The sequence below is a fragment of the Paenibacillus sp. EB106-06-01-XG199 genome (assembly GCF_058791575.1).
Genome location: NZ_JBYTDQ010000004.1, coordinates 548,491 through 736,273, shown reverse-complemented (window position 1 = coordinate 736,273; position 187,783 = coordinate 548,491). Strand labels below are relative to the sequence as shown.

The 187,783-nt window shown below is 51.2% G+C and carries 186 protein-coding genes, 6 tRNA genes, 1 pseudogene and 1 CRISPR repeat array (1 of these 194 cut by a window edge); of the genes and pseudogenes, 138 read left to right on the top strand and 55 right to left on the bottom strand.

The genetic code is table 11. The features are described 5' to 3' along the window. The first annotated feature begins 373 nt into the window (after nucleotides 1-373). Nucleotides 374-628 (top strand): hypothetical protein, encoded by a 255-nt coding sequence (locus AC3WT9_RS18460; protein WP_341090392.1) that lies wholly within the window; start codon nucleotides 374-376, stop codon nucleotides 626-628. 178 nt (nucleotides 629-806) lie between these two features. Here AC3WT9_RS18460 and AC3WT9_RS18455 read toward each other — a convergent pair whose 3' ends face one another. Then, nucleotides 807-1,085, bottom strand: coding sequence for a hypothetical protein (locus AC3WT9_RS18455; protein WP_341090394.1), 279 nt, complete (start codon nucleotides 1,083-1,085; stop codon nucleotides 807-809). Between the two features lie 141 nt (nucleotides 1,086-1,226). On the opposite strand from AC3WT9_RS18455, the gene AC3WT9_RS18450 reads away from it, so the two are divergent. Continuing rightward, entirely contained in the window at nucleotides 1,227-1,400 is a 174-nt protein-coding gene (locus AC3WT9_RS18450) for a hypothetical protein (RefSeq protein ID WP_038598778.1), read from the top strand. 314 nt (nucleotides 1,401-1,714) lie between these two features. Further along, nucleotides 1,715-2,085: direct repeats of the CRISPR family, unit length 32 nt; unit sequence GTCGCTCCCCGTGCGGGAGCGTGGATTGAAAC. 322 nt (nucleotides 2,086-2,407) lie between these two features. Here AC3WT9_RS18450 and AC3WT9_RS18445 read toward each other — a convergent pair. Further along, on the bottom strand, nucleotides 2,408-2,989 hold the full coding sequence (locus AC3WT9_RS18445; RefSeq protein ID WP_341377549.1) for a CGNR zinc finger domain-containing protein: 582 nt from the start codon (nucleotides 2,987-2,989) through the stop codon (nucleotides 2,408-2,410). A 166-nt stretch (nucleotides 2,990-3,155) separates the two neighbouring features. On the opposite strand from AC3WT9_RS18445, the gene AC3WT9_RS18440 reads away from it, so the two are divergent. Then, nucleotides 3,156-3,647 (top strand): DinB family protein, encoded by a 492-nt coding sequence (locus AC3WT9_RS18440; protein ID WP_341377551.1) that lies wholly within the window; start codon nucleotides 3,156-3,158, stop codon nucleotides 3,645-3,647. Nucleotides 3,648-4,006: 359 nt separating this feature from the next. Here the strand turns inward: AC3WT9_RS18440 and cmpA are convergent, their stop codons facing one another. Beyond that, a complete protein-coding gene (gene cmpA, locus AC3WT9_RS18435) occupies nucleotides 4,007-4,144 on the bottom strand; it encodes a cortex morphogenetic protein CmpA (protein ID WP_144024341.1) in 138 nt (45 codons plus the stop codon). A 77-nt stretch (nucleotides 4,145-4,221) separates the two neighbouring features. Beyond that, nucleotides 4,222-4,581: a hypothetical protein gene (locus AC3WT9_RS18430; RefSeq protein ID WP_038586996.1), complete on the bottom strand. Its 360-nt coding sequence runs from the start codon at nucleotides 4,579-4,581 to the stop codon at nucleotides 4,222-4,224. Nucleotides 4,582-4,700: 119 nt separating this feature from the next. Here AC3WT9_RS18430 and AC3WT9_RS18425 point away from each other — a divergent pair, with 119 nt between their 5' ends. Further along, nucleotides 4,701-5,186 (top strand): SprT family protein, encoded by a 486-nt coding sequence (locus AC3WT9_RS18425; RefSeq protein ID WP_341380330.1) that lies wholly within the window; start codon nucleotides 4,701-4,703, stop codon nucleotides 5,184-5,186. On the opposite strand, the gene AC3WT9_RS18420 is transcribed toward AC3WT9_RS18425, so the two are convergent. Further along, nucleotides 5,179-5,817, bottom strand: coding sequence for a pentapeptide repeat-containing protein (locus AC3WT9_RS18420; protein ID WP_341377552.1), 639 nt, complete (start codon nucleotides 5,815-5,817; stop codon nucleotides 5,179-5,181). The genes AC3WT9_RS18425 and AC3WT9_RS18420 overlap by 8 nt on opposite strands. 459 nt (nucleotides 5,818-6,276) lie before the next feature. Continuing rightward, entirely contained in the window at nucleotides 6,277-6,705 is a 429-nt protein-coding gene (locus AC3WT9_RS18415) for an Lrp/AsnC family transcriptional regulator (RefSeq protein WP_341377553.1), read from the bottom strand. 126 nt (nucleotides 6,706-6,831) lie between these two features. Between AC3WT9_RS18415 and AC3WT9_RS18410 the strand changes: the two genes are divergently transcribed. The 10 genes from AC3WT9_RS18410 (at nucleotide 6,832) to AC3WT9_RS18365 (ending at nucleotide 13,336) form a co-directional block, all read left to right on the top strand. Continuing rightward, nucleotides 6,832-7,596, top strand: a complete 765-nt coding sequence (locus tag AC3WT9_RS18410) for an MBL fold metallo-hydrolase (RefSeq protein ID WP_341377554.1) — start codon at nucleotides 6,832-6,834, stop codon at nucleotides 7,594-7,596. A gap of 128 nt (nucleotides 7,597-7,724) precedes the next feature. Continuing rightward, nucleotides 7,725-7,800 (top strand) — tRNA-Asn (locus tag AC3WT9_RS18405). Between the two features lie 7 nt (nucleotides 7,801-7,807). Further along, nucleotides 7,808-7,896: transfer RNA gene (locus AC3WT9_RS18400), tRNA-Ser, on the top strand. A gap of 452 nt (nucleotides 7,897-8,348) precedes the next feature. After that, nucleotides 8,349-9,254, top strand: coding sequence for a branched-chain amino acid ABC transporter permease (locus AC3WT9_RS18395; RefSeq protein ID WP_341097576.1), 906 nt, complete (start codon nucleotides 8,349-8,351; stop codon nucleotides 9,252-9,254). Nucleotides 9,255-9,272: 18 nt separating this feature from the next. Continuing rightward, on the top strand, nucleotides 9,273-10,235 hold the full coding sequence (locus tag AC3WT9_RS18390) for a branched-chain amino acid ABC transporter permease (RefSeq protein ID WP_341380331.1): 963 nt from the start codon (nucleotides 9,273-9,275) through the stop codon (nucleotides 10,233-10,235). After that, nucleotides 10,204-10,986, top strand: a complete 783-nt coding sequence (locus AC3WT9_RS18385) for an ABC transporter ATP-binding protein (protein ID WP_341090409.1) — start codon at nucleotides 10,204-10,206, stop codon at nucleotides 10,984-10,986. Before AC3WT9_RS18390 ends, AC3WT9_RS18385 begins: the two co-directional genes overlap by 32 nt. Nucleotides 10,987-10,991: 5 nt before the next feature. Further along, the gene (locus tag AC3WT9_RS18380) at nucleotides 10,992-11,693 is read left to right on the top strand and encodes an ABC transporter ATP-binding protein (protein ID WP_341377555.1); all 702 of its coding nucleotides are present in this window, start codon (nucleotides 10,992-10,994) and stop codon (nucleotides 11,691-11,693) included. 74 nt (nucleotides 11,694-11,767) lie between these two features. Then, complete coding sequence (locus AC3WT9_RS18375) at nucleotides 11,768-12,967, top strand: ABC transporter substrate-binding protein (RefSeq protein ID WP_341377556.1); 1,200 nt, start codon at nucleotides 11,768-11,770, stop codon at nucleotides 12,965-12,967. Nucleotides 12,968-13,176: 209 nt separating this feature from the next. After that, nucleotides 13,177-13,248, top strand: a tRNA-Glu gene (locus tag AC3WT9_RS18370). A 5-nt stretch (nucleotides 13,249-13,253) separates the two neighbouring features. Then, nucleotides 13,254-13,336: transfer RNA gene (locus AC3WT9_RS18365), tRNA-Leu, on the top strand. A gap of 65 nt (nucleotides 13,337-13,401) precedes the next feature. Here AC3WT9_RS18365 and AC3WT9_RS18360 read toward each other — a convergent pair. Next, the gene (locus AC3WT9_RS18360; RefSeq protein WP_341090416.1) at nucleotides 13,402-14,037 is read right to left on the bottom strand and encodes a nitrogen regulation protein NR(II); all 636 of its coding nucleotides are present in this window, start codon (nucleotides 14,035-14,037) and stop codon (nucleotides 13,402-13,404) included. 36 nt (nucleotides 14,038-14,073) lie between these two features. Continuing rightward, complete coding sequence (locus AC3WT9_RS18355) at nucleotides 14,074-14,271, bottom strand: transcriptional regulator (RefSeq protein WP_038587016.1); 198 nt, start codon at nucleotides 14,269-14,271, stop codon at nucleotides 14,074-14,076. A gap of 143 nt (nucleotides 14,272-14,414) precedes the next feature. Between AC3WT9_RS18355 and AC3WT9_RS18350 the strand changes: the two genes are divergently transcribed. The 3 genes from AC3WT9_RS18350 to AC3WT9_RS18340 all read left to right on the top strand — a co-directional run bounded on the left by AC3WT9_RS18350 (nucleotide 14,415) and on the right by AC3WT9_RS18340 (nucleotide 15,978). After that, a complete protein-coding gene (locus AC3WT9_RS18350; RefSeq protein ID WP_341377557.1) occupies nucleotides 14,415-14,780 on the top strand; it encodes a helix-turn-helix domain-containing protein in 366 nt (121 codons plus the stop codon). 83 nt (nucleotides 14,781-14,863) lie between these two features. Then, nucleotides 14,864-14,946: transfer RNA gene (locus AC3WT9_RS18345), tRNA-Leu, on the top strand. Between the two features lie 90 nt (nucleotides 14,947-15,036). After that, nucleotides 15,037-15,978 carry a polysaccharide deacetylase family protein gene (locus AC3WT9_RS18340; protein WP_341377558.1) on the top strand — a complete coding sequence of 314 codons (942 nt, stop codon included), beginning with the start codon at nucleotides 15,037-15,039 and terminating at the stop codon, nucleotides 15,976-15,978. Between the two features lie 20 nt (nucleotides 15,979-15,998). Here the strand turns inward: AC3WT9_RS18340 and AC3WT9_RS18335 are convergent, their stop codons facing one another. The 3 genes from AC3WT9_RS18335 to AC3WT9_RS18325 all read right to left on the bottom strand — a co-directional run bounded on the left by AC3WT9_RS18335 (nucleotide 15,999) and on the right by AC3WT9_RS18325 (nucleotide 18,664). Further along, nucleotides 15,999-16,646, bottom strand: coding sequence for a GyrI-like domain-containing protein (locus tag AC3WT9_RS18335; RefSeq protein WP_341377559.1), 648 nt, complete (start codon nucleotides 16,644-16,646; stop codon nucleotides 15,999-16,001). A 133-nt stretch (nucleotides 16,647-16,779) separates the two neighbouring features. After that, entirely contained in the window at nucleotides 16,780-17,994 is a 1,215-nt protein-coding gene (locus tag AC3WT9_RS18330) for a helix-turn-helix domain-containing protein (protein ID WP_341377560.1), read from the bottom strand. A gap of 190 nt (nucleotides 17,995-18,184) precedes the next feature. Continuing rightward, complete coding sequence (locus AC3WT9_RS18325) at nucleotides 18,185-18,664, bottom strand: glutathione peroxidase (RefSeq protein WP_341377561.1); 480 nt, start codon at nucleotides 18,662-18,664, stop codon at nucleotides 18,185-18,187. A 134-nt stretch (nucleotides 18,665-18,798) separates the two neighbouring features. On the opposite strand from AC3WT9_RS18325, the pseudogene AC3WT9_RS18320 reads away from it, so the two are divergent. The 3 genes and pseudogenes from AC3WT9_RS18320 to AC3WT9_RS18310 all read left to right on the top strand — a co-directional run. Further along, nucleotides 18,799-18,951: pseudogene (locus tag AC3WT9_RS18320) on the top strand (OsmC family protein); the annotation flags it as partial. A 192-nt stretch (nucleotides 18,952-19,143) separates the two neighbouring features. Next, complete coding sequence (locus tag AC3WT9_RS18315) at nucleotides 19,144-19,422, top strand: hypothetical protein (RefSeq protein WP_341090421.1); 279 nt, start codon at nucleotides 19,144-19,146, stop codon at nucleotides 19,420-19,422. An 86-nt stretch (nucleotides 19,423-19,508) separates the two neighbouring features. Further along, nucleotides 19,509-19,928: a thiol-disulfide oxidoreductase DCC family protein gene (locus tag AC3WT9_RS18310; protein WP_341377562.1), complete on the top strand. Its 420-nt coding sequence runs from the start codon at nucleotides 19,509-19,511 to the stop codon at nucleotides 19,926-19,928. Nucleotides 19,929-20,033: 105 nt separating this feature from the next. On the opposite strand, the gene AC3WT9_RS18305 is transcribed toward AC3WT9_RS18310, so the two are convergent. Then, nucleotides 20,034-21,221 (bottom strand): stalk domain-containing protein, encoded by a 1,188-nt coding sequence (locus AC3WT9_RS18305; protein WP_341377563.1) that lies wholly within the window; start codon nucleotides 21,219-21,221, stop codon nucleotides 20,034-20,036. A gap of 314 nt (nucleotides 21,222-21,535) precedes the next feature. On the opposite strand from AC3WT9_RS18305, the gene AC3WT9_RS18300 reads away from it, so the two are divergent. From AC3WT9_RS18300 to AC3WT9_RS18255, 10 genes are all read left to right on the top strand, one after another. After that, entirely contained in the window at nucleotides 21,536-22,708 is a 1,173-nt protein-coding gene (locus AC3WT9_RS18300) for a P-loop NTPase family protein (protein ID WP_341090428.1), read from the top strand. Then, nucleotides 22,701-23,966 (top strand): TadA family conjugal transfer-associated ATPase, encoded by a 1,266-nt coding sequence (locus AC3WT9_RS18295; RefSeq protein WP_341377564.1) that lies wholly within the window; start codon nucleotides 22,701-22,703, stop codon nucleotides 23,964-23,966. The genes AC3WT9_RS18300 and AC3WT9_RS18295 overlap by 8 nt, the downstream gene beginning before the upstream one ends. Nucleotides 23,967-24,070: 104 nt before the next feature. Further along, nucleotides 24,071-24,811, top strand: coding sequence for a type II secretion system F family protein (locus tag AC3WT9_RS18290; RefSeq protein WP_341097577.1), 741 nt, complete (start codon nucleotides 24,071-24,073; stop codon nucleotides 24,809-24,811). A gap of 13 nt (nucleotides 24,812-24,824) precedes the next feature. After that, the gene (locus AC3WT9_RS18285) at nucleotides 24,825-25,697 is read left to right on the top strand and encodes a type II secretion system F family protein (protein ID WP_341377565.1); all 873 of its coding nucleotides are present in this window, start codon (nucleotides 24,825-24,827) and stop codon (nucleotides 25,695-25,697) included. Nucleotides 25,698-25,710: 13 nt separating this feature from the next. Beyond that, nucleotides 25,711-25,902: a Flp1 family type IVb pilin gene (locus AC3WT9_RS18280; protein WP_038587051.1), complete on the top strand. Its 192-nt coding sequence runs from the start codon at nucleotides 25,711-25,713 to the stop codon at nucleotides 25,900-25,902. Then, a complete protein-coding gene (locus tag AC3WT9_RS18275; RefSeq protein WP_341377566.1) occupies nucleotides 25,899-26,561 on the top strand; it encodes a TadE/TadG family type IV pilus assembly protein in 663 nt (220 codons plus the stop codon). Before AC3WT9_RS18280 ends, AC3WT9_RS18275 begins: the two co-directional genes overlap by 4 nt. A 72-nt stretch (nucleotides 26,562-26,633) precedes the next feature. Next, nucleotides 26,634-28,889, top strand: a complete 2,256-nt coding sequence (locus AC3WT9_RS18270; RefSeq protein WP_341090436.1) for a hypothetical protein — start codon at nucleotides 26,634-26,636, stop codon at nucleotides 28,887-28,889. Nucleotides 28,890-28,903: 14 nt separating this feature from the next. Continuing rightward, nucleotides 28,904-29,962: a TadE/TadG family type IV pilus assembly protein gene (locus AC3WT9_RS18265; RefSeq protein WP_341377567.1), complete on the top strand. Its 1,059-nt coding sequence runs from the start codon at nucleotides 28,904-28,906 to the stop codon at nucleotides 29,960-29,962. A 25-nt stretch (nucleotides 29,963-29,987) separates the two neighbouring features. Continuing rightward, the gene (locus AC3WT9_RS18260; protein ID WP_341377568.1) at nucleotides 29,988-30,500 is read left to right on the top strand and encodes an A24 family peptidase; all 513 of its coding nucleotides are present in this window, start codon (nucleotides 29,988-29,990) and stop codon (nucleotides 30,498-30,500) included. Nucleotides 30,501-30,517: 17 nt separating this feature from the next. Next, nucleotides 30,518-32,173 (top strand): DUF6382 and FHA domain-containing protein, encoded by a 1,656-nt coding sequence (locus AC3WT9_RS18255; protein WP_341377569.1) that lies wholly within the window; start codon nucleotides 30,518-30,520, stop codon nucleotides 32,171-32,173. 34 nt (nucleotides 32,174-32,207) lie between these two features. On the opposite strand, the gene AC3WT9_RS18250 is transcribed toward AC3WT9_RS18255, so the two are convergent. After that, complete coding sequence (locus AC3WT9_RS18250; RefSeq protein ID WP_341377570.1) at nucleotides 32,208-33,110, bottom strand: TIGR01777 family oxidoreductase; 903 nt, start codon at nucleotides 33,108-33,110, stop codon at nucleotides 32,208-32,210. A gap of 72 nt (nucleotides 33,111-33,182) precedes the next feature. Continuing rightward, on the bottom strand, nucleotides 33,183-33,647 hold the full coding sequence (locus AC3WT9_RS18245; protein WP_445935291.1) for a DUF2621 domain-containing protein: 465 nt from the start codon (nucleotides 33,645-33,647) through the stop codon (nucleotides 33,183-33,185). 170 nt (nucleotides 33,648-33,817) lie between these two features. On the opposite strand from AC3WT9_RS18245, the gene AC3WT9_RS18240 reads away from it, so the two are divergent. The 14 genes from AC3WT9_RS18240 to AC3WT9_RS18175 all read left to right on the top strand — a co-directional run bounded on the left by AC3WT9_RS18240 (nucleotide 33,818) and on the right by AC3WT9_RS18175 (nucleotide 49,936). Next, on the top strand, nucleotides 33,818-34,945 hold the full coding sequence (locus AC3WT9_RS18240; RefSeq protein WP_038587067.1) for a deoxyribonuclease IV: 1,128 nt from the start codon (nucleotides 33,818-33,820) through the stop codon (nucleotides 34,943-34,945). Between the two features lie 47 nt (nucleotides 34,946-34,992). Next, entirely contained in the window at nucleotides 34,993-35,889 is an 897-nt protein-coding gene (gene purU / locus AC3WT9_RS18235) for a formyltetrahydrofolate deformylase (RefSeq protein ID WP_038587070.1), read from the top strand. A gap of 298 nt (nucleotides 35,890-36,187) precedes the next feature. Next, nucleotides 36,188-36,979, top strand: a complete 792-nt coding sequence (locus AC3WT9_RS18230; RefSeq protein ID WP_341377572.1) for a hypothetical protein — start codon at nucleotides 36,188-36,190, stop codon at nucleotides 36,977-36,979. Between the two features lie 17 nt (nucleotides 36,980-36,996). Next, entirely contained in the window at nucleotides 36,997-38,061 is a 1,065-nt protein-coding gene (locus AC3WT9_RS18225) for a CpaE/TadZ family protein (RefSeq protein WP_341377573.1), read from the top strand. Further along, nucleotides 38,058-39,641 (top strand): ATPase, T2SS/T4P/T4SS family, encoded by a 1,584-nt coding sequence (locus tag AC3WT9_RS18220; RefSeq protein ID WP_341377574.1) that lies wholly within the window; start codon nucleotides 38,058-38,060, stop codon nucleotides 39,639-39,641. Before AC3WT9_RS18225 ends, AC3WT9_RS18220 begins: the two co-directional genes overlap by 4 nt. 13 nt (nucleotides 39,642-39,654) lie before the next feature. Then, nucleotides 39,655-40,704 (top strand): hypothetical protein, encoded by a 1,050-nt coding sequence (locus AC3WT9_RS18215; protein ID WP_341377575.1) that lies wholly within the window; start codon nucleotides 39,655-39,657, stop codon nucleotides 40,702-40,704. An 11-nt stretch (nucleotides 40,705-40,715) separates the two neighbouring features. Next, complete coding sequence (locus AC3WT9_RS18210; RefSeq protein ID WP_341377576.1) at nucleotides 40,716-41,585, top strand: hypothetical protein; 870 nt, start codon at nucleotides 40,716-40,718, stop codon at nucleotides 41,583-41,585. A gap of 59 nt (nucleotides 41,586-41,644) precedes the next feature. Next, on the top strand, nucleotides 41,645-41,854 hold the full coding sequence (locus AC3WT9_RS18205) for a hypothetical protein (protein ID WP_341377577.1): 210 nt from the start codon (nucleotides 41,645-41,647) through the stop codon (nucleotides 41,852-41,854). A 6-nt stretch (nucleotides 41,855-41,860) separates the two neighbouring features. Then, nucleotides 41,861-42,004 carry a hypothetical protein gene (locus AC3WT9_RS18200; protein ID WP_156130821.1) on the top strand — a complete coding sequence of 48 codons (144 nt, stop codon included), beginning with the start codon at nucleotides 41,861-41,863 and terminating at the stop codon, nucleotides 42,002-42,004. Nucleotides 42,005-42,019: 15 nt separating this feature from the next. Continuing rightward, entirely contained in the window at nucleotides 42,020-42,400 is a 381-nt protein-coding gene (locus AC3WT9_RS18195; RefSeq protein ID WP_038587089.1) for a hypothetical protein, read from the top strand. A 20-nt stretch (nucleotides 42,401-42,420) separates the two neighbouring features. After that, complete coding sequence (locus AC3WT9_RS18190; RefSeq protein WP_341090462.1) at nucleotides 42,421-42,918, top strand: hypothetical protein; 498 nt, start codon at nucleotides 42,421-42,423, stop codon at nucleotides 42,916-42,918. Nucleotides 42,919-43,264: 346 nt separating this feature from the next. Further along, nucleotides 43,265-43,864, top strand: coding sequence for a hypothetical protein (locus tag AC3WT9_RS18185; protein ID WP_341377578.1), 600 nt, complete (start codon nucleotides 43,265-43,267; stop codon nucleotides 43,862-43,864). A gap of 1 nt (nucleotide 43,865) precedes the next feature. Then, nucleotides 43,866-46,136: a hypothetical protein gene (locus tag AC3WT9_RS18180; protein WP_341377579.1), complete on the top strand. Its 2,271-nt coding sequence runs from the start codon at nucleotides 43,866-43,868 to the stop codon at nucleotides 46,134-46,136. Further along, nucleotides 46,130-49,936 (top strand): glycoside hydrolase family 78 protein, encoded by a 3,807-nt coding sequence (locus AC3WT9_RS18175; protein WP_341377580.1) that lies wholly within the window; start codon nucleotides 46,130-46,132, stop codon nucleotides 49,934-49,936. Before AC3WT9_RS18180 ends, AC3WT9_RS18175 begins: the two co-directional genes overlap by 7 nt. A 30-nt stretch (nucleotides 49,937-49,966) precedes the next feature. Here the strand turns inward: AC3WT9_RS18175 and AC3WT9_RS18170 are convergent, their stop codons facing one another. After that, nucleotides 49,967-50,608, bottom strand: coding sequence for a hypothetical protein (locus AC3WT9_RS18170; RefSeq protein WP_341090469.1), 642 nt, complete (start codon nucleotides 50,606-50,608; stop codon nucleotides 49,967-49,969). A 401-nt stretch (nucleotides 50,609-51,009) separates the two neighbouring features. Here AC3WT9_RS18170 and tkt point away from each other — a divergent pair, with 401 nt between their 5' ends. Beyond that, entirely contained in the window at nucleotides 51,010-53,058 is a 2,049-nt protein-coding gene (gene tkt / locus AC3WT9_RS18165) for a transketolase (RefSeq protein ID WP_341090471.1), read from the top strand. Between the two features lie 34 nt (nucleotides 53,059-53,092). Continuing rightward, nucleotides 53,093-53,410, top strand: a complete 318-nt coding sequence (gene ppnP / locus AC3WT9_RS18160) for a pyrimidine/purine nucleoside phosphorylase (RefSeq protein WP_038587105.1) — start codon at nucleotides 53,093-53,095, stop codon at nucleotides 53,408-53,410. 121 nt (nucleotides 53,411-53,531) lie between these two features. Here the strand turns inward: ppnP and AC3WT9_RS18155 are convergent, their stop codons facing one another. Both AC3WT9_RS18155 and AC3WT9_RS18150 read right to left on the bottom strand, forming a co-directional pair. Next, nucleotides 53,532-54,017, bottom strand: coding sequence for a GNAT family N-acetyltransferase (locus AC3WT9_RS18155; protein ID WP_341377581.1), 486 nt, complete (start codon nucleotides 54,015-54,017; stop codon nucleotides 53,532-53,534). A 199-nt stretch (nucleotides 54,018-54,216) separates the two neighbouring features. Then, the gene (locus AC3WT9_RS18150; RefSeq protein WP_341377582.1) at nucleotides 54,217-55,119 is read right to left on the bottom strand and encodes an NAD(P)-dependent oxidoreductase; all 903 of its coding nucleotides are present in this window, start codon (nucleotides 55,117-55,119) and stop codon (nucleotides 54,217-54,219) included. A gap of 293 nt (nucleotides 55,120-55,412) precedes the next feature. Here AC3WT9_RS18150 and AC3WT9_RS18145 point away from each other — a divergent pair, with 293 nt between their 5' ends. The 3 genes from AC3WT9_RS18145 (at nucleotide 55,413) to AC3WT9_RS18135 (ending at nucleotide 58,111) form a co-directional block, all read left to right on the top strand. Continuing rightward, nucleotides 55,413-56,768 carry a glucose-6-phosphate isomerase gene (locus AC3WT9_RS18145; RefSeq protein ID WP_341090475.1) on the top strand — a complete coding sequence of 452 codons (1,356 nt, stop codon included), beginning with the start codon at nucleotides 55,413-55,415 and terminating at the stop codon, nucleotides 56,766-56,768. Between the two features lie 125 nt (nucleotides 56,769-56,893). Continuing rightward, complete coding sequence (locus AC3WT9_RS18140; protein ID WP_341377583.1) at nucleotides 56,894-57,526, top strand: YigZ family protein; 633 nt, start codon at nucleotides 56,894-56,896, stop codon at nucleotides 57,524-57,526. 3 nt (nucleotides 57,527-57,529) lie between these two features. Beyond that, on the top strand, nucleotides 57,530-58,111 hold the full coding sequence (locus tag AC3WT9_RS18135) for a TetR/AcrR family transcriptional regulator (RefSeq protein WP_341090476.1): 582 nt from the start codon (nucleotides 57,530-57,532) through the stop codon (nucleotides 58,109-58,111). Between the two features lie 160 nt (nucleotides 58,112-58,271). On the opposite strand, the gene AC3WT9_RS18130 is transcribed toward AC3WT9_RS18135, so the two are convergent. Further along, entirely contained in the window at nucleotides 58,272-58,673 is a 402-nt protein-coding gene (locus tag AC3WT9_RS18130; RefSeq protein ID WP_076111178.1) for a secondary thiamine-phosphate synthase enzyme YjbQ, read from the bottom strand. A gap of 198 nt (nucleotides 58,674-58,871) precedes the next feature. Between AC3WT9_RS18130 and cysT the strand changes: the two genes are divergently transcribed. The 4 genes from cysT to AC3WT9_RS18110 all read left to right on the top strand — a co-directional run bounded on the left by cysT (nucleotide 58,872) and on the right by AC3WT9_RS18110 (nucleotide 63,063). Continuing rightward, nucleotides 58,872-59,687 carry a sulfate ABC transporter permease subunit CysT gene (gene cysT, locus AC3WT9_RS18125; protein WP_341119642.1) on the top strand — a complete coding sequence of 272 codons (816 nt, stop codon included), beginning with the start codon at nucleotides 58,872-58,874 and terminating at the stop codon, nucleotides 59,685-59,687. Further along, nucleotides 59,684-60,481, top strand: coding sequence for a sulfate ABC transporter permease subunit (locus tag AC3WT9_RS18120; RefSeq protein WP_341377584.1), 798 nt, complete (start codon nucleotides 59,684-59,686; stop codon nucleotides 60,479-60,481). Before cysT ends, AC3WT9_RS18120 begins: the two co-directional genes overlap by 4 nt. 2 nt (nucleotides 60,482-60,483) lie before the next feature. Continuing rightward, nucleotides 60,484-61,548, top strand: a complete 1,065-nt coding sequence (locus AC3WT9_RS18115) for a sulfate/molybdate ABC transporter ATP-binding protein (RefSeq protein WP_038587129.1) — start codon at nucleotides 60,484-60,486, stop codon at nucleotides 61,546-61,548. A 447-nt stretch (nucleotides 61,549-61,995) separates the two neighbouring features. Beyond that, a complete protein-coding gene (locus AC3WT9_RS18110; RefSeq protein ID WP_341090479.1) occupies nucleotides 61,996-63,063 on the top strand; it encodes a sulfate ABC transporter substrate-binding protein in 1,068 nt (355 codons plus the stop codon). Nucleotides 63,064-63,179: 116 nt separating this feature from the next. Here AC3WT9_RS18110 and AC3WT9_RS18105 read toward each other — a convergent pair whose 3' ends face one another. Continuing rightward, nucleotides 63,180-63,626, bottom strand: coding sequence for an HIT family protein (locus AC3WT9_RS18105; protein WP_038587134.1), 447 nt, complete (start codon nucleotides 63,624-63,626; stop codon nucleotides 63,180-63,182). 182 nt (nucleotides 63,627-63,808) lie between these two features. Between AC3WT9_RS18105 and AC3WT9_RS18100 the strand changes: the two genes are divergently transcribed. Continuing rightward, complete coding sequence (locus AC3WT9_RS18100; protein ID WP_341090481.1) at nucleotides 63,809-64,588, top strand: MBL fold metallo-hydrolase; 780 nt, start codon at nucleotides 63,809-63,811, stop codon at nucleotides 64,586-64,588. A 606-nt stretch (nucleotides 64,589-65,194) separates the two neighbouring features. On the opposite strand, the gene AC3WT9_RS18095 is transcribed toward AC3WT9_RS18100, so the two are convergent. Both AC3WT9_RS18095 and AC3WT9_RS18090 read right to left on the bottom strand, forming a co-directional pair. After that, entirely contained in the window at nucleotides 65,195-66,001 is an 807-nt protein-coding gene (locus tag AC3WT9_RS18095) for a Cof-type HAD-IIB family hydrolase (protein WP_341377587.1), read from the bottom strand. A gap of 90 nt (nucleotides 66,002-66,091) precedes the next feature. Then, on the bottom strand, nucleotides 66,092-67,015 hold the full coding sequence (locus AC3WT9_RS18090) for a DMT family transporter (RefSeq protein WP_341090483.1): 924 nt from the start codon (nucleotides 67,013-67,015) through the stop codon (nucleotides 66,092-66,094). Nucleotides 67,016-67,256: 241 nt separating this feature from the next. On the opposite strand from AC3WT9_RS18090, the gene AC3WT9_RS18085 reads away from it, so the two are divergent. The 4 genes from AC3WT9_RS18085 to AC3WT9_RS18070 all read left to right on the top strand — a co-directional run bounded on the left by AC3WT9_RS18085 (nucleotide 67,257) and on the right by AC3WT9_RS18070 (nucleotide 70,814). Next, entirely contained in the window at nucleotides 67,257-67,970 is a 714-nt protein-coding gene (locus AC3WT9_RS18085; RefSeq protein ID WP_341090484.1) for a metal-dependent hydrolase, read from the top strand. A 160-nt stretch (nucleotides 67,971-68,130) separates the two neighbouring features. Then, entirely contained in the window at nucleotides 68,131-68,706 is a 576-nt protein-coding gene (locus tag AC3WT9_RS18080; RefSeq protein WP_341090485.1) for a TetR/AcrR family transcriptional regulator, read from the top strand. 21 nt (nucleotides 68,707-68,727) lie between these two features. Beyond that, on the top strand, nucleotides 68,728-69,675 hold the full coding sequence (locus AC3WT9_RS18075) for an ABC transporter ATP-binding protein (RefSeq protein ID WP_341377588.1): 948 nt from the start codon (nucleotides 68,728-68,730) through the stop codon (nucleotides 69,673-69,675). After that, nucleotides 69,672-70,814, top strand: coding sequence for an ABC transporter permease (locus AC3WT9_RS18070; RefSeq protein ID WP_341377589.1), 1,143 nt, complete (start codon nucleotides 69,672-69,674; stop codon nucleotides 70,812-70,814). The genes AC3WT9_RS18075 and AC3WT9_RS18070 overlap by 4 nt, the downstream gene beginning before the upstream one ends. A 203-nt stretch (nucleotides 70,815-71,017) precedes the next feature. On the opposite strand, the gene lplA is transcribed toward AC3WT9_RS18070, so the two are convergent. Beyond that, nucleotides 71,018-72,019, bottom strand: coding sequence for a lipoate--protein ligase (lplA, locus tag AC3WT9_RS18065; RefSeq protein ID WP_341090492.1), 1,002 nt, complete (start codon nucleotides 72,017-72,019; stop codon nucleotides 71,018-71,020). A 224-nt stretch (nucleotides 72,020-72,243) separates the two neighbouring features. Here lplA and AC3WT9_RS18060 point away from each other — a divergent pair, with 224 nt between their 5' ends. The 13 genes from AC3WT9_RS18060 (at nucleotide 72,244) to AC3WT9_RS18000 (ending at nucleotide 86,150) form a co-directional block, all read left to right on the top strand. Beyond that, nucleotides 72,244-73,338 carry a pyridoxal phosphate-dependent aminotransferase gene (locus AC3WT9_RS18060; RefSeq protein WP_341380332.1) on the top strand — a complete coding sequence of 365 codons (1,095 nt, stop codon included), beginning with the start codon at nucleotides 72,244-72,246 and terminating at the stop codon, nucleotides 73,336-73,338. A gap of 951 nt (nucleotides 73,339-74,289) precedes the next feature. Further along, nucleotides 74,290-75,246, top strand: a complete 957-nt coding sequence (locus AC3WT9_RS18055; protein ID WP_341090495.1) for an adenosylcobinamide amidohydrolase — start codon at nucleotides 74,290-74,292, stop codon at nucleotides 75,244-75,246. Between the two features lie 37 nt (nucleotides 75,247-75,283). Continuing rightward, complete coding sequence (gene cbiB, locus AC3WT9_RS18050; protein WP_341377590.1) at nucleotides 75,284-76,243, top strand: adenosylcobinamide-phosphate synthase CbiB; 960 nt, start codon at nucleotides 75,284-75,286, stop codon at nucleotides 76,241-76,243. Between the two features lie 25 nt (nucleotides 76,244-76,268). Continuing rightward, complete coding sequence (locus AC3WT9_RS18045; protein WP_341090498.1) at nucleotides 76,269-76,571, top strand: hypothetical protein; 303 nt, start codon at nucleotides 76,269-76,271, stop codon at nucleotides 76,569-76,571. A 59-nt stretch (nucleotides 76,572-76,630) separates the two neighbouring features. Then, nucleotides 76,631-77,365 (top strand): histidine phosphatase family protein, encoded by a 735-nt coding sequence (locus AC3WT9_RS18040; protein ID WP_341377591.1) that lies wholly within the window; start codon nucleotides 76,631-76,633, stop codon nucleotides 77,363-77,365. A gap of 285 nt (nucleotides 77,366-77,650) precedes the next feature. Then, entirely contained in the window at nucleotides 77,651-79,105 is a 1,455-nt protein-coding gene (locus AC3WT9_RS18035) for an aminotransferase-like domain-containing protein (RefSeq protein WP_341377593.1), read from the top strand. Nucleotides 79,106-79,120: 15 nt separating this feature from the next. After that, nucleotides 79,121-80,110, top strand: coding sequence for a D-alanine--D-alanine ligase (locus AC3WT9_RS18030; protein WP_341377594.1), 990 nt, complete (start codon nucleotides 79,121-79,123; stop codon nucleotides 80,108-80,110). Beyond that, nucleotides 80,103-81,287: an aminotransferase class I/II-fold pyridoxal phosphate-dependent enzyme gene (locus AC3WT9_RS18025; protein WP_341090504.1), complete on the top strand. Its 1,185-nt coding sequence runs from the start codon at nucleotides 80,103-80,105 to the stop codon at nucleotides 81,285-81,287. The genes AC3WT9_RS18030 and AC3WT9_RS18025 overlap by 8 nt, the downstream gene beginning before the upstream one ends. 413 nt (nucleotides 81,288-81,700) lie before the next feature. Then, complete coding sequence (gene cobT / locus AC3WT9_RS18020) at nucleotides 81,701-82,762, top strand: nicotinate-nucleotide--dimethylbenzimidazole phosphoribosyltransferase (protein ID WP_341377595.1); 1,062 nt, start codon at nucleotides 81,701-81,703, stop codon at nucleotides 82,760-82,762. Then, entirely contained in the window at nucleotides 82,759-83,307 is a 549-nt protein-coding gene (gene cobU / locus AC3WT9_RS18015) for a bifunctional adenosylcobinamide kinase/adenosylcobinamide-phosphate guanylyltransferase (protein WP_341090507.1), read from the top strand. Before cobT ends, cobU begins: the two co-directional genes overlap by 4 nt. Next, nucleotides 83,304-84,116, top strand: coding sequence for an adenosylcobinamide-GDP ribazoletransferase (cobS, locus tag AC3WT9_RS18010; RefSeq protein ID WP_341377596.1), 813 nt, complete (start codon nucleotides 83,304-83,306; stop codon nucleotides 84,114-84,116). Before cobU ends, cobS begins: the two co-directional genes overlap by 4 nt. Before the next feature lie 100 nt (nucleotides 84,117-84,216). Next, nucleotides 84,217-85,821 (top strand): cobyric acid synthase, encoded by a 1,605-nt coding sequence (locus tag AC3WT9_RS18005; protein WP_341377597.1) that lies wholly within the window; start codon nucleotides 84,217-84,219, stop codon nucleotides 85,819-85,821. Nucleotides 85,822-85,823: 2 nt separating this feature from the next. After that, nucleotides 85,824-86,150: a YnfA family protein gene (locus tag AC3WT9_RS18000; RefSeq protein WP_341090513.1), complete on the top strand. Its 327-nt coding sequence runs from the start codon at nucleotides 85,824-85,826 to the stop codon at nucleotides 86,148-86,150. Between the two features lie 106 nt (nucleotides 86,151-86,256). On the opposite strand, the gene AC3WT9_RS17995 is transcribed toward AC3WT9_RS18000, so the two are convergent. After that, complete coding sequence (locus AC3WT9_RS17995) at nucleotides 86,257-87,945, bottom strand: methyl-accepting chemotaxis protein (protein WP_341377598.1); 1,689 nt, start codon at nucleotides 87,943-87,945, stop codon at nucleotides 86,257-86,259. 389 nt (nucleotides 87,946-88,334) lie between these two features. Here AC3WT9_RS17995 and AC3WT9_RS17990 point away from each other — a divergent pair, with 389 nt between their 5' ends. Further along, a complete protein-coding gene (locus tag AC3WT9_RS17990; RefSeq protein ID WP_341377600.1) occupies nucleotides 88,335-89,060 on the top strand; it encodes a queuosine precursor transporter in 726 nt (241 codons plus the stop codon). An 87-nt stretch (nucleotides 89,061-89,147) separates the two neighbouring features. Here the strand turns inward: AC3WT9_RS17990 and AC3WT9_RS17985 are convergent, their stop codons facing one another. Further along, on the bottom strand, nucleotides 89,148-90,242 hold the full coding sequence (locus tag AC3WT9_RS17985) for a M24 family metallopeptidase (protein WP_341090518.1): 1,095 nt from the start codon (nucleotides 90,240-90,242) through the stop codon (nucleotides 89,148-89,150). A gap of 278 nt (nucleotides 90,243-90,520) precedes the next feature. Between AC3WT9_RS17985 and AC3WT9_RS17980 the strand changes: the two genes are divergently transcribed. Next, nucleotides 90,521-91,801 carry a PQQ-dependent sugar dehydrogenase gene (locus AC3WT9_RS17980; protein ID WP_341377601.1) on the top strand — a complete coding sequence of 427 codons (1,281 nt, stop codon included), beginning with the start codon at nucleotides 90,521-90,523 and terminating at the stop codon, nucleotides 91,799-91,801. A gap of 114 nt (nucleotides 91,802-91,915) precedes the next feature. Here the strand turns inward: AC3WT9_RS17980 and AC3WT9_RS17975 are convergent, their stop codons facing one another. Continuing rightward, the gene (locus tag AC3WT9_RS17975) at nucleotides 91,916-92,644 is read right to left on the bottom strand and encodes an MBL fold metallo-hydrolase (RefSeq protein WP_341377602.1); all 729 of its coding nucleotides are present in this window, start codon (nucleotides 92,642-92,644) and stop codon (nucleotides 91,916-91,918) included. Nucleotides 92,645-93,528: 884 nt separating this feature from the next. On the opposite strand from AC3WT9_RS17975, the gene AC3WT9_RS17970 reads away from it, so the two are divergent. Both AC3WT9_RS17970 and AC3WT9_RS17965 read left to right on the top strand, forming a co-directional pair. Beyond that, on the top strand, nucleotides 93,529-94,389 hold the full coding sequence (locus tag AC3WT9_RS17970) for an SDR family oxidoreductase (protein ID WP_492407776.1): 861 nt from the start codon (nucleotides 93,529-93,531) through the stop codon (nucleotides 94,387-94,389). Between the two features lie 13 nt (nucleotides 94,390-94,402). Further along, on the top strand, nucleotides 94,403-94,906 hold the full coding sequence (locus AC3WT9_RS17965) for a GNAT family N-acetyltransferase (protein ID WP_341377605.1): 504 nt from the start codon (nucleotides 94,403-94,405) through the stop codon (nucleotides 94,904-94,906). Between the two features lie 42 nt (nucleotides 94,907-94,948). Here AC3WT9_RS17965 and AC3WT9_RS17960 read toward each other — a convergent pair whose 3' ends face one another. Then, the gene (locus tag AC3WT9_RS17960) at nucleotides 94,949-95,293 is read right to left on the bottom strand and encodes a winged helix-turn-helix transcriptional regulator (RefSeq protein ID WP_341090523.1); all 345 of its coding nucleotides are present in this window, start codon (nucleotides 95,291-95,293) and stop codon (nucleotides 94,949-94,951) included. Between the two features lie 90 nt (nucleotides 95,294-95,383). Here AC3WT9_RS17960 and AC3WT9_RS17955 point away from each other — a divergent pair, with 90 nt between their 5' ends. The 8 genes from AC3WT9_RS17955 to AC3WT9_RS17920 all read left to right on the top strand — a co-directional run bounded on the left by AC3WT9_RS17955 (nucleotide 95,384) and on the right by AC3WT9_RS17920 (nucleotide 102,794). Then, a complete protein-coding gene (locus AC3WT9_RS17955; RefSeq protein WP_341090526.1) occupies nucleotides 95,384-95,644 on the top strand; it encodes a YqkE family protein in 261 nt (86 codons plus the stop codon). 529 nt (nucleotides 95,645-96,173) lie between these two features. Next, a complete protein-coding gene (locus tag AC3WT9_RS17950; protein ID WP_341090528.1) occupies nucleotides 96,174-97,625 on the top strand; it encodes an RtcB family protein in 1,452 nt (483 codons plus the stop codon). Between the two features lies 1 nt (nucleotide 97,626). Then, nucleotides 97,627-98,913, top strand: coding sequence for an AAA family ATPase (locus AC3WT9_RS17945; RefSeq protein ID WP_038587192.1), 1,287 nt, complete (start codon nucleotides 97,627-97,629; stop codon nucleotides 98,911-98,913). Between the two features lie 270 nt (nucleotides 98,914-99,183). Next, a complete protein-coding gene (locus AC3WT9_RS17940) occupies nucleotides 99,184-99,687 on the top strand; it encodes a sigma-70 family RNA polymerase sigma factor (RefSeq protein WP_076112666.1) in 504 nt (167 codons plus the stop codon). Beyond that, nucleotides 99,680-100,888 (top strand): anti-sigma factor, encoded by a 1,209-nt coding sequence (locus AC3WT9_RS17935; RefSeq protein WP_341377606.1) that lies wholly within the window; start codon nucleotides 99,680-99,682, stop codon nucleotides 100,886-100,888. The genes AC3WT9_RS17940 and AC3WT9_RS17935 overlap by 8 nt, the downstream gene beginning before the upstream one ends. A gap of 168 nt (nucleotides 100,889-101,056) precedes the next feature. Beyond that, nucleotides 101,057-101,563 carry a metallophosphoesterase family protein gene (locus AC3WT9_RS17930; protein WP_076112664.1) on the top strand — a complete coding sequence of 169 codons (507 nt, stop codon included), beginning with the start codon at nucleotides 101,057-101,059 and terminating at the stop codon, nucleotides 101,561-101,563. Nucleotides 101,564-101,589: 26 nt separating this feature from the next. Beyond that, nucleotides 101,590-102,069: a GNAT family N-acetyltransferase gene (locus AC3WT9_RS17925; protein WP_445935380.1), complete on the top strand. Its 480-nt coding sequence runs from the start codon at nucleotides 101,590-101,592 to the stop codon at nucleotides 102,067-102,069. A 14-nt stretch (nucleotides 102,070-102,083) separates the two neighbouring features. Next, complete coding sequence (locus tag AC3WT9_RS17920; protein ID WP_341090536.1) at nucleotides 102,084-102,794, top strand: HAD family hydrolase; 711 nt, start codon at nucleotides 102,084-102,086, stop codon at nucleotides 102,792-102,794. Nucleotides 102,795-102,919: 125 nt separating this feature from the next. Here the strand turns inward: AC3WT9_RS17920 and AC3WT9_RS17915 are convergent, their stop codons facing one another. Together AC3WT9_RS17915 and AC3WT9_RS17910 are read right to left on the bottom strand one after the other, a co-directional pair. Then, on the bottom strand, nucleotides 102,920-104,038 hold the full coding sequence (locus tag AC3WT9_RS17915; RefSeq protein ID WP_341377609.1) for an FAD:protein FMN transferase: 1,119 nt from the start codon (nucleotides 104,036-104,038) through the stop codon (nucleotides 102,920-102,922). Nucleotides 104,039-104,243: 205 nt separating this feature from the next. After that, nucleotides 104,244-105,176 (bottom strand): glycosyltransferase family 2 protein, encoded by a 933-nt coding sequence (locus AC3WT9_RS17910; protein WP_340894262.1) that lies wholly within the window; start codon nucleotides 105,174-105,176, stop codon nucleotides 104,244-104,246. A gap of 237 nt (nucleotides 105,177-105,413) precedes the next feature. Here AC3WT9_RS17910 and AC3WT9_RS17905 point away from each other — a divergent pair, with 237 nt between their 5' ends. Beyond that, on the top strand, nucleotides 105,414-106,136 hold the full coding sequence (locus tag AC3WT9_RS17905) for a DsbA family oxidoreductase (RefSeq protein ID WP_341377610.1): 723 nt from the start codon (nucleotides 105,414-105,416) through the stop codon (nucleotides 106,134-106,136). Nucleotides 106,137-106,238: 102 nt separating this feature from the next. Here AC3WT9_RS17905 and AC3WT9_RS17900 read toward each other — a convergent pair whose 3' ends face one another. The 6 genes from AC3WT9_RS17900 to AC3WT9_RS17875 all read right to left on the bottom strand — a co-directional run bounded on the left by AC3WT9_RS17900 (nucleotide 106,239) and on the right by AC3WT9_RS17875 (nucleotide 111,208). Further along, on the bottom strand, nucleotides 106,239-107,819 hold the full coding sequence (locus tag AC3WT9_RS17900; RefSeq protein WP_038587216.1) for an oleate hydratase: 1,581 nt from the start codon (nucleotides 107,817-107,819) through the stop codon (nucleotides 106,239-106,241). 168 nt (nucleotides 107,820-107,987) lie between these two features. After that, complete coding sequence (locus tag AC3WT9_RS17895; RefSeq protein WP_341377613.1) at nucleotides 107,988-108,320, bottom strand: HIT domain-containing protein; 333 nt, start codon at nucleotides 108,318-108,320, stop codon at nucleotides 107,988-107,990. A gap of 122 nt (nucleotides 108,321-108,442) precedes the next feature. Further along, nucleotides 108,443-109,012, bottom strand: a complete 570-nt coding sequence (dhaS, locus tag AC3WT9_RS17890; protein WP_341377615.1) for a dihydroxyacetone kinase transcriptional activator DhaS — start codon at nucleotides 109,010-109,012, stop codon at nucleotides 108,443-108,445. A gap of 61 nt (nucleotides 109,013-109,073) precedes the next feature. Then, nucleotides 109,074-109,472, bottom strand: a complete 399-nt coding sequence (locus tag AC3WT9_RS17885) for a hypothetical protein (RefSeq protein ID WP_341090547.1) — start codon at nucleotides 109,470-109,472, stop codon at nucleotides 109,074-109,076. Between the two features lie 20 nt (nucleotides 109,473-109,492). Beyond that, nucleotides 109,493-110,008, bottom strand: a complete 516-nt coding sequence (locus tag AC3WT9_RS17880) for a hypothetical protein (protein ID WP_341377616.1) — start codon at nucleotides 110,006-110,008, stop codon at nucleotides 109,493-109,495. 174 nt (nucleotides 110,009-110,182) lie between these two features. Next, nucleotides 110,183-111,208 (bottom strand): RluA family pseudouridine synthase, encoded by a 1,026-nt coding sequence (locus tag AC3WT9_RS17875; RefSeq protein ID WP_341090550.1) that lies wholly within the window; start codon nucleotides 111,206-111,208, stop codon nucleotides 110,183-110,185. Between the two features lie 315 nt (nucleotides 111,209-111,523). On the opposite strand from AC3WT9_RS17875, the gene recQ reads away from it, so the two are divergent. From recQ to AC3WT9_RS17860, 3 genes are read left to right on the top strand one after another with little or no spacing between them, the layout of a single operon-like run. Further along, entirely contained in the window at nucleotides 111,524-113,359 is a 1,836-nt protein-coding gene (gene recQ, locus AC3WT9_RS17870; RefSeq protein WP_341377617.1) for a DNA helicase RecQ, read from the top strand. A 15-nt stretch (nucleotides 113,360-113,374) separates the two neighbouring features. Continuing rightward, nucleotides 113,375-115,276, top strand: coding sequence for a B12-binding domain-containing radical SAM protein (locus AC3WT9_RS17865; protein WP_341377619.1), 1,902 nt, complete (start codon nucleotides 113,375-113,377; stop codon nucleotides 115,274-115,276). A 19-nt stretch (nucleotides 115,277-115,295) separates the two neighbouring features. Then, on the top strand, nucleotides 115,296-115,844 hold the full coding sequence (locus AC3WT9_RS17860) for a GNAT family N-acetyltransferase (protein ID WP_341377621.1): 549 nt from the start codon (nucleotides 115,296-115,298) through the stop codon (nucleotides 115,842-115,844). A gap of 164 nt (nucleotides 115,845-116,008) precedes the next feature. Here the strand turns inward: AC3WT9_RS17860 and AC3WT9_RS17855 are convergent, their stop codons facing one another. The 4 genes from AC3WT9_RS17855 to mnmL all read right to left on the bottom strand — a co-directional run bounded on the left by AC3WT9_RS17855 (nucleotide 116,009) and on the right by mnmL (nucleotide 119,807). Next, nucleotides 116,009-116,968 (bottom strand): serine aminopeptidase domain-containing protein, encoded by a 960-nt coding sequence (locus AC3WT9_RS17855; protein WP_341090555.1) that lies wholly within the window; start codon nucleotides 116,966-116,968, stop codon nucleotides 116,009-116,011. A 208-nt stretch (nucleotides 116,969-117,176) separates the two neighbouring features. After that, nucleotides 117,177-118,145, bottom strand: coding sequence for a type I phosphomannose isomerase catalytic subunit (locus AC3WT9_RS17850; RefSeq protein WP_341090556.1), 969 nt, complete (start codon nucleotides 118,143-118,145; stop codon nucleotides 117,177-117,179). A gap of 103 nt (nucleotides 118,146-118,248) precedes the next feature. Further along, nucleotides 118,249-118,854 (bottom strand): tRNA 5-(aminomethyl)-2-thiouridylate-methyltransferase MnmM, encoded by a 606-nt coding sequence (gene mnmM / locus AC3WT9_RS17845; protein ID WP_341090557.1) that lies wholly within the window; start codon nucleotides 118,852-118,854, stop codon nucleotides 118,249-118,251. After that, complete coding sequence (mnmL, locus tag AC3WT9_RS17840) at nucleotides 118,854-119,807, bottom strand: tRNA modification radical SAM protein MnmL/YtqA (protein WP_341377622.1); 954 nt, start codon at nucleotides 119,805-119,807, stop codon at nucleotides 118,854-118,856. The genes mnmM and mnmL overlap by 1 nt, the downstream gene beginning before the upstream one ends. 353 nt (nucleotides 119,808-120,160) lie before the next feature. Here mnmL and AC3WT9_RS17835 point away from each other — a divergent pair, with 353 nt between their 5' ends. Both AC3WT9_RS17835 and trmB read left to right on the top strand, forming a co-directional pair. Next, nucleotides 120,161-120,343: a hypothetical protein gene (locus AC3WT9_RS17835; protein ID WP_038587245.1), complete on the top strand. Its 183-nt coding sequence runs from the start codon at nucleotides 120,161-120,163 to the stop codon at nucleotides 120,341-120,343. A gap of 230 nt (nucleotides 120,344-120,573) precedes the next feature. Next, nucleotides 120,574-121,290, top strand: a complete 717-nt coding sequence (trmB, locus tag AC3WT9_RS17830) for a tRNA (guanosine(46)-N7)-methyltransferase TrmB (RefSeq protein WP_341377624.1) — start codon at nucleotides 120,574-120,576, stop codon at nucleotides 121,288-121,290. 111 nt (nucleotides 121,291-121,401) lie between these two features. Here trmB and AC3WT9_RS17825 read toward each other — a convergent pair whose 3' ends face one another. Both AC3WT9_RS17825 and AC3WT9_RS17820 read right to left on the bottom strand, forming a co-directional pair. Next, entirely contained in the window at nucleotides 121,402-122,517 is a 1,116-nt protein-coding gene (locus tag AC3WT9_RS17825; protein WP_492407775.1) for an MGDG synthase family glycosyltransferase, read from the bottom strand. A gap of 56 nt (nucleotides 122,518-122,573) precedes the next feature. Then, nucleotides 122,574-123,101: a phosphatase PAP2 family protein gene (locus AC3WT9_RS17820; RefSeq protein ID WP_341090565.1), complete on the bottom strand. Its 528-nt coding sequence runs from the start codon at nucleotides 123,099-123,101 to the stop codon at nucleotides 122,574-122,576. A 413-nt stretch (nucleotides 123,102-123,514) separates the two neighbouring features. On the opposite strand from AC3WT9_RS17820, the gene AC3WT9_RS17815 reads away from it, so the two are divergent. The 4 genes from AC3WT9_RS17815 (at nucleotide 123,515) to rplT (ending at nucleotide 126,181) form a co-directional block, all read left to right on the top strand. After that, nucleotides 123,515-124,753: a glycosyltransferase family 2 protein gene (locus AC3WT9_RS17815; RefSeq protein WP_341090569.1), complete on the top strand. Its 1,239-nt coding sequence runs from the start codon at nucleotides 123,515-123,517 to the stop codon at nucleotides 124,751-124,753. A gap of 281 nt (nucleotides 124,754-125,034) precedes the next feature. Beyond that, nucleotides 125,035-125,532, top strand: a complete 498-nt coding sequence (gene infC, locus AC3WT9_RS17810) for a translation initiation factor IF-3 (RefSeq protein ID WP_038587254.1) — start codon at nucleotides 125,035-125,037, stop codon at nucleotides 125,530-125,532. 56 nt (nucleotides 125,533-125,588) lie between these two features. Beyond that, nucleotides 125,589-125,789 (top strand): 50S ribosomal protein L35, encoded by a 201-nt coding sequence (rpmI, locus tag AC3WT9_RS17805; RefSeq protein WP_036696104.1) that lies wholly within the window; start codon nucleotides 125,589-125,591, stop codon nucleotides 125,787-125,789. Nucleotides 125,790-125,821: 32 nt separating this feature from the next. After that, on the top strand, nucleotides 125,822-126,181 hold the full coding sequence (gene rplT, locus AC3WT9_RS17800; RefSeq protein ID WP_038587257.1) for a 50S ribosomal protein L20: 360 nt from the start codon (nucleotides 125,822-125,824) through the stop codon (nucleotides 126,179-126,181). 117 nt (nucleotides 126,182-126,298) lie between these two features. Here rplT and AC3WT9_RS17795 read toward each other — a convergent pair whose 3' ends face one another. Then, nucleotides 126,299-126,841, bottom strand: coding sequence for an acyl-CoA thioesterase (locus AC3WT9_RS17795; protein WP_341090574.1), 543 nt, complete (start codon nucleotides 126,839-126,841; stop codon nucleotides 126,299-126,301). Between the two features lie 309 nt (nucleotides 126,842-127,150). On the opposite strand from AC3WT9_RS17795, the gene AC3WT9_RS17790 reads away from it, so the two are divergent. The 5 genes from AC3WT9_RS17790 to AC3WT9_RS17770 all read left to right on the top strand — a co-directional run bounded on the left by AC3WT9_RS17790 (nucleotide 127,151) and on the right by AC3WT9_RS17770 (nucleotide 132,584). Beyond that, nucleotides 127,151-128,152 carry a BMP family lipoprotein gene (locus AC3WT9_RS17790; RefSeq protein ID WP_341090577.1) on the top strand — a complete coding sequence of 334 codons (1,002 nt, stop codon included), beginning with the start codon at nucleotides 127,151-127,153 and terminating at the stop codon, nucleotides 128,150-128,152. Nucleotides 128,153-128,324: 172 nt separating this feature from the next. Next, nucleotides 128,325-129,863 carry an ABC transporter ATP-binding protein gene (locus tag AC3WT9_RS17785; RefSeq protein WP_341090579.1) on the top strand — a complete coding sequence of 513 codons (1,539 nt, stop codon included), beginning with the start codon at nucleotides 128,325-128,327 and terminating at the stop codon, nucleotides 129,861-129,863. After that, on the top strand, nucleotides 129,856-130,929 hold the full coding sequence (locus AC3WT9_RS17780; protein WP_341377627.1) for an ABC transporter permease: 1,074 nt from the start codon (nucleotides 129,856-129,858) through the stop codon (nucleotides 130,927-130,929). Before AC3WT9_RS17785 ends, AC3WT9_RS17780 begins: the two co-directional genes overlap by 8 nt. Then, the gene (locus AC3WT9_RS17775; protein WP_341090583.1) at nucleotides 130,930-131,886 is read left to right on the top strand and encodes an ABC transporter permease; all 957 of its coding nucleotides are present in this window, start codon (nucleotides 130,930-130,932) and stop codon (nucleotides 131,884-131,886) included. It abuts the gene before it with no gap. Between the two features lie 347 nt (nucleotides 131,887-132,233). Further along, nucleotides 132,234-132,584, top strand: coding sequence for a hypothetical protein (locus AC3WT9_RS17770; protein ID WP_341090585.1), 351 nt, complete (start codon nucleotides 132,234-132,236; stop codon nucleotides 132,582-132,584). A 20-nt stretch (nucleotides 132,585-132,604) separates the two neighbouring features. Here the strand turns inward: AC3WT9_RS17770 and AC3WT9_RS17765 are convergent, their stop codons facing one another. Continuing rightward, on the bottom strand, nucleotides 132,605-133,051 hold the full coding sequence (locus AC3WT9_RS17765; protein WP_038587271.1) for a GNAT family N-acetyltransferase: 447 nt from the start codon (nucleotides 133,049-133,051) through the stop codon (nucleotides 132,605-132,607). A gap of 644 nt (nucleotides 133,052-133,695) precedes the next feature. Between AC3WT9_RS17765 and ilvB the strand changes: the two genes are divergently transcribed. From ilvB to AC3WT9_RS17745, 4 genes are all read left to right on the top strand, one after another. Further along, nucleotides 133,696-135,444: a biosynthetic-type acetolactate synthase large subunit gene (gene ilvB / locus AC3WT9_RS17760; RefSeq protein WP_341090588.1), complete on the top strand. Its 1,749-nt coding sequence runs from the start codon at nucleotides 133,696-133,698 to the stop codon at nucleotides 135,442-135,444. Continuing rightward, a complete protein-coding gene (ilvN, locus tag AC3WT9_RS17755; RefSeq protein ID WP_038587274.1) occupies nucleotides 135,441-135,929 on the top strand; it encodes an acetolactate synthase small subunit in 489 nt (162 codons plus the stop codon). The genes ilvB and ilvN overlap by 4 nt, the downstream gene beginning before the upstream one ends. 191 nt (nucleotides 135,930-136,120) lie before the next feature. Continuing rightward, nucleotides 136,121-137,113 (top strand): ketol-acid reductoisomerase, encoded by a 993-nt coding sequence (gene ilvC / locus AC3WT9_RS17750; RefSeq protein ID WP_038587276.1) that lies wholly within the window; start codon nucleotides 136,121-136,123, stop codon nucleotides 137,111-137,113. Between the two features lie 108 nt (nucleotides 137,114-137,221). Continuing rightward, nucleotides 137,222-138,763: a 2-isopropylmalate synthase gene (locus AC3WT9_RS17745; RefSeq protein WP_341090589.1), complete on the top strand. Its 1,542-nt coding sequence runs from the start codon at nucleotides 137,222-137,224 to the stop codon at nucleotides 138,761-138,763. Nucleotides 138,764-138,877: 114 nt separating this feature from the next. Here the strand turns inward: AC3WT9_RS17745 and AC3WT9_RS17740 are convergent, their stop codons facing one another. Further along, nucleotides 138,878-140,011, bottom strand: a complete 1,134-nt coding sequence (locus AC3WT9_RS17740) for a response regulator (protein ID WP_341090590.1) — start codon at nucleotides 140,009-140,011, stop codon at nucleotides 138,878-138,880. A gap of 227 nt (nucleotides 140,012-140,238) precedes the next feature. Here AC3WT9_RS17740 and AC3WT9_RS17735 point away from each other — a divergent pair, with 227 nt between their 5' ends. From AC3WT9_RS17735 to AC3WT9_RS17720, 4 genes are read left to right on the top strand one after another with little or no spacing between them, the layout of a single operon-like run. Beyond that, nucleotides 140,239-140,805 carry an RNA polymerase sigma factor gene (locus tag AC3WT9_RS17735; RefSeq protein ID WP_341090591.1) on the top strand — a complete coding sequence of 189 codons (567 nt, stop codon included), beginning with the start codon at nucleotides 140,239-140,241 and terminating at the stop codon, nucleotides 140,803-140,805. Beyond that, complete coding sequence (locus AC3WT9_RS17730; RefSeq protein ID WP_341090593.1) at nucleotides 140,802-141,257, top strand: anti-sigma factor family protein; 456 nt, start codon at nucleotides 140,802-140,804, stop codon at nucleotides 141,255-141,257. The genes AC3WT9_RS17735 and AC3WT9_RS17730 overlap by 4 nt, the downstream gene beginning before the upstream one ends. Before the next feature lie 27 nt (nucleotides 141,258-141,284). Next, complete coding sequence (locus AC3WT9_RS17725; RefSeq protein ID WP_038587282.1) at nucleotides 141,285-141,782, top strand: hypothetical protein; 498 nt, start codon at nucleotides 141,285-141,287, stop codon at nucleotides 141,780-141,782. A 19-nt stretch (nucleotides 141,783-141,801) separates the two neighbouring features. Further along, on the top strand, nucleotides 141,802-142,890 hold the full coding sequence (locus tag AC3WT9_RS17720) for a DUF4097 family beta strand repeat-containing protein (RefSeq protein ID WP_341377632.1): 1,089 nt from the start codon (nucleotides 141,802-141,804) through the stop codon (nucleotides 142,888-142,890). A gap of 131 nt (nucleotides 142,891-143,021) precedes the next feature. Here AC3WT9_RS17720 and AC3WT9_RS17715 read toward each other — a convergent pair whose 3' ends face one another. Continuing rightward, complete coding sequence (locus tag AC3WT9_RS17715; RefSeq protein WP_341377634.1) at nucleotides 143,022-144,002, bottom strand: aldo/keto reductase; 981 nt, start codon at nucleotides 144,000-144,002, stop codon at nucleotides 143,022-143,024. A 186-nt stretch (nucleotides 144,003-144,188) separates the two neighbouring features. On the opposite strand from AC3WT9_RS17715, the gene AC3WT9_RS17710 reads away from it, so the two are divergent. The 6 genes from AC3WT9_RS17710 (at nucleotide 144,189) to AC3WT9_RS17685 (ending at nucleotide 150,457) form a co-directional block, all read left to right on the top strand. Further along, on the top strand, nucleotides 144,189-144,623 hold the full coding sequence (locus tag AC3WT9_RS17710) for a hypothetical protein (protein ID WP_341377635.1): 435 nt from the start codon (nucleotides 144,189-144,191) through the stop codon (nucleotides 144,621-144,623). Nucleotides 144,624-144,858: 235 nt separating this feature from the next. After that, on the top strand, nucleotides 144,859-145,941 hold the full coding sequence (leuB, locus tag AC3WT9_RS17705; RefSeq protein ID WP_341377636.1) for a 3-isopropylmalate dehydrogenase: 1,083 nt from the start codon (nucleotides 144,859-144,861) through the stop codon (nucleotides 145,939-145,941). Between the two features lie 248 nt (nucleotides 145,942-146,189). Further along, on the top strand, nucleotides 146,190-146,729 hold the full coding sequence (locus AC3WT9_RS17700) for a peroxiredoxin (protein ID WP_038587292.1): 540 nt from the start codon (nucleotides 146,190-146,192) through the stop codon (nucleotides 146,727-146,729). 222 nt (nucleotides 146,730-146,951) lie between these two features. Beyond that, complete coding sequence (locus AC3WT9_RS17695; RefSeq protein WP_341090600.1) at nucleotides 146,952-147,359, top strand: hypothetical protein; 408 nt, start codon at nucleotides 146,952-146,954, stop codon at nucleotides 147,357-147,359. 339 nt (nucleotides 147,360-147,698) lie between these two features. Then, a complete protein-coding gene (locus AC3WT9_RS17690; protein WP_341090601.1) occupies nucleotides 147,699-148,802 on the top strand; it encodes an ATP-binding protein in 1,104 nt (367 codons plus the stop codon). A gap of 149 nt (nucleotides 148,803-148,951) precedes the next feature. Then, nucleotides 148,952-150,457, top strand: a complete 1,506-nt coding sequence (locus AC3WT9_RS17685) for a leucyl aminopeptidase (RefSeq protein ID WP_341377639.1) — start codon at nucleotides 148,952-148,954, stop codon at nucleotides 150,455-150,457. A 90-nt stretch (nucleotides 150,458-150,547) separates the two neighbouring features. Here the strand turns inward: AC3WT9_RS17685 and AC3WT9_RS17680 are convergent, their stop codons facing one another. The 4 genes from AC3WT9_RS17680 to AC3WT9_RS17665 all read right to left on the bottom strand — a co-directional run bounded on the left by AC3WT9_RS17680 (nucleotide 150,548) and on the right by AC3WT9_RS17665 (nucleotide 153,282). After that, nucleotides 150,548-150,694, bottom strand: a complete 147-nt coding sequence (locus AC3WT9_RS17680; protein ID WP_341090604.1) for a YbyB family protein — start codon at nucleotides 150,692-150,694, stop codon at nucleotides 150,548-150,550. Between the two features lie 110 nt (nucleotides 150,695-150,804). Continuing rightward, nucleotides 150,805-150,987 (bottom strand): FeoB-associated Cys-rich membrane protein, encoded by a 183-nt coding sequence (locus tag AC3WT9_RS17675; protein WP_341090607.1) that lies wholly within the window; start codon nucleotides 150,985-150,987, stop codon nucleotides 150,805-150,807. A gap of 43 nt (nucleotides 150,988-151,030) precedes the next feature. Continuing rightward, nucleotides 151,031-153,043 carry a ferrous iron transport protein B gene (feoB, locus tag AC3WT9_RS17670; RefSeq protein ID WP_341090608.1) on the bottom strand — a complete coding sequence of 671 codons (2,013 nt, stop codon included), beginning with the start codon at nucleotides 153,041-153,043 and terminating at the stop codon, nucleotides 151,031-151,033. Next, a complete protein-coding gene (locus tag AC3WT9_RS17665) occupies nucleotides 153,040-153,282 on the bottom strand; it encodes a FeoA family protein (RefSeq protein ID WP_038587302.1) in 243 nt (80 codons plus the stop codon). The genes feoB and AC3WT9_RS17665 overlap by 4 nt, the downstream gene beginning before the upstream one ends. Before the next feature lie 241 nt (nucleotides 153,283-153,523). On the opposite strand from AC3WT9_RS17665, the gene AC3WT9_RS17660 reads away from it, so the two are divergent. The 3 genes from AC3WT9_RS17660 to AC3WT9_RS17650 all read left to right on the top strand — a co-directional run bounded on the left by AC3WT9_RS17660 (nucleotide 153,524) and on the right by AC3WT9_RS17650 (nucleotide 156,938). Further along, a complete protein-coding gene (locus AC3WT9_RS17660) occupies nucleotides 153,524-154,483 on the top strand; it encodes an aldolase catalytic domain-containing protein (protein ID WP_341090609.1) in 960 nt (319 codons plus the stop codon). Nucleotides 154,484-154,664: 181 nt separating this feature from the next. Further along, nucleotides 154,665-156,791, top strand: coding sequence for a putative bifunctional diguanylate cyclase/phosphodiesterase (locus tag AC3WT9_RS17655; protein ID WP_341090612.1), 2,127 nt, complete (start codon nucleotides 154,665-154,667; stop codon nucleotides 156,789-156,791). Nucleotides 156,792-156,864: 73 nt separating this feature from the next. Continuing rightward, nucleotides 156,865-156,938, top strand: a tRNA-Gly gene (locus AC3WT9_RS17650). 165 nt (nucleotides 156,939-157,103) lie between these two features. On the opposite strand, the gene AC3WT9_RS17645 is transcribed toward AC3WT9_RS17650, so the two are convergent. Next, entirely contained in the window at nucleotides 157,104-158,459 is a 1,356-nt protein-coding gene (locus tag AC3WT9_RS17645; RefSeq protein ID WP_341377641.1) for a dipeptidase, read from the bottom strand. 157 nt (nucleotides 158,460-158,616) lie between these two features. Beyond that, nucleotides 158,617-159,297 carry an SDR family NAD(P)-dependent oxidoreductase gene (locus AC3WT9_RS17640; RefSeq protein ID WP_341377642.1) on the bottom strand — a complete coding sequence of 227 codons (681 nt, stop codon included), beginning with the start codon at nucleotides 159,295-159,297 and terminating at the stop codon, nucleotides 158,617-158,619. A 114-nt stretch (nucleotides 159,298-159,411) separates the two neighbouring features. Here AC3WT9_RS17640 and AC3WT9_RS17635 point away from each other — a divergent pair, with 114 nt between their 5' ends. From AC3WT9_RS17635 to AC3WT9_RS17620, 4 genes are all read left to right on the top strand, one after another. Next, the gene (locus AC3WT9_RS17635) at nucleotides 159,412-159,867 is read left to right on the top strand and encodes a winged helix-turn-helix transcriptional regulator (protein ID WP_341090743.1); all 456 of its coding nucleotides are present in this window, start codon (nucleotides 159,412-159,414) and stop codon (nucleotides 159,865-159,867) included. Nucleotides 159,868-159,910: 43 nt separating this feature from the next. Next, on the top strand, nucleotides 159,911-160,864 hold the full coding sequence (locus tag AC3WT9_RS17630; RefSeq protein ID WP_341380333.1) for an RNA methyltransferase: 954 nt from the start codon (nucleotides 159,911-159,913) through the stop codon (nucleotides 160,862-160,864). Nucleotides 160,865-160,898: 34 nt separating this feature from the next. Then, nucleotides 160,899-161,516 (top strand): NUDIX hydrolase, encoded by a 618-nt coding sequence (locus tag AC3WT9_RS17625; RefSeq protein WP_341377643.1) that lies wholly within the window; start codon nucleotides 160,899-160,901, stop codon nucleotides 161,514-161,516. Between the two features lie 202 nt (nucleotides 161,517-161,718). Next, nucleotides 161,719-161,871, top strand: coding sequence for a hypothetical protein (locus tag AC3WT9_RS17620; protein ID WP_179091807.1), 153 nt, complete (start codon nucleotides 161,719-161,721; stop codon nucleotides 161,869-161,871). 204 nt (nucleotides 161,872-162,075) lie between these two features. On the opposite strand, the gene AC3WT9_RS17615 is transcribed toward AC3WT9_RS17620, so the two are convergent. The 3 genes from AC3WT9_RS17615 to AC3WT9_RS17605 all read right to left on the bottom strand — a co-directional run bounded on the left by AC3WT9_RS17615 (nucleotide 162,076) and on the right by AC3WT9_RS17605 (nucleotide 164,888). Further along, on the bottom strand, nucleotides 162,076-162,549 hold the full coding sequence (locus tag AC3WT9_RS17615) for an ASCH domain-containing protein (RefSeq protein ID WP_341090747.1): 474 nt from the start codon (nucleotides 162,547-162,549) through the stop codon (nucleotides 162,076-162,078). 34 nt (nucleotides 162,550-162,583) lie between these two features. Continuing rightward, on the bottom strand, nucleotides 162,584-164,596 hold the full coding sequence (gene abc-f / locus AC3WT9_RS17610) for a ribosomal protection-like ABC-F family protein (protein ID WP_341377646.1): 2,013 nt from the start codon (nucleotides 164,594-164,596) through the stop codon (nucleotides 162,584-162,586). Between the two features lie 124 nt (nucleotides 164,597-164,720). Continuing rightward, nucleotides 164,721-164,888 carry a hypothetical protein gene (locus AC3WT9_RS17605; protein WP_179091806.1) on the bottom strand — a complete coding sequence of 56 codons (168 nt, stop codon included), beginning with the start codon at nucleotides 164,886-164,888 and terminating at the stop codon, nucleotides 164,721-164,723. 168 nt (nucleotides 164,889-165,056) lie between these two features. On the opposite strand from AC3WT9_RS17605, the gene AC3WT9_RS17600 reads away from it, so the two are divergent. Beyond that, on the top strand, nucleotides 165,057-165,434 hold the full coding sequence (locus AC3WT9_RS17600) for a PH domain-containing protein (protein ID WP_341090754.1): 378 nt from the start codon (nucleotides 165,057-165,059) through the stop codon (nucleotides 165,432-165,434). 22 nt (nucleotides 165,435-165,456) lie between these two features. Here the strand turns inward: AC3WT9_RS17600 and chrA are convergent, their stop codons facing one another. Both chrA and chrB read right to left on the bottom strand, forming a co-directional pair. Next, nucleotides 165,457-165,996: a chromate efflux transporter ChrA gene (chrA, locus tag AC3WT9_RS17595; protein ID WP_341090756.1), complete on the bottom strand. Its 540-nt coding sequence runs from the start codon at nucleotides 165,994-165,996 to the stop codon at nucleotides 165,457-165,459. Continuing rightward, a complete protein-coding gene (gene chrB / locus AC3WT9_RS17590; RefSeq protein ID WP_341377647.1) occupies nucleotides 165,996-166,574 on the bottom strand; it encodes a chromate efflux transporter ChrB in 579 nt (192 codons plus the stop codon). Before chrB ends, chrA begins: the two co-directional genes overlap by 1 nt. A 224-nt stretch (nucleotides 166,575-166,798) precedes the next feature. On the opposite strand from chrB, the gene ggt reads away from it, so the two are divergent. From ggt to AC3WT9_RS17500, 18 genes are all read left to right on the top strand, one after another. After that, nucleotides 166,799-168,376: a gamma-glutamyltransferase gene (gene ggt / locus AC3WT9_RS17585; RefSeq protein ID WP_341380334.1), complete on the top strand. Its 1,578-nt coding sequence runs from the start codon at nucleotides 166,799-166,801 to the stop codon at nucleotides 168,374-168,376. Nucleotides 168,377-168,443: 67 nt separating this feature from the next. Next, nucleotides 168,444-169,910, top strand: a complete 1,467-nt coding sequence (locus tag AC3WT9_RS17580) for an amidase family protein (protein WP_341377648.1) — start codon at nucleotides 168,444-168,446, stop codon at nucleotides 169,908-169,910. A 654-nt stretch (nucleotides 169,911-170,564) separates the two neighbouring features. Beyond that, complete coding sequence (locus AC3WT9_RS17575) at nucleotides 170,565-172,142, top strand: PucR family transcriptional regulator (protein ID WP_341090763.1); 1,578 nt, start codon at nucleotides 170,565-170,567, stop codon at nucleotides 172,140-172,142. A gap of 75 nt (nucleotides 172,143-172,217) precedes the next feature. Then, nucleotides 172,218-173,354 (top strand): XdhC family protein, encoded by a 1,137-nt coding sequence (locus tag AC3WT9_RS17570; protein WP_341090765.1) that lies wholly within the window; start codon nucleotides 172,218-172,220, stop codon nucleotides 173,352-173,354. Beyond that, nucleotides 173,302-173,862 (top strand): NTP transferase domain-containing protein, encoded by a 561-nt coding sequence (locus AC3WT9_RS17565; RefSeq protein ID WP_341090767.1) that lies wholly within the window; start codon nucleotides 173,302-173,304, stop codon nucleotides 173,860-173,862. The genes AC3WT9_RS17570 and AC3WT9_RS17565 overlap by 53 nt, the downstream gene beginning before the upstream one ends. Before the next feature lie 217 nt (nucleotides 173,863-174,079). Then, a complete protein-coding gene (locus AC3WT9_RS17560; protein ID WP_341090770.1) occupies nucleotides 174,080-175,243 on the top strand; it encodes a BMP family ABC transporter substrate-binding protein in 1,164 nt (387 codons plus the stop codon). 106 nt (nucleotides 175,244-175,349) lie between these two features. After that, entirely contained in the window at nucleotides 175,350-176,882 is a 1,533-nt protein-coding gene (locus AC3WT9_RS17555; protein WP_341090772.1) for an ABC transporter ATP-binding protein, read from the top strand. Beyond that, complete coding sequence (locus AC3WT9_RS17550; RefSeq protein WP_341090773.1) at nucleotides 176,879-177,994, top strand: ABC transporter permease; 1,116 nt, start codon at nucleotides 176,879-176,881, stop codon at nucleotides 177,992-177,994. Before AC3WT9_RS17555 ends, AC3WT9_RS17550 begins: the two co-directional genes overlap by 4 nt. Before the next feature lie 30 nt (nucleotides 177,995-178,024). Further along, entirely contained in the window at nucleotides 178,025-178,954 is a 930-nt protein-coding gene (locus AC3WT9_RS17545) for an ABC transporter permease (RefSeq protein ID WP_341090776.1), read from the top strand. 76 nt (nucleotides 178,955-179,030) lie between these two features. Continuing rightward, nucleotides 179,031-179,939 (top strand): FAD binding domain-containing protein, encoded by a 909-nt coding sequence (locus tag AC3WT9_RS17540; RefSeq protein ID WP_341377649.1) that lies wholly within the window; start codon nucleotides 179,031-179,033, stop codon nucleotides 179,937-179,939. Between the two features lie 37 nt (nucleotides 179,940-179,976). Continuing rightward, the gene (gene pucD, locus AC3WT9_RS17535; RefSeq protein ID WP_341377650.1) at nucleotides 179,977-182,298 is read left to right on the top strand and encodes a xanthine dehydrogenase subunit D; all 2,322 of its coding nucleotides are present in this window, start codon (nucleotides 179,977-179,979) and stop codon (nucleotides 182,296-182,298) included. Next, nucleotides 182,288-182,836, top strand: a complete 549-nt coding sequence (locus tag AC3WT9_RS17530) for a (2Fe-2S)-binding protein (protein WP_341090784.1) — start codon at nucleotides 182,288-182,290, stop codon at nucleotides 182,834-182,836. Before pucD ends, AC3WT9_RS17530 begins: the two co-directional genes overlap by 11 nt. After that, the gene (uraD, locus tag AC3WT9_RS17525; protein WP_341090787.1) at nucleotides 182,833-183,354 is read left to right on the top strand and encodes a 2-oxo-4-hydroxy-4-carboxy-5-ureidoimidazoline decarboxylase; all 522 of its coding nucleotides are present in this window, start codon (nucleotides 182,833-182,835) and stop codon (nucleotides 183,352-183,354) included. Before AC3WT9_RS17530 ends, uraD begins: the two co-directional genes overlap by 4 nt. Nucleotides 183,355-183,436: 82 nt before the next feature. Next, the gene (locus AC3WT9_RS17520; RefSeq protein ID WP_492407773.1) at nucleotides 183,437-183,763 is read left to right on the top strand and encodes a hypothetical protein; all 327 of its coding nucleotides are present in this window, start codon (nucleotides 183,437-183,439) and stop codon (nucleotides 183,761-183,763) included. Continuing rightward, complete coding sequence (gene uraH, locus AC3WT9_RS17515; protein ID WP_341090791.1) at nucleotides 183,760-184,149, top strand: hydroxyisourate hydrolase; 390 nt, start codon at nucleotides 183,760-183,762, stop codon at nucleotides 184,147-184,149. Before AC3WT9_RS17520 ends, uraH begins: the two co-directional genes overlap by 4 nt. Before the next feature lie 45 nt (nucleotides 184,150-184,194). Continuing rightward, entirely contained in the window at nucleotides 184,195-185,589 is a 1,395-nt protein-coding gene (gene allB, locus AC3WT9_RS17510; RefSeq protein ID WP_341377652.1) for an allantoinase AllB, read from the top strand. After that, nucleotides 185,586-186,881: a Zn-dependent hydrolase gene (locus AC3WT9_RS17505; protein ID WP_341090793.1), complete on the top strand. Its 1,296-nt coding sequence runs from the start codon at nucleotides 185,586-185,588 to the stop codon at nucleotides 186,879-186,881. The genes allB and AC3WT9_RS17505 overlap by 4 nt, the downstream gene beginning before the upstream one ends. Before the next feature lie 22 nt (nucleotides 186,882-186,903). Next, a protein-coding gene (locus AC3WT9_RS17500; protein ID WP_341377653.1) for a pyridoxal-phosphate-dependent aminotransferase family protein crosses the window boundary here: on the top strand, nucleotides 186,904-187,783 show its 5' portion. The gene runs 353 nt beyond the window's last position; only the first 880 of its 1,233 coding nucleotides appear in the window; its start codon is at nucleotides 186,904-186,906; its stop codon lies beyond the right edge, outside the window.

Here is a 187,783-nt window from a genome sequence, read left to right as displayed (position 1 = left end):
TGAGTGTAAAAGAATACGAAGACCCATTCAGTGACAAAAGAAACAAAAAGAAATAAGCCCGTTTAACGGGTAAGTGAAGATGACAAATTACACTGAGCCTGAACAAATGTGTGGTCAGGCTAGCGTCTTTAGGCGCAGTTTGGCAACAAGGGGTTATACCCCTAGAGCAAACCACCCGTTGGACGGGTGGTCCTGATTATTGACGCAATAGCTGATGTTTTTTGAGTATAGGAAAATCTGCGTTGCTGAGTTGAGAAACCAATGTTAAAATTCCCATAAATAAACAAAGTTCAGGGTGAATAAATATGATTGAACGGGAGGTTGAAGTGGAAAACAGGCAGAGCCGAAATGAACCTGAAGGGGATAGCTGAACATGATGATAGTTGGAACGATACTCGCGATTTTGGCTGCTGTGGTATTAACCATTTTTTTGGGCCCATACGGGATACTGGTATTGTTTGCAGTAGGGTTTGGTTTATTGCTGAGCATACACGTCAGAACGAAAGAAATTCATGACGACATGCAGAAAATCAAGGAGAAGCTTGGCCTTACAGCCGGCGATGAGTATGTCAGCGATCAGGAGATTGAGGCGGAGCTGGAGCAGGACAGAGTGAAGGAAGAGCATTAGGACGAGGAAACGGATAAGGATAAGGTTAGGATAAGGTAAGGACACAGATAAAGATTAGACAAAAAACTGATGAAAACTGAGTGCTTTTATATGAATTATTAGGAGGAGTGTATTTCCCCATGCAGGATTGATATTAAGTACTGTGGTATCTTGAAAAAGAAAATAACACGCTATAAAACTAGGTATCGGCTGAAAGTCGATTAAGACTAATGCCATCATGTAATCCTTGTTTGTACATTAATACTTCTGCAATCCCTTGAAGGAGGGTGGTGGCTGTATCATAATTTTGAAGAGTATCTTTACAATCATCAGGCAACTTGGTTAGTAAATCTAAAAAAATCCGGTTGCAATCACCAATTAGGTGCTTATATTCATCGGACTGAGACAAAATTGACTTATCGATGTAGTCCATACGTATGGATAGAAATTGATTAAAAGCGTGCTCTATATCAGCCATGATTGTTCCTCCGACAAAAAAATGAAATGGAATGTATATATTTAATTATATAGTGACATCACTTAGGTGTCAATGTGAATGTATGAGTGCGAATTTCACAATGATACAATAATGACATCACTTTTAGGGAGTAATAAATATATGGCTACGGATAAAAGAGTGTTTACTTTACGGTTAAAGGATGAAAATTTCAGTAAAATCAAATATATCGCAGACCGAAACAAGCGGTCCATTGCTATGCAGATAGAGTATCTAATCGAACAACAAATAGAACAGTTCGAAAAAGAAAAAGGAATTATAGAAATTGAAGAATGAAGCGTCAGTTTTTTTGTATGTCTTCGTTTTGTACCCTCGTACAATCCATTTCCTGTCTTAGCATGGTCCTCTTCTTAAATCAATTCTTCTCTGATTTATAAAATAAGTTATTTTAAGTTTTTGAAAAGGTGTTCCCTAGTCTGAAAAGTGCGAACCTGAAGCGCACATGGAATCTCTGGGAGAATCGCACCCTTGATGACAGAAGGTAATTCGTAAATTTTGCAGAATATACTTGTGATGAAGTATCTATATTTTGAGTGGTTCGCACTTTTAGCTGTTTGAACCCTTACGTAGTAAGGGTTTTCGGGTGAACTGTCGCTCCCCGTGCGGGAGCGTGGATTGAAACATCCCGCCGATCAGGTGCATCGCTGTCCAGGCGGGTCGCTCCCCGTGCGGGAGCGTGGATTGAAACGCGTTGATATACGTTGTTGCGTCTTCTACCGTTAGAGCGTCGCTCCCCGTGCGGGAGCGTGGATTGAAACTTATCGAGAATCAACGCTTCGGTTGCTGCCAAGTTATGTCGCTCCCCGTGCGGGAGCGTGGATTGAAACAGGAATGTGGAACAATGGGTCAAATCCCCAGTCGCGTCGCTCCCCGTGCGGGAGCGTGGATTGAAACATCCCGATCAAGTCATACTCCACGGCAAAGCTTATGTCGCTCCCCGTGCGGAAGCGTGGATTGAAACTATCAAATCTATCCCCGTAAGATCGCAAAAGAGCGTCGCTCCCCCCGGGAGCGTGGATTGAAACACGTTTGGCTTGAATGCAACGACGCGCGCATAACCGTCGCTCCCTACGGGAAGCGTAAATCGAAATCCAAATACTCCAACATGGTTTGCCCAAATAGCGCGTAGCCCCCTATACGCATGGTCACTTCAGCAAACTTTTTAGGCTAGATTTAACTTGTTTATGTGTGCCTTTTCAGGCGGCTACTTTCTTTATTCTCTATCATGGGATTATTGGTTTAAGTATGATTGAAGTGGATTCGATCTGGTGACCATCCTCCTATCATTTAACATGGTCCCCGGTATCCCCGGCCTCCTCTGCTTTTTTTCGTGCCCGGAAGCGGCGCACCTTCATCAGATTGCCGCAGAGCTTGTCGTCGCAGTAGCGCTTGGAGCGGTTGCGGGTATCGTCGTAGTAGACCCAGAGGCAGTCAGGATTGTCGCAGATGCGGAAACGGGAGATTTCCTTCTCCAGCAGGGCAGCAGCAAAAGAAGCGGCAATCTCGGCCATAACCTGTTCCCAGTCGGTGCGTTGCGGCAGAAGAGAGAGCTCCGCCCGGCCGTCCGGCTTCCAGACTACTTGTCTAATCGCTGGCCCTTTGCCCATATACATATTCAGTTGCTCCAGCAGCTTGGGATCTGTGCTATTGCCTTGCACGAGCTTCTGCACTTCGCTCCACAACAGGCCGCGCAGCTGCTTCAATTGCTCCAGTTCATCAGGCTCCAGCGGCGATGTTACCTGCAACGATTGCTGCTCCAGCCACTTCTCCAGCCATTCCTGATCCTCCAGCCTGTCCCGGTCCTTGCTGCGGTCGCCTGTCCGCCAATCCCGCCAATAGCTGTTAATGAAATCCTCCCACAGCACGGTTCATCCATCCTTCCGCAGCCTTCTCTTTCCCTTGATTGTAACAGTTAAAAATTACTTTTGCTAGTTACTTGAATCCTCCGCTTGAATATGCTACATTTCTTGTGTAACGGTTATCGGAGCTTTGAGTGGTTACATTGCTCACAATACTTTTAGGAGGTAAAACATGCAGAATAAGATTAGCGATGTTTTGCTGCAAAATTGGGATTATGCCATGGATGTCGAGGATTGGGCGCCGCCGCTAAGTGATGCGCTGCAGGGTGTGGATAGCATTCAGGCCAGCTGGAAGCCGGGCGAAGCGGGCAACTCCATCTGGGAGACGGTCAACCATCTGACGTACTACAAGGAACGTTTGCTTAATAAGCTCAAAGGCCTGCCGCAGCTGCCGGATGCAGGAAGCAACGACGCCACGTTTACCGTAACAGCAAGCGGGGAAGAAGCGTGGGAACAGGCAGTTGCCAAGCTGAAGACCATCCATGCCTCACTGCGGGAAGTGATTGAAGCGCTGGAAGAAGGCATCTACGACTGGGGCGGCTCGGGCCATGCTCCGGGTGAAGAAGTGATGAGCCTGATTTTACATGATTCCTACCACACCGGACAGATTGTGCTGGTCCGCAAGCTGCAAGGCTCCTGGCCTTCCCACCGCAGTTTTAACTGATTATTTAACATGCAATAATGAAGCCGCATCTCCGCTGTCCGGGTAAAACCTGGCCTTGTGGGGATGCGGCTATTTGTTTCAAGCAGGAAAAGCCGGGGTTAATGGGCGCTATACACAAGAAATCGGATTCCAGCGTTGTCGCATCCACCTTTATTAAATACGCGGCGTATATTATTATCATATTCGGAATCCTGTTCTTCCTGGTGAGATACGTTTTTCCGATGTTCTAAAATCATAGACGGATGAAGCAGTGTGCTTGCGGTAAATGTAAGCGCCTGAGGATCTTCACAAATCAAAAGCCACGGCTACCTGACGGTAATCGTGGCTTTTGATCTTCACACCTGGACTGCAATATAACTCTATACTTCTCTAGGTACAGAATCACGGGATTCGGCGGAATTGCGGTAAAAAAACCAGCATTCGTTCAGCAGCTTGATCTGACGGCGGTCCTTTTTGAAATAAGCCTTCATGAGCTGATGGCAGAGCCACTGTGGCAAGTGTACCCCTCCTCTGGCATGCTTCCTATGTACAGCATATGGGAAGGAGTGCCCAAAGGTGCGGCGAAGGCTACAATTTAATGAATACCTTCTTCTTCCTCTTCGTACCACTGTTCCAACTGTGCCTGCAGCGCACGGATTTCCGTCAGCAGCGAGATCAGCGGATAATTATTCTCCTGAATGGAGGAAAAAGCGCTCTCCAGCCGGTTGATGTACGCAAGCCCCGACTCCAGCGTATACCCCTCGCGCAGCAGATCCAGCGAATCACATTCCGCGATGGCCAGGGGCAGATTCGGCACATTGTCCGCCGTCAGCTTGTCGATCTCTTTATTGAGGCGGAGATTAAGCGCGCTCAGCTGGTACGCATATTCCTCCGGCATTTCCACAAACTGCAATTCCTGTTTCTGCTGCAAAATTACATACCGCATTTTCGGCATACGTCATTCTCCCTCCGGACTTGTCTTCCTTCTTGACAGTTTAGCCTATGGGCAAGTTACAATTCAAGTAGAGATCTTATTTCCTGTGGAGAGGACCTGTGAGAAACGCTATGACGACTATGAGTAACGAAGAGCTGCAGCTGTGGATCGAGCAGGTGTCGCTGGGCAGCTTTGGCGTGCCATTCCGGCACAAAGCAAGCTTTAACAACAGACTTACGACAACAGGCGGACGATATTTTACCAAAAGCCATAATATAGAGATTAACCCGCAACAGCTGGCGATGTATGGGCGCGAAGAGACGGAGAAGATCATCAAGCACGAGCTCTGCCACTACCATCTGCATCTGGCGAAGCGGGGATATATGCACCGGGATGCCGATTTCAAAAGCCTGCTGGCCCAGGTCGGCGGAAGCCGTTACTGCGGAGCGCTGCCGGGGGCCAAGGCCCGTAAGCCGCAGCCTTACCGTTATAAGCTCGTGTGCACCGATTGTGCCATGGAATATCCGCGCAAGCGCAAGGCTGACCCGAAGCGCTACCGCTGCGGCAAATGTGCCGGTAAGTTGAAGCTGATAGCACTAGAAGCAGGTAATGGCCAGTCTACTTAATGACGAGGCCCAGCAGCCCGGCAAAAGAAGCTGCCTGATCTGCGGAAATAATACAGCCTGGCAGATCTTCAATATCCACATTCAGGCCGCTGAATTCGCAGTCGCTTAAGTCGATATCTCTTAATTTGGAGCCTGCCATTACCGCCTGATCGATTTTGCAGACTGAGAACGACATTTTATTGAAGCTGGATTGATAGAAGTCGGCGCTGTTCAGTGAACTGTTCTCGAAGGCCGTTTGTTTGAAGTTTCCTAACCGGAAGCTGGCGAAGTCGCCTATGCAGTCCGTCACACGGACATTCTGGAATCTTGCTCGGGTAAAGTCGGTTCCGATCATTTTACACAGCTTGAACTCAGTCCGGTGAATGAAGGCTTCGCTAAAATCGACGTTGGACAGATCGCAGTTTTCAAAGATCACATCCGTCAGCTCGACAGCACGGAGTGTGGACTCGGTAATCGTGACATTTTTGAACAGCACTTTATCGAAGGATACCTTGGACGCTTCCTGGTATTCAATGAAGGTATCGCTGATGGCGCAGAGGCTGAACTCCTCCTTGGACTCCAGGGAGAACACTTGCTGCACTGGCAGAGAGAGCGGGTCGGCGATTTTGGGCGGATCAATTTTATGATTCATGCTGGCCTCCAATAATGATAATGAGTGGTTCCGTCGCCGAAGCAGCGGGTGGATGAGTTAACTATCCTGCGCGGCAGGTGTTTTGTCAATGTTCCGGTAGTGTGCTGGAGGCTAGCTCAGAACAGGGATAACAGCCTCGTTATAACGGGAGCCCAGAGGCTTTCTACTGCAAAAAGTCAGGGGGACTGGGCAAATTCTATTGCACAGAATACAGCAGAACGCCGATTCAGACGGCTGAGAGGCAAATCTATTGTATAGAATGCAGCAGATTGAGGTAGGGGTAGAGGTAGAGACCTTTCACAGAGTCACTCAATTGATGTTCAGCGGAGGGCGGCTGGTATTTCTCGAAAAATATGCAGCAAAAAACAGCTATTTGGCGTTATTGCCAATCAGCTGTTTTTGCTATTCACCTATTCTGCTGCTCATCTATTCTGCTGTCCACCTGGTGATATCTGCGGTTTATTTGAGCTGTTTCATGCCCAGATTAATCCGATAATTGCCATACTCCAGCAGTTCGTCGAGAAAACCATTCAGCTCCGCCTGATCCCCGGTACGAACGCGCATCCAGTAGCAGCCTTCCCCGCTGACCCGGTGCAGTTCCACTACGCTGCTGTGGTTTTGGGCGAACTTTTGAAAGGGTGGATGGGCGGCGTTGGAGCTTAAGAACACGGTGATAAAGGCGTGGATGCTTTGTCCGATTTTGAGCGGATTCCAGCGGACGGTATAACCTTCGATAATCTCCAGTTCCCGCATTCTGCGGATTCGTGCGCCTACCGCCTGCCCCGTCATATGAACATATTCTCCGATGTCCTTGTGGCTGAGCGTGGAGTCTTCTATAAGATATTGAAGGATGCGGTAATCCGTATCGTCGATGAGGTAGGGGGTCATAAGTTAAATTCCTTTCCAGATGAAAATAGAACAGGCCAATCTCTTTCACGGCACAATGTATTCCGCACGCAGGTCCATTTATAATTAATTGTAGCAGAAGACAGCTGGAAAGAAGAGGTGTTTAGAATGAAAATTCAATTGATCCGCAATGCGGCCTTATGGCTGGAATACGGCGGTGTTACCTTCCTGATCGACCCGATGCTCAGCGAACAGGGAGCCAATCCGCCGATTGTGAATACGGAGAATGACCGCAGAAATCCGCTCGTTCCTTTGCCGGGCCCGGTTCAGCAGTGGCTTTCACCGGATGCTGTGCTGGTTACACATCTGCATCAGGATCACTGGGATGCGGCGGCGGTGTCACTTTTGCCGCATGAGATCCCGCTGTTATGCCAGGATGGGGATCAGGAGACTATCGCTGCCCAAGGGTTCGGCAATATCACCGTGGTAGAAGACAACACTGCATTAACGTTCCGTGGGGTGACCCTGACACGAACCGCAGGCCGGCATGGAACAGGAGAGATCGGAGAGTGGATGGGCAAGGTATCCGGTTTTGTCTTTCAGGCTGAAGGTGAGCCTGTACTGTATCTGGCCGGAGACACCATCTGGTGTCCGGAGGTCAAACAAGCCTTGGACGAGTATAGTCCGGAAGCGGTCATTGTCAATGCCGGAGGCGCACGGTTTATAACGGGAGGGCATATTACAATGAATGATCAGGATGTCGTTGATTTATGCCATTATGCCCCTGAAACATCCGTCATCGCCGTCCATATGGATGCCATTAATCATTGCCTGGTTACACGTGACTTGCTTAAAGCACGCTTGCAGCAGGAGGGGCTGCTGGACCGTGTTGACCTTCCGCTGGATGGAGAATGGATTCAGGTTGATGCCTAAATCTAAGCTTCGTGTATAGTGTTGGGCCCGTCAGATACATGAGCTGATTGTAAACGATCTCAGAGTGGCTTTTGTCCGCTTGACTAGATCACGAAATCATGATAAATTAATCCTTGTTCATGTAATGTTCCCTGATAGCTCAGTTGGTAGAGCACTCGACTGTTAATCGAGTTGTCACAGGTTCGAGTCCTGTTCGGGGAGCCATTTACTTGGAGAGATACCCAAGTGGCTATAAGGGGACCCTCTGCTAAGGGGTTAGACTGCGTAAGCGGTGCGAGGGTTCGAATCCCTCTCTCTCCGTATTGATACTTTCAGACAGTAAGAGCTCCCGAGCGGGGCTCTTTTTTTGGTGCTGTATCTCATACTTTTTCAGCTGGACTACTGTTGCAACCCGTTACCTCTTTAATAAATTGAAGGATTGAAGCTGTAAAGAGACAAATGTTATATTTTTTACGGAAAAACAAAGAATTGTAACAGAAAAGGAAATATATATAAAAACAAACGACCTTTAAAATCCTCTGCTTTACTCCGTTTTTCATCGTTTTTTGCGAATAATGCATGAAACACTTCGTATAACTCACTCGTTACGTCAATAAATATAACGTTTAATTTCGAAAATTATATTAAAACCACTCATATATTAGTGACGGAGAAATAACTGTATGTTAATATAAATGACATCTTGAGGGATTGAACAGAATGTAAGGCGTAGAAAGGAGAATTTTGATTATTATGGAGAGAAGGGGATGGCGATGGAGTACTTCATCCAGCAGTTAATTAACGGGATTTCCGTAGGCAGTATTTACGCTCTAATCGCCCTTGGTTACACCATGGTGTACGGAATTATTAAGCTGATCAATTTTGCGCATGGGGATGTGTTTATGGTCGGTTCGTTTATCGGACTGTACAGCGCAAAATACTTGGCGAACGCAGGGCTCCCTCCTGTGCTTGTGTTGATCTTGTCACTTATGATTTCGATGACCATCAGCGCACTGCTGGGCATCACGATTGAACGCTTCGCCTACAAGCCGCTGCGTAAATCGACCCGGATAGCCGCACTTATTACGGCCATTGGCGTATCGTTCCTGCTGGAATACACCGGAGTGCTTATTCTTGGGCCTCAGGCCAAAGGCTTCCCGGACATAATGGATAAGAAACAGTACCAGTTGTTCGGCACATCCATTCAAGTGGAATCCAATCAAGTCATGATTCTTCTAACAACCATAATTCTTATGATTCTCTTGCAATATATCGTACGTTACACCAAAACCGGTAAAGCGATGCGGGCGGTATCGTTCGATGTGGAGGCGGCCCGTTTGATGGGGATCAACGTAGACCGCACCATCTCGGCAACCTTTGCTATCGGTTCTGCGCTGGCCGCTGCTGCCGGAGTGATTTTCGGCATGACTTACAACTCTGTCGATCCGCTAATGGGCGTTATGCCAGGGCTTAAAGCATTTGTAGCCGCAGTGCTTGGAGGCATAGGAAGTATTCCCGGGGCGCTTGTTGGCGGATTGCTGCTGGGAACGGTAGAGACGGAGATTTCTTCGCTCGGATTTTCCTCCTGGCGTGATGGAGTAGCTTTTGCAGTACTGATCCTGATCCTTATCTTTAAACCATCCGGGCTGTTCGGCAAGAATGTCCGGGAGAAAGTGTAGGAGGGAACCGGCGTGAAGATGACAAGTAAAAAATTCTGGATGGGCATTATTGTTGCCCTGGCGTTTTATGGAGTCGTTCAAGTTCTTCTAACAACGGAAATATTCAGTGATGTTACAAGGTCGATGCTTCTCTTGATCGGTGTCAACATCATGCTGGCGGTATCGCTTAACCTCATTACCGGGATTACCGGACAATTCTCCATCGGTCATGCAGGTTTTATGTCTGTAGGTGCGTACACTTCGGCGATTCTGACACTGGATTATAACGTTCCATTCGTTCCGGCGATTATTGCCGGCGGTTTGCTCGCTGCCGTGTTTGGGGTCCTGATCGGAATGCCTACCCTCCGGCTGAATGGTGACTATCTGGCCATCGCCACACTGGGGTTCGGCGAGATTATCCGGATCATCATGCTGAACACGGAATTCGTCGGCGGTGCCTCCGGGCTCAGCGGCATCCCTGCCAAAACGACCTGGACCCTGCTATTTCTCTTTACCTTAATTACAGTGGTTATGATCAATAACTTTATAAGATCCACACATGGCCGGGCCTGCCTTGCCATCCGCGAGAATGAAATCGCCGCAGAGGCGATGGGGATTAACACGACGCGTTATAAGATTATTGCCTTTACAATCGGAGCATTGTTCGCCGGTATAGCGGGCGGATTGTCTGCGCATACGTTCTACGTGATTACTCCGGGCAGCTTTAACTTTCTGAAATCGTTCGAGATTATCGTTATGGTTGTTCTCGGAGGACTCGGCAGTACAGCCGGCTCCATTGTGGGTGCTGTCTTCGTTACCTTGCTCTACACCTATCTGCGTGAATTCCCGGAATGGCGGATGATTATTTATTCGATCGTTCTGATCCTGATGATGATATTCCGTCCAAGCGGGCTGCTGGGTACAACGAAATTTTCATTCGGCAAGCTTGGCAAAAAGGAGGTGAAGGCAGATGACAGCATCACAGGCAGCAGTGCTTCTTGACGTTAAAGAGGCCAGCCGTTCCTTTGGAGGGCTTAAGGCGCTCAGTGAAGTTTCGCTTCACATTAACAAAGGTGAACTGATCGGTCTGATTGGGCCGAATGGTGCCGGCAAAACGACGCTTTTCAACCTGTTAACCGGCGTATACCCGCCCTCTACAGGCAGCATTCTTCTTAACCATGAATCCATTGGCGGGATGAAGCCCTACAAGATCAACCATAAGGGCGCTGCGCGCACCTTCCAGAATATCCGGCTGTTTACGGCCATGACAGTATTGGAGAATGTCAAAATCGCCTTTCACCAGCATGCCAGACATTCCTTGTTCACCTCCATGCTGCGGCTGCCGAAGCATTTCAAGGGAGAGGACGAAATTACACGGAAGGCGATGGATATTCTCAAAATATTCAATCTCGCGGACCAGAATGAAGAGGTTGCCAGCAATCTCAGCTATGGTAACCAGCGGCGTCTGGAAATTGCCCGGGCGCTGGCGGCCGGGCCGAAGCTGCTGCTGCTGGATGAACCGGCAGCGGGTATGAACCCGAATGAGACGCGGGACTTAATGAATCTGATTGCCTGGATCCGCGAGGAATTTGACCTCACCATTCTGCTGATCGAGCATGACATGTCGCTTGTTATGGGCGTCTGTAACCGGATTTATGTCTTGGATCGCGGGATACTGATTGCTGACGGAACTCCGGCGGAGATTCGGAATAATCCCAAGGTTATCGAAGCGTATTTGGGACAGGAGGCGTAATGGCAATGCTTAAAGTACAGGGGATCAATGTTTATTATGGAGCCATTCACGCTTTGAAGGATCTTAGCATCCATGTCGGGCAAGGGGAAATTGTAACACTGATCGGAGCCAATGGTGCAGGCAAGTCGACGCTCCTGAAGACTCTGTCAGGTCTGCTTAAACCCAAAACAGGCAGCATTGAATTTCTGGATAAATCAATAACCAGCCAGAGTGTTCAGGCGATCGTCAGACAGGGCCTGATCCATTGTCCTGAAGGACGCCGCGTGTTCGCCAATATGTCCGTTGAAGAGAACCTTGAGCTTGGCGCTTACCTGCAGGAACCCGGAAGTCTGGCGGCTGATTTCGAGAAGGTGTACGACATCTTTCCGAGGCTTCGTGAACGCAAGAAGCAGCAGGCAGGTACTTTGTCCGGTGGCGAACAGCAGATGCTTGCCATGGGGCGGGCCATTATGGGGCATCCCCAGCTGCTGCTGCTGGATGAGCCGTCCATGGGGCTTGCGCCGCTGCTGGTACAGGATATTTTCAAGATTATTAAAGATGTGAACGAAGCCGGAACTACTGTGCTGCTGGTGGAGCAAAATGCGCATCAGGCGCTCAAAATCGCCCACCGCGCCTACGTGCTGGAAACGGGCAGGGTTGTTCTTGAAGGGGATGCCAAGGAATTGGCAGATTCCGAAGAAATCAAAATGGCCTATCTCGGGCACTAAGAGGTTAGCCTCACTAAGGGCATCATAGAAACAACATATATACAATTCTATTATCCGGGAGGCTGGGAGAAACTATGAAGAAAATTGGGGCCATTATTTTGTCAACAGTACTGATTGCAGTATTGGCATCGGGCTGCGGCAACGACAACACAGAGAACAGCGGAAACTCTGCAAGCGGCGGCAACTCTGGCGGGGACACTATCAAAATCGGCGCGAACCTTGAGCTCACGGGCGGCCAGGCCTCTTTCGGCGATTCCGTATCCAAAGGCGCGAAGCTGGCGGTACAGCAGATCAATGACGCAGGCGGCATACTCGGCAAGAAACTGGAATTAATCGTAGCCGATAACGCCTCGAAATCCGAGGAAGCCACGCAAGCTGCGCAAAAACTGATTACCAATGATAAGGTTGTTACCATCATCGGTGCTTCGACCTCGACCAACACGCTGGGGATCGTCCCGGTGGCTACGGAGAAGAAAATACCTCTGGTATCTGTAGGTGCCACCAACCCTAAAGTGACGGTGGATGAGCGCAGTGGCAAAGTAAACGAATGGGTGTTTCGCACGGCCTTTATCGATCCTTTCCAAGGAGAAGTTATGGCTAACTTTGCCGTAGATTCGCTAAAAGCTAAAACAGCTGTAATTTACACAGACACGTCGAGTGACTATTCCAAAGGTCTGCAAAAGTTCTTTGAAGAAACCTTCAAGGAAAAGGGCGGAGAGGTACTGAGCCAGGAATCCTATCAGCAAAAAGACTCCGACTTCAAAGCCGTGCTGACACGGATCAAAGAGCAAAACCCGGATGTAATCTATCTGCCGGGCTACTATGAAGAAGTCGGCAAAATCGTAAAGCAAGCCCGCGAGATGGGCATTACAGTTCCCTTCCTCGGCGGCGACGGCTGGGATTCTCCGCAACTCGCTGAAATCGCCGGCAAAGAGGCTCTGGACAACACTTATATGTCCAACCATTACTCAGCGGAAGATACCGCTACTGAAGTTACATCCTTCGTTGATGCCTACAAAGCTGCCAATGGGGGCGCAGTACCGGACGGGATGGCCGCTCTTGGTTATGATTCCCTGAAGCTGGTTGCTGACGCCATTACCCGTGCAGGTGAGGCCGATCCTGCCAAGATTAAAGATGCTTTGGCAGCGACCAAAGATCTGCAGCTGGCTACCGGTAAAATCACGCTCAACGAAACACATGACCCTGTTAAAGCAGCTGTCGTTCTGAAATTCGTTGCCGGCACACAAACTTTCGAAACAAAGGTAAATCCGTAAGAGGTTCAGGCGCAGGTACTGAATGTGCAAGGAGTGTGGCGATACAGAAAAGTTGGAGGGTCTTTGCGGGAAGGCGGAGATTTAGCGGGGATGAACGGCTGATTGCTGCAGCTGTGAATGTCCGTTATTTTTTTGAGAAAAGTTCTTGTCAAATTAGCCTGGGTTTGATATACTCATTTTTGTTGTGACAAAGACAACTTATCAAGCATGGCCCGTTGGTCAAGGGGTTAAGACACCTCCCTTTCACGGAGGTAACATGGGTTCGAATCCCATACGGGTCATATATGCGGTAGTGGTGGAATGGCAGACACGCTATCTTGAGGGGGTAGTGGGTGTATACCCGTGGAGGTTCGAGTCCTCTCTACCGCATACGATGTTTAGGAGAGAAAGTCCTTGATATTCAAGGGCTTTTTTCTTTGCATTCACAGGAAGAATCACCACTTCAGAGCTGCGGCGTATTTCGGGTACAGCTCACGGATGCAATCCGGACAAATATCATGGGTGAATTGCAAAGACAGCTGCTGCAGCAGGAAACGTTCAATGGTCACCCACTCCTCGCTGCTGTTGCGGATAGATTTGCAGGAGGCGCAGATAGGAACAAGAGGTTGGGCGTTCTTCTGGTGCAAACGCAACGGCTGGATCGTTCGGACAGGCTGAACAGGCTGACTTGTGACAACAGGGCCAACATCCTGCAGAGAGAGAATGATAGCCTGGTTTGCTGCCGGATTCTCATGGATCAGCGGAAAGGCATCTACACGGAATCTTCTGCTGCCTTTGGCCGCAGTCTGTAGAATAAACTCAGAACTGGATATTAAAGACTCGCCGCGAAGGATGTGATGCAGCGCCTCCTTAAGTGCAGTGATCTGGGAAGGGACCGACATCGATTGTTCGAACAACTCCAGACCATCAGCGCCGGTCCAATCGGCATGCGGGGAGAGTCCATAGTGGTTGTTGTATTCCTTCCAGGAGTCGTTGGTGAACAGGATGATCCCCTGGCTGTCGATAACCAGTGCATTATGCGGCAGAGCATTAAGGGAACGGATGAGGGAAGTGGATATGCTGAATGGCAAAGGTTATCTCTCCTTGATAGTTTGCAGGATGGAAAGCTAGGATGGAGGCAGGTTAAGCAGCTCTGCGACTTGGCGCCTGTAGCGCTCGGCCCTGCGGGTGCCGTGAATCAGATTGGATAGGCGATAAGGCGGAATTCCGTACAGCTCGCAGAATTTCTTCTGATCCATGTGCATTTCCGTCAGCCGCTGTTTGATTGCCCAGCCAAAAGGAGTAACAGGACGTTTACTGTTCAAAACACTTCACCTCTTATCGACTATCCAGTCGTGTGATATAATGAATGGGAATAATAATAGTTAATTATATACTTTTTTACGTCATTTTACAATAAAAAATACGTAAATAAGTATATTTAAATAGTGCGGAAGGCGGATTGCTGATGGCGTCGATATACGAACGGATAGAATATTTGATCAAACAAAAAGGACTGACAAAAAAGTCCTTCTGCGAACAGCTGAATATCAGTACCGGCAACATGGGGGATTGGAAGCGGGGCAAGTCGACGCCCGGAACACATAAGCTGATCGAGATCGGTGCTTTTTTTCATGTGAGTCTGGATTGGCTGATTCTGGGCAAAACTACAACGGAGATTCTTCGCGAAGGCGGGGAGGATTATTTTTCTGGCCAAATACGGCAATTGAATTGCCAAAGTGAGGAATTGCCGCAGAATGAGCAAGAATTTATTAAGGAATATATCGAGTTTGCCCGATACCGCAGGCTTAAAGAAAACGAAGAAAATTCTTAAAGTGGTGTCTTTACATTTTGCTGAAATGGATTTATAATATTGAATGTTGGCCTCAAACATTGATTTAACGTTATACTCACCGCGCGGTAGTGGTGGAATGGCAGACACGCTATCTTGAGGGGGTAGTGGGTGTATACCCGTGGAGGTTCGAGTCCTCTCTACCGCATACATGAAGAAACCTGAAATTCCTTGTTACTCAAGGGATTTCAGGTTTTTTTGTTTTGTTTTATAGACTGACCCAATGGAGGGAAAAAGAGTGCCGAATAAAATTCACAACTCCAATGAGCGGTTCCTGATCGTTACCGCCGACGATTTCGGAATGTGCCATTCCATGAATGAGGCTATTATGAACCTGTACCAAGCCGATGCAATTAATTCCAGCATGATTATGATGCCGGGGCCCTGGGCGAAAGAGGCTGCTGAGTATGCCAAAAATCATCACAATGTTAATGTGGGAATTCATCTTACGCTTACTTCGAGTCTCCCGGCCTATAAGTGGGGCCCAGTTACCAGGAGTTCCAGGATACAGTCGTTAATTACTGCAAAAGGATATTTTTGGGAACATGCAGCTCATGTGGAAGAGCGGGCTACTGCTGAAGCCATCCGAACTGAAATCCGAAGTCAGATCGAGATGGCTCTAACGCTGGGGATTGAACCGACACACTTGGACAGTCATGAGGGCAGTTTATTGGGATTGTCGAGAGGCCGGGATTTTCTGGAGATTGTATTTGATCTGTGCCAGGAGTACCGGTTGCCTTTTAAGCTGCCTGTTAATATAGTAAATCAATCATTTCTGGATTTAGCGATGAGGGAATTAATGACGGAGAGGATTGAATCGGCACGGAAAAGAGGGATCTTGTTAATTGATGACTTGATTAATCTTCCCTATCACTTGGAGCAGGGGGAGGACTATGACATTGCTAAGGCTAAAATGATGGAAGCTATAAAAGGTGTGGGAGGAGGGATAACCGAAGTTGTCATCCATCCTGCGCTGAATACTTATGAAATGCGGGCAATTACTCCACACTGGAAGAAAAGGGAGATCGAGTACCTGTTATTTATGGATGAGGATATTCACAGATTACTGCAAACCGAAAAGATTCAGCTTATTTCATGGAAAGATATACGCGATAGACAACGTCAGGCCAGTGGAGGTGACACGACGGGAAACCCGGACTACATTGGTTGCCGTTCGTAGGATGCAAACGCGGATCGCCGCTATTTTTCCACCACAGGTACGCACAGATGGGCCTCGAATCTTTCGTCGTCAGGCCCTGACTTCTCTGTATAGTTGATGAAGAAAACACCGGCTTCGTTGAATTTGAATTCACCTGATGGCAGCCATTCCTGATGGATATAATCCCATGTGCTCTGAAACGCAGCAGCCGGCACACCCTTGGCGATAAAAATGGCATATTTGGATGCGGGGTAATCCTTATGCACAAGTCCTTCGGGAACTGTACCGGGATCTCCTACCTCAACGCCTAAAAAATAGCCGGTATCCCAGGCGGATTGCTCCCACAGCTTGGGAACCGAATCGCGGCCTTCGAAGATGCCCAGGTAACAGCCGCTGCTCTGGACTTTTGACAGAATGGAATCAAATTTGCTGTCGATATCGAATTCCCCGAAGACATGTCCCCAAATATCGGCATAAGGTTCGCCTGCTTGATTGAGGTTCTGCCAGCCAATGACTTGAAGCTCCGGTAAATCTAGCACATAAGGCTTTTCTCCGCCAATGGAGTCGGTGCGCTGAGGGGCTTCTTTTTCCAGCTGCTGGCGGATCAGTTCGATTACCCGCGGTTTGAATTTAGGGGCGTATCCCTCGGTTGTTCGATCATAGCTGCTCTGGCGTAACGGGTCTGTCATGCATAATTCCTCCTAGCTCATTTGTTCTTCCTCTTCATTATAAAGGGGATCTGAAGCGATGGATTGTCCGTTTATAACAGAATGTTGCCAATAGCAATACACACCTTCATGGAGACCTCTTCATAGGTTTCATTTACGGTATAGAGGGCAAAGGGCTGCCGGCCCGCCTATAGCAGCAGTTTTCCTCCAGCCAGCGGGTCATAATATCCGCAAGTCCTGTGAAATCCCCGAAACTGTCTGCGGTTAATACCGCATAAAGCCCTGCTTCTAAGTTAACAACACTCAGACCGTCTTCGGCAGGTAATTCGCCCGTTTCTGTCTGCTCGACACCGCACAAATATCCATTGCTGGTAATCTCCACATAAAACGACGATGGAAGGAATCCACGTTGATTGATCTGCGATAAAAGCTTGGCCGAAGCTTCTTCTTCCGCATGACTGCCTTCGGCATGGGCGACGATATAGTGCTGCTGCTCAAATGGGGTTACTTCAATGATGTAGCTGCTTTGCTTGCGGATAATGGGCAGGGATAGACGAAGCTCTTTGATGGTCCCTGTCTTTTGAATGATGAATTCCTCACGGCAATGATCACCTGCCAGGGTGAACACGCTTTTGGCCAGCCAATGGCTGTAAAGGTAGTCCCAGGCCTGGTTGATGCTTCCGGTAAAAGGTACGGATAAGACGGCAAACTCACCGCCGCATAACGTAGCTGGCTCTATGGAGTGATAACCGGTCTCCCCCAGGGCGGAAATCCAGTACTCGTGATTCTGGGTATCTATGAATATGTTGTACGATTGTCTGGACCGCCCAACCTGCACAGGGGTTAATCCGAAGAGTCTAAAATTCATGCCCGTACGCTTGGCTGTGAAGACCGCTTGTTTCAGTGCGTTGATGGCTTGCTGTTCGATGTCTGTGTCTCCTGCGGCGAGGTAAACGGCGGTCAGGCCATGCAGCGGTTGCCCGGACTGGATCTTAATGGCTGTCTCCGCCAAGTGGAGGGGGAACTGCCCGGGGAGGAAGGTATAGAACATGCTGCTCCGTTTGTATTCCATTGGCGTAAGACCGACGATTTTTTTAAAGACCTTGGAGAAGGAAGGCAGGGAGTCAAAGCCGTTGCCCAGCGCAATTTCGGTAATGGATAACCCGGAGTTCTTGATCTGGGCGCATGCGTTGCTGATTCTTCTTTTGCGGATATAGTCTTTAATGGAATGGCCGGATACGCAGTAGAATTCCCGGTACAGCTGCATCAAAGAAACATATCCCCTCCGGGCGAGGTTGTCGAGGCTGATCTCTTCATTCAGATGATCCTCGATATAATCGAAAACCCGCTTCAAAACATCCTGCTTCATAGCCAACCTGCTTTCAGGGGAATAAAAGGTGATGCGTTTCAAACATCGAGTGCTATATTCTCTGTATACCATAATTAGGGATGATGGAAATGACAATTAGCATAATATTGTGGTATAGCGAACACAAAGATACTCTTCACTGGAGCCGCGGGCTTTTGCGAAGAGTATCTTTTCATATTATAGGGGAGGATTAGTCCAGCAGTTTGGCAATATCGGCTTCGATCTGGTCCGGAGTAGTTTGTGGTGCGAACCGCTTCAGGACACGGCCTTCCTGATCGACCAGGAATTTGGTGAAATTCCACTTGACGCTCTTTGAGCCCAGGACGCCCGGCGCTTCCTTGGACAGGTATTTGAATAACGGATGCGCTTCGTCGCCCTTCACGTCAACCTTCTCGTACATCGGGAAGGTTACTCCGTAATTGATTTCGCAGAATTCGGCGATGTCTTCGCTTTCACCCGGCTCCTGTCCGGCAAACTGGTTGCTCGGAAAACCAAGCACCTCAAAACCACGGTCCTTGAATTTATCGTACACTTCCTGGAGACCCTTATATTGCGGGGTGAATCCGCATTTGCTGGCTGTGTTCACGACAAGCAGCACCTTACCTTTGTACTTGGACAGGGATTCTTCTTCCCCGCGCAGCGTGTTGGCTTCAAAATTATAAATACTCATGAATAACGCCTCCCGAACTTCGATTTATCACAATTTAATTTTACACTATTTATCGTAAGAAGCAACCCGTCAGAATTGTGACAACATTGTATATTCGTTTCAAAATATCTCTGTTGTTTAAATGTAGGGTATGCAACGGCGGTTTCAGACTGGCTGTAAGAATGGATGTGAAGCTGCCCGGCATCGACTGTGCGCAGGCGGAGGATTTGGCAGAGAAGGCTCATGCGTTCTGTCCGTCTTCCAAAGCTACGCGGGGCAACATCGAAGTTGAACTGAATGTGTTGTAACGGGGAGCCGGTATTTAGAAGAATTTCTGGAAATAATGGCTAAATAGAGACGGTGAGGCAGGAAACAGCCGGGAATAGCGGTCTAAAGGGCGGCTTTGGTTGACATCACCCCTAAAATTCTTTAATATGTCTAAGTATCTGTTATGCACGTGTGCTACTAAGTACCAAAAATATAAATAATGGGTGATGAAGATGTCTTACAGACCGCATATTACGAATGTGACCAAAGCCAGCAGCAATGATAAGGAAGGATTGTACGAGTTCATTATCAAGCTTGCTGACGGAACGGAGTGCCGCGCGTTCTATCATCGGTTTCCGGAATGGAAAATGACGAACATCAGCCGCCTGCTTAAGACACCCTGTCCGGTTTGCCGCAAAGATTTCATCTGCAAATGTATGGAATCCTTCACTGCTGATTTCGAAGGGCAAATGCTCGGCGACGAGTGGATCGGCAAGGCTATTGCTGAATAATTAAATGGACGGATGATGAGGCGCGGGAGCTATCCCGCGTTTTTGTTTATTTCCGGGGAGATACTATGAAGAGGGGGTGCGGCAAGATGGAGGAAGAGCAAAACAAGGCAGGCGGTAAGTCTATTGTGCTGATCGACGGTGTATGCCATCTTTGTCAGGGGCTGGTGCGGTTTATTATTCCGCGCGATCCCAAGGCCAGATTTCTGTTCGCCCCCTTGCAGAGTGAGACAGCAAGCGGAATGCTGAGTACAGGCGAGCTTGGATCAGACCAGCTGAATACGGTCGTGCTGGTGGAGAACGGGACCTGCTATACAGAGTCGGCTGCAGTGCTGCGGATCGCCCGTGGCTTGCGTTTTCCGTGGCCTGCCGCATATATCTTCATACTTGTGCCGCGGCCTCTGAGAGATGCCCTGTACAGGCTTGTGGCGAGGAACCGGTACCGCTGGTTTGGGCGTGACGAGCAATGTCTGCTTCCCACACCGGAAATCCGCAAGAGATTTCTGTAAGGTGCACAGCCGATGTGCACAACCCAAAAAAAGCAGCAGGTGGCTATGTCACCTTGCTGCTTTTTGGGCTGGCTTAAACCCCTATTCGGTTTGGGGGGAGATGAGTTATTGATTAAGGGCTGTCGTCGTGAGGATATAGGTTTGCGTAAGCTTCCATTTGCCGTCTGCTGATTTTTTCAGTATATTGACCGATACGGCCCGGCTGTCCTGAAACTCCGGACCTTTTACTTTCTTGGACGTCTGCACAGTATATACCGCAGCAGTATCCCCGGTATAATCAATAATTTTAGAAGAGTCAAGCGTAATGGCTAAATCATAGGCTTTAAACATTTGCGTATAAAGTTCTTTGCTTTGCCCGTATGCAGGGGAAGTTTCGTCAATGGTGGATAATACCCCATCCAGATCCTCTTTGTTGGAGTAATCCACATTGGCCTGAACCACAGCTTTAATTTGATCTTCATCTGTTTTGGGTACGGTGATCTTAGCCTCCAGCACATCTGCCGGAAGAATGTACTGTAGCGCAGCGATTTGGATACCGCTGATTTGCCAAGCAGAACCGCCAGCTTTTCTGGTGAGGGAGTATACATACTCCGCTTGGCTATCCAGCATGAAGGGACCGCTTACCTTCTCGGAGTGTTCAATCGTGTGTACGGTTGCTTCATTCTCTTTGGAATCAATAATTTCCATCTGGAGGACGGTAGTCTTGGTATCAAAGATCTCGTACTGCTCTTTGATTCCTGGACCGATCGCTGCCAGTGGGGATTCCGGATCAATAAGGCTCATGAACCCGTCATAATTATCCGTATTGGAATACGTCACATATTTATCAAATAATGCGGAGATTCCCTTGATATCAGCGGTGTTCTCCTTGCTTGTAATTGCAACAGTTCTGGAAGCTGCTTTCCACTCCACACTGTTTCCGGTGGCTTCGCTTACAAAGCGCAGGGGAACATAAGTGACTTTGTCAATTGTTTTGGGTGCGGAGGCCAGCTGTTTGACGGTTCCGTTTATAGTTGCTTTTTTGCTTCCGGTCTGCAGCTTGATGCTGAGCCCTTCCTTGGTGGCTGTGATCGTGTTACTCTTGGCATCCCAGACCAGCTTCATGCCGAGCTTTTCAAAAATGGGCCGCATAGGGATGAGCACGGAATTGCCATCCTGAATCGGGGCGGCAGTGGTCAAATTAAGCTTCTGCTGGTCAACGAGTACAGTGATAGGTTTGGTTGCTGCGGCTGCTGACAAGCTGATCGATCCGGATAAGACGAGGGCTGTGAGTAAACTGGGCACTAATTTCATGTTGAATGATCTCCTTTAGATGTAATCTGGCCGTGCTGAAAGCTGACTGGCTAATAGTATAGGGGAGAGGAATGATCCGGTAAATATCCAACTCAGGATATGGTGCGGGCTCAGGATTTAGAGTATAGAAGAGGTATTCGTAAAAAAAGATATTGCCGCTCTACTGCATATATGCTACTATAGCTGTAAATTAAAGGATAGTAACGGAAGCACCGTTCAATAACCGTATACCACGGTTATTGGCGGTGCTTTTTTTGCTGTCTTTTTTGTTGTCTTTTTTGAAAGGTAAGCATTACAGGAAGGAGAGTGATTTCATGGCGGCGAGGATCGTACTGGCAGTTCGTGAGAGTCAATACATTGAGCCGTTGCTGCATTACCTGCATCACAGTGAGTATGGGGAGATGCTGCGGATCACAGCTTTCAGCCGGCTGGATACCTTTATGGAATTCATGAAGGGAGAAGAACTGCCGGACGCCGTTGTAGGCGATCCCATTTTCGTTGAGGCCTGGCTGGTGGAAGGCAGAAATACAGTTCCTTGGGGTGTTCTAAGCGAGGCCGGGAAGTATTCCGGCAGCAATGCAGGGAGTCTGGCCGGGGGCATGGTGATTGAGAAATATCAGTCGCTGCCCTCGCTTCTGGAGTCCATCCTCCGGTTAGGCGATGTGAAACGCATGAGGACAGCTTCGGCTGCCAAGGAGGAGACGCTGCTGCTCGGGATAGTTTCAGCCAGCGGCAGCAGCGGCAAAACAACGATTGCGCTCAATATGGCCAAGCAGCTTGGACTGATCGGACTATCTGTTTTCTATCTAAACCTGGAAAGTGTGGACAGCAGCGGGTTGTTCCTGCGGATGCCCCAGGGGAACGCTTCCGGGCTGGAACTTCTGTTGTACGAGCTTAAGGCAAACGGCAGCGAGGGAAGCAAGGGAAATGCAGGCAAGCCTGAACTTGGGAGATACGCCGTAAGGCATGACAATCTCCGCTGTGACGCCTTCAAGCCGATCGGTAATTTCAAGGAAATGCTGCAGATGACCCGGCAAGATACGTTGGATTTATTGGAGCTGCTGGCCGGCGATGCTGGCTATGATGTTGTGATTGTAGATACAGGCAGCATTGAGGAAGAGCGGGCCCAGGCAGTGCTGCAGCGGTGCGGCATTCTGCTATGGGCGCTGAAGAGCGATGAGGCAAGTATGTATAAGACGCTCAGGTGGCTGGAGCATTGCGGAGATCCGCATTCCGGTCTGCCGCCGGAGGTGCCGGGCAAGAGCAGGTTTGTGATGAATTTTGCCGGGGATTCAGCCGCGGGCTGGTCAGGGCGGGAAGAAATCAGAATAGATGGTGCGCTTCCTTTTATCCCTTCCTGGGCACTTCAGCATCATGTGGAGCTCTGCTTGAATTCTCCGCAGTTTACGGCTGGGGTGCAGCAGCTCTGCACCGGTATCATTGAGCCGGCGCTGCCGCGGGTATTCACCGGGAGCTTACATGAATGAAGCCATGTTCAGGAAGCTGCGCAGCGACATACTCGCAGGGCTTGATGTCACTTCGGCTGTCGGAAACCGTGAGCTTAACAGCTATATTGAACGAATCATTCTGGAGATGGACAGCCTGCGTTATTTAACTGCTCAGGAAAAGCATGAACTGGTCAAAAAGCTGTTCGATTCCTTCCGGGGGCTGGATGTGCTGCAGCCGCTGGTGGACAACCCGAATATCACCGAGATTATGATCAATAGTCATGAGGAGATATTTATTGAAGAGGAAGGGCAGATCCGCCGCCTGCCGCTGGCTTTTGAGTCCAGGAGCAGACTGGAGGATATTATCCAGACCGTGGTTTCCGGTGTGAATCGGGTGGTCAACGATTCCACCCCGATTGTGGATGCGCGGCTGAAGGATGGTTCCCGCGTCAATATCGTACTGCCGCCGGTGGCCCTGAAAGGGCCGGCAATGACGATCCGCAAATTTCCGGAAACGCCGATGTCGATGAGCGAGCTGGTGCACCGTGGGGCGCTGAGCGGAGAAGCGGCGGAGCTGCTGCAGATTCTGGTCGCTGCCGGATACAACATCTTTATAAGCGGTGGAACAGGCTCCGGCAAGACCACCTTTCTGAATGCTTTGTCTCAATTTATTCCGCCGCAGGAGCGGGTGATCACGATTGAGGACTCCGCCGAGCTGCAGATTATCACCGTGCCGAATCTGGTCTCGCTGGAGACCCGCAACGCCAATACAGAAGGCCGCGGGGAGATCACGATCCGCGACCTGATCCGCTCCTCCCTGCGGATGCGCCCGAACCGTATCGTGGTCGGCGAGGTGCGGGGGGCCGAGTGTCTGGATATGCTGCAGGCGATGAACACGGGCCACTCTGGGAGCTTATCGACAGGACATTCCAACAGCGCACAGGATATGGTCAGCCGTCTGGAGACGATGGTGCTCAGTGCAGCTGATTTGCCGGTATCAGTGGTCCGCCAGCAAATCGGCTCTGCGATTGATATCTTTGTCCATCTCTCCAGGCTGCGGGACCGCTCGCGGCGGGTGATGGAAATCTCTGAGGTCATCGGGCTGCGGGATGGGGAGGTGGCGCTGAATCCGTTATATGCGTTTCAAGAAACGGGAGAAAGTGAGGGGACAGTGGAGGGAGGCCTTGTTCCTTGCGGGAATCCTCTGCTGCATTCCAGCAAGCTGAAAATGGCCGGAGTACAGAGTTATCCGTTATCGCATTACAGTAGGGGAACTGAGAAGGAGGTGGTCTTCTGATTCATTTGGGGAAGAAGCCGGTCTCTTCGCCGGGCAAGCGGAGGGGGCCCTCCGCAGAGAAGGGCGGGACGTCTGCGGAAGCTGAGACCGGGGGCAATCCGCAGCTGCCGGATTATACCGTCTATGTATTGACGCCTTTGTCGAAAATGCTGGCTATACTGGCAGGCGGGCTCCTGCTGTTCGGCATCGGGTACCTGTTCTACCATAACCTGCTGCTGTCTTTGCTGCTTGTGCCGGGGGGAACTTATGCACCGCGGCTGTTGCGTGACTACCTGCGGCAGCGCCGCCGGTCTGCGCTTAACCTGCAATTCAAGCAGACTTTATTTTCGCTCTCTTCTTCGCTGTCCGCAGGACGTTCCGTAGAGAATGCGTTTCGCGAGGCCGTAGAGGATCTGCGGATGCTTGACCCGGAAGGGGGCAGCGATATGATCTTTGAACTGAATATTATATGTGCCCGGATGGAGTATGGCCAGCCTGTGGAAGAAGCGCTGCAGGATTTCAGCAGACGGGCAGGCATGGAGGATGTGGAACGGTTCGCTGACGTATTCTCTGTCTGCAAGCGGACAGGGGGTGACCTTGTGGAGATTGTGCGCCGCACCTCCACAATCATCGGGGAGAAGCTGGATATCCAGCAGGACATTGCCGTCAGCATCGCCCAGAAGAAATTCGAGGCGAAGGCGCTGCTGGCTTCCCCGCTTGCCATGGTGCTGTTCATGAGCCTGACCGCCGGAGATTACATGCAGCCAATGTATACAGGTGCCGGAATTGCAATTTCCACACTGGCGCTGGGCGGGCTGTTTCTGTGTTATCTCTGGACCTCCAAGATTATGGATATCCCGCTGTGAAGGAGGTGAAAGCATGATTTGGCTGTGCGGTTCGGCCGTTCTGATGTTAGGGCTGGGATGGATATTCCTGCGCCTGAAATGCGGCAGCCGTTATGCCGGGCTTCGCGGTCTGCCTATGGATGGACTGCGGCTGCGCGGATTGGGCGAGCCCTTCCTGCTGCTGATTGAGCGGTGGGGAATTGGCAGTCATATTCCTTCGGTGATGTTCCGAATTCAGCGATCCTTGCAACGCAGTTACGGCATGCGCTACAGCGCAGAACGGACGCTGCTCTTTATGGGTGAAATGTTCAGCTACAGCTGGCTGCTGCTTATCGGTGGAAGCGCGCTGACACTGTTCAGCGGCGAGAAGGCGGGAATTCTCCTGGGGGCTGGTCTGGCAGTTATTCTACCCGCTGCACTGGTCAGTGATCTGCACAAGAAGGTAAGGCTGCGGGAGCAGAATATTATGCTGGAGCTGCCCGAGCTGCTGAATAGTATTGTCCTGCTGGTCGGCGCCGGGGAGAATGTGCAGCGGGCGATTATCCGCTGCGTGGAGAGCCGGAAGGGAGATTACAGCCATCCGCTCTATAAAGAGCTGTCGATTATGACTGGGGAGTGGGAGAGCGGCTACTCCTTTCAGCAGGCGTTTGAGAATTTCAGCAAACGCTGCGCCGTACAGGAGGTATCGCTATTTACAACCACGGTCCTGCTGAATTACCGCAGAGGCGGAGCCGACTTTGTCTTGTCGCTGCGCGATCTTTCGCGGATGCTCTGGGAGAAGCGGAAGGCGATCAGCCGGACACGGGGGGAACAGGCTTCCTCGAAGCTGGTGTTCCCGATGGTGGTTATCTTTTTAATTGTAATCATTCTGGTGGGTACACCGGCATTTATGATGATGAAAATGTAGGAGGATGAGACGAATGATGACATTCATAACAGAAGGCGCTAAGAACTTGTGGAAGGACGAGGAAGGGCTGGGCACGCTGGAGATGATCCTGATTATCGCTGTACTGATCGCTGTAGTTTTGGTGTTCCGCAAGGAGATTGTCAAAGTGGTAGAAGACTTGATCAGCACTGCAGGAAGCAAGAGTCAGGAAGTATTCGAATCATGAATCTGCAGGATGACGAAGGCAGCTTTACTATCGAAGCTTCACTTTTGCTGCCTATCATCATGTGTATTACGATGCTGCTGCTATTCTTCTGCCTCTACAGTTACCAGAAGTCGATGCTGCTGCAGGTCGCTTCCGCTGCTACTGAACGTGCGGCCTACAATTGGGACAACAGCCATAAAGAGACGGAAGGATCATTTGTTATTGGCGAGTATGACTCGCTGTATTGGCGGATCGGCGAGGATGGACTGCTAGCTTCTTTATTCGGGCTTAGCGCCGGGAACGGCGGGGCTTCTGTTACGCTGCCGAATGCTGCCGAGGGTACTGGTACCTTGCCTGTAATTAAGCTTCAGCAATCTTCCGGCATAGTTCCTGCAAATTTAAGTGGCCATATGAATTATGCCTACAGTTTAACCGGCCGGAAGATCAGTGCGGAATTGAAGCAAATGCTGAATCTGCCCGTGCTGGATGAGATGCTGGCGGACGAGGCCAACCCTCAAGTGAAAGCCCAGTCTGTTGTTTCAGAGCCTGTTGAGTTTATCCGAACAGTAGATCTGATGCGTTATTATGGCGCGAAGTTCAAGGGAGGCACGGAGAGTGGCAATACCGGAACAAGGATGGAAAAGAAAGACGCGTCCCAGATGCTGAAGAAGCTGCGCTGATCCCGTTTGTGAACGGTGTGAGTGCTGTGAAGGAGAGTTCGGAACCCAAAAGAGGCCAAGGGAGGGGCGCGGATGAGGAGTAGAAAAGGTACTGCCTGCAGTCCAAGAAAAGCGTTCAATTCGTGGCGAAAGAAAGGAACGGAGGGATCGGTTTCTATTTTCCTGATTATGATACTGGCCTTCGTGTTCCTGTTCACCGCTGTGCTGATAGATTATGCACGGATTGCCGCCGTTAATGTGCAGCAGGAACGTTTGGCGAGAGCCGCAGTCCGTTCGGTAATGTCTTCTTATGATATTCAGCTGCGCGAGAGCTATGGCCTGTTCGCCTTTGGCGGGAGTGACGGCAATCAGCTGCTGTCCGGGGTGCTGAACGACAATCTATACGAGAGCGGGCGGGGGGATGCTTTTAATTTATTGCCCTTAGGACTGGATTCTTCGGTCTTGAATTGGAGTCGCCCTCTTGGAAGCTACGATGTTTTTCAAAGGCAGATTGCTGAGGAGATGAAGTATAAAGCACCGGTTGATTTTGCCCTGGAGCTGGCCGGCAAGTTTAAGCCGCTCTCGGCGGCTATGGGTGAGGCTTCACGCTCAACCCAATTATTCGGCAAGCTGCAGCCCTTGTACGATGAACGCGAGGCTGCACTGGATCTTATGATGGAGCGGCGAAAGCAGGCTGCGGAAAGCGTAAGATCCCTTCAAGAACTGATTATGAATCCGCCGGGAGACCATATTGAGTACCGTTTTCTGGGGGAGATCACTTCTGCGGCTGACATTGCAGCGATGTATGACGACTATGTCGGCAAATACTATGCGGATTTTTACCGTGAAGAGGATGAATATTCCAGATACAGCAGTCAGATCAGCGAGTATTTAAGAGAAACTACGGAGTTTCTTCCGAGGATTCCGTCAGCACTGACTCTTTTTCGTACGGAGCACACCCGTCTTATCGCTGATGCCGGGAATGCGCTGCAAAGAGTCAGGGAGCTGAATGAAGAAATGAGGTACATACTTGAACAGTCCAGAGCTAACGGGGCGGGTAGTGCCGAAGATAGTGCCCGGAATTGGGACATACCGGGAAGTGCCGGTGAACTGAGCACAGAGCCGCTAAAAAAAATGCGGGAGCAGGAGGATTCGCTTATTCTCGCACCGGCAGAGGTCAGCGCCATGGAGCATGACTTAAATGTTCAGGAAACTGCCTCTCAGACAGCGGAGCAGGCAGCTTCCGGGTTGCCGGGCGCATTGAGTGGAGCCACGGGGCTGGATGCAGATTTTGGCAGCATGAATACGGCAGTTTTGAACGCTTTACAGGCCGTCAGCAGTTACCACCAGAACTATGGTGAACATGGAGATATCATTGCTGCTGAAGCTAGGAGGATTGAAGCCCACCGAACTTCGGACAGAGAGCGCAAGCAAATCGAACGGCAGGCAAAAGCCAAGCTGAACGATGCGATGAAGCTGTTGGATCAGATTCGTCAGCTTGGCGACAGCGCCGGAGCAGCACGGGAACGTTATCAGATGCTGAGCCAATATTATCAGGACAACATTCAGCTGAACAGTGGATCGGACCAGGAAGCCTCGAATGCGCAGAACACATCGGATCCTTATGCAGCCGGAAGTTCTTCAATGGCAAAGACAGACGATATTTATGCCGCAATGGGCAGCGTTATGGAGGGTGCCAGAGACCGGCTGTTCCGAACAGAATATTCTGCAATGTATTTTCCGCATTTCGATCTTTCAAAGTTGACTCCGGTAGCTTCCGGCTCCGCAGGTGCCGCCGCACTGCCGCTTGCGGACCAGCTTGATCCCCATGCCCAGGAGCTTGAATATATTCTCTACGGCTTCCATAACCCTGCGGGTAATGTGGCGGCAGCGTACGGTGAAATCTTTGCGCTGCGGCTGGCCATCCGTACTATGGAGGGCTTTATTGAAAGTTCGCGTCTCGGCAATCCGCTGGCGATTCTAGCTGCAGCGCTGCTGTACGGAATCGAGCAGGCTGTTCAGGATATGCTGCTGCTATGCAGGGCAGGGGAAATCCCGCTGTCCAAATACATGCCTGCAAAGCTGTCCTACCGTGATTATTTGCGGTTGTTCATGCTCCTGCATGGAGGGGGCGATGTGCAGCTCTCCCGCATGCTCGCTTTGATCCGGCTGAACACCGGAATAAATCCGGCCGAGAAATTCACCTATGCCTCGGCGGAGATTAAGATGGCGATGCCGCTTTGGTTTTTGCCGGGCGTAGTGAAGCTGGTGGACTACAGCGCCGGCCTTCCCGGGGATGTTCAGGGCAGATTGTATTACAGAGGGGTAAAGGCTGATTTTTCATATTAGCGGGAGGTTGCAGAATGAAGCAATGGCGGAGCCAAACCAGACAGCGGGATGAAGGCAGCATGGTTGTTGAGGCGGCTATGGTTCTCCCCATGTTTTTGCTGTTTGTCCTGTTCCTGATTTTTATCGTGCAGATGACCTTGTACTCTACAGCCTTGCAGAGCACAGCTTCTGATACGGTCAAGGTGATATCGGCCCACATGTATCCGGCGGCACTGGCTGCGCAGAAGTGGGGGGGAGAACAAGGAGCAGATAGCGGAACGGCAGGTCAGCCGGCTGCAGCAGGAAGCACTGGTGGAAGCATAGGAAGGGAAGCTGATGCAGCTGCGCAAATCAATGCTGGCGCAGCAGGAGGCACGTCCCCGTTATCATCCGGGACTTGGAGTATCCCGCGCCTGTCACTTGAGCAATGGAGTGAAAGCTTCGCCGCAGACCTTCCTGAGCCCTTGAACGAGTGGGTTAACGCTGCGATACAGCGGGGTGAAGACCCGCTTCAGGAGCTTCAGGCTGAGGCGTCGCAGGCGGTGCTGGATCTTGCGCTGAAGCCAATAATGAAGCCTTATCTCTCATCTGACTGGCTGGATTATGAACGGATTCATGTCTCCAATGCCATTATTCCGGAGCTGAAGGAAGGCACACGACCTTATTTTGGTCTCGTTGTCAGCTACGAGCTGCCGATGAAGGTCCCCTTTCTGAACCGGAGCATTGTATTGGAGGCAAGTGCGGTGGAGCGGCTGTGGATTGGCGATACCGGAGAAACAGGGGCAGATGGAGACGGCGGTGCCGGAGAAGAGCAGCATTCCATTGTAGTCCTGGCGAAGCCGAATCCGGGGGTGGCAAATCATCAGGGTAAGATCCGGGTGAAAGTTCCGCCAAATGCTTCGGCAAACTTGTCGATATTTTATAAAAGCGGCCAGAGCACGGCCAAATATCTGGGCTGGAAGCAAGCTGATGAAGGCGGTTATATCGAATGGGAATGGAAAATCGGCGTGAATACAACACCGGGCTCCTGGCCTTTTGTAGTCCGTCTGGATGACGGTACATTCCTGGAGGCGGCATTTACGGTTGTGAAATGAACATGGCGGAAGAAGGATGTTATGTATGACGGAATGGGCATTTTGGGGTTGTCTGCCGTTTCTAACGGCGGCATTAATAACCGATATCCGGTGGATGAGAATACCAAACTGGATTTCAGTCTCTGCTCTGACGACAGGCCTGCTTGTGCAAGGCATAATGAGCGGCTGGCACGGATTGCTGCTTGCTGCCTGCGGTGCGGGGGTTGGATTTACATTGCTGTTGATCCTGTATGTTATAGGCGCTGTCGGCGCTGGAGACGTTAAGCTTTTTGCAGGAATAGGTGCATGGACAGGTGTGCTGTTCACGCTGCAGGTCATGATGTATTCTATTTTATTCGGTGCTGTAATCGGCTGGATGATTGTCTTGTGCAGACGGGAGGCAGGAAGGCGGATTCGCGGTATTGTCAGCAGGACTGCCGGATTTCTGCTGCTGCGTAATCCGAAAATATTAAAGGCTGGGAACGGCAAGGAAATGCTCAGGTTTCCCTTTATGCTGGCTGTAGTTCCGGGGTTCATTTGTACATATCTCTACTTATAGATTGGAGGTGAGGCTTGATGTTCGGATTGATCCGCGATTTTGTGCAGCAGGACGGTATCTCTATGCTGCTCGGCAAGCCGGATGGATTGTCTGCGGGCGAGCTTAATATGGTTCAGGCCCGGATGCTGATGAACAGCGGCATTCCGTACCACCTGCGGCTGCTGCTCAGAGAAATTGATTTGCAGGTAACCTTGGAATATTCCCTGTCCCGCCGCAAAATGCTCAGCCATCTGCTGAAAAGCGACAGGCTCAGCATGAACGATTTTTTCGGGCTGCTGCTGCAAATTGCCCAGGGAATGGAGGAAGGCCGGCTGTACATGCTGCGGGCGGAGCAATATGCGCTGCATGAGGATTACATTTTTGTAGAAGGTCCGCTGAACGGAGGAAGAGTCTACTTGACCTGCATTCCTTTGCAGCAGCCTACAGTAACCACTAGGCCGGGAGAATGTCTGAGGTCTTTGATTATGGTGATGATGGCTTCGGTAACAGAGCTTGCCGGAAGCGGTGTGCAGAGACTGCTGCAATATTGTGGAGGAGAAGATTTTACTCCTGCAGGGTTAAGGGATTTGCTCTCGGAGCTGCTGACCGAGATTAGACCTGTGAATAATACAGAGCTGCCGCCAGAAATTCATATATCCCAGGCAGCAGTGCCGTCAGTTGCAGAGAGACATATTCAGGAGAAGGCAAGTGCACATGAAGCAGGTAAACCATCCGCTTTGCCAAGGCGTTCGGTATATGGGGTAACCGAGAATGCACAACCTGCAGACAATACCCGGCAGTATGAACCTCCATGGAACAATGACTTGCCAAAACTTAAGCGGAAGGACGAGGAGGAGGAGACAAAGCCGGATAAAGCGGGCAGTGAGCATCGTCCTTCTTCCCAGTCCTCTGCTAACAGAACCTATGTTGTACTCGGCGGTGTTTTGGCCGACGCGTTGTTATGGAAGTTCCTCTATTTAAATAGTCCCAAGCCGTTATGGCTGGCAGTTTGCGCAATAGCAACGTTAGTATTGGGTGGATTCTGCTGGTTGGTCTGGAGTGAAAGGCTTGTGCTCGGAGGGAGCAAACCAGAGGAGGAGGAAGAGGGGGAAGAAGATGCTGCGGACAAAAGCTGGAGGTCCAAGCGGGAACTGGAATGGGATTTTGGCAGAAATCCGGTAACTCCAGTCCGGACTGAAGCTCCTGTCAGAGCTAGTCCGCAGCTGTCTACAGCTGCAAATGCTGGTGTTCCTGCGGGCATACAAAGAACTGAAGTGGAGATGGAGGGGCGCAGCAGGATTAAGCCGCCGGTGGCTGTAGCCGCGACGGCACTGCTCTCCCGGGAAAATCATTCAGAGATGAGGCCGGAGGTAAAGCCGCTATCTGCCTCTCCTTATCTGGAAAGATGCGGTGAGGATGAAAGCGGACCAGCAGAAATCATTGAACTGAACCGAGCCAGCTTCATTATCGGCCGCTCGCCGGAGGTAGCCCAGTATGTAGAGAAATCAGAAGGCGCATCGAGAGTACATGCCGAAATCTCCAAGAGTCCTGAGGGGTACATCCTGAAGGATCTGGACTCCAGGAACGGCACCCTTTATCAGGGAGAAGCCATGATTCCTTATAAGGAGTACCCGCTGAACGAAGGATCTGTTTTTACCATTGTAAAAGGGTCTTATACGTTTCATTCGCTCTAACCTTGGAGAAGCGGGCCGATAGCAGATCTATACTCTATTCTGATTTCAGCTGTTCCAGAGCCGGCTGCAAGGTCGGATAAGTAAACGTGAAACCATGCTGAATGGCTTTGGCAGGGAGCACGCGCTGGCCTTCCAGCAAAATTTCCGACAGTTCACCTACTGCTGCTTTTAATAGAAACGCGAGAAGCGGGAACCAATGCGGACGACGATATACTTTGCCGATCATTTTGCCGAAAGCCTCATTTGTAACGGGATTCGGGGCAGTCGCGTTGACAGGGCCTTCTATTCCGGGAGTCTGGATGCAGAAATCGATCAGCCGGGACATATCGGCAAGGTGAATCCAGGACAGCCACTGCTTACCGCTGCCCATTCTGCCGCCGAAGCCCAGAGTATAGGGCAGCTTCATTTTGGGAAATGCCCCGCTCTCGTTGCCGAGCACAACCCCGGTCCGCAGTTTCACCAGCCTAACCCCTGTATAAGCTTCATCCGCTGCTGCTTCCCAGGTCTTGACAACCTCAGACGGAAAGTCCATTACATGGGCCGGTGAGGCTTCGTCAAAAGTATCGGCCAGCGATGTTCCGTAAATGGCAACAGCGGAAGACTGGATCACTACCGGGGGCTTATGCTGCAGCGTATTCAGCAGCTTGGCGGCTGCGGCAACGGTTTCAAGACGGGACTCCATAATAACTTTCTTTCCGTTTGGACTCCAGCGCTGGCTGAGCGAAGCTCCGGCCAGATTGACCAGTGCATCTGCACCTTCAGCAGAACGCGGATTCTCTGAAAGGCTGCCCCAGGTAAGGTAACTGAGTCCCGGATGTACCATTTGGGTTTTGGGCAGCTTGCGTCCGACGATGATGATTTGATGTCCGGCCTGCAGCCAGTATTCTGTAAGCTCTCTTCCTATAAAGCCGCTGCCGCCGCAAATTACGTATTTCATATGGCAATCTCCGTTTCAGGACGTCCTGAAGAGACGTTAGTGGTATATCTACAGCAGGAGATAAGCAGATTGTTACTTGATTAAATGCTGGTAAGGTGAGTAGTCGATGCCGTTCTTTTCAAGGAAGGTGATAAGAAACCGGTTATCACGCCGCGGGGTGGCGACAATGTAGCCTTTGATGCAGTGCTCGCGGGTGACTGCCGGAGCATTGCTCTCTACCGCGATTTTACCGATCTCTGCAGCTATGGAATGTTTGGCAATATCGCGGAAAGGTCCAGGCACCGGCTGCACAAGCTGATCCAGGAAAGCCTTCGTCTCGTTGCTCCATAGCGGACGGCTGCGCTCCACCCAGTAATTCTGCCAGTCCAGCTTGGACTTGCCGTCGGCTTTGGGCAGCACCTTCAAAAACTTGCGGAACATGAAATAGCCGCCGATGCACATGCAGCCCAGCAGCAGAAAAGTCCAGAATGCGATGGAGTTCATAAACCAATTGCTTGGTATTGCGGATAATAAGCTCAAGTCTGATTTAAAAGACATGTATACACCGCCTTTGACAATGATGATTGTCACAATCCTTAATCTCTACTAAAGTATAGCGTATTTCCACAGTTTTGCGAAGCGAAAGACGTCCGCAGGAGCTTGCCTAGATTTATTTTCCCGATCACGGTAGAATAAGGGTTAATTCGTGAAGGAAAGAGGGAAAAGGCATGCTGAAAATAGGTTCACATGTGTCCTGCGCGGACAAGGGTCTCCTGAGCGCGGCCAATGAAGCAAATGAGTACGGTTCAAGCTCGTTTATGATATATACGGGAGCTCCGCAGAATACACGCCGTAAGCCGATCGAAGCGATGTACCCTGCTGAAGGGAAGCTCGCTATGCAGACTAACGGAGTCGAGGAAATCGTCGTTCACGCTCCATATATTATCAATTTGGGCTCCTACAAGGAAAACACCTATCAATTGGCGGTTGATTTCCTGCAGGAAGAAATCCGCCGTACCCATGCACTTGAGGTCAAGCATATTGTATTACATCCCGGAGCGTATACCGACAAGGATGCCGAGTACGGAATTCAGCGGATTGCCGATGGCCTGAACGAGGTGCTTGGCGGTACGAACGAGACAGAAGTACACATTGCTCTTGAGACGATGGCCGGCAAAGGAACAGAGATCGGCCGCAGCTTCGAGGAAATTGCCTCGATCATTGACAAGGTTGTACACAATGAGCGGCTGTCCATTTGTCTGGATACCTGCCACATTCATGATGCCGGATACGATATCGTTGGCGATCTTGATGGTGTACTGCGGAAGTTCGATGAGGTGATTGGCCTTAAACGGCTTGGCGTAGTCCACATTAACGACAGCAAAAATCCGCGCGGAGCGGGAAAAGACCGTCATACCCCGATTGGGTCTGGCTGGATTGGCTTCGAAACGATCAACAATGTGGTTCACCATGAAGCTCTGGCAGGTTTGCCGTTCATTCTGGAGACCCCTTGGATCGGGAAGGACGCCAAGACACTTCGCCCGATGTACGAAGTGGAGATTGCTCTGCTGCGCGGCAATGTGGCTGAACGGTTCGGAGCAGAATTCCTGCAGGAGGTAGAAGAGCTGCATGCTTTCTTTGCCAAGCAGGAGCTGGATTCCCGCAAGTATGTGCTTGATGTGTGGGAACTGCTGAAGAATGATGCCAAAGCCAAAAAGGCTGATCCGCGTGAACCGCTGGAACGTTTATATGATAATATCGCTTCTGCCGGATTGTTCCCGCAGCTTAGCGAGGAAGCCATCAATCAGCGTTTGATCGCCTGGCTGGCCGGCAGACAAGTTCTCGTGAACGCTTAAGCTAAACTACAGATTGCGCAAGTAGATGAGAGGATGGACAGGGGATTATGGAATTACATGTGAAAAGAGATCATTCATCAGGCGGACAATACCCGAACCGGGCACGCATGCTCATTTCTTGCCCCGACGGACCGGGGATTGTTGCGGCTGTATCGCATTTTCTATACCAGCACGGAGCTAATATCGTGCAATCCGATCAATATACAATGGACCCGGATGGCGGAATGTTCTTTATGAGAGTGGAGTTTGACTTGCCAAAGCTGGAAGAACGTCTGGAAGAGGTACGGTCCATCTTCGGAGGGGTCGCCGAGCGGTTCAAGATGGACTGGCAAATTTTCAATGTAAGCCATAAGAAGAAACTGGCGATTTTCGTCTCCAAAGAAGATCATTGTCTGGTAGAGCTGCTCTGGCAGTGGCAGGCAGGCGATCTGGATGCCGATATTGCGCTTGTTGTCAGCAACCATACCGATATGCAGTCGTACGTTGAGTCTTTCGGTATTCCGTTTCATCATATTCCGGTTACGGCGGATACCAAGATGCAAGCAGAGAAACGCCAGCTGGAGGTCATCGGTGATGATATTGACGTCATCATTCTGGCCCGCTACATGCAGATTATCTCTCCTTCATTTATTGAGCATTACCGGCACCGGATCATCAATATCCACCATTCCTTCCTGCCGGCATTTGTGGGTGGCAAACCCTATGCCCAGGCCTATCAGCGCGGGGTGAAGATCATCGGCGCTACTGCCCACTATGTGACCGAAGAGCTTGACGGAGGTCCGATTATTGAGCAGGATGTGCAGCGGGTCAGCCACAGCGATGATGTGAATGAACTGAAACGTATTGGACGCACCATCGAACGGGTTGTTCTGGCCCGTGCGGTCAAATGGCATATTGAGGATAGAATCCTTGTTCATCACAATAAGACAGTAGTATTTAACTAATTGAATTCATCCGGTGAAAGCCAGGTGTAATATCGCTGCCAATCCTGTCCTAATGGGAATACCAACTGTATTGCTAGTGTCATTGACGGCAGCGTTGGCCTGACTTTCACCGGAATCCTTTCTCCAGCCGGGATACTTTATCCCGCAGTTGCCTCTAGATTTGCTACCTCATATGTATAATCTAATAATCTTCTTATTCTCAATCAGGTAAAAAAGCATTTTACCAGCATTTTGGCTACGTATGCCAAAGTGCATTTTGTCATGCGCAAATAACCGTATTTCAAAGGAGGTAAATCGCTTGGGATCACAGCGGGGACATCTGTTAAAACGAAATTATTTCTTCGCCTTTCTTATACTGATCATTGGCTTCGGCGGTCTGCTTGGCTATGATCTCTATTTCAAGCCGTATGTGCTGTCGCAGACAGTAGTTAAGGTGAAGGTGGCTGAGGGTGGTTTTTTACCCAAAAATTATGAGCTGAAAGTGGGAGATCTCTACCTGGATTCTGTCCAGACCAAGGATATTCCCTCAGGGGTCATTACGGAAGTCAGCCAGGTGGAACACAAGATAACTAATGTGAATTTGATGGACGGCAGTATCCTGACGGAATCGCTGGTCGATGTCAGTGATTTGGAGCCGCAGCAGGATGAGGGGATTTTCCCTATTCCGAAGGAAGCCATCTTTGCAATCAACGGATCGCTCCGCAGCAGAGACAAGGTGGATATCTATCTGGTGGAAGGGGATCCGCCGGATAAATCCGAAGCAGCCCCTCCTACTGCTGCCAATGCATCCGGAGGTCCGGCGTACTCTGCAGGAGTCATGTCTGATTCATCGGCAAGCAACTCAGGAAATGAGGCCGCCCAGCCGGCTGAGCCTGCCCGTCAGGTTTTCCTCAGCGGTGTCACTGTGAACTATGTCCGTACAGAGGATAACAATGATGTGCTGGATACAGAGAACGGCAACATTAACAACCGCTTTACTTCCACGGGCAAGGTTGCAGCGCCGGAACTGAAGCTGAAGAAAAGCGACGGTGAGCTGCTGGGACAATATTTGGAGCAAGGCAAGAAGCTATGGATTGTACGAGTTGAGTAGAAAGGAGGAAGGCAGTCTTGAAAATTTTCAGTCTCGGTATGGATCAGCTAACCATTAACGAAATCAAGCTTGCCGGGTTCACGGTCATCACACAAAGTGTATTGCCCGAAGTCCAACATGCCGAAGGGCACATGCTGATGGTAACAAGCGATCAGGTGCCTGTTGCAGCCTTAAGCGGACTTCGCCAAGGTTACCCGGGTTCAACTATTTTATATATGTATCTGCAAAAGGGAGTCCGCGGCTATCAGTCTATACATATGTTGTGTGAGAGCCTTGGCATATTCTTCATTCCGCCCCGCTCAACATCATCGGCGGTGGTAGAGAAGCTGCGGTACATTCTGGAGGAGGAACACGAGGAGCGTGGAAATCTGGTCGGCTTTTTTGGATCCGGTCCGGGCATTGGCTGTACAAGTGTGGCCAAGCTGTTCGCCAGGAGGATTGCGGCAGCAGGACTGCGTGTGATTTTGCTCGGTTTGGATTTGTATGATCCAGGCTATGATCCCAAAACGGCCGTAAGTCTGGACAGGCTGCGTCCGCGTATTACCGGCAAGATGCTCCACCCCGAGGATTTCGCAGGGTTGGTTAAGCAGGAGGGATATAGTTATTTGCCGGGCAACTTCGATTACTTAAGCGCACAGGATTATCAGGAGGAGGAGATTGAATATTTGCTCACGGAAGCTAGGGCGAACGCAGACCTGGTGGTTGCCGATTTTGGCTCCATTCCCGAAAGTGCCGCGTGGTACGTAGGAATGCAGAAATCAGTGCTCCGGATGATCGTAACCCATCCCAAACACGAATATCGCCTTCAGCCCCTGATGGAACTGGCCGGACACATGGACCTCTATCCGCAGGACTTCCAGTGGATTATAAACCGCAGCAATGTCGAAGAGCTGACCTCGCCTAAGAATCTGGCGCTGCGGTTCGGCAGTGAGATTTTGCTTGAGCTGCCGTATTATCAGCCTTTTCTGGAATCACTGCCGCTTGGCAAAAAGGAGCTTCAGCAGGTAGACGACAAGGTCCACTCCCTGTTGGTTAGTCTTGGACTGGCGCAGGAAGCCCGAAAGAGAGGGATTTTTCAATGATCGAATACCGGGAAGAGATGTGGCAAACAGAACAGAAGCGGGGCCAGAAGCAAGATCACAGGAAGCCGCAAGGTAACCTTTACCCTCGTCCGTATATGGGGGACAATAGTCCGTCCGGTCTTGAGCCGAATAACCGGCACAGTTATCTGGACTCCCATCGGCCCTTCTCGCTGAAGCAGAGTCTGCTTCGCACCAGCAAGCCGGGCAAGGAGGACTTTTATAGCTTCCTGCAAAAGATGAAAAACGATATGAACGCCGGACTGGAGCGGGAGGATGACAGCTATTTTGAGCTGAATGGAAAGGCGCTGATCGGTGATCCGCAGGCGGTTAGCTTTTTTATGAACGAGATCGAGAAATACTTGCGCAAAACACCGTTCACCGGCAAGCTGCCGGAGGCATACCGGACAGCGGCAGAAGCGCTTTTTCACGAATGGAAGGGCTTTGGGCCAGCCTACCGCTGGTTCACGGACCGGGCGTACAGCGAATCTACCGGGCTGCAGATGATCGGTAAGCAAATTTTTTATAACCACCGCGGGAAATTTGTGTCTTACCCGTATGAAATGCCTTCGCTTGACCGGGTCGAGCAGTTGAAGCGCTCCCTGCTGAAAAGTGATCCCAACAAAAAGCTGAACAAAGACAATCCTTCGGTAGAGTTCAAAATGGATGATCCGCTCTGGCCCGGACGGTTCATCCGGCTCGCGATATGGGTGTCGCCAAGGGTGTGGGACGGCTTTACGACCATCTCGCTGCGCCGCCAGGTTGTGGAGTTTCTGGATCTGGAGGATCAGGCCGGTACGGAATGTATTCCTGCCGAAGCAATTGAACTGATCCGGGCGTTAGCGGGCACGTTCCGCAACACGATTATTGCCGGGGCAGTGGGTTCGGGCAAAACCACTTTTGCCAACACGATTGTCGGGGAGCAGCTGCTCGGTTCCACCTCCTGCATGGGAGTGGTGATGATCGAGAAACATCCGGAGTCGATTTTGCCGTACCAGATTAAAGGTCACCGGATCATTCCGATCCAGGCTGCCAACGAAGAGCTGATGGAAGTTGGGGTGGAGTCGCTGCGGCATGATCCCAATATCCTATATATGACCGAGATGCGCTATAACGAATGGGAGTTTTACCTGTGGAGCGGGGAAAAGGGCTATGACGGCATCACGGGAACCTTTCATACGGTGGATTCGGAGGATATTCCTTATCAGGGCGCTTTTGCCGTGTCCACACGGATCGGAGGCAGTCTGAAGGGACATCTGATCTCCGCGCTGAAGTCCTGTGAGCTGGTGTTTATTCTGGAAAGCGTTCCGGACGGGAAAAAGCGGCTGGCGCGGATTTCTGAGGTTTTTTATGAAGAAGGCAGCAATTCGGTGTTTGCCAATGATCTGATGCGCTGGGAGGATGAGAAATCCGCCTGGAGCTATAATGACAAGCTGACAACAGCCCTGATGACCAAGATGAAAAAGAAAAATGCACAGGCAACACGTCTGCTTCTCCATGAGCTGGGGCATCTGGCCGCTATGAAACCGATGGAAGGACCGCTGAAGGAAAGCCTGAAATCGAGGATTGTGTTGAACGAATGAGGGGGCGGAGAGTGTGGAGCTAATCTTTTATATAATCCGCTTTGCTCTTCATGTGCTGGTTGTCTGGGGCATCTGGCTATTAGTGAAGCCGCTTGTGGATCGGCATTTGCGGGAGTTCGGACAAAAAATAGACTATCGGATGAACCTGAGGGTCAGTCTTTTCGGCAAAAAGGTCAGCGGGATCAAAAAAAGAATGTGGCTGTACCGGCATCTGGATGATCTGCTGTATTTCTCACACCGGAAATATGAGCCTGGCCTCAGTGTCATGCGTTTCTCCATGCGGACGGTCTTTCTGTTCACAGCGGTTTTCTTGTCCGGTCTGTTGACGTTAAAAGAGCTGCCGGGACAGATGAGCTTCAGCAATCCTTTTTTGGAGGGGATCAGCTTCAATGAACGGCTGCCGGTTAAAGGTGCTTGGCGCCTTCCGTTATTTGTGGCAGCAATCTCAGCGAGCGTTCCCTATTTGCGGATGAGATACACCCATGCCCAGAGAAAAGTGCGCGGAAGCTACGATTTGCTTGATGTCATCAAAATTGCTACCAAATTCACGCATTTATCGGTAGATGCTATTTTGTCCAGAACGTCTGATTTCCTGACCGAAGATAATGTGCTGAAGACTCCCCTACGGTTACTGGGTGCGGCATTCGCTAATTACAGTAATGAAAGTGAGCTGAATGAGGAAGCAGCCAGATTCTCCGGGGCGATCGGGACAACCTTCGCTGTAGAATTCGTGTCAGACCTGCTGTATTGCGAGAAGGAAGGCACCCGTTATTTAAAAAGCTCGCTCATGATGCTGAATCAGTCCATGGAGCAGCAGCGGGAGACGATTCTGACGGTAAAAGCCGGGAGCAGGGATGCAATCAGCCTGGGGCTGTACGGCAACCTGATAGTGCTCGTATCCTCTGTCGGAACTTTTATTTACATGCTGAAGCCTGATGTTTATTTTAAGCTGCAGTTTGAAACTTCAGTCGGCATTATTTTTCTGACGATCATTATCTCCGGGCTTTTTATTTCTTTCATCATTAGTACCATTCTCGCCAGACCCAAACTGGACTACCACTAAGGTGATGAACTATGGATAGATTATTGCTATTAATCTCAATACTTGGTGTTGTATATCTCTCGCTGTTGGTCTTTGTGAGCAGCAGCAGCAGGCAGGAACGATATGTTCACCGGTTAGGCGTGAAGTGGAAGGCGCTGGGGGAACGTGTGCAAAATGAGCGGCTGCAGCAATTACTGCATGGCAGCGGCCTCTCGATATCTGCAGGCAAAATCACACTGTTTCGTTATTCGGCGGCATTGATTTATTTAGCTGTTCAGGTGACGGGTGATTTCATCCGCTCAGTTCCCTTTTCCATCTATGATTTGCTGATTGCTTTACTGATTCTGCTCATCACCAGTCCGCTGCGTTATCTGCCGTTTGGCTGGCTGCTCACTTGGCTGCATCAGAAAGCGCTGATTCAAAAAGACGGTGAACTGATCTCCTTCATCCGCCTCTACGAGAACAACCGGCTGCGCAAGCGGGGGTACATGCAGTTTGGTGCCTTCTGTGCAGGAACAGCCAGCCATTTCCAATACATCCGCCAGGATTTATATGAGCTGTCCGAACGGGCAGTCGATGAGGGGAACGAGCGGGCAATCGAATGGTTCTGCGGTGAATTTCCAGACGGTCATGCTTTTATCAACGATATCCGCTCAATCCTGCTGGCCACGGAGGGGATGGATGATGACACGGAAGCGGCGAACTATTTGCGGGAACAAGGCAAGATCATTACCAAAATCTCCAGCGATCAATATCTCAAAAAATGGTCGTTTATCGGCGACGTTTCCACCATTATCAACGTGATCCCGTCGCTTGCCACTTTCCTGATGATCGTCTCGCTGGCCATGCAGTACATCATGCTGATTAAGGGCAATTTTAACGGTGTGGGGATGTTTCAGTGAGGTTTTTGTTATATTCAAGCATCACTATAAAATATACAATTAAAAGGGAGATATTAACAATGAAAAAAGACGCTATTTCTACTGGACTGTTCATCGCTATCGGATTTCTCTGTGTTGCCATTGTAATTGCCATTTTGGTTCCTTTGGTACGTGATGTGGTCTCTAAGGCGGATGATAACAGACCCGATATCCCTGGTGTAACTATGCTTCAACCTGCCCAGCCGGGGCAAATGGCTCTGGGTGATATTTTACCCCATCAAGTGGGCTAAGACGATATGAAAAAAGACTCCATTTCAGTTGCTATGTTTCTGGCTATCGGTTTTGTGATTGCGGGGATCTTTATTGCGGCAGCAACAGACATCATTGGCGGAAGCCAGGACGATATCATTACACATACCAAGCAAGTGGAGCAGTATTAAAAGGGGGCGATAAGTTTGAAGGCAACCGTCCTCCGCGCTTTGTTTATGTGGCTTGTCTTATTCATCATCCTGCAGCCGATCTTTACGTACATCGATTATTTGCTGGATTTGCAGGTCAAAGCCAACACCTCCTATATTACGCAAAAAGCGGCAACAGAAGGCATGGTTACGGCTTCGTTGCGAAGTGAGGTCATTGCGAATCTGAAGGCAGTTGGATTTCCTGAAGCTTCAATTGCAATCACAAGCAGTACGACGAGTGTGCAGGAGCGCAAACAGCGGCTTGATGTGTATGTTACCGCACCGCGGATGAATCTGTTTCCCTATAATTTCTCAGGCATGTCTCAACCGACACGTTATTATGGCCATGGATCGATCATGAGTGAGTATCTTGACTGATTAAGGGATGAAGCTAATTTATGGATTATATTATTAAGCTGGCCTTTGTTCTGCTGATTTTTATTTATTCCTGGTTTTTTCAGATCCAGAATCAGGAGTGGGACATGCTGCGCAGTATGCTGAAGGATGCCAACAATATGGCTGTCCACGATGCATCACAGGAACTGAATGAAGCCGCACGGGCACAAGGCCGTCTGATCATCGACCCTGCTGAAGCTTACGCCACCTTCCGGCAGTCGCTTCAGATTAATCTGGGCCTGGATGGCGGCCTCTCCCCCTTGGCAGGCAGCAGGCTCCAGACGCAGGTGAAAATTGTAAAGTTCGACATTGTGGATGAATCCACCGGAGTGAATTTTCCGTTCCTTTACGAAGACAGCGCCCATGGCATCGCCAAATACATACAAGGCCCCTCGGTCATCGCTGTTATCGAGACCAAACATCCGGTGCTGGTCACCAGAGCTAAAGTTCAGGAGGCCATTATTGTACCGGCGGTGCAGGAGTATAAGCTGAATGAGTGATTTTGTCAGATGCAGGATATCTGCTATATCAGTTGAACTAAAGAACTGGCTAGAGACTAAAGCAGGAGGGGGATTTTGGAACTGTAGGAGCGATAGCGAGCGCCTTTGTCTCCGGATTTCAACCGTAAAGAGTGGTACAAATCAAGAAATCCGGAGACAACAGTGTAATCGGTAAGTACAAGATCAACGAACTGTTTTGAGATGATAGATTCGTTGGATAGGGAGGGCCATTTGACAGCTTAACTTGAATAAGACTATTGATGTCTTATCCAGGTCTCCCACAGGTATAGTTATCGATCCTGTAAATAGATGCCTTACTAAATATGAATATAAGGGGAAATTCAAAATGAAAAAGACAATGATTAAAGCAGCTTTAGCAGGATCGATGTTGTTTAGCGGGGTATTTGGGCAGGTTGTGGTTACAAACGCAGCAGCAGCAAAACCAGCAGCTACAGCTGCTCCAGTAGTAAGGGACAACCTTTCAAGTTATGGTCTGAAAAAGGATATCGAACTGCCGGTGACTGTAACGACAGGTGGTTTCAGTTATACGCTTGAGAAGATCATGATCATGGAAACAAAGTCTGCTGCTGCTCAAGCGTTGATTAAAAAATACGGTTATTGGGTTGATGGGAAATACTTTATCTGGACTAAGATTACCATAGCAAATAAAAGTGGGAATATCGTTGAGCAAAATGCTAATAACCTAAGCGACAAGTGGAGAATATCCTTTGGTGACTTAAGTCATTTAATGTTACCTATAACACCAGTGAATACCCTTGGTATTTCTAATAGCAAAGAAGCTCTTGCGGACTGGGGTTTAAAATCGGGTGAAAAACTTTGTACTTATCAAGGATTCTCTTATGATGGTGATTTAAATTATTTATATATAGGGGCTGAATATAAAAATTTCAATGAATATAAATATATCGTTCTTAAGGTGAAGTGAAATGAGGAAAATTATTATTACAATTTTTTGTATTATGATATTATCACCGGTTGCAACATTTACTGCACAGGCTGCTGACACGAAGTCCACATCAATTGCAATTCCAATAACAACTGGGTTGACGGGAGCACCTAATAGCACGAAGTCTTTCACTCTGGATCTTCCCAGTGGAGTAACCAGCACCTCTATTAAAACAGGAACATTGAAATACAATGGGAATAATGCTGTGGTCGGAAATATTTCCGTTTTGAACGGAAAAATACTTCTCACGCTAAGGGGGAATGAAAGAACAGAATCATTCCCTGTATATGGGTATAAAAATATATGGGAGAATAGTTTTATTTCTAATGTAGGTAATTCAATTTGGCGTTATTCGGACGGTAGAAGATGGCAAATAAATAATTATATACCTGAAACTAGAACTCAATACACCTTTAATGTAAATGCTGGTGATTCTGCTGTTCCGTCTAATTTCCCTCCAACAACACCTGTTAAAACTTTTTCTGAGCCTGTAAATCCGAATACAGCAACTTGGTTTAGTGCAAGTGAAGAAGAGGTTTCGTTCAGTAGCGTATTACAGTCAAGTATTCAAATTAAACATTTAGATCTACAGGGTGGCTCAGGTACAATCTCTCCGTTAGGCGATAGATATATTGTAGCTTATACAGTACCAACAGCTTTCATTATGGAAGAGAAGGTTTCAGATGATTTTGATAAAGGGCCATGGGTAGTAGGAAGGTTATATCATCTTAAGTTACCATACTATTTCAAAGGAAAAGTCAAACAAACCACATACAGCTACGCCGGCAATGTCTCCTTTGATTATGCTCTTCAAGAAGGACCATCTCTTACCGGATTAGTCGTCGTTAACAAACCCGATCCCAATCCATTCAAATATGCTAATGCGGATGTGCCGGTCAATTTGACCCTAAAAGGAATACTTTCGGGGTATGAAAATTCCTCTAACATCGCAGAATGGGTGTTTTATGCGCAGGAAAAAGAAAGCCCCAGTACGTTAGACACCAAGAAAAGTTTTGAGAAAAGTAAAACAAGCAGTCAGGCATTTAGTAAATTTAAGATCCCAAAGATGAAAGTTGAAAACAGTACAGATAATTATCAGCAGGTTTATGAATTACGGGTTACGGTACGCTTCAGCAAGCCGATAGAGACGAAAGAGGGGAAGAAAGATTTTCTCTCCGAAAAGTTAGAGGCTACCGTGGAAGTTTATAAGGGCGAACCCACCGTTAGCTTCCCTCCTAATATCGAAGAACCGCCAACTCCAAAGGGTAGGCCTCCTGTAGCTTCCATTTTTGCTAACCCTATCGTTAAAGCCGGGGATGAACTTGTTGCTAACGGTTCGGGATCTTACGATCCGGATGGAGACATTAACGGCTATTATTTCGCATCAGAGGGAGCCAATTTCGTGTCCTATTCTCAAAAAGGAGACTTGGCCACCCTGTGGTACCCCTCTGAACGAGTGGGGCAAAATTCCATCGGGCTTACGGTAGTGGACAAGGACATGATGATCGACAGTGCGGGTACCTTCGTCCGTGTCATTGAGCCGATTCCAGAGGCGCTCCTGGAGATCGGCGGGACGAAGAAGCAGAATCGCAAGGTGACGCTGATCGACAAGAGTACCAGCCCGAAACATTATCCAATCAAAACCGATAAAACGAAAATCACCATTTCTGCGGTGGCCGGGGCTGGAGGCAGTAATGCAGCAATCAAGTATAGCGGCAGCTTAAATGGTATATATCAAAAAGATGTTCTGTTTAGGGAGCCGGGGCTATATAAGGCTATCATTTATGTAGAGAACACTTTAGGGTATAGCGCAACGAACGAAGTCACCTTTGAAATTGTGCCGGATGATCCGCCGATCATGTATTTCTCCACACCGGGGAGAGTTTACCGCGATCCGCAAAAGGGGAACAAAGCGATAGTCACTCTGGATGATCTGTCCTATTCGCCTGACGGCGATATCATCAGCCGTAGAGTGTGGGAGTACCGTTTTGATTCGGACAACGATAAGAGTTTTGCTGACGAATCCTGGGTGGTATTCAGCGATGCAAATGAGCACCGGCTAAATTTGGAACTTTCGCATGTGGGTAGATATGAGATCCGGCACACTGCATATGAAAGCTTCAATCAACCGACCATTGATGAATTTGTGACAGCAGCCGATCGGAGACATGCCGATTCATCGGATCAGCATATTGATGAGAAAATTGTGGAGGTAGTGAATCTTGGACCCGAAGGGGATTGGACATGGTAAAACGGATCGTAACTGTACTGCTCTGCTGGTTGATGGTCCTTTCAGTGTTCCCGGAAGCTTTTCCGGGAACAGCTAAAGTGAACGCTCTGGATACAAATATTATCCAATATGCAGATGTAATCATACCCGCATGGAGTGATACTTTATCTTATTCCGACGATGAATACGGAATTATAAGAAACGGTACTTTGATATTAGATGCATCTGAGACCACGATTACAAATATAACGTTTAATAAAATCACTAAAGAATTTAATTATAGAATTCTTCCCGCCCAGTATCGGGCAAGGAGAACAAATATTTCTAGAGATATGTATATAGGAAACAAGGTTCAGTTCGGTATGTATATGGGGATTAGAGATGATCTTCCGGATTACCCTTGGTACAATCCAGTGGATGAAATGCATTTTACTACCACTCAAGATTATCTTCCGGAAAAAAACCCACCAGAGCAAAATGAACGAGAAGTAGATACGATGGTGGATATTCTACATGATAGTCATGATCCTTTCAAAGAATATGAAGCCGAATATCCGGGGGTCCAAAAGCGAATCGTCAACCCACCAAAACAAATGGAAGTTGAGGTAAGCTTGCAGAATGATGTAGCTGATTACAATCATTCTAGAACTTTTAGAATAAGGAAAGTTATGAGTTTTGATCTGGTAGTCAACTCAACGCCTACTTTGTCACTCACAACACCAGGTGGCCAAACGCTGCAAAATGATGCGGGTAAAAGTCTTCTTAATGTGGAGGGCTATGTACAGGATGCGGATAATAATGATGTTACCGTTAGTGTAGAAGTCCCTAATGTGTTGTACAAGAAAATTATCGTGCCCAAAGCACATAATACCAAAGCGTTTTCGATCCCTATTGATGTTCTGGAGGATGCGATACCTCCAGGAGACTACACGGTAATTGTGAAGGCGGTCGATCCCTCAAATGCTTCAGCCTCTGCTTCGATGTCCTTTAAAGTGAGGCAACGGTTAAAACGTAGTGCATTCGTGCTTATTAATAGCCAAATCCAGAACAGCACATCATATAGCGATTATGAGGGAGATGCCAAATACGCGGAGCGTTTTAAATACCAGCATAATCCCGATTATTTTGACAACAGTATGGGCCTGCTTGCAGATTCCGGAGCCTGGAGGAATTCGCCGTATGATTCCTTTCCATTCACCGGTTACTATGTCGTTACCTATCAGCCCAAGGATACGCCAACGGCGGATAATCGATTCAGTGAATACCGTATGTGGGGCAGTGACAACTTTACGAAGCTTTCCTTCCAGGTACACCGCAAGCCGATTGCCTTATTCACTGCTAAATTAGTCGGAGGAGCTTTGCAGATCACCGACAGTTCCTTTGACTCCGATCATATCTCCAGAGTGGATAAGGGGTTAACACAGCGGCAGTGGCAATATAAAAAAGGTGACGAAGAGCTATGGAAAGATGGTACTCCTTCAGGGACGTTATCATCTACCGAAAACTATGTTATCCGCCTGCGGGTACGAGACATAGACGGAGAAAATGCTTTGGGTGTGTGGAGTGACTGGTGTGTACGCACGGTTGGCACAGCGGCGGGGAACCTGCCTCCGGTAGCACTGTTTACCGTAGAGCCGAGCACCGTTTCCTACCGGAAGGCAACCACGGTCACCGACAAATCCTTTGATCCCGACAATGACCCACTGGATACCTATCAATGGTCCGTCGTGAAAAATGGTTCACAGACGGTATGGTCCTATACCGGTGGAGCCAACACACCGCCGAATATCGCCAGCAATGGAGTAGGAAGTTATCAACTGACCTTAAAAGTACGCGATAACCGCGGATTATGGTCTGAGCCTTACAGCCAGAGCGTGACGGTAATGAATCATCCCCCGATTGCTGACTTCAATATGCCTTCGGAGGTATACCGGGATACCGTTATTGCCCTAGAAAACTTGACTCCAGATCCGGACAAGGACGGTGACAGCTTGTCCTATGTTTGGAAAACAGCGAACCGTGAAGGTCCATATTATGCTGTAGGGACCAATCGAAATCAGACTGTGGTCATGCAAAATCTAATTAACGCGAACAGTCTTTCGCCCAAACAATCCATCTCGGATCGATGGGAGATGAAGCTAACCGCATCTGACGGATCGCTGAGTTCAACAGTTTCCCGGGCGTTCACCGTGCTGAATCATATTCCAACAGCGAAGATTATCGGGAAGACACAAGTTTATCAGGATGACACACTTACATTCAATTCAGGGGACGTAGACGAAGATACAGCGGATCAGCACACACTTCGGTATTACTGGAATGTTACGGACAGCAGCGGCCAAATGAAGAGCTATGCGACCCCGAATGTAGAGGTGAGTTTTCCAGAGACAGGTACCTACCGTTTTGAGCACTGGGCGATTGACCAGATTGGGGCGAAGTCCAATATCGCCACCTTGGAGGTCAGTGTTATTCCAAATCTGCCGCCAGCGCTGACACTCACCACTCCGGTAGGGACGGCAGCAAGTCCTTCCATCATTGATGCGCAGCTGCTGGGAGATCCGCTAGTGAAGTGGACATACTCCGATCCGGAGAACGACGCGCAAGAGAAGTATTTATTAGAGTTTTATGACAAGGACGGATCATTAGTTAAAACCATTCAGAACAATGATCCCACCGGCACGCTACGGCAGTATCAGATTCCGAACCCGACTTTTGAGCGGTTCGTATACTTTTATCTGTACGGCCGAGCATACTCCAAAGGTTCCTGGTCGGAAATTTCAAATGAGAAAGCCTTCATCCTCGACAATCCGCCGCAACCGGGCTTCACCTTACTGACGGACACAGGACGTAATGCAGCCCTGGTGCCGATCTACCGGACGGATGTCTTGAATATAAAGGATAAGGCGACAGATCCGGATATCGTGAAGGGCGATAGCATCAGCCATAAGTATTATTTGAAGCCGGCAGGCGGAACCGAGAGCTTAGCCAGCGGGCAGAGCAATTTCAGTAAGCAGTTCACCACTAACGGGACTTTTACGCTGCGACAGGTAGTCACAGACTCCCTGGGGCTGTACCGGGAATTGTCGCAGTCCATCACTGTGGCCAATCGGCTGCCAACGGTGAACATTACGTACCCGACCAGCAGCAGTCAGGCAAGTCCAACGGTAGTCAACACGCTAACCCTGATTATCAAGTGGGAGTACCAGGACGAAGATGGAGATCTGCAGCAGCGGTATAAAGTGCGAATCATAAATCTTACGACCGGGGCTGTGACTGTACAGTCGGGGGAACAGACTTCAAGTGCGAAGCAGTGGGAGATCCCGGCAGGAAGCCTGGCAGAAAATCAGAAGTATGCAGTGGAGGTAGAGGCGTTTGATGGCTTCGGCTGGAGTAACGTTTCCCCACGTAAATATTTTATGGTCAATCTGCTGACGGTCAAGGGCGGAGTGCAGCACACAGGGGAGTGGAACAAGAATAGGCAAGCTTATAATTTAAAAAAGAGCGGGAATGCGGAGAGTCCGCGGGGCTACAACATCTTTTGGGCGGGAGAGAGTTTTGTACTTGAGGCAAAAACCACGGGTATGCCAGATACAGTTGATGTGACCATGACGGGTGGCTACACGGTTCAATTGAATCCGGTGAACAGCGACAGAACGCTGTGGACTGGCGAACTGTATGATCCCGCTTTTGAAAAGCTGCCGGATGGTCCGGTTGCGTTCACTTTTACCGCTAAAAATGAGTTTAATACCAAAACGGATACTGTGACAGTAACTATCATGGGGGAATGGACCGAATATTTTCAGAATCACCGGATAAAATAAAACAAAACCGGACGGGCGGAGGGATAATCGTTAGACGATTCCCTCGGCTCGTTCTTCTGCTGCTCTTAACATTCTTGAACCTAGCGAGGCAGTTGAAGCAGCAGATCCGTTTTTCGTTCCCTGGGTTATGTAAGATCTTTGTGTTCTGCGCATATAGTAGGACAGTTTGCCGCTGTAAATTTTATGAGCGCACAGCGATGAGGCGAAATCTTCAGGCGTCACGAAGCAAGAGGGCTTATCTACAGGCTGAAACGTAATTTCTTCAAACAAGGAGGCGACAAAATGGGAACAAAAATAAGCGTCCTCCCTGTCTATTTTTATGTTCAGCAGGACTCCAATCAGGCCCAGGAGATGGTATTTATAGCGCTCTTGATGCTGCATCATGCCCTGCACATGGTTGTACATCGTCTCGTATTCCGTATTGCTGACTCTGAGCTGATAGATTGCACAATTCGCACTGCTGTAAAAGGGGTCAATAAAGTTCTCGTGAATGAGCCCCGCAACAAACGGGTTGTACATTTTTTTTCTTCCAAAGCTGTATACCTCGCGCAATTCACTGTCAAAGGCGATCGAAGCATGATTCAGCTCAGCTTTCGTGAACCATTTGATTAATCCGCTGAAGGCGGTACCCGTCCCGGTAAGCACAATATAGATATCTCTATTTGCGGTCATGTTCGAAATTCCTTTCTTCTGGAAGTATTGTATCATCCGGTTAAACCGTTAATTGAAGTATCTTCATCTTACTGTATAATCCAGCTTTGTAAAACAAACTTTAGTCTTAACTCAAAACTGGACCAAAGGCTAAGTTGACATAAGTTAAAACTTCACCTTAAACGCTTATCAGAATGCTACCGCCAGTTAGCATAGCATTTTTTTACATAAGAGCCGCTAGGGTTCATGCTTCAAGATGCAAGTATTATTTGTTTTGGGGGAAATCAGGTATAGGATGTTTGGGAGATACAAAATATAAGCTGTTGAAACCTAGAGTTTACAAAAACAATTGGAATTGCTTCCACATTAGTGATACAATAATAGTCAAAATGACATTCTTGATTTAGAGGAGGATTATTGTAATGACAGAACAGGCAAAAGAACAAGCGATCCACAAAGAAGAAAATTCAACGGTGGATAACCTGGCCATCACAACCATCCGTACTTTGGCAATCGATGCAATTGAAAAAGCCAATTCCGGACATCCAGGAATGCCGATGGGTTCAGCCCCAATGGGCTACCAGCTGTTCGCGAAAACAATGAACCACAACCCGGATCACCCGACTTGGGTAAACCGTGACCGTTTTGTACTGTCTGCAGGACATGGCTCCATGCTGCTATACAGCTTGCTGCACCTCAGCGGATATGATCTGCCAATGGAAGAATTGAAGCAGTTCCGTCAATGGGGCAGCTTGACACCAGGCCATCCGGAATTCGGACACACTGCCGGTGTTGACGCTACTACGGGTCCGCTTGGACAAGGTATCGGTATGGCGGTAGGTATGGCTATGGCTGAAGCTCAGCTTGGTGCTACTTATAATAAAGATGAACATAATGTAATTGACCACTATACGTATGCAATCTGTGGCGACGGCGATTTGATGGAAGGAATTTCTTCCGAATCCGCATCGCTTGCAGGACATCTCAAGCTGGGCAAATTGATTGTAATGTACGATTCAAATGATATCTCCCTTGACGGCAAGCTGAATCTTGCGTTCTCCGAAAATGTAGCTAAACGTTTTGAAGCGTATGGCTGGCAGGTTCTTCGTGTAGAAGACGGCAACGATCTTCCGGCGCTGGGTAAAGCACTTGCCGAAGCGCAAGCGGACAGCAGCAAACCGACACTTATCGAAGTTAAGACTGTTATCGGCTACGGAAGCCCGAACAAACAGGGTAAAGGCGGCCATGGCGGTACTCACGGTTCCCCGCTCGGTGCAGACGAAGCGAAACTTACGAAAGACTTCTACAAATGGGTATATGAAGAAGATTTCTATGTACCTGACGAAGTGCGCGCCCGTTTTGCTGAAGTGAAGGAAAAGGGTATCGCGGCTAACAAAGCTTGGGATGAAAAATTCGCTGCCTACAAAAAGGCTTACCCTGAGCTTGCAGCACAGCTCGAAACTGCAATCAGCGGCGAGCTGCCTGAAGGCTGGGATGCCAAGCTTCCATTCTTCAAAGCAGAAGACAAAGCGGTATCCACCCGCGTAGCTTCAGGTAATGCACTGAACGCCCTTGCTGCCGGTGTTCCTCAATTGGTGGGCGGTTCCGCTGACCTTGAGAGCTCGACAATGACACATTTGAATGGCCTGACACAGTTTACTTCCGACTCCTATGACGGCCGCAACATCTACTTCGGCGTACGCGAGTTCGGTATGGCTGCAGCGATGAACGGGATTGCACTGCATAGCGGTCTCAAAGTATTCGGCGGTACCTTCTTCGTATTCACCGATTACCTGCGTCCTGCGGTTCGTCTGGCTTCGATCATGAAGCTGCCGGTAACCTACGTGCTGACACATGACAGTATTGCTGTCGGCGAAGACGGCCCTACCCATGAGCCGATTGAACAACTGGCTTCCCTGCGCATTATTCCAGGTCTTACTGTGATTCGTCCGGCGGATGCCAACGAAACTTCCGCGGCTTGGGCCTACGCAGTGGAGAACACCTCGAATCCGGTAGCGCTGGTGCTTACCCGCCAGAACCTGCCAATCCTGCCTGGTACAGTTGAAGGAGTGCGCGATAATATCAAACGCGGCGGATATGTTGTCTCCGACTCCAAGAATGGCACACCGCAAGCACAAATCATTGCTACCGGTTCTGAAGTGCAGCTGGCTGTAAAAGCACAAGCAGCGCTTGCTGAAGAAGGTATTGATGTGCGTGTTATCAGCTTGCCGAGCTGGGATCTGTTCGAGAAACAGGATAAAGCCTACCGGGATTCCGTCATTCTGCCTGAAGTAAAAGCTCGTCTGGCGATCGAAATGGCGCAAACCTTCGGCTGGGAACGTTACACAGGTGACCAAGGCGATATTCTGGGCATCACAACCTTCGGAGCTTCTGCACCTGGCGATACTGTAATTAAAGAATATGGCTTCACAGTGGAAAATGTAGTCAGCCGCGTAAAAGCCCTGCTATAATATACGCATTAAGGACAAGGGGGAGAATGAGCACATGAGTCAGTTCACCAACGCGACAATTCAAAAAGCAGCCAATATTTATTACGATGGAAAAGTTACCAGCCGTACAGTCATTTTGGAGGACGGAACTAAGGTGACACTCGGCATTATGCTCCCTGGTGTGTATGAATTCGGCACGGATGGTCCCGAGACCATGGAAATTTTGTCCGGTGATCTGAAGGTACTGCTTCCCGGCACAGAGGTGTGGAAGGAAATTAAAGGAGCGGAGACGTTCCACGTTCCCGGAAATTCCAAGTTTGCACTGGAAGTATTCGGCTTAACTGATTATTGCTGTTCTTACCCGATTCTGTAACAATAAGTGCTTCAACCTGGAAGTCCCGCGTTTATGGCGGGGCTTCTTTTTTTGTCTTCGCTGGAAAAATGATAGGGAACCTCACGCCACTTTTGCCGTATTGGATCGTTTAAGGGATGATTTATGCTGTTACATTGGAGCTGATCCGCTCGTACTCAAAAAATGCGTCTTGACTGTCAGGATCCCCGATTACTCCGGTCTGGACGAATTCCATTTTCTTATAGAAGTGATGATTTCTTATGGCCCAGGAAGGGGTGTCGAGTGACCATCTCTTTGCGCTTGGGTAGCTGGCAAAGAGGAAATGAAATGCTTCCTGTCCGAATCCGCGATTCTGCTGGAGGGGGTCAATAAAGATCCGGAGGAGAAGGAATTCGTCTTCCCCGGAAGCAGGGAATACGATCATTCCGCCGATAATAACGCCGTCAGCAAGAAGCTTAAAATAATGGCCTTTCTTCATCATTTCTGCCTGCCAAGCAATGGAATCGTAACCTGGCGGTCCGTCTTCCGCTTTATTCCGATACTTAAGTGCATCTTCGTCGAATGTTCTTTTCTGTATTTCAGCCAATACCGGAGCATCTGAAGGGTCAGCCGGAAGAATATTCAGCATGGGGTTCCTCCTTGAAATGATATGTACTTAATTTCACAATCAATATTCGTCAATGGACAGGCAGATTCCTGCATGGATATTCCTTACAATAGGTTAATAACGGCCTCACAGAGAGCGGTGCGACAACCCCGGCCATACAGCAAAAACAGACGCAGCCTGTACTTCCGGCTGCGTCTGAAAATTCAGCTATATTAAATTTCTACTCCTGGCTAGCGCCAGCGCCAATCTTCTGGCCGATCCACTCTTCATAACATTTGACGACAGCAGAGAGATCTTCATCACCGTACCCTTGGGTATATCCGGCTTGGAACATACTTTTGGCAAGGCCAAGCATCGGTGAAGGCACACCTGTGAGATCGCTGAGCGAGGAGGCGAGCTTCAAGTCCTTCAGCATTAATGCGAGTGAGAATTGGTTGCTGAAGTCATTTTCGATGATTTTGCGGCCTTTGAGCTCTGCCTGCTTGCTGCCGGCTGAACCGTTCTGGACGAGCTCAAGGAATTTGTCCGCAGGAACGCCTGATTTCACGGCGATAGAGAAGCCTTCAGCGAGGGCGACATTATGAATCCCGACCATGGCATTATGGGCGAGCTTGGCAACGGCACCGCTGCCGTTGTCACCCATGTGCAGCAGCTTGCGGCCAAGCGTGTCGAAGATATCGCGGTGTTCTTCAATCACCTCTGCGCTGCCGCCAACCATGAATACCAGCGTGCCTTCGACAGCCGCTGGTTTGCTGCCGGTGACAGGCGCATCGAGGAATTTTCCGCCGCGTTTTTCCACCGCTGCTGCGATTTCCCGCACCAGTCCGGGTGAGATCGTACTGGAATCGATGATAACGGCTCCCGGTTTAAGGGCCTCCAGGATGCCGCCCTGGCCGTAGAATACTTCCCGGATCGAATCATCATTGCTGATCATGGTCATAATAACATCCTTACCCTCTGCGGCGTCCTGCGGAGTAGATGCACTCAACGCGCCTTCTGTAACGAGAGGCTCGCATTTAGAGGCTGTACGATTATATACCGTAACCTGAAAACCGCCGCGCAGAAGGTTGGAAGCCATGGGGGCTCCCATTGTACCGAGTCCAATAAAGCCGATCTGTTTCATTCCATTTCCACCTTCGCTCTTTGAGATTACTATAGAAATTGAACCTGTAGTTCCCGGCTCAGATTCTTTAGCCATGTTTTTCTACATTCTATCACGGCACCCGGGCTTGTTCCACAGGAGAGGCTCCCATGATTACACGGCAAACGCTTCCATGAAACTTCCAAAAACATGGTTCTAAAGCCGGGGATGTGCCTTAAGACCTTGCCAGTCAAGGCGATTTAAAGTATCCTAATTATAAAGTTGTAACAAACGGTGTCAAATCTAAAGAGATAAACAGGAGGTTACCATTACCGATGTCCAAGAAGATTAATTTTGACTACACCAAAGCTCTTTCCTTCTTCAGCCAGCAAGAGATCGATTATTTTGCCGCTCCCGTGAAATTGGCTCATGAACAGCTTCACAACAAGAGTGGCGCAGGTTCCGACTACCTTGGCTGGATTGATCTGCCTACAGCCTATGACAAGGAAGAGTTCGCACGTATTCAACAAGCTGCCAAGAAAATTCAAAGTGATTCCGATGTACTCATCGTTATCGGTATCGGCGGTTCGTATCTGGGCGCACGTGCTGCCATTGAAGCACTTTCGCATTCCTTCTACAATAACCTTTCGAAGGACCAACGCAAAACGCCGGAAGTTTATTTTGCCGGTAACAATATCAGCTCTACATACATCACGCACCTGCTTGATCTTGTAGAAGGCAAAGACTTCTCCGTGAACGTCATTTCCAAATCCGGAACAACCACTGAACCGGCTATTGCCTTCCGCATTTTCCGCGCAGCGCTGGAGAAGAAATACGGCAAGGAAGAAGCACGCAAACGTATCTACGCTACTACTGATAAGGAGAAAGGCGCGCTCAAGAAGCTGGCGAATGAAGAAGGCTATGAGTCGTTTATTATTCCTGATGATGTAGGCGGCCGTTATTCCGTGCTGACGCCGGTAGGCTTGCTGCCAATCGCCGTAGCAGGAATCAACATCGAAGAAATGATGCAAGGGGCTGCAGCCGCAGCGGATGAGTTCAACAACCCTGATGTGGCTACTAACCAGAGCTATCAATATGCTGCAGTACGTAACGCTCTATACCGCAAAGGCAAAACAACGGAAATTCTCGTGAACTACGAGCCGTCGCTGCATTTTGTATCTGAGTGGTGGAAACAGCTTTACGGCGAAAGCGAAGGCAAGGATTTCAAAGGAATCTATCCTTCTTCTGTAGACTTCTCCACAGATTTGCACTCGATGGGCCAATTCATTCAGGAGGGTAACCGCAACATCTTTGAAACAGTTATCCAAGTGGAGAAGGTGGAGCATCATGTAACGATCGAGAACGACCCGGATGATCTGGACGGTCTGAACTTCCTGACCGGCAAGACAATGGATTTCGTTAACAAGAAGGCTTTCCAGGGAACCATGCTGGCGCACACGGACGGACAAGTGCCGAACCTGATCGTTACCATCCCTGATCAAACGCCATATACTTTCGGTTATCTGGTGTATTTCTTTGAAAAAGCCTGCGGTATCAGCGGATATCTGCTGGGTGTTAACCCGTTCGATCAACCGGGCGTAGAAGCATACAAGAAAAATATGTTCGCGCTGCTGGGCAAACCGGGTTACGAGAAAGAAAAGGCTGAGCTCGAAGCCAGACTTACTGAGTAGTACCATTGCCTAACACAGAACATTCATACTAAGTAATCATCAGGGAGCAGTCCATAGGTAATCTATACCGGGGCTGCTCCTAAACTATATCAAGTTATCATACGTAGGTAAGGACTGGAATAAGGATGCTGGAACAATATCGGACGGTGCGTTCTCCCGGTTTCCGGGAAGTCGTAATCCGTAAATCACGCTTCATCGGTCATGTAATGCCGGTGGAGAATGAAGAAGAAGCGGTGCAATTTATCGAGAGCATCAAGAAGCAGCATTGGAATGCTACACATAACTGCTCTGCTTATACGATTGGTGAGAGGGACGAGATTCAGAGGCAATCGGATGACGGGGAACCGAGTGGAACGGCCGGTAAACCGATTTTGGAGGTAATCCGCAACCAAGGTGTTAAAAATGTCGCAATTGTTGTTACCCGTTATTTTGGAGGCATCATGCTGGGAGCAGGAGGACTTATCCGGGCGTATACGGATGGGGCAGTGCTGGCACTCGAAGCTGGAGAAGTAATCACCCGTGTGCTGAGGCGGGAAGTATTCGTGGAAATCGAGTACACCTGGCTGGGCAAGGTCGAAAATGAGCTGAGAAATAAAGGCATTAAGACCGGAGAAACTTCGTTCACAGATAAGGTCAAACTGCTGTGTCTCCCGCGAAATGATGAAGGCGACGCATTTAAGGCATGGATAACAGATCTTACTGAGGGGCAATCCCTGGTAACTGAAGGGCGGCGGCTTTACTACAGCGAAGGGGAATAAGATATGGCAAGAAGAGCAGTGGAGAGAGAGTTGTCGAGGGAAAGAATATTGGAGGCGGCAAGGCATCTGTTTATCACCAAAGGATACCGGGCAATTTCCATGCGCAGCATCGGTCAGCATTTGGGGTATAGCCACGGCTCTCTTTATTATCATTTCAAGGAAAAGGCGGAGTTGTTCTACGCCATTGTAGTAGAGGATTTCAATCATGTGGCAACACTGCTTAATGAAGCAATGAACAAACCGCCTGAACCGGGAATGACCCGGGTGGAGCAGCTTATTATGGAGTTTATCCGCTTCGGACTGGATCATCCTTACCAATATGAGATTATGTTCATGATCCGGGATGAAGAGCTGCTTGCTTATTGTCGAGCGGAACAGGGACGATGTTTTGAGTTATTCTCAAGTATTGTACGCAGCCATATGAAGGAAGAGGGTTATGTTTCGGAGGATTGGCAGAGCGTGCCATTAACCTTGTTTTTATCCGCTCACGGATTCATTTCTTATTACATTCAGGATAAAGTTTCTTTCGATGATGTCAAAGTGGCCGCATTGACACATGTCAAAGTACTAAGCCGCAGTTTGTAAAAACACTGTTTTTCTAGCCCTTCACACTTTAGAACGTTGCATTGGTATAACTTTGCATGGCGAAAGTGTTATAGAGGCTATGCATTGTATAGAAGGCGGATCCCCGAAACTGGCGGAGCCGCTTTTTCTATACAATAATAGCTATAACTTTCGGGTCTGCCTACCCCTCGACAATTTTCAGATAACACTGCCGCCGTCTCGGCCCGTCGAACTCGCAGAAGTAGATGCCCTGCCAGCGTCCAAGCAGTAGTGCGCCTTCGTGGATAATAATGCTCTGTGAGGGACCGGCCGTAATCGATTTCAGATGAGCGGCGGTATTTCCTTCCGCATGACGGTAGTTGGGATGCTCCCAGGGAAAAACTTCGTCAAGTCTCATCAGCACATCGTGCTTCACGTCGGGATCGGCATTTTCGTTGATCGCAATTCCTGCGGTGGTATGCGGGCAATACACGACGATAATCCCGTTCTGTACACCGCTCTTTTTAACATAGGAAATAACTTCGCGGGTAATATCCCGCAATTCGTCCCGCTTGCTGGTCGTGATCTCCATGGTATGAAGCATTAGTTTGTATCTCCTTTCGGTGCTGCAGAAGTTGGAATGATAATATATTTTACCCCAAAAGTCTGTGAAAGTAATTGACGATACCAGAGGCATTTGGTAAAGTAGTGATAATATTAAACCAAGTATATTAATAGGAATAATTATGGGTATAAAGGCAAGTAAACCGACCGGTAAGCCGGAGGTGGGGGGACTTATAACTTGAATTCGCTGCTTAGACACAAGGGTTGGACTTGGGGATTTCGCTCAACTATACTGTTGTATTTCGTAATTCTTATCGTTTTGCCTATACTGGGCGTCTATTACAATTCATTTTCGCTAGGGTTCGGCAGTTTTGCTGAAGCGATAAGCGACCCAATTGCCTGGAAGTCGGTCTTCTTGACCTTAAAACTGGCCGTTATTGCCACAGTTATTAATGTTGTACTCGGCACGATGATTGCCTGGGTCCTTATACGTTATCAATTCCCCGGCAAGGCACTGTTGAACAGTCTTGTTGATCTGCCTTTTGCCCTGCCAACAGCAGTAGGTGGACTGATGATTCTCCTGCTGCTGGGTCCAGGCAGCCTGATTGGCGGGCTCGCGGAGGCGCTGGGCTTTGAAATTGTGTTTCATCAACCGGCGATTGTAATCGCTATGGTTTTTGTAACTTTCCCCTTCGTAATCCGTGCGGTTCAGCCGCTGCTGGAGGAGCTTGACCCTTCCGAGGAAGAAGCGGCTTATACGATGGGAGCCAAAAGCAGCCGCGTATTCAGGCAGGTCATTCTGCCCTCCATGGCACCGGGGATGATCAGCGGCGGGATGCTGGCCTTCTCACGTGCGCTTGCGGAGTTCGGAGCGGTTGTATTGGTAGCAGGCAATATTCCGGGCCGTACACTCGTCTCTTCCGTTTTTATTTTCGGGGAAGTGGAGAGTGATAATCCGGTGGGGGCTGCTGCGGTTTCCATCATTCTGTTGACGTTGTCCTTTCTTATTCTCTGGATGATCAATCTGCTGCAGATGCGGGGGAGACGGTCATGAGAAAATTATGGATTGGACTAACTTACCTAGTATTTTTCCTGCTGATTGCTGCGCCGCTGGGCAAGATGGCCATGGGGGCCTTCAGTGAAGGCGTCGGCGGCTTCTGGGCCGCCCTGAGCAGACCGGAGGCGCTGCATGCACTGATGATGACCGGGTTTGTCGTAGTTGTCGTTACGCTGCTGAACACGCTGTTTGGCATTATGATGGCTCTTTATCTGGTGCGGGCAAACTGGCTGGGGAAACGGGTAAAAGGGCTGCTAAACAGCATTGTAGATTTGCCCTATGCGGTATCTCCGGTTATCGGCGGGCTGATGATTGTGCTGCTGCTGGGCCCGGACAGCGCTTTGGGGTCAATCTTCGAACAAATCGGACTGAAGATTGTGTACGCTTTTCCCGGGATGGTCATTGCTACGCTCTTTGTAACCTTCCCTTTAATGGTGCGTGAAGTGATGCCGGTGCTCCAGGAGATCGGTTCACAGCAGGAAGAGGCGGCTTCAACGCTTGGAGCCTATGGCTGGACAACATTTTGGAAGGTGACCTGGCCGTCGATCCGCTGGGCGGTAATCTATGGTGTAATTCTAACGGTTGCGCGCTCGCTTGGTGAATTTGGTGCGGTGCTTGTCGTTTCCGGCAACATCATGAACAAGACCCAGACCGCGACCACCCTGGTCTACCAGGATGTCGAGAATTTCAATGTAACGGCTGCGGGCGGGATAGCGCTGGTGCTGGCCGCATTTTCCGCGGGTCTGCTGCTGCTGATGGAATGGAGCAAGAGAAGAAAGGGAGTGCATTAGGTATGCATGTCGAGGTTCGGGGTCTGAATAAACATTTTGGGGATTTTCATGCCGTCAAGGACGTTGATTTCGGGATTACCAAAGGTCATCTGATCGGGCTGCTCGGGCCCAGCGGGGGCGGCAAAACCTCGATTCTGCGCATGCTGGCAGGACTGGAGACACCAGACAGCGGTGAAATCATTTTTCACGGCCGGGCGGTGAACAATCTTCCGCCGCAGGAGCGGGAAATCGGCTTTGTTTTCCAGAACTATGCACTGTTCAAGCACATGACCGTTTATGAGAATATCGCTTTTGGTCTTAAGGTGAAAAAAGTTAACAAAAATACGATCCAGAACCGTGTTATGGAATTGGTGGAGCTCACAGGACTGAAGGGGTTCGAGAAACGGTATCCCCATCAGCTCTCCGGCGGCCAGCGCCAGCGGGTGGCTTTTGCCCGGGCGCTTGCGCCTGAGCCGCAGCTGCTGTTGCTGGATGAGCCGTTCGCGGCGATTGACGCGAAGATCCGCCAGGAGCTGCGTTCCTGGCTGCGCGAGCTGATCGAGCGTGTCGGGATCACCTCCATCTTCGTTACACATGACCAGGACGAAGCGATAGAAGTGGCCGATGAGATCATGATCATCAACCAAGGCCGGCTGGAGCAGAAAGGCACGCCTTGGGATATTTACAAGGAGCCGAAGACGCCGTTTGTGGCCACCTTTATCGGCGAGTCTACACTGATCGAAAGCGCCTCCGAGCTGAAGGGCTTTAAGAATGCGGGCGGCGGCAAGCCGACCAAAGCCTTGATCCGCCCCGAGTATATCGAAGTGGGCCATCTGAATGAATTTAAAATGGCTTCGGCCACGGAGCAAGGTGTCGTGAAGCATCTGCATTTCCGCGGCAGCGAGTGGCTGGTAGAGGTGGAAGTGAACGGCCACAAGCTGGTGACCTACCGTTCACTGGAGAAGGAAACCTTGCAGCCGGGCCAGGAGATCGCCGTGCTTGTCCACCGCGCCTATCTGTTTAATGATGAGCGGAGCTGGATTCAGGAGAACGGGCTGAAGGAAGACCCGATGCCTGTATTCATTTAATCACTCACTAGATTTCATATCATTAACCGTCCGCAGCAGGACGGTGCAGTTTCTATTAAATAAAAAACAGGGTTTAACAATCTGTTGTCAGGCGGCAAGAGGAGAGCTGGAGCGGAAGAAGCGACAGCGCCCGCGATGAAGTAAGATGAACTTTAGCCAACCATAACAGGTGAAAGCAACGGAGGGGAACTTTGGAACTGTAGGAGCGACAGCGTTCGCCTTTATGTTTGGATTTCTACCGCTAGCAGCGGTTCAAATCAGGAAATCCAAACATAACAGCGACCGGAAGTCCAAATATTCACCGCAGTTGTGAACGTCACCTTGATTGGATGACTGGAGGGTTCATCTTGACTGAAAAGACTGTCAGCAGCTTTAGCCCCAACCTCCCCCAGCCAAGCTGTCAACACAGATTGTTAAACCAAACACCCCGAAGGATGTGGAGCCGGTATGAGGCTTTTCAAAAGGAGCAGACAACTGCACGGATGGCTAGCTGCCTTAATGCTGGTAATGCTCGCGCTGGCCCTTGCCGGCTGCGCGAAGGAACAGGACACCGCAGCGGAGGAAACTCCCCAGCAAGGAGACCTGACGCTTGTAGTCGGTGCCTATAGTGTGGCTAAAGACGCGATGGGCGATATTCTGCCGTTGTTCGCAGCGAAGTGGAAGGCGGAGACCGGCCAGACTATCGCCTTTCAGGAATCCTATGAGGCTTCGGGGACCCAAGCCCGGGCAATTGCCGGCGGGTTCGAAGCCGATGTGACGCTGCTGGCCATGGAAGGCGATGTCGACAAGCTGGTAAAGGCAGGGCTGGTAGAGAAAACTTGGAAGGAGCGGGGAGAAGCCGGGATGGTGACCCGCTCGGTTGTCGCTCTAGGGACACGCGAGGGCAACCCGAAGGGAATTCACGACTTTGCTGATCTGGCGAAGCCCGGCGTTAAGGTGTTGTATCCCAATCCGAAGACCTCTGGCGGAGCGCAGTGGGACATCAACGCCATCTATGGGGCGGGTCTCAAGCTGTCTGAGGCGCAAGGAGGGGTGAAAGACCCTGCTGCCGCTAAAGCTTTTTTGGAGAGCATACACGCGAACGTAGAATCTCTGGACAAAAGCGGGCGGGCTTCGATGGCTGCCTTTGAATACGGCGTAGGTGATGTTATCGTCACCTATGAGAATGAGCTGCTGGCGCGGATTGCCCAGGGTGTAAATTATGAGGTTGTTATTCCACAGAATACGATCCTGATCGAGAATCCTGCAGCCGTCGTGGACAAATACGCGGATGAGCATGGAACCCGCGAGGCAGCGGAGGCGCTGGTGGACTTCCTGACAACCCGGGAGGCCCAAGAGGTCTTCGCCGAATACGGCTTCCGTCCGGTGAATGAGCAGGTGTATGCGGAGAATGCAGACCATTATCCTGTCCCGGCTGGGCTTTTTGATATTCAGTATCTTGGCGGCTGGGATGAAGTGCGCAGCACACTCTACGCCAAACGTGGAGTCTGGTATCAGGTACTGGCCGGAATATAACTTATACGGATAGGATTGTGCAGACCAAAGCTGCAGCAAATAAGACCGTACCTCACCGCAGAGGGCGGTCTTTGCTCTGTTTTTATATGTAATCTTTAAGCCTATACTTTGTCAGCCTACAACTTCTCCAACGCTCCCCGCAGTTTATGCTTCAATTCTTCCAGTGCCTCATGGCTCGGTCTGACACTTTCTGAATACATCGTCTCTCTAGGCGTCCACCAAACAGGATGAGTAGGATTCGGTTCTGTTAACCTTCTAGGGAAGATATGCCAGTGTATATGTGAATCACCGTTGCCAAGCAGTTCATAGTTTAGTTTATCCGGTTCAAAAGCTATGTTGACCGCCTCGGCGACTTTACTCATTTCCATAAGAAACTTCTGCTTGAAGCCGCTGTCCAGTTCGTGAAGCTCCCGTTTATGTTCCTTGCAGAGAAAAAGAGTGTAGCCTTCAAAATACTGATGGTCGCCAATGACCACATAGCCGGTTTCGAGTTCAGCTACGAAGTAGGGATTGGTGTCTTCTTTAATCATGTCAATCCGTCTGCAGATCAAACAGTCTTCCATGAAAATAACCTCCTGTATGCGTTCTTGAAATCCACATTTTACATTAACAACTCCCCCCTTTCACTGCTATGCTAAATATGCTTTTGCATGGAGAGCTTTAATAATAATGAGATGAAGAGGGAGATGTACTATAATGGGGGTTACTTAAACTTCCGCACCGGGAACTGAAGGAGAGATTAGAGATGGATAACTTGGTGTTTTTGGGGACAGGCGACGCAATGGGCGTTCCCCGGGTATATTGCAGCTGTGAGACCTGTATGGAGGCTAGAGCGGGCGGGCTGAATGTGCGGCTTCGCTCTTCCGTGCTTATAGATAACGGCAGTGATTTTGTGGCAATTGACTGTGGGCCGGACTGGCGGCGGCAGATGGAATTGCTTGGGCAGCGTACTATGCGCAGGCTGCTGGTGACTCATGCCCATTTCGACCATATTGGCGGATTGCCCGAATGGGCAGATGCCTGCCGCTGGATGGGATATAAAGGGGAGCTGTACGCGCCTGCGGAGGTGATTCCGGTGATTCTGCGGCAATATCCATGGCTGGACCGCAATATACAGATGATACCGTGCGATGACGGGATCAAGCTGGATGGCTGGCAAATCGACACGTGGAAAGTGAATCACGGCAAAAACGGATACTCCTACGCCTTCCGCCTGGAGAAAGAGGGGTATAAGTGGGTATATTGTCCGGACTCCATCTCCCTTACACCGCAGGAAACGGAGCGCATGCATGGCCTGGATCTGCTGGTACTGGGTACAAGCTTTTATTATGAGGCGGCGGAGCTGTCGACCCGCTCTGTGTACGATATGACGGAAGCAGCAGATCTGCTGCGGACAGTTCAGCCGGCACGCGCCGTATACACACATATGTCGCATGATGTGGATCAGAGAAAAGCTTATATTTTGCCGGAAAATGTGACGCTGGCGGTTACGGGCCTAAGACTCCCGCTCACACGTTCGGAGTAAATGAAAGGCGCGCATAGTAGAGCTGGCGGGTCAGGGGTGAGCATGACAGGCGCGGAGCCAGTAGAATTCCCGGCATGCTGCTAGCTGTGCCCCGCTGGACAACAAAAGGGTGCTTAGTCAAGGTCTACAGACCCGGGACTAAGCACCCTTTTGCATAATGGCCAGGGCGGAGAATTAATACGCGATATACAGTAGCGCCAATGCGGCCCTGAGTGACAGAACGCGTATTATTAGTTAGTTGAGTAACCAGCAGTCAGGTAATGAGCGGTTCAGCATATATTCAGAACGATCTGCTTATTCGCAATTGCGGTTAGCTGTATTTCATACAACTATAACTTTACTTTTTGGTCCCAATTTGGGAATAGTTGTACTTTGTACATTTACATAGGCGGATTCCGGCTGAAAAGCAGGTTTTCGTCTTTTTTAATTGCACGGAATACAACTATTTCTCAAAATCAATAGTTTTTGCCCCAAATAGTTGCAGCAAATACATTTAAGCAGGGGGTTACTTATGCGATCTTCAATCGCACACTTCAACCTCCCGGTTCCCGCAGAAGCATCCGCATTCCCCATCATTACAGCACACTGCCTAAGGTTTACCTCAGCTTAAGCTTCTACGTTATTCAGAATAAATTTATCGATAGCGAATTTTACACCGTCTTCGTTATTGCTGAGTGTAATGAAATCAGCGATTTCCTTCAGCGCGGGAATGGAATTGGCCATAGCAACGCCGAGTCCGGCAGCTTCCAGCATTTCGTGGTCGTTCCAGGAATCTCCCACAGCAATGGTTTCGGACAGCTCGCAGCCGAAGTGGGCCGCAAGGAACTCAAGCGCCAGGCCTTTGGTGCCTTCATGATGCATGATTTCCAGGAAATGCGGCTTCGACTTCGTGATGTGGACGGAAACACCCAGCAGCTCACGCAGAATTGGCGACAGTTCGTCCAGGAATGCGGGATCGTCGATGATGAGCATTTTTGGCGTTTTTTGCGGAACGAGCTTTTCCCAATCCGGCTCAATATAGTATTGGGTTCCGTTCAGCGCGGAGTAATCAATCAGCTTCTGGTTCTCTTCACGGGCATACAGCTTGTCGTCAATATAAGTCTGCAGATGCAGGTCATGCTCTACACAGTAGGTGAACAGCTTGCGTACGGCATCCTGCGGGACATAACGTTCGTACAGTACTTTTTCATCCATCAGGTTCTTCACCAATGCGCCTTGATAGGTGATGATTGGCACGTTCAGTCCCGTTTGACGGGCGATGGCTTGTGCTGAAGCATAAGCGCGACCGGTAGCCAGAGTTACGACAACGCCTGCGGCAACGGCCTGTTCCAGTGCGGTCTGTGTTGCGGGAGTTACTTCTTTCTCATCATTGATCAGGGTGTCGTCAATATCGATAGCAATCAATTTGTACATGTGTGGTTCTCTCCTTAGTTGGCTTCTATTTGTATTTGTATTTCCGGCTTGTAGCGGTGGTTTGTACTGCTGTTCAGTCCTGCTTCAGGCTCAGTTTCTATCCTGCTGCAGAACTCCGTTCCTGGCCGGTTCAGGGCTGAGCTCCGCCATTAGCATGGCCGCAAGGATGCAAAGGCAGCCGAAACCAGCGGAGATGCCTAATGTCTCACCGCCGAAGGCAAGGCCGGTCAAGACGGCGAATACTGGCTCCGTAGCGTAAATGATGGCTACCCGTGACGGGGTGGTGTACTTTTGGCAGGCGGTCTGAATCCAGAAGGCAAACGCGCTCGTTGGACCAATGGATATCAGCAGCGCCCACAGCACATCCGGTTTCAGGATCAGCTCTCCGCTGTGAGCCAGCGGTGCGGTTCCGTCTACAAGGAGCGAAGCCACAATGCTGAACAGTCCGACAAAAGCGAGCTGCAGCGTCGCCAGCGGCAGCGCCGGATAACGCGGAGCATACACGCCAGTATAGGCAACCTGCAGCGCAAAGGCGACAGCGCAGAGCAGAATCAGGCCGTTGCCTTTATTCAGGGAGAATGCCGAGCCGGTAAAGGTCAGCAGATAAAGTCCCGCCACCGCCAGGATTGCACTAAACCAGGTATAGCGGGATATAGCGTGTTTCAGCAGCGCCAAGGACAGGAAAGGGACAAGCACCACCGACAGACCGGTAATGAACCCGGTGTTGGAAGTGGTCGTGTACAGCAGGCCCATCGTCTGGAAGCCATAGCCCATAAACAAAAAAAGGCCGAGCAGCAGGGAGTGGCCCACCATGCGCCAGCTTAGCTTTTTCCATTCATGGCGGTAAAAAACAGCGGTAATCAGCGCCAGCAGCAGAGCGGCACCCGTAAACCGGATACTGTTAAAAGCGAGAGGCGGCAGCACTCTGACGGCATGCTGTACAATCAGAAACGTTGAGCCCCACATTATCGCTACCAGCAGCAGACTGAGATCGGCGATTCTGGAGCGGGTCACAGTGGTCATCCTTTCCTGGAATATAAGAAGGGTTAGATAGAGTTCAGCTGCTGTATCAAGTTGTCCAAATTGTATCCTAAAACAGGGGGAAGGACAAGCCGAAACTGCGCAAAAGGGCAGCTGGTACAAGGAGTGAAACTTAATCATTCAGCCCAGGCTGGACAAAAAATCCAGACCTTGGTATACTTCGATAACCGTACACTTGTTCTTATTTCGACAACTTAGAAAGGAGCGGTTCTCTATGATGGGCAAATCCCATTTAGTAATCAGCACCGGGGTTACCCTCTCTGTTATGAATCTGCTCGGCTATGAAATCACGATTCCGGCGATCGCCGTGGCAGCAGTCAGCGCGCTGCTCCCCGATATCGATGAGCCGAATTCATTGCTGGTGCGCAAGGCGATTCCCGAATTCCTGCTGCGCATCCTGCAGGTGGCTCTGATCGGAGCAGCGGTGTATCTCTATTTTGCCGAAGTTGCAGCTCCGCCCTGGAATATCGCCCTGGCGCTGCTGGTGGGCAGCGTGTCCTTCCTGCCGGGCAGGAGGCTGCGGCATCTCGTCATGCTGCTGATTGCGCTGGCGCTGTTCGCGTTCGCAGACGATTACGACCCGTGGAACTACATTGCCGCCTGCGTGCTGGTCGTGTCCTCCGTGGTCCCGCACCGCGGGCTAACACATACGCTCTACGCGGTGGCCGGGTGGGGAGCGCTGCTCTATTTTGCCTCCCTGGAAATGAATGACGGCGGCAGCCTGTGGATTGCCGGCGGCCTGTCCTATGCGCTGCATCTGCTGGCGGATTCGTTGACCCAGCGCGGGATCACCCCGCTGCCTCCGATCCCCTTCAAGCTTCGGCTTAAGCTGATGAGCACCGGCACGAAGAAGGGTAGTGCAGTAGAGAATCTCTGTATTGTGTTTACGCTTGTACTGGTCATTTATGCATTTGTACTCACCCCTTGAGACGGCCGAAGCTCCTCCTGGGGCACTGAAGGCTTTCCGCTGCTTGCAGCGGGGAGCCTTTTTTCTCGTCCTTTTTGAGCAAGGTGTTATTTAATTCACAGATATCACCAACAGACCTTGTTATATTGAACATACCGACGGTCGGAATGGAGAGCCGAATATGACAAAAAAACAGTTAAAGCAACATAGAGTGGAGTCTCTGCTCCTGGCAGCCGTAGAAGAGTTTCTCGAAAAGGGCTATGATGGCGCATCTGTAGATGCTATAGCCAAGCGGGCCGGTGTCAGCAAGGGCGGCTTTTATCATCATTTTCCCAATAAGGAAGTCCTCCTGATGGAGGCGAATCAGAAGCTTTCAGAGCCAGTCATGGAAATGGCAGAAAAGGCTTACTCGAATAGCAGTGCTATGGATGGATTAAGACAATATATTAAAGAATATCTGAACTATTGGGCAAGCAGGCCAAGAGAATTGAGCTTTTTTTTCTTATCGATGTCAAAGGCTTTGCAAGCTCCGGCCCTTATGGAGTATTACAGAGAATATGTAAATCAAAGCACTGCGTTCTTTGTAGGGATGTTTCAAAAAGCAGTGGAATCCGGAGAGGCTGATCTGAGGGACCCCGAAGCCTATGGAATCTCCTTGATGGGGGCACTCGATGGGGTTGTTTCTTATGTGATGATTCATCCTGAGGAGGATATTGAGCTTCTGGTTGAGCGGTTTGAACAGGTCTGGCTGAAATAAACGAAAGGAGTAATCCAATGTATGGAGCATGAGAACTTTCTTTCTGTAGAAGGATTAAGCAAAACATATGGTGAACTGCCCGCAGTAAACGATGTAAGCTTTTCGGTTCGCAAGGGAGAGGTATTCGGGTTGCTCGGACCCAATGGTGCCGGTAAGACGACTACCATAAGAATGCTGTGCGGTCTTCTCAAAGTGGATTCAGGCCGTATTACTGTAAATGGAATCTCCATGTCTTCCGGCTATGAACGTGTAAAAGGGATGATAGGGCTGTGTCCGCAGGAAATCGTCATCTGGGAGCTGCTTACCTGCCTTGAACAATTGAAATTTGCCGGTATGGCCTACGGGCTAAGTTCCAGAGCAGCCGGTAATAAGGCAGAAAGCCTGCTGCAATCGCTTGGACTTTGGGAGAAAAGAAATAAGCTTGCCAAGACGTTGTCAGGCGGTATGCAAAGGAGACTCAATATCGCGCTGGCACTTGTCCATGACCCGAAGCTGATTATTTTGGATGAACCTCAGGCAGGGCTTGATCCCCAGAGCAGAATACTCGTACGTGACTTCATCAGGCAGCTGGCACAAGAAAGAACGGTGATTCTCACCACACATGACATGGATGAAGCCGACAGACTTTCAGACAGGGTGGCTATCATGGACCATGGGAAGGTGCTTTTGATAGACACTCCCGAGAAGCTCAAGGCAAAGTCCGGGGAGGGAGAACTTCTGCAGATACGGGTTAATGGGGTAAGCGCAGATTTGGCCCATCAAGTCCTGAAGTCGATGCCGGATGAATGTACAGAGCGAACCTATTCGGATGGATTATTTCTGCTGGGGGCGGGTGGAGTTCTTGAGCTTATTCCGAAGGTGAACCAGAGATTGCAGGCTTTTAACATACATATAGAGGATATGACGATCCGGAAGCGGACGCTTGAGGATGCATTTATTGCTGTGACTGGAAGGGGGCTGCGGGAATGAGACTGGCGGCTTCGGTTACCAAATCCTTTAAGGAAAACATAAGGGATTGGAAAGTTCTCGCGATGGTCTTGATGTTCTCTCCGTTCTTTTTAGTACTGATGAACCTTTTTTACGGGGGAGGGCCTACCACTTATCATTTAGGCGTTCTGAATTTGGATTCAGGCCATGCATCCATCGAATTAATCAGCAATCTGAAGAATATGAAGGGGCAGGACAACTCGCATCTATTTAATGTAACCGGTTTTGGTGGCGAGGAGCCATTAAGAGCAAAGGTAAAGGAAAAGGCCGTAGATATAGGAATCCTCATCCCAGAAGATTATTCTGACAAATTAGCCGGCAAGGCTGCCGGGAACAATGCAGACTCTGCTCATGTAAACTTTTATGGAAGCATGGGGAATATGCGATATCCGGTTGCGGCGGTATGGGTGGGAGATGCTATAAGCAAACAGGGGTTGGATGCAGCGGAAATAACATTGCCCGCAAGTATAAATGAAACTTTTCTGGAGAAAAAACAGCCGTTGAACGAATTTGAAGGTTATGTTCCGGGTTTAATCTCTTTGGCTGTTTTAATGATCCTGTTTACAGCCACAGCTTCCATTGTGAAGGAAAATGATAAGAAGACACTTATAAGGTTGAAGCTCAGCCGTCTTGGAGCCTTCAATTTCCTTGCCGGTATATGTATTACGCAAGCCATCGTAGCAGCAGGGGCCATTGTTCTGTCCTACTGGACGGCGCTTGGATTAGGCTACAGACCGGCAGGAGGATTTGGTGCCATCCTTGTCGTTGGGATCCTGTCGAGCTTCTCCATGGTTGCTATAAGCTTAGTGGTAGCAAGCTTTCTGAATACTGTTTTTGATGTTTTAACTGTCGGCTGTTTTCCTTTCTTTATTCTAATGTTTTTTTCAGGGAGTATGTTCCCCCTGCCGAAGATGAGTATATTGACAATCCACGGGCATTCCTTTGGGATCACAGATTTATTGCCGCTTACGCATACCGCCAATGCTTTTAATCACATCTTGAACGATGGAGCAGGCTTGCATGAGGTATGGTTTGATTTCACAATGATTGCTCTGCTCACCGTAATATATTTTGTAACAGGACTTTTGCTGTACCAGAAGCGCAAGCTTTCCAAAGCATAACTGAATGTGAACAGAGGAAGGAACGGCGCTGGAAACCGCTGTTTCATTAAAAAAACCAGCCAGACTCCCGTTATTGGAGCTTGGCTGGTTTTTGTTCAAATATAAGAATTTATATGTTTCACACGATAACTTATCCTTCTATTTCTCGCTGAAACGGTACCGTCCTTAAAAAGGACGGCAAAGCCGTTTCCACTTGCGAAAAGCTATTCCTCCAGGAAAATAAGCCCGATAAAGTCCTCCGGCTCAATGCGGCCGAAATAATGCTTCAGATCGAGCCCGGACAGAGCGTCTCTGACCTCAGCTTGCTCATAACGTTTGCCGCGCAGCGCGTTCTCTACGTCTGCCACATCGCCGACGCCGAAGAAATCACCATAGATTTTGATCTCTTGAATAATGGAATCTTCAATATCCATGCGGATATCGACAAGTCCTGCCGGGAATTTGCGGGTATGCTTCACATTGCTCTTCGGCGACAGGCCGTAGTTCCAATCCCAGTTCTGGTAATGCTCCCTGGAAATTTCATTGATCCGAACCCAGTCGTCCATGGTCAGCTTGTACTGTGGAACCTCGGAAGGCTCCATGCCAAAGATGGAACGCAGCAGGCCTTCGCGGAATTCCTCAATCGTCATTTCAGTGCCGAGCAGCTCCTTAATGTTGGCCACCCGGCTGCGCACGGATTTGGTGCTCTTGGATTTGAATTTCTCCGGATTGACATTGAGCGATGCCTGCACATCATCCAAATTGAGGTTGAACATCAAGGTTCCATGGCTGAACATACGTCCGCGTGTGGAGAATTGGGCATTTCCGGAGATCTTTTGCTCGCCGACCTGAAGGTCATTGCGCCCGCTAAGCTCGGCATTTACACCCATGGACTGCAAGTAGTCGATCACCGGCTGAGTGAATTTGAGAAAGTTATGGAACGACTGTCCGTCGTCTTTGGTAATAAAGCTGAAGTTGAGATTGCCGAGGTCATGATAGACAGCCCCGCCGCCGGACAACCGCCGCACGACCTGGATGTTGTTGTCTTTTACATACTCCTGGTTGATCTCTTCAATCGTATTCTGGTGTTTGCCGATGATGATGGACGGACTGTTGATATAAAAGAGCAGATAGCTTTCGTCCATCGGCAGGTTTTTAAGTGCAAACTCTTCAATCGCCAGATTAATCGATGCGTCTGTGATTCCTGTGTTATCGATAAAAAGCATAGTGTATTCCTCCGCTTAGGCATGATTAACTACTGTATTTATTCTAAACTAAAAGCTTGCATTTCACAAAATAGAAAACATTTTTCATATAAGCAGCTATGTGTGCTGAAGAACCCAACTGTGCATTCACTGATGCCGGGGCATTGACGTACTCTTGGCAAAGGGGCAATAATTGGGTCAATGAAGAAGATACCCGCGAGAACGATCAGAGGGAGTGCAGAACTATGCTTGAAAAATATGGCCACGGCGGTGATTTGCTGACAGCAGCGGAACTCTATGGGGTAGGGGACGGCCTGTTTCTTGATTTCAGCGCCAATATTAACCCGCTGGGCCCGCCGCCCGGCGTACTTGAGCTGCTGCGTGATTCCGGGCAAGCCGTCACGGCTTATCCCGATCCCGGACACCGCAGATTAAAGTCGCTGCTGTCGGAGAGTCTTGAAGTAGACAGCAGCTGGATTACGGTGGGCAACGGGGCAGCAGAGTCAATGGCGCTGTTACTGCTGGCTGCAGCACCGCGTAAGGTGGGGATCATTGAGCCTTGCTTCTCCGAGTACCGCCAGCTTGCGGAGCAGTTCGGCGCGGAGGTCTTGTCCGTTCAGGGAACGAAGGAGCAGGATTACCGGGCAGGTGTGCAGAGCATCGCCAGACTGCTGGAGCAGGTCGATCTGCTGTTCCTCGGCCAGCCGAACAATCCAAACGGCGTCCAGTATTCGCTGGACGACCTCCGTCTGCTGGCACGCAAGGCGGAGCGCTGCGGGGCCATTTTTGCGGTCGATGAAGCGTTCATCGACTTCATTCCCGGGGAGCGGCGGCAATCTTTGCTGCCGGAGCTGGCGGGGTACCGTCAGACGGTGCTGATCCGCTCGATGACGAAGTTCTATGCCATCCCGGGGCTGCGCCTGGGATTCACGGTCGCGCATCCCGAGCTTGCAGCGGCAATGACCGCCAAGCAGGTGACATGGAGCGTGAACGGCCTGGCGCTGCTGGCCGGGGAGGCTTGCCTGCGCAGCGGGCAAGCCTATGAGGTGCGCACCCGCGAGTTAATCGCGGGGGAGCGGGAGGTGCTGCGGCAGGGGCTGCTGCACCTTGGCTGCGCTGTGCCGCCGGGCGAGGCCAACTTCCTGCTCGCCGGCCTGCCTGCGCCATGGAGCGCGCAGGAAATGCAGGCCAGGCTGGGCCGCAGCGGCATCCTGGTGCGCAGCTGCGCCATGTATGCCGGCCTGGGGCCCGGCCATATCCGCGTCGCGGTCCGGGGGCAGGGCGACAATGCCCGGCTGCTCCGGCAGATGGCGGAGATTATGCAGGGGGAATTTTTATGATCGGCTGGGCTGCTTGCTCAGACAGATATATGCAGGAGGCATAAGCTGGCGAAGATTATTAATCTGCGGAGAATAGCAGTGGCGGCCAGTCATAGCGATCAGAGTTGTAACTATTTGCAATGTGCTTGCTTGCGGATCTGCTGACTGTAGCAGCGAATATGAGTGTGATGAGATTATGGAATAGATGTATTTTCTGCAACTATCAGGTGCGGCTGCAGGGTAGTTTGAGAGTTACTTGTATTTTGTGCAATTAAAAGTAGCTGAAATGGGCATTTCTGCTGAAACCAGGCTTTTTAGATGTACGGAGTGCAACTAAATCAAATTTCCTCCTGAAATGAGAGCTTTTAGTTGGACAGAATGCAGTTTTGAGGATGTGAAGAGGCAGGTTAGAGGGGAAGAAGTATGTTAGCTAAGAAGAGGTAGGTTAGAGGGGAAGTAATAAGTTAGCTGAGAAGAGGCAGGTTAGAGGGAAAGAAGTAAGTTAGCTGAGAAGAGGCAGGTTAGAGGAGAAGAAGTAAGTTAGCTGAGAAGAAGTAGGTTAGAGCGGAAGAAGTAGATTTGCTGAGAAGAGGCAGGTTAGAGGGGAAGTAATAAGTTAGCTAAGAAGAGGTAGGTTAAAGGAGAAGTAGTATGTTAGCTGAGAAAAAGTTTGTTAGAGAGCTAAGGTTATTACTATAAAAAGTCATAATGATCTGGCTGCCCTTCAACACTTAGCAAGAATCCAACGTTGATGAAGTTTTATGTTATTCACTCCTTGTGCGGCAATGTTTAGTGAGATCGGCTGGATGGCATGCTTCTTCTTGCCCGCTTTTTGAGTACAATTACAGTAGGAGTTACGAGCCGTAGTAAGCTGCGAACACGGAGCTGAAGTACGAACCAGGTTGAAACTGCGAACAAGGCTGAAGCTGTGCGTAGATTGTGGAAAAAAACTGTGAGGGGAGATGGTAGAAGATGGACGAAGTGAAAATCCCTTTTAATCTTACCGGCGGGGAAACTGTGTATCTGAGCAGGGTATGGCCGGGGCTTGTACTGGAATGGAAGGAAGGACATCTGCTGCTGGAGTTCCCGGCTGAGGCGGATGGGATTTCGAGTGCGGTGTACGGCGGGGGAATGGGGCGACTACAGCGGGCCGTCAACCAATTTGTCAGTCGTGATTACGAGTGCAGCGATCCTGTGCGGGATATGGAGCTTAAATTGCGCGAATGGGGCTACCCGCAAGAAGGCTGTGCGGGCCTTATGACCGCTGTGCCGCTGGAGCACGCAGCTGTGATAGAAGAAGATACCGGCTCGGCAGGTATCTTTTGCTGTGTGACGGCCGCTTCGGGCAATGCCGCGCGCGCCGGGGTGGAGCGCCCCGTGCTGGCGGCTTACCGCCCCGGCACGATCAATATTATGCTCGGCATTGATGGACGGCTGACTCCGGCGGCGATGGTCAATGCCGTAATGACGGCAGCCGAAGCCAAAGCTGCCGCCCTGGCCGATCTCGGCGTCACCGATCCCGAGAACGGCCTGATTGCAACCGGCACAACCACGGATGCGGTTGTGCTTGCCGTGAGCCAAAGCGGGCGCTACGGCGCGGAGCATGTCTACGCTGGAACAGCTACTGATCTTGGCGGCGCGATTGGCAGGCTGGTGTATGCCGCTGTTACCGGCAGCCTGCAGTCGGTGAAATCCGTTCAGCCGGCGCAATCTGTGCAGCCAGCTAAGGTGGAACAATTGGCTGAACCAGTAATATCGGTTCAAACAGATCAAGTTGTGCGATATGATTCCAAGGCGAAAGCCATCCAAAGCGCCTCCATGGCTCAAGCTGTGCCACCTGCTCCACTGGCTCAAACTGTGTCATCCGCTCGACTGACCCAAGCTGTGCCATCTGCTCCACAGGAGCAGGCTAGGACGGGCGGGCAATGAGCAGCCTATTCCTGATAACCCGGCGGGGTGAGTGCCTGTGAGTCTTGCGTTAATATTGCTGGCAGCCTATATGCTGGACCTTATCGTAGGCGATCCAAGGAGTCTTCCCCATCCCGTAGTGTATATGGGGAAGGCGATTTCTGCGATCGAGCGGCTGATCCGCCGCTTTGTCTTGCAGCCGCGGAGTCTGAAGCGGGCCGGGGTCCTGCTGCCGCTGCTGGTGGCGGGCGGAGCCTGGGGGCTGACAGCACTCCTCGTCGGACTGCTGTCCTGGGTATCTCCCTGGCTCGGCTGGGCAGCCGGGGCTTGGCTGATCTCCACAACGATTGCCGCCAAAGGATTGAAGGAGGCAGGGCTTGCCGTATATGTCGAGCTGCGCAAGGGTGATCATCCCGCAGCGCGCAAGGCGCTGGGGATGATCGTCGGCCGCGATACGGCTGGGCTGGAAAGCCCGGAGATTGTCCGCGGCACTGTGGAAACCGTAGCGGAGAATATCGTCGATGCGATTATTTCCCCGCTGTTCTTTGCCCTGCTGGGCGGTGCACCGCTGGCCATGGCTTACCGTGCAGTGAACACGCTGGATTCCATGGTCGGCTACAAGAACGACAAATACCGCGACCTCGGCTGGGCATCCGCCCGGCTCGATGATGTGGCCAATTACATACCGGCGCGAATCACTGCGCTGCTGTTAACCTTATGCGCCTGGCTGCTGCGGCTGGATTGGCAGGGCTGCTGGCGCACCGTACTTCGCGATGCCCGCCTTCATCCCAGTCCGAACAGCGGCTACCCGGAGTCAGCAGTTGCCGGAGCACTGGGCATTCGGCTGGGGGGCGAAAATGTCTATCACGGCATCACTTCGTTCCGGGCTTACATGGGAGACCCGCTGCGTCCTTTGGAACCGGAGGATATCATTGTGACCTCCCGACTGATGCTGCTCTCTTCGGCAATATTCGTCTGCTTCTGTGCGGCATTGGCATGGATTTGGATCGGAGGCTGAGCGGCGGGCATGACAGATCTAACACATGGACAAGAACATGGACAAGAACTTAAGCATGGGCATGTGCGCGAACATGAGCATGAGCAAGAGCAAGAGCAACAACAAAGACAAGAGCGAGAACAAAGGCAAGAACAAAGGCAAGAACAAAGGCAAGGGCAAGAACAAAGGCAAGGGCAAGAACAAAGGCAAGGGCAAGAACAAAGGCAAGGGCAAGAACAACGGCAAGAGCAAGAACAAAGGCAAGGGCAAGATCAAAGGCAAGGGCAAGATCAAAGGCAAGAGCAAGAACAACAGCAAGGGCAAAAGCACGGAAAAGAGTCAAAACTAAAACAAGTGCTAGAGCAGGAGATAAGAAAAGAGCCAAGGCCGAGGGATGAGAAAGCACAGGTGCTGGCTCCAAAACTGGATCAAGTTCGGCCCAAAGTGCTGCCCAAAGTGCTGCCCAAAGTACTCCAGCTCCAGTTAGTTCTTCTCCGCCATGGCCATACGCAGTGGAATAAGGAACGCCGTTATCTGGGGAGTACGGATATTCCTCTACTGCCCGGAGCACGGGAGGAGATGACTGCGCTCAGGGAGCAGCCTGAACTGCGCGGTGTTTTCTGGCGGGTATATTGCAGCGATTTGCGCAGATGCCGGGAGACATTGGCTTGCATCGCACCAGGTCTTGAGGCGTCGGCCATTTATGATTCCCGTTTGCGTGAGATGAGCTTCGGCGCGTGGGAGGGCTGTACTTATGAGCAGCTGCAGAATAATCCCGATTATCGAAGCTGGATTGATGATCCTGCCGAGGTCACGCCGCCTGACGGGGAATCCTGGCAGGCGTTCGAAGCGCGGCTGGACTCTTTTTTACAGGAACTAAGGCAGTCAGCCGCAGCAAGCGGGGATGAGGCTGAATTAAGCCTGCCCCCTGAAGACGGTACCGGCCAAACTGCCGTCCCGGGCCACCATCCTAGTGAAGAACCGCTGCATTTGCGTGTGCTGCTGGTGACCCACGGCGGTGTAATCCGCCAGCTGCTGGCACGGGCTTTGGAGGACGTGACTTTCCGTACTGCCGCCGCTCCGCCGCCTGGAACAGCGGTAGTACTTACACTGGTACGGAGCGCAGGCAAGTGGCAGTGGTAATCTTATTCAAAAAAAATGTTCTGCCAAACGCATCTGCAAGCACTAGAAGAAATCCCATGATGCAGGCGTTGATTAGTCCATGAGCCGTGTATACAGCTGGGAAGCTGTGGGTCCGCAGAAACTGGATGCACAGAAAAGTACCCACATTATGTAATTAAAAAGCTATATCACTGCGGGACGCTTGGGTTATCCCGTCATAGAACCACACCGGAAGAAAATCCCGGGGTTGTGGTTCTTTTTTTACGCTGGCGACTGTGCCATGATAGCTATGGGGGCGATTGAAGCATGTTTAAGGATTTCAAGCTCATTGCCGGACGTCCGGTATATATTCAGGTGAAGGATTATTTGAAGCATCTCATTCTAAAAGGCGCCCTCCAAGGCGGCCAGAAGCTTCCGTCGACACGCGAGCTCAGCACACTGCTGAAAGTCAGCCGCAATTCAATTATTTCCGCCTATGCGGGGCTTACGGATGACGGCTTTGCGTATACGGTGCAGGGTCAAGGAAGTTATGTTTCGCTTGCTGCCTCTACTGAGAGTGCGGCGGCCCCCTCCTGGACTGTGGACTGGAAAGAGCGGATGAACAGCCGCGCGCTGCTGGCGGAGGAACTGGATATAATGAAGCGCGGAATCCGCGCGGAGAAGGGCACGATTTCTTTTACCAGTATTGCGCCCGATGAGAGCCTGTTTGATCTGGATAATGTAAAGCGGGCCTTTCTGGACCGCATGTCCGTAGAGGGCAACGTTCTGCTGAACTATGGCTATGCCAAGGGGTATAAGCCTTTAATAGACTATTTGCGGCAATATATGGAGCATAAGGGCGTGGATATGCGCGGCAAGGATATGCTGATTACGAATGGTTTTACGGAAGGCTTCGATTTGGTGCTATCCGCACTTGGCCAGAAGCATGGGCGTGTGCTCTGCGAGAATCCGACCCATCATACGGCGATCAAAAATATGCGGCTGAATGGATTTGCGATCACTGGAGTAACCATGGAGCGGGATGGTATCCACCTCGGTGAACTGAAACGGGCGCTGGAGGAGCGGGATTATGACTGCGCGTATTTTGTGCCTTCCTATCACAATCCTACCGGCATCGTTATGTCCCCCGAAAAAAGACAAGGGCTGATGAAGCTGATGGCAGAGTACAGGGTGCCGGTCATCGAGGACGGCTTCAACGAAGAGCTGCGCTATTCGGGCTCACATGTGGCTCCGTTAATCGCGGCGGCGGGCGGCGGGAACAGCGTCGTCTATCTTGGCAGCTTCTCCAAGGTGTTGTTTCCCGGACTGCGGGTAGGCTGGGTGCTGGCTGATCAGGAGCTGATCTACTATCTGGAAAGTGTCAAAAGAGCCCGCAGTATTCATACTTCAACGCTGGATCAATCCATTCTGTATCAATATCTGCTCGGCGGACATCTGGAAAAATACCTCAAACGAGCGCGAACGGAATATAAACGGAAATACGAGCTGACGCTGGAATGCTGCAAGGAGTACTTGCCATATTTTGGGATAAGTGGAGATGGCGGACTGCATCTTTTTGTAACCTTTCCCGAAGGCTTTAGTACAAGAGAACTGCTGGATGCCTGCCGTGAGCGGGGGGTTATTTTTACAGCGGGGGATATCTTCTTCACGAATGGAACAGGACAAAACACGCTGCGCCTGGGCTTCTCCAGGGTGGCTGACGGGGATATCCGCAGGGGAATTGAGATTATCGGCAGGGCAGCACGGCAACTACTGGGATGAAAAGGGGTTATGGGGATGATAAAAGTAGGCGTAATAATGGGCGGGGTTTCCTCTGAATATGAAGTGTCGCTGAATACCGGCAGAGAAATGCTGAAGCACCTGGACCGGAACAAATATGAGGTTGTCCCGGTGGTTATTACAGAGCGTGAACAGCTGATCGGACAGGTAAAAGGTCTGGATTTTGCGCTGCTGGCCCTTCATGGAACCTATGGCGAGGATGGAACAGTTCAGGGTACGCTGGAGACGCTTGGCATCCCATATTCCGGGAGTGGCGTGCTGTCCAGCAGCCTATGCATGGATAAACATCTGTCCAAAACAATTCTTCGCAGCAAAGGTGTTCCTACGCCTGACTGGCTGTGCTGGGACCGGGCGGAGGATGTTGCGCCGGAAGCCGTGGAACAGCTCGGTTACCCGGTGATGGTGAAGCCGAACTCAGGCGGTTCGAGCATCGGGATGACCAAGGTGAATAGCATGCAGGAGCTGCGGAGTGCGGTGGAGAAGGCTTTTGCGGCGGACCAGTCGGTGCTTGTCGAAGCATATACCGAAGGCCAGGAGATTACCTGCCCGATCCTCGGCGGAACCCTGCTGCCCGTTATCGGCATCAATGCGCTTGGCGCGGACTGGTTCGATTACAGCTCCAAATATGAGCAGGGCGGAGCCGACGAACAGGTTATTCAGCTGCCTGCCGAGATCCTGGAGCGGGTGCAAGCGGCGGCGCTGACCTGTTATCATACGCTGAAATGCTCGGTATATGCACGGGTGGATATACTGCTGAAGGATGGGAATCCCTACGTACTGGAGGTCAACACGCTGCCGGGTATGACCGAAACCAGCCTGCTGCCCAAAAGCGCACTTGCGGCCGGATTCACCTTCAGCAATCTGCTGGATGAGATTATCGCGGGTTCTCTGAAGGAACGGCGTGCGAATCAGGCAGTCCAAGTAACACAAGAGGTAACGGAGATGCAGAGGGAAGAAGAAAGGCAAGAGGTAGCAGGTCATGCTTAAGGAGAACCGCAAGCTGGCAGAGGATTGGATAGCTCCCCGTGTGCGGGAGATTGCACCTTCGGGTATCCGGGCTTTTTTTGATCTTACTGCCGGTAACAACGATATTATATCACTGGGCGTAGGTGAACCGGATTTCGCTACACCTGAGCATGTAAGAGCTGCCTGCGTCCGCGCTTTGAACCGCGGGGAGACGATGTACACCTCGAATGCCGGACTCATGGAGCTTAGAGAAGAGATCGCCCAATATCTGGGGAGCAGCTTTGGACTGCAGTATCATCCGGCGGACGAGATCATGGTTACGGTGGGCAGCAGCGAAGCCCTTGATCTGGCACTGCGCGCTTTCACGGCTCCGGGTGATGAGATCATCATCCCTTCTCCCAGCTATATTGCCTATTCGCCAATTGCCCACTTAAACGGAGGGACGCTGGTTGAGGTGGAGGCTACGGCAGAGCAGGGCTTCAAGCTTACAGCGGAAATGCTGCGTAAGGCCATTACCCCACGCTCGAAGCTGCTGGTAGTGAATTTCCCGAATAATCCTACGGGAGCGGTCATGTCCTACGAGGACTGGCTGCCGATTGCAGAAGTTGTAAAAGAGCATAATCTGCTCGTGCTTTCAGATGAAATCTATGCGGAGCTTACCTATGACAGCACTCATGTTAGTATCGCTTCGCTCCCCGGCATGCAGGAGCGGACGATAGTGATCAGCGGCTTCTCGAAGGCATTCGCCATGACCGGCTGGCGTGTCGGTTATGTCTGCGGGAACCATGAGCTGCTGGCAGCGATGCTGAAGATACATCAGTATACCGCGATGTGCGCGCCGGTGCTGGGCCAGATTGCCGCGATCGAATCCCTGCGCAGCGGACTGCCCGACAAAGACCGGATGAAGGCATGTTTCCGGCAGCGCAGAACTCTGTTTGTCGAAGGGCTCAGAACAATTGGACTTCACTGCCATCAGCCGCAAGGTGCGTTCTACGCCTTCCCTTCGATCGCTCATACCGGATTGAAATCGGAGGAATTTGCTTTACGCCTCCTACGGGAGGCTGGAGTCGCCGCAGTTCCGGGACATGTGTTCGGAAGCGGCGGCGAGGGGCATATCCGCTGCTCCTATTCGACATCCACAGAGAGGCTGACCGAAGCGCTGGAGCGGATGGAAGGGTTTATGAAAGTAAGAATATGAATGCAAGTGTAAATGCAAGCGTGAATGCAAATGATCATACGTGTGAAGAAATTCTCCGCAAGACAGCATTGAAGCTCTGCACCCGGAAGCAGCGGTATAGACAGCTTTCCAAGTGCATGAAGGTAAAAATGTAATTGTATGATCCCGCTATATCACCTATAATCCTTAAGGAAGAAATAGGGGTATGCACTAAAATAGTTCGCGGCAGCAGCAGTGGCAGCACAAAGCCCCCTTCTTTGGAGAAGGGGGCTTTGTGCAAATATAAGAATTTATATGCTTCACGCTATAAATTATCCTTCTATTTCTCGCTGAAACGGATACCGTCCTTTTTAAGGACGGCGAAGCCGTTTCCACTTGCGTGGAGCTACGTTTATTCAAATAGAGTTGTAATAGAAGAAACAGGAGGAGTAACTATGATTTCAGCATTGGAAGAAGTGATCGGGCGGATTGTCCCCGCCGATGAACAAGCGATTCTGCGCGCCGGGGACCGGCTGAACAGCCTGACCAAGCCGCCGGGAAGCCTTGGCCGGCTGGAGGCATTGGCCGTTCGGCTGGCGGGAATCTCCGGTGTGGAACAGCCAAGCTACGGTAAACGTACCGTAGTGGTCATGGCTGCAGACCACGGTGTCTGCAGTGAGGGAGTCAGCGCATTTCCGCAGGAGGTTACGGTGCAGATGGCCCATAACTTCCTCAGCGGCGGCGCAGCGGTGAATGTGCTGGCCCGCCAAGGCGGGGCAGAGGTGAAGCTGGTGGATATCGGGATAGGCGGTGACCTGAGCCATCCGGAGCTGATTGACCGCAAGGTACGGCGCGGAACCTGCAATATGGCGCAGGGACCGGCGATGAGCCGGGAGGAAGCGCTGAGAGCCATTTTGGCCGGGGTGAACGTGGCGGAGGAAGCGGTGAAGAGCGGAACGGAGATACTTATCACCGGCGAAATGGGCATCGGCAATACGACAGCCAGCGCTGCGGTGCTGTGTGCACTGGAAGGCATCCCTGCAGAGACCGCTGTAGGCCGGGGTACCGGCATTGACGATGAGCGGCTGCGCCATAAAATCGCAGTGGTGGAGCGGGCGCTGCAGATCAATGCACCGGATCCGGACGATGCTATCGACGTGTTGGCTAAGGTAGGTGGCCTTGAAATCGCCGGTCTGGCCGGGCTTATTCTGGGTGCAGCCGCTGCACGGGTTCCCGTTGTGCTTGACGGCTTCATCTCCGGCGCCGCAGCGCTTGCGGCTAAAGCACTTGCACCGGAGTCCATCCATTATATGATTGCCTCTCATGTCTCAGGGGAGCAGGGGCATAAGCTGATGCTGGAACGGCTGGGGCTGGAAGCGCTGCTCGACCTTGGGCTGCGTCTTGGCGAAGGAACAGGGGGCGCCCTATGCCTTCATCTAATTGAAGCGGTGTGCCGGATTATGCGCGAAATGGCCACCTTCGAAAGCGCAGGGGTATCCGGGGCGGAGAGCCGATGAGCATCCTTGTAACAGGCGGAGCGCGCAGCGGCAAAAGCAGCTTTGCCGAACGCCTGACACTATCTCTGGCCGGTCAGGCTTTCTATGTGGCGACCGGGCAAGCGTTCGATGAAGAGATGAAGGCGCGGATTGCCCTGCACCGGCAGCAGCGCGAAGAAAGCGGCGGCCAGTGGGAGACGCTGGAGGAGCCGCTGGATTTGCCGGCTCTGCTGGAGCGTCTCTCCGGGGGAAAGGCGGTGCTTGTAGACTGCCTGACCCTGTGGCTCTCCAATATGCTGCTGGCGGTGGAAGGGCAGGCGGACAGACAAGAGCGGGTGGAGCAGGAAATCGCCAGGCTGGAGCACAGTGTGGCGTCTTTCCAGGGGACGCTCGTTCTGGTTACGAACGAGGTTGGCAACGGCATCGTGCCGGAATATGCACTGGGACGGCTGTACCGTGATCTCGCCGGACGGATGAATGCGCTGCTGGCCCGGCAGTGCCAGCAGGTCTTTCTCGTCACCGCCGGAATACCGGTTGAGCTGAAGAGCAGGGAGTACCTGCTATGAGTGCGCGGGAGGATGCCGCCGCCGCTTTTCAGTTCCTGTCGCGTTTTCCGGTAAAGGGCGGCGGCGACTTTTCCCGTGATTTGCTGCGGCGCAGCGTGGTCTATTATCCGCTTGTCGGCGCGGCGATCGGGGGGAGTGCTGCGCTGTGCGCCGCAGCAGCGGCTTGGCTGCTTCCGGCTTGGCCTGCCGCTGTAATCACTCTCATCCTGTGGGTAGGGTTGACCGGCGGGCTGCACCTGGACGGTTGGATGGACAGTGCCGACGCACTGCTCAGCTACCGCTCGCGGGAGCGGATGCTGGAGATCATGAAGGACAGCCGCGTAGGGGCGATGGGCGTCCTGGCCTGCGTGCTGCTATTGCTGCTGAAGGCAGCCTTGCTGGCGGCATTTATCGAAGGCGGCACCTTTTACGAGCTGCCGCTGCTGCTATTGCCGCCGGTCTGGAGCCGCTGGTATATGGTGCGGGCGATGGCCCGCTATCCTGTTGCCCGCGGCAATGAGGGGTTGGCAGCCAGCTTCGCGGAGCTGCCGCCCCGGCAGGAGCGGCGCGCGCTGCTCACCGCCGCGCTGCTCTCACTGGCCGCTGCCGCTGCGCCACTTACGCTCGGCGCGGCAAGCGGTACCTGGCCGCAGCATCTGGCGGCGGCCTGCCTTGCCCCGGTGTCCGCAGTGCTCTGCGGACACTTCGCGGCGCGGCGGATCAGCAGCCGGCTCGGCGGGCTCACCGGCGATGTGTACGGCGCGCTGAACGAGTTGCTGGAGGTCCTGCTGCTGCTCTTGCTGGTGCTGCTACAGAAGGGCCTGATGTAGCCGGTAGGCTCTGCGGAGAGCTACATTTCCGGCGTATGCTAGAGCAAGAACAACTGCTTCGCCAGTACTCCGGCAGCAGGAAGAAAGCGGGGAGAAGAGCATGAAGAACCAAGCGGACACACAAGAGAGGAAACAGCGGGCGGCCGTGCTAATGATGCAGGGAACGGCTTCGGATGTCGGCAAGAGCCTCGTCACTGCAGCCATCGGGCGGATTATGACACAGGACGGCTACCGGACGGCGCCTTTCAAGTCGCAGAATATGGCGCTGAATTCCTATGTCACCGTGGACGGCAAAGAAATCGGGCGTGCCCAGGGCATGCAGGCCGAAGCGTTCGGCATTACGGCTACCAGCGACATGAATCCGATTCTGCTGAAGCCTTCGGGCGAGATGAGTGCGCAAATCGTCGTCCATGGTATACCGCACACGGCGCTGAGCGCGCGGGAATACCGCGAGAAGTTTCTGCCGGAAGCCAAAGGGACGGTGCTGGACGCGCTGGATCGTCTGCGGGCAGCTTATGATATCGTGCTGATGGAAGGGGCGGGAAGCCCGGCCGAGATCAACCTGAAGGCGCGGGATATCGTCAATATGAATCTCGCAGGCTGGGCGGATGCGCCGGTGCTGCTGATCGCAGACATTGACAGAGGCGGCGTATTCGCCTTTCTGGTCGGTACACTCGAACTCTTGGAGCCGCATGAGCGGGCGCGTGTCAAAGGTTTCATTATCAATAAATTCCGCGGAGATCTGTCCTTGCTGCAGCCCGGTCTGGATTGGCTGGAGCAGCGCACCGGGATCCCGGTGCTTGGTGTGCTGCCGTTTCTGCCGCAGCTGCGGATAGAGGCGGAGGATTCCGTAGTACTGGAAGGGACTTCGGGCCGTATGCAGCCCGGCAGCGCGAAGGAGCTGGATATTGCGGTCATCCGCTATCCGAGAATATCGAACTTCACCGATTTCGATCCGCTGGAGGACGAGCCGGATACCGCTGTACGTTATGTGACCTCTGTAGAGGAGCTGGGCACACCGGATGCCATCATTCTGCCGGGCACGAAGAATACGGCGGCAGACCTGAATTATTTGCGGGAGCAGGGCTTCCCTGAAGCAATAATGTATGCGCTTGAGCACGGAACTCTGCAGCTTACCGGGATTTGCGGAGGATACCAGATGCTGGGGCGGAAGCTGCTCGATCCGCATGCTGTTGAAAATGCGGAGCCGGGGGATAGTGACGGGCTGGGCTATCTGCCCCTGTCCACGGAATTTCTGCCGCATAAGACGACGGTGCGTGTAAGCGGCACGCTGGCTGATGGTCATCCGCTGCAATTATGCGGCCTTGACCCCGGAGCAGCTGAGGAAATTCCCGTTGCCGGATATGAGATCCATATGGGTACCACGACGAATCATGAAGGTGCAGGCGTCAGAAGCCTGTTCCGCCTGACGGGACCGGAAGGGGAGACGTTGCCTGAAGGTTGGGGTACGCCGGACGGCAAGATATGGGGAACTTATCTGCATGGTTTGTTTCATAATGATAGCCTGCGCAGAGCCTGGCTTGACGGGATACGGCAGGGCAAGGGTCTTGCCCCGCTGGCCAGGACCTTCTCGTCGGCAGCGCTCCGCGAGCAGGAATTCGACCGCCTGGCGGATGCCGTAAGAGCCAGCCTTGATATGAGGGCGGTTTACAGAATAATGGGTCTTCCCGGAGAAGAGGGGTAAGAATGGTGCTGGCGGTTCTGCTGTTTATTGTTGCCGGTCTGGCTGAAATCGGCGGCGGTTATTTAATCTGGCTGTGGCTGCGGGAGTCGCGGCCGCTCTGGTACGGCCTCGTTGGTGCACTAATTCTGATTGCGTACGGCATCGTCCCCACCTTGCAGAAGTTCCCTTCTTTCGGCAGGGTGTACGCCGCCTATGGCGGTGTGTTCATCGTGCTTGCCGTTCTTTGGGGCTGGCTGGTGGACAAGAAGACACCGGATCTGTATGACTGGATCGGTGCAGGTATTTGTGTGATTGGGGTATCGGTTATTCTGTGGGCACCGAGACACTGATCTGAATAGCTTTTTTAAATTGCAGCGCAACCTGACAAAAAGGCAGTCCAAGCTCTGATAAGCTGTGGACTGCCTTTTGATAGGGTTCGAAAGAAGCGGGTTCTTTTTAAATCTTGAACTGTTTCACAGCTTCCTGAAGCTTGACCGCTTGTTCATGCAGATGCTCCACGGTCAGGGAGTTGCCATCCAGCTCCTCATGCTGCCGTGAGGAGTTCTCGGCAAGCAATTCTGCGCTTGCTTGCGAATTGGCGGTAATTTGTGCAGTTTCCTCCACTGAGGCGCTTACTTCTTCGGTGCCGGCCGAAATCTGCTGGGTGGCGGCAGATACGGACTGAATGCTGTGATTGATGCTCTGAATAAGAATAAGCAGCTGATTAAAGGCATTGCTGGCTTCCACCACTTTGCCTACGCCCGAGGCTACTTCCAAGTTCACATGATTCATTTCTTCCACTGAACGGTTCATATCCTCCTGCAGGCTAAGCAGGAAGTCACGGATCTGCTCATTGGATTCCTTGGACTGCTCGGACAACTTGCGGACTTCTCCGGCTACAACAGCAAAACCGCGGCCATGCTCGCCTGCGCGTGCCGCTTCAATGGAAGCATTCAGCGACAGCATCTGAATCTGCTTGGTTATTTCGGTGATGCCCTGGACAACCCCGCCAATCATCAGGGAACGTTCATTCATGATGCGGAACTGCTCCAGCGACTTCTGAGAGGCATGCTCCACCTGACGCATTTGCTGTACGGCACTCTGGGCAATCTCATTGCCGCCCATGGCTTCCGCTGAAGCTTCACTGATCTGCTCAGTGACTTCACCGGCTGCGGATGCGATATGCTGAATGCCGAAATTGATTTCTTCCATGGCTCTGGAGTTCTCCAGTGCGCTGCTGGCAATAGTTGTACTGCCTTTGCCGATCTCCGTAACGGATAGTGCCGAACGCTCGGCCATTTCACCCAGCACTTCAACACGCGCTTTCAGATCATTGGCATCGGCGACGACACTGCCTGAAGTATCGAGAACCTGCCCGATCATTTCCTTAAGCCGTTGTCCCATACTTTGGAAGCTCACTGACAACTGGCCGACCTCATCGTTGCCCTTAATAACGAGATTCTGCGTGAAATCACCGGCAGCGAGCTTATTGCTGTAAGCGGTAAGCTGAGAGAGCGGCCGCGTGATTCTCCGGCTCATGAAGGTCGCGGCGGCGGTTCCAATGATCAGCGACAGCAGTGTAATTCCTATACTTGCCCAAACGATGCTGTTTATCTTGTCTTCAACAAAACCAACGTCTGAACTTACTCCGATGACCATCCTGCTGCCGGGAACACTGACATAGGCGGTCTTATGTATACCGTGACTGTCACTATAGATTTCACTGAGCCCCGTTTTTCCTTTAGCGGCTTGTTCCATAGCGGGCAATACCTTAAGGCTTTCTTCAGCCTTCAGCTTTGAGCCGTGATCTGCGGCCAGTACGGTGGCCTTTCCATCTTTCATTTCGATGAGGAAAATGGTCTCCACATCATGCAGCTTTCTTTTTTCCTGGAAATAGTATTCGACATTCGTGGTGGCCTGTGCACTCTTACTCAGGGTCTGCTGGGCGTGGGTTGCGTTCAAATTCTTGTAGACATCCTGAGCGGCCCCGGTCAGAAGCTTGTTAATTTGCGGCATTACGTAGCCGTCGATGGTACTCATTGATATAAAGTAGAAGCTGATACTTAACACAAGAGATGTGAGCAATAGGACGACAAACAACAAAAGTGTAAATTTGCGGCTGATTGAATTCTTTAAGCGTGACATATCCATTCTCTCCTTTTCTATTTGAATGCATCGATCCCATGCCAACGCTTATAAGCGGGCACACAGCTATATACTCCATTGATGTTGGTCATATATCAGGCTATCGTTCCGGGGATATGATTGATAACTATTCTATAGAATTAACCTTCGGTTGAATAGTGAAAATTTTGAATTATAACGCATATTTTTCAGAAAAATATGAATAATTATCGAATGAATCATTAGTTTACCGAAAATAAGTGACATCATTCTTCTTTTCTGAAAATTTAAAATTATCATAGAATGTTAGCTTTTTATATGGTAGAGTATTAATGTTTTGTTCCTATAAACAAAATATCCGCGGTTCGTAACCATCCCGCGTAACCAAAACTAGGAGGAAGTATAGAAAAATGTTTAATTTGTTTTGGGGAATTTTGTTCGTTATTGTCAACTTCGGCCTATTTCTGCTCTGTTACCGTTTCTTTGGTAAAAAGGGGCTATATGCCTGGGTTGGAGTTGCTACGGTCATCGCCAATATTCAAGTGGCCAAGACGATTGCTATGCCGCTGGACATCGTGATGACGCTGGGCAATACGATGTATGTGACGCTGTATATGACCAGCGATTTGCTTAATGAAAGGTACGGGAGGAAGGAAGCGCGCAATGCCGTATGGTTCGGTTTTTTCACCCTGCTGATGACTACGGTGATTATGCAGATGGCGCTGGTGTTCAAACCGCAGGGAGATCCCATTTTCCAGACCTCGCTGGAAACGATCTTTGGACTGATGCCGCGTCTGGCGCTGGGAAGCCTTGCTGCCTATTTCATCAGCCAGTTCCTCGACGTGCGCCTGTATTCGTGGATCCGCAAATACTACAGCACCTCGCGCCAGCTTTGGATCCGCTCCAACGGCAGTACGATGATCAGCTCGTTTGTTGATACGCTGATTTTTTGCACTATTGCGTTTGCCGGCAGATTCGATATGCAGGTGTGGATCGAAATTCTGCTGACTACTTATGTAGTGAAATTCCTGCTGACCGGTGCAGGCACGCCAATCCTTTACATTGCCCGCTCCTTTAAGTTTGCCGAAGAGGAAGAGCCGGCCCTGAAGGCTGCGGATAGCCGCAGCATTTCATAGGTTGTGACCATAAAAAAGCAGTGAGTCTCCCGTTATGGGGCCGGCTCACTGCTTTTTTTGATGGACATATCTTATATTGGACTGCTGTTACAAATGGAGGATAGTCAGCTCTTTCGGGAAGCTGGTCAGCGTTACGGGACCTTCTGCCGTAATAAAGACATCATCTTCAATACGTACACCGCCTACGCCCGGCACATAGATGCCCGGTTCCACGGTGAATACGTTGCCGTTCTCGATAATATCCGTATTTAAACCGTGAAGGGAAGGATACTCATGGGTATCCATGCCAAGTCCATGGCCGACACGGTGCATGAAATATTCCCCGTACCCCGCATTTTCGATCACTTCACGCGCTGCCCGGTCCACTGAGCCGAAGGTAGCTCCTGCCCGGGAAGCGGCAATGCCTGACAGGTTAGCGGCCAGCACCGTGTTGTAGATTTCGGTCAGCTTGCTGTCCGCTTCCTCCACGGCAAAGGTCCGTGTGATGTCGGAAGCATACCCGGCGGCATATACGCCAAGGTCGAACATCAGAAAATCACCCGGCTGGATGATGCGGTCTCCCGGCACACCATGCGGAAGGGCAGTGTTAGAACCACTGAGGACCATAGTGTCGAAGGAAGGACCGGAGGCGCCGACCTTTTTCATCAGATATTCCAGCTCGGCTACCAGCTCAATTTCGCTGACTCCGCTTTTCACATGGTTTAGACCGCGGCGCAGAACCTCCTCCACCAGCCCGGCGGCATGTTTCATCCGGCTGACTTCCTCCGGTGTCTTCTTGGCGCGCATCGCCCGGAGCAGGGGACCGATATCGCTAAATTGCGCTGCAGGCACAGAATCGGCGAGCAGCTCATACCGGCTTACGGAGAAATGCTCTTTCTCTATGCCGAGTGTGCCAGGTGTTTTGCCGCCAAATTGCGACTTTAGCAGCTCATACGGATTATCAGTATCGCTGTGTGTCAGGATCGTCGTGACGGAGGAAGCCGCATGAGCTGCTTCGGCATCCAGTGCCGGAACAATCAGGACGGGCTCCTCTCCGCGAATCAGCAGCAGGCCAAGAAAACGTTCATGCGGATTGCTGGCAAACCCGGTCAAGTAGTAGACATGTTTGGGATCGGTGACGAGCAGAGCGTCCAGCCCTTCTCCCGCCATTCCCCCAGCCAAACTTTGTAGAGCCTCATTCATTTCAGGTGTTCCCCTTTCGTGATCACGATAAAAAAAGCAATGTTTTCATTATAGATCATTAGCCGGCAGGGTGCACGTCTCTGTAGATTTGCTTGACCAAAGGGTTTAGCAAACCGCAAGGCCGGGTAATAGTTGCCCAAATTGATTGTAGACTGAACATAACAAGCTTTAAAGCCAGTGCTCATATATTCTTTCAGGAGGTGACAGCCATTTCCGGCAAAAGAAAAGTCCACCACAGCCTTCTAGGGTGCTGTATGTTGATCCTGCTGACAGGAGGGTTGTCAGCATGCAGAGCTTCTTCCGAAACCATTAATGCGGGGGAAACGCTGAAGAGTGCAGGGCCGCGCCTCTCGGGAAACCCTGCAGAGAGCGCAGATCCATCCTTGGTTTCTCCGTCAAATAATACAGCGGATGGAAAATCGGGTCAGCAGGCAGAGGTGCAGGTCTCATCGAGCCCCGCTCCCTCTGCGGAACCAACCCCAATAACAGTATCCGAGGATCCTGCAACAACAACTTCTGTAAAGTCCAAAGCTTCCTTCCCCTATACGGCTCAAACAGTAGTAACGGGGCTGAATGTCCCTTGGGAAATGGCATTTGCTCCGGATGGGCGGATTTTTTTTACTGAACGGCCCGGCAGCCTGCGGGTGATTGAGAATGGTAAACTGAGAAAGGCTCCGCTGCTGGAGCTTCTTGCGCCGTTTGTCAGCAAGGGGGAGGGTGGTCTCTTGGGACTTGCGCTGGATCCGGCGTTTGAAAGCAACGGGTTTGCCTACGTCTACCATTCCTATCTGCATGCAGACGGCGGAGTGCAGAACCGTGTACTGCGGCTCAAGATCAGCAGCGGCAAAGCGGAGATTAACAAGGTGATGCTGGATGGCATCCCTGGAGACACCAATCATAACGGCGGCAGGATTAAAGTAGGACCGGACGGATATCTGTACGTCACTGCCGGTGAACGTTATAAGCCGGAGCTGGCACTGGATAAGGACAGTCTGGGCGGAAAAATCCTGCGAATCTCCCTTGACGGGTCCATCCCGCAGGATAACCCTTGGCCGGATTCTCCCGTCTACAGCTGGGGCCACCGCAACCCGCAAGGATTGGCCTGGCAGCCGGACACTGGAGTGCTTTACAGCTCGGAGCATGGCCAGTCCAGTCATGACGAAATCAATATCATTGAGGCAGGCGCCAATTACGGCTGGCCGCTTATTGAAGGCGATGAAACCGCAGGCAAAGATGCAGTGAGTCTGAGGCTTCCGCTGCTGCATAGCGGCAGCCAAACCTGGGCTCCGTCGGGAATGGCTTTTATTACACAGGGACCATGGAGCGGCGAACTGCTGGTTGCCGGGCTGGCCGGAGAACAGCTGCTGTGGATTTCCCCGTCGTCCGGAGGCGGGAAGGCTAAGGCAACAGCATTGTTCCAGGAGAAATGGGGCCGGCTCCGCAATGTGGCAGAGGGGCCGGATGGTACCTTATATGTAATGACGAACAACCGGGATGGCAGGGGCGAGCCCGGAAACAATGACGACAAGCTGATTGCCCTGAAGCCAAACTGGAAATGAGCCTAGTGCCGCTCCTCGTTTAAAATCCTGTCATGAGCAAAAATCAGGCCCGCTCGTAGATTACTCTACTTGCGGGCCTGATTTATGTCTGGACTATAAGCCGGAGATGCTCTGTTAGAGCGCATCCGTCAATTGGTTGATAAGCTCCTGCGGACTGCCGTCGTAGAGTCCGCCGTGGTAACACAGGACGGACTGGATTAACCGCCCTTCCAGCTTGTGCAGGCTGCGCAGTGCCTGCGGCATGTCCGGTGTGGCTGACTCTACCGGTCCGGTCAGCTGTCCGTCTACGACGAGCAGTTCATCGACTGCCAGCAGCAGCGCTTGTTCCTGCACATAAAGGCAGATATGCCCCGGTGTATGGCCGGGGGTATGAATAATTTCGATGCCGCCGCCCCACGGCAGCCGCTGGCCGTCATGCAGCTCCGTGAAGCTGCCGAGCTGTGCAAGCTGCTCCAGAAACGCATGGAACTGCTCCTGAAATACCTGCGGCATCTGCGCGACCCGCTGCGGATTCATCTTCAGCATCGGCTGGCTGTTCGTGATTGCCGGAATATCGCCCGGATGGGCGAATAGCTCAACGCCTGGGAGCTTCTGCACGAGCAAAGGGAGATTGCCGATATGATCAATATCCTGATGGGTGAGGATGATGCGTTTAATGCTTGAAAGCTGTTCGCCCGCTTGCTCTATAGCTTGCAGCAGAGCATCATATTGGCCGAACATGCCGGTGTCTATGAGGGTCAAGTCCTCCCCATCCTTCAGCAGCACCGGATAAATCTTGGTAGGGCCCATTACGGGTGAGATCATGGGGACAGTTAGTACGATAACATTTGGGCCAATATTCATAGTTCAGCTCCGGGAATAGGATTCCCGGAATTCACCTCCATATAAGTTTTCTCAGTTAGCAATCGGCGTTCCGTTCGGGACCTTGCGGTCCGGAGCCAGCAGGATGACCTAGCCTTCCTCCGCATGCGATGCGTACCCCGCCAATCGTGTATCTTTGAGCATGCGATGTGTACCCCGCCAATCGTGAAACTTTGAGCATGTGATGGGTACCCCGCAAATCGTGTATCTTTGAGCATGCGATGTGTACCCCGCCAATCGTGAAACTTTGAGCATGCGTTGCGTACCCCACCAATCGTGTATCTTTGAGCATGCGATGTGTACCCCGCCAATTGTGTATCTTTGAGCATGCGATGCGTAACCCGCTAATCGTGTATCTTTGAGTACGCGTTGCGTACCCCGCCAATCGTATATCCCTGAGCATGTGTTTTGGTGCTGTTTCTGTTCGGCGGACTGTATGTTCTTTATTTGGTTCAAATCCAATGACCAGCACTCCACGCGGACTGCATAGCCCTTATTTGCCTGGAAAACGGGTTAGACTCCCCATTTTCAATGAGATAGCGGCGCTGGTGTCCGTTCGAAGAGTCAGGAGTCCTTATTGTACAGAATAATGTCTCCTGAGTCCGCGAGACAGTCCGAGCCGCTAGATGCTGATTGCCGGCTGATGTATCCTGTACTCCTTCGATTGACACCGTATCTTATTCAAATAATGATACAATTACAGGACTGAAGCAATCTGGACGAGCGATTCACACAGCTGAATAGTCATATGTACTGAAAGGCTTTTCTTGTGGACCTGATTTGATGTAACATAATCTTAAAACATATGCTGTGGAAAGGCCAGGCTGGCAGTTGTAATTGGCAGGTTGCTAGAGAGGGGATTGGCCATGAATGGAAAGACGGTGCTTGTAACCGGAGGCAACTCCGGGATGGGATTGGCAACGACGATTGAAATGGCCCGCCAGGGAGCAACGGTGGTGATGGCCTGCCGCAGCCGCAAGCGCGGGGAAGAGGCGCTTGCGGAAGCCAAGCGGGAGAGCGGATCTGACCATATCACGCTGATGTTATGCGATTTGGCTTCGTTTCAGAGCATACGCGGGTTTGCAGCGGAATTCAAGGCGAGCCACCCCATACTCGACGTATTGATTAACAATGCCGGTGTAGTGGCCGTTAGACGTGAGCTTACGGCGGACGGCTTCGAGCAGGACTTTGGCGTGAACCATTTGGGACACTTCTTGCTGACCCGTCTGCTGCTGGATCAGCTAAAGGCGGCAGAGCAAGGCAGGATCGTGGTCGTTGCTTCCGGGGCCTACAAGATCGGAAAGCTGTATTTGAACGATCATACTCTGTCGGGCGGTTTCAATCCGGCCAAGGCTTACGCGCGTTCCAAGCTGGCTAATATCCTTTTTACGAGAGAGCTGGCCAAGCGCCTGCAGGGCACGGAGGTTACGGTTAATGCCGTACATCCGGGTGCTGTGGGGACCAACATCGGGGTTAACCGGGAGACAGGCTTTGGCCGCTCGCTGCTCAAGCTGTTGTCCTATTTCTTCCTGACACCTGAGCAGGGGGCGGACACGGCTATCTATCTGGCGACGGCGCCGGAACTGCTGGGAGTGACCGGACAATATTATTACCGCCGAAAGATCAAAGAACTGTCACCGCGGACACTGAGTCAGGAAGATGCCGAGCGTTTGTGGCAGTGGAGCCTGCAACAGACCGGAGCAGATAAGGGCTTACACAACTTTTAGGAGGATACGAAGAATGGCTTGGCACAATTACAGCATTGAAGATGCAACACTAGAGGATTTAGGGGCAATTGTGGAGATTTATAATTCGACGGTAGCCGGACGGATGGTTACTGCCGACCTGGAGCCGGTTCGGGTGGAGGACCGCTTGCACTGGTTCCATGAGCATAACAGCCATCACCGCCCGCTGTGGGTACTGAAGCAGGGTGGCGAGGTTGCCGCCTGGTTCAGCTTCCAGTCGTTCTATGGCCGTCCCGCCTATAATGGAACCGCAGAAGTCAGTGTATATGTAAGCGGGAAGTTCCGCGGCAGCGGTGCCGGGAGTATCCTGCTGACCAAGGCACTGCAAGAATGCCCGCGCCTTGGTCTTCAGAATTTAGTTGGTTTTGTATTCGGCCACAACGAGCCCAGCCTGGCTCTGCTACGGAAATTTGGTTTTGAACAATGGGGACTGATGCCTGGAGTTGCTGAAATGGAGGGCATTCCACGCGATCTGGTCATTATCGGCCGCAAGCTGTAAGATACAGCTCACCGTTGTTTGTGCAGTATGAGGGGCCAACGCTTACTCTGGAGGCATTCCTTCAGGCCCGCAGCCTTCCGGTTCAATCCAGAATTCTGACCATTCCTGCAGGTCACGGATGACCGATTCCAGCGCCCGCCCTTTATCCGTCAAGGAGTATTGAATTCTTACGGGTGTCTCGGGAAATACTTCGCGGAGGACAATGCCTTCCAGCTCCAGTTCCTTAAGCCGTTCGGATAAAAGTCTGCCGCTAACGGGTAGAGAAGACTCGATAACACTGAAGCGCTGTGGTCCCTGAAGGAGCTGATAGATGATTAAGCCTGTCCAACGTCTGCCGATAATATCCATGCTTTTCTGTAACTTTGGACACAAATCTAGGGATTTCATAAGGCTCACCTCTTACTGAACATTATAAACGAAAAGACCAATAACTAAAACAAATTCGAACTACATGCAATGCCCGAAAGGATGAGCTACATGGCCAAAAAAAAGAAAATAACCCCTGCTCCACGTCCCGCTGCATCGGATGCTCCGGCAACACTCCGGGATCTCCTCAGCAGTGATGTGCTCGACAAGCTGAAGGCGCAGTCCGATGCGCTCAAAGCCGAGGAGAATGACAAGAAAGAGGTAGCCCGCAAAGCGGTAGAGGATCAGCGGAAAGCCGAGCAGAAGCGGCTGGAGAATGATTTTGCCCATTTGCTGGAGAACAGCAAACAGGATTGGCATAAATTCAAATAAAGAAATAACCTATGAAGAGGGCGCCTGAGAGGGTGTCTTCTTTTTTTGCGTGCAGGGGAAATAGTCCTTTTGATGTATTTTTTGCGCAGGGAACCGTAGAATTCAGTAGATTTTGCAGCTTTTTTTGCAGCCTGGAGGACAAGACTTCCAATATAAGGGTTGACAATCTGCAGCAGAGCCATATATTATTGGGTTTATCATTTAGAGAAGGGAGGCCGATGGGCCATGATTGGAACTATTGTACTGGAATTGTTGCCTTGCCACATTACAATCGCATATGAACCATCTGATCTCATCGCCTTCGTCCGGGAGACATGATGCGCCCTTGGCTCATCCTGTCGCATTCTTGCACATGGGTAAGCTTTAAATTATGTTAGGTAATTTTGAAGCAATGATTAGCTCTTCGGGAGCCGTGGATCAGAACTGATCTGCGGCTTTTTTTGCGTACCTGAAACACAGAAGATTTCACGAACGGACAAATAATTTAATTTAACTTATTAACGAACTTGAGAGGAATTGAAAATAACTTATGAATAGTAATTCACAACAAGCGGGCTTCGATGAGCCGCAATATAAACACCGGGTGGCTCTTCCGGGAGGCGACCTGAAGGTCTATGCCAGCGGGCAATTATTTGCCACATTGGACTATAAGGTCATGGAAATGGCGAACAACAACCTGCAAATCCCGAATATTGAATATATGAGCTATACACCGGATGTGCATGTAGGCGTCGGCACCTGCATCGGCACAACTGCGGTATGGGATGCGGCAGGAGGATATGTGTCGCCCTCTATCGTGGGCAGCGACATCGGCTGCGGAATGCGCGTGCATCTCACCAATCTGCACAAGGATGATCTGCGAGAGGTTAAGCTACGGAGAAAGCTGGTCCGCGCCATCGAGAAATATTTGCCGATGGAGGCGCAGCAGCGGGGCCATTACAGCGATATCCGGCTGGAGAATGTGGTTCGCAAGGGGCTGCACGGGCTGCCGAGCAAATATGTACCCGACAGCTACACTCCGAAGAAATCAAGCGCGCTTTCCCATGTGGAGATCAGCAAGCTGGCGTTTGATGAGGAGATCCTGAATGAGCTGCCCGATATGGCCTGGCACCGCGGACACCGTCAGTTGGGTACCCTTGGAGGAGGCAATCATTTCGTCGAGATTCAGGCGATAGAGATTGCGGAGGAACAGCGGGAGGTGGCGGAAGCCTGGGGGCTGCAGGACGGGCAGGTTGCCGTGATGATCCATTCCGGCTCACGGGCCTGGGGCGGCATGGTCAACCAGTTCTGCACCCCGGCCTTCGCCAAGGTGATGGGGCAGCTAGGACTTGGCAGCGCCGATCCGCGCCTGATCTTTGCCCCGCTGGAACATCCGCAAGGCCAGCGTTATGTTAATCTGATGTACTCCGCCTTGAACTACGCTGTCGTGAACCGGCATCTGATCGCCTACGGTGTCCGCGAAGCGTTCCGTGAGGTGTTCGGCACAAAATGTGAGCTGCGCACCCTGTATGACCTGATGCACAATTATGCCTGGAAGGAAGAGACCTCTTCGGGGACCAAATTTGTGCACCGTAAGGGGGCAACCCGTGCCTTGCCGGCTCAGCATCCGGACAATCCGCGGCCCTATGCCGCGACCGGTCACCCGGCGCTGATTCCCGGCTCAATGGGCACCGCCTCTTATATCATGGTTGGCCAGCCCGGAGGGGAAGAGAACTTTTATTCCATCTGCCACGGCGCAGGGCGGATCCGTTCACGCACGGCAACGAAACGGCTGGTGTCTGTTCATGAATTTTCCCAGTCACTAAAGGTAGGCAAAGAAGATGAGATTGTAGTAAACCAGCATTCCCTGGAATCTATCATTGACGAATCTCCCCAAGCCTATAAGAATGTAGATGAGATCATAGAAAGCGTTACGGGCGCCGGCCTGGCTGCCGTTGTGGCCAAGTGCAAGCCGCTCGCAGCGATAAAGGGGACCAAATAGGATGGAGCAGGAGTGCAAGAAACAGGCTGTGATTTACGAATATGATGGAGGCACGAGTGGCATGATCAAGGGGTACGACGTCTACGCCCGCCTAGTAGACGGTATCCTTGAAGCTCTTTATGCCCGCTATGGTGTCCGCTATGAGCTGTACGCCAGCGACGACCCCAACAGTGAGTATTGGAAGCTGCTGGAGAATGATGTGCAGTCCGGCAATCCCGGAGTAGAGCATGTGGCGCGGATATTTGACCGGCTGGAGGACCGTACCTTTGTCTACGACGATGACAAGGAGCAGCCGGAGTATAATATTCACCTGTCGATCCGTAACAATGTGCTGGCTTATCCTGCCATGGGCGTGGCGCTGGCACGGGTGCCCGTATTTCAGGAGAACGGTATCAACTTTCAGGATTTTGTATTTGCTGCCTCCGACGCGCAGCTGCAGGCTTTCCTAAGCAACGTGCGCACGCGGCAGCGGGAGCAAAATATCAATAAGGTGACGGTATTCACCGACCGGCGCAACGGTATTTTCCGGGAAGATGAGCCAATCACCCGTTCTGTCGGACGGGAGGAAGTGGTGCTGGATGTCGCGATCAAAAAGGAAATCTACCGCTCGCTCGACCAGTTTTTCGATTCGGACCGAAGCTTCTATGTGACCTATGACATCCCTTATAAACGGGGGATTCTGCTCTACGGGCATCCGGGCAACGGCAAGACGACGCTCGTCAAATCCATCGCCGGAAGTGTGCCCGGACCGGTGATCTATTGGCAGATCACTGAATATACAAGCAGCGAGTCGGTAGGCGAGGTGTTTGAAGCCGCAGCCCGGCTGGCACCGATGGTGCTGGTGATTGAGGACATCGACTCTATGCCGCAGGAGGTCAGATCCTTTTTCCTGAATACTTTGGACGGGGCGACCTCCAAGGAAGGCATCTTTCTGATCGGTACGACCAACTATCCTGAGAAGATAGATCCCGGGCTGATGAACCGCGCCGGACGTTTTGACCGGGCCTATGAGATCAAAATGCCGAATGAGGAGCTAAGGCTGGAGTACTTGCGGCTGCGCGGCTTCTCCACCTTTGCCGGTGATGAGGGAGTTGATCTGGCCGCACGCTTGACCGGAGATTTCTCCCTGACCCAGCTTGGCGAGCTGTATGTCAGTGCGGCACTGGAATGGCATGAGAACGGCAGAGCCGATGTGGAGGCACTTGTCCGCGGAATGCGCGGGGAGCTGGACAAAGGACGCAAGCGCGAATGGATGAAGGACGGCTCGTCCACGATTGGATTTTACTGATTTTATTTGGCAAAGAAGCCCGGGTCCTGGAGACACCGGGCTATCTTTTTGTATTTGAGTTTTATTATCTTGATTAGGGCGCCCGTCTGCCTGCCGAAAGATTGTACGCGGTATTTTTTGCATCGATGGGCCGGGTTTATCGTGATTGATTCATCTTGGATGAATATCTGATTGGCCTTTTGCTCCTCACCTGTTTAATCAGCAAAAAATATTATCCTGACCATGTAACTTTTTCCAATCTTATACGTGGTTAGAGTAAGGGGGGAGGGAATGAAGCCAAATTCGCTGGATGATCTTTATCAGAGTTATGTTCAGGATATTTACCGCTATTTGCGCTCCCTCTGTCATGATCACCATGTGGCCGAAGATTTAATGCAGGAGACTTTTTACCGGGCTTATCTGTACCTGGAGAATTGCCGTGAAGACACCATCAAGCCGTGGCTGTTCCGCGTTGCCTATAATGCTTTTGTGGATTACAAGCGGAAAGAGAGCCGGAGTGTCACCAAAGAAGCGGGTTATTTCAATGAGCTGGCCCATCCGGATACGACCGAAGGCACCCTGCTGCGGCAGGAACGTCTGGAAGAGATGGCCTTGTCTGTAGACAGCCTGCCGGAGGGGCAGCGCCACGCGCTGCTGTTGTACGATTTTCACGGAATGTCTTACAAGGAAGCGGCGGAGATCATGGATGTGGGGCTGTCTCAATATAAAATATTGTTATTCCGCGCCAGACAGCGGCTGCGGGAGGCAGAGCGGAGGAGGAGCAGGCATGAGTGAGGAGTTCAAGGAGAAGCTGCGGAAGTACAGCGAGGGGACGCTGCCGGAAGAGGAACGGACTGAACTGGAGCAAGAGCTGGAGAAGCTGGAGGCCTATCAGGTCTATGTAGATGAGCTGATGGAACGGGAAGACCACATGTCTGAACATCAGGAGGTAGTTCTCTCCAACGGCAAGAGCAAGGGTAAGGGAAAAAGCAAGAGGAAATCTGCGTCCGGCAGGGAAAAGGGCATTATCCGCCGCGGCAAATGGAGGGCGCGTATTGCCAATACATTTACTGTCCTAGCGGCATTCTTGGTATTTTCGACCATCAGCAGCATTATCACCGCAGTGTTCTATAGTACCGGCGACCGTGGAGACATTTACAGGGACGTTGTATCTTCTGCGATTGCCGTTTCCCGCCCGAATACGATTGTCCATTTGAGCAGCAACGCGAAGTTCTTTTTCAGAATGGAAATGTCAGGTAAGCTGCTGAAGCAAATTGGCGGGGAAACGGTGGATGTGGGAAGCTACTCCACTCCGTTTCTGCTGGGGCTGGGCGGTGTAGGCAAGTTCTCCTGGACGGATGAACGGAGTGGCGGGAATTATTACTTTCAATACCCGGAAACAGGGAAGAACTCAGGCAGTCTCCGCAGCGACGGGGAGGAGTGGCGGATGCTGGAGAAGCTTCACGAGGGCACCGTGGCTGAGGCTTATCTGTCTTTAGACCGGTTAAACACAACGGATGAGCTGCTGAAGAAGCTGGAGCCATTGAATCTGCAGCCTGTGTGGTTCGCTGCAGACGCCGGTCAATTCTCGCGTGAACGCTTTGCCGGTACGCCCCTTGGATTTCCTTATACACCGCTGTGGCATGCCGATGACATGAAGGTAACAAAGATCTCGGAGGAGAAAACCGGCTGGTTCAGCAAGGTGACTTCAAGCAGTTCGGCCTCTCCAGCTGTTGAATCCTACGGGGACGGCGCTTTGCGTGAGGAGAACTTCATGGATACCTTGCGGCTAATGCAGCAGCATAAAAAAATATCAAACAACGTAGCCCCATTCATTAATCTGGATGAATCCATAAGTTATCTCGCGGAGCACGGCGTTAAGCTGTATGGAGTTGTTGTTACGGGTCCGGTAAAGGAGCTGCTGAAGCTCGAGGAGAATACATGGATCAGCAATATCCGGGTAGGAGAAGTTCGGCTGTGGAACTGGCGGGAATAAGGAACCGAACTATTGAGGCAATCCTGCTTTTTGGACTCGATGGCTTAAGTGAAACCACCGGTTTACTTGCTTCTCCCACGCGCAAATCGTACAATTAGCAGAATATTAATGATTATGGCTGCTTGCGATACTTGCGCGGGCAATATGGGGATTAGGGAGCTGAAGCTGATGAAAATAGGAGTTGTATCGGATACGCATATGTCGCGGAACGCGAAGTCGCTGCCGCAGGCGCTTGTGGCGGAATTCCGCCATGTTGACCAGATTCTGCATCTCGGCGATTGGGTGGCGCTGGAGATCTATGAAATGCTGTCGCAGCTCGCGCCGGTCGAGGGAATTGCCGGCAATAATGATGGAGCCGAGATTATTCAGCGGTTCGGGGAGCGCAAGATCATTACGCTGGAAGGTGTGCGTATCGGGATGATCCACGGACATGCCCCGTATTCGCGCAAAGGTACGGACGGGAATGCACTGCTCGCTTTTGAAGGGGATGAAGTGGACTGCATTCTATTCGGTCATTCTCATCAGCCTTTGATGCGCAGGGAAAACGGCATTCTGCTGTTTAATCCCGGATCACCGACCGATAAGCGGCGGGAGAAGCAGTATTCATTCGGGCTGCTGGACATCGAAGACGGCATAATCAGTGCCCGGCATGTCTTCTATGACTCCAGGGACTAAGTAAGGAAATAAGAAAGGTTGGAATGATGATGCCGGAGTATCGTTTGGAACGTGCTGGCCTTGAAGACCTTGAACAGATAGCTCTGTTGTTTGATGAATATCGCGTGTATTATGGTCAGGTTTCCGATCTTCAAGGCGTCCAGTTTTTCCTGAAGGCCAGACTGGAGGCGGATGAGTCCGCAATTTGGATGGCTGTAACGGGGAACGGCGCTAATAAGCAGGCCGGAGGGTTTGCCCAGCTCTATCCATCCTTCTCCTCGGTGAGCATGCAGCGGCTCTGGATACTGAATGATCTGTATGTGGCCGCGGAGCTGCGCGGACAGGGTTTGGGCTCCTTACTGCTGGACGGTGCCCGGGAGTTCGCTTTGAGCACTGGAAGCAAAGGGCTGACCTTGACTACGATGACAGATAATACTACTGCGCAGCGTCTATACGTTGCGAAAGGCTATGTCCGGGATGATGAGTTCTACACTTATAATCTATTTTTGAATACCAAGCAGGAATAGTAAGGGGCGTTATTATGGATAACAGCAATAAACTGGCGGTTTTTTTTGATTTGGATGATACTTTGTACGATCATTTGGTGCCTTTCCGGGAAGCGGTACGCGAGGTTTTGGCCCCGGATGAGGACAGTCTGGACTATGCGGAGCTATTTTATAAAGTGAGGCATCACAGTGACCAGCTCTGGCCAAAGTATTTGCGGGGCGAGCTTGAGCTGGAGGAGACGCGGGTGCAGCGTCTGGAGCTGGCTTTTGCCGAATACGGGATGGACCTTAGCCGGGAGCAGGCAGCCCAAGTTCAGGCGTCCTACATTGGCCGGCAGTATTCCATTCAGTTCATAGACGGTGTAGAAGAGCAGCTGCGGCGGTTCATCGCTCTTGGGCACAAGGTTGGGATTATTACCAATGGCCCGAAGGCTCACCAGATGAGCAAGCTGCGCGGACTTGGCATCGACAAGCTGATTCCGGAAGAGATGATCTTCATCTCGGATGCCGTTGGGCTGGCCAAGCCGGACCCGGAGATCTTTGCCCATGTTAACCGCGTGAGCGGAACAACAGCGGAGAACTCGCTGTATGTCGGAGATACCTGGGACAATGATGTAGTTGGCGCGCTTGCAGCAGGCTGGAAAGTATGCTGGTACAATCCGCGCGGCAGACAGCCGGGAACCGGTCATAGCCCAAGCTTCACCTTTGCCAGTTACCAAGAATTCAGCGAGCTTCCGCTGATCTGAGGAGTAAGCGATACGGAATACGAATAAGCGGCGGAGCCTCAGCTCCGCCGCTTATTCGTTCTATGGTTCCGAAAGACAAGGGGGTATAGGCTTCGGATTATGAAAGCCCCTTATCTTCTTCTTAGTTACTCCGCAAAGCTATACGTTGGATCCGTGAGCTGTAGTCTCTCTCTAATGCCTGAAGTGGCATAGATTTTGTTGTCATCGGTAATGAAGAAGGCTTCCACGTCCTCCGGCAGAGCTTCAAGGTAGGCCATGCCTTCCTCAAGCCCCATCAGGAATACGCCGGTGGACAAGGCATCTGCATCCGTTGCGTTCGGGCTCATAATTGTAATACTCTTTAAGCCGTTCTGGGAAGGAAACCCTGTACGCGGGTCAAGTATATGGTGATAGCGGACATTATCCTGCATGAAGTAACGCTCATAAACGCCGGAAGCATCGATGACCTCATTGGAAATCTTGATAGTGCCCAGCTGTGTGCCGCGGGTCTTATCGGGGTCCTGCAGGCCGATGTTCCACTGCGATCCATTCGGCTTGTTGCCGAGGGCAATGATACTGCTGCCGCCAAGGTTGATCATCGCGCTGTCCAGACCCTGCTCCTTCAAATAATCGGCGATCCGGTCAGCAGCATAACCTTTGCCGATTCCGCCCATATCGAGCACCATGCCTTCTTTAGCCAGCATCACGGTCTTCGCTGCTTCATCTACAATAATATCCTTGTAATTGGTCAGGCTCTTGGCATGTTCGATATTTGCTTGCGGTGGAACCTGCTTACCGTCGTTGCCGATATCCCACAGATCCACCAGCGGCCCAATCGTCGGATCGAACAGCCCGTCCATCTCTTCGGCATATTTAATCGAAAGCTTGACGATGTCCAGAGTTTCGTCTGAGACAGTAACAGCTTCCTTACCTGCTGCCTGGTTGACCGCGTAGATTTCTCCATTTTCCTTAGTGCGGCTGAACTCTATATCCATCCGTTCCAGCATGGCCTGAATGTCGTCCATATTTTTCTGCTCGGCATGATCGCCGAAGACCTTAATGTTAACGACCGTATCATAAATGTAAAAAGTCTGCTCAAGGGATTTCGTTCCGCCTTGTTCCGAAACTTTTGCACCGCCTGAGGTATCGGAGGTACTGGCAGCGTCTTTATCCTTGTTACCTGTAAGCATCCAGATGCCGGCAACAGCAACGATAATGATGACGAGAGCGACCAGAATTAGCGTCGTTTTTTTGTTTTTAAACATATTCCACCATCCATAAAAGTAGTTTCTTGAACTCATCTTTACTATCATACCCCAGAAAGAATGGCAGTGGATACTACTTTCATGACATTTTGCGGATTAAGAAGACCGGAAGAAGCAGTCCGCAGAAACAGCAGAAACACCCGCTTCCCGAAAGGGCAGGCAGGTGTTTCTGCTGTTGTCCATTATGAAGTTTGTGTGGGGAGCGTTAGTCCAGCATATATTCGCTGTATTTATTCTTGCGGGGATTCAGTACAAAGAGGATGCCGCTGATATAGCCTGAAACCGCATTGAAGTTGCGCTTCAGAGTTGATTTGCCGGTCAGATAAGTCAGCGTCCACAGTAGGGCTGCGTAGTTCTTCACCGGGGCTTTGCGCAGATTGAGCAGGTAATAATGGTTCACCGCGGTTGCACGGGCGACGCGTCCCGCTTTATCACGGGAGCTTGGAGATTCATGATGGGTAATCTTCATATCCGGGTTGATTACAAGCTTGCCGTATTTGCTGGCCAGATGGCACATATAAATATCATCAGCCACGGCATAGCTGGTCATCCAGGGGTAAGGTTTCATATCCCTGAGCGCCTCACGTTTGAAAGACATATTGCAGCCGTGGAAGAAATCCGTTTCAAAGGTATCCTCCGTTTCTCCCCAGAGCAGCAGTGAGCCTGCCAGCGTGCTGGCCGACAGTCTGCCGGGCGAAGCCGACATTTGGCAGGTAAGCACGCCGAGCAGCTTGCCGGATTTGCTGCTGGAGAGGCCTTTGGCGATGCCGCCTACTCCGACAATCGCCGGATCGGCCGCATAGGTGTCCAGCATCCGGCGGATATACAGCGGATCATCCAGCTCGGCGTCATCATCGAAGCTGAGCACAATGTCTCCGTCGATCAGGTTCAGCGCTTCGTAACGGGAGAGCCAGACGCCAGGTTTGGTTTTGCGGTAATAACGCAGCTCAGCACTTGGCATCTGCGCCAGAACCTTGCGCAAATAGTCCAGGACATTCTCCTCAATATCGCCATCATCAACAATCAATAGCTCGATCGAGACGTCTTCCAGCTCTGTCTGCCTGCCGATGGATTCAATACACAGCGTAAGATCGCTGATCCGGTTGCGCGTGGGAATTACTATAGACACATCATGCATGCCGCTGGCTCCTTCTGGGACGCCTATCGTCCGCTAGTAATAGTAGTAATGAGGTAAAGCACCGAAAGTACGTGTTGATCTAATTTTACTCCCCGATAAGTAGGGCGTATATACCACTTTCGTTTACTTTTATTTAGCATTTGTGTTTTTTGGTTTTTAACTATATAATTGTAAGTGGCGTATTATTTGTTAATGGTAATACCAATGGATTCACAATCCCATTAGGAGGAATTTAATGTGAGAATAGATATATGGTCCGATTACGCCTGCCCGTTCTGTTATATCGGCAAAAGACGGCTTGAACACGCGCTGAGCCAATTTCCTGACCGCGACAAGGTGGAAGTGGTGTACCGCAGCTTTCAGCTGGATCCGAATGCCCGTGCAGATGCAAGCAGGGATATTCATGATCAGCTGGCCGCCAAATACGGCATGACCCGCGAGAAGGCCAAAGCGATGAACGAACAGCTGGCGGAGCAAGCCAGAGGTGTCGGTCTGGAGTTCAACTTCGATACGGTGGTGCATACCAATACCTTCGACAGCCACCGGTTGAGCCATTATGCCGCTGCTCAAGGAAAGGCAGCGGCAATGACCGAGCGGCTGCTGCGCGCTTATTTTACCGATACGGTTAATATTGGAGAGCGCAGTGTTCTGGTTTCGCTGGCGGGCGAGGTTGGACTGGACGCTGCCGAAACCGCAGCGATGCTGGAAAGCGATGCCTTTGCGGCTGAAGTGAATGAAGATATTGAAGAAGGGCAACGCCTGAACATTACCGGCGTCCCCTTCTTCGTCTTCAACAATAAATATGCGGTATCCGGTGCACAGCCCGGCCCGGTATTTTCCGAGGTGCTGGAGACAGTATGGGCGGAGGAGAAGACCGCTCCGGTACTGCAGGTTGTAGGCAAACCACAGTCACAGGCACCGGATGCCGAAGGCTGCGATGACGGTTCTTGCAGCATCTGATTGAGCGCGTTAGGGTCCATACCCCCATAGTTACCCGAATGCACAAAGAAACCTCTCCCTTGCGTGATCAAGGGAGAGGTTTCTTGATTATCTATGATTTTATTATCTTAATGAAGTCACAAGGCTCGAAAGTAACGTCCGAACATCATACTGGTACTGATTGATTGGCTCAACCGGACGGTTGATGCCGAGCAGGGTGTAGACGGCGATTCTGGCCGCTCTGACGGAATATTCCTCGGTGAACACCACATCGTCCGGAATTTCGCAATATTGACCGACAAATGCGAGGTTGGTAGAGCCCTCTGGCACGACCAGCGGTCTGTCGCTGCCGAGTCTCGGCATGAACTGGGAAGTAATATACGGCATCATGCACGGGATACAGTTGGCGGTTGCCATAATCTCGGCTTTATGCTCTTCAAAGTGCAGATGTCCGATCAGCTCTTCCATGATTTCTGCCCCGGTACAGTCGCTCATTTTCTTCTTGACGAAATCGCCCACCTTGTCAGGATACAGCCCATAGCCCCAGAATACCGTAACATGCTCAGGCTGATCGCGGAAATGCGGCTGGAACGCCAGCACTACAGACATGAACCAGCTCGAATCCTTGAAGGTGACGAGTGCGCCGGTGCCGGCCCGGTTACGTGTGAATTTCTCCATCAGATCAAAGAATTTGGAGTCTTCGAATGTAACGGTGAACGATTCCCACTTGGAGCCGTCGACATGATCGTCGAAGGAGGATGGATTGCCGAGGCCAGGTTTTTTGGCGGCAATGTTCTCCCAGAGCTTCCACGAGCTGCCTTTGCCGTTGAGACGCGGTGCGGTGCTCATCGAACCGAGGCTGGAGCCTTCGGTCATGGAGCCGTTTGTGACGATAACCAGATCGCCGTCTTTCACTTCAATGACATCTTCCACGCCTTGACGCAGCACGTTCATCTTCGTGACGGTAATGCCGTCGCCGTCTTTGAACTGCAGGTCAGTTACTGTACATTTCAGCGTAAAGTCTACACCGAAAGGCTCCAGATATTTGTGCAGCGGAAGGATGATCGAATCGTATTGATTATAAGGTGTGCGGGTGACACCTTCGAGCGTTTGAATTCTTGGGAATTCGTGAATAAAGCGCAGCATGTATCTTTTGAACTCAATGGCGCTGTGCCAAGGCTGGAAGGCGAAGGTGGTCGCCCACATATACCAGAAATTCGTCTCGAAAAAGTGTGGAGCGAACCAGTCGTTAATCCGGGCCTTGCCCATCTTTTCCTCTGGTGTAATAATCAGCTTGCCCATTGCCAGCCGGTCGGCCATATCGAAGCCCATCGACAATACGTCCTCAACTTCACCCTTGCTGTTCACAAGTCTGGCGTTGGAATGGGTAGGGTTGGCGTCGTCGAATTCGGTAATTTCTTCCCGGACGGACTTTCCCGGATGGTCGATCGAAGGGATGGTGTTGAGAAGCTCCCATAAATTCTCATAGGCTTCATCGTTCAGCATCCGTCCGCCGCGAATGACATATCCATGCTCTACACTGCCTGCGCCGTCATTGCTGCCGCCGAGGATCTTCATCTCTTCAATAATGTGGATGTTCTTTCCCGGAAAATCGCAGTCTCTGACGAGGTATGCCGCACCCGCAAGGGATGCAATCCCGCCGCCGACAAAATAAACCTGTTGGTTACCGTACTCTCTTTTCACTGAATACTCGCCTCCATAGGGTTGCTGATTGCTGTTGCTAACCCTAATGTAACCCTAGCCCGGTCCAGAAGGTATAATCAAAACCGCCAGAGTGTATGGATTTTGGTCACTTTAGGCAAAGTGTATAGTTTTTTTACAGTGATTTACAGGGTTTGCGAGAAAGGTGAGTTATCTCAGCCGGTCGCCAAAGGCGATATGCCAATGCAGGTGCTTGGAATCCTGATAATTACCTAAGTTTGTGAGAACTCTGCAAGCTCCGTGCTCTTGGGTTACCATGGCGGCAACCTGCTTAATGACTTCCAACAGCTCAAGGAGTAATTCATTGTCACCTTCTTCTAGAGTAAGCAATGAGGAAATATGTTTCTTAGGGATGGCCACGATATGAACGGGATAAAAAGGTCTTGTGTGATAATAAGCGAGCACATTTTCCGTCTCCAGCACCTTATGGACTTGGGTTTTTCCGTTCAATACCTCATCGCAATAAAAGTCCTCTGTCATCATATCCTCCTGGTTTTTGAATATTTTTCACACCAAAGTCTTGAATTCCGCATCGTTTGTGCAATTCCTGCCCAATAGAATCGCCAACTGGTTCCAATTAGCCAAAAAAGCTGCGCACCCTAAGGTTACGACAGCTTCTTCTCGTATTTATGCAGTGCCTTCAGAAAATTCCCTTCAATCAGCACACTGAGCTGCTCAATCATATGCTTCGGCTGATCCTTCATCCCGTCGCGCATCCACTGAATGATAAGCCCGGTAAAGGCGAGAGTGTAGAAGTTGGCGATGAACCGCTTGTCTTCGGCACTAACCTCCATTCCGCTTGACAGCTCCTGAATGACGCCCATAACCAGGCCGTTGGTTACGTCGTACAGATAAGCATCAAGGTGGGATCTGCCGAGAGAATCCAGCGTATTGCAGCAGAAGGTTGTATTGCTCTCAATATAACAAAAGATTCTGTAGAACCCGTCCGTCCATGTGTCGTAGCTCCGGTATTCAGCAATGCTCTCTACCGCCTCCGTCTTGTAAATCCAGCCCAGCAGCTCAAAAATATCCTGAAAATGATAGTAGAACGTCTGCCTGTTCAGCCCGCAATCGTCGACAAGATGTTTTACCGAGATTTTATTGAGCGGGGTGTGCTCCATTAAGTGCTTTAACGACTGGGCCAGCGCTTTTTTGGTCAAATAGGAAGTGGACATGGCAATATCACCTCATCATTTGTTCAGATTATTCAATTGTTTCGCTTGTGGACCCCGTGGACTAAGGTTTCCGCAGTTTCCTGATCAGCAGATAACTGCCTTCGGTGATAAGACCCAGAACGAAGCCGCCCGCTGTAAACACGATCAAAGACAGGAATCCCGCAAGATCCTCCCAGCCGGACATGTCCTGGTAAGTGTATTGATACATGGTGCCCAGTCCGAAAACAATGCCAATGGTACTGATCAACCATACCCGCTTGGCGCCGAACCACCCGAAGCTGTGCAGAATTCCGGAGACTACAAGGGCGAGCGCCGCAAAACGGGCAAAGACCGGAAGGTCGAAATTTTCCCCGAGCAGCCAAAACCGGTGCAGGGCCAGCAGCAGCCAGAGAATCAAGGTATAAATCAGGTACCAGACGAACCAGCGATTGCTTTTGGCGGGAGGCAGGAACTTCAACATGGCTTCACCTCACTGTGATATTAGACCTTCTCCAGTTCCTCAGCGCTTCTAAGCAGAAACTCGAGCAGGTCCGGCAGATCGTCCATTTGCTCTTCATTAATTTGTCTCTTGAATGCGAGAGAGACGCAGCAGGTGTATAGGCCGCTATTGCTGCCGAAGGGGAAGCTTAGCGATTGTACGGGAGTAAGCTCCGGGCCCCAAATCCCGGTGAGAATCTGTTCGATGGCAGAGCATTGGGTGGAGATATCCCCGATTTCCAAATGAAAACGCAGCAGCAGATTACAGCCGGGAACGGAATCCGGGACTTCCAGTATTTCATCACTGAGATCCTTCACCGACGAGCGGAGAACCAGTTCACTTGTTACCTTGCTGCTGCCGGCCAGCTTGAAGGAAAGGGTGAATTCCCTTGACATCAATGCCAGGTCCAGCAGATCGGAACGGTTCGTGACTACCAGAATTCCATCCAGATTATCATAGTCATAGATCTGATTCTCTAAGGAAACCTTAATATTCTCAAAGACAGTAGGATGGAACACCGAAAGCACCTTCTTGATTTTCTCTACATTGTACCATGTGGGGAATGAGAGTGAAAATTCACAAAATACGGAAGGCTACACCGATGATTTGGTCGTTGAAGGCGGAAAGATCGAGTAGTACAAAGAAAGACACCCGGGAGGGTGTCTTTTTGCAAATCCACTTAGGAACAGGAATCAGTTGGTTGGCGCAGGGGCTGTGTATTTCAGGAATGTCTTGGGAATGGCGCTCTCAAAGGTCAGCAGTTCTCCCGAAGTCGGATGAACGAAGGAAAGCACGCGGGCATGAAGGCCAAGGCGGCCTACGGCCTTAGTCTCTGCGCCGTATTTCTTGTCACCGGCGATAGGGTGGCCGATGTCAGCCATATGCACACGGATTTGATTTTTGCGTCCGGTTTCCAGGTGTACCTCCAGCAGTGAGAAATGGCGGTTGGCTTGAATGAGCTTGTAATGAGTTATGGCATGAAGCCCGTCACCTTCATGGGGACTGGAATACATTTTGAGGGTCGAAGTTTCCTTTAGCCAGGAGCTGATGGTCCCTTCGGCCTTTTTGACGGCCCCTTCCACAAGTGCCACGTAGGAACGTTCCTTTACGGTTTCCTTCCACGTATTTTGCAGCTTCTGCTGAATGGCTTCACTTTTGGCAAACATCATTACGCCTGAAGTATCACGGTCCAGCCGGTGAACGACATAAATACGGTTGCGCGGATTGGTGAGGCGGACATGCTCCATCAGCTGGCGGTATGCCGTTAATTCGTTGTCTTCACCGGTGGCGATGGAGAGCAGTCCTGCATCCTTCTGTATAATAATCAGATCATCGTCCTCATGAACGATGGTCAGCAGGGTCATCTCTTTGGCCTGTACTTGCTTCTCTTGGTCAATGGTTACAGTCTGACCCGGATGCAGCTGGAAATTGTGCCGGGTTATTGGTTTGCCATTTACGGAGACCTGTCCGCGGGCGAGCAGTGACTTGACGGAGTTCCGTCCCTTGTTAGTGATTACGCTAAGCAAAAAAGGCAGCAGCTCTGCGGGCTCAGTTATGGAATAGCTTTTGACGGCAGCCTGTCCCTTCGCTTTGGCAGTGAATCCAGGCTTAGCGCCTGATTTATGGTTTCTTACCCCTGATTTTGGCTGCGATTGGGAGGGGCCTCCGGGCTTGCCGCCCCGTTTGCTTGCCTCTTTGGGATTTCGTCTGGTGTTCATGCCTGCATTCTCCGTCCTCTAATATTGTATTCCTCAATATACCATGGGCCGTGAAGAAATACTATGGAGGGGTCCCTACATAACAAGAATTAGCCTGTCAATAATGAGGATAGAGAGAGTCCCATAGATCCAGCCCAGCACAACGGCCAATTTTCTAGAATGGAAATTTGCGGATACCTATCAAGTGTTGCTTCGAACGGTGTTTTTTATGTAATCATTTGAAAATGAACCTCCGGTTTTACCTCTCCGGTTGTTGCTCAATAGTCTTTTGCCCGGTAAACTAAAGAGAGAAAGTTCTAAGGAGTTTTGAGAGATATGAAGATGCAAGTACCTACTATGGAACAGGCGCAGGCTGAACTGCAAAAATATTACGGCTATCCCGACTTCCGGGAGGGCCAGAAAAAGATTGTCGAGAGCTTGCTTGAAGGCCATGATACGCTGGGCATCATGCCAACCGGAGGCGGGAAATCAATCTGCTATCAGGTTCCGGCGCTGCTGCAGCCGGGGCTGACGCTGGTCATCTCACCTCTGATCTCGCTGATGAAGGATCAGGTGGATGCGCTGACCACAGCGGGGATACCGGCTGCCTATATCAACAGCACCTTAAGCGGCAAGGAAGTGAATGAGCGCATCCGGGCTGCGCGCCGTGGTGAGCTGAAGCTGCTATATGTTGCACCCGAGCGGCTGGAGCTGGACTGGTTCCGGTTAGAGATGGCGGGGCTATCCATCTCATGTGTGGCTGTGGATGAAGCGCACTGTGTATCCCAGTGGGGCCATGATTTCCGCACCAGCTACCTCGCGGTATCCCCTTTTGTAGAGGAACTGCCGCAGCGGCCGATTCTTGCCGCATTTACCGCGACCGCTACCCCGGAGGTCATGGAGGATATGGTCCGGCTGCTGCGTCTGCGCCAGCCGGGCGTCTTCATGACCGGGCTAAGCCGGGATAATCTGGCGATGTCTGTGCTGCGCGGGGAGAACAAACGCGAATTCGTTCTGGATTATACCGCTACTCATTCTCATCAGCCGGGTATTGTATATGCGGCTACCCGCAAAGAGGTTGATGATCTCTATCAAAGACTGCAGGCTTCGGGAATCGCTGCCGGACGCTATCATGCCGGAATGAATGACCAGGAACGGGCAGAGAGCCAGGAAGGTTTCCTGTATGACGACATCCGTGTGATGGTCGCCACCAATGCCTTCGGGATGGGGATCGACAAGTCCAACGTACGTTATGTCATCCATTACAATATGCCGAAGAATATGGAAGCTTATGTTCAGGAAGCCGGACGTGCCGGGCGGGATGGTGAGCCGAGCGAGTGTATCCTGCTCTTCAGCGCACAGGACATTATGACACAGAAATTTCTGATTGAACAGAATCCGCAGGACCCGGAGCGCAAGGCCAATGAATACCGCAAGCTGCAGCAGATGATCGATTACTGCTACACCACCCGCTGCCTGCGCAGCGCACAGCTGAATTATTTCGGTGAAGATCACGGGGACAAGCCCTGCGGCATCTGCAGCTCCTGTACGGATGAACGTGAACTGGTAGACATGACAGTGGATGCGCAGAAGATTTTCTCCTGCATCCACCGCATGCGTGAACGTTACGGTGTGGCGCTGGTTGCTTCAGTGCTCAAGGGCTCACGTAACCAGAAGGTGCTGCAATACGGCTTCGAGCAGCTGCCGACTCATGGCGCAATGTCGAGCCGTACGGAGAAAGAGATTACCGAGAGCATCAATGTGCTGATCTCGGAGGGATATCTGGCCCTGACAGAAGGCCAATATCCCGTGGTACGGCTGCAGCCGCTGGCTGCCGAGGTACTGCGCGGCCAGCGTGAGGTGCAGCAGCGCGTGGCCCGTCCTTCACGCACCGGCGGAGCCTCCGGCGGGCGGGACCGCAGCCGGTCGCGGGATCTTTCGCCGTCGGCCGTCAATGAGACGGTCTTCGAGCAGCTGCGCCTGATCCGCCGCGAGCTGGCGGGACGCGAGCATGTCCCGTCCTATATCATTTTTAATGATGCGACCCTGCGTGAGATGAGTGTGGTTTGCCCGCAGACCGAAGCGGAGATGCTGAGGGTAAAGGGTGTCGGGGAAGTGAAGTACCGGAAATACGGCAAGCCGTTTCTGGAGTTTTTTCAAAATGAAATGTAAAGAAGGTTATTAGGCATGAGAATCGTCCTGGCCACATTAAACGCCAAGTATATCCATACCTCGCTCGCCATCCGTCTTCTGAAGGCGTACAGCGAGCATGAATTCGAAGATATCCTTCTGGCGGAATACACTATCAAAGATCCCGTGATGAATATCGTGTCAGACCTATTCCAGAAGAAGCCCGATGTCATCGGCTTTTCCTGTTATATATGGAACATCGAGGAGACTGTCAAGCTGATTGGCATACTCAAACAGGTGATGCCGGAGGTCACCATCGTCCTAGGCGGGCCGGAGGTGTCTTACGAGCCATTGTACTGGATGAAGCGGGAAGCAGGGATTGATTTTGTCGTAAACGGCGATGGGGAAGAGACCTTCCACCATCTGCTGCAGGAATTGCGGGATGAGCGCAAGTTCCATTTTGTATACGGTGCGGCTTACCGAAAGGGCGAGGAGTTGATTGTCAATCCGCCGCGTCCGAAGACGGATCTGAATACACTGCCGACACCGCACCGGTTTCCGGATGATCTGCCGGATCTCAGCAAGCGGATCGTTTATTTTGAGACCAGCAGGGGCTGTCCCTTCAACTGTCAATTCTGCTTGTCCAGCATTGAGGTAGGCGTACGCTATTATGATATCGAACGGGTCAAATCCGATTTGCTGTATCTGATCGAGAACGGAGCCAAGGTGATCAAGTTTCTGGACCGTACCTTCAATATCAACCGCAGCTATGCCATGGAGATGTTCCAGTTTCTGATTGATAACCACCAGGGCTGCGTGTTCCAATTCGAGATTACGGCGGACATCATGCGGCCCGAGGTCCTGGATTTTCTGGCCCAGAACGCTCCTCCCGGTGTTTTTAGATTCGAGATTGGCGTGCAGTCCACCAATGACGAGACCAACGAGCTGGTCAAACGACGCCAGAATTTCACGAAGCTATCGCGTACGGTGATGAAGATTAAAGCCAGCGGCAACATCGATCAGCATCTCGATTTAATTGCCGGACTGCCCATGGAGGATTATTCCACTTTCCGTAAAACCTTCAACGATGTATTTGCCATGGAGCCGGAGGAGCTGCAGCTTGGGTTCCTTAAAATGCTGCGCGGCACCGGACTGCGTGCCCAGGCAGCCAAATATGACTATACCTATATGGAACATGCCCCGTATGAGATTCTCAGCAGCCATGTGATGCCGTTCTCCGATATTATCCGGCTCAAACGGCTGGAGGATGTGCTGGAGAAATACTGGAACAGCCATCGGCTCGACCATACGGTGAAATACCTGATCCGCCATGTGTTCCAGTCGCCGTTCGATTTCTTTCAGGAATTCGGGGATTACTGGGAAGATCGGGGCTGGCAGAAGATCGGCCACCAGCTGGAGGATTTGTTCACCCGTCTGCATGCCTTCCTTACAGATCGCGGGACAGATGCTATGGACATCATTACCGGGCTGATGAAGCTTGATTATTTCCTGGGGCACAAATATAAGCCGCGCAAAATCTGGTGGGATGTCTTGCTGGATAAAGCGGATTGGTCCAAACATATGAAGGGTATTGCTGCTCATCCGGAATTGATATCCCCGCAGCTGGCGGAAGCCGGATACAGTGAACGTGAACTGCAGAAGTTCATGATGCTTGAAGTGCTGCCTTTCCGTTTGGAGACGGTACTGGATTCGATCAGCGGCCTGCGGGCCGATGAAGGCTTGGCTGATGCAGAAGCGAATGCAGAACCGAATGTGGAGATGAGTGGTGTGTCTGGCAATATCGGTGAAGTGAATGTAGCAGCGGCGGCCGTAGCGGTAAATGACAAGGCCACGGCTGTGGCCGAAGCTGAGGCAGGAGTGGAAGGTCACACGCTGCTGATTGTGCTGTACCAGCAGGATGACAGCCAGCGGGCACAGTATTATACACTGCCTTTATAGAAGGAGGGTTCTTCCAGCCATGAGTAAGCAACCTCCGGTCAGATTGACTTTGTATGAAGAGAAGCTGCGGGAAGGGCTGCTGGCGTTTCAGCTTCCTGCGGAGCAGGCTGAATTCACCGGCTTGCCTGAGGAGACTATAGATGGTGCCTTGCAGGACGAGGGGAAGGTTGCGGTTGTTATTGTGGCTGGAGAAAAGCCGGTGGGTTTTTTTATCCTGCATACCGGAGCGGGTATCGCCGACTTCTACAACCATTGGTCCGAAGCGTTGCTGCTGCGTGCGTTCCTTGTTGACTATGCCAGCCAGGGACAAGGGTTTGCCAAGGCTGCAATGGCTTTGCTGCCGGGTTTTGTCCGTATTCATTTTCCGGCAGTCCGTGAGGTGGTGCTGGCTGTGAATGAGCGCAATCTCCCGGCAGGAAATCTCTATCTGCGTGCCGGTTTTCGGGATTACGGTCTGCGCAGGAGTGGTGCAAAAGGATCGCAGATGATTCTGCAGTATTCACTTGAGGAATTCAGCGCAGGTTCTGGCGGGGGCATGGACAACGGGGACGGCTGCGGGAGCGGCTGATCAGAGCATGACCGGCAGTCCGCTGCTTTTGCAACAACGTTCTTAACGGAGTGTCTGCTACATTATTCTGTTTGTTCATACGCTGGACTTTCGACGGCTTGACTATAAGTTTGTTCAAAAAAACAGGCATTCCATATTTCTGGAATGCCTGTTTTTGATCGCTTTTATATTGCATTCGATTGAAGCAGAGACTCGGCAGGGAGGTGCCGGACCAGCCAATCTAACACGTCGGCTGTAACCTCGTTATGATTCACTTCGTTCAGCATTTCATGTCTGCCTTCAGGATACAGCCTGTACTCCACGTCGCTTAACCCTCGCTCCTTGTAGATGCTGGCCAACCGCAGAACACCTTGCCCCTGCATGCCTACAGGGTCCTTGGCCCCGGAGAACAGATACACTGGCTTATTTTTGCATAATGTCAGCAGTGTTTCGCGGGACTGGATTTCGCGCAGCAGCCGGAAGAAATCCCGGAAGAAGCGGGTGGTGCAGATCGCGCCGCAGAAAGGATCGGCGATGTAACGGTCCACCTCCTGCGTGTCACTGCTCAGCCAGTCAAAAGCCGTTCTTACCGGAGAGAAGGAACGGTTGTAAGGGCCGAATACGAGGCCGTTCAGCATTACGCTGCGATGAAGGGCCCCCTGCAGTCTGAACTGCATCCCGGCCAGCGTTTCCCCGGCTCTCAGCATATTGCGCGGACCATTGGTTCCGCTGAGAATAAAGCCGGCGTATATCTCATTGCCATGCTCACACATCAGCTTCTGTGCCAGGAAGGAGCTCATGCTGTGGGCGAGCAGGAAGATCGGCAGACCTTCATGCCGGGAAGAGGCAATCCCGGCAAGCTGCAGCATATCGCGCCGCATCCAGTAGAATCCGTTCTCTCCGGTATCGCCAAGCAGGTTCACCTTCCCGGCAGTTTTGCCGTGCCCACGGTGATCATTGGCATAAACTGCATATCCGGCCCTGGTGAGCGCTAATGCGAAGCGGGTATAACGTGCAGCCGTCTCACACATGCCATGCGCAATTTGCACGATGCCCCTGACCGGAGCTTCTGGCTCCGGCAGCCATTCGTACACATGAATATTCACGCCAAGGGGATCGGTCATTGTAAAGCTGTTTTCCTGCATTATCCTGCCCTCCTAAAAGTTTGTAAAACATCTGCTTCCTTGATCATACGCCGTACCCACTCCGCTCTGAAGCATTAGCTTGTTATGTGAGTGATACATCTGAGTATTGTAGGAATCGCTGATACAGCTCTTTATCGGAAAGAGTAACGAGAGAAAAGCCCGCTTTACATTGATTCCCTGCTGTGGATTTGCCTTATAAGTATGAATTTTAAGGCAAATAAGAACGCAGCACGGTGGAGTGGCCTTCGATTCCGTAAGAGCCAAGGGTTGCCGGAAGAAGATAACATTCCCCTGCTGCATAAGGCTGGGAACCGCCTTCCCACGTCAGGTGTCCGCTGCCTTCGCAGATGACGAGAATGGTGAAGCTGTCCGGAGTCGTGGCAAGCTCCCATTCTCCGTTTACGAGGCCTTTTTCAACGATGAAATAAGGAGAGGAGGCGATTTGCAGCCATTCTCCGGGAACAGCGCCGTCTGTCTTCATGGAGGTGGCTCCCGCACCTTCATAGGCGGTTACATTTAATGAATCCTCAATATGAAGCTCGCGCGGCTTGCCGTCGAGTCCCGGACGGTTATAGTCATAAATCCGGTATGTAGTATCAGAGTTTTGCTGGATTTCGGCAACAACGACTCCTGCGCAGAGAGCATGAACGGTGCCTGCAGGAATATAGAAGGAATCCCCGGCAGAGACGGTGATCTCCTGAAGACTGTCCATAACGGTTCCATTCTCCAGTGCATCACGCAGTGTTTCCCTGGTGACATTTTCTTTCAGGCCGTAAATGATCTTGGCACCCGGCTTGGCGTCCAGCACGTACCACATTTCTGTCTTGCCCAGTTCACCCTTCGGCAATCCTTCATAGTCATCTGTAGGATGCACTTGCACGGAAAGGTTGTCATTACAGTCCAGCAGCTTGATCAGCAGGGGGAATCTTCCGCCTTCTTCGCTGATGCCTTTGCTGCCGAACCATTCCTGTCCGAATTGCTCACGGATTTGATCGAGACCCTGTCCGGCGAGTTCGCCGTTTACAACGGACGAGGTGCCGTTCGGGTGATCGGCGATCATCCAGCCTTCGCCAATATGGCCCTCCGGCAGTTCGAGCCCAAATTTCTCCAGTGCGCGGCCGCCCCAGACGCGTTCTTTAAACTCCGGCTGAAATTTTAAAGGATATGGTTTTGTCATCACTACATCTTCCTTCCAATTTGTAATATTTACTTGCTTCTGTTACTTGAGCGAGTGAATTTCGTGACCTGAATGCCAAAATACCGATATTGCTCATTGCTATTTAGGCTTCAGTTCCCTTTTTCTTCTCTACGGCTACTACGTAGGGAGCGGAAGACCGCTGCAGCTGGCGGTACACAATGCTCTGCGCCTCCTGCTGGGCAAGCCCTGCCGCCCATGACTCTACGGCGGAGGCTTCGCGGTCTCCGCCGTCATGGCCCGGGTAGAGCACCGCCGTGACGATGCCGCCCGGGCGCAGCAGCGAGAGCGCGGCCTCCAAGGCGGCCAGCGTGCTCTCCGGCTCGGTGATGATGGTCTTGTCGGCATCGCCGGAAGGCAGGTAGCCGAGGTTGAACATCACCGCCGACACCGTTCCGCGCCACTCCGGCGGAACGGCATCTGCCATCGCTGCATGGCTGCGCTCCAGCAGCGTCACGGGAGAAAGCGCTGACGGCGCTTCCTCCCGGGCCAGCCGCAGGCGCTCTTCCGCAAGCTTCAGCGCCGCAGGCTGAATGTCGAAGCCGTACACCCCGCCTCGCGGCCCGGCCGCTTTGGCGAGGAACAGCGTATCGGCACCGGTGCCCACGGTGGCGTCAATGGCTCTGCCGCCGGACATTAGGCGCTCGGCGGTTAATTTATGAGCAAAGCTAAGGACAGACATAAAGCCCATTAGCTCTTCCTCCAGTACTTACCCTGCCAGGTGTCGCGTGCAACCAGCTCATCATCAATGGCGTTCAGCACTTCCCATTTCTTAAGGCTCCACATAGGCCCGATCAGCAGATCGCGCGGGGCATCCCCAGTCAGACGATGAACAATCATCTCCGGCGGCAGGATTTCCAGCGAGTCGGCGATCAGCTTGACATATTCGTCCTGCTCCAAAAAGCGCAGCAGACCAGCCTCATATTGCTTGACCATCGGCGTTTTGCGCATGAGATGCAGCAGATGGATTTTGATGCCCTGAACACCCATGCGTGCAACAGCCGAAACAGTTTCCAGCATCATTTCATGAGTTTCCAGCGGAAGCCCGTGAATAATATGGGTACAGACGCGGATGCCGTGACGGCGCAGCTTCTCGACAGCCTCGATATAACACTTGGTATCATGGGCGCGGTTGATCAGTTCGGAAGTGGAATCATGAATGGTCTGCAGACCCATCTCCACCCACAGGTACGTACGCTGGTTCAGCTCGGCGAGATATTCGACGACATCATCCGGCAGGCAATCCGGACGTGTGGCGATGGCAAGGCCGACCACACCCGGCTGCTGCAGAATCACTTCATAATATTCCCTCAGCTCCTCGACCGGAGCGTACGTATTGGTGTAGGCCTGGAAATAACCGATATACTTTGCATTCGGCCACTTCAGATGCTGTCTGTCGCGCACATTGTTGAACTGGGTAACCAGATCGTCGCGGCGGCTTCCGGCGAAATCGCCTGATCCTCTGGCGCTGCAGAAGGTACAGCCTCCTTTGGCGATAGAGCCGTCACGGTTAGGGCAGGTAAAACCGGCGTCGAGCATTACTTTGAATACTTTGGTATCCATCTGTTCGCGCATTTCGTAGTTCCAGGTATGAAATCGTTTATCTCCCCACAGCAGTGAAGAAGAGGTCTCTAGAAGACTCAACAGGTGCAGCTCCTCTCTTAAATATAAGAACGTTTATTTTTAGGGCTGAATGACTGCTTTCCCCCTGAAGTTATCCTTATATTGTCGCTAAAATGACGGTGTTCCGGAAAGGCCACGTAGAGCCATTTTATTTTAACCTATTCATTGTAACAAAAAACAGCGCCCAGCGTAACATTGTCGCTTGCGGAATCTGTGAAAAAAAGGCTAAAAATAAAGGGTTTTCACTTGTTAATGCTTACACATTATGTTATATTTAAATTGTAAAAAACCTGATACAGCAAGCATAATCTTCATTTATTGAATTCATAATTTCGTGTCGTCCGATCCATAATAAAACCCAAGAGGTGATCACGATGAATTCTCAAACATCATATGCCGAAGGCAAAGGCTCCATTGATGTGCAATTGACTCCTGATGAAGCGCTTGCGCTTACAGGTGTGGAGTTTAATGGCAACCATAAGATTAAGACAGAAGCGCAGCGCAAGATCAGAAATGCGTTCGAGAAGAAATTTGATTTTAATACACCGGCAAGGTAGACTATGAACTGTTGAACTAGTGGACCCCAATTCCAAATACAACATAAAGGGAATTCTCCGGCGGATTTTTTTTCCCCCGTCGGAGAATTCCCTTTTCCTTTTGGCAAATATATGTAGAAAAAGACGGAATCAGCATCTCTTCACTGAAATCCCTTTACTTTTGCAGATAAGTTCGGCACAATATTGCAAGTGATAGTTATAGTAATAAGTGAATAAGCGGAGGAATACCTATGCGTTTACGCGGAAGAAAAGGAATACGTGAAAGCCTGGAGGAACAGACCGATCTGGTAATCCTCGATCCACGCAGCCTCAAGGGGCGGTGGTCTGAATTGTTCGGCAACGATCATCCGATTCATGTGGAATTCGGAATGGGTAAAGGACAGTTCATTAGTCAAATGAGCTTCAAATATCCCGATATTAATTTTATCGGCGTTGATATGTACGATGAATTGATCCGGCGCGCGGCTGAGAAAGCCCGTTTGGTGTGGGAGCCGGCAGGACATGAGACGCCTCCTAACCTTAGAGTGGCACTCGCCAATATTAACTACGCTGAGGAAGTGTTTGCTCCAGGAGAGCTGGAGCGTATCTATCTGAACTTCAGCGATCCCTGGCCGAAGAGCAAGCATGCCCGCCGCCGCCTGACGCATCCGCGTTTTCTTGACAAATACCGCGGGTTACTCAGTCCGTTGGGGGAAATTCATCTGAAGACGGATTCCCGGAGCCTGTTTGAGTTCTCCCTTAATGCGTTTGCCGATTATGGCCTGCAAATGAAGAATATCTCTCTGGACCTGCATGCGGACGGCGTCATTAATGAGGAGCATGTCATGACGGAATATGAGACCAAATTTTACGGCCGTGGCGTCAATATCCAGCGCTGCGAAGCGATTGTCGGGGCAGAGGCGCTGGAGCGGTATCAGGCCACCCGTCTGGACAAATACCGGCTGTAGATCAGTTATTGCCGATTTATTTCTCTACCAGAACAGAAGCATACAAAAATGGCAGTCCAAGGTGAAACTCCCGGACTGCCATTTATATATGTCCCCTTGTTCTTGCGGGCGTTATTCGAGCATATCAATAATGCTTTGGGCGCTTTGCAGCGGATGAAACTTGGCGATCTCCTCCAGATGGCTTTTTCGTTTGGCCTGCACGTCCTCATAATTGTAGAGCAGCCGCTCCATCCATTTGTCGACTACATCCAGCGATGAAATCGGTTCTCCAAGACCTGCAGCCGTGAAGTAGCGGCAGTTCTCCTCTTCCTGACCTGGCAGGGGGTGATGAAAGAGCATGGGGATACCCTTGGCCAGACCTTCGCTGCAGGTCATTCCACCCGGCTTGGTAACGAGCAGATCGGATACCTCCATCAGCTTGTCAATCTCGCGGGTAAACCCGATCAGGGAGATATTGGGATGAATGTACCGGTGGTCCTCATTCATCTCACTCAGCAGTTTATCATTTGTGCCGAGACAATAGACGATCTGGACTTTCTCCCGCCAGCTCGCCAGCGCTTCGTTCACGACCTCATCGTTCATCATACCCCAGCCCCCGCCCATAACCATAACCGTCGGCAAGTCCTGCAGGCCGAACTGTTCCAGAATTTCCGCTCTTCCGGGATGTTCCCAGAAGCTGGGATGAACCGGCATGCCGGTAACCTGGATTTTGGCAGCGGATACGTTTCGCCGGCGCAGCTTGGCTTTGACCTCCGGGGTGGATACCAGATACCGGTCTACCTCAGGGCTGATCCAGGTGGCGTGGGCATCATAATCCGTGATCACGGTAACGAGCGGTGCTTTGAATGCCGGATCCAGCCGTTTCAGACGGGACACTACAGCGCTGGGTATAAAGTGGGTGCAGACTATAATATCAGGCCTCAGCTGCTTTACAATATTTTGCGTATGTGTATAAAATAAGCGGTGCAAGGCAAGCGTGGTAAGACGATTAAATGATTTCTGGTGACGGTACACGTACCCCATCAAGCGGGGCTGGGTCGTCACTGTTTTGCGGTATGCCGATACAACAAGAGGCGCCAGCTTTGGATTCAGGAAATTCCCTAGCTCCAGCACCTTTGTTTGCACTTGGGGCGATAACTTGCGCAGGCTGCTCGACAGCGCGTAAGCTGCCTGCGTATGTCCTGCGCCAAAACCTTCCGACAGCAATAAAACTCTTTTTTTGCGCAATGTTGGATTCACCTGTTCCCGGATGGATTTCGCCGTTAAGGCTTATGATGCAGGCTTCAGATCCATAAAACAACGGTGCCTGCCGCAACGCCAGCGCCGATAACCGCTCCTGCAAGAACGTCAGAAGGGTAATGCAGTCCCAAATAAATTCGGGAGAAACCGACAATAGCGGCCAGTGGCAGCAGGAAAACGGTCAAGGCAGGGTAAGCCGCCATATAAGGTACCGTTGAGGCGAAGATAGCTGTAGTATGACCTGATGGAAAAGAATGATCTTTAAGCGGATTATGAAACGTATTCGTTCCCGGCAGCGCCAGATAAGGGCGCATGCGCGGGTATAACTTTTTAGCAACAGCGACGGGCAGATGGCTGACAGCCAGAGCCGTGAGAGCCTGGAGTCCCGTTGTTCTCAAAGGCTGGGGTGAGAGCGCCCAGATTAGCACATTGATACCGATGGCGCTTGTTGCTCCGCCCAGATGGGTAAGATAGAAAAGCCAAAAGTTCAAAAAGGGGTTGTGCAATCGTCCGTTGATCCACTTGAAAATTTGCCGTTCCCAGAGATGTAGTTTCATGAATAAATGTTTCATACTTTGTCCCTCCGATAGTCCGGCTGAGGATAATAAACGCAGCAGCAGCCACTCGATCCAAGACCTGAAAGCTGTCTATATCATACGTTTTTAAAGCAGTCCATTTCAAGAAAAAGCTCGGTTAAGGTCGGAAAATGCCAGTTTTGACTTAACAACCCCTTACACCTTACAATGATTCAAGTAGGCTAAACATGTTTATAAGGTTACAGAGAATCGGGGAGTCCGCCATTTGGGATCTCTATAACATCTTTATAAACGGGATATATATAAATTGAAGCCTACTCCACAAAAAGGGGAAACTCTTGGTCTACTGTAAGGAATGCAACAAAAGGGTCAGAAAGAACGTTTAATAAGACAGAGAGAGAGAAAAAGAAAAAGCATACCAAGAGTGAAAAAGGGGGCATCAAAAGATCATGACAGACGCATTGTTTGTTACGCTCCAAGTGATCTTGGCGGCAATCGCAGTCTATCAGTTCACATTATCGTTGTTTGGACTGCGCAAGAAAAAGAATAAGGTACAGTTCGGGCCGGAAAAATCATTTGCTGTATTGGTTGCAGCGCACAACGAGGAAGAAGTCGTCGGCGCATTGATGGAGAATTTGAAACAGCTTAATTATCCCCAAGAGTTGTACGATGTATTTGTCATCTGCGACAATTGTACAGACGGCACCGCAAGAATTGTGCGTGAGCACGGAATGAATGCCTGTGTCCGCACCAATACCAACCTTCGGGGCAAGGGCTACGCAATCGAGTGGATGCTCAAGGAACTATGGGCGATGCCGAGACAGTATGATGCAGTTGTCATGTTCGACGCCGACAACCTTGCACATACCGAATTCCTCACAGAGATGAATAATGATCTCTGCGCAGGCGGGCGTGTAATTCAAGGTTATATTGATACGAAGAATCCGGAGGATTCATGGATTACTGCTGCATACGGCGTATCTTACTGGTACATCAACCGCTTGTGGCAGCTGTCGCGCCATAATTTGAACATGGCCAACTTCCTGGGCGGAACCGGTATGTGCTTCGAAACCAATCTGCTTAAAGAGATGGGCTGGGGAGCAACAAGCCTTGTTGAGGATTTGGAGTTTACGATGCGGAGCGCATCCAAAGGCGTATTTCCAAAGTTCAACTATGATGCCAAGGTATTTGATGAGAAGCCGCTTACGTTCAAAGCATCCTCCAGACAGCGGCTGCGCTGGATGCAGGGACACTTTACAGTGGCCCGCCGCTACTTCTTCCCTTTGTTGTGGCAAGCCATTAAAGAACGCAGCCTGACGAAGCTGGATCTCGCGCTGTATGGGGTGAATGTCTACATCGTGCTGCTGACGTTCCTGATGACTGCTGTAATGTGGGTAGACACTTCGCTGCTTAATGGTCCGCATATTGCCAATATTTACGGTTATTTGCCGCTCTGGCTCAGCTTCTTTGCAGTCGGCGCCAATGTTGTCACCTTCCTGCTGGCCATGGCGCTGGAGAAGGTCAAGTTCAAAAAAGTGTATCTTTACCTGCTGGTCTTTCCAGTGTATCTGCTTTCCTGGTATCCAATTACGTTCTATGCCTTCTTCACGCAGAACAACAAACAATGGAGCCATACCAAGCACACGCGTGTCGTGCGGCTTGAGGAAGTTCAGAGCAAGCAAGGATAAGCCCGGATTTTCACAAAAGAACATGTTGACACTCCTTGCGGAGTATTGTATAGTATTCAAGTGTGCAAAACATAGGGATTGCAAGCAGAAGCACCGGCTTCTCACCTGACTGGCAAATACGCCAGCTGGTTTTGATCTCAATGCTTTATGAATGGTTATAATTCATGAACGTTGATCAAACGGGGTGTCGGGGAGTTACCGGCATCCCTTTTTTATGGAGAACCGTAAATAAAATAATTGTAAAGTAGATCCGGAGGTGGAGTATTATCAGTAAGGAACATATGATCAATGATGAAATTCGGGCCAAAGAGGTTCGGTTGGTTGGAGCGGAAGGCGAGCAAATCGGAATTAAGCCGATCCGCGAAGCGTTGCAAATGGCGATTGATCTTAATCTTGATTTAGTCAACGTAGCACCGCAGGCGAAACCGCCGGTATGCCGCATCATGGATTACGGCAAGTTCCGTTATGAAACACAGAAGAAAGAGAAGGAAGCACGCAAGAACCAGAAGATCGTGGATCTTAAAGAAGTCTGGTTCCGTGCCAACATTGAGGAACATGATTACCAAACCAAGTTCCGCAATGTGATTAAGTTCCTGGGCGAAGGCGATAAAGTGAAATGCTCCGTTCGTTTCCGCGGACGTGAGATTACCCACGCTAGCATCGGCCAGAAGATCCTGGAACGTGTTAAGACCGAAGTGGAAGATATCTCTGTTGTTGAGCGCCAGCCTAAGCTGGAAGGCCGCAGCATGATTATGATTCTGGCTCCTAAAGCCCAATAATTTGGAGTCACTTGCACAGCAATTTGGCGCCGCATAATATTCAAGGAGGAAACACCATGCCTAAAATGAAAACACATAGCAGCCTGAAAGGCCGCTTCAAAATTACCGGAACTGGTAAAGTACTGCGTTACAAAGCTCACAAGAATCACTTGCTGTCCCACAAATCGAAACGCGCTAAACGCGTATTGAACGGCAATCCAGTAATGGCCCCTGGGGATGTAAGACGTTTGAAACAAGGACTCGCTAACTTGAAATAGTTTTATCACACATTTTTGGGAGGTTTATTAATATGGCAAGAGTTAAAGGCGGATTTGTAGTTCGTCGTAGACATAAAAAAGTGTTGAAATTGGCAAAGGGTTATTTCGGTTCCAAGCACCGCATTTTCAAAACAGCTAACGAGCAAGTAATGAAATCGATGGTTTACGCATACCGTGACCGTCGTCAAACTAAACGTAACTTCCGCAGACTGTGGATCGTTCGTATCAACGCAGCAGCTCGTTTGAACGGCCTGTCCTACAGCAAGCTTGTATTCGGCCTTAAATTGGCTGGCGTAGAAGTGAACCGTAAAATGCTGGCTGACCTGGCAGTAAACGATCTTAACGCATTCAACTCCCTGGCTGTTGTAGCCAAAGAGAAGATCAACGCGTAAGAGGAATAAATAAACCGAAAAGCACCACCTGCGGGTGGTGCTTTTTTTGCGCGGCGACATTCAGAGAAGCCCCCTGCCGGCCAGATTCTGTAAGGGAGGGGGCTTGCAGTTGGGATTTTATTCCCAGTACTTGGTGGTGCTCAATTGTGAAGCCAGCTTTTTGCTATTGGTTCGTCTTAGTTTGCGCAGCTCTGAACGTTCATTGGCAGATTCGCTGATCAGCTTCTCTTCATCGGTCTCGGGGATAATAGCCGGAACTGGAGCAGGTGTGCCATCCTCATGCACCGCTACAAAGGTTAGGAATGACGTAGCGGCGACAACACGCTCGCCTGTGTATAGGTTCTCCGAGATAATCTTCACAAAGACCTCGATACTTGTGCGTCCTGTCCAGGAGACGAAGGATTCGAAGCACACGGAGTCCGTAGGTCTGATTGGCAGAAGGAAGTCAACGGAGTCAGCAGAGGCGGTTACCACATTCGTGCGGCAATGGCGCATAGCCGAGATGGAGGCAACCTCATCAATGGTGCTCATCAGCTTGCCGCCAAACAGGGTTTTGTGGTTGTTGACATCATTCGGGAAGACACGGCCGGTTTTGAACACGCGGGATTCACGGCTGTATTTAAAGGCGGGCGCGTCTTGTGGGGTGTTTTGATCATCCATATTTTTCAGTACTCCCTTTTCATGCAAGATATAAACAATCATGATAATAGAAAATGCATTTGTGTGCAATAATATTTAAAAGGTTATAGGAATATGTTTAACTATTTCGAGCTTTTCTAACATCGAATAGACATAAATATAACATTTTGTGTTAGGGTAAGCGTTTTCTTGGTGAAAAATGCAAATTATTATTGACCTGAGGTCATTTATAGACTGGATTTTAGGTTTTTTTACAGTTATAATTTGAGCTAATGGTATGTCCAAGCAGAACACAGAAGACATCCAATTTCTTAAGGGGGATCACATTCGATGAAAAAGGTTTTCAAATTGTCGCTCGTTATGTTGATGGCAACCAGTGTCATTTTGGCAGGTTGCGGTAACAAAAAGGACGGCGCATCCGACGTTAAGGTAGGGCTGGTTACAGACGTAGGCGGGGTAAACGATAAATCGTTTAATCAATCTGCCTGGGAAGCCCTGGAAGCTCTTAATAAAGAATCAGGTGTGGAAATTAAATATCTGCAAAGTAAAGCCAACGCAGACTATGTACCAAACCTTAACCAATTCGTAAAGGGCGGCTACGATCTGACTTGGGGGATCGGCTTTGACCTTGGGGACGCTTTGCTGGAAGTAGCTAAAGCCAATCCGGATGCCAAACTGGCAATCATCGATAGCGTTGTAGACGCTCCAAATGTGGAGTCCGTTACTTTCTCTGAGAATGAAGGATCCTTCCTGGTGGGTGTTGTTGCCGGTTTGACAACTAAAACTAACAAAGTGGCCTTCATAGGCGGTATGGACAGCCCGGTTATCAAACGTTTTGAAGTTGGCTTCAAGGCCGGCGTAGAAGCAGTTAACCCTGAAGCAACAGTAACCAATACTTATGCAGGCGCTTATGACAAGCCTGATACAGGTAAATCCCTGGCTGCTACCCTGTATGATGCCGGTAATGACATCATCTTCCCTGCTGCCGGCGCAACTGGCAACGGCGTGTTCAATGAAGCTAAATCCCGCAATGATGCAGGCGGCGATAAAGTATGGGTAATCGGCGTAGATAAAGACCAATCCATAGAATTTGGCGACGATGTAACTTTGACTTCCATGATCAAACGTGTTGACGAAGCGGTTAAGAAAGTTTCCCAACAAGTGGTTGACGGAACATTCAAAGGCGGCACTACAACCGTACTGGGTCTGAAAGACAACGGCGTAGGCCTTCCTGAAACATCGAAAGCCAATGTATCCGAAGAAATTCTGGCTAAAGTTGAGGATTTCAAAAAACAAATCATCGATGGCAAAATCACTGTTCCATCTGAGTAATCGTTGAGATCGTGCTTGCAGCTTTACCATAAAGTATAAGGAACAAGGCCGGTTCTAAAGCTGGCCTTGTTCCCTGTTAAAAGTTATACGTGAACACAGCAGTGCCGCCTCGCAAGGGGCGGTACAGCCGTGTCTGTATGTCTATTATATATTCTGTGATGAGGGTGATTCCATGAGTGCTGCGGCTCCTGTCGTAGAGTTGAAGCAAATCACAAAACGCTTTCCCGGTATTGTAGCGAACGACTCTATAAGTCTGACGCTGGAAAAAGGGGAGATCCATGCGCTGCTCGGTGAGAACGGTGCAGGTAAGTCCACCTTGATGAATATCGTATTCGGACTATACCAGCCCGATGAAGGCAGCATCGAAATCGACGGGAAACCGGTTATTATCGATAGCCCTAATAAAGCTATTGAGCTTGGCATTGGTATGGTCCACCAACATTTCAAGCTTGTAGAGCCTTTTACGGTCACTGAGAACATTGTTCTGGGCATGGAACCGAAAAAAGGACTTAAAATCGACTATAAATCCGCTTCGGAGCAGGTTCGCAAACTATCGGATCAATATGGCCTGCAGGTCAATCCAAATGCCAAAATTCATGACATTTCGGTCGGCATGCAGCAACGGGTAGAGATTATGAAAACCCTGTATCGCGGAGCGGATATACTTATATTCGACGAGCCTACCGCTGTATTGACGCCGCAGGAGATTACTGAGCTTATGGCGATCATGAAGCGGCTCGTTGCAGAAGGCAAATCCATTATTCTAATTACACATAAGCTTAAAGAAATCATGCAGATTTCCGATCGGGTTACGATCATCCGTCGTGGAAAGGTGATTGATACCGTTAAGACTGCCGGGACGAATCCGAATGAGCTAGCTGAAAAAATGGTCGGACGCGGCGTGACATTCAAAGTGGACAAGCAGGCTCCGCATGTGGGATCCAGCGTCCTTAAGCTGTCCAATGTCAGCAGCAAGAGCAAGGAAGGCGTATCTGTGCTGAATGGCCTCAGCTTTGAAGTGAAGGCTGGTGAAATCCTTGGGATTGCAGGCGTTGACGGCAACGGACAAAGTGAGCTGATCCAGGCGATCACGGGACTCCGCAAAATTGATTCCGGTTCTATTACCGTATCCGGTAAAGAAATTTCCAACCTGTCTCCACGCAAAATCTCGGAAATGAATGTATCCCATATTCCGGAAGACCGTCATAAACACGGGCTTGTGCTCGATTTCAGTGTTAGTGAAAATATGGTATTGGAAACATACTACAAGAGTCCGTATAACCAGTCTGGCTTCCTGAAGAAAGACGTAATCAATCAGCATGCCGAGGATTTGGTCAAGCAGTTTGATGTGCGTACGCCTTCGATTGAGAACAAAGCCCGCTCTTTGTCAGGCGGTAATCAGCAAAAAGCGATTATTGCGCGGGAAATAGACAAAAATCCGACACTCCTGATTGCGGCTCAGCCGACACGTGGTCTTGATGTCGGAGCGATTGAGTTCGTGCAGAAGCAGCTGATTGCCCAGCGTGATCAGGGCAAAGCCGTGCTGCTGATTTCTTTCGAACTGGATGAGATTATGAATGTTTCCGACAGAATTGCCGTTATCTATGAAGGGCAAATCGTCGGCGAAGTATTGCCGCAGGATACGAATGACCAGGAACTGGGTCTGATGATGGCCGGTAGCTTGAAGCGGGGAGGAAAAGCGGGTGCATAGACTGAAAAAAATATTTGCGACAGACAGCTATATTGTGCCGGTTGTTGCAATAATAATGGGTTTCCTGGTAGGTGCTGTCGTAATGCTGGTCGGCGGATATGACCCTATCCTCGCCTATTCATCCCTGTTCCAGCGTGTATTTGGCAGTGCTTATGATTTCGGTGAGGCAATACGTGAAATGACGCCGCTGATGTTTACCGGGCTTGCCGTAGCCTTTGCCTTCCGCTCAGGAATGTTTAACATTGGTGCGGATGGCCAAGTGCTTATCGGTATGACCGCCGCTTCAGTGGTCGGTATTAAGCTGGCCGGACTGCCGCCATTCCTGCTGGTCCCGCTTGCTGTCATTGCTGCAGGGCTCTGCGGCGGCTTGTGGGCTGGAATTGCCGGCTTCCTTAAGGCGAAACGCGGCATTAATGAAGTTATCACTACCATTATGCTGAACTGGATCGCGCTCTATCTGGCAAATTACATTGTAAATACATTTTTGCTTCTTCCAAAGCAAAGCCGTTCGGAGGATATTCCCGCTTCGCTTTCCATGAACTTCTTGAATTCTCTGTTTGATAACGCCCGTCTGCACTGGGGTACAGTAATTGCGCTTGCTGCAGCGCTATTCTTCTACGTGTACTTATGGAAGACCAAACAAGGATATGAAATGCGTGCGGTCGGACTCAATCCGCATGCCGCAGAATATTCAGGGATGAATGTTGCACGCAATGTAGTGAAGGCGATGTTCATCAGTGGCGCTTTCGCCGGGCTGGCGGGAGCAGGTGAGGTGCTGGGCGTATTCCACTATCAATCCGTATTCGCTGCCTCGCCGGGTTATGGATTTGACGGCATCGCCGTCGCGCTTCTTGGACTGACTCATCCGCTTGGAGTCGTGCTGGCCGCTATCCTGTATGGAATACTGACGTATGGTTCGGCAGGCATGAGCTTTGGAGCAGATGTTCCACCGGAACTGATCCGTATCGTAATCGGTTCAATTATATTCTTTATTGCGGCACAAGGAATTATCCGCTGGGTGCTTAAACCGTTTTACTTCAAGCGTAAGAAAGAGAAGGTGTTATAGATGGATCTGCAGACGTTAGGACAACTGCTCAATACAACGCTTGTATTCTCCACAGCGCTCATTTTTGCCGCGCTGGGCGGCATCTTCTCTGAACGCTCCGGGGTAGTCAATATCGGTCTTGAAGGTTTGATGATGTTTGGTGCCTTTGCGGCAGCCGTGGGCGGATATTATGCCCAGGATGCCGGAATGGGGGCATGGGCTCCGTGGGTTGGTGTGATTTGCGCTATGGCTGTGGGTGTGATTGGCTCATTGATTCATGCGGTGGCCGCAATTACCTTTAAAGCCGATCAGACGATCAGCGGTACAGTAATCAACTTCCTTGCTGCCGGCAGTACGCTTTATATAGTTAAGCTGCTTTTTGAGGGCGCTGGTGAAACACCGCTGCTGGATGGCTTCAAAAAAATACCGGTGCCAGGTCTTTCGAAGATTCCGGTTATTGGCGAAGGGATTTTTAATTCCTATCCGACAACCTATTTGGCGATTGTGCTGGTTATTGTCATTTACTTTGTGTTGTTTAAGACTCCTTTTGGCCTTCGCTTACGCGCAGTTGGCGAACATCCGAGTGCTGCAGATACGCTGGGTGTCAATGTAAAGCGGATGAGATATATCGGAGTTATGCTGAGTGGCCTGCTGGCCGGTATCGGCGGAGCGACAATTACGCTGACGACTACAGGTACCTTTGGGCATAATACGATCTCCGGTCAAGGTTTTATTGCCATTGCAGCAATGATCTTCGGTAAATGGAACCCGCTTGGTGCATTTGGAGCCGCAGTATTCTTCGGATTCTCCCAGGCTATCCGCAACTATGTGCAGTTGTTTGAATGGTCCAATAGTATCCCTCAGGAATTTATCTTTATGATTCCTTATGTATTGACGATTATAGTACTGGTAAGTGCTGTCGGCCGCTCTTCGGCGCCCAAAGCGCTCGGTGAGCCATACGATCCCGGCAAACGTTAGACCCGCAGTTGATTTGAATAGCAATATTAATCAAAAACGCATTTCCGGCTGTTGCCGAAAATGCGTTTTTTTGTGCAATATAAGAATTTATAGGCTTCATGCTATAAATTATCCTTCTATTTCTCGCTGAAACGGATACGACGGCAAAGCCGTTTCTACTTGGTTTTGAGTCATATCTGCAGAGGATGCAGTGTGGCTAAACCGCAAGTAATTGCTACTCTTTCGCTGGACAGGGCATGTGTACAGGCGAACAGCAGACGCGCCGAATAAACTGTGTTGAAACTTATGCTAATGCATATGAGACAGATGTGTAAGCAGACGCTTACTAAACTTTTAGGAGGGATATTATGGCACAGCCGGTTACAAAGAAACAGGTAATGAAGCTGGTGGGCAGAAATATCGTTGCAGTGAAAAAAGATGGTTCTAAAGTGACGGGCAAGCTGCTCCGCATTTCTGGAAACCGTCTAATCCTACAGCGTGTCAGCGGTAAGAAAGTACAAACCAAAGCATTGATCCCGCTGGTACTGTTTGATTTGCTTGCCGTAGGCACAGCCCCTTATGCCGGCGGATATGGCCCTGGTTATGGGGGGTACCCGTATGGAGGCAATCCATATGGTGGATATGGTTATAACAAGTATGGAGGATATGCTCCTGGACCTTATGGCGGAGCTCCGGTACCACCAATTGGCTTTTTTTAAGAAGATTATAAGCAGCAGAGTCAATTGAACTGCTTTTCAAACTCATAACAATAGTTTTGCGCCTGATAACGGGCTACTCTGTAGCCCATTTTTTGATAAAAGGAAATACCGGCAGTATTTCCAGTATCAACAGCAACCTTGGCCCGCTGACAACCGCGAGATAATGCAAACCGCTCTGCGCGGTCCATGAGCATATTCCCCCAATGTTTGCGCCTTGCTGCAGGGGCTACGGCCAGCATATCAATATACAGCAGATCACCGTGCAGCATAAAGTGGACAAACCCCAGCGGATCGCTCTCATAGTCTGGGCAGGCTACCAGTGTAACTCCTTGCCCCAAGCGGCGGGGCAGATCTTTTCTGACCTGATTAATTACGGTTTGGGGGAGATGGGATAATGGGACGAGCTGCTTTTCAATCAGATCCAGAATGACGGTGTCGTCCTGCTTTGGTCTACGGTAACGAATCATAGAGCGCCTCCTTTCCACGCATTGTCGTACATCATATGCCCAGGGTGGTGTGGGCGTTACGGCAAACCAGAACAACAATTTGTGTCAGTTACGGAAATAAGGGTATTGACTTAACCGTGTGAGGAATCATATAATGTGTCTAAACATTTTATCGAACATACATGCATCGGCAATGATGAGGACGAAGTTTTAAGGGCTCTTTTGCTCAGAGAGTGAGAGGAATTGCTGCAACCTCCACCAGAATCCCTTATATACGAGCTCACCTCGGAGCTGTTTTCCTGAAAGGTCCATCGGCAACAGTGGTGGAATTATTAGGGGGAATCGTTTAGTCCGCGTTAGGGACTTCAGGTACAAAGATTTGGGCCCTGCCTACATCGATGGATTTTTGTTACCTGATAAGGCGTTACATCGCGAGATGTAATGCAAACATGGGTGGTACCACGGAAGATCAACCTTTCGTCCCTCACGCGCTTCTATTTTGCGCGTGGGTGGCGGAAGGTTTTTTTGTTGCCCATAAGAGGATGGTTAGCTGCACTGGGTTGGTGAACACTAACTTTCAAGGAGTATAGCCAATTCTTACAGCTGTATAAAAGACGGTCTGTCATTTTCATAATGAATGTTAAATATCGAAGGGAGGAATACTGATGAGCGCGAATATACCGGAAGTGCGGTCTACAGAGCAGTTACGTGAGAAATGGAAGAATCCCGAGGTGATTACGGGATCCGAAGTCCTGCTGCGCAGTCTAGTACTGGAAGGCGTTGATACTGTATTCGGATACCCGGGCGGGGCTGTGCTGTACATCTACGATGCGCTTCATGGCTTCGATGATTTCAAACATATTCTGACCCGGCATGAGCAGGGCGCAATTCACGCGGCTGACGGATATGCCAGAGCGAGCGGCAAAGCGGGAGTATGCATCGCTACCTCCGGACCCGGGGCTACCAACCTTGTAACCGGCATTGCCACCGCCTTTATGGATTCTGTTCCGCTGGTGGTCATCACCGGGAACGTCTTCTCCAGCCTGATTGGAACCGACGCATTCCAGGAAGCGGATATTACAGGCATCACAATGCCGATTACGAAGCATAGCTATCTGGTACGTGATGTTGAGGATCTGCCGCGAATCATTCATGAGGCGTTCCATATTGCCAATACAGGACGTAAAGGTCCGGTGCTGATTGATATTCCCAAAGATGTCTCGGCAGCCAAAATGTTATTCAATCCGGTGGAGCTGCAAGGCGTTAACCTTCGTGGTTATAACCCGCGGACCGTTCCGAACAAACTTCAACTCGATAAGCTGATCCGGGCCATTGATGCTGCAGAACGTCCGATTATTATTGCAGGCGGCGGTGTCATCTACTCCGGAGCGCATGAAGAGATGTATGAATTCGTAAAACGGACGGAAATTCCGATTACAACAACTCTGCTGGGACTGGGCTGTTTCCCGAGTGCGGATGAGCTATGGATGGGAATGCCGGGCATGCATGGCACATATACCGCCAACAATGCTATTCAACAGTGTGATCTGCTAATTAATATCGGTGCCCGGTTTGACGACCGTGTTACCGGCAAGCTGGACGGCTTCGCGCCAAAAGCCAAGATTGTTCATATTGATATCGATCCCGCAGAAATCGGCAAAAATGTATCGCCTGACATTCCGATCGTTGGCGACGTGAAGACAGTGCTGGAGATGCTGATTCCCGATGCACGCCGGGCAGCAGGTGCTGATGCCTGGAGAACACAAATTGCCCAGTGGAAGCTGGATCAGCCGCTTCGCTACAAGGATTCGGAGACTGAGCTTAAACCGCAATGGGTTATTGAAATGATAAACGACACCACCAAAGGTGAAGCTATCGTTACTACAGATGTAGGACAACATCAGATGTGGGCTGCACAATATTATAAATTTAATCATCCCCGTTCATGGATCACCTCCGGGGGACTTGGAACAATGGGCTTCGGATTTCCGTCAGCCATCGGAGCGCAAATGGCGCACCCGGACCGCCTGGTTGTCTCGATCAATGGGGACGGCGGCATGCAGATGTGTTCCCAGGAGCTTGCCATCTGTGCTATTAATAACATTCCGGTCAAGATTGTAGTTATTAACAATCAGGTGCTTGGGATGGTCCGGCAGTGGCAGAATCTGATCTATGAGAAGCGTTACAGCTATACCGACCTCGCCGGCAGCCCGGATTTCGTAAAGCTGGCTGAAGCCTATGGTGTTAAGGGACTGCGGGCCACGAACAAAGAAGAGGCTGGCGCAGCATGGAAGGAAGCTTTGGAAACGCCGGGACCTGTTCTGGTAGAATTCGTTGTTCCCAAAGACGAAAATGTCTACCCGATGGTAACTCAAGGGTCAACCATTGATCAAATGCTGATGGGGGATGAATGACAGTGATGAGACATACGATTGCTGTGCTTGTGAATGACCAGCCAGGTGTGCTGCAGCGGGTTTCAGGGTTGTTCGGCCGCCGGGGGTTCAATATTGAGAGCATTACCGTGGGTCAATCCGAGGAGGTTGGATTATCCCGGATGGTTATTGTTACACTTGGTGACCAGCATACTCTGGAGCAGATTGAGAAGCAGCTCTATAAACTGATTGATGTTATTAAAGTAGTGGATCTTGGTGCCAAACCGATGGTTGCCCGTGAATTGGCGCTGATTAAGGTCAAAGCTGATCCGGCTGAACGTCCGGAAATTATGGGCGTAGTCGAAACCTTCCGTGCCTCTGTAGTCGATATCGGTACAACAAGCGTGTTGGTGCAGGTTGTGGGAGACACTCAGAAGATTGATGCAATGATTGAACTTCTCAAGCCATACGGCATCAAGGAGCTTTCCCGTACAGGAGTTACAGCGATGATTCGCGGCAATGCCTAATTGTCATAATTTACGGCTTTAACGGATTACTGCTGGTTTGCATTAATTTGATGAGATCATTTGAATGTTCCCGCTAAAGAGCGGGGACTTGAGGAGCAGCCTGAATCTCAGTCCGGATCACCACCGCGAGTTGGCGCTCTTGAAGTACCCGCTCTTTACGATGGGTCCCAAATTAAAGGAGGATATTGACAATGGCAGTGACAACGTACTATGAACAGGATGCAGAACTTAGTGTGTTAAAAGGGAAGACAATTGCAGTAATCGGGTACGGTAGCCAAGGGCATGCCCAGGCGCAAAACCTGCGCGACAGCGGGCTTCAGGTTGTCATCGGCCTGCGCGAAGGTAAATCCTTCGAAACCGCCAAAAATGACGGGTTTGAAGTATTGCCGGTAGCTGAAGCAGTATCCCGTGCAGATGTAGTGCAAATTCTCATGCCGGACGAAACACAGGCATCCGTATATAAGAATGAAATTGAACCGAATCTCAAAAGCGGCGCAGCGTTGATGTTCTCCCACGGCTTCAATGTGCATTTCGGTCAAATCGTTGCTCCTAAGGATGCAGATGTGCTGCTGGTAGCACCAAAATCCCCGGGTCACATGGTTCGCCGTACTTATGTTGAAGGCTTCGGCGTTCCTGGTCTGATCGCTATCGAGCAGGATGCAACCGGAAATGCTAAAGCAATCGGCCTTGCTTATGCCAAAGGCATTGGCTGTACCCGCGCAGGGGTTATCGAAACCTCATTCCGTGAAGAAACCGAAACCGATCTGTTCGGCGAGCAGGCTGTACTTTGCGGTGGTGTATCCGCTCTGATCAAAGCCGGCTTCGAAACTCTTACAGAAGCAGGATATGCTCCTGAAATGGCATACTTTGAATGTCTGCATGAACTTAAACTGATCGTTGACCTCGTTTATGAAGGCGGACTTGCCACTATGCGCGATTCCATCAGCAACACTGCTGAATACGGCGACTATGTAACCGGTCCACGCATTGTTACGGATGAAACCAAAAAAGCAATGAAGGCTGTGCTTACCGATATTCAACAAGGTAAATTTGCCCGTGACTTTATCCTTGAGAACCAGTCCGGCCGTGCTTTCCTTACAGCTACCCGCCGCAACGAAGCTGCTCATCCGGTAGAAGTAGTAGGCAGCCAGCTGCGTGAAATGATGCACTGGATTAAGAAATAAGCTCATATACTTAAGATTATTGAAACTATAGTGCAATCCTCAGATGCGGCCGTAACTTTTGCGGGCCGCATTTGAGGGTTTAAGCACAATTTTCAGGAGGTGCTCAGCATGCGGAAAATTTATGTGTTCGACACGACGCTGCGTGACGGAGAGCAGTCGCCGGGTGTGAACCTCAACACACGAGAGAAAGTCGAAATCGCTTACCAGCTGGAAAAGCTGGGCATTGACCGGATGGAGGCGGGATTCCCTGCGGCTTCACCGGGTGATCTGGCAGCGGTAAACGCAGTGGCAAAAGCCGTGAAGAATGTTACCCTGATCGGTCTTTCCCGCTCCAGAGAGAGTGACATTGATGCGGTGAAAGAAGCGCTGAAGGGAGCGCAGGACCCCTGCATTCATATTTTTCTTGCCACCTCACCCATCCACCGCCAGCACAAGTTGCGCATGGATAAAGCACAGGTGCTGGAGACAGCGCAGTCCGCTATCCGCTATGCCAAGAAATATTTTTCCAAGCTGGAGTTTTCACTGGAAGATGCGGGGCGTACAGAGCGTGACTTCATGGCCGAGATGGTGGCTATGGCCATCCGTGAGGGTGCCAATGTAGTGAATATTCCCGATACAGTAGGTTATTTGAACCCTTCGGAATACGGGGCTATTTTCAAATTCCTGAAGGACAATGTACCGGACATCGAGCGGGTTCAGCTTAGCGCCCACTGTCATAATGATCTGGGTATGGCCACCGCCAATACGCTTGCTGCGATCCAGAATGGTGCGGATCAAATCGAAGGCACAATCAACGGTATCGGTGAGCGGGCCGGAAATACGGCGATTGAAGAGGTCGCGCTGGCGCTGGAGACGCGCAGTGAGTTTTTTAATGCAAAAACTTCGCTGGTGCTTTCGGAAATTTCACGCACAAGCCGTCTGGTCAGCAAGCTGACCGGGATGGTGGTACCGGGCAACAAGGCGATTGTTGGTGCCAACGCCTTTGCCCATGAATCGGGTATTCATCAGGATGGCATGCTGAAGGAGAAGACTACCTACGAAATCATGACACCTGAGACCATCGGCCTCAAAGAGAGCAAGCTAGTGCTTGGCAAACACTCCGGACGTCATGCCTTCCGCGATAAGCTTAGCGATCTGGGATACGATGTTTCTGAAGAAGAGGTGAACGCTGCCTTCGCAAGGTTCAAGGAACTGGCGGATAAGAAGAAGGAAGTGTCCGATGAGGACATTATGGCGCTGCTGGAAGAGAGGCTGATTGATACGCCGGAAATTTTCAGCCTGCAGACGATTTACGTTACCTATGGCAATGAAGCTACGCCAACCGCCAAGGTTGTTATTAAAAGCCAGGAGGCTCAGCCGATTGTGGCGGTGGCCGAAGGTAACGGCTCGGTGGATGCGATTTATAATGCCATTGATCAGGCTACGGGTGAGGAAGTGACACTCGGAGATTATTCGATTAAAGCGGTCAGCCGGGGCAAAGACGCGCAGGGAGAGGTGCATGTCGTACTGTCGCAGGGTGAAGTGGCCGCACAGGGCCGCGGACTGAGCACGGATATTCTTGAAGCCAGTGCCAGAGCCTATTTGGATGCGCTCAACAAGCTGCTGGAGAAACGCAAAACCTACACGCAGCGTGATCATGCTCAGCTGTAAAGAAGTGCAGTGTCTCTAAACAAGTTCTTATCGAGCTGTCAGTACAGTGGAATAATGTCTGCTGTACCGGCAGCTTTTTTGATTGCAAAAAAGGAGGGGGACATTCTAGAGGATTCAGAGAAGGTGATGCTTCCAATTATGATACCAGCGTTCAATATTGACGGGCAGCTCAATGCTGAGCTCCCTGTTCAGCAAATCCGTTAAGATGTTGTATTGCTCCTCTACCGCCGAACGTTCTCCTATGCGGTCATAGACCTTCATGAGGCCTAAATGGCCTTGCTCAAAATAAGGCTGCAGCTGTACAATCCGCTGATACACGGTTACCGCCTCCGGGATTTTTCCGCAGCCGATATAGAACTCGGCCATCTCCATCGCATGATGCAGCCAGATGCTTCGCAGGCGCTGGCGTTCACTTTCTGCCCACAAATAATCATAGTCGGCCAAATAATCGCCCGAGTAGAAGCCAAACCAATACTGGTACTGCCCATAGTTACCAGCATTTATCGGCTCAAGGGATAAGATTCCTTTTTCCCATTCTGTACTGTCTACCAGCATGCTTCCTGTTTCCAGCTTATAACCTTCCCCGCCGCTTAGATTTCTGATCTGCAGATCTGTTTTCCCTTGCTTCAGGCATTGACGCACTTGATAAATAGTTGTATACAGATGGTTGGAAGCCTTCTTTAAATTGAAATCAGGCCACAGCAGATCAATTAGCGTGTCTTTGCTGATGAAGCGATTTCGGTGATGAAATAAAAAGGCGAATAATTCTTGCCCCTTTGCGGTACGCCAGCGGATATCGTGCAGCTGCAGTCCGTTCCGTTCGAACCGGAGACATTGGAAACAACGGATCATCATTTCACTCCCGTTGTTCACTTGCGGCGCATGGTGCATTTTCTTCTCCACGCGAGCGAGAGTTTTTATCAGCCGTTCCTTTCGCACAGGCTTCAGAACATAGTCAAGGGCATGAAGCTCGAAGGCATCCACTGCATAGCTGTTATAAGCGGTAACAAAGACAATGCTTGTCCGGGGGCAGTGAATTTGTATGATTTCTGCTGCCTGCAGTCCGTTTAATTCGGGCATATCGATGTCGAGAAAGATAACGTCAGGGTTCAGGTAAGCGGCTTCGCTGACGGCTTTCCTTGAATCTGTGAAGGTAGCCACAATCGCAACATTCCCCAGTGCCTCTAGCATCATCTTCAAATTCATGAGAGCAAGCCGCTCATCATCCACAAGCACTGCGCGAATCATTGAATCACCACCAATTTATTATGAGTTTGTAGTTCCGAGTGTTAAGGCAATCACTAGGATAAGTTTGCTTTTTGCCATAATAATGAGGTGATTTCGACAAGAAAAGGCATTAATCCTTCAAAAAGGGATTTATCTTGTTGTAGGATATACATAATAGGCTTGAATGTTCATGAGAAAAATTATTTAAAAACGTTGCAGGGAACTCCGGTTGCCCGGCGTCTAACTTTATGAAGCTGAAGGAGGGGAGAATACTGGAAGAGACGGAGTGGATTTCTGCTGTGCTAAGCGGCGAGCACCAGGCCTTCGGGCATCTGGTCAATCGTTATCAAGGCATGGTGTATAGAGTATGCATCAAAATTACAGGAGAAGCCGAGTCGGCCAAGGATATGGCCCAGGAAGTCTTCATAAAAGCCTACAAGGCACTTCCCTCCTTCAGGGGGCAGTCTTCATTCTCCACCTGGCTGTACCGGATTGCTTACCGGACCTGTCTCGACTGGAAACGGGCGAATGACAGGGAGTGGCGGCACCGCAGTATGGCAGATTACACGGAGAATGACTGGGTAACGACGCAGACGCCTGAATCTGCTGCACTGCGCAAGGAAGCCTCGCAGGAGCTGGACGAGAATTTGAACAACCTCACAGAACCGTACCGGTCGGTCGTGCAGTTGTATTATTTTCAGCGTCACTCCTATCAGGAAATTGCTGATCAAAAAGGGATTTCAGTCAAAACAGTGGAATCGCAGCTCTACAGGGCCAGACAGATGATGCGTAAAAGCGGGGAGGAATGGCGATGAATTGTGCAACAGTAAAAGAATGGATGCCACATTATATTGAAGGCTGGCTGTCTCCTGAAATGGAGTTGAATGTTCGTCTGCACATTGAATCTTGTCCCGACTGCGCGCAGTGGCTGGAAGAAGCCAGAGGGCTGGCGGCGCTGTGGAGCGAGATGGAAACGGGCGGGAAACTGGTGGATCTTCCGGAGTATCCCGACTTTACCACCGATGTGATGTCACGCATTGAACAGCTTGAAACCGGGCGCAGAGAGCGTACCGTTAAATCGACTATGTCCAGACGCCGGACTGCACCAGGAACCTCATGGATGCATTATGGACTTGCTGTTTGCTTAACCTTCCTGCTGCTTCAATTGGGGGTATTTGAGAATCTGGCCTATGGCATCAATGAAATTAATGGGCATATGTCAACTTCAGTCTCATCCTGGTTTAATGCTCAAGGAAGCGCTGAATAGAAAATTAACACTAAAGGAGCATATTAGATGATTAAAAAAAGACGCTGGCTGACGTTTCTGCTCGCGATGGTTCCAGGGATTGGCCATTTATATCTGGGATTCAAAAAGTTGGGCCTTCAGTATATGATTGGAGCATCGCTCTGCATCATACTTATTCCTTCCATGCCGACGGTATTTCCATTCGCCCTCGCGGCCTTATGGTTCTACCAGCTGTTTGATGCGCTGCAGAAGGCGGCCTGGATGAAAGTATCCGCCGCTGAGCATGAGCGGATGATGTTTCATCCAGACAGTTTCGGAGCGCCGTGGACGATGGGGATGCCTGCGGCTCCAGATTATCCGCATGACGATCTGAATCCGGTCTGGGTGGGTATTGGCTGTGTAGTAGTGGGTTTCTTGCTGCTGTTGATTACTGCTTTCCCATGGCTCTGGCACATTCTCACAGATATGAACATCGGGGCAATTCTGCTGTCGCTTGGCTTAATCGGGTACGGGCTTAGTATGCTTAGAAAAAATCCTAAAGTATAGAGAAATGGGGAAATGAACCATGGGGAGATGGAAAATCGGCAGTTTTACGGCCGCAATTGGCTGCATCGTGCTGGGTGTCATAATTGTACTTGCCCAATTTGATGTGGTAACGTATGACGCACTGGGTTTTATCTGGCCTGCGTTGCTCATTCTGTTCGGCCTGGAAATGCTGCTCAGGCTTTTCATCAGATCAGAGGTTAAGAGCCGTGTCAGTGGTTGGGCAGTTGTCCTAATCATTGTGCTGGTCGCAGCTAGTGGAGCACAAACTGTGCTGACCGGCGGCTCAATAAGCCGCATTCTCGGCAAGACACAGCTGGCTCCGCTCAGCGGAACCGTGGAGGTAAAGCCGGAAATCAAAAAAATTAAGATTGAATTGCCGAACGGGAAGGTTAAGGTTCAAGGTGTGGAAGGCAGTACGCTTGATTATGAAGGCAGCCTGGAGCTTCCGGGTAAATCGGCAAGTGAAGCAGCAAGTGCGCTGGAAAAGAAGTGGAAGGTGACGACGGAAGGAGACACCCTAACTCTGGAGCTGGACGAAGAAACGACTTGGCTCGATATTCAAATCGGATTTAATTTCAAGGATCCGTACCTGAACGTCAATCTTCCTATGAATCTGGCTGTGGAAGTTGACACCGGCGATGGTTCAGTTGAGGCCTCAGACCTGAAGGCTGGTATTGAAATTGACACCAGCAACGGCACCCTGGATATTCATGATGTTGCCGGAGGTGTAGATGCCCACACGAGTAACGGCACAATGGTGGTGAAAGATGTTAAGGGGGAAGCGAAGCTTGTCAGCTCCAACGGAGCGATTACCCTGGGGAATATAGACGGCACCTTAACGGCCAAGAGCAGCAACGGCAGGATTACCATTGACTCGGCGGCTACAGGTGACTGGGATCTCAAATCCAGCAACGGTAAAATTACCGCCAGCCTGCCGGCAGCAAGCGATGCAAAGATTACTGCCGACACCAGCAACGGTGCGCTGAAGGGGAATATCAATTGGCAGCGCGACGGTGATAACCATGGAACTGCCGTACTTGGCAGCGGAACCCATAAGGTATCTTTATCAACCAGCAACGGTGCAGTGACCGTGGATACGACTGAATAATTAAATTAAGGAGCTGTTCCCCCTTGTGCTCTACGGGAGAACAGCTCCTTATTGCTTTATAAGATCAATAAAAGGACAGGGTTCTTCCGGTCTGCTTCTGCCCATTGGCTGAAGTTAACGGCCGTGGCGTTCTACCAGGCATAGGCTTTCGGGGCTTCCCCGCCGGGTCCCGGGAAGATTTCATCCAGCCGCTTCAGCACGGATTCCTCCAGCACAATCTCCAGGCAGCGCAAGGCGCTTTCGAACTGCTCAAGCGTCCGCGGCCCGATAATCGGCGCCGTTACGGCAGGGTTGGACAGCAGCCAGGCCAGAGCGATATTATCCTGTGGCTCCCCGAGCTCACGGCTTAAATCGGCAAAGGCCGTAAGCTGGCTCTTGTATTGCTCTACACGTTCAGAGTTGCCGCCGCTGCGGCTGCCCTCAATCTTCTTGAGTGCATTCCGGCCAAGAAGACCGCCGTCGAGCGGGCTCCACGGAATAATGCCGAGGCCGAGATTCTTCGAGGCAGGCAGCACCTCAAGCTCAGGGAGACGGCAGGTCAGACTGTATTTATGCTGCTCCGATACTAGACCTAGGAAACCGCGGGCTTTCGCTTCCATCTGTGCCACGGCAATATCCCATCCGGCAAAGTTACTGGAGCCGACATAGCCGATTTTGCCTTGGCTTACAGCGAGCTCAAATGCACCCCACAGCTCGCCCCAGGAAACCTTACGGTCGATATGGTGCATCTGGTACAACTCGATGTGATCAGTCTGCAGGCGCTGTAGTGAGCCTTCCAGATGGCGGCGGATAATATAGGAGGACAGGCCTGCTTCATCGTTGGGTCCGTCCAGTTTGTCGCTCATTGCCCCGTAGACCTTGGTGGCCAGCACGACCTTTTCACGCCGGCCGCCGCCCTGCTTGAACCAGCGGCCGATGATCGTCTCCGTCATTCCGGAGTTCTCACCCCATCCATAAATGTTAGCGGTATCAAAAAAGTTGACCCCGGCATCCAGCGCAGCATCCATAATGCGGAAGGCTTCCTTCTCATCCGTAATCGGACCAAAGTTCATCGTTCCCAGACACAGGCGGCTGACCTTCAGACCGGACTTGCCAAGCTTCGTGTATTGCACTCTGCAACCCCTCCCTCAATCCATTTTGACGAACAACTGCATACTAATTGTAAACAACTCAAGAAACAAGAGCAAACACAGCAGCACTTGCAGAAATCAGTAATAAATGTATATACAAATTTAACCATAATGGTAGAATGGAGACAAGCATATAAATACGCTTACATTTTCTAAAGGAGGAATATTATGAGAAAAAAAGGTATCTTATCTGCTGGAGTCGCATTAGTAATGATGTTCAGTATGGTGTCTTCCGTTTTTGCTGTCTCTTCCACCGTTCTTATTCCCAACCTGGATTATTTTATCCAGCACAGCCTGAAAAATGATGATACAGTCACCTTCAAGTACAAAAATACTTCGAGTACAACGCAAACCGCAATTTTCAGAATTACCAACGTAGGTGCTCTGGATACGGGAACCGACCAGGTAACGGGTAAATTTCAAGGCAGCTATTCTCTTGTTTACGCCAACGGACAAACAATAAACCTGGGAACGATTGGGGGTTCCAGCCTGTCCGGCGGACTCAACAATTACCTGGCTCCGAATGCATCTCTGGTAGTCACCGTAAAGAACGCCAATGCCAATTCGCAGAATGCTTTTAAGATCAGATTCGATAATCATTAATCCACAATGACAAGCTTGTGGTAAAAGGGCTCTCCGGTCAGACTGGAAGAAGATGACTGGGGAGCCTTTTGTGCGAACTTGTGGATACAGCGCTTACTTCAAGTCTGGTTGACTTATAGGAGATACCTATCACTTCCATAGAATCTATATCTTTGTCCTTTTCCCGGCGGTATGATACAACAATATAAAGAAGAACTATGTCTGCGTGAAGCAGGCAATCTAAGGAGTGACTGGAATGAGCGACGTTAAAAAAATTGCCGTAATTGCCGGGGACGGTATCGGACCTGAAGTTGTAGCTGAAGCTGAAAAAGTACTCAAGAAAGCGGAAGAGGTATTCGGGTACGCCTTTGAAACTGAGCATGCGCTGTTCGGCGGCATTGCAATTGACGAACGGGGAACCCCGCTGCCGGAAGATACACTGGAAATTTGCCGCAGTGCAGATGCAGTACTGCTCGGAGCCGTCGGCGGACCGAAATGGGACAACAATCCGAAGGAGCTGCGCCCGGAAACAGGATTGCTCGGTATCCGCAAAGCACTGGGGCTGTTCTCCAACCTGCGTCCGGCTGTTGTGTTCGATTGCCTGAAGGATGCGTCAACGCTGAAACCGGAAGTGCTGGAAGGCACTGACCTCATGGTTGTGCGGGAACTGACGGGGGGCATCTATTTCGGAGAGAAGCTGCGCCGCCAAGGTGAGCATGGGGAAGAAGCTGTTGATACCTGCGTATATAACGTAACGGAAGTGGAACGTATTGTCCGCCAGGCCTTTGAAATTGCCGGTAAACGCCGAAATAAGCTGGCGAGTGTCGATAAAGCGAATGTCCTGGAGACGTCCCGCTTATGGCGTGAGGTTGTGAACAGAATTGCTCCGGAGTATCCGCAGGTGGAATTGGAGCATGTGCTCGTGGACAACTGCGCAATGCAGCTGCTGCGCCGTCCATCCAGCTTCGATGTCATTGTTACCGAGAACATGTTCGGGGATATCCTGAGTGATGAAGCGGCTATGCTGACTGGCTCCATCGGTATGCTGGCATCAGCTTCACTGGGTGAGGGCAGCTACGGCCTGTATGAGCCGGTCCACGGCTCCGCGCCTGACATTGCCGGCCAAGGTCTGGCCAACCCCATCGCGACCATCCTGTCGCTTGCGCTGATGTTCCGCATGACCTTTGGCTACGAGGAGGCGGCAGCTGCAATTGAGACCGCTGTGGCTGAAGTGCTGGATGCAGGCCACCGTACGAGCGATATTGCAGTAGACAAGAGCAAAGCGATCAGCACAACGGAAATGGGCGATCTGATTGTTGCGGCGATCCGCAAAGTGTAAGGTACCACAGCTTACCTCCTTTGACTCAAAAAAACAAAAAACTTCACAGAAAGTTGCTTATTTATAATAATTATAAAAAAGTAATGAATGTAATATTGACTTTGATTTTGTACGATGATACCATTTGGTCTATAGCAATAAGAAATTGACCAACCATCATAATTCAAGAAAAGCATATTGCGCCGGTTTCCTCGCGGAGCTGTCACAAGTGGTTGTTTTTCTTACATAATCAAAGGAGGATTTAAGCAATGGCAGAACGTTTGGTAGGTAAACCAGCCCCTGACTTCACTATGGAAACAGTAACGGGCGACGGTAAAGATTTTGGTAAGGTAAGCTTGTCCGACTATCGCGGCAAATGGCTTGTATTCTTCTTTTATCCGCTTGACTTCACTTTTGTGTGCCCGACAGAAATTACAGCATTGAGCGATGCTGCTGCTGATTTTGCAGCACTCGATACAGAAATTCTGGGTGTGAGCATCGACTCGATTCACAGCCACAAAGCATGGCTTACCACACCAAAAGATATGAATGGTCTTGGACAAGTCAACTTCCCGCTTGCTTCGGACATCACGAAGAAGGTTGCCAGTGACTATGGCGTCCTGATCGAAGAAGAAGGCGTGGCGCTTCGTGGACTGTTCATCATCGATCCTGAAGGCGAATTGAAATATCAAGTGGTTAACCACAATGATGTAGGCCGCAGCGTAGAAGAAACACTTCGTGTTCTGCAAGCCTTGCAATCCGGCGGACTGTGCGCTATGAACTGGAAACCAGGCGACAAGAACCTGTAAGCCTATGTCTTTAAGCGTTCTTTGATATACTAATGAGAACCTCCTTGCGGGAGCAATTCCCGGAAAGGGGGTTTTTTGCAACAAAGAGCCCTTATTTAACGGTATTTCGTTTTAAAACGGGCGCAGAGGTTAATATATAGCCTGAAGGAGAGGAATCTCTCCCCGCATCTTGTAATACAATAATACCAAATCAATGGAACTTACCAAGGAGGGTGAACAAGTATGAGCTTTTGCTGTGGAGCGAGTATGGTTGGAACTAAGGGAACCCTAAAACATTATCGCACGCAAGTCCATAATGTTCCCCTGCTTTTTTGTCCGGTATGCCACCGGGTAGAGGTACATTACAAAGTCGAAAATGAGTATGAGATTCTGGCAGAGTATGCTCATGGCGACGGGGTAACCGATGTTGATTTTCAAGACTATGTGATGGAAGACGAGGAAGCGATCTTCGAAAACGTCATTAATGTGGAGAGTGAAGATCCTCTCGCCATTGTGCAGAATCAGATCGATATGGCGCTTGACCTGCTGGCTGTTGCCAAGCAGATCGAAGATACCAAATGGGAACGTGAGCTTAAGAAGCGCCTGGCCGTAATGAGTCAGCGGCGCCATCGCTTGCAGCAGAAAGCTTAAGGTCATCAAGAATTCGATGGGATAGCCCTGGAATATTTCATTATGGAAGCCTTCGCGGCAGCGAGGGCTTTTTTTTGTACGGAAAAAGAGCGGAATTTTGTTTTGGAACGATATTTAATGTGTCTTAAGAATCATTTTAGAAATATTTTTAGGATTCGACAGTTTCTCCGATTGCGTTGTCTTCTTCTCTTGGATATGATTGGAATATAGTTGAAACGGTTGGATAATATAATACGATTTCCGAATGTTCTGGCGGCTTCGTCATATACTCAAATACATAGTAATTTGATGTCGCTTAAGCGTCTTCGTCAAATGCAGTAAAAGGGGGAACTTCGTATCGTGATAAGCCAATATCAAGAAAGCTTGCTTTTACCGGCAAGAACGTTTCAATCCGGATCAATGGACACTACATATGAGGATGTACTGGAGCACATTGACAGTGGGATTTTACTTTTTGATGAAGAGGGAGTTCTAACTTTTGTTAATAAACAAATGTATGGCATGCTTGAACTGAACCGCCATTCTCTATTGGGTTGCACGATGGCTCATCTGCTATCTCACATCCAGCTCAGCCGCTTTAAGAAGAAGCAGGTACTGCGGAGTTATCGGGAGATGGTGCAAAAGGGGAAGCAGAGCTATGAGTTCGTAGATGAATACGGCCGTTACTGGCGGGTTTCCTTATGCTGCGGAGAGCAAATGAAGGGCAGTTATTTGTTTACGTTCAAAGAAATCTCCGATTACAAGCTGATCGAGCAAACCGCTTACCAGAATGACAGCCTGGCTATGCTGGGCAAGCTGTCCGCTTCTATCGCCCATGAGATTCGTAATCCGCTCACTGCGATCCGCGGATTTATTCAATTGCTTCATCCTCACCTGCATCAATTAGGCAAAGAAGAATACGGCAGAATTATACTGGCTGAGATTGACCGAGCCAATGACATTATTCATGAATTTCTGACTTCTTCCAAACCTTCGGTCCCGCAGGTCAGCATGATTCCTGTATCGGCATTGCTTAAAGAGGTTGTCCTGCTAACAGAGAGTGAAGCCTTGATGAAAGGCTGCCAGATTAATCTCCACACGCTGCATGGCGATATGATCATCTCCGGTGATGTCAAGCAAATGAAGCAGGTGGTGCTGAATATGATTAGAAATGCAATGGAAGCGATTACAGAGCGAGACGATGACCAAATTGGAAAGATTGAGGTAGGGGCACGCCGGGAAGGGGCGGAGGTCCGTATCTTTATTTCCGACAACGGCAAAGGGATGGATATCTTAACACTGGACAGGTTGTTCAACCCTTTCTTTACGACGAAGGAAAACGGGACGGGGCTTGGGCTGTCCGTAAGTGACAGGATCATCAAGAATCATGGCGGCTGCATCTCTGTAAGCAGCAGAGTCAACGAGGGCACCCGGTTTGTCATTTCTTTGCCGCTTATTCAGTAAAAGGGTTCTGGGCGGATTTTTGGACAAAACTGAGTTATACTTAATAAGCGAAAGAGGCTGATTCCTGCATTGCACAGCTAAGTGCAGGAATCAGCCTTATCTGCGTTATTAGCGGATTATTAAAATGGAAGATGATTGGAGGAGTTCTATTGAATATTGAATGGAGCTGCGGCAGTTCAATAGCTGCCATAAAGGGCGATGTTCTTTGTTATATAGCCTCACAAACTGAAATTGAGGCGGGCAGTCTTGCAACGGAGTGGAAGGAGCGAATGGATCCGCTGGTCAAAGCCGGGCTTTTTACGGGCAAGCTGAACCAGACCTATACACTGCCTGCTGGGGAGGCATTTGAAATTCCTGTCATTCTGCTGGCGGGGAGCGGCAGCGGAGATTTCGACGCAGAGGAGATCAGGGTGCTGGCGGCCCAAGTATCCCGGGCTGCATTACGGCTGAAGGCGGCAACACTCGTGATCCAGTTACCTGCCGGCTTAAAGGTGAAAGAGCCGGAAATGACTGCTCAGGCGCTTACAGAGGGCTTTGTACTGGGGGCGTACCGGCGCAAACATTATAAGCAGGAGCAGCCTGCGTTTGCAGGGTTGACCTCCATTACATTCCATAGTGAGCTTAAGGTGGAAGAAGCTGAGGGGAATAGCTGGAGTCAGGGGATCGAGCGGGGGCTGGCCTTTGGCGAAGCAACCAATTTGGCCCGGGACCTAACTAACCTTCCCGGCAATCAGCTGACACCGTCTGCGCTTGCGGCCGCGGCGATTGATGTGGCTGAACGTTATGGATTTCCCGCTGAAGTGCTGGATGAACGGGAGATTGAACAGAAGGGAATGGGAGGCTTGCTTGCTGTCGGCAAAGGCAGCATTCATCCGCCGCGGATGATCGTCATTCGTTATCAGGGAACAAACGAGTGGAAGGACGTCGTGGGAATTGTCGGCAAGGGCATCACTTTCGATACCGGCGGCATTTCACTGAAGAGAGCACCAGGCATGGAAGAGATGATCAGCGACATGGGCGGTGCTGCAGCCGTGCTTGGGGTGACAGAGGCGCTGGGCAGGCTGCGCCCGAAGCTCAATGCCGTAATAGTTATTCCTTCTGCCGAAAATATGCCTTCAGCCAGTGCTTTTAAGCCAGGTGATGTTGTGACCTCTCTCAGTGGAAGAACCATTGAAGTGCTAAATACCGATGCCGAAGGCCGGATAGTACTGGGAGACGGACTCACCTATGCCCGGGAGTGGGGAGCGGAGCGGTTCATAGACGTAGCTACCCTCACAGGGGCTGTGCTGTCCATACTGGGGGATGTTGCTACAGGAGCCGTTACCAATGACCAGACCTTTATGCAGGAGCTCATGGAGGCTTCCAGGTTGTCCGGGGAGAAGATATGGCAGCTGCCGGTGTATCCCGAATTCCGTGAGATGCTGAAAAGCGAGGTCGCGGATGTCCGCAATGCTGCCGGGAGATTCGGGGGGGCTACAACAGCCGGATTATTTATCGGCGAGTTCGCTGAAGGACTGCCCTGGATTCACTTGGACATTGCCGGAACGGCATTCCTCTCCAGGGAGCGGGGGGTTAATCCGAAAGGTGCCACGGGTGTAATGGTCCGGACGTTGCTGGAATATCTGCTGGGAATAAGTCAGCAGCCCCATTCCTAGAGGATGATCACATCAAACAAAAGCCGTAAAGCTCCATCATCCGGAGCTTTACGGCTTTTCCAATGCTGATCCTTCATCCGGCAGAGTGGCCTATACGGTTCCGCTGGATTTTTTGGCTTTTACTTGAGAAGTAAAAGACTGTATGCCGTTCATGATCTTGTCGCGGGTATTTTTATTTTTCAGTAAATAGGCTGCTCCCAATGCTACCGTGGTAAATAACGTTTTTTTGGTGTTCATGGTTATTCCTCCTTGGGTATTGGTCTTCGTTGCAGTTGCTTATAACAAACATACCCGTATGGCGGGGAATTCAAACCCGTTTATTTCTTCCTATCCGTCCGTGCTGACGATTAAAGCTTGTTATTGGGTACTCCTCCACCGCAGGAGAACGGAGAGTCCAGGGATGCCGCCGAGCAGGTTTTCCCCTTGTCACAGCCAGCACAAGCCCCCTGTTTGCCCTTTTGAACATGCCGGTAAATCATCCAGCCGGAGTAACCAAACACAGCCGCTATAATTAAAATATTTATTATCATTGCCAAGCCCCGCTTTCATCAAGAAATCTGTTTGTTGCAGATTCTACGACCATCCCAATAAACGTCCGCCCTGGAAAATAACCAGAGATACAATATATGCCAGTACGAGGGAGTAGCTCATGGAGAAGAAGGTCCACTTCCAAGACGCCGTTTCCTTCTTAATAACCCCTACAGTTGCCAGACAAGGAATATACAACAGGATAAAGGCCATGAAGCTTATTGAGCTTAGCGGAGTAAAGACTTGGGAAATTTGTCCTTCCAGTCCAGCAGCATCCGGAGCATGATAAATGATGTTCATGGTAGATACTACGACCTCTTTGGCCAGGAATCCGGGTACAAGCGTTGAGCCTGCCTGCCAGGTCCCAAAGCCAAGCGGGGATAGCAGTGGTGCAATCATTCCCCCGAATTTCGCCAGGAAGCTATGATCCATTTCAACGTTGAATCCGCCGGGACCTGCGTAAGACATCAGCCAAATAATTACCGAGCCGGCGAGGATAATAGTTCCCGCCTTGCGCAGAAAGCCCTTGCCCTTCTCCCAGGTACTGCGGCCAAGCGCTTTGAGCTGCGGCATCCGGTAAGGAGGAAGTTCGATAATAAAGATAGACGATTCATTCTTAAACAGGTGTTTGGAGAACAGCTTACATAGGATTAGGGCAAACACGACACCCATGACATACATTGCCAGTACGGCCGTGGCTTGCTGGGCCGGAAAAAAGACCGCTGCAAACAGCAGGTATACCGGCAGTCTTGCTGAGCAGGACATGAGCGGCATCAGCAGTGTGGTCAGCATACGGTCTTTGGGCTGTTCAATACTGCGCGCAGCCATAATGGCAGGCACATTGCAGCCGAAGCCGATAATGAACGGGATGAAGGCTTTGCCGTTAAGACCCATCCGCTCCATCGTGCTGTCCATCAACAGGCAGACACGCGCCATGTAACCGGAGTCCTCGAGGAAGGAAATCATCAGGAACAGGATGAAGATCTGTGGAACGAAAACAACTACACCACCAACACCGCCGATAATACCGTCTACAATAAGCGCATGCGTGAAGCCGGAAGCTCCAATGGTTTGAAGCAGGGAAGTGGCGCCTTCACTGATCGGACCGGAAATCCATCCGTCTACAATATCCGATAAAGGTCCGCCTACCCAGTCAAAGGTTGTTTTGAACATCGCGTACATAAAGGCGATGAACAGAGGCAATCCCAAGAAACGGTGTGTCAAAATGGAGTCGAGTCTTTCTGTCAGATTATGCGGTTTCTGTGCTGTAGTATCCATCGCCGCCAGACATACGGCACGAATATGATCCATACGGATGGAACGAATCCATTGCGGAAGGGTCAATGCCAGCTTCTTGTTCTGTAGTTCGCTTTGACAGTTGTCACAAATCATCAACAGGCGGTCCGTATTTACACGTTTCTTGAGCAGTTCAAGGACGACAGGATTTTGTTCCATCAGCTGGAGCGCGACCCAGCGGCGGTTTGGTAAGCCCGGGGTATGCTGTAATTCCTGCTCAATCGAAGAAATGGTTGCTTCAGCCAATTCACCATAATCAAGTTTGAAGTTGACCGGGGGGATTGTCGTTCTTTTCTCCAGAACGCTGAGCACTTGTCCGCTTCCTTTGCCGGTTCTGGCAATCAGGGGCAGCACGGTAATGCCGAGACGCTCTTGCAATATTTCGTGATCTACAACAATGCCCCGTGCTTTGGCAACGTCGATCATATTCAGACCCAGCACAGTAGGTTTGCCGTATTCCAGTAATTGCAGGGTAAGCAGCAGGTTCCGTTCCAACTGGGAGGCATCCACAATATTGATCAGGGCCTCCGGCGATTCATCGATCAGGTATTGGGCAGCTACACCCTCATCCCGGGAGAGCGGATGCAGCGAATAGATTCCGGGCAGGTCGATCAGCTTTCCTGCGCCGTTTTTCAGGCTGCCGACCTTTTTCTCCACGGTTACACCGGCCCAGTTCCCTACATATTCATAGGAAGAAGTAAGTGTATTAAAAAGTGAGGTTTTCCCTGTATTGGGATTTCCCAAAAGTGCTATTGAACTCATGATACATTCACCTCAATGCGGGAGGCTTCCTTCCGCCGAATGGCAAACAGCTGGCCGTTGCACTCCAGAGTAACAGGCCCCCAGAAAGGCCCTTTTCCCTTGAGCCGGATATTAACGCCTTCGGATACCCCTAGATCAGCCAGACGGCGCCGTAATATGGGGTTCATTCCTTCTATTTTATGGATGGAGCCTGTAGAGCCCGGTTGTAAGCGCAGTAAGGAGCAGGATGTAGAAGCCATTTTCTATCCCTCCGAGAGAGACTGATAATCAATCTCATTCATTTTCTTGTACTGTAGCATTTCGTATAGAGATTTACTGTGATATATGTCATTGTTACGTTGTTGTGAAAAAGGATATGAAAGAAACCTGGAATTTTCTTTACAACTTCTTCTTCACTAAAGTATGATTGTACGATAATGATTGCATAGTAAGTCTATGCTGGCGGCAATAATGAAGGATATGTGGAAGGGAGAACAAATAGTGAAGAGTAATCAGAGTAAAATTGTAGATTGCACCATTCGTGACGGAGGACTGGTGAACAATTGGGATTTTAGTGTTGAATTTGTGCAGAATCTGTACGCCGGATTGAACGAGGCCGGTGTTGAGTATATGGAAATCGGATATAAAAATTCACCGAAGCTGCTTAAAGGAGCAGAGGGAGCAGGTCCGTGGCGTTTTCTGAACGATGATTTCCTGCGCAAGGTCATCCCGCAAAAGGGGAACACCAAACTTTCCGCGCTTGTAGATATCGGCCGCGTGGATGTTAATGATATTCTGCCGCGCAGTGAAAGCATGCTGGATCTCATCCGTGTAGCCTGCTATAGCAAGGATGTGGACAAGGCTTTGCAGCTGGTGCAGACCTTCCATGATCTTGGGTATGAGACAACGATCAATATTATGGCTTTGTCTAACGTGATGGAGAATGAGCTGCTGGAGGCATTTGAACAAATCCGCGAGAGCGTGGTTGACGTTGTATATATTGTGGATTCTTACGGCAGCCTGGATCATAATGATATTCATTATCTGGTGGAAAAGTTCAGAACGCATTTGCCGAATAAACGTTTGGGCGTACATACCCACAACAATCTTCAATTGGCCTTCTCCAATACGCTTATTGCATCCGAGAAGGGTGTAGAGCTGCTTGATGCCTCCTGTTACGGCATGGGCCGCGCCGCAGGCAACTGCCCGACCGAGCTGCTGGTTACCCATCTGAAAAATACAAAATATACGCTGCGGCCGGTTCTGGATGTCGTTGAGCGGTTGATGATTCCTCTGCGGGAGAAGGAAGAATGGGGATATATTATTCCTTACATGATCACCGGCACACTGGATGAGCATCCGCGCTCTGCAATGGCGCTGCGTTCTTCGGAAGACAAAGATAAGGCTGTAGAATTTTATGATAAGCTTACAACTCCTGAGGTGAACTTCGGAGATAAATAATCGGTATCCTGCAGAAGCACTGACCTCTATATCAGAGGAAGGTGCTTTTTTTGCTGTTTTTTCTTTTATAATAAAGAAACAAGAATGTAACTTTATGGGGTAGCCAAGCCGATATTTATACATAGGACTTAAATTTATCCGTATATTTATAAATAGATATCATTTCAGACGCGAGGGACTTATGAGACAAGAAGAGAGAAAGACCATTCAAGCGGCTATAGTAGGAGCTGTGCTGTTCCTTCTAATTCAAATTTTTCGTACACCGCTCAGTAATATTGAGAATCAGAATTGGCTTTCGGCCCTCTATCTTATGATCGGCTGTTGCAATATTGCTTTTGGTTTCGCAATTTTTGCTCAGGGCTGGCTGTTTTTCTCCGATAAATTATCCAAGGCAAGACTTTACACCTCTGCTTTATTTTTTGGAGTATGTATTTTTGATTTCTTACACACGTTAAGCTTTGCAGGTATTCCCGGGATTTCTTCGTACATTACTTCAGAACAATCGCTTTGGCTGCTCACCTTCTCCCGTTTGGCAAGTGCACTTGGAATCCTAGTTATTTTTAGCAGAGAGGATCAGCCGGTATCTGTTAGAGGCAAGAAGAAGGTCTTCAGTGTTGCTATTTTGCTGATTGTGCTTTCTTTGGGGGGACTAATCTTCAGCCACTCTATTGCTGCGGAACAGTGGGATTATTCATGGATAAACACTTTAAAGCATATCGTGGATATGGCTGTGCTTTTTGTTTATCTGCTTGGAGTAGCTATTATCGTGTACCCGGGCAAAATTGAAAAATCGGCGTCATTGCTCATAATTATCCGTGCGCTGATCTTCTTCGCCATGGGCCAGGTCTTTTTTATGAATCTGTTCAGTATCGGCGAAATGGACTATCTCTTTGGAATGCTAAGCAGCGGAGTAGCCTATTACCTTTTGCTTACCGGTGTCTACCGGTTGACGATTGAAGAGCCTTTTCATGAGAACCAACAGGCGGAAGCGCGGATTAATTATTTGGCGTATCATGATGAATTAACAGGACTGCCGAATAGAAGGTGTCTGATGCAGCACGCTGAAGAAATCGTTCATCGCGGCGAAAAAGACAAGACTCAAGGATTCTCAGCGTTCTTGATTATGAATATCAACCACTTTAAGAACATCAATGATTCACTTGGTCATTACGCTGGAGATCTGCTGCTGCAGCTGGTTGCAGAGCGCATAAGAAATGAAGTCAAGTCAAACGAAGAAATGTACAGCATGGGTGGCGATGAGTTCGCTTTTCTGATGACAGACCGCACCGGTGTGGAGAACTGTCTAGTCCGGGCGACTGAGCTTTTGCGGTTATTCGAAACACCGGTAAAGCTTGAGTCTGGAGAATATCACATTTCACTAAGTCTCGGAATGAGCATTTACCCTGGGGACGGGGACACTGCAGAAGAACTGATTCAGAATGCCGATACCGCTGTTCATAATGCCAAAGAACAGGGTGTAGAAATCCGCCGCTACACCCCGGCCATGCAAATGAAGGCCAAGGAACGCTTCAAGCTGGAGAATGATCTGCGCAGGGCACTGGAACGCAATGAGTTCTATCTCGTCTATCAGCCGCAGGTGCAGCTGGATACCGAAGAAATTGTCGGCATGGAAGCACTGCTGCGCTGGGAGCATCCCAAGCGTGGACTTGTGTCGCCAATCGATTTCATTCCGATTGCCGAAGAGAGCGGGCTGATTGTTCCAATCGGTGAATGGGTCCTTAGAACGGCCTGCCTCCAGAACAAACAGTGGCAGACAGCAGGGTACCGGCCGATATGTGTCTCGATCAACTTGTCCATGCGCCAGTTTCTTCAGCCGAACCTGGACGGCAAAATTGCTGCCATTTTGCAGGAGATCGGGCTTGATCCTTGTTATGTCGATCTGGAAATTACCGAAAGTATGACTCTGGACAAAGAAACCGCCTTTGATCAGCTTAACCGTCTGAAACGGCTGGGTGTGTTCATCAGCATAGATGATTTCGGGACAGGCTATAGTTCATTGCACTATCTGAAGAATATGCCAATCGACCGGCTTAAGATCGACCGTTCCTTTGTTTCAGAGGTTATGGAAGACAGCAACAACGCGGCGATTGTATCGACGATCACATCCATGGCGCATCATCTGAAGTTGAAGGTAACTGCTGAGGGTGTCGAGAACAAGGAGCAGCTGCAATTTTTACGCCAGCAGCATTGTCATGAAGCGCAAGGCTTCCTTTTCAGCAAGCCAATCAAGGCGGCCGAATTTGAACAGGCTTTCCTCACACCCTTAATCCCATCACCGTCTTCGTAGAAATTCTGTGAGCCGATAGGGTTGCATTTTATTCATAGGAATGATACAATACTTTTTGTCTTCACTTTGCATTGCGGGTGTAGTTCAATGGTAGAACTTCAGCCTTCCAAGCTGATAGCGTGGGTTCGATTCCCATCACCCGCTCCATACACTTAACTTCGAAATCCTTGTTATGCAAGGGTTTTTTATTTTGCACAGCGGGTTGGGATTGTTCTACTTAATGTGAATCAGAGAAAAAGGCCGGGCTTCCCTCAATAACGGGAAATCCGGCCTTTTTAGATATTCAACTCTCGGCGGAGAATGGCTTCTTGTTTAAACTGTCTTCAGGAACTCAACAATCGTAAGCAGTCCCTTATCGAAATTCTCTAGATTGAAATGTTCATCCGGAGCGTGCAGGTTTTCATCATCCAGTCCAAAGCCCATCAGAACAACCGGTGCTTGGAGGATACGCGAGAAACTTTCCATGATTGGAATGGATCCGCCGTCTTTGGTGAAGAGTGCACGAGTGCCGTATACCTTGCCAAAAGCGTCTGCCGCAGTCTGCAGAATCGGATTCGACGGGTCGATGTTGAAGGCGCGCGCTTTTTCCATTTGTTTCACATGCAGTTTCGCTCCGGCTTGGATATTCGCTTTCAGATGAGCTTCAACAACATCCAGAATATGCTGCGGATCCTGGTCGCCGACAAGGCGGCAGGTGATCTTGGCATGGGCTTCCTTAGGGATGACCGTCTTGCTGCCTTCACCCTGGAAACCGCCGTAAACCCCATTAAGTTCAAGGGTTGGACGGGCGCCGACACGCTCTACAAAACTGTATCCCTCTTCGCCGTACAGCTGTTCAAGGCCGAGGGCTTCTCTGATCTTCTCTTCATTCACACCCTGTTTGGCGAACTCCTCACGCAGCAGAGGAGAAAGCTCAGGGACGCCATCGTAAAAACCATCGACGGCAACACGGCCGTTGCCATCATGCAGCGAGCTCACCAGGGAAACGAGTGCATGCAGCGCATTTGGCACACCGCCGCCGTAGGAGCCGGAATGCAGGTCTGTCAATGCGGTGTTTACGCTGACTTCGAGTGAGCACAATCCGCGCAGCCCGGTGCAGATGGCAGGGCGTCCGCGTTCCAGCAGGGCTGTATCCGAGACAAGCACGGCATCTGCAGCCAGTTTGTCCTTGCTTGCTTCCAGGAATGGCGGCAGATTCACGCTGCCGATTTCTTCCTCGCCTTCAATACACAGCTTGATATTGACCGGCAAGGTGCCTTCCTGCTTAAGAATGGCTTCGATTGCTTTGATATGCATAAAGACCTGACCCTTATCATCTGTTGCTCCGCGTGCGTACAGCTTGCCGTCACGGATTTCCGGTTCAAACGGAGGGGTAGTCCACAAATGAAGCGGATCAACCGGCTGGACATCATAGTGGCCGTATACCAGAATGGTCGGCTTGCCCGGCGCGTGAAGATAATCGGCATAGATTACTGGATGGCCCGCTGTGGGATGGATTTCGATATTCTCCAGCCCGGCGCGCTTCAGTGTATCCATCAGCCAATGTGCGGCTGAATTGACGTCTTCCTTGTGTACGGACAGGGCGGAAATGCTGGGGATGGCCAGCCATTCCTTCAATTCGGCAAGCTGAGCTTCACGCTCAGTTTGAAAATAAGTTTCATAAGACATAGTGATATGTACCTCCTTGGAGTTCGCTGCGCAAAACAGGCAGTACAAGCCCTGAGTCTAGAGCTCAGGGCAACGCACCGCCGTCATGGTTTGGCAGTGTAATGCTTCCATTATACTGGAGAACTCACTATGGATCAAAATGGATTGGTGAAATGGCTTACCAGATAATTGTGGCCGGAGTGACACCTTGCGGGAAGGTATCCTCGGCTTGTGACTTGCTGGTGTATAAATCATACCATGCATCAGCGATAAGACCCGGGTCTGTAGCTGTACCTGGCTTAATGAATACACCCAGCGCTAAGTGAGCGACATAAATCCCTTGAGGAGCAAGGTCGGTGTGCAGGTTGTTGGCATAGTTGCGCAGCCCGCTTAGCGCAATACCGATATTGCCCATCATCGGTATGGGATAGAGGGAAGAGAGGCCGGTTGTGAACAGGATAGCCCCGTCTTTTTTGGCCAGCATTTCCGGCAAGACCTGCTCCACACTGCGGATAGCGCCTACTACCAGTGCCTGGAACGCATCAAGTGCATTTTCTTCCGTAACCTGTGATGCCGGAGTCGGCGGATAATTGCCGCTGGTTGGACTGAATTCCAGCACGTCGATGAAGCCATACTTTTTTTTGATCCCCTGGAAAGCGGCAGTTAATTGTTCTTTATTGTAAAGATCAGCAGGGAAGGCGGCCGCTTCGATGCCCAGCCCCTTTAATTCGTCCACCAGATGATTTAACTTGTCCGCATTGCGGGAAATTAAAGCGACTTGAAAGCCGTTTGTACCAAATTTCTTGGCAATGGAGAGTCCGAGTCCCGGACCGGCCCCTACGATAGCGATTGTTTTCACTTAATATCAGTTCCCTTCCGGTTGTTGATTACTAACAGTAACCATGATAAACTTAGTTGGCTTGTGCAGCAAGAAGGCACTATTATATGCTCAAGTTACATGGAGGTAACCATAATGGATCGATTATTGACTCAGCAAGACGGTCAGCTGCCGATGCTTGAGGACTGCAGCTTAGCCCGGCAGATTCTGGACCGGGTTGGAGATAAGTGGAGTGTGCTGATTATCGTGAATTTAGGTGTGGAATCTTTGCGGTTCAAGGAGCTGCAGCGGCGCTCAGGCGGAATTTCGCAGCGTATGCTTACCCAAACGCTCCGCCATCTGGAGCGGGACGGAATCGTCTGGCGCAAAGCGACGCCTACCGTGCCTCTGACCGTTGAATATGGTCTTACAGCATTGGGCGAGTCCTTGCTGGAACCGCTGACCGCCCTTGTTGAATGGGTTAACGGAAAGCGTGAAGAAATCGCCGGGGCAAGGATCAGCTATGACAACGGGCATTCCGGTGCCGATACAGCAGAAAATCTAAATGAAACAGAAGCCCCGCCAGCAGCGGGAGCGATAGGAGCGGAATAACGTGTCATTGAATTCTTATACAGATCTGAAAGAAGAAGGAAACATGCCTAATAAGGGCGGGAATCCCGCGTATATCTATACTTATGCATGCTCGGAGGACGAGACTTCTTTATGCGCAATGGAGCTGCGCTGCCTGTTTGGCCGGGAGATCCCGCCTGCCATTTTTGCAAGTGAGATTGAAGCGGATGTCAGCCGCAGCCCTTTTATTAAGGAACGGATTGACGTGATCTACGGGGGGGACAGCCTGCAGGAAATTTATAAGCAGACCGAGCAGGTGGAGTTGAACGGTAAAACCTTCAAGGTGATTTTTGTGAAGACCAATGATTTGTCCCCTGCAGATAAAATAGAGTATGATGAACGCAGAATTATTGAGCGGGAAATCGGCTTGCGGATAGAGGGAGAAGCGGATGTGAACCATCCGCAGCTTGTATTTGGTATAGTAACGCTGGGCGGCCGCTGGTACTTCGGGGCTTATCACAAGAACAAGGCAACCTGGTTCCGGCAAATGAAAAAACCGCGCAGCTATTCCATTGCGCTCAGCACAAGAGTGGCCCGTGCGGCTGTCAATATGGCGGTCCCAAATCCGGCAGGAGTCAAAGTCATTGATCCTTGCTGCGGCATCGGGACAGTAATGGTAGAGGCGCTGTCGATGGGTATCAATATCGTTGGCCGTGATATCAATCCCTTTATTGCGGCGGGAGCGCGGACGAATATTGCCCATTTCGGCTTCGAGGCTGAAGTGGCGCTGGGAGATATTGCAGACATTGAGGAACATTATGACACAGCCATCGTGGACATGCCTTACAATCTATATTCCAGCATTACCCCTGAGGAACAGTATGCCATACTGGTGAACGCCCGCCGGATTGCAGACAGGGTTGTCATCGTGGCTATCGAAGCGATGGATGAGATGATAGAGACAGCAGGATTTGAAATTATCGACCGCTGTGTTGCTAAAAAGGGGATGTTCTCCCGTCATTTAATGCTATGCCAATAATCCTTTTCGATATGTTAATGGAGGCGATAAAACTATGGAACCGAAGTGGTTAACTTGGGTGAAGGAGATTCAGGGAATTGCCCAGACAGGTCTTACCTACGCCAAAGACGTGTACGACATCGAACGTTATGAAGCACTGCGTGAGCTGAGCGTGGACATTCTGGCGAATTATACGTTTGAAAGCAAGGAGCGGATCCGGCTCTCTTTTGCGGGTGAAGGCGGGTACAGCACACCGAAGGTAGATGTGCGCGGCGTTATTTTCCGTGAGAGGAAAATTCTGCTGGTCCGCGAGAAGCTGGACGGCAATTGGGCGCTTCCCGGCGGCTGGGCCGATATTGGATTGTCTCCGAGCGAGGTAGTCGTCAAGGAAATTTCCGAGGAATCGGGTTTTCAGGCGGAAGCAGTCCGTCTGCTGGCCGTGCTGGATAAGAAATTCCATAATCATCCCCCGGAGCCTTATCATGTCTACAAAATGTTTATCCTGTGCACGATTGTCGGCGGGGAGGCAGCGGAAGGCGTGGAGACCAGCGAGGTGGATTTTTTCGCTGAGGATGAGCTGCCTGAGCTGTCTGTGGAGCGGAATACGGCGGAGCAGCTGCGAACCATGTTTCAATTCTTGCACGATCCGCAGAAGCCGGTAATTTTGGACTAGTTAATTGCATATAATGTACGAAATAGATAAAATATAAGTTTTAATTGAGACAAAAATTGGTTAATATTAATTATGTAAGCCTTTCCATAGAGTGACCGCTGAGCCTTTGTATCTAAAAAATATTTGGAAACACAACTTTTTGGGTCAGGCGGTCTACATTTTTTCCTCTACTGTGTCGATAAGAAATTTAGGAGGGGATCGCATGGAACAAGAAGAGTTAAGACTTCCGCTAACGCAGGAGAATGCAACACGTCCTGCAGAAGGTAATATTGCCACCGGACTGGTCTGGGGCATTCTGATTAGCATTCCTTTATGGATCTCGGTGGTTGGCTGGATCATGGGGATCTGGCACTAAACCTTAATCCTAAGGATTCTACTTACACTAATTGTAACTATACAATGAAGGCTGTCTCTTCGTTATGAGGAAGCGGCCTTTTTTAATGGATCATAACTTATTTCAACTTCGGGACGATACAAGGGTGTATACATAAGCAATGAACAAAAAACGGCTGTGCCTCCTTAACATAAGGAAGCCCAGCCATTTTTGGAAATATAAGAATTACTGGGGCTGTCTGATATCGACAATCTGAAAATTCTCGCAGACCACCTTCATCTGAAGATCGAAGGGTTTGCCATAGGCTTTGCGTTCCCTCGTAAAATACAGCTCATGATTGTAGCGCCATGATTCCAGGCTGCGGTCATCCTCGCCTTCGGAATAGGCAAACTCCGCAGTTACCTCGTCAAAAGGAATGACTTCTACCTTTATAGTTTCGATGATTGCCCGCGGTTCGCCGCTGGCATCCAGAAGGATGGAGTGGCCATGGGCAAAGGGCTGAGTGAGTCCCCGGATTTCGTTCAAATCATAATCGGAGGCGGTTCCCGTCTTAATTCCTTTCAGCACCAGCTCAAGCAACTCGTTGGCAAGCCGGGGATTGTCGCCAAAGGACCACGCGCTGTCATACAGTTCTGCAGCTTCGGGATGGGCTTTAATATAAGTATTCCAATAGGCCTCCACGGCCGGAGTGTCTGTCATGGTTATCACCTTTGCTTTCTCTATGTTTAAAATGTTATTGGTGTGTCTCTGCTTCGCTCAACCAGAACGCATAGAGGTCATCCAGCTTCTCCTGTGCGGCATCTCTAGTATGCTGAAGCTCAGCCAGTTTTCCCGCATCACTGGCGATAACGGGATTCAGCATCTCAGCATCAATAAGGCCTAATTGCGCCTCTGCTGCGGCTATTTCCTGCTCCCAGGAGATACCGGAGCGCTGCTTGCGGGAATCGGTGGACCGTTCAGGTTTGGACCCAGTTTTTGCCGGGAGGCCAAATTGTGAACCCGCAGCCTCAGCTATTTCAGCAGGGACTTTGGATTTGGGCAATGTATCCGGCTTCGCCACTTGTTTGCAGCCTTGGCCGCTCATTTCGGTTTGCAGCCTTGCAGCGGCAGCCTTCTCAGCCTGCTTTTCCTTATAATATTCGTAATTTCCGGAGAAGGAGGTGAAGCGGCCTTGATCAATCGCCCAGAGCTTGCCGAAGCAGCGGTTGATGAAATAACGGTCATGGGAAACCGCCAGCACCGTGCCGGGAAATTCCTCCAGCGCTTCTTCCAGTGCTTCTCGGGAATCAATATCCAGATGGTTGGTCGGCTCATCCAGAATGAGCAGATTTGGACGGCGGTGCATCAGTATCGCGAAACGCAGCCGTGTCCATTCGCCTCCTGAGAGATTGGTGATGTCCTTGAACACATCGCTGCCGTAGAAGAGGAACCGGGCAAGCTGCCCGCGGGCTTCGCCTTCCTCAAGTCCGGCCTCCTCCCGGAAATAGCGCAGCACCGATTGTCCGCCGCCCTCCGGCACTGCCTCCTGGGCAAGATAACCAATGACAGCTCTTGATCCAAGGGTGCAGCTTCCGCTATCCGGGGACTCCTGGCCGAGTATCATCCGCAGCAGCGTACTCTTGCCCGCGCCATTGCCGCCGATCAGTGCGGTAGTCTCGCCATATCGCAGGATATCACTGGCCTCTGAGAACAGCCTGCGGTTACCGTAACCTTTGGTGATCCGGTCGAGGATGACGACCTGGTTGCCGGTCCGGTCATCCTGCTGCAGCTGCAAATCCATCGATTTGCGCTCCAAAATTGGGCGTTTGACCTTGACCATCCGGTCCAGCGCCTTCTGCATGGAGGCCGCCCGGCGGTGGAAGGAAGGGTTCGGCGGATTGGAACGGTTGCCCCATTCAATCAGCCGTTTGATGCTCTCCTGCATCTGCTTGATTTTCTTCTGCTGTTCCTGGTAATCGGCGAACTGCTGAAGCAGACGGGCTTCTTTCTCCACTTGGTATCCGCTGTAATTCGTGTGATACGTGATGGCTTCGCCATCTTCAATCTCGATGACCTTCTTCACTACGGCATCCAGGAAATAGCGGTCATGAGAGATTGCAAGGACTGTGCCGTCATAAGTCTGGAGGAACTGCTCCAGCCATTCTATGGCCTCCATATCCAGATGGTTGGTCGGCTCATCCAGCAGCAGGATATCGGGACGGCGCAGCAGCAGCTCGGCGAGGCCGACCTTTGTCTTCTCCCCGCCGGAGAGGGAAGCGAACCGGCGGTCGTATTGCCCGGTTCCGATTCCAAGGCCTGCCGCTACACGCTGGATTGAGGCTTCAATCTCATAACCTCCGGCTGCTTCGAACTTCTCCTGCAGACTGCCGTATTCCTTGAGCAGCCTGTTCCAGTCCTGTTCGTCCGTTCCGGCGTTCAGTCCGGACATTTTCTGCTCCAGTTCCCGCAGGCGCTGCTGCCACTCCAGGGGTTTCGCGAAGCTGCGCTGGAGCACGGCATACACCGTCTCGTCGCCGTCCGCTTCCTGGATCTGTGAGAGCAGGCCAATGATGCTGTTTCTGCGGATGGAGATTTGCCCTTGATCGGGGCGTTCTTCACTGCTCAGCAGACGGAAGAGGGTGGTTTTGCCGCAGCCGTTGCGGCCGATCAGGCCAATTTTCTCACCTTGGCGGATATCGAAGGTGATATCGCTCAGCACAAGCTGGGCACCGTGGTATTTTTGGACGTTTTGACATGAAATGATCATAGGTATTCTCCTTTTAAGAATGCCCTGTCTCCGCTGTCTTTCAAAGGGGATGCCTCCAGGAGGACACCATGGAACAAAAAAAAGACCGCAGGGAAATTTCCCCGCGGCCTGGTTGTTCTCCGGTTTATGAGATCCGTTGAAGTGTAGGCAGGAAAGGCATTTCACAATTGTGTAGTGTTATTAAATTCTTGTAAATGGACAGACTTCTCCCGTTGTCGGCATTTACATGAACGATGCCAGCCATAGCGATAGGCAGCCGGCTAATAACACTGTTGGTCCAATTGCGATCCATTCCTCTACACCTCCTTCGATACAAATTTAACAGTAGTTTACCTAATATCCGCAATAATAGCAATAGAAAAAAAGCGGAATGAACCACAGCATATAATTGGAATTGCACAATAGGATGTTATATGGCTGAGGCAGCTCACCAAATCAGCAACAGGAAAGAGGAACAGTGATGGCGCTTTTTAATGGACTGCTGGGCAATGCAACGCAGGTTGATCTGGCGGCAGTGCAGCGTGAATACGCGCGGATTTTGACCCCCCATGAAAAAATTGAGCGGGCCTACAGGCTGATCAGGGATATGTTCATTTTTACCGACAGGCGGCTGATTCTCGTTGACAAGCAGGGGATCACCGGCAAAAAAACGCAATATCACTCCATTCCCTACCAAAACATCTCCCATTATTCGGTGGAGACGGCGGGGCACTTTGATCTGGATGCAGAGCTGTGTCTTTATGTATCCGGCAGCTCACTGCCGCTGAAGAAGACATTCAATAAATCTGTCAATATCTATGAGGTTCAGTCGGTGCTTTCGCAGTACATTTTGAAATAGGAGGTCCTTGCGGCAGACGCCGCTAGACCTTATACCGGAGTACCAGCCCTCCATAAGCAAAAGCGGCAAGAATCACGAGTGCGGGATGCAGCTTCAGCCGCTTCATAGCCCAAAAGGCAATTGCGGCAATGATCAGCGTCTGCCAGATGCCGATAAGGTCCGCCGGACCTCTGGCCATTTTGAAAGTCAGGACGGCCATCATTATGGCAATCACCGGCTGTACAAGCAAGGTCATTCCTTTAACGACGGGTGAATGCTTGTATTTCTGCATCACGCCGAGCAGGATGATCAGTGCGGCAGCGGAGGGCAGAACCGTAGCAGCGAGAGCAGCGCTCAGTCCCAACCAGCCATAGACGTCATAGCCGACGTAAGCGGCGATTTTGGTCGCAATCGGTCCGGGCAGGGCGTTGCCGAGCGCCAGCATATTGGAGAATTCTTCATCGTTCAGCCAGCCGTAATGCGGCACGATCTCTTCGTACATCAGCGGAATGGAGGAGGGGCCGCCGCCGTAGCCCAGCAGATTGGCCATAAAAAAGCCGTAAATCAGTTTGAGCCATTCCATCAGGCGGTTCCTCCTTTATTTTTCTTTGCCAGTATCCGGTAATGAACCGTTCCATAGCCAAGAAAAAGTACGATCACGATGGCAGGATGCAGGTGAAGCCCCTCAAGCAGTACCAGTGCCAGCAGCAGGAAAGCAGCCCCGATCCATTTCCCCAATCCTTTGAACGTTTTTTGCGCGAACTCGTAAGCCATCATTCCCAGCATCACTGCAATCACGGGAGAGACAGCAGCAATCATGCCTGCCACTACCTTGGAGCCGTTTAAATAATTCACCGCGGATAACAGGGCAATCATCGCAATACAGCTAGGCAGAATATGCACCAGTACGGAAAGTAGCGCACCTTTTACCCCTTTAAGCTTGTAGCCGAGATATGCCGCCATCTTGGTGGCGATGGGCCCGGGCAAGGCATTTGCGATGGCCAGCGTCTCCCCGAATTCATCATCACTCAGCCAGGAATAGCGGGTTACGGCATCATGCCGGATCAGTGGAATTACGGAGGGGCCCCCGCCATAGCCGAGAATTCCCGTCCTGAACATCGCGGCGGCTATCTGTACATATTCGTTACTGATGGATTTCACGGGATTCCTCCTCCGGGATAAACAGACTTTAGCTTTTTTGTGCCCATTCTATATCAATTTGTATGACTGCAACTACAGGATAGGGTGTATTTCGATAAATCTTTGTGCACCGTTCACAAAATAATGCCGGGGAATTTGAGTTTGTGCGTAACCGATTGACAGGGGTTTTTGATCTGCTGTTAAATGGCACTAACTTGATTGACATGGGAATGGAGCTGGGAGTCATGACAATAGGGCCGGTAATCGGTACGAAAACGATGGTGGTCAGTCCCCATTATCTGGCCTCTGCCGCCGGAGCGCGTATTCTGGAGCGCGGCGGCAATGCCTTTGACGCTGCGGTAGCGGTCAGCGCCACGCTCGCGGTGGTCTATCCGCATATGACGGGCCTTGGCGGCGATGCTTTTTGGTTGACCTACAGCGCCGGTGAAGGGCGCGTCCGGGCCTACAACGGCAGCGGACGATCCGGCTACGGCGTCCGCAGAGACTGCTATGCCGGGGAAAGTGCCATTCCCCGGCGGGGTGTGCGCAGCGCCATTACGGTGCCCGGAATGGCGGACAGCTGGGAGGCGGTCCAGCGCCAGTATGGCCGCCTGACCCTGGCGGAGGTGCTGGAGCCGGGAATCGGCTACGCCACCGGTGGGTTTCCGCTGTCGCCGGATCAACACGGCAACAGCATACTGGCGGGAGCCGCGCTGTCCCCCTGCGCGGCGGCGGTGTATCTGCCCGGCGGCAAGGTTCCGAGGGCCGGCGGGAAGTTTGTACAGAAGCAGCTGGCCCGGACGCTGCGGACGCTGGCGGCGGGAGGGCGTGATGCTTTTTACAAGGGCGGGATTGCAGAGGAGATAAGCAAGGATATGCTGGCTTCCGGAGGATATCTCACCCGTGATGATTTTGCCGACCATCAGGGCAATTGGGTGGAGCCGATCTCCACGGATTACCATGGGCATCAGGTATATCAGGTGCCCCCGAATTCGCAGGGCTTCACTGCGCTGATGGCGCTGAACATATTGGAGCGGTTTAATCTCGCAGAGATTGAGCATGGGTCTTTCGAGTACTATCATCTGCTGGTTGAAGCGCTGAAGCTGAGCTTTAGGGACCGGGATCAGGTGCTGACTGATCCTGAATTCCGCTCTATTCCGCTGGAGCGGCTATTGGATAAGCAGTATGCCGTGGAGCTGGCCGATTCCATTTCGCTCCGCCGGGCGGCTGCGCTTGGCGGCGAGCCGGTTGGCCGGGATACGGCTTATGCCGCTGTAGTTGACGGGGAGGGGAACGCCGTCTCGTTTATCCAAAGCCTGTATTTTGAATTCGGCTCGGGAACGGTCGCCGGGGATACAGGGATTCTGCTGCAGAATAGAGGCTCCTTCTTCTCGCTGGACCCTTCGCATGTCAATACGCTTGAACCGCATAAGCGCACTTTCCACACGCTGATGCCAGCCATGGCCTGCCAAGCCGGCAAGCCGGCCATTCTCTACGGCACGCAAGGCGGGGAGGGGCAACCGCAGACGCAGAGTCTGCTGCTGACACGGATGCTGCAGTATGGCATGAATCCGCAGGAGGCGGTGAATGCGCCGCGGTTCGTCTGGGGCAGGACCTGGGGGGAACCGACCCAGGAACTGAAGGTGGAGAAGCGGGTAGCTCCGCAAGTGCTCGAAGAGCTGGCCAGGGCCGGTCATCTGGTCCGCCAAGCCGCAGACTATGATGGAATCATGGGGCATGCCCATGCGATTGCCATGGATGGCAACGGCTACCGCAGCGGCGGCACTGATCCGCGCTGCGACGGAGCAGCCATCGGCTGGTAGAGCTGGCAACAAGTAAGAGTAAAGAAGGAAGCTCCCCGGACTGTCCGGGAGAAGGAGGAGGGAAGAGATGGTCCTTAATAACCGTTTCGGCGCATTTATTGACCCGGAGCTGGAGGTGCCGGGCCTTGCGCGTGGCAAGCTGAATGGGCTGAGCTTTGCCGTTAAGGATGTGTTCGCTGTCTCCGGACACCGCTCTTCCGCAGGCAATCCGCATTGGCTGCGCAGTCATGCGCCATCATCGGCGCATGCCGCAGCCGTATGGACATTGCTGCAGTCTGGTGCCTCCTTGCGCGGTGCCGCCCATACCGATGAACTGATGTACAGCCTGGGCGGGGAGAATTATCATTACGGCACACCGGTCAACCCGCGTGCGGAGGGACGTATTCCCGGAGGCTCCTCCAGCGGCTCGGCGGTGGCCGTAGCCTCCGGAAGCGTGGATTTTGCCTTGGGGACCGATACAGGCGGGTCTATCCGTGTTCCTTCGGCGTACTGCGGCGTTTATGGCTTCCGCCCGACCCACGGGGCGGTGGAGATAGGCGGGGTAATCCCGCTGGCGCCGGGTTTTGATACTGTGGGCTGGATCGCAGACAGCGCCGGAATACTGCTGCGGGTAGGCGAGGTTCTGCTCGGGAGAGTGGAGGGCGGAGCGGGAGAAACGCAGAATTCCTCCGAGAAGAGTAATAGCCTGCAGCAAAGTGTGGAGCGGGATGGCGCGCGTGTAGGACAGTACCCGGAATGTGGCCGGGTGATTTATGGAGGGGACGGCCCGGAGCGTAACGGTGAGTCTGCCGGAGGACATGTACAGGGGTATACTGGGGGACATGTACAAGGGCATGCCAGGGGACGTGAACCAGGGCATCCCGGAGAGCCAGTCATGCAACATCCCCTCCTGAAGGCAGCTGCCGTCCCTGCTTCATACGCTTGCGATGTGCCGGAGGGAAGCAGAATGGCCAAGCTGTACATTGGCATGGATGGCTGGGCCTTGGCTGGGACGGACAGTTCGGCCAGCCTGAAGCAAGGTTTGGACCTTCTCCAGGCAGGAGTGGGGCAAGTGCTGGAGGCTAAAGTTTCGCCGGAAGGATTAACAAGCTGGATGGATGTGTTCCGCGAGCTGCAGGCTGCTGAAATCTGGGCGACCCACGGAGCCTGGATCGAGCGGGAGCAGCCGGTTTTTGGGCCTGACATTGCTGCCCGCTTTGCTTGGGCGGCAAGTGTGGCCGGGCAGGATCACAGTTGGGCGCAGTCCCAACGTGACGACATAACGTCCCGGCTGCGTCATTTGCTCGGGGAGGACGGCTGTCTCGTCATCCCTACCGTGCCTGGTCCCGCCCCGCTGCGCGGCGGGGACCTGCGGCAGCTGGAACTGAACCGCAGCGGGGCGATGATGCTCAACTGCATTGCCGGGCTGGCAGGATTGCCGCAGGTAACGCTGCCTGTGGCTGGTCCCGGCGGGCTGCCGCTGGGATTGTCCGTGATTGGCGGACGTGGACAGGATCTCCGCCTGCTCTCATGGGTCCGGCGGTTATGGCAATAAGCGCAGGGGCATGGCATCACAGAACTTCCGGCTCCGCTGTTGGCGGAGAGCGGGAGTTTTTTGCAAATATAAGTATTTATAGGCTTCACGCTATAAATTATCCTTCTATTTCTTGCTGGAATGGATACCGCCCTTTTGAGGACGGCGAAGCCGTTTCCACTTGTATGCGTTTTGGACAATGAATGATTTAGATGTATTCTCTGCAACTATCTGAGCAAATTCAATCGGAAACCAGAGAATAGATGTAGTCTGTACAATTAAAAACAGTGAATTTGAGACTTTCGGCTAAAATCAGCTCAAATAGATGTACGGAATACAATTAAAGGCTGCGTGGCGGGAGAAATTCACTATTTAACTGTACAGAGTGCAATTATCGAACGTTGAGGAGCCGAAGGGCAGTCAGCTGCTGCAAATCTCATGGTTGCCATGCCCATGCGATGCGATAAACGTATAATTAACAGGCTGCTTTCCCATGAATTTGCAGACGGTCCATAAGCAATAGTTAAACTTTGCGATATATGTCACCTTTACTTACATTGACAACTGATATTTTCAATTTTTTCTTTCCATAACGGTTCATTTTATTTATAATGTTACATAAAGTAACATAAATACGGAATTCATTATCTATGAACTTGTATGAGGAGGGGTGGCATGCATCTTACGGTTGAAGAAGCGTTGTCCATTTATCCTTTATCCGAAGCCAGACTGATTGCCGGAGCCAAGGGGAAACACCGGATTATCAAGTCGATTAATGTGATGGATGCCCCTGATATCTCAGATTGGATCAAAGAAGGAGAGATGCTGCTTACAACAGCTTATCTGATCAAGGATAGTCCCCAGGATGCCTCCGCACTGCTGCAGACGCTGAACCGACGCGGCTCCGCCGGCCTTGGCATCAAGCTGGGCCGTTTCTGGGACGCTGTTCCGGAGAGGCTCGTAGCCGAAGCGGAATCGCTGAACTTTCCGCTGATCGAGCTGCCGTTCCAATTTACGTTCTCCGACCAGATGAACGGCCTGTTTCGCGCCGAGCTGTCGCGCAGCACAAGCGTGCTGCAGAGCATGATGGAGAAGCAGCGGAAGCTGATGCGGTTTGCGCTCCGTTCGGGACGTTGCGGTCCGTTATTTGACTCCGTTTCCGGGGTGATCGGTTACCCGCTGGCGGTCATCAGTGCCCGGGGCGACGCTATTTACAACAATTCGGAGTATTCAGCGGCGCTGCTGCTGGAGGGCTGGCCTTGGCAGAACCGCAATGGGCGCTTCCGCATCGGTGACAAGGTTGGTTTCCGTATCCCGCTGCTGCAAGGGGAGAAATGCACAGGTTATCTTTTATATTGTTCTATTGATCCTCTGCTGCTGCCTGTAGAAGAAAGCCTGTTTGTTCAAGGAGCTGAACTGATTTCTTATCATATTCATGCGGGTTATGAGGACTATTTCGAGCATGCCGAGCACCGGGAGTTCAGTGGACTGCTGCGCCGTTGCCTGAGCGGCGGATTGTCGTGTAACGATCTGTCCCAGGCTGCCGCCAGGCTGGAGGTGACGCTGCTGCAAGCCTCTTTCCAGCTGCTGCTAACCGATACGGCCGCCACCGGGGAATCCAGACAAGGCGAATTGCTCCGCCTTAAGGAAGAGTTCATCGAGCATCCGGTACTGAGGGGATTGAAAGCTATTCATGTCGTTGTGGATGAAGGTCTGCTCTCGCTGTATCCTGCGGGTCAACACAGTCCCGACCAGTTCCGTGAGCTGATCAATGATTGTTTTCATAATCTCAAGTTCGGCAAGGGTTATTATCCGCGGGCAGCTGTGAGCAGCACCAAGGTTAAGCCGGAAGGTCTGAAGGAAGCTTTTGCAGAGGTCAAGGAATGTATGGGTATGGTGCAGCACTGGGGTGCGCACGGAAATGTGGTGCATTACAGACAGCTTGAGCTGAATCTTCTGCTGAACCAGATACCGGCAGAAACGATGGAAAAATATTGCAACGGCAGCCTGCGCGGGCTGTTGAGCCGGGAGCCGGAATATATCAAGGAAATGCTGCACACGCTGGAGGTCTATCTGGACAATGACGGCCATGTAAACGAGACAGCCAAAAAGCTGTTCATTCACCGCAATACCGCAACCTACCGGATCGAGAAGCTCAGCGAGCTGCTGGATGTCGATTTCAAGAAGATCAATGATTTGATGAGGCTGAAGCTGGTATTCCTGTTCCGCAAAATGCTGGAGCGCGAAACCTGAGCGGCTGTTGCGAAATGTATGACACAAGAGCCGCCACCCTGAACGGGCGGAATTACGGAGGAGGGAGCAAGCTATATGAGTACACATGATATTGTACTGCACATCCACGACAATGCTGCCCCTGCGGTGCTTGCAACCCTGATTGGGGTGGAAGGTCATTCTTACCGGAAACCGGGAGCGGCTATGCTGTTTTTTGCAGGAGGAACACTGGGCAGTCTTAGTCCCGGATGTCTGGAGAGCGACCTGGCGCTTCGTACGCAGGAGGTTTGGGAACACGGCCTTCCGGAGCTGGTGGAGTATGACATGCTGTCTCCCGATGATTTTTCCTGGGGGGAGGCTGTCGGCTGCGGCGGCAAAATCAAAGTGATACTTGAACCGGTCCGTGGAGAGCTGCGCCGGCTATTGGAAAAAATCTACGTGCGGATGGCCGCAGGTGAGAACCTGATGCTTCTTCGTGAAGCTGCCGCTGCAGGATACCGGTATACTGTAGAAACTTTCGGCGTTGAACGACAATCATCTTCTAATCAGAGCAGTGCAGGAGTGAGTTGTCTGGTGAAAAAAGGGCGGAGTCCGCTTCCCGGAACATCGGCAGCGGCCGGTCCGTCCCTCGAACTCTTCAACACTCTATTCGTGCCGAAGCCACGGCTTGTTATCTTTGGCGGTGGACAGGATTCCTGTCCCGTGGCGGATCTTGCGGCAAAATCCGGATTTCGGATTGCCGTCGCCGACTGGCGGGAAGGCAGCCTGCAGCATGAATTTCCCGGGGCCGAACGGGTGATTTGTTCCCCATCCGAGGCAGGAGCATGTCTTAGAATAACCAGGGAGGATTATGTGCTGATCTGCAGCCATCAATCCCAGCGCGACCGGCAGTTTCTGGAAAGTCTTCTGCCGCTGTCTCCGCGTTATATCGGAATCATCGGCTCCAAGGCCCGGGTTGCGCTGCTGCTGGAGGGACTGGAGCCGCCTGCATCGCTGCACGCTCCTGTAGGGCTGTCTATCGGCGCGGAAGGGCCGGAGGAAATTGCAGTCAGCATTGTGGCCGAGATTATTCAAATCAGAAGGGCGGGCTCGCGTGAGCTGCTGAAAGGAGTGGAGAGCGTTGAAAGTAGCCGGTATCTATCTGGCAGCAGGGCAGAGCAGACGAATGGGAGTATCCAAGGTGTCACTTCAATTGTCGCAAGAGGTGTCACTCGGGAGCGTCGCGCTCAGTGAACTGGACCGCTGCACCCTTTCGCCATTAATTGTTGTCGTGCGGGCCGATGATGACCTCAAATGGCTGCCTCCAGCCGGTGAGCGAAGCACTAGGCGTACGGAAACCTGCCTGACCGCCCACTTGGGCTTATCCTTTTCCCTGCGCTGCGGGTTGAATGCGATCCTGCCTATGCAGCCTGACGCTGCCATCGTGGCTTTGGCTGACCAGCCGTTTATTACGGCGTCTTTGGTGAACCGGCTGATAGACACTTATGAGCGGAATCCGGGGCTGGACTATGTAGCCAGCACCCATGAAGGTCTGGCCATGCCGCCGGCGCTCTTTTCCAAAGAGATGTTCACGGTGCTCCAGGGACTGGACGGCGACAAAGGCGCGGCTGGGATTTTGCGTTCGCCCGATTATAAGGGGATGGTGCTGGAGACGGATTCCGCCCATTGCTTTATGGATGCTGACACAGAAATGGATTTTGGGGAGATCCGCAAGGAATGGAGCATTAGGAGTGGAAGCTGACATGGTTTGAGTGGTTTACAGATATATGTTAGAAATAATCACATATTTTAAGTTTAATAAGCCCCTTTATAGTGCGTAAAGCACAAAAAAAGCTAAGCTTCTTATAAAATGGCACAAACGTATGTTATATAAATTTACGTAACCTTCAGGTCTCAGTATAGTAGAGATACATTAATGGCTGCGGTCATTAGGAGAGATATCCTGGAGGAGGAGAGTTATGAAAAGAAGGGGTCAGGGATTTACTTTCAGCTTCGTGTTAATGTTCCTCATGGCGTTAGTTCTGGCAGGCTGCGGCAGCAACAACAATGCGGCTTCAAATGCAACAGAAGCACCGGCGGCAACCCATGCAGGTACAACATCAGAGGCGGCAACAACAGAGCCGGCAGCAGAGAAGCCGAGGGTTGCTTTTGTCTATATCGGGCCTCCGGGTGACGGCGGTTATACGTATCAGCATGATCAAGGCCGTTTGTATATGGAGAAAGAGCTCGGCATTAAAGCGGACTTCGTAGAGAATGTTCCGGAAAGTGCCGATGCAGAACGGATCATCACGGAGCTTGCACAGTCCCATGACATCGTATTTACTACAAGTTTTGGATATATGGATTTCACACTGAGTGTAGCGGGCAAGTTCCCCAACGTGAAATTCCTCCATGCCTCCGGCTACAAAACAGCGGAGAACATGGGCACTTACTTCGGAAAAAATTATCAAGCGAGTTATCTGAGCGGTATCGCGGCAGGCGAAATGACCAAGAACAATCATCTTGGCTACGTAGGAGCTTTTCCGATCAGTGAAGTTATCTATAATCTTAATGCATTCACGCTGGGAGCACAGAGTGTCAACCCGGACATTAAAGTGGATGTAGTGTGGACGAATACCTGGTATGACCCGGCAACCGAACGCCAGGCGGCAATCAGTCTTCTGGATAAAGGCGCGGATGTGCTGCTGGCGTATCAGGATTCCCCGGCCACATTGCAGGCGGCCAAAGAACGTGGTGCGTTTGCCGGAGGCAATGACTCCGACATGAGCAAGTATGCACCGGACAATTATTTGACCAACCCTGTATGGAACTGGGGCCCTTATTACGTGAAGGCTGTCCAGTCCGTAATGGATGGAACGTGGAAAAGCGAGCAATACTCCGGGGATATGGCGGACGGCATGGTAGAGCTTGCGCCGTTTGGCAACAAGGTTCCTGATGCTGTGAAGCAGCTGGTGGAAGCTGCCAAAGCCAAGATCATCAGCGGCGAACTGGATGTGTTCACAGGACCGATCTCCGATAACAAAGGCAATGTTGTGGTTCAGGAAGGCCAAAAGCTGACGCTTGAAGAAGTCCTCTCTATGGAATGGCTGGCCAAAGGCGTAATAGGTACAATCTCGAAATAATTCGTATTCTACAATTGCATACAGTATGGCCTATGGGTGGGGCGGGTTCCGGGAAGGGGAACCTTCCCCACCCGTCCTACAAGTATAAGGAAAGGAGCGTCCCATAATGCAGAATCATTCAGTTGAAATGCGCGGAATTGTGAAGAGGTTCGGAGCCGTAACGGCAAGCGATCAAGTCGATTTTTCGGCAAATGCGGGTGAAATTCATGCGTTGCTTGGTGAGAACGGAGCAGGGAAAAGCACGGTCATGAGCATGCTTTCAGGGGTATACCGGGCGGATGAAGGCGAACTTTTCATTCACGGTAAACTGGCCAAAATCCGTTCCCCCAAGGATGCAGCATCCCTCGGCGTAGGCATGGTATTTCAAAATTTCAGACTGGTGCAAAGTCTCACGGCAGCGGAGAACATCGTGCTTGGCGAAAAGTCGTCTTTCTGGCGTGGAAGCAAATGGATGAAAAATAAGCATTTGGAGATTGAGGCGCTGGCTGAGCGCTTCGGGCTGATGTTTCCGGTAGACTGCCCGATCTGGCAGCTGTCTGTCGGTGAACAGCAACGTGTGGAAATCGTCAAAACGCTGTACCGCGGCGCGGATATCATCATTCTGGATGAGCCAACCTCCGTGTTAACCCCGGGCGAGGCGGAGCAGCTGTTCGAAACGCTGAAGGTGATGAAACAGGCGGGCAAGACGGTGATCATGACCACACATAAAATGAAGGAAGTTATGGCTTCTTCCGACCGTATTTCCGTTATGCGCAAAGGGAAAATGATCGCTACGCTGAACACGGCGCAGACAGATGAACTGGAGTTAGCCCGGCTGATGGTGGGCCGGGAGGTTACGATCAGCCGCCAGGAGCGGGAAGCTACCCAAGGTGAGGCTCTGCTGGTTGTACGGAATTTGGACGTCGCTGCCGATCACGGCCGTAAAGCGCTGGACGGCTTGTCCCTGACTGTAAACGAAGGGGAGATTGTAGGGGTTGCAGGTGTTGCCGGCAATGGACAAAAGGAGCTGGCGGAAGTGCTTACGGGGCTTAGGACTTGGCGGAGCGGCGAGATTATATTTGACGGCAGTCCGGTAAAAGCGGCTTCGGTGCGGGGCGCAATTGATTCGGGAATATCTCATGTGCCGGAGAACCGGATGAAGAGCGGCCTTGCCGGACGGCTGGGCTCAGTGGACAATCTGCTGTTCAAGTCCTACCGCAGTGAAGAACACTCCAAACTTGGATTTCTGAAGGCAGCAAAGAACCGTTCCTGGTCACGGGAGCTGGTTGAGCGCTTCAATGTGAAAACTCCCGAGCTGGATACGCCAGTCCAGCAAATGTCGGGCGGCAATCAGCAGAAGCTGCTGTTTGCCCGGGAGGTCAGCCACAACCCTAAGCTGATGGTGGCGGTTCACCCGACGCAAGGTCTGGATGTGGGTGCGACAGCCGGTGTCCATGAACTGCTGATGGAGCTGCGCGGCTCAGGCAGCGGAGTGCTGCTCATCTCGGAGGATCTGGATGAACTGCTGCAATTATCCGACCGGATATTGGTGATTTATAACGGTTCGATCATTGGGGAGAGTGACCATGAGACTGCAGATAGAGAGGGTATTGGCTTGCTGATGGCCGGGATTCAGAACAGGGAGGAGAGCGCCGTATGAGTCCGAAGAATATAAGCAATGCTGCAGTGCTTGATCCTGTTCCGGCCAAACCGGGCAACCGGTCGAAGCTGCGGCTGGAGTATGATTCAAGCCGAACCCGCTCTCCGTGGTGGACTCCCGTTCTGTCTGTCATTCTGGCCCTGCTGCTCTGCGCGGTGTTTATTGCCGCCAATGGCATGAGTCCCGTGGTTGTATACGAGAAGATGTTCCGCGGTGCTTTTGGCACCTCTTACGGTCTTACCGAAACGATGGTCAAAGCCATTCCGCTGCTGCTCTGCGGACTCGGCATTGCTGTAGCCTACCGGATTTCCGTCTGGAACATCGGCGCGGAAGGACAATTGACGGTCGGAGCGATGGCAGCTACGGCAGTGACGATTTATTTTCCCGATTTGCCTTCGTTCTGGTCCATTTCCCTGATGTTAGTGTTCGGCACTGCCGCAGGTGCGCTCTGGGGACTGATGACGGCAATTCCGCGGACGCATTTCGGGGTCAATGAGCTGATTACATCCCTGATGCTGAACTACGTGGCCCTGCTTGCCCTTGATTATGTGGTATTCGGACCCTGGAAAGATCCGAAGGGCTTTAACTTCCCGGGCTCTCCGATGTTTACCGCCGCCCAGTCCCTGCCGGTTCTCGGTACCACAAGGCTGCACATCGGGCTGATCTTCGGCCTTGTCGCCGTGGCTATCTATTATCTGATGATTAAGTTTACCCGCTGGGGTTATGAGCTGCGGCTGATTGGTGCCAATCCGACGGCTGCCCGTTATGCAGGTATCCATATCAAACGCCATATTATTGTCGTAATGCTGATTAGCGGCGGTCTTGCCGGAATTGCCGGAATGGCGGAGGTTTCCGGAGTTACACATAAGCTGATGCAGGGGATTTCTCCGGGTTACGGATATACTGCGATCATTGTCGCCTGGCTTGCCAAGCTGAATCCGCTCGGTCTGATTGTCACTTCGATTCTGTTCGGCGGCCTGATTGTCGGCGGGTATAGTGTGCAGACCATCGGACTGCCTTCGTCCATTTCGGAAATGCTGCAGGGCTCGATCCTGTTCTTCCTGATTGCAGGGGATATGATTCACCGTTTCCGCTTTCGCCGGAGCGTATAGCTGTTTCTGCTGAGAGAAGGGAGTTAAACCATGGATTTCACTACACAGTTATTAATAGCCGCCATCTCCGCCGGAACGCCGCTGCTGCTGGCTACACTGGGAGGCATCCTGAATGAGCGTGCTGGGATTATCCAGCTTGGGGCTGAAGGGCTGATGCTGATGGGGGCGGTAACCACCTGCATCATCTACATCCGCAGCGGCAGCCTGCTGCTGGCTCTGCTCGCAGCGGTGGCCGTCACCGCCTTGTTAGGCCTGATGCATTCGTTTCTCACCGTCACACTCCGGGCGAACCAGACGATGTCCGGCCTGGCCATGACCTTGTTCGGCAGCGGGCTCAGTGCTTATCTGGGCAAGTCTATCAGCGGATTGCCGCTGCCGGGAACTTCGCCGAAGCTGGATCTCGGCTGGGTCAAGTCAGTCCCCGTTATAGGAGATCTCTTCGGCAGGATGGATTATCTGACCTGGTTCAGCCTGCTGCTCGTTCTGGTGCTGCATCTGCTGATTCACCATACCTCTTGGGGACTGCATTTACGTGCGGTCGGGGACAGTCCGGCCACAGCGGATGTTATGGGGATCCGCGTGCAGCTGATCCGCTACAGCTACGTGACAGCCGGTGCGGCATTGATCGGCCTTGCGGGTGCGGATATGGTGCTGGCATACGCGCCAACCTGGAATGAAGGCCTCACGGCAGGACGCGGCTGGATTGCCGTCGGGCTGGTGATTTTCGCCAGATGGAATCCGCTGCGTGCCCTCTTTTGCGCTTATTTCTTCGGTGCACTGGATTCGCTCGGTTTCCGCCTCCAGCTGCTCGGCAGCGCAATTCCGCCTTATTTCCTTAAGATGATTCCGTACGTCGTAACGATTCTCGTGCTGATGTACCTCGGTTACCGCAACCGCAACAAACCATCCGGCACGCCGGAGTCACTGGGTACACCTTATATCCGCGAGCAGCGTTTTTGACGCAGCGGCGGTGATTGAATCAGCGAGATGAATATAATGCATGGAAGAAATGCCAACTGGTGAGGAGGCGGAAGTGATGGGAGCTATATGGAGTGAAAAGCCGGCTCCTCCGGGAGTGTATCAGCCCCGCAGCCTGCAGGAGGCATGGGAGCTGAAGACGATATTAGGCGAAGGAGCCGTATATGTATCCGGCGGAACGCTGCTGCGGACGCAATGGGAAGCGGGGACGGCTCCTCTGCCGCGGCAGATGATTGATTTGCGGAATATCGCCGGGATGGGTGAAATCGGACTCGCCGAAGATTATTTAACTATAGGTTCTCTGGTTTCGTTGTCGCAATGCCGAGAGAACAGGGATTTGCGGGAGATTGCTCCGGCGGTGCAGGAGGCGGCGCGCAACATCGCCGCACCCGCAGTGCGCAATCTGGCTACACTTGGCGGCAATATATCTTCCGGTTATGGAGATATTCTCCCGGCGCTGCTGGTTTACGATGCTGAAGTGGCCTCCTTCGACGGCAAATTCCTTTCGGTGCAGCCTGTCGAGGCCTGGCTGAAACGCCGCTGGAGCGGAGAGAAGCCGGCAGCAGAACTTCTTGCCGGGATCCGCTTTCCTTCGGCAGGCCATGAACACGGGGGGCAGAGTAAGCTGGAGATCTTTCGTAAGGTGGGGCGGCGGGATGCCTTTACAGCCTCGCTCGTTACCATAGCTATTACGGCATCTTTCGATGCCTCAAGCCGCAGCCTGAGCGGTGTCCGCATTGCAGCAGGCGGAGGTACCGGCAGACCACAGCGGCTTCCGGCGGCTGAAGCGCTTCTGGAGGGTGCTGTCTACAGCGACAGTCTGATGGCCGCAGTGTACGAGGCGGTGGAGAACAGTTTTGACACATATAGCGATCCTTTTGCCACCGAAGCCTATAAGCGGAAAACCGCGGGCAATCTCATCGTTTCTGAATTGTGGAAGAGCTTGAAAGCAGGCGGAGGAAAGTAATTGTTATACAAAATTAGGTGGATTGGGGTGAGGGGAAATGCTGCTGAACAAGGAATCCAGCGGAAGCCGCTGGCGTACACGGCCCGACGGGCAGGGGAAAGTATCCGGCAAGCTGCAGTATTTAACCGACATGAGTGCCGAAGGGATGCTGACCGGACGGGTGCTGCGCAGCCATCAGGCTCATGCCCGTATTCTGTCTATCCGCACGGCAAAGGCGCTTGAGGTTCCTGGAGTACATGCGGTCATTACCCATGAGGATGTGCCCGGGCTGAACGGCTTTGGCATTGCCCTGCCGCATCAGCCGGTCTTCTGCAGCGACCGGGTGCGTTATACTGGCGACGCCATTGCCGCTGTAGCTGCGGACAGCGACGAAATTGCCGAATATGCGCTTTCGCTGATTGAAGTGGACTATGAGCTGCTGCCGCTGCTGGAGGATGCTGAGGAAGCCATGAAGCCCGAGGCAATCCTGCTGCATGAAGAAGGCAATGTGCTTCATCATACGGAATACCGCAAGGGCGAACCGGCAGCGGCGTTCGCAGGCTGTGCCCATGTTGTGGAAGAGACCTACTGGACGCCGCGCCAGATGCATACGTACATGGAGACCGAAGGCGGATTGTTTATCCCGGAGTCAAACGGCAGGCTTACGGTCTACTCAGCGACACAGCATGGTCTGATGGACCGCAGGCAGCTGTCGCGGATACTGAATCTCCCGGAGGAGGATATCCGGGTCATTTCCAGTCCGATCGGCGGTTCGTTCGGCGGCAAAGACGAGTTGAATGTCCAGCCGTATGGAGCGCTGCTCGCATTGCGTACCCGGCGTCCGGTCCGGCTGCATAATTCCCGCGCGGAATCGGTGCGCGCCGGGCTGAAGCGCCATCCCATGAAGATTACAATGAAGACCGGATGCGACAGCGGGGGGACGATCATTGCCCATCAGGTGCGGATTATTTCCGATACCGGGGCCTATGCGACACTGGGGGCGGAAGTGCTGAATTTTGCCACAGAGCATGTGGTAGGTCCCTATCAGATCCGCCATGTGGAGGTGGAGGGCTTTGCGGTATATACGAACAATGGCGTATCCGGTGAATTCCGCGGCTTTGGCGGCAATCAGGCGATCTTTGCCCTGGAAGGGCAGGTAGACCGCCTCGCTGAACGGTTGAATCTGGATCCGTGGGAGCTGCGCCGCCGGAACTTGCGGCGCTACGGCGATCCAGGGCCGCTTGGGCAGGAGATCGCCCAGACGCACGGGGCGATGCAGGTGTGGGAGGCGCTGGCGGCATCTCCGCTGATGCAGGAAGCGGAGTTGCCTCATACTGGAGCTGATGATTCAGAGGCTCCAGGTATTCCGGCTGCGATGCCGAAGGAGCCGTGGATTGTGACCGGCACCGGCGCGGCGATCGCCATGCACGGCGCTGGCCTCGGTTACGGTATTCCCGATCCGGGAGGCGGACGGCTGTCGCTGGCACTGGACGGCAAGATCGAGGCGGTCTTCGGTTACGAGGAGTTCGGCCAAGGGCTGATAGCGACAATGGAGCAGATGCTGATCGAGCAGTACGGATTTGCCGCAGATGACCTTAGGATCGTCATTGGCGATACGGATGTAGTGCCGGACAGTGGCTCCAGCACTGCTTCCCGCTCCACAAGCATGATGTGGATGGCGCTGAAGCGGCTGCATCCGGATTTTACAGCCCGGCTGCTGGAAGCCGCAGCGGCCAGGACGGGAGCAGCGGTTGAAGGCTTGAAGCCCGGCCCCGGAGGAATCCGGCATAAGGATGGCGGGCTGCTGCTGTCCTATACCGAGCTTGCGCGCAGCATCACAGAGCCGATTGTCTGTGAGACAGTGTTCAAATATCCGACCACCAAGCTGGAACGGGTGGGTGCCCATTTTCTGTACACGTATTCCGCCATCGCGGTTAAGGTGGAGATCAATCTGCTGACCGGACGGGTCCGCGTGACCGATCAGTATCATGCGGTAGCGGCAGGTCCCGTTGCCAATCCGCAAGGCTATCTGGGACAGATTGAAGGCGGCAGCAGTATGGCCATCGGCTTTACATTAACGGAAGATGCGGTAATGGCTGGCGGTAGCTATGTAACGAAGAACATGGATACGTATCTGGTTCCTACGATTGTCGATATGAACGGCAGCATCCAGGTGCAGCCGATTGAAGATTTACCGGAGCATGATACTTACGGCCCCCGCGGCATTGGGGAAGTCGGTTCGGTCAATCTGGCCCCCGCAGTCGCTTCTGCTGTATTCCAGGCGGTCCGCAAACGGGTCAACCGGCTGCCGATCGAGCCTGAATGGCTGCAGGCTACGCCGTTTATTCCGCAGAAGGCGGTGAAGACGCATGTCGGATAACTACGAATTGGACATCAAGGATAGTCAACGCGGGCTTGCACCACAGCAGGCAGCGAGTGATACCGGGGCGGGGTTCACACTGAACTGCAACATCAACGGCCAAGAGTTGTCTACAGAGGTTCCGCCGGCCCGCCGGCTGCTGAGCATTCTGCGCGAGGATTTGGAGCTTACCGGAACCAAAAGATCCTGCGAAATTGGCCGCTGCGGAGCCTGCATGGTTCTGATCGACGGCCGGCCGGTCAACTCTTGCCTGACGATGGCTTATCAATGCGAGGGAGCGAAGATTACAACTATTGAAGGGCTCAGCGAAGCGGGGCTGCATCCCGTGCAGCGTGCTTTTCTGGAAGAGGGAGGATTTCAGTGCGGCTACTGCACACCGGGGATGGTGATCTCGGTAGTCGCCCTGCTGGAGGAGAATCCGTCGCCTTCGCAGGAGGAAGTGGAAGAAGCGCTGTCGGGGAATATTTGCCGCTGCACGGGTTATGGCGGGATCTTGCGTGCAGTAAACAAAGCGATAGAAAGCGGGGTGGACCGATGACTGTGCCGGATGATTTTTTAACGCTGGATAAGATTAATGGGCTTGGCAAAGAGGAATTTGTGAAAACCCTTGGAGGGATATTTGAGCATTCACCCTGGGTGGCAGAGGGGGCTTACGGGTACATTCCTTTTCAGTCCGTGGAACAGCTGCACGGTGTCATGCTGGAAACGGCGCGAAGTGCGGAGCGAAGCCGGATTGAGGAGCTGCTGAGGTCCCATCCTGATCTGGCCACACGGCTGCAGGTTACGCCGCTGTCGGCGGCAGAACAGCAGGGGGCAGGTCTGGATCAGCTGACGCCTGATGAGTTCGAGCGGTTGACCAGGTTGAATGCGGCGTATACGGAGAAGTTTCATTTTCCTTTTATTCTCGCTGTACGCGGTAAAAACAAGGATGACATCATAGAAGCGATCGGGGAACGGGTCAACCGTTCAGTGGCGGAGGAATGGGAGCAGGCGCTCTACGAAATCGGCAAAATCACCAGCTTCCGGCTCCGCGACCTGATAACGGAAGAAAAATGATGCATTTAAAAAGATGCAGCTAAAACTGCATCTTTGAGAATTAATGCTGCATTCACTACACAACCCGCAGGAGGGATCAGCCATGCCGGAACGGATGAAGATACACGCCAATAGACGGCAGAATGAGCAATTGAATGAGCAACTGAACAGACCACTGGACGGACATTGGATTAAACATCGGATTGAACTAATAAAGCATGGAACGAAGGGTTCCAATAACTTCAACTTTGAAAATCCAACGGAAAAAGCTTGGCAATGGGCTGGCATCCGTATGATGGATATATCTCGCTTGCTGAAGTCAGGTTGGAAGGACGGGGGCCGGTGCATGCTCCGCAGGATATATCTGCGGGATGGACTGCCATGCCGGATTATAGTTAGTACCGTGGTTCCCGGAGAAATTCCGGCATGAGCGGGCGGCTGACTACCCACGTTCTCAACCTGTCCGGGGGCATCCCCGCTGCCGGGATAGCACTTCAGCTATGGAGGCTGGAAGACGGGGCAGCTTCACTGCTGCGTGAAGCCGTAACGAATGCCGATGGCAGATTGGACGCTCCGCTGCTGGAAGGTGCAGAACTGGCAGCCGGCACCTATGAGCTGCTGTTTATGGCCGGAGATTATTTTCGCAGCAGCGGTTTGCCGTTTGAAGCCTCCGGAGAAGGGAACAGTGCTGATGGCGCCGCTCCTTTCTTTCTCGAACAAATCCCGATCCGCTTCAATATAACTGATTCTTCCGCCCATTATCATGTTCCGCTGCTGGTGGCTCCCGGAGGGTATAGCACGTACCGGGGAAGCTAATGAAATCATAAAGATCAAGATCAGATGACCGGGGGTGACCGATTCATGGAAGAAACCTATGAGCTTATCATCAAAAATGGAGATGTAGTGCTCCCCGGGGAAGTGCTTAAGCTGAATATCGGGGTGAAGGACGGCAAGATCGCTGCCCTCGGCAAGCAGCTTGCGGCAGGTGCGGATACCCGCATCCTTGATGCGGAAGGGCTATATGTGCTGCCGGGCATGATTGACATGCATGTCCACTTCAATGAACCGGCACTGGGCCATTGGGAAGGCTTCCGTACCGGTTCGGCGGCGCTGGCGGCAGGAGGCATCACCTGTTATGCGGATATGCCGCTGAACGGCAGCCCGCCAACGGTCAATCAAGCTGCACTGCAGCTCAAGGCAGAAGCCGCATCCGGGAACTCTGCAGTGGATTATGTTCTGTGGGGCGGACTCGTTCCCGGTAATCTGGAAGATTTGGAGCAGCTGGCAGCGGCAGGGGTTACTGGTTTTAAGGCTTTTATCTCCAACCCCGGCGGTGAAGGGGAGGGGAGATTCCGCGAGGTGGACGATGATACGCTGTACCAAGGGATGAAGAAAATTGCTGCGCTTGGCGGCATTCTTGCACTGCATGCAGAGAGTGAGGAGTTGACGGCGGCGTTGTCGGCCGACGCCCTGCGCAGCGGGCGGACTGGAGCGCGTGATTTTGCCGCTTCCCGCCCGGCGGAAGCTGAGCTGGAGGCGGTAGCCAGAGCGCTGCTATACAGTGAGCGAACCGGCTGCAGGCTGCACTTTGTGCATATCAGCACTTCTGCCGCGATTGATATGATTCATGCTGCCAAGCTGCACGGCCTAGATGTTACTGCGGAAACCTGCCCCCACTATCTCATCCTGAATGAGGATAGTATGGAGGAACTGGGACCGCTGGCCAAATGTGCACCCCCGCTGCGCAGCCTGGAGGAACAAGAAAGCTTGTGGAAGGTACTCGCAGACGGTAAAATCGATCTCATCGCCTCGGACCATTCGCCTTGTCCGACAGAGCTTAAGCTTGCTCCCGGATTGTCTTTTTTTGAAGCGTGGGGCGGTATTTCCGGCGCACAGAGCAGCCTGGAACTGATGTTCCACGAAGGGGTAAATGTGCGTGGACTGCCAGTTACTCAGATTTCTGCGCTGCTGTCAGGACTTCCGGCGCGGCGTTTCGGACTGGATCACCGTAAAGGCTCAATCGCACCCGGGCTGGATGCCGATCTGGTACTGCTGAATCCGGATCACTCCTATACCTTGGCGGCAGAAGATCTGTTATACCGTCATAAACATAGTCCTTATACCGGAATGACCTTGTCCTGCAAGGTAATGGCAACGCTCAGCCGGGGTACGGTTGTCTACAACGCGGAACAAGGTGTGGTGGCCGAAGGCGGCGGGGAATGGCTGCGGATATATGAAGGGGAGCCCTCTATATGAATACGCCGCTGATTCAGGCACCGGCCCGGGAGATGCTGCTGCTGCTGGAGGAGCTTGCCGCTTTCAGCGCCCCCGGACCCGGGGTTACCAGACTGTTGTACACACCGGAATGGCTTCAGGCCCAGCAGCTCCTGCAGGAGCGGATGGCCGGGATGGGCCTGGCGGTCAGGACAGACAGGGTGGGGAATGTTTATGGACGGCTCGGCGGATCACAACCGGACAGTAAAGTGATATTAACCGGATCTCATATTGATACGGTTCTGAACGGCGGCAAATATGACGGCGCTTATGGAGTAGCCGCCGCCATGACGGCTCTGAATTATTTGCAGCAGACCTTCGGGCAGCCGCTGCAGACCCTGGAGGTTGTATCCTTCAGCGAAGAAGAAGGCAGCAGGTTTCCCTTGACCTTCTGGGGCTCGGGCCATGTTACGGGCCTGTATGATGGGAGCGAAGCTGAGACTGCCGCCGATTCAGAGGGTGTAACGATAAAATCAGCAATGGAGGCCTGCGGTTTAAGCTCGGAGCACCCGCCAGGAGATCTCCGGGATCTCGGAGATCATAAAGCTGTTGCGGCAGGACAAACGGCAGCCAGAACAGATATCGGCGCTTTTGTCGAATTGCATATTGAACAGGGAATTGTGCTGGAACAATCCGCGCTGCAGATTGGGGTCGTGCAGGCCATCGCCGGACAGAGGCGCTTTACCGTTAAGGTCGGCGGGACTGCCAATCATGCCGGCACAACGCCGATGCTGCACCGGCGGGATGCGCTTGCCGGTGCAGCGGAAATGCTGCTGGAGCTGGAACGCTCTGCGGTGGAAGCCGGAGATCCGCTGGTAGCCACTTCAGGCAGGCTTGAGGTTTACCCGGGCACACCCAATGTTATTCCGGGGGACGTGCAGTTTACGCTGGACATCCGCCACAGTGAGGCGAAAAGGCTGGAGAGCTTCTGTTCTGGAGTGTTGGCCGGATTTGAGGACATTGCAGCCAGACGGGGACTGGCGCTGGAAGTGGTCACGACGTTGTCCACAGCGCCTGTGCCTATGGATCAAGACCTGAGCAGAACGCTGGAGCAGATTTGCCTGAGTCAGGGAAGAACCTTCCGTACCATGATCAGCGGAGCAGGGCATGATGCCCAGCTGTTTGCATCCGGATGCCGGACAGCCATGATTTTTGTGCCCAGCCGGGCGGGAATCAGCCATTCCCCGGATGAATACTCGTCGCCGGAGGAGCTGGCAACCGGGCTGGATGTCTTAACAGCTATGTTATATGAATTAGCCTATAAAGAGAGCTGAGTTAGCCTAGGGAGAGATGATTATGAAGCGGTACGAAGATTTGTCGCCGTCTCTGCGGTGCATTATGACCCCGGGCCCGGTGGAAGTCGATCCGCGCGTGCTGCGGGCCATGTCTTTTCCGGTATTGGGACAGTTCGATCCCGAATTTACGGGTATTATGAATGAAACGATGGAGATGCTGCGGGAACTGTTCGTTACGGACAATCAATGGGCTTTCCCTGTGGACGGCACTTCACGCTCCGGAATTGAAGCGGCAATGGTCAGTTTGATTGCTTTGGGGGACCGGGTGCTGATCCCGATTTTTGGCCGCTTTGGCCATTTGCTGCATGAAATCGCCGAACGCTGCGGGGCAGAGGTGCTGACGCTTGAGAAGGAATGGGGTTGCGTGTTTGACCCCGAGGAAGTGATTGCAGCCATGAAGAGCTTCAAGCCTGATATCGTGGCAATCGTACATGGAGAGACTTCCACGGGACGTGTGCAGCCGCTGGTTGACATCGGGCGGGCCTGCCGTGAGCAGGATGCCCTGCTGATTGTGGATGCAGTGGCAACGATCGGAGGTGTGCCCGTGGAGACAGATGCCTGGATGCTGGATGCCGTGATCGGCGGCACGCAGAAATGCCTGTCCATTCCTTCGGGCATGGCTCCGGTTACGTACAATGCACGGGCGGAGGCCAAGCTCCTGAAGCGCAAGCGGGTGGAGCGTGGCCTGAGGACCGGTGAGGTCCGGGCTGAAGCGCTGGATTTTGTGCGCAGCAATTATTTTGACCTGGGAATGCTTCAGGATTATTGGAGCCCTCAGCGGCTGAATCATCATACAGAGATGACCTCCATGCTTTATGCGCTGCGCGAAGGCCTGCGGCTGGTGCTTGAGGAAGGGCTGGAGGCACGGCATGCGCGGCATG

What these genes read in the sequence shown, in the direction of transcription:
- AC3WT9_RS18460 (WP_341090392.1), top strand. Translation starts at nt 374, where the DNA reads ATGATGATAGTTGGAACGATACTCGCGATTTTGGCTGCTGTGGTATTA.
- AC3WT9_RS18455 (WP_341090394.1), bottom strand. Translation starts at nt 1,085, where the DNA reads ATGGCTGATATAGAGCACGCTTTTAATCAATTTCTATCCATACGTATG.
- AC3WT9_RS18450 (WP_038598778.1), top strand. Translation starts at nt 1,227, where the DNA reads ATGGCTACGGATAAAAGAGTGTTTACTTTACGGTTAAAGGATGAAAAT.
- AC3WT9_RS18440 (WP_341377551.1), top strand. Translation starts at nt 3,156, where the DNA reads ATGCAGAATAAGATTAGCGATGTTTTGCTGCAAAATTGGGATTATGCC.
- AC3WT9_RS18430 (WP_038586996.1), bottom strand. Translation starts at nt 4,581, where the DNA reads ATGCCGAAAATGCGGTATGTAATTTTGCAGCAGAAACAGGAATTGCAG.
- AC3WT9_RS18425 (WP_341380330.1), top strand. Translation starts at nt 4,701, where the DNA reads ATGAGTAACGAAGAGCTGCAGCTGTGGATCGAGCAGGTGTCGCTGGGC.
- AC3WT9_RS18420 (WP_341377552.1), bottom strand. Translation starts at nt 5,817, where the DNA reads ATGAATCATAAAATTGATCCGCCCAAAATCGCCGACCCGCTCTCTCTG.
- AC3WT9_RS18415 (WP_341377553.1), bottom strand. Translation starts at nt 6,705, where the DNA reads ATGACCCCCTACCTCATCGACGATACGGATTACCGCATCCTTCAATAT.
- AC3WT9_RS18410 (WP_341377554.1), top strand. Translation starts at nt 6,832, where the DNA reads ATGAAAATTCAATTGATCCGCAATGCGGCCTTATGGCTGGAATACGGC.
- AC3WT9_RS18395 (WP_341097576.1), top strand. Translation starts at nt 8,349, where the DNA reads ATGGAGTACTTCATCCAGCAGTTAATTAACGGGATTTCCGTAGGCAGT.
- AC3WT9_RS18390 (WP_341380331.1), top strand. Translation starts at nt 9,273, where the DNA reads ATGACAAGTAAAAAATTCTGGATGGGCATTATTGTTGCCCTGGCGTTT.
- AC3WT9_RS18385 (WP_341090409.1), top strand. Translation starts at nt 10,204, where the DNA reads ATGACAGCATCACAGGCAGCAGTGCTTCTTGACGTTAAAGAGGCCAGC.
- AC3WT9_RS18380 (WP_341377555.1), top strand. Translation starts at nt 10,992, where the DNA reads ATGCTTAAAGTACAGGGGATCAATGTTTATTATGGAGCCATTCACGCT.
- AC3WT9_RS18375 (WP_341377556.1), top strand. Translation starts at nt 11,768, where the DNA reads ATGAAGAAAATTGGGGCCATTATTTTGTCAACAGTACTGATTGCAGTA.
- AC3WT9_RS18350 (WP_341377557.1), top strand. Translation starts at nt 14,415, where the DNA reads ATGGCGTCGATATACGAACGGATAGAATATTTGATCAAACAAAAAGGA.
- AC3WT9_RS18335 (WP_341377559.1), bottom strand. Translation starts at nt 16,646, where the DNA reads ATGACAGACCCGTTACGCCAGAGCAGCTATGATCGAACAACCGAGGGA.
- AC3WT9_RS18330 (WP_341377560.1), bottom strand. Translation starts at nt 17,994, where the DNA reads ATGAAGCAGGATGTTTTGAAGCGGGTTTTCGATTATATCGAGGATCAT.
- AC3WT9_RS18325 (WP_341377561.1), bottom strand. Translation starts at nt 18,664, where the DNA reads ATGAGTATTTATAATTTTGAAGCCAACACGCTGCGCGGGGAAGAAGAA.
- AC3WT9_RS18315 (WP_341090421.1), top strand. Translation starts at nt 19,144, where the DNA reads ATGTCTTACAGACCGCATATTACGAATGTGACCAAAGCCAGCAGCAAT.
- AC3WT9_RS18310 (WP_341377562.1), top strand. Translation starts at nt 19,509, where the DNA reads ATGGAGGAAGAGCAAAACAAGGCAGGCGGTAAGTCTATTGTGCTGATC.
- AC3WT9_RS18305 (WP_341377563.1), bottom strand. Translation starts at nt 21,221, where the DNA reads ATGAAATTAGTGCCCAGTTTACTCACAGCCCTCGTCTTATCCGGATCG.
- AC3WT9_RS18300 (WP_341090428.1), top strand. Translation starts at nt 21,536, where the DNA reads ATGGCGGCGAGGATCGTACTGGCAGTTCGTGAGAGTCAATACATTGAG.
- AC3WT9_RS18295 (WP_341377564.1), top strand. Translation starts at nt 22,701, where the DNA reads ATGAATGAAGCCATGTTCAGGAAGCTGCGCAGCGACATACTCGCAGGG.
- AC3WT9_RS18285 (WP_341377565.1), top strand. Translation starts at nt 24,825, where the DNA reads ATGATTTGGCTGTGCGGTTCGGCCGTTCTGATGTTAGGGCTGGGATGG.
- AC3WT9_RS18280 (WP_038587051.1), top strand. Translation starts at nt 25,711, where the DNA reads ATGATGACATTCATAACAGAAGGCGCTAAGAACTTGTGGAAGGACGAG.
- AC3WT9_RS18275 (WP_341377566.1), top strand. Translation starts at nt 25,899, where the DNA reads ATGAATCTGCAGGATGACGAAGGCAGCTTTACTATCGAAGCTTCACTT.
- AC3WT9_RS18270 (WP_341090436.1), top strand. Translation starts at nt 26,634, where the DNA reads ATGAGGAGTAGAAAAGGTACTGCCTGCAGTCCAAGAAAAGCGTTCAAT.
- AC3WT9_RS18265 (WP_341377567.1), top strand. Translation starts at nt 28,904, where the DNA reads ATGAAGCAATGGCGGAGCCAAACCAGACAGCGGGATGAAGGCAGCATG.
- AC3WT9_RS18260 (WP_341377568.1), top strand. Translation starts at nt 29,988, where the DNA reads ATGACGGAATGGGCATTTTGGGGTTGTCTGCCGTTTCTAACGGCGGCA.
- AC3WT9_RS18255 (WP_341377569.1), top strand. Translation starts at nt 30,518, where the DNA reads ATGTTCGGATTGATCCGCGATTTTGTGCAGCAGGACGGTATCTCTATG.
- AC3WT9_RS18250 (WP_341377570.1), bottom strand. Translation starts at nt 33,110, where the DNA reads ATGAAATACGTAATTTGCGGCGGCAGCGGCTTTATAGGAAGAGAGCTT.
- AC3WT9_RS18245 (WP_445935291.1), bottom strand. Translation starts at nt 33,647, where the DNA reads ATGTCTTTTAAATCAGACTTGAGCTTATTATCCGCAATACCAAGCAAT.
- AC3WT9_RS18240 (WP_038587067.1), top strand. Translation starts at nt 33,818, where the DNA reads ATGCTGAAAATAGGTTCACATGTGTCCTGCGCGGACAAGGGTCTCCTG.
- purU (WP_038587070.1), top strand. Translation starts at nt 34,993, where the DNA reads ATGGAATTACATGTGAAAAGAGATCATTCATCAGGCGGACAATACCCG.
- AC3WT9_RS18220 (WP_341377574.1), top strand. Translation starts at nt 38,058, where the DNA reads ATGATCGAATACCGGGAAGAGATGTGGCAAACAGAACAGAAGCGGGGC.
- AC3WT9_RS18210 (WP_341377576.1), top strand. Translation starts at nt 40,716, where the DNA reads ATGGATAGATTATTGCTATTAATCTCAATACTTGGTGTTGTATATCTC.
- AC3WT9_RS18205 (WP_341377577.1), top strand. Translation starts at nt 41,645, where the DNA reads ATGAAAAAAGACGCTATTTCTACTGGACTGTTCATCGCTATCGGATTT.
- AC3WT9_RS18200 (WP_156130821.1), top strand. Translation starts at nt 41,861, where the DNA reads ATGAAAAAAGACTCCATTTCAGTTGCTATGTTTCTGGCTATCGGTTTT.
- AC3WT9_RS18190 (WP_341090462.1), top strand. Translation starts at nt 42,421, where the DNA reads ATGGATTATATTATTAAGCTGGCCTTTGTTCTGCTGATTTTTATTTAT.
- AC3WT9_RS18185 (WP_341377578.1), top strand. Translation starts at nt 43,265, where the DNA reads ATGAAAAAGACAATGATTAAAGCAGCTTTAGCAGGATCGATGTTGTTT.
- AC3WT9_RS18180 (WP_341377579.1), top strand. Translation starts at nt 43,866, where the DNA reads ATGAGGAAAATTATTATTACAATTTTTTGTATTATGATATTATCACCG.
- AC3WT9_RS18175 (WP_341377580.1), top strand. Translation starts at nt 46,130, where the DNA reads ATGGTAAAACGGATCGTAACTGTACTGCTCTGCTGGTTGATGGTCCTT.
- AC3WT9_RS18170 (WP_341090469.1), bottom strand. Translation starts at nt 50,608, where the DNA reads ATGACCGCAAATAGAGATATCTATATTGTGCTTACCGGGACGGGTACC.
- tkt (WP_341090471.1), top strand. Translation starts at nt 51,010, where the DNA reads ATGACAGAACAGGCAAAAGAACAAGCGATCCACAAAGAAGAAAATTCA.
- ppnP (WP_038587105.1), top strand. Translation starts at nt 53,093, where the DNA reads ATGAGTCAGTTCACCAACGCGACAATTCAAAAAGCAGCCAATATTTAT.
- AC3WT9_RS18155 (WP_341377581.1), bottom strand. Translation starts at nt 54,017, where the DNA reads ATGCTGAATATTCTTCCGGCTGACCCTTCAGATGCTCCGGTATTGGCT.
- AC3WT9_RS18150 (WP_341377582.1), bottom strand. Translation starts at nt 55,119, where the DNA reads ATGAAACAGATCGGCTTTATTGGACTCGGTACAATGGGAGCCCCCATG.
- AC3WT9_RS18145 (WP_341090475.1), top strand. Translation starts at nt 55,413, where the DNA reads ATGTCCAAGAAGATTAATTTTGACTACACCAAAGCTCTTTCCTTCTTC.
- AC3WT9_RS18140 (WP_341377583.1), top strand. Translation starts at nt 56,894, where the DNA reads ATGCTGGAACAATATCGGACGGTGCGTTCTCCCGGTTTCCGGGAAGTC.
- AC3WT9_RS18135 (WP_341090476.1), top strand. Translation starts at nt 57,530, where the DNA reads ATGGCAAGAAGAGCAGTGGAGAGAGAGTTGTCGAGGGAAAGAATATTG.
- AC3WT9_RS18130 (WP_076111178.1), bottom strand. Translation starts at nt 58,673, where the DNA reads ATGCTTCATACCATGGAGATCACGACCAGCAAGCGGGACGAATTGCGG.
- AC3WT9_RS18120 (WP_341377584.1), top strand. Translation starts at nt 59,684, where the DNA reads ATGAGAAAATTATGGATTGGACTAACTTACCTAGTATTTTTCCTGCTG.
- AC3WT9_RS18115 (WP_038587129.1), top strand. Translation starts at nt 60,484, where the DNA reads ATGCATGTCGAGGTTCGGGGTCTGAATAAACATTTTGGGGATTTTCAT.
- AC3WT9_RS18110 (WP_341090479.1), top strand. Translation starts at nt 61,996, where the DNA reads ATGAGGCTTTTCAAAAGGAGCAGACAACTGCACGGATGGCTAGCTGCC.
- AC3WT9_RS18105 (WP_038587134.1), bottom strand. Translation starts at nt 63,626, where the DNA reads ATGGAAGACTGTTTGATCTGCAGACGGATTGACATGATTAAAGAAGAC.
- AC3WT9_RS18100 (WP_341090481.1), top strand. Translation starts at nt 63,809, where the DNA reads ATGGATAACTTGGTGTTTTTGGGGACAGGCGACGCAATGGGCGTTCCC.
- AC3WT9_RS18095 (WP_341377587.1), bottom strand. Translation starts at nt 66,001, where the DNA reads ATGTACAAATTGATTGCTATCGATATTGACGACACCCTGATCAATGAT.
- AC3WT9_RS18085 (WP_341090484.1), top strand. Translation starts at nt 67,257, where the DNA reads ATGATGGGCAAATCCCATTTAGTAATCAGCACCGGGGTTACCCTCTCT.
- AC3WT9_RS18080 (WP_341090485.1), top strand. Translation starts at nt 68,131, where the DNA reads ATGACAAAAAAACAGTTAAAGCAACATAGAGTGGAGTCTCTGCTCCTG.
- AC3WT9_RS18075 (WP_341377588.1), top strand. Translation starts at nt 68,728, where the DNA reads ATGGAGCATGAGAACTTTCTTTCTGTAGAAGGATTAAGCAAAACATAT.
- AC3WT9_RS18070 (WP_341377589.1), top strand. Translation starts at nt 69,672, where the DNA reads ATGAGACTGGCGGCTTCGGTTACCAAATCCTTTAAGGAAAACATAAGG.
- lplA (WP_341090492.1), bottom strand. Translation starts at nt 72,019, where the DNA reads ATGCTTTTTATCGATAACACAGGAATCACAGACGCATCGATTAATCTG.
- AC3WT9_RS18060 (WP_341380332.1), top strand. Translation starts at nt 72,244, where the DNA reads ATGCTTGAAAAATATGGCCACGGCGGTGATTTGCTGACAGCAGCGGAA.
- AC3WT9_RS18055 (WP_341090495.1), top strand. Translation starts at nt 74,290, where the DNA reads ATGGACGAAGTGAAAATCCCTTTTAATCTTACCGGCGGGGAAACTGTG.
- AC3WT9_RS18045 (WP_341090498.1), top strand. Translation starts at nt 76,269, where the DNA reads ATGGACAAGAACATGGACAAGAACTTAAGCATGGGCATGTGCGCGAAC.
- AC3WT9_RS18035 (WP_341377593.1), top strand. Translation starts at nt 77,651, where the DNA reads ATGTTTAAGGATTTCAAGCTCATTGCCGGACGTCCGGTATATATTCAG.
- AC3WT9_RS18030 (WP_341377594.1), top strand. Translation starts at nt 79,121, where the DNA reads ATGATAAAAGTAGGCGTAATAATGGGCGGGGTTTCCTCTGAATATGAA.
- AC3WT9_RS18025 (WP_341090504.1), top strand. Translation starts at nt 80,103, where the DNA reads ATGCTTAAGGAGAACCGCAAGCTGGCAGAGGATTGGATAGCTCCCCGT.
- cobT (WP_341377595.1), top strand. Translation starts at nt 81,701, where the DNA reads ATGATTTCAGCATTGGAAGAAGTGATCGGGCGGATTGTCCCCGCCGAT.
- cobU (WP_341090507.1), top strand. Translation starts at nt 82,759, where the DNA reads ATGAGCATCCTTGTAACAGGCGGAGCGCGCAGCGGCAAAAGCAGCTTT.
- cobS (WP_341377596.1), top strand. Translation starts at nt 83,304, where the DNA reads ATGAGTGCGCGGGAGGATGCCGCCGCCGCTTTTCAGTTCCTGTCGCGT.
- AC3WT9_RS18005 (WP_341377597.1), top strand. Translation starts at nt 84,217, where the DNA reads ATGAAGAACCAAGCGGACACACAAGAGAGGAAACAGCGGGCGGCCGTG.
- AC3WT9_RS18000 (WP_341090513.1), top strand. Translation starts at nt 85,824, where the DNA reads ATGGTGCTGGCGGTTCTGCTGTTTATTGTTGCCGGTCTGGCTGAAATC.
- AC3WT9_RS17995 (WP_341377598.1), bottom strand. Translation starts at nt 87,945, where the DNA reads ATGTCACGCTTAAAGAATTCAATCAGCCGCAAATTTACACTTTTGTTG.
- AC3WT9_RS17990 (WP_341377600.1), top strand. Translation starts at nt 88,335, where the DNA reads ATGTTTAATTTGTTTTGGGGAATTTTGTTCGTTATTGTCAACTTCGGC.
- AC3WT9_RS17985 (WP_341090518.1), bottom strand. Translation starts at nt 90,242, where the DNA reads ATGAATGAGGCTCTACAAAGTTTGGCTGGGGGAATGGCGGGAGAAGGG.
- AC3WT9_RS17975 (WP_341377602.1), bottom strand. Translation starts at nt 92,644, where the DNA reads ATGAATATTGGCCCAAATGTTATCGTACTAACTGTCCCCATGATCTCA.
- AC3WT9_RS17970 (WP_492407776.1), top strand. Translation starts at nt 93,529, where the DNA reads ATGAATGGAAAGACGGTGCTTGTAACCGGAGGCAACTCCGGGATGGGA.
- AC3WT9_RS17965 (WP_341377605.1), top strand. Translation starts at nt 94,403, where the DNA reads ATGGCTTGGCACAATTACAGCATTGAAGATGCAACACTAGAGGATTTA.
- AC3WT9_RS17960 (WP_341090523.1), bottom strand. Translation starts at nt 95,293, where the DNA reads ATGAAATCCCTAGATTTGTGTCCAAAGTTACAGAAAAGCATGGATATT.
- AC3WT9_RS17955 (WP_341090526.1), top strand. Translation starts at nt 95,384, where the DNA reads ATGGCCAAAAAAAAGAAAATAACCCCTGCTCCACGTCCCGCTGCATCG.
- AC3WT9_RS17950 (WP_341090528.1), top strand. Translation starts at nt 96,174, where the DNA reads ATGAATAGTAATTCACAACAAGCGGGCTTCGATGAGCCGCAATATAAA.
- AC3WT9_RS17945 (WP_038587192.1), top strand. Translation starts at nt 97,627, where the DNA reads ATGGAGCAGGAGTGCAAGAAACAGGCTGTGATTTACGAATATGATGGA.
- AC3WT9_RS17940 (WP_076112666.1), top strand. Translation starts at nt 99,184, where the DNA reads ATGAAGCCAAATTCGCTGGATGATCTTTATCAGAGTTATGTTCAGGAT.
- AC3WT9_RS17935 (WP_341377606.1), top strand. Translation starts at nt 99,680, where the DNA reads ATGAGTGAGGAGTTCAAGGAGAAGCTGCGGAAGTACAGCGAGGGGACG.
- AC3WT9_RS17930 (WP_076112664.1), top strand. Translation starts at nt 101,057, where the DNA reads ATGAAAATAGGAGTTGTATCGGATACGCATATGTCGCGGAACGCGAAG.
- AC3WT9_RS17925 (WP_445935380.1), top strand. Translation starts at nt 101,590, where the DNA reads ATGATGCCGGAGTATCGTTTGGAACGTGCTGGCCTTGAAGACCTTGAA.
- AC3WT9_RS17920 (WP_341090536.1), top strand. Translation starts at nt 102,084, where the DNA reads ATGGATAACAGCAATAAACTGGCGGTTTTTTTTGATTTGGATGATACT.
- AC3WT9_RS17915 (WP_341377609.1), bottom strand. Translation starts at nt 104,038, where the DNA reads ATGTTTAAAAACAAAAAAACGACGCTAATTCTGGTCGCTCTCGTCATC.
- AC3WT9_RS17910 (WP_340894262.1), bottom strand. Translation starts at nt 105,176, where the DNA reads ATGCATGATGTGTCTATAGTAATTCCCACGCGCAACCGGATCAGCGAT.
- AC3WT9_RS17895 (WP_341377613.1), bottom strand. Translation starts at nt 108,320, where the DNA reads ATGATGACAGAGGACTTTTATTGCGATGAGGTATTGAACGGAAAAACC.
- dhaS (WP_341377615.1), bottom strand. Translation starts at nt 109,012, where the DNA reads ATGTCCACTTCCTATTTGACCAAAAAAGCGCTGGCCCAGTCGTTAAAG.
- AC3WT9_RS17885 (WP_341090547.1), bottom strand. Translation starts at nt 109,472, where the DNA reads ATGTTGAAGTTCCTGCCTCCCGCCAAAAGCAATCGCTGGTTCGTCTGG.
- AC3WT9_RS17875 (WP_341090550.1), bottom strand. Translation starts at nt 111,208, where the DNA reads ATGAACACCAGACGAAATCCCAAAGAGGCAAGCAAACGGGGCGGCAAG.
- recQ (WP_341377617.1), top strand. Translation starts at nt 111,524, where the DNA reads ATGAAGATGCAAGTACCTACTATGGAACAGGCGCAGGCTGAACTGCAA.
- AC3WT9_RS17865 (WP_341377619.1), top strand. Translation starts at nt 113,375, where the DNA reads ATGAGAATCGTCCTGGCCACATTAAACGCCAAGTATATCCATACCTCG.
- AC3WT9_RS17860 (WP_341377621.1), top strand. Translation starts at nt 115,296, where the DNA reads ATGAGTAAGCAACCTCCGGTCAGATTGACTTTGTATGAAGAGAAGCTG.
- AC3WT9_RS17855 (WP_341090555.1), bottom strand. Translation starts at nt 116,968, where the DNA reads ATGCAGGAAAACAGCTTTACAATGACCGATCCCCTTGGCGTGAATATT.
- AC3WT9_RS17850 (WP_341090556.1), bottom strand. Translation starts at nt 118,145, where the DNA reads ATGACAAAACCATATCCTTTAAAATTTCAGCCGGAGTTTAAAGAACGC.
- mnmM (WP_341090557.1), bottom strand. Translation starts at nt 118,854, where the DNA reads ATGGGCTTTATGTCTGTCCTTAGCTTTGCTCATAAATTAACCGCCGAG.
- AC3WT9_RS17835 (WP_038587245.1), top strand. Translation starts at nt 120,161, where the DNA reads ATGAATTCTCAAACATCATATGCCGAAGGCAAAGGCTCCATTGATGTG.
- trmB (WP_341377624.1), top strand. Translation starts at nt 120,574, where the DNA reads ATGCGTTTACGCGGAAGAAAAGGAATACGTGAAAGCCTGGAGGAACAG.
- AC3WT9_RS17820 (WP_341090565.1), bottom strand. Translation starts at nt 123,101, where the DNA reads ATGAAACATTTATTCATGAAACTACATCTCTGGGAACGGCAAATTTTC.
- AC3WT9_RS17815 (WP_341090569.1), top strand. Translation starts at nt 123,515, where the DNA reads ATGACAGACGCATTGTTTGTTACGCTCCAAGTGATCTTGGCGGCAATC.
- infC (WP_038587254.1), top strand. Translation starts at nt 125,035, where the DNA reads ATGATCAATGATGAAATTCGGGCCAAAGAGGTTCGGTTGGTTGGAGCG.
- rpmI (WP_036696104.1), top strand. Translation starts at nt 125,589, where the DNA reads ATGCCTAAAATGAAAACACATAGCAGCCTGAAAGGCCGCTTCAAAATT.
- rplT (WP_038587257.1), top strand. Translation starts at nt 125,822, where the DNA reads ATGGCAAGAGTTAAAGGCGGATTTGTAGTTCGTCGTAGACATAAAAAA.
- AC3WT9_RS17795 (WP_341090574.1), bottom strand. Translation starts at nt 126,841, where the DNA reads ATGGATGATCAAAACACCCCACAAGACGCGCCCGCCTTTAAATACAGC.
- AC3WT9_RS17790 (WP_341090577.1), top strand. Translation starts at nt 127,151, where the DNA reads ATGAAAAAGGTTTTCAAATTGTCGCTCGTTATGTTGATGGCAACCAGT.
- AC3WT9_RS17785 (WP_341090579.1), top strand. Translation starts at nt 128,325, where the DNA reads ATGAGTGCTGCGGCTCCTGTCGTAGAGTTGAAGCAAATCACAAAACGC.
- AC3WT9_RS17775 (WP_341090583.1), top strand. Translation starts at nt 130,930, where the DNA reads ATGGATCTGCAGACGTTAGGACAACTGCTCAATACAACGCTTGTATTC.
- AC3WT9_RS17770 (WP_341090585.1), top strand. Translation starts at nt 132,234, where the DNA reads ATGGCACAGCCGGTTACAAAGAAACAGGTAATGAAGCTGGTGGGCAGA.
- AC3WT9_RS17765 (WP_038587271.1), bottom strand. Translation starts at nt 133,051, where the DNA reads ATGATTCGTTACCGTAGACCAAAGCAGGACGACACCGTCATTCTGGAT.
- ilvB (WP_341090588.1), top strand. Translation starts at nt 133,696, where the DNA reads ATGAGCGCGAATATACCGGAAGTGCGGTCTACAGAGCAGTTACGTGAG.
- ilvN (WP_038587274.1), top strand. Translation starts at nt 135,441, where the DNA reads ATGACAGTGATGAGACATACGATTGCTGTGCTTGTGAATGACCAGCCA.
- ilvC (WP_038587276.1), top strand. Translation starts at nt 136,121, where the DNA reads ATGGCAGTGACAACGTACTATGAACAGGATGCAGAACTTAGTGTGTTA.
- AC3WT9_RS17745 (WP_341090589.1), top strand. Translation starts at nt 137,222, where the DNA reads ATGCGGAAAATTTATGTGTTCGACACGACGCTGCGTGACGGAGAGCAG.
- AC3WT9_RS17740 (WP_341090590.1), bottom strand. Translation starts at nt 140,011, where the DNA reads ATGATTCGCGCAGTGCTTGTGGATGATGAGCGGCTTGCTCTCATGAAT.
- AC3WT9_RS17735 (WP_341090591.1), top strand. Translation starts at nt 140,239, where the DNA reads ATGAAGCTGAAGGAGGGGAGAATACTGGAAGAGACGGAGTGGATTTCT.
- AC3WT9_RS17730 (WP_341090593.1), top strand. Translation starts at nt 140,802, where the DNA reads ATGAATTGTGCAACAGTAAAAGAATGGATGCCACATTATATTGAAGGC.
- AC3WT9_RS17725 (WP_038587282.1), top strand. Translation starts at nt 141,285, where the DNA reads ATGATTAAAAAAAGACGCTGGCTGACGTTTCTGCTCGCGATGGTTCCA.
- AC3WT9_RS17720 (WP_341377632.1), top strand. Translation starts at nt 141,802, where the DNA reads ATGGGGAGATGGAAAATCGGCAGTTTTACGGCCGCAATTGGCTGCATC.
- AC3WT9_RS17710 (WP_341377635.1), top strand. Translation starts at nt 144,189, where the DNA reads ATGAGAAAAAAAGGTATCTTATCTGCTGGAGTCGCATTAGTAATGATG.
- leuB (WP_341377636.1), top strand. Translation starts at nt 144,859, where the DNA reads ATGAGCGACGTTAAAAAAATTGCCGTAATTGCCGGGGACGGTATCGGA.
- AC3WT9_RS17700 (WP_038587292.1), top strand. Translation starts at nt 146,190, where the DNA reads ATGGCAGAACGTTTGGTAGGTAAACCAGCCCCTGACTTCACTATGGAA.
- AC3WT9_RS17695 (WP_341090600.1), top strand. Translation starts at nt 146,952, where the DNA reads ATGAGCTTTTGCTGTGGAGCGAGTATGGTTGGAACTAAGGGAACCCTA.
- AC3WT9_RS17680 (WP_341090604.1), bottom strand. Translation starts at nt 150,694, where the DNA reads ATGAACACCAAAAAAACGTTATTTACCACGGTAGCATTGGGAGCAGCC.
- AC3WT9_RS17675 (WP_341090607.1), bottom strand. Translation starts at nt 150,987, where the DNA reads ATGATAATAAATATTTTAATTATAGCGGCTGTGTTTGGTTACTCCGGC.
- feoB (WP_341090608.1), bottom strand. Translation starts at nt 153,043, where the DNA reads ATGAGTTCAATAGCACTTTTGGGAAATCCCAATACAGGGAAAACCTCA.
- AC3WT9_RS17665 (WP_038587302.1), bottom strand. Translation starts at nt 153,282, where the DNA reads ATGGCTTCTACATCCTGCTCCTTACTGCGCTTACAACCGGGCTCTACA.
- AC3WT9_RS17655 (WP_341090612.1), top strand. Translation starts at nt 154,665, where the DNA reads ATGAGACAAGAAGAGAGAAAGACCATTCAAGCGGCTATAGTAGGAGCT.
- AC3WT9_RS17645 (WP_341377641.1), bottom strand. Translation starts at nt 158,459, where the DNA reads ATGTCTTATGAAACTTATTTTCAAACTGAGCGTGAAGCTCAGCTTGCC.
- AC3WT9_RS17635 (WP_341090743.1), top strand. Translation starts at nt 159,412, where the DNA reads ATGGATCGATTATTGACTCAGCAAGACGGTCAGCTGCCGATGCTTGAG.
- AC3WT9_RS17630 (WP_341380333.1), top strand. Translation starts at nt 159,911, where the DNA reads ATGCCTAATAAGGGCGGGAATCCCGCGTATATCTATACTTATGCATGC.
- AC3WT9_RS17625 (WP_341377643.1), top strand. Translation starts at nt 160,899, where the DNA reads ATGGAACCGAAGTGGTTAACTTGGGTGAAGGAGATTCAGGGAATTGCC.
- AC3WT9_RS17620 (WP_179091807.1), top strand. Translation starts at nt 161,719, where the DNA reads ATGGAACAAGAAGAGTTAAGACTTCCGCTAACGCAGGAGAATGCAACA.
- AC3WT9_RS17615 (WP_341090747.1), bottom strand. Translation starts at nt 162,549, where the DNA reads ATGACAGACACTCCGGCCGTGGAGGCCTATTGGAATACTTATATTAAA.
- abc-f (WP_341377646.1), bottom strand. Translation starts at nt 164,596, where the DNA reads ATGATCATTTCATGTCAAAACGTCCAAAAATACCACGGTGCCCAGCTT.
- AC3WT9_RS17605 (WP_179091806.1), bottom strand. Translation starts at nt 164,888, where the DNA reads ATGGATCGCAATTGGACCAACAGTGTTATTAGCCGGCTGCCTATCGCT.
- AC3WT9_RS17600 (WP_341090754.1), top strand. Translation starts at nt 165,057, where the DNA reads ATGGCGCTTTTTAATGGACTGCTGGGCAATGCAACGCAGGTTGATCTG.
- chrA (WP_341090756.1), bottom strand. Translation starts at nt 165,996, where the DNA reads ATGGAATGGCTCAAACTGATTTACGGCTTTTTTATGGCCAATCTGCTG.
- ggt (WP_341380334.1), top strand. Translation starts at nt 166,799, where the DNA reads ATGACAATAGGGCCGGTAATCGGTACGAAAACGATGGTGGTCAGTCCC.
- AC3WT9_RS17580 (WP_341377648.1), top strand. Translation starts at nt 168,444, where the DNA reads ATGGTCCTTAATAACCGTTTCGGCGCATTTATTGACCCGGAGCTGGAG.
- AC3WT9_RS17575 (WP_341090763.1), top strand. Translation starts at nt 170,565, where the DNA reads ATGCATCTTACGGTTGAAGAAGCGTTGTCCATTTATCCTTTATCCGAA.
- AC3WT9_RS17570 (WP_341090765.1), top strand. Translation starts at nt 172,218, where the DNA reads ATGAGTACACATGATATTGTACTGCACATCCACGACAATGCTGCCCCT.
- AC3WT9_RS17560 (WP_341090770.1), top strand. Translation starts at nt 174,080, where the DNA reads ATGAAAAGAAGGGGTCAGGGATTTACTTTCAGCTTCGTGTTAATGTTC.
- AC3WT9_RS17555 (WP_341090772.1), top strand. Translation starts at nt 175,350, where the DNA reads ATGCAGAATCATTCAGTTGAAATGCGCGGAATTGTGAAGAGGTTCGGA.
- AC3WT9_RS17550 (WP_341090773.1), top strand. Translation starts at nt 176,879, where the DNA reads ATGAGTCCGAAGAATATAAGCAATGCTGCAGTGCTTGATCCTGTTCCG.
- AC3WT9_RS17545 (WP_341090776.1), top strand. Translation starts at nt 178,025, where the DNA reads ATGGATTTCACTACACAGTTATTAATAGCCGCCATCTCCGCCGGAACG.
- AC3WT9_RS17540 (WP_341377649.1), top strand. Translation starts at nt 179,031, where the DNA reads ATGGGAGCTATATGGAGTGAAAAGCCGGCTCCTCCGGGAGTGTATCAG.
- pucD (WP_341377650.1), top strand. Translation starts at nt 179,977, where the DNA reads ATGCTGCTGAACAAGGAATCCAGCGGAAGCCGCTGGCGTACACGGCCC.
- AC3WT9_RS17530 (WP_341090784.1), top strand. Translation starts at nt 182,288, where the DNA reads ATGTCGGATAACTACGAATTGGACATCAAGGATAGTCAACGCGGGCTT.
- uraD (WP_341090787.1), top strand. Translation starts at nt 182,833, where the DNA reads ATGACTGTGCCGGATGATTTTTTAACGCTGGATAAGATTAATGGGCTT.
- AC3WT9_RS17520 (WP_492407773.1), top strand. Translation starts at nt 183,437, where the DNA reads ATGCCGGAACGGATGAAGATACACGCCAATAGACGGCAGAATGAGCAA.
- uraH (WP_341090791.1), top strand. Translation starts at nt 183,760, where the DNA reads ATGAGCGGGCGGCTGACTACCCACGTTCTCAACCTGTCCGGGGGCATC.
- allB (WP_341377652.1), top strand. Translation starts at nt 184,195, where the DNA reads ATGGAAGAAACCTATGAGCTTATCATCAAAAATGGAGATGTAGTGCTC.
- AC3WT9_RS17505 (WP_341090793.1), top strand. Translation starts at nt 185,586, where the DNA reads ATGAATACGCCGCTGATTCAGGCACCGGCCCGGGAGATGCTGCTGCTG.